The following is a 230686-nucleotide window of genomic DNA, read 5'->3' as shown; positions in this document are numbered from 1 at the left end:
GTGCCGTTTATGCTGGAAGACATGTTGAAAGAAGAGGGCGGGGAATATGTAAAAGGAGCCGATTGGCAACCATTTGCCGTGTCTGCAGGTAACCTGATCACAGGACAGAATCCTGCTTCGGCCAAATTAGTAGGAGAGAGACTGATCGCTGCATTGCAGGGGAAATAAATGCCGGTCATTTTTTAAAAAAGCGTGCTGTCCTGGTCATCAGAACAGCACGCTTTTTCAATTCTTTATATACCGTCAGGTTACGGGAGACCTCAGCGTTTATCTACATCTTGTCAATACCCTCAAAATATCTAAAAGCAAAGTGAATGGTATCTCCTTTTCACGCATGAACAACACCCGTAGCAGGAGACAATAATTGTATGTTACGGATAATGCCACTTGCATAAAGAGATCTTGGCAAACCAGCTGACGCCCGGAAGTTGTCACCATCACACCAGTTTCGGATGGAGTTTATGATAATATAAGTAGGATACCACCAGGCTGGCAAAAAATGTTAAGTGACCTATTTCAATCAGGATGCTGTCGCCGCTGGATAAGTGTGCTACCGCTGCTGAGATAAGGGTGATGCCAAAACCAAAGTAGGCAAACTCCTTCAGCTTTGCGGGTACAAAAGGAATCAGCAATGCCAGGGAGCCCAATAGTTTAGCGATGGTGAGCTCTATGCGGAACCAGTTAGGCAAGCCCAAATGAGCAAAAGCACCTTTCATTTCCGGGTTGAAAGCAAAGTTATAGGCACTCCACAACATCACCCCAGTGAGAATTCCTGTAGCTATCCAGTATATGATTTTGTCTTTTTTCATGCTAGTTGAATTTAAACACGCTTAACAGGATAATGATAAAAATGCAAACGATTTGTGTGAGGTGAAACAGGTGTAAGTTACCTTTCACTTTTTCAGGAATCCCTGTATCGGCTGCCAATGCTTTTTTGAGTTTGGTCCGCTGCCGTAGCCCTACAAACAGGGTATTGGCAATCACTAACAGTACCAGTCCAAACTTGATCCGGAACCAGATCTGCTCGCCGTATACACCGCTGGTCATGAACATAATGCCTATGCCGGAAATAATGATTATCCCGATACCTATGCGCATGATGATAGGGAAGAAAGACATGGCCTGTAATACCGCTGGTGCTTTGGTGGCGTCCAGCGCATATTGTTTCCAGAACTGTCTGATGCCGATGAAGTCAGCAATGGTGGATCCTGCGAAGAGGAGAAATCCTATGAGATGTAGTACGACCAGGCTTTGATAAAGGTGTTGCGTTGACATTTGTTGGATATTTGTTTATAATAATATCGAAGTAATTTATGTAAATGTATAACGGAATTATAGTAAAAACAAAATTTCCGAAGTATTTTTTATATTATTGCTTCGGAAATAATACAACTGTTACATGAACAAAGCTGTGGCGCTTATTACAGCATGGGGAGCTTTTGATGAGAATCATCCGGAAAGCACCCTGGAAGAATTTTGCCGGCACTACCTGGCTAATGCAAAAAAAGAGGCGGAATTCCCGCCCGTAGGCCGTTTTCTCCCTGTTAGCAGTGATGGCGTATTGATGCGTGCTATTGGCCGGATTTTTAAGCTGCACACCATTTATACGGTAGCCGCTCTGGATGGCACCGGCATTAATAACATCGACGAGTATTCCCTGCTTAACACCGTAGCACAACTAAAGGAACCCCGGAAAACGGAAGCGATCTATGCTGCTCTGCAGGAACTTTCTACCGGTACCGATAAGCTGAACCGCCTGAAGAAACTGGGCTACCTGGCAGAATATGATGATAAGGAAGATAAACGCTCCAAACGACTGAAAGTAACACCGAAAGGAGAAAAGGTACTGGTAACGTGCAGGAAGCGGATCAGTCAACTGGCGCAGATCATGTTTCATGACCTGACAGAAGATGATAAACAATTATGTTTTCAATTACTGAAGGGAGTGGAGTCGAAATTCACAGGTATCTGGCAATCCCATAAAGGGAAAGAGTTTGAGGAAATTTACGGGGAGATCGTATTGGGGAAAGAAGAATAGTGTAAAAATTACGAATTACGAATTACGAATTACGGAGTTGTGGGTAGATGGTGAACACGAAGATCATCATTCGCGAATATCTACCCACAACTCCGTAATTCGTAATTCCTAATTCGTAATTCCTACTTCGCTACATCCATGCAGTAAGTAACGCAATGCCAAACACTTTTGAAATCTTTCCCTTCATGCTGCCCACTGGTGGCTTCTGTGTAAGTACCTTCCAGCATATAACGGCCAGGCCATGCCGGCGAAAACGTGATATCGCCCTGTTGTCCGGTCTTGAATTTTTTTGCCCATCCTTCGGGTGACTGAACAGTTACCTCACCTGCTGCAGGCACGGCTTTTTTGTAGCTCAGCTGTACCTTTTCCGGCTGATGAAGTTTGGGTGCTTTGCTATGATTTGCCAGCAGTGCAAAATCCGTATATGCCTGCACGTTATCAGTTCCTTTCAGAGAACCATTCACTTTCACCAATCCCAGGGCATAGTAATGAATCTTACTTTCTCCGTAAACAGCCTGCACCGTATGATCGATCGATAAAACATGTGTACCTGCTACCTTGGGTGTAAATGTGGCCTTGAAATGATTGCCATCCGGCACAACGGTCAGTGCTTCTTTTTGTCCGTCTGGTGTAACCAGGTACAGCGTAAATGCAGTCATATTGCTGAACCAGTTTTGTATAGAGTCGCGCTGGTTATCTGCATATTCACCCAGGAAAACTTTTACTTCCTGTGGTTGCCCGATTTTGCCGGTGGTAACAGTTTCTATCCAAAGGGCATGGGCAAACAGGGATTGAAGGCTACAGCATAAAATAACAGAAAACAGGAGTTTTTTCATTCGTATTTGATTTATATGGTAATGAGAATAATCAGCGGCAAAATTACCACTCCAGGGGTAGGATCCCGGAGCCAATGAGGAAAATGATTTACGCAATCGGGAAAAATAATAGTAGCCGGGGACGAACTATTCCAATGTTCCAAGGTATTGTGCAAATCTTTGCAGGTCCTGGTTGACAGATCTTACTGTAGATTGTAATTCATTCAACATGGAGGCGCGGGTATGCAGGTTATCCGCTTTATATGTGCCACCACTTCCAAAAAACAGCTGTTCATCGGAAGTGCTCAGGGGACCACCAAGATCATATTTCTCCCAACGCTTCCGGATGCTCACCGCCAGTGAAAACTGACCGCTGTTACTGAAATGTTTTTCTGTGAGTATATACCAGGTGAAAGATGGATAAATGGCAGAGGTATCCGGCGTGTACCAGATATCATGCAATACATTTCGTTCATGCGTTAGCGTCATTTTTTTACGGGCAGCGTTAATCGTCATGGCGCCCAATCCGGCAGATAAAAGACCTCCGGTAATGGCCACTGCATTCTGTGGTCCATCATTTTTAATAGCTACAGTAGCGATGGTGGTAATGGCGCCCACTATAATAGATGCTACAGTTAGCCGGGTATTTCTTTTACTGTTGAAATTATCCAGGTACCGGGCCAGTTGATCCGCTCTTTCTCCTTCGCAATCCAGTTCAGCAGCTACACCGGCAATTTCCATGGTGGCCAGTAACAACCGGTGATGTATCTGTGATCTGATTTCTGCTCTGCTCATACTGCCGCCCACCGAGCTATCGGCTACGAACGTTTTCAGGCGTTGTATAAGCGCAAGCGTACCGGTAGCATTGGCCATCAGTATTTCATGTGGCGGCATGTCTTTATGGGCGGCCAACAGCGAATCAGTATTGCTAACCGGGGTGGAGGCAGGGTGACTGTAGGCGGCTGCCGGGGCGCAGTAGTCGCCGGTGATATGCAGGGTTGTACTATTGATGACCTGGCCGGTTTTACAGGCTTGCAGCCAACAGCCGAACAGGCAGGTCCAAAGCCACGGAAAGCAGATTGTTTTCATCTCCATTATTTAGCGTGTTGACATCTCCCGTACTATCTACAAAAAAACAGACAGGTTGTTCAACACTACTATCATTTACCGGTTGGTGATGGCATCTACTTTTCCATCCACCAGGTGAATGGTTTGATCAGACCGGGCGGCAATATCTTCATCATGTGTCACCATCAGGATTGTTTGCCCTTTTTCTGCAGATAGTTTTTTAAACAGGTCAAATACCACGGCAGAATTATAACTATCGAGGTTGCCTGTAGGCTCATCTCCCATGATGATCAATGGTTCGTTGATGAGTGCGCGGGCAATGGCTATCCGTTGTTGCTGTCCGCCGGAAAGGAGGGAGGCCCGCTTATACGCCTGGTCGGCTACCCCGAGGAGTTTTAATAATTCCATGGCGTGATGTTCGGTTTCAGCAGGACTATATTTTCTCAGTTTCAGCGCAGGCAGCATCACGTTTCTCAGCACGGTGAATTCTGCCAGCAGGTAATGAAACTGGAATACGAAACCGATATGGTGATTCCTGAAATCGGCCAGCCAGGGATTACTTTTTCCGTGCATTTCTTCCCGGTTAATGCGAATGCTGCCTTCAAAGTCCCTATCCATGGTAGATAGCAGGTATAGTAGGGTAGACTTGCCACTACCTGATTTACCGGTGATAGCAATGAACTTCCCTTTCTCTATATCAAAACTTACATCGGTGAGCACCTGCATTTTTGCCGGTTGCAGAAAATATTTATTGAGATTTTTAATGGATATCAGCTGCATGGTTTAGCCTCTTAAAATGGTGATGGGATCTACCCGGGATGCTTTACGTGATGGCAGGTAACCCGCAAGGGTAGTGGTAATAATGCCGAAAGAGAATCCGGTGATATAATACATCATATCAAAACTTACCGGCAAATGATCGAGCGTAATCATCACATCACTCTTATAAGGCATTTTAGAAATACCCCAGGAACAGAGAAATCCAAACACCAGTCCCAGCAAAGCCCCTGTGATACCAATGATCAATGCCTGTATGAGAAATATCCAACGAATGTCTGCATCAGAAAACCCCATCGCTTTCAGGATGGCGATGTCTTTCATCTTTTCATAGATCATCATGGTGAGGATATTAAAGATGCCGAAACCTGCTACCAGCAGAATGGTAACGGCTACCCCATATACGATCATACTGCGTAATACGTCGCCCTGGAGAATGGCGGCATTATCCTGTTTCCAATCGGACCCCTGGTAGTCGTATTTCTGCTCCAGCTCCAGCGCCAGGGGCGGCGCCAGTTCCATATCATGCAATTTGATTCTGATGTCAGTGATATAGGCAGCAGGTACACCCAGAAAGCGTTGTACCGTATTCAAACTGGCATAGCTTTGTTGTTTGTCGATGTCCGTCATCCCGGTTTTAAAGGTACCTACCACGGTGACATAAAAGCTGTTGCCATTTTCTGTTGTCAACGCCAGCCGGTCACCGGTTTTTACATTCAGTTTTTTAGCAAGACCAACCCCCATTACAATACTGTTGGGCAGCGTGGATAGTTCCTTGAAGCTACCATCTACCAGTTTGGATTGCAGATTAAACAAGCTGTTTTCAGCCTCGAACTCAATACCATTCATAATGCCATTGATAGTGCTGGAGCCCAACCGGTAAAACACCTGTGTATGGATGGAGCCGGAGATAGCGCTGATGCGTGGATCCTGTTCCAGTGTTTGCACAACATGTTTACCATCTTTCAAACTTGACAACACATCTTTGGGCCTTACATGTTCTACTACATTGATGGTGCTGGTTGACACATTGTCGAGGATGGTACCGGGCGTAGCCTGTACTTCATTGTACAGGCGCAGGTGTGGTGACTGATCAAACGCAATAGCGCGGATGTATTCATTGGAGCCGGTAATAAAGCTCACCATAAATACAAATACCGTGATGCCAATGGTGACGCCTACCGTAGCAACGATGGTTTGTTTGAGCCGGCTGCGCATATGTGTAAGTGCAATGGATGCTGCCAGCTGTAAGTCCGTTAGTATTTTCATGGCTTACTCTTTTTTAGCGATGATATCTCCTGCATGTAATCCGGCAGTAACCTCTACCCAGTCGCCGTTCCTGGCGCGGGTGCTGATGGCGGCTTTTTGTAGTGCTTTTCCTTGTTGCAGGTATATGCTGTCGCCCTTTAACAGGTAGTCTGATGGTATCATTAAGGCGGTGATGTTTTCCCGGATAACGATATTGGCTTCTACAGAAGATTGTGGGTAGAAGGTGTTGCTATCCTGCACGGCGGCTTCCACCTGGAAACTCCTGCTTTCCTTTTGGAGTACCGGAATAATTTTATCGATGCTGGCGGTAAATTGTTTGCCGGGATATACATCGGTTTCGAAATATACTTTTTGCCCGGTTTTAATTTTGCTGATGTCGCGTTCATCTACCAGTAATTCCAGTTTAAATTTTCCAGGGAGACCTACCAGGAGCACAGGACTATTGAGTTCGACCAGTTCCCCTTCCTTTGGATACACTTTAAACACGCTGCCATTTACGGGACTTTTCAGTACTTTCCCTTCTCTGACCTGCTGACTGGCGACGAACTGTTGACGGCTTTGCAGGAGCTTATCCGTCAGCTCATTTTTTTGTGCGAGGTATCGTTGTTGTAAGGATTGGTAGTTGCGCAGACTATTAGCGGCATCCAGCCTTTTTTGTTCGGCGTCTTTTTCAGACACGGCTTTATCTTTGGCGAGGTCGGTATACCGCGCTGCATTTACGGCATCCTGTTCATATTGCTGTTGTGCCTGCGCGATCTTTTCTTTCAGTTCATTCAGCGGGGCGGATCCATCTGCCGCATTGCTGCCGGCGAGTGTCACCTGGCTATGGCGTATATCCAGTTCCGTTAGCTGGCCTGGTGTGCCGAGAACGGCCTGTACTTCATTTTTGCTGATGGTATCGCCTTCTTTTACTTTCAGTTGCAGGAGCAGATCTGTGCTGTTTGATTTCAGAAAATAATAAGCCTGTGGCATGATTTCGCCGGATGCATATACAGCTTCATTCAGTGAACGTTGCTGCACCGTGTAAGTAGCGGTTTTTTTCTTGCAGGCAATGGCCAGGGCAGCTATTCCTGCTATTATTAAAAGCTTTTTCATGCAAGGTTATTTATTTTGTAAATAATTTATTTCCGTGTAATGCCTGAAGAAATCCATCCTGGCTTCGTTCAGCTGTTCTTCCGCTTCGTAGCGTTCTTTCTGTACGTCTTTCAGTTGAATCATATCAATAATGCCTTTATTGATTTTCAGGGTGGAGAGTTGTTCATTTTCTGCTGCCAGCCGGATGTTTTCCTGCTGTACTTGTATGGTCCTGGCAGCCTGCTCCAGCAGTGATTTTTCCTGTTGGTATTTCTTTTCCTGTTCGGCAGTATAGTTTTTAAACTGAGACTCGGCAGCTTGCCGGCGGGCTTTTTCACTGCGGGGTTTATAGACGATGTTTGCGAATGACAAGGGCATGCTGAGGTGCAAACCCACAAAGCCTACGGAGAACCAGGGAGAGCGGGTGATGAAATTACTTTTATCGCCGAAGCCCAGTTGTTCCCAGGTGCCTTTTATATGCAGTACCGGGTACCAGGCCGACAAGGCCGTACGATAATTTTGCTGCGCGATGCTTACTTTTAATTGTTCGGCTTCATAGTCTGGCAGTTGCTGTGCAGCAAATCCGCTGATGGCAAGCGGAGGGAGCTGGCCTGCAGGCACGAGTGGGAGGGAGTCTTCCAGCGGAAAGCCCATCCAGAATTTCAGGTCCAGGTAACTCTGTTGTAATGCTGTAGCAGCTTTCCCGTTTTCCACTTCCCGGTTTTTCAGCAGGGTAGTGGATTGGTTAAATACAATTTTATCGGTCAGTCCTTTATTATACTGTAAGGTGATCAGCGCGTGCATATGCTGATAATTTTCATACAGTTGTTGGGTAATGCTGGCGTATTCAGCTTGTTGCTGCACACTGTAAAATGCGATGCGCACGTTTTTCAGCAGTGTTTGCAGGAGGGCTTTGTAGTCACTTTGTTGCGACTGTTGTTGTAAACGGGCCAGCTTCATACGTTGCCAGGTTTGTACATCAAGTAGGGGGAGGTCCGCATCGGCGCCATAGGTACCCATCCAGGGTGTTCCCATTCTTACCGGGACGAAGGTGCCGGCTGGTTGGTCCACCAGCTCTCCGGGGAATACCTGTACTGGAATTTTCCAGTAGTTGTCTACGGATCCTTTCAGTGTGATTTCCGGAAGTAGTTGGGCGGTGGCTGTTTTGCGGTCCTCCGTAGCTGCTTGTATTGACTGGCGTTGGGAGAGAAGATTGTTGTTATGAACTGTGGCGTATTCCAGGCAGTTTTCAAGCGTCCATTGCGGAGCATTGTTGCTGGCAGGCATAGTTTGCCCTGTTGCTATCCGGGCATGGATAGCCAACCACAGTAGTAGGATACCTGTTTTCATCTTATGTAATTGAATTTCTTTTAGTTCTGAATTTAAAGAACTAATGTTGGCAAAAAAAAACGGTTATTTGTTTTTCTTTTTTTCCTCCACTGTTCTTTTCCATCTTTCCAGGATCAATGGAATTTCGAACAGCATCATTTTGTATAACCCTGATATTTCTTCCAGCTCGTCGTTGAAGTCGTCATTGGCCTGTCGGATACTTCTTACATCATCGAGGATAGTATAAAACTCTTTTATTTTTTTAGACAGGTAATCTTCGCTGAACATCGTTTTTATGCTAATGGAAAAATAGCGCTTACGTTGTCCACCAATGGTTTTGGCGTCTACCATTTTTACCGCTTCCAGCATTTTGAGCGCATTGGAAACCGCGCTTTTACTCACGCCAAAGTATTCCACCATTTGTTCAAAGGTAGCCTGATGTTGTTCGCTCAGCATCAGGTACACAAATACCCTTGCCGCCACTGGTGTAAGGCCCATGGCTTCCATGGTAGCACTATGTTGTTCTATCTTTGCCCTGTATTTTTCCAATATCGTTTTTAATGTCCGGGAGTAAAGGTATAAAAGATATTTGGTTTTCTTACTGGAGAACCAAATATTTTTAGACCCCGGTGAAGACTTGAGAGAAAAGTTGCTTATCCTTCTTTTTGCCACCAACACTATTGAAAACTTAGTGGCGGAGACATTATTTGAAAAATTGGTTTTTATTCCTTTAACATTTTTATTACCTTATTACCTTATTGCCTTAGAGGATTGTAAAAAAAGAAGATCAAACATATGAACAATAATGCTACGGAAAGAGCTAAAATGCCCACAGGCGACAGCAGTGTTTTAGACAGCAGAAGTTTGACCAACAGCTATGCCACGCTGATTCCCGTTCTTCAGAAAGGGATGCGTGTGCTGGACGTTGGCTGTGGCACCGGGGCTATATCTGCCGGGATAGCAGCAGCCGTAGGCAGTACCGGAACAGTGGTAGGGATAGACAGCAGTGCGCATCTGATTGCCAAAGGAAAGGATGATCACGCCGATCTTCCCCAACTGACATTAATAGAAGCGGATTTATTTACGTACGATCCCGCCGAAAAATTTGATCTCATCGTTTCTGCCCGCGTGCTGCAATGGTTGAGCAACCCCGCAGCCGCCCTGCTAAAATTCAAATCCCTGCTGAAGCCCGGTGGTATCATTTCTATACTGGACTACAATCATACTCAGCTGCAATGGACACCCGCACCACCGGTGAGCATGCAACAATTTTATCAGTCATTCCTCGACTGGCGCGCAGATGCCGGTATGGACAACAACATGGCCGATCATCTGCCCGGTATCTTCGAACAACTGGGCTTTCACAATATTACCACTATACCTGCCGATGAAGTGTATAAAAAGAGCACCCATTCTTTCGTGGAAAAAGCGGGCATCTGGACTAAAGTAGCTGAATTAAGAGGCCCGCAAATGGTGACCAGTGGCTTTATTACAGAGGCAGCACGTCTAACAGCGATCACTGAATATAATGCCTGGGTACAAGAAGGTGCAGAAGAGATGGTGATGAAGTTGAAAGAGGTGAGGGCTACAGTGTAAGAAGGAGAAATTATGCAAAGAGGCATATACTGGCTGGAGAAGTTCAGTAACGGCGCTGTGTTATGCATCATCATCGCTGATGTGTCCGTGTATAGTTAATCCATACTTCCGCTATAATCGCATGCACGGTAAACCCAATCCAGAAAGCAGTGCCAAAAAATACCTGCGGCGGTAAACCAGACAAAGCGAAGAACAGCACAATGATAGGTCGTACCGTACTTACGGCGAGTCCTACCGCAAATGCGCGGATCATCCATTTCCGGTGCAATGGAACGTTTCTGTGGATAATATGCCAGCAGGCTTTACTGAGCGATACCAGGAAAAAGATGCTGAATAAGATACTCGCTGCGGCCTCATTTACGCCGCCAATCGGCAACATGATAAAGGGCATACATAAAGCCGAAATTCCCACAATGTAAGCACATGCCACATATACTCTGCCACTGATGCGGTGAAAAGAGAGGTGCCGCTCCCGGATCCCCGGCATGAATTGCCAGGGCCCCAGCAACATCACCATCATGCCGGGTAGTATATGCATGAGCGTTAGTACCGGATGATGACTGAAGCCGGTATCGAAAGGCGCGGCGCCGGAAGGATTGAATGAAGCGATCAGCCCGGCCATGGCCAGGGTTCTTCTGATCACCATCGCAATACCAATAGCAGTCAGAAAAAATACCCCGATACGTAATAGGAGTGTTGTTCTTTTTCGGTTCATAAGTCAAGCCGTATGATGAACCTAAATGTAATACTTGCCACAAAAGCGGAGCAGGGAAGTCTATAAGCAGGGACCTTGCCGCGACAGGAATGGGAAAAGCCGCGATATTATCGGTCACTCCTGTATCAAAACCGAACATATTAATAAAAAAATGTTCCTTAAATTGTTGATCTGCACCTCCGCTGACCGTGGCATACTTTTTACCACCTTCGGATAGCTGATAACTACTGTCATGATAAGAAACTATTTCCGGATTGCCTGGCGTAATCTGATCCGTAACAAAGCTTTTTCTACTATTAATATTATGGGACTTGCCCTCGGGGTGACCTGCAGTCTGTTAATGATACTATGGATACAGGACGAAAGAAGCATGGATCAATTTCATGCAAATGATGATTACCTGTACCAGGTATACGTACGGCAATCGTATGATGGTAAAGTAGATGGAGGCTATCTTACGCAGGGGCCATTGGCGGAGGCGTTGAAAAAAGAGGTGCCGGAAGTGGAGTGTGCCAGCGGGATACAATTCTATCCACCCGTTGCTTTCCAGGCAAATGATAAAATATTGAAAATGGCGGGTGGTTATGCCGGGGCCGACTTTCTCCGGATGTTTAGCTATCCCTTATTGCAGGGAACAAAAGAGACTGCATTGAGTAAACCCGGTACCATTGCCATTTCCAGGCATATGGCCGAATTGTTTTTTGGCAGCCCGGAAAAAGCCATAGGACGGACAGGTCATCCGGTATGAAGATACCACCAGCCTGGCTGTTAGCGCGGTATTTGAAGTGCCTGCCAACTCTTCCCAGCAATTTGATTTTCTTCGTACCTGGGATGATTTTGTAAAATCCAATGTGTGGGCAAAAACCTGGGGCAGTTTTAGTCCTGCTACGTATATACAACTCCGTGCTCAGGCAGACCGCGATAAAGTAGCCGCCAAAATAAAAGATTTCGTTTACAACTATCAGCCTAAGGCCAAGGAATCCTCTACAGAACTTGGTTTGCAACGGTACAGCGAAAAGTACCTGCATAGCATGTTTGAAGATGGACAGCCTGCAGGTGGCCGGATTTCCTATGTAAAGATGTTTACACTGCTGGCCATCTTTATCCTGCTGATTGCCTGTATCAACTTTATGAACCTGGCTACTGCCTACTCCGCCAAAAGAGCAAAGGAAGTAGGTGTGAGAAAAGTGGTGGGGGCAAGGCGTGGTGTATTGATTACCCAGTTCATTGGAGAGGCCATGTTATTGGCGGCCATTGCAACCGTAATAGCGGTATTGATGGCCATCTTGCTAATACCTGCATTTAATCAGCTGAGTGGAAAACAACTCTCCATACCATTTGGCAGTGCTGCTTTCTGGAGTACTTTAGCCGGACTGCTACTGCTGACAGGCTTTGTAGCAGGTAGCTATCCCGCCCTGTTTTTATCTTCCCTGAATCCTGTAAGGGTGTTGAAAGGAAGTTTGAAATTCAGTAACGGCGCTACTTATTTTCGTAAGGGACTGGTAGTATTTCAGTTTAGTTTGTCTATTGTACTCATAGTCGGCATGATAGTAATCTACCGGCAAATGGATTATATACAAACGAAGAACCTGGGCTACGACCGGCAGAACCTTCTCTACATCCCAATTGAAGGAGAGCTGATCAGCAAATACGATGTATTTAAGGAACAGACGGGCAACTTACCCGGTGTGTTGGCGATATCTAAAATGAAAGAAAACCCAACGGTGATTGAACATCACAAAGGTGGCATCAACTGGACAGGTAAGGCTCCCGATCAGGAAGTTTCCTTTGCGGATGCTGCAGTAGGCTATGATTTCGTAAAAACTATGCACCTTCAAATGCTGGATGGGCGGGATTTTTCAAGGGACTTCGGGAATGATTCAGGAAGTTATATTCTCAATGAGGCTGCCATAAAAAAAATAGGGTATACCAATCCTATAGGACAACCCTTTACACTGGGAAATGTGCAGGGAAAAATTATAGGAGTGCTGAAAGACTTCCACTTCACTTCCATGCATGATGCGATAGCGCCACTGGTGATTCGTTTGGATGAACATCCAAAATGGGGCAACATCCTGGTACGTATAGAAGCCGGTAAAACAAAGACGGTGCTGGCAGGTCTGGCAGGTATCTGTAAAAATGTGAATCCTAATTTTCCTTTTACCTACCAGTTTTCTGATCAGGAATATGCGAAGTTGTATAGGAGTGAAGAGATGGTGAGTCAACTATGTAACTACTTTGCTTTCCTAGCGATTTTCATTTCCTGTCTTGGTTTGTTTGGATTGGCCATGTTTACCGCAGCACAACGTACCAAAGAAATCGGCGTAAGAAAAGTGTTGGGTGCTTCTGAATCCAACATTTTTGTATTGCTTTCTTCCAGCTTCCTGCAGCCGGTGATACTCAGTATGGCGCTTGCTTTTCCGTTGGCCTGGTTTGCGATGAGTCAGTGGCTGAAACATTTTGCATATAAGATTGATCTGGACTGGTGGATCTTTGGATTGGCGGGTGTGGTAACTATCTTCATTGCATTGCTGACCGTTAGTTTCCAGAGTATCCGGGCGGCCCTGGTGAATCCGGTGAAAAGCCTGAAGTCAGAGTAAGGGCTGCCTGCTTTTGGGGCACTATTTCCACGGAATTTGCTGAAATAGGCGCCACTGGCTATGGCACGTGGATTGCCGGTATGTTGGTAAACATACTGATTATGAAAGTACTTGGCATCATCCTGATTGTTGCGGGTATCGCAATGATCGTTTTCAGAGGGTTCTCTGTTCAAACTCAAAAGAAAGTGGTCGATATAGGGCCTGTTGAAATTAATAAGAAAGAAAATAAGTGGATCGGCTGGCCTACCTATGCGGGCGGATTGGTGGCAGTAGCGGGTGTGGTGTTGCTGCTGGCCGGTAAGAAAAAAGATTAGCAAATAGGGAGATGTCCTGCAGTTTCGGGTTACTATGAAGAAATTGCAGGACGAATGCCTCAGGCATATTCACGTATCCTGTTTTCCAGGTCTTCGATGAAGTCGTCTTCCCTGGCTCTTTCCGCATTCAATTTTCTCGCTTCACTAAAAAGCAGTTCTTTACTTAGTTCCAGCGACCGTAGTACATCCCGCCAGAAGAGCACTCTTTCTGCTGGTGTATGACAGGGGCCATCCACATCATTCTTAAACCGATCCGGATCAATGATGAGTAAATCCTGGGCGGCAATGCCTACTTCTTTTGCTTTCGCTTCCAGCTGATCCCTCTGTTCCTGGTTATCGAACCAATGTTCGCCATTATCGTTGTCCAACGCAAAGTAACGACCTATCCACACCACTTCGTTCCACTCTGTAAGACCCAGGTAATCCGCCATTTTTTTGTAGGCAGGGTTCACTACGAAGCAGTCGAGGAAATCAATGTATTCGAAAATCCTGATTGTTTTCATGTAGCAGGTATTTTTTAGAAGAAGTGATAAAGTGTATATTTACATTTGTAAAGATACATCATAACCCGATGGAAGTGTTGAAAGCCCAATCCTGAAAACCTTATTCCTGATGCCCGCAGCCGCTATTCACATCAAGTATCCCAAAGTAGATCTTATTTTTTGTGGTTCATTGTCCGCACTGGGCGTAATCCTTTTACTGTTCAACATTCGCCGTTTTGATTATCCCTTTATTTTTTTGGGAGGAGCAGGTATGGCAGGGATCCTTTTATTGTTAAGCTTACATTTTTGGGTGGGCTTATGGCGTAATCAACCCGTGATGAAGATTGATGCTACCGGTATTTATTACCAAAAGCAAGTATGGACCTGGGACGCGGTCCTGAGCTTTCGAACGGTGACAATATGTGCAAATACAAGTGGTGATACCCGGGATCAGCGGTTTTTAATGATTAAAAGCTGGGATAAAAAAAGAGACACTTCTATTTTTCTTACAGCACTCAATGTGGATGAGCAACAGGTGCGGCAATGGGTAAGTGAGTATTGTCCGCTTCCCAAACCCATTGACGAAGGTCATTTTCAAGCCTAACAATGTTACAGCTGTGCTTTTCTCCGCAGCCGGCTCAGTGTTTCAGGTGTCATACCCATCATAGAAGCAAGGTATTGCAGTGGTACCTGGTTAAACAGCTCGCCGTGCTGTTCCTGCATGGCTTTGTAGCGTTGCTCCGCTGTCATGGATAGCAGGTTGAAAACCCGGTCTTCCATCAGGTTAAAACAGCGTGCGATGAATAGCTTTTCCAGCAGGTGCCATTGAGGAAGATGCTGTCCTATATTGTTATAATCCTTTTTGTCGATCGTATAAAATTCGCAATCCGCTAGCGCCACGATGTTCCATTTAGAAGGCTTGTCGAAGATGATGCCTGCAAGATCAGTCACAAAATATCCCTGGGAGGAAATCCATTGAGTGATTTCTTTCTCTGCTGTGGTGGCATAGATCCGGAGCAATCCGGATTTATGAAAACTCAATTTATCACATATGCGGCCGGCCTTCAGAAAGTATTCTCCTTTTGCCAGTGTAGTGAGTTGAAAAAAGGAAGTGATGCCGGCGATCTCTTCTTTCGGTACACCAAAGTAGCCATTGATGTATTGTGCTAGTTCTGTCAACGCGTAATATTTTATCAGAAAGATAGGTGATTTCCTTACATACATACACCCTGTTTAAAAAATATTATCTTTAGCTCATGTTGATTTTATATGCCGGCTTCAGGTGTGTTACATAATAACATTGATGTTTTTAAGAGGTTGTTTGATAAATGCAAAACCGGTTATACAGCTATATATTATAGCTCACACGTTCAGCGGATGATGGAGAAGGAATAACGCAGGAAATCTTTATTAAGAACTGGATTTCTCACGACATGCTGGCAAAAGCGGAAAATCTGGAACATTATCCCTTCACCATGGCCCACAACCGTACCATTTCTTTTTTTGCGGGGGCAGCAGTAGACATGAAGCTGTTGCAGCATTGGCAGATGGATACAGATGGCAACCCGGCGGAAAGCAGGCTCGCCAGATAGAACAGCAATTACCTACAATACATTAACGACTCCCCTCGGAGGCATCTTTCGGGTGCAGTTGCCGGACGGCAGCAGGTGTGGCTGAATGCAGGATCTTCTTTAAAGTATCCGCTGCCGCTTACCGGGGGCAACAGGAAGTGATCCTCACCGGCGAGGCTTATTTTAAAGTGGAACACAATGCAAAAATGCCGTTCCGTTTGCAGGGAAGTGAAATTTAAAATACAGGTGACGGTTATAAAAATATAGCATGAAGAGGATAGAAAAGACAGTTTTTTTGTTGGTATGCAGTCTTTGTTGTTGCATACAGATACAGGCGCAGCGGACACCCAGGTACCCTACTTATAAAGGATTGGTGATGGCGGGCTACCAGGGCTGGTTTAATACGCCCGGCGACAGCGCCGGCAGGGGATGGCATCACTATGAGAGAAGAGGGACATTCAAACCAGGGTCTTGTGAAATTGATTTCTGGCCGGATGTAAGTGAATATAAGATTACCTATCCCACTGACTTTAGTTTCGCAGATGGTAAGCCCGCAGCAGTGTTCAGCCCACATGATGCCTCTACGGTAGCCCTACATTTTAAATGGATGAAAGACTATGGCATCGATGGCGTATTCATGCAGCGGTTTGTAGCAGAAATCAGAAATCCGAGTGGCAAGCGTCATTTTAATACTGTATTGGATAACGCGATGACAGCGGCTAAAAAGTACGACCGCGCCATCGCTGTGATGTATGACCTCAGCGGTATGCGTCCGGGGGAAGAACAGCTGGTATTAAATGACCTGGACGAGCTGAGCACCAAATATGATTTGTTGCATGGCAGCAAAAGTCCTACCTACCTGCATCATAATGGAAAACCATTTATTGTGATCTGGGGAGTTGGCTTTAACGATCGCAGGGCATATGGTTTGAAAGAGGCAGAAACCTTGCTGGATGCCATGAAAGCCAAAGGATTCAGTGTGATGCTGGGAGTGCCTACTTACTGGCGGGAGTTGAGACAGGATGCCGTAAACGATGAGGGGCTGCACCGGCTGATTAAAAAAACAGATGTAATTATGCCCTGGTTTGTAGGCCGGTATAATGGCAAAAGTTATGATGGTTTCAAGGGATTGGTAAAAGAAGATATTACCTGGTGTAAGAATAATGGCGTGGATTATGTGCCGTTGGCGTTTCCCGGTTTTTCCTGGAAAAATATGAACGGTCCCAAAGCCAATACCATACCGAGAGAGCGGGGCACTTTTTTCTGGCGGCAGATAGCCGGTGCAAAAGATGCCGGCGCCGAGATGTTGTACGTAGCCATGTTTGATGAAATGAATGAAGGTACGTCTATCTTCAAATGCGCTACCAATGATCGTTTGCCATTGAATGGCGACGGCTCCTTTACCGGCATAGAAACTGATCTGGGCAGTGATTATTACCTATGGCTAACGGGGCAGGCTGCACGTTGGTTTAAAGGAAAAGGTATTTATAATGATCAGATTCCGGTAAGAAAATAAATCCCGTTATGAATATAAAAACAGGGAGATGCATGGTGTTGATTATCCTGCTGTAGGCAGGTATCTGCTCAGGAACAGTTTGGGGCAGACTTTCCTGCGTCAACGTGGCATGATGGGCTTACCCATTGCGAGCCTGGATCTATGGCTGCATAATAATAGCAGCGCTGTAGAAGCTGCCTGCAAAAGAGCTGGTGGCAAGATGAAGCTGGTGATTAGAAAGAATGAGGGTTATTTCCTGGATGAAGCAGCTATGGCGGCGGTTATGCAGGATTTTACGGATACTATGCTTTCTGACAAAGGATAGTAAATATAACAGCTAAGATTATACGAAAAGTACTTTTATGCTTATTAATATGTAAGAAATACGCAGTGTCTGTTTTTGATTTTTTTTAAGAGGAAAGGTGTTTTCTTCCAGTATTTTATTGAAGAAAGAAAGTATTTTATCCTTTATCTGGTAAGGTATTCAGATGTTAATGTTATGCAAAATAAATTAGGATATTTTTCGTTAAAACTTTGGATTTTAGAATAACACATCGTATTTTAGTACAGTTAAAACGTTTTAGCAGTCCCGATCAGTAAAAATTAAAAAGAATTCCAAAATTATGATGTAGTATTACTTTGATCAGAAGAAAAATTCCACGATTTCCACGTTACAGGCATTTGTTTCTCTCTTTTACTCAGGTTCAATTGTACAATCAGTTTTCCGCAGGTTTTACCAGTCTCATATCATTTAGCTAAGATCAACCAGGAATCACTCTTCCCGGAAGAATAGCAGGTATCAGACCATCTGGAAAAAAATACAATCGAGCGCTTATTAAAATGTGGTTGAACAAATCAGCTGCGTATTTTATTTATTAACTGAAAATTATCCGGTAAGTCCTGGCGGGCTATTGCTTTGCCTTGAAGTTATCCGGTGTCTTTGTCCAGGCATTTATCTGCCGGGTACGCAAAAAGCGTCCAGGAACTTTATTAGTGTGGCATTGCTGAACATCTCAACTGAAATTTTACTTCCCGGGTAGTATGGAACGCTATCCCTGTTCCATTCACCAGGCTCTATTTACGTGCAAACATCTGACGTCATGAAAATTCCAGGCAGTTAACAGGTAACCGTTAATGACACGGTAATGCAGGTGGTGAGCCATCAGCACATCGCTGATATGGCGAAACTTCGTGCATTACTTTAACTGGTATCCGACCACCGGATACCGGAACAGGATCTCTTTTTCAATACTTTTTTCTACCTGCATACAGGTATCGGATATGTCATGCCATTTGTTTTAAAAGTAACAGTAGTTAGGATTGCTAATTATATAAAATAAAATAGGAGTACGGAAATATAAGAAGGTGTAATGAGTGCTTCCGATTAAAAATTCATTATTGAATATGAAACAATTAAACAACATTCTGTTTATTATTCTTTGCGTAGCGGCATATATGGTACAAACCATGGGCAAATCCACGGCTGCAGTCAGAGGAGCTTCACTTATGAAAGTAGCCACACCTGCACCACCAGACACCACCCGGGGAATGGTGGGTTATTATTTTCAGGACGCATCCGGTGGAGGACATTTTACATCGCTCATATTTGACAGGGTGGATCCCAACTTCTGGATCAACTGGGGCAACAACTCACCCGATCCCAGGATTACACCCGATAACTTTTCGGTACGCTGGAAAGGATTGTTCCGGGTGCCGGCAACAGGTACCTATACTTTCAACTCCAATGCGGATGATGGTTTTAAATTCGTGATCAAGGATTATGCTAACCGGGAAGCCGATGGAGGAAAAGTAGTGATGGACAATGGCGGCGGCTGTTGCCGTGATTTCAATGGGAGCGTAGACCTGGTAGCCGGAAAACTATACCCGATCGAAATTGAATATTTCGAAGGTGGTGGTGGCGCCAACATTATGTACTTCAAATGGACAGGTCCAGGCATTGCACAACAGCAGGTACCGGAAGAATACTTCTATGCTATTTTGCCTGTAGCCGCTGCAAGGCCCAAAATAACACCAGACCGCGGCTTGTTTGAAGGTCGTGTAGATGTGCTGCTGAGTACCACCACCGTTGGTGGAGTGATCCGCTACACACTGGATGGTACTACGCCTACGATTAACTCGCCGGTATTTGATCCGCTGAAAGATACCATTAAACTTACCGCCACTACGACGGTGAAGGCCAGTACCTACAAGGATAATATGTATGTGTCGGAAGTATCTACTGCATTGCTTAGTGTTACGCCACCTGCATTGCCTAATCCTGTATTTGTACCTTCAGCAGGCATTTACAGCGATCCGGTGAAAATAGCGGTTGATATCGCCGTACCCGGTTCCACTATTTATTATACCGTAGATGGCAGTACGCCTTCTACTGCATCTTTGTTATACACTGACAGTATCCATGTAGACTCCACCATGCGTATCCGCACTTTTGCCGTGAAAGAAGGCCGCTCGCCCTCGGCGGTGATGGCTGCTACCTATACCATTCTGCCGCAGGGTGTAAAACAACCGGTTTTCAACGTTCCCTCCGGCACTTATCCTGCTGCGCAGGATGTGGCCATCAGCAGCGGAACACCCGGTGCAGTGATACGCTATGCCGTTGGTGATCAGGTACTGAATTCCAATTCTCCTGTATATACTGCCCCGGTGAAGATCACTGCCAGCACTACACTGAGAGCCTATGCAACCGCAGACGGTATTGCGGATTCCAAAGTAACGACAGCAACTTACGTGATCGGGAATAACGATGCGGTGGTAAAGACGCCACAGTTCACCTTACCGGGCGGCGCTTACAATGGAGTACGACAGATTGGTTTATATACTGATACAAAAGACGCCGTAATCTATTATACCCTCGATGGTTCCGTACCGAATGAAAACAGCACGGCCTACTTTACACTGATCCAGGTAACTGACAGCATGACCATCAACGCGATTGCGATGAAGTCGGGCATGAAAAATTCAGCAGTGGCTACTGCTACCTATATTATTTCGGGAGAAGCCAAAGATACATCGCGTATCAGCACCAGTCTGCCAACAGGCCATCTGTTTATTACGCCCAATCCTGCTACGGATGTGGCGCGTATCAGCTGGACCGGTCTGATCACCACCAGGGATGGATTTCGTGTGGTGATTACCGATAGCAGGGGAGCAGTAGTGAATACCACGGTGATCACCAACGGATATACCTATTACAACATTAACACCACTACACTTTCAGATGGAGTGTACTTCGTAAAAGTGCAGTCAGGCAGTTCGGTGGCGAAAGGGAAACTGATCGTTTCTCACTAACATATTCAGCGCAATAAACAACTATGTATAATCAGGTGATCACGGACAGCAATGAATGCAGTGACGGTATCATGACTATATAAATTAATTGAAATGATGTATCCAGGTTATAATCAGGAAAAAAGGGAGCTATTGCTACCCGGTGAATTTACATCAGCAACGCCGGTGTTACCCGCATACCGCTGGCTGCTGGCGGGACTGCTGGCGCTGTCCCTGTTGTTTGCGGGACAGCGGGCAAACGCACAACTACACTATGGTGGTACGGATGGTCGTACCAATGCAGTCAATACCGCCGTGCCATTTCTCCGCATTACACCCGATGCCCGCCGTGCAGCATTGGGGGATGCCGGCATCGCTTTATCGCCCGATGCCAATGCTGTCTTCTTCAACCTTTCACAAATATCATTTGCTGCGGCAGAAAAGGGTGTTTCCGCCAGTTTTACCCCCTGGCTGAGGTCAATGGCCAGCGATGTGTATTTGGGCGATATTTCGGCCTACAGGAAGCTGGATGAAAACCAGGCTGTGGGAGTGGGCTTCCGTTACTTTAACCTGGGTAGTGTGCAGCTGGCAGATTTTCAGGGCAATGACCAGGGCAATGTACGCCCCGGCGAGTTTGCACTGGATGCAGGCTATGCCCGCAAACTATCTGAACACTGGTCTATGGGCGTGGCCTTCCGCTATATCCATTCCAAACTTGCTTCCGGCGCCAAAGCCGGTGGCATAGGTGCTTACAAGGCAGGTAATGCTTTTGCCGGTGACCTGAGTGCTACCTATACTTCCGTAAAAGAATATGCCGGCGATCAGAAAGGGACCTGGAGATTCGGAGCGGTGCTATCAAACATCGGAACCAAAATTTCCTATTCTACCGACAGCCAGGATAAGTATTTCCTGCCGGCCAACCTCGGACTGGGCGGTGGATACACCTATCAGCTGGATGGCAAAAATGCGCTGACGCTCACACTCGACATCAACAAACTGATGGTGCCTACACCAGACACCGTGGATGGCAACAAAGACGGAGTTCCGGACTTCAGACAGAAAGGAATACTCAGTGGCACCTTCGGCTCTTTCGGTGACGCGCCGGGTGGCATGAAGGAAGAACTCCATGAACTGATGTATTCCACCGGACTGGAATATACGTATGGTGACCTGCTGGCGCTGCGTGCAGGCTATTACAACGAACATAAAACAAAAGGTAGCCGGAAATACCTGACGGCAGGCTTCGGACTGAAGTATAAGATCGCCGGACTGGATTTTTCCTACCTGATACCTGCCGGCGGCGATCCTTTGCACCCATTGGCCAACACGTTACGCATCACATTGTCTGCCACATGGTAACAGGTCAGCGTAATAAAACAGCAATGGCATGGTATATCATTTCTCATACACAAAATATTAGTTTATGCATTTCGTAATGCGACGCTGTGTAATATGTTTCCTGATCGGTTGCTTTGCAGCAGAAACAGCAGCGGCTGAAAACGTGAAGGCGCCGGAGATCTCCGGATTTTCAACTGCAATCCGCTACAGGATTCCGAAAGATACAACGGCAAAAAAGTTAAATGAGCGGGAAAAAAATGACAGCATCCGTAAAAGCAGGATCCCGGTAGATACCAACTACGTGAAAACCGCAGGCATGCGTAACAACGGCATTGATCTGAACAAAGCAGCTATTTATCCCTATTCTTCCCTGCAGCAAATGCTGAAAGGAGAGGTTGCCGGCGTATATATACAGGAACCCAGTGGTGAACCCGGTACTGAAATGGGCATGATGATACGTGGTACGGCCATTCCAATTACGTCGCATAAAGATATATATGACGCCCAGCCTCTGGTAGTACTCGATGGTGTTCCGCTCATCATGGATCATCCCTTTGCATTTGATATTCAGCAGTACGATTACAATCGCATTGGTCCTGCTACCAACCTGTTGTCGGCTATTGATCCCAACAACATTGCTTCTATTGAAGTACTGAAGGATTACGCGGCTGCAGCCATCTATGGCCCACGAGCTGCAAATGGCGGAGTGATTGCCGTCCGCACCAAAGCACCGGTGATCGGCGGCAGAAAGATTGCTTTCAATACCTGGTTCGGGATGGCACAGCAACCACATACCTATACCACCAATGCCAGATATGAAAATGATTTCCGGCAACCGTACTATAACCGGTACGCCAGCCTGGATAATATTCTTACCTATCCTATTTATCTGCGGGATTCTACTAACAGCGCGTATTACGGTCCGGCCAACTGGACGGACCTGTACTACGCCAATCAGTTGATACGCGGCGTGAATGCGAGTCTTTCCAGTGGCTCGGAGCGGGCTAACTTCCGCTTTGCTGCCGGTAACGAACAAATAAAAAATCCTGGTGACGATACCAGGATGGACCGCTACAATGCCATGTTTGAAATTAACATGGTACCGGTTAGCTGGTTAACCATGTCTGCCATGATCAACGCTACCCGCCTGGAACGCCAGCGCAACAGATCATTGCGGGACCGTTTTGCCGGTGTGCAGTATATGCCGGACCTGGGTGCACCATTGCCTCCGAATAAGGACGCTTATGGCGCCTACCTGGATGAATACAATAAATCTTTCGATAGAAATAAAACCAATTGTATCAACGGTTATTTCCGGCTGAAAGCAGCTATCAGCAACGACTGGAGTTTTATGTCCAGTCTCAGTGCAGATTATAATGAAGGTCTCCGGGATCTTTTTTATCCCAGCACGCTCATGGAAACGATTAACTACGTATCCAACTATTTTGGCTATAACCAGCGTGTAAGCTTTAATAACACCCTCTCCTTTCATCACAACTGGTACAGGAAGCATGACCTGAGCGTGGAAGCAGGACAGGTGTTTGAAGCCGATTTTAACCGGTACAATTACAGCTATGCATATAATGGCCCCAATGATCTGATTAAACTAAACCTGGTGAACTCAGATCCCGGCAATGGTAATTATTTATTGCCCAATGTATTTAACCACTCGCTGACCTTCATGTTCCTGGACAAACAGCGTCATCGCCTGGTGTCGTTCTATGGACGCGGTGTATACCGGTATAAAAATGCGTTGGACTTTTCTGTACTGGTGCGTTCCGATGGATCTTCCAGTGCACAGCCGGACAACTGGTGGACGGTATCGCCTACTTTCTCCGCAGGATGGAATATAAAAAATACGCTGCTGGCCGATCAGCAAGGCATCAGTGATCTCCGCCTGCATGGCAGCTGGGGCCGCATTGCACGCCTGCTCACAGATGACCGTTTCGGAGAAGGACCACAATATTTATCAGACCTGTCCTTCAGCAATAATCCGATGAAATTTTCCTATAACGCATTGCCCGGGCTATCCAGACCCTATTCTACCGGGTATGTGGGAACAGGCATCAAATGGCCTTATTCCGATCAGCTGGACCTGGGACTTGACATCAGTTTTCTGCAGCAACGCCTCAGTGTATCCCTGGATGTATATAATAAAACAGATAATAACATGCTGTTCAATGTACCGGGAGGTGCAGAGTACGGTTATACTTCTATCTACCAGAATGGTCTGAAAGTCCGCAACCGCGGGGTGGACCTGAGTGTACAGGGCAATGTTTTACCTAAGACAAGTAAGCTGCAGTGGATGCCATCTGCCAATATTAACTATAACCAGAACACCCTGCTGGCCTTACCTGGCGGCGCCACAGAAGTGATCACCGGTACCGGCGCCAACGCGCGGATGCTGAAAGTAGGCAGTGCCATCGATCAGTTCTGGGTGCTGGAAAATCAGGGGATCTATAACCGCGAAAAAGATGTACCATCTGCCCGCACGTATAAAGGTACACCGCTGTCTGCCGGTGATCCCATCTGGAAAGATCAGAACGGTGATAATGCGATTGATGATAAAGACAAGGTGCTGAAAGGACATTATCTGCCCCAGGTATCCGGTGGCTTCAGCAGCGATTTTGTGTACCGTAATATCACCTTCAGCTTCACCCTTTATTACGCAACAGGCAAGAAGATACTGAACCAGGATATGGCTAATCACCTCGACTTTGTTAATCGCGAAGGACAAACCACGATGGAGGCAGTGAAAGAAGTGACGTTCTGGCAAAAGGCCGGCGATTATGCCCGTTACCCGCTTTATAATCCGTGGAGTAAAGTAGGCGGCTACCGTGCGGACCAGGACCTGTTTCTCGAAAACGGGTCGTTCCTGAAACTGCGGAATATTTCCTTGCAATATGATTTTACAAAAACAAGATGGTGGAAAAAAAGCTCACCGCTGCATGGCCTTACCATATACGGTACTGCCAGTAACCTGTTCACGATCACCCCATATACCGGTGGCGATCCGGAGCTCATTTACTTTAACGGAGTGGATAATGGCTATGGACTACCTATTTCCCGGACGTATACGCTGGGTGTAAAAATGGATCTCTAGGAGACAGAAAATTAAATGAACAGCATAAAATGATTTTGAATGAAGTATTCATTTTTTTGTAGAAATAATTCCAGGAAGACACCGGTGGTAAAAGGGCTGTTGCTGATTTTGCTTTGTGTGACCATCTTTACTGGTTGTCAGAAGTTATTGGATATTGACTCCTCTCATGCCGTAGCGGAAAAGAACATGTGGAACTCGCACGAAGACACCCGCAGTGCGCTGATCGGCGTATACGGACTAATGCGCGCCGCACTGGCTAACAATAATGCTTTCTGGATGTACGGTGAATTGCGTAATGGCGATTTTGCTGCTGTACAACGGCAGGATATTGATGCCGTTATTAAAAATAACCTGCATGCGCCGCTGGACATGCTTAATGACTTGTCCAACTGGCGCCGGTTTTATGCGGTAGTAAATGCGGCCAATCTTTTCCTCGAACATGTAGGTGATGTAAAGCAGCGGGACCCGCGCTACAGTGAACAGAATATGAATGTAGATGTTGCCCAGGTTCGTTTCCTCCGCGCTTTTGCCTATTTCAGCATGGTAAGGGTATGGGGAGATGTGCCACTGATTACTACTTCCCATGATGGAGAATTTGTCAACAAGCCTCGTGATAAGCAATCGCAGGTACTGGCTTTTATAGAAAAGGAATTACAGGCGGCTGCTGATTATCTGCCTTATAATTATAGTTCGGATGATCCGCAGCAGCTGGGACAATATTACAACGAAGGAAAGGATAAATGGAATGGAGTACTGGCGAGAAAATTAAGTGCCTATGCACTCATGGCGCATGTGGCCGCGTGGCAGGCAAAGTATTCTTACGTAGCTGCCTATACGAAATTTGTACTCGATAATGCCGGAAAGGGCAGCCTCTCATTTGCCACCTCCGACCAGCTGACGGCACCCAATGGTTTTTTCTCCGGTCGTGGCGGAAATAATTTTATCAGCAACCACATGATTGCTTTTGATTTTGAGTTCAGCAACGGAGACGCTTCTTATTCCGGTCACCTGGAAGAACTTACGCTGGCAGCACCGTTGGTGTCTAAAAGTCAGCCGGAAATTTATGTGCCGAAAGATACTATCCTCGGCTTGTTCGATCAGAACGTTGATGATCGTTTCAGCCTGGATAGTATTAAAGGAGAACCTACCAGCGACCGTTATTTCACCAGCTTCGACAGTCATACGCCTATCTTCTCCAAAATAAAAGTAGTACAGGATGGTGCCACCTCAGATCCGGACTTCCGCATCTTCGGCAGTGCCATCATATTTACCCGGCTGGAAGAGATGGCCCTGTTGAGAGCAGAAGCCCTGGCGGTATTAGGCGACACCGGCGGATCCGCAGATCTGCTCAACCAGATTCGTGACCTGCGCAAACTATACCATTTTAATGCAGAAAAAGAAGGAGACCTGATCAATGCGATTTTCCGTGAACGCCGCAAAGAGTTGATGGGAGAGGGTTGGCGCTGGTTTGATATCATCCGGTATAATAAACTAAAGCGCAATGATCCCAGGTTCAACAAGCTGATTGATGAAGGAGGGATTTACTGGCCGGTAGCGGAAAGCTTGCTGTCGCAGAATCAGTTGTTGGTGCAAAACCCTTACTGGATCAACAAATAGACGGAACCCTCTTTTTCTATTATTAACTAACAAATTATTTCTCATGCGAAAGAACATATTTCGTTTAGGTGCAGTAACAGGACTGGTGGTATTGTTCTTGTATGCCGGGTGCAAAAAGGATAGTGGATATTATGCTGATGAAAATAAGCTGACAGCGTTTTCCGGTAATACCTATGATTTTTTGAAAAGCCAGCCGGGAGTATACGATTCTTTCCTGTTTGTGATTGATAAAGTGAACCTGACGGATAGCCTGAAAACAGGCAGTTTCACGGTGTTTGCACCTACTAACGCCAGCTTCCAGGAAGCTATTTCCAACATGAACAATCTGCGTAAAGCACAGGGGCGCCCTTTGCTTTACCTCAATACAGTAGATCCTAATCAGCTGGATTCGCTCACCGCGCGTTACCTGATTCGTGGTGTCATTCCGTCAGATAGTATGGCCGGACAGGATGGTATCAGTCTCCGGGCGGCGCGTTACGATTACGGCATGCACGGAAGACTGATAAACACCCGGGCAGAAGGTTATACGGAAGGCGGCCCCGGTACCATAGAATTCAGCAACACCAAAGGCGTGGTGTATACCAGGCAATGGGTGACCAGCAAAACGATACAGCTGGATATCAAAACACAAAACGGACTGGTGAATGTGATGGACAGGAATCACATTTTCGGGTTTGATGAATTTATAGGTCGCGTGAATCCTACGCTACCAGTACCTTTCAACGGAGACCCTTTACCGATCCCCGGCACTATTTCCTTTGATCAGTTTGACAAAGGTGGTGAGTCGGTGGCCTATCATGACAATGATCCTGCCAACAACGGCGGTAAATACCGTCCTTCCGAAGGAGTGGATATCCAGGATGCAGGCAACGGCGAAAATGGCTATAACATTGGTTGGACCAATTCCGGCGAATGGCTGGCATATACTGTACAGATTAATGAGGCAGGTGCATATAAACTGTTTTTCCGTGCGGCATCTTCCAAAGGAGCAGGACAGGATGCCGGCTCTGTTCACCTGGAACTGGATGGTACCACTATTACCCAGAACATAAAAGTAAAAGGAACAGATGGTGATCAGAACTGGCAGGATTTCCAGATCACTACCCGCGACCTGCCAACCGGTAAGCACTTGCTGAGAGTGGTGTATGACCTGGCGAATTTTAATCTCCGCTTTATGCGATTTCTGCCGGATAATAAAGCATATCCGGTACCAGGTACCATTCCGGTGGAAGAGTTTAATAAAGGAGGAGAGGGTGTGGGATATCACGATGCAGATGCGGATAATCACGGTGGAAAATACAGGACGACAGAAGGAGTGGACGTAGGTCAGGCGAAAATTGGTGGTGGCTATGAAGTAGGCTGGACCAGCGATGGAGAGTGGATGGACTATTCCATTGATGTACTGAAAGAGGCGGACTATTTCTTTACCGCAAGAGTGGCCAGCCCCAATGCACCTAACGGCAATAACCGTTTCCATTTTGAAATAGACGGACAGGATGAAACAGGGCCTATGACCTGCCCTAATACCGGCGACTGGTCCAATTATGTAAACATCACTTCTCCACGTACCGTACACCTCACCAAGGGGCCGCATACCATGCGGTTTTACCTGGAGAACGGCAACTACAATATCAGATCTTATACAATCAGTGAAGTTAAATGATGAACGCTATGTCTACCATGTTTAAATACCGGCTTACTGCTTCTCTTGTACTGCTGATCATAGGATTGGCAGGTTGCAAAAAATGGTTTCCCGAAGACCTGGACTACCTGAGTCCTAAAGCAGTATATACGCAGAAGTTGTTCACACCTGTGTTAGGACGTACTACTGTGTATTCTATGATTTTTAGCTCCGACAACTCTACCACACCTATCACCTTCAGGATGGTGAATGTACGGTACCGGTCTACCGGCGCGCCTACACATGACCTGGAAAAAGTAGTACCGGTTTGGGTGTGGAAAGAAGGGTATACAGGCAATGAAAAATCTGTGCAGGAGATCGAAAGTAAGAGAACACAGGAAAATCATCCCATCTGGGAAATAAGAGAAAAATCGGGGGACCTCGTATTATGGTCAGCGGCAGATAGCAGCATGCTACGGCAGCAGCCCGACTCCGGCTACCTGTTTGATGTAGTGGCCACAAATTCCGGTGGCAGCAATACTTACAAAGACATGATCCTGGATCCGATGCGGGAGTTGCCTTATAGCCCGGCTACTGATATTGATCCGCTTACCGGACAGCGAGCGCTTAAATATTCATCTGATTCTACCCAGATCACCTACCTCTATATATCTCCCAACATCAGCAATATGCTGGGCGACAGTACAGAGCTGCCTATCAAAGGGGATAGCGTAAGAGTGCTGTTTAGAAAAACAGGTACAGGTAACTCACTCACGTTTAAATTTCTGGACAAAGATAGTGCACTCATCAACCCGGCTATGTTTAACGCAACCGGTCCGCTGGATAGTTTATTACATGGATTTAATGTGAGGGCAACTCCACAGTATATCCGCTATGATGTGGCGTATCCTATACCCGTGATCAAGTACACTACCCGCTGGACAACCGGTGACGGTTCACAGACCAAAGTGAAATTTGCCTATGACAGGAAAGGCTATGGCGGCCGCGTGGAAAGAGGTACACTGGATTTTTCTTTTGCCATTTATCAGAAAGGTGATTGGGAAGTCCTCTTCTATTTCTTCGGTGATACGCCGCGGTTCAGGAATGAATAAGGCGGATATAATAACCCGGTAATGCTAGTGAATCACATTTTGACATAAATGATCTGGTGATATGAAACCAAATATATTTAACACATTTTTCTGCGATAACAGCCACGGGCATCGTTTTTACGCGAGGTGCATCCGTGCGGGCATAGGGCTGTTCCTGCTGCTGATGACGCAAACCCTGGCGCTGCAGGCGCAACAGGTGCCACAGACAAAAGTAACCATCACCGGAACGGTGAGTGATAAGGCGTCTACTGAAGCGATGGTAGGAGTAGGTATTATGGAGGTATCGGGCAAAGATAAAAAGGTCATCGGCGTAACAGATTCCAAGGGGAATTTCAGTGTAAAAATATCTCCCGAAGCGTCACTTACTTTTCGTTACATCGGTTACCGGGAATATACCGTAAAGGTAAAACCAGGTAAACCGGTGGATGTTCGTTTGAGTATCAGTGAAAGTAAACTGAATGAAACGGTGATCATCGGCTATCAGAATAAAACAAGAGAACTGACAACGGGCAGCTCTGTGATCATCAGCGGTAAGGACCTGCAGGATGTGCCGGTATCTAACGTTGAACAACTTCTGCAAGGCAGAGTGCCGGGACTGAATATCCAGAATAACACCGGTGCACCCGGAGGCAGGGGAATGATTGCGATCAGGGGATTGTCCAATATTACCGTCACCGGTAGCGGCGCCAATTCTTTTCTGTCGCCAACTTCACCCCTGTATGTAATTGATGGTGTACCCGTAGATGCAGATGCGAATTTTTCTTATGGCTTCCAGACTCCTGGCCCCGGTGTGAGCCCTTTGTCACTCATTCCACCGGAAGATATACAAACCCTGGAAGTATTAAAAGATGCCCAGGCCACCGCATTGTATGGCTCCAGGGCAGCCTACGGTGTAATTGTTATCACCACCCGGCGCGGAAGCTCCAAGATCCCGGTAGTACGTTATACCGGTAACTTCTTTATGAATACCACGCCTAAATTACGTGCTACCGTGGGCGGTAACCTGGAACGGCAGATCAGGGTGAAGGAAATTCTGCAATACGGTACTTACAATGACCTTCTCAATATGTCGAATACGCCTTTCCTGGCCGACAGTCTGAATCCCTACTGGAACAGCTCTACCAACTGGCAGGGTGTTTTCTATCAGAATACCTATAACCAAACACATGATATCAATATCAGTGGTGGCGATCCTACATTCAACTATAAAACGGATTTGTCTTACTACCATGAAAATGGAGTGATTAAAAATACGGGTTTCGATCGTTATGCGATTAACACCAATATGCTGTATCAGCCCAGCCCTAAATTGAAAGTATTTGCGGTACTGAATACCCAGGTTGGTAACCGCAAATTGGGTAGTGGTAATGGGTTGCTGCAAACGGGTGTAGCAGATAACGGGCAAAAATCTTCCCTGTTGCCGGCGCCTTCCTTTTACCAGAGTACTGCTGATTACCTGGGCGCATTGCAGGTAGAGAATAATAATAAAACCCTGAACCTGACAGGCAGTGTAGATGTAACTTATCAACTGCTGGACGGATTAAGTCTGAGTTCCAATGTGAGCTACAACTATGGTTCCAATACACAGGATGAGTTTACGCCGGCAGCTGCCAACAATGATTATTCAAGGATCAAGGCATATGATGACCGTAACTTCCAGCTGTATAACCGCAATAGCATTACTTATTTTAAAAGTTTTAACAAGAAGCACAACTTTACGGTCACAGGCTTCAATGAAATTTACAATAAAGGATTTCAGGCAAGAACAATACAGCAGGAAAGATTGCCGAATGACCAATACCAGGGACCGTTGGGTTATGGTGGTGATGCGTCTAAAGGTGGTGGATTGCTGGGTAGTTATTCCGAAAACCATAGTGCTGCTTTTGCCGGTTTGATTTCTTACAACTTCAAACAGAAGTATGTATTTGACGCCAGCTATCGGATGGATGGAACTTCCTCTTCGGGATTTGATAATCCGTATTCCAAAAATCCGTCGCTGGGTGTAAGGTGGAACTTCAATAAAGAAGACTTTTTCGCTGATAAAAAATGGCTCACCTACGGTTCCCTGCGTGGTACCTGGGGGCAGAATATTGTCCCTTCGGGAGATATTTTCTCTATCTATGGTACCTATCGCCCCAATGGTACTTACAATGGCAATCCCAGGATTGGATCTGACTTTAGCCAGTTACCCAACCCTTATCTGAAACCAACCACTACTACACAGTACGATTTCGGCGTGGAAGCCGGTTTCTTCCAGAGCAGACTGGAAGTATTGTTTGACGTGTACTATAAATCTGTGGAGAACCTGTTGCGCTCTAAAGTGTTGCCGGATATCAGCGGTTTCGATTATGTGAATACCAATGAATCGGCCCTGGCAGATTATGGTTATGAGCTGATGCTTACCTTCCGGCCGTTAAAACCCAGCAGCCCGGTGCAGTGGAGTATATCAGTTAATGGTGCGCTGAATAAAGATATCCTTACGCGCTTACCTGGCGGTGCCCGGCAGCTGATACAAACGGATGGCGGAACAGGACAGAAAATTCTTTACAGGGTAGGCCGGAATTCACTCAGCAATTATTTGCTGACTACGCAGGGCGTATTTAACAGCACCGCAAATGTTCCCATCGACCCGGCTACCGGTTTAAGATACCGTACTGCAGGAGGAGAATATTTCCAGGGTGGTGACCCTAACTGGGTTGACAGAAATGGCAACTACATCCTGGATAACGATGATTACGCTGTGGCGGGTAATTCACAACCACTGGTAACAGGAGGGTTACAGTCTTACCTTACCTATAAAAATTTCACATTCAATATCAGTGCTTCTTATATCGCTATCAGGGACATCCTCAACGATGCTTTGGCGAGAAGACTGGCCTATCTCGGTACCCCATTCGATCAGCGATCTATTGTGAATTTCAACGACATCGATTACTGGAAAGGCAGCGGCAGCAGCGCCACTTATTCCAATCCATTCGACTATACCCGCGCCGGCGCTATTAATCCTTACAGAGCTGATCAGACGCTGTTCCAGGAAGATGGTTCTTATTTTAAGATCAATACCATCACCATCGGGTACCTGTTGAATAAGAATATGACGAGCCGCTATGGATTAAAAACAGTACGTGTATATGGTACCTGCAATAATGTAAAAACCTTCTCGAAGTATAGCGGTCCCAATGCGGAAAATGTGTCTGCGCTGGGTCGTGATCAGTCAGATGGTTACCCGATACCACGCTCCTGGAATGTAGGTTTGAACGTAGAGTTTTAAGATAAATGTTTATTAAAAAGTTATTGATCATGAACCGCAAGATTATCTGTTTACTCGCATTATTGCTTGCAATGGGTCAAAGTGGCTGTAAGAAATTCCTGAACGTGAAACCACTGGACAGGCTTTCGGGAAATGCCTTTTTGCAGGATAAAAAAGATGTAGAAAATTACCTCTGGGATAACTATGGATTACTGCGCGATAAGCTGGGATCCTGCCCGTTTTTACCCAATGCCGGCGATGTAAGGTCGGGTATGATGGCAGAGTCGCCGGAGGAAAAAGGACGTGATTATGTGCATTACGTTTCGCAGAATGACCTGGGCACTTTTATCAGCAAAAGAGGTAATGATGGATTATATCACTGGGGCGAACTTACCCGCTGGGAAGGATTTTATAAAGTGATACAGGCGGCTAACGTGTTGTATTATGAGATAGGTAACAGGAAGATAACAGGTTTGTCTGACGCGGATAAGAAACGTTACCGTGCAGAAGCCGTGTTCCTGCGTTGTGTGAGCTACTGGATCATGATCAGGGTATGGGGAGATGTACCCTATTATAAAGAAGCTTACTTCAGTGATCCGTTGCCGAGAGAAAAGATGGTAACGGTGGCGAAGAACTGCCTGGATGACCTGAAGAGTGTAAAAGATGATTTGCCCTGGGTATATGCCGAGCCGGCCTTTGTAGGTGTGCGTGCTACCAAGGGTGCTTTACTCGCATTGATGATGGAACTGGACCTTTGGAATGCCGGCTTTGACAAACCCAATGCAAAAGGATATTATCAGCAGGCAGCTGATATGGGCAATGAACTGGTGAACAGCGGGCAGTATCAGTTGTTGTTGTTGAGCGACTACCGTAAGTTGTTCCAGGGACGTACCAAAGAAAGTCTTTTTGAAATTGCGCAGAATGCCAATTACAATGAAATCATCCGTTTTAATACTTTTTCTGATTTCGTGTTGCACTTCCCTTACAAAAGACCAGTGTCTACTCACCAGTGGAGTTATTCTTATTACCGTGCTTCTTTTCTGACGATGCTGTTTCCTACTGGGCAGCCGGATGCGCGGGTGCAATATTGGTTTGATGAAAATATGCTGGCAGACAACGGGGACTTTCAGTACCTGAAGTTTGTGAACATATACGCCATCACCGATAACGAAGATTATAACCCGGACGGTAACGTGATTCTCTTCCGTTATGCAGATGGTATATTGATGCTGGCAGAAGCGGAAGCAGAGCTGGGCCATGATGCACAAGCGCTGACCGCATTGAACCTGATTCGCAGCAGGGCATTGGCGAATCCATTGTCCGGTATAACAGGACCGGTACTGAAAGACGCCATCTTTGCGGAAAGAGCCCGGGAGCTGATGGGGGAAGGACATTACTATTTCGATCTCGTAAGAACAGGACGCATATTCAATTCCAAATGGTGTTATTATCCGCTTACCCAGTTACAATTTGATCAGGGTGGATGGACATGGCCGCTGGACGCATCTGTACAGAACCAAAATCCTTTTGTGCAATTAAATACTTACTGGACCAAGTAAAACCATCAACTATGTACTCACTTAAAAAATATAGCCTGCTGCTAATCATTGCGCTGACTGGATTGTTCGCCTGCAAGAAGGATGATTATTATCTCGACTCGGGCTTAGCCAATCCTTATTTTAAAGGCAATGTGGTGGATTACCTGAACGCGAAACCTTTTTATTTCGATACTATCGCTGCCATTGCAAAGCTGGCGGATATGGAGAATATACTGAAGTCAGATACAGTTACTTTTTTTGCGCCCACAGATTATAGTGTACAGAACCTGATCGTATGGTGTAATAACAGTTTATACAACAACGGCTATGATACCATCCGGTCATTACAGGATGTACCGAAAGAGATCTGGCGCAAGTATCTCAGCTTCTATGTTTTCCATGGCGCCAATCAGCTGAAAGATTATCCGCAGATTGATTATTCACTGCTGATCAATTTCCCCGGACAGACCTACTATTCCTGGGATATGCAGCCGATGAACATTGGCGTAGTATATAATTCAGATAACGGCGTGAAGTATGTAGGATACCGGCAGCTCAGCATTTCCTATATCCCGGATATTTCAAGACCTACCAACTGGATGACTTCTATGGTGGCTTCCTGCAATATCATTACTGATAATGGAGTAGTACATGTACTGAATGCAGGACACAACTATTTTGGATTTGATGCGAACAAATTTACGCAGGATGTGCAGGCGGCATTTGCCTCATCCGGGAAGTAAAAAATACCTAAAATAAATATCGGATGATAAAACGCATATATAAATACCGGAACGTACTCTTTTTATCAGGCATTTGTGTGTGGCTCTTTACCAGCTGCACAAAAAAAGAGAAAGTGTATGATGATCCCTACGCGGGTGGTAAGCCTGCATTGGGGATCAAAATGAGCACAGATTTTCCGAGTCCCCGTTTAGGAGATCCAGGTACTACAGTTACTTATAAAGCCAGCGGCCTGGCGCCTTATAAATCCAGTCTGCAGTTTTATTTAAATGGAGAGCTGGCACAAATATTATCTGTAGACAGTAGCAGCATCCAGGTGAGAGTACCGGAGAATGCCAGCACCGGTATAGGATACGTTACCGTGGGAGACCGGATTGTTTTTGGACCTGTTTTCCGGGTAAATGGTAAACTTGGATTGGATAATACCTTCAAAGCACAGGTAGGTTCCAACGGCTACATCAGCAACGCTTTCCCTTTACCGGATGGCCGGTTAATACTCACCGGCGGCTTCTCTGACTATGAAAACAAAGGAGCGGTAAAACCACTGAACCGTATCATACTTACTTCCAAAGACGGAGAGCTGGACCGTTCCCTGCAAACCGGTACCGGTGTTGGTGGCTACCTGAATACGATTGCGATGTTGCCGAATGGTAAAATGGTGATCGGTGGTGGATTCTCCACGTATGATGTGCATCTTGGGGAAATCAATAACATCACGGTATTAAACAGTAATGGCACTATAGATAGTATGGTGGTAAGAACATTTCTTGACCGGGATACTGTACCGGCATTTAATGGCGGAGTAGATGGTAATGTGCAGAAAGCATTTGTGCACGGCAATACCATTACTGCTGCCGGTAGTTTCAACTACTACCTGCAACGGGTATACGGATATTCCGATTATCGCCGTAAAAGAGATTCCCTGGTCACAGATTCTGTAAGAATAAAGAACCTGGTGCGTTTGTTTGCAGATGGTTCCCTGGATTCTTCCTTTAACTATAACTTCCTGTTGCATCGTAGTAATGACGGTCCTAATGGCCCTGTTAACGATGCTTTCATGACAGAGGAGGGGAAGCTGATCCTGGTAGGCCGTTTTACAAAGTACAACAATGAAGCTGTCAATAACATTGTGCGGCTGAATACGGATGGTGGTATTGACCGTACTTTCCAGACAGGTAGCGGCACCGATTACGCGATTTCATCTATCACCTATAATCAGGCCACTCGCCGCTATACCTTGTCAGGTAGCTTCAACACTTTTGATGGGAAAGTGCAGAACGGTCTTGTAATGCTGACGGAAGACGGCGCAGTGGACCCTGCGTTTAAGGGGACGGTGCGAAACAGTGAGGATAGTTATTCGTATGCGAAACAGTTGTCTAACGGGATGGTGCTGGTGAGTGGTTATTTCAAAAGTTACAGTGGTGTGCACCGTGGCCATTTTATGTTATTGGATCAAACAGGCGCGCTGGCAAAAGGATATAATACTACCGGCGACCTGGATGGCCAGGTGTCCGGTGTGTTGGAAACCAGGACTTTTTCCGGTCAGTTGCAGCTGTTGATCACCGGTGGCTTTTCCAAATTTGATGAGCAGCCCGCCGGTAATATTACCCGGCTTTTACTTAAATGATCGTAACATTTTAATTCATTGAAACATGCCAAAGAATAAAATAATGCAGGATAGGTGGATGGTGTTATACCTGCTGACAGGGCTATTGATAGGAGGCGCCTGCAACAAGGGATTTGACCGTGTGCTGGAACAAAAGCAATATACAGACACCACGAGCGCTAATGTAAAAAGCCGTAAAGTTCTGATGGTGATCATGGATGGTGCCCGCGGTCAATCCGTGCGCGATGCGAACGCCCCCAATATTACGGCGCTGACAGATCATGCCATTTTCAGCTGGAACTCTATCACCGATACGCAGATTGCTGACTATACTACCTGGGCGGATCTTCTCACTGGCGTGCACAAGGAAAAGCATAACATAGACGGCAATACACTGGATGGTAACAATCTTCAGAACTTTCCGGTGTTTTTCAAATACATCAAGGAAAGAGCACCGCAAATACGTATTGCCGCGTTCAGTGCTTCCGATGACCTCGGCAATCTCGTTTCCAATGCGGATGTAAACAAAGTATTTGCCGATGATGATGCAGCCGTTACCACTGCAGCAGTGGGAGAACTGGCAACAGACAGCACCGGCCTCGTGATGGTGCAATATAATGGTGTGGACGTGAATGGCGCACAGTACGGATACGATGTGAGTGTGCCTCAGTACAGAGCTGCTATTCTGCAAACAGATGACTACATCGGAAAACTGCTCAGCGCAGTGAAAGCCCGTAAAAATTATGCCGGCGAGAATTGGATGGTAGTTGTGGTATCTAATCACGGTGGCGACTATACGATACTCCCAACAGAAGATGATCACACGATTCTGAGTAATCCGAAGGTGAACAGCTTCGTTATTTTCTCTACACCTGAATACCTGCCTTCCTTCGTGGATAAGCCGTATACAGGTAACCGTTATATCGGCAAAGGCGTACATTTTTTTGGTACAGATGTCAATGCAGTATATGCCAGTATCAATGATGTAAACCGCAACTATGATGTTGGTGATACGACGAGTCTCACGCTGGAGTTTAAAATTAAAGTACTCCCCGGCGCCAATGGTGACTATACCTACTCCAATACGGCTGTGTTTTCAAAAAGGGCCTCCCTGGATGCCGGTGTAACCGGATGGGCAGTCGTACTTAACCAGAAGAAATGGCAAATGAATATTGGTCAGAATGTACCGGGCCAAACCAGCAATATCGTTGTAGATGGTGCGGATATCAGTGATGGCAACTGGCACGATGTAGCCGTAGCCATCATTGCAGATACCACAGGCAAAAAGAGGACGGTGAGGACATTTACGGATGGTAAATTCAATAAAGAAGCAGATATCTCTACATCAGGAAATATTAACAGTCCTGCACCGCTGATAATAGGTTACCTGCCTTATGCAGGCAGTTATCCTGCGCCGGATATGTATATGACGGAAATTAAAATCTGGAGTCGTGCGGCCACAGATGCCATTATTAATTCCTACGCCTGTGAAACCAGTATGCCGGGGAGTCACCCGCTGAAAAAGTATGAGATGGGGTACTGGTCGGCCAGAGACGGACAAGGTGGGATACTGAAAGACCAGAGCCAGATTGTAACGGATTTTCAATTGAAAGGTGGTTATGGCTGGCTCAACTTCAATGACCTAATTTGTCCTGCTTCTCCGGCTAATATCGGACAGCTGATGCCGCAACCGGTAGATGTAAGCCGACAGATTATGGACTGGCTGCAGGTGTCGGCAGATCTGCGCTGGAACCTGGATGGCAGGGTATGGACAACAAAGTATGTGAATATGAATAACAATTAATTCTTTACCCGATGATACATCAATTTAAATTTCCGCTTTGGACCCTGGCGGGCTTTCTGGCAGCAACAGTGCTGTGTTGTAAAAAGCCAGACATTAAAGGTGAAGAGATTACTGTACAACAGGTGAATGTTTCTTTCAGAGACACACAGGTGAAAATACCTATGGGCGATAGCAGCTATACCAAAACTGCCGCTACTGTGGATATTCCGATACGCATTGCACTGTCGGATGCGGCGCCATCCCGTTTTAATATAGGCGTTACCGTTAACTATGATACCATCAGCCAGATGATAGCAAATAATACCTTGCCGGACGGCGTGATGCTGGCGCAGGAGAATTATATTTTACCTACTACTGTAGATGTACCTTTTGGACAGGATCACGCCGAGTTTACCCTGAAAGTAGACCTCGCCGTTTTTGAAAAATATTATGGCAAAACGCTAGCACTGGCTATTGAGCTGACAAATCCTACCAAGCAGAATAAACTGGACGCCACAAAGAAAATAGTAGTGGTACAAATCAGCACCACGGGTATTGTGCCGATAGATCAGATCCACTATATTTATTTTGCAGACGCCGGCAAAACGATCAGTGTGCCGGTAGAAAGACCCAAAAATTATACGGTAGGTGCCGGTATCCTGAATGTGCCACTGAACGTAAATTACACCAGTACCGCGGGCACCGGATTTTACCTGAAACTGAGCCCTAACCAGGATACCATTGCGAAACTAATTGCCGCCAATGCGCTGCCAGGTACCGTAGGTATAACAGCCGCAGATTTTTCCCTGCCGGATTCTATCGCCTTCAGGGATTTTAATAACTCGCTGTCTTTCCCTGTAACAGTGAAATTAGCTGCATTGACAGCCAACCCCGGTAAAAAGATAGCATTGGCAGTAGACCTGATTACCCCTTCTGTTTACAAACTGGATTCCGCCAAAAGAACGATGGTAGTAGTAGTGGATGCCGAGGGCCTAAAATATAATCCATATTCCGGCACTGCCCTGCAACTGCCGGCTGCAGTAGGTGCCTCGGTGACCATCCGGGCGGCAGACTTTGACCTCGGTGGAGAAGGATGGGGATACCATGATAATACAGACGCTAATATTCCCAATACCTATCGTCCCAATGAAGGTGTAGATATTGAAAATAATGGAGGCAACATCGGATTTACTGCCGACGGTGAATGGCTGAAATATACCGTGGAATCTCCTGTAACAGGAGACTACGATATTGGTATCGCCCTTGGTACGCCTAATGATGGCGATCGAGGTGTACATGTGGAAGTAGATGGTGTAAATCAAACGGGCAGAATACCATTTACCAAAACCGGTGACTGGAGCGCCTGGGTGTATTTTCACGGCACCCTGCACTTAACGCCTGGTAAACACCTGGTGAAGTTTGTGTGGGAAACAGGTGACACCAATCTGAGAGATTTTGTATTTACCCGGAAAAACTAACCATTAAATGGGGTTGTTCATTGCGGAACAATCCCATTCTTTTTTCTCTGAAAACCTTTAACCCACGTATATGAAAACTACCTGGTTATTTCCCCTGAGATTTTTATGGTTGCTGGCCGCATTATCTGTTTCGCTGACAGCACAGTCGCAAACATGGCAGCTGATTAACCCACTTTATCCAACTAAAGACGCGTTTGTAGCCGCTTATTCCGTTGCCAATTATGGCGCCACCGGCGATGGTGTGACAGATGTTACGGCCATCTTTCAAAGCCGCCTCGACACCCTTCGCATATTGGGCGGAGGTACTTTGTTTGTTCCGCAAGGAAAATATAAGATCAGCGGTACGCTGATTATTCCCAAAGGTGTTACCCTTCGCGGGGAGTGGCAGAAACCCGTAAAAGGCCAGGCCCTTACCGGCACTATCTTAATGGCTTACTCAGGCCGGGGCGATGAAAATGCCACGCCGTTTATTACCATGGAGCCTTCTTCCGCTGTAATGGATATGACGATCTGGTATCCTGAGCAACTGCCGGCTACCATCACAGCATATCCTCCGGCGATCGTTTTTGGTAAGCCCAATTATTTTGGTAACGACTTCTGTAACGCTAAAAATATCACCTTTGTCAACGCCTACAGCGGCGTGGTATTCTCCCGCTTAAACGGTGGTAGCTGCCCTATTATCAATGGTCTTTATGGTACACCACTTTCCCGTGGCATTGAGATCGATAACATCGCCGATGTAGGACATATTGAAAGCATCGACTTTTCACCCGCTTATTGGTCTGGTTCCGGCCTGACCAACGCACCGGCTGCCGGTAGTTCCTTTGAAAGCTGGATCTATCAGAATGGTACGGGCATTGTGATGCGGCGCAACGACTGGACCTACACCTGTTTTGTAAATATTGAAGGGTATAACAAGGGCTTTCATGCAGCCCCTTCTATTGCCAGTGTAGGAGCGGTTCCCAACGGTCATAATTACGGGATGACCTATACGAATTGTAAAACCGGCATCTACCTGGAAGTGGTGAGTTCAGATGGAATAATGTTTGCCCGCTGTAAAACAGTATCCTGTGAAACCGGGGTATCTATTGCTGCCGGTACTTCTGGTACCGCACAGTTTCATACCTGCACCATCGGAGGTAATTTAAACAGTATCAGTACTAACCCGGCCTCTACCACCCGGACCATGCTGGAACAATGCACCATCACAAAAGGAAATGTAGATATTGGTGGCGGCTCCCTGCTGGCCTCAGATAACGACTTTAATAACAACCAGCCGCAAATAGCACTGGGCAACAATTCCAGGGGCATCATTACCGGTAATCGCTTTTCAAAAGGAGTGAGTATACAAAACAATTCTTTGTACACGAGTACCATTGATCATACCCCGCTTACCCTAAAACCATTGCCTGCTTTTCCGGATGTAAGCGCGGAAACAAAGAAGCCGGCAAGAACCGTGTTGTACATTGCCATCAACGCGCCTTTCAATGCCGTGCATGACGGTACCACTGATAATACCAGTGCCATACAGGCTGCATTGAATAAAGCTTCGCAGGATGGAGGTGGGGTGGTATTTCTGCCACCAGGAAAATATAAAGTTACCGGGCATCTGACGGTTCCTTCCGGCGTAGAGCTGAAAGGATCTGCAGATCTCAGTTCCGTACCAATGGGGCCTGGTAGTATTATAGAAGTGTATGCAGATAAGAATAATGCCAGTGGTACCCCTTTTCTCAAACTATCTGCCAACAGCGGCGTGAGGGGCATGACGTTTAATTACCCGGAGCAGGTATATTCCAACTTGCCAAATGCGCCGGCCTATCCTTACCTGATACAGGTAACCGGCAGCGATGCCTATATTGTAAATGTAGGTATGCGGGCTACGTATAGTGGCATAGACCTCTTCACCTACAAATGCGATAACCACTATGTAGACTTCGTGGCGGGACACGTATTTAAAAATGGTATCCGGGTAGGGGGTAATTCTGCCGGAGGCAAAATTTATAATTTACAATTTAATACCATCGTATATGCGGCAGGCGCAGAATCAAAGTTCGGCAGCTGGCCCAATTCCCCTACTGGCAGCAACTCCGGCGCTTATGACTACAACTATGCTAACCTGGATTTTCTGACATTGGGTAATTGCCAGAACGAAATATTATACAACGATTTTGTGTTTGGATCGCATAGCGGTATCGTGTTGAAGTCAGAAAATGGTAGTGGACCTTCAGGGCTGAGCCTGGGATTAGGTATTGATGGCTCCCGCAACAGTATGCGTTTTGAAGGCGCCGGCGCCGGTGGCATAGACTTTATCAACTCGCAGATTGTAGCTTATGGAGACACCACTACCACCTATATTTCCACACAACCATCCTATACCGGTTCTACTACCTTTTTTAATTCCGACTACTGGGGCAATCCCGGTAAAGGACTGATCATGAATGGTGGTACGCTGAATATGCAACAGGCTAACTTTCATCAGCCGGGGCAGCTAAGGTTTGGTAATATCAGTACCGGTACACTCAATGTACATAACTCCGCCATATGGCCGGTAGGCGCTATTTTAAACGGTGGTGCAGGATCACATCTGTCCGCCCGCAGTTCCATCATTGACAGCTCACAGTTGTCTACCGGCGCCACCGCCTTATGGAAAAACAACCTGGGCAATCTCTGGGGCGTATCCATCGTAGGGGCGATGGACCGGCAGGGTTGGACAGCCAGCGCCTCCGTGAATACAGGCAATGCTAAAAACGCATTGGACAGCAATGCCACGACCCGTTGGGATACACAAGGCTCGCAGGTAAACGGGCAAACCTTTACGGTAGATATGAAAACGGTGAATACCTTTCATGCTATTGTACTCGATGTGAGTGGCAGCCCGGATGATTCTCCGGCAGGCTATAGTGTATTTACTTCGAATGACGGCGTTAACTGGGGCAGCACCATTGCCACTGGTGTAGGCAATACCGGCATGACCCTTATAGCATTTACCGATAAAACAGGAAGATATATTAAGATGGTACAAACAGGCGCCAAAGGCAACTACTGGAGCATTCATGAGTTTTACGTATTTGGTAAAGTAGATGTGGCCAGTGTAAGTTTAACACCTGTTTCCGCCACGCTCTATGTGGATTCGATGAAACAGTTGACCGCCACTATTCTGCCCCTAAATGCCACCAATAAATCCAAAATATGGACCTCTGGTAATACGGCAGTTGCCACGGTGGATAGCAACGGCCTGGTAAAAGCCAAAAGCCCGGGTATAGCAGTGATCACTGTCTCCACTGTGGACGGCAATAAAACGGCCATATCTACCGATACGGTGATCATACACCCGTTTTCACCCGGCACCGGGCTCAAAGGAACAGGCGTACCATTCATAAAAGCATTTCATTATAAGGAAGAAGTATCCATCGATTGGACTGCCATGGCCAACTCGCCATGGGAGCGTTTTGTAGTTGAATATTCGGAAGATAGTCTGCATTTCTATGGTCTCGAAGCCATGGTCATAAAACCTGTGAACCGGGGATACCGGGCAACAGTGCAGCAGCAGTCTACTGGCCGTAGCTACTACCGCCTCCGTGCCATCAGCGCAAACGGACAAGTGGGATATAGCAATATTGCAAAAATAGCGGCAGGTGAAGCGGCAAAAGATATCTCCGTATATCCGAACCCGGTAGCAGGACAACAATTGCATGTACAGCTCGGAGATGCTGCCACCGGACAGTACCGGATACGGTTACTGAATATTACGGGGCAATCGGTATTTGAAACAACGGTACACGTAACTAATAAACAAATGACGATCCCTATAACATGGCACACTAAAATATTAGCAGGTTACTACTTGCTGGAAGCGGTGCATACCAACGGCCAGCGATTTGTAAGGAACGTAGTGATTCAATAAAGCTGTTAATTGTTTATTATTCGATCTGATATGACGGCCGGCCTTTCAAGGCCGGCTTATTCTTTTTTTTACTAACTTCCCGGGCAAAAAGAGAGATGCCGACCTCTATCCTCGATACGACCAAAGATCCTGCTGTAAAAGCATTCATTGCAGGAAAAACGCCAGCTACGTTGGCATTGTTACATCACTTTGTAGCACAGTATGAAAAACTGGATCAGGTTTATCTGTATCCTACCAAATCTATGTTGGGAATCGGCATAGATGACCGGCGTGTGGCCTGGGTAACGCAGCTGGGAAAGAGTTTTGTACATATCGTTTTCCCGTTTAAAAAAGCGTATACAGATAATCTGTGCTTCCAGAAAATAGCACCCGTACCGGGAGATGCCCACCAGTTTAACCATCATTTCCGGATGTTACTGCCGGAAGATGTGAATGAAGAAGTAGTGAAGTTTATGCGTTTGTCGCTAACATCAATCTGACTTCAACGATTTAACAGGATTGGCCATCGCGGCTTTGATAGATTGTATGCTCACGGTGAGAAGGGCAATACACATGGTGAGTAATCCCGAGATGGCAAACATCCACCACTGTATTTGTATGCGGTAGGCATAGTCCTGCAGCCAGCGGTTCATGATATACCAGGTGAGCGGTGTGGCGATGAGAATGGCGATAGCAACCAGTTTAACAAAATCTTTCGATAACAGGTTTACAATGCTACCTACAGATGCGCCCAGCACTTTGCGGATACCTATCTCCTTGCTGCGTTTGGTGATGTTGTAAGCAGTAAGTCCCAATATACCTAAGCAGGTAATGAACAGGGTGAAGAAGGAAAATATTTCCACGATCTTACCAAATTGCTGATCGGCTTTGTATTGCTCATCAAATAATTCATTGAAGAAATGATATTCAAACGGATATTCGGGATACTGTTCCTGCCAGAGCAACTGCATTTTGGCCAATGTCTGCTTAATGTTCCCGGTATTTAATTTAGCGGCATAGAAGGTACCTCCATTGTTGCGGTACCAGTGTATCATAGGGAGGATGGCGCCTTTTAACGATTGTTGATGATAATCTTCCACTACGCCAATGATGGTGCTGTAGCCCAAACTGGTCCAGGACAATGTGAGTTTTTTCCCGATGGCGTCCTGGGGACTGCTGAAGCCGAACAAACGACAGGCTTCTCTGCTGAGAATCATTTCATCATAGTTGGGAACCCGCTTGAAATTATTTCCTGCCAGCATTTTTATATTCATTACCGGGAGAAAATTTTCATCTACTCCATAAGCATAGAAAGTATAATTAAGACCTTTGTCGGAACCCAGCTGGCTCACACCAGTAGTGGTGGAGAGGTCATGTAAACTGGCTCCCGGCATTGCCTCTGCGGCCGTAATGTTTTCTACCTGTGGTAGTTGTGATACATTGTTGAGGAAAGCTTTGCTTTGCTGGCGGCGGATAGAATCCATTATTTTCCCTTGTCCGCTTGGCGCTCTGAGTATCAATGTCTGATCAGTGCTCAGTCCCAGATCCTGACTCCGCATATAAGACAGTTGCCGGAAAACGATCAGCGAAGCGGACAATACAATTAAGGCAGCGGAGAATTGTCCCACTACCAGTATTCTTCTGAATAAAATACTACCGGATGAAGCAGTGAAGGATTTCCGGGTCACACTCACGGGTTTAACAGCGGACAACACCAGCGCCGGATACAGTCCGGATAACACACAGTTGAACACAAACAATGCGGCGGCGGTGAACCAGAAAAAGGAAGAATGGAAGAAATCTACTGTAATAGGCCGGCCTGTCAGCTGGACATATGCCGGCAGCAATACTTCTATCAGCACCAATGCCAGTGCCAGCGATAGCAAATTTATGAGCAGGGTTTCTGTCATGAATTGTTTCACCAGCGATATCCGGGAGGATCCCAGCGCTTTGCGCATACCGGTTTCTTTTGTTCTGTCGGCAGCCCGGGCGGTGGTAAGGTTTACGTAGTTAACTGAACCGACCAGTAATACCAGTACGGCAATCACCAGCATGAACTGCACTGTTTTCAGATCGCCGTTTTCTTCAGGTTCAAAAGATTTATGTGAGAGGAGGTGGATATCTTTCATAGGTTCCGCCTTGTATTTATCCATCCTCAGTTTTTCTTTGGAGAGTTGCAGCAGCTTTTTATTAAATGCGGCAAGATCAGCATGTGGTACCAGCTGCACATAAGTGTAATTATTATTGCCGTTCCAACCTTGCATGTCGATGCCCCGGCTGATTAAAGAAGTGAAGGATATCAGCAGGTCAAATTTTAAATGGGTATTGGAAGGTATATCTTTTATTACGCTGGTGATGGTATAAGTCCAGTCACCATCCTGCAATAATTTGCCCACTGCTGTTTCATGACCAAACATACGCCGGGCCAGTGATTGTGTGATGACGGCCTGCATAGGAGCAGTCAGTGCTGTAGTGGCATTGCCTTCTATAAAATCGTAATTGAAGACCGTGAACATAGAAGGGTCCACTGCATATGCATTATCTATCTTGAAAACTTTCCCATTGGATTTTACGGTTGGAATTTCTTCCATATGCTCTACCCGCACAAAGTCCACAACTTCCGGCATTTGTTTTTTGATGGTGGGGCCCAGCGCCGGATGGGTTTCACAATCAGTGGTTATATATTCATTCCCTTTGTAGTTGTCGAGTGTAATGCGGTAAAGGTCATCCGCCTTTTTGTAAAAATTTTCATAGCTATATTCAAATCTCACGTAGTTGACGATAAACAGGAACGCCGCCGTAGCCAGGGCCAGGCCCAGGATATTGATGACGGTGTAAAACTTGTCTTTCCTGAGATTACGCCAGGCGATTTTCAGATAGTTTTTGAACATGTTTACTTCGTTTAATTGGATAGCTTCCTGGTTACAAGAAAGCTGCCATTTAACAATGCCGCTGCCAACCTATGTTTGGAAGAAGACTGTTTCCCGGGAACGTCCGTTTTCGAACACTTTTGTCCGGTATCGGATTCCTTACACCACCTGCCGGTGTTGCTTCCGGTAGGCGCCCGGCGTTATGCCGCGGTATCTTTTAAAGATCCTTGAAAGATGGCTTTCATCGGTAAAGCTCATCTCTGCGGCTATTTCGTTGATACGCATATCGCTATGCAACAACCGGGTTTCAATTAATTTGAGTTTATAATCTATCAGGTATTCCTGTATGCTTTTACCATAGTTTTTTGAAAAATATTCACCGAGATAATTGACAGATATATTAAACGTTTGTGCGATTACCGGCATTTTCAATAATGCAGGCTGATGAATATATTGTTGCAGATAGCTGATGATTTTCATCACAGATGGCTTGCTGTTTTTTTGCACGGGATCGGCCGCTTCTGCCATCAATAGGTTGCGGGCAATGAGGTTAAACAGGATGGTAACAGATTGCCGGATGATGAGTAAATAACCGGTGCCTTGCTGTTGTTGTTCCCGTATCATACCTTCCATCAGCGCCAGTGCAAATACTTCATCATTTTTATCTCTGAATAAACAGCCTGCTTTTGCATGGTAGTTATGGAAGATGTATTCCGTTTTTTTCATCCAGTCACAATACTCTATTTGTTCCGCTTCATTTTTCAGTTGCAGTAGCGACCCTTCCGAAAAACGAATAGACACAAACCGGGTGCGGGTTTCCATGTAAAGTTTGTGTTTGTCTTCCGGAATCAGGAAAAATATTTTACCCTTATTATATTTATACGTATTGCCATTCACCCATTGTATGCCTTTTCCTTCCTGTATATATATCAGCTCAAAAAAATGACGGTTTCTCGGTGCATACAGAGATGTTTCTTTTTCCTGCAATAAGATCTCAATGGGTTGTCCCGGGTCTTTTGTTGGCATCCTGCAAAAGTACAGTACAAACCTCTCAGCGTACAATTTATTTTCCGGCGGTCTGGTCGTCCTTTGCACTTATAAATAAACAGAGGGTATGGATGCAATGTTAAGGGAAGTGCCGTTAACGCCGGCAGTGGAGGCTTATTCCCGGAGATGGCTGGCTTTAACGGTGTTGCTGATGGGCGCGTTTTTATCGCCATTGGATTTCTTTATTGTAAATGTAGCATTGCCGGCCATTAAAACAGGCTTACATGCCAGTGCCGGGCAACTGCAATTTGTGGTGGTGGCTTATGGGGCTACCTACGCGGTGCTGGTGGTAACGGGTGGGCGACTGGGAGACATTTACGGCAGAAAACGGATGTTTATCGCAGGTATGCTGTTGCTTACGATATCTTCCGCTGTATGTGGCGTGTCGTCCAATATTCACCTGCTGATAGCAGCGCGGACGGTACAAGGCCTGGCAGCGGCGGTGCTGGCGCCACAGGTACTGTCTTCTATCCGGATTATTTTTCCTCCAGCAGAACAGGCGAAGGCGATGGGTTTTTTCGGTGCTACGTTTGGTCTGGCATCTATTGCCGGGCAGCTGCTGGGAGGAGTGCTGATGCGTTTAAAACCATTTGGGCTTACCTGGGAATCGGTGTTTATGATCAATATACCGGTGGGGCTGCTCACCATATTACTGGCCTTTTTTGTATTGCCGGAAACACGCAATTCCAAACAGCCGGCACTGGATATTCCGGGGATGTTCCTGATTTCCGGGGTGCTGTTTCTGTTGATTTATCCGCTCATTGCCGGGAGAGAGGCCGGTTGGCCATGGTGGGTGTTTGTTGCCATGGGCATGGCAGTGCCGGTGTTGTGGCTATTTATACGCGCCGAAAAAAGAGCGGTGTCGCGGCATAAAGATCCGTTGGTAGACCTGGCATTATTCCGCGATAAACACTTTGTGACCGGGTTGGGAGTCATTTTTTTATTTAATGCTACTGCCGCTTTTTTCATGGTGTACCCGGTATATCTGCAGAATGGGTTGCAATACGATGTACTGAGGGCGGGCATGGCGGTATTACCGTATGCTGCCGGATTCTTCCTCGGGCCGTTTAGCAGTCCGTTGCTGGCGCGGCGCCTGGGCAACGCTATTGTACTATTGGCGCTGGCCTTACTGGCATTGGGTTTTGGGATGATTATCGTAGGCATCTCTCTGCAGGCTGTACCTGGAATTTTATTGTATAGTGGGTTGTTGCTGGCGGGAGTGGGCCATGGCATTGTGTTGCCATCGCTGGTGCGTATAACCCTGGCGCCGGTAATGAAGGAGAAAGCTGGCATGGCGGCGGGTGTGGTCAGTACGGCGATACAAATGGGCAGCGCAGTAGGCGTTGCCGTTATAGGGACTGTATTTTTCAGTGTGCTGGGTAGCGGCGGTTCTTTCAGAGCTGCTTTTGTGGTGGCGCTGAGTTGCCTGACAGGTCTATATCTGCTGGCATTTGCATTAACACTTCGACTTAATAAAATAAAAATATAAAATGGATTTTAACACACGTGCACAACAGGAGATTCATGATTTTAATGATGCTATCAGCAAATGGTTCAGAGGCACTATTCCTGCTGATGCAGCCCATGAAGTATTACAACGCCTGCACCCGGACTTTACGATGGTAGCGCCGGATGGCAGTGTAAAAACGTACGCCGACCTGTCAGCATGGCTGCCATCAGTATATGGTAAGCGGCCGGATTTTGTGACGGCGGCCACAGAAGTAATCACCCGTTTTATAACGGACCAGGTGGTGGTGATCACCTACCGGGAAACGCAGGAAGCAACGGGCATTATTAACAACAGAATGTCCAGTGTATTATTTATTTCGGGAGAAGATAACTACATACAGTGGCGGCATTTGCAGGAAACCTGGATATAGTTGCCGGTTAACTAAATAAGGAATCTTATATTTATGAAGTAAGCCCATTCCTTGTTTAAAAAATCGTGGTATGAACAATCACCTCCGGCCAGCTTCGAGAAATATGATTGAGTCCATCCTGGTATTGTTACTATTGCTGGCGTTGCTGCTGGCACTCTACCAGGTATTGCATTTGTTTTTTGGGGTACTCACCTTTGCACTGATCTTCTCTGTTTCTTTCCATCCACTGTTTGAGAAGATGGTGCGTTGGTTTGGGGGCCGGAGGAAACTGGCGGCTACTATATACGCTATTGTGCTGGTGGCCATCATTGCTTTACCAGTTACATATATTATTGCGGAGATGAGCTCGCATATACGGGATTCGCTGCATTGGATAAAGGATGTACGGGAGAACGGATTGCCGCCATTACCGGCCTGGGTGGTGAATTTGCCTTATGTAGGAGCAGAAATCAGTACTTTCTGGCAGCACTTGCAGGAAAGCCCCAAGGAAACATTGAATACACATGAGCAGCCTGTGAGGATGGTGCTGAATCATGTGGTAAGCAGTGGAGCCGGTATTTTGGGAACGGCAGTACAACTGATCATTGGCATCATCATCTCTGCCTTTTTCCTGGTAGGTGGTGAAAAGGCAGTCAGGCCTATCCGGGCGGCAGCACAGCATCTATTGGGCCGTAAAGATGGCGCCGATCTGCTGAATGCTACCACGATGGCAGTGAAAGGGGTATCTATCGGAGTAATGGGTACTGCATTTATCACCGCCGTGGTAGCCTGGATAGGACTCACTATTGCGGGTATCCCATTCGCATTGGGACTGGCAGCGCTGATATTTTTCCTGGTGGTGATACAAATTGGACCACTCGTGGTTTGGGTGCCGCTGACCATCTGGATGGCCACACAGGGACATCCGGGTATGACCATTTTCCTGGCCATTTATGGCGCCGGCATCCTGATAGGAGAAGCTATCCTGAAACCCGTGCTGATAGCCAGAAGTGGCAAACTACCTTTCCTGGTACTGTTTATAGGGGTAATAGGTGGTGTGGCTGCCTGGGGCTTTACGGGCATGTTCAAAGGCGCCATTATTGTGGCGGTGTTTTATACTATTTTCAATTCCTGGCTGGAGCGTAAAGATGGTACAGAACGTAAAGAGACAGTGCATGCTGCAGAATAGATAGTAACTTCGCGGAAATCATCCGATCCATAAATTATGAAAGCTGCTACTATCAGCGAAATAAAAAAAGAACTGAATACACTGGCGCCGGCAGAACTGGCGGCCCTGTGCCTGCGACTGGCCAAATATAAAAACGATAATAAAGAGCTGCTTACCTATCTGATGTTTGAAGCACACAACGAACAGGGATATGTGGAATCTGTAAAAGCGGAGATAGATAACGGGTTTGCAGAAATGGCCGGCGATAAATTATACCATGCCAAAAAACGGTTGAGAAAAATACTGCGCATAACGAATAAGCATATACGCTATACCGGCTCCAAACAGGCGGAAGCAGAACTCCTGATCTATTTCTGTACTAAAATGAAACTGGCAGGTCTGTTATCTTCCTATAGTGTTCAATTAAATAACCTTTATGAGCAACAACTGAAAAAAATCGCGAAAGTGATTGCCGGGCAGCACGAAGACCTGCAATATGACTACCAGCAACAGTTAAAACGGCTGGCAGGGGAGGATTAAAACAAAATCAGGAAAATCATCAACATCAGTATAATCCTGGGGAAAGACAACATCCGCAGATTTCCTACTTCACAAGTGCCGGTGCATGTACCGCTTTATCCGATTTACCCCACTGCCACAACTGTTGAAACACCGTACGGAGAGATTCACCACGTTCCGTTAAACGATATTCTACTTTCAGCGTTGCCTCCTCATAAGGGATCCGATGCAGCAGCTCCCGCAGCTCCAGCTCCTTTAACTCCGCTGTCAGCATCCGCTCTGTAATAATAGGAATGGCTTTCTTGATTTCACCATACCGGCAAACACCGGAAAACAGCTGATGCAATATCATCGGTTTCCACCGCCCTTCAATGAGCGCCAGTGTATAAGAAATGGGGCAGGCAGCAATGATCTTCTGCCTGTTTTCAAAATTGGTAGATTGTACCTTTCTCATAGGGCACTTTTTATGTTTTCACCAGACCCGAACATTTTTGTTCGTTATTGTAAAAGTAAAGATACCAACGGACATTTGTATTCATATCCGTAATGGATATACGATAAAAAAAGTATTTATGAAAAGCTACCATGCAAACTTAGGCGCAGGATTATCCGGACTTACCCTGAAAGAACATCAGATACCAGCTCCTGGCCCCAACGAAGTGCTGATCCAGGTGAAAGCCAGCTCACTCAACTATCGTGAAATCATGATCCTGAAAGGATTTTATCCGCTGCCTGTAAGACCGGATGTGATCCCGCTATGCGATGGCGCCGGCGAAGTGGTGGGGATTGGCGATGTCGTTACCAGGGTGAAAATTGGTGATCGCGTCATGGGGCACGTGTTCCCCGACTGGGTGGATGGCCCTTTTGCTTTGGAATATGCTGCACAGCTGGGCGGATCGATGAACGGCATGTTAACCCAATATGCGGTGTTACCTGAAAATGCTGTCTTACAGATACCTCCACACTTATCTTATATAGAAGCAGCGGCATTGCCCTGTGCCGGCTTAACTGCCTGGAACGCACTTACAGGCGGTCGCGGACTGCTAGCTGGTGAAACAGTGCTGACACTGGGTTCCGGTGGCGTATCATTATTTGCATTACAACTGGCTAAGGCAGCAGGCGCCCGTGTTATAGCGACTACCTCCGGAGAAGAAAAAGCAGCAAAATTGAAAGCCCTCGGTGCAGATGAAGTTATTAATTATGTGACACAACCCGACTGGCACCTGGCAGTACGTGAGCTGACGGGTGGTCAGGGCGTAGATCATGTGGTAGAAGTAGGTGGTGCAGGTACCGCAGAAAAATCAATCCGCTCCGCAGCTATGAATGGAGAAGTAGCTATGATTGGCAGTGTGGCTAACGAACCTACATTATTTAACATTAACCTTATCCTGTACGGCATGGTAAACGTAAGACCAGTGGCCATCGGCAGTAAGGCGCAGTTTACAGAAATGGGCAAACTCATCACCGTAAATAAGGTAAAGCCGGTGATAGATCGTGTTTTCCATTTCAACGAAGCAGCAGAAGCATTTACTTACTATATGCAGGGCAAATACTTTGGCAAAGTGGTAATTGATCATACTGCGCTTTAGAATGCTTCGGCGAAATTAATATAGAAACCCTGCCAGCCACCAGGACCGAAGCCCATATCGAAACGAAGGTTCGTATTGTTTTTACTATCCACACGGATACGTAGACCGAGGCCGTAGGAAAGGTGGAAGCCATCGAGCGATAAGTCGCTGTAGCTGTTGGCTACGCGGCCGGTACCCGCCCAGGCAGTAGCGCCAAAAATGTTCCAGATAGGGGCGCGATATTCTACCTGGGCATCTACCAATACATTATCCCGGTAGGCGCCCATGTAGTAACCCCGCATTTTGTTGTCGCCGCCCATTTCTGCCAGCTCATAAAAAGGTACATCCCCGTCAGTATAAGTAGTGGTAGCCTGTAAGGCGATCACATGTTTCAGCCAGGGATTGAAATATTTACGCAGATCTATATCGAGTCGGGTAAACTGGTAGGCGCTTCCCAGGAAGGCCGGATGAAACAGTACAGTGCCGATAGCATACGCCCCTTTTGAAGGATTGTAGCGGTTATCCCGGCTGTCGTAGGCCGTAGAAAGACCAACACCTACTGTCAGCCCACCTTTCAACCCAGGTACATTGTCCCGGATCAGGAAGCTGTTGCTATCAGGTTGTATGCTGAAGTAATCCGATACTGTGACAGCAGCCCCGGCATAAAAGTTTTTAAACCATTGCTGCAACGCCGTGGCAGAGAACTGGAAACGGCTGTATTGTACTTCTTCGAAAACGTTTTTGGAGATATCATTGCCAATACCGTAAATAAATTCCGGTTGCTTTTTGTAATTGATATAGCCCATGATCACATACTTGTTTTCCTTCAGCACCATTTCGGTAGAAACAGAAGCATTGATGCGGCCATTGGTGGATACGGTAAAGACTTCCGATAACTTGGAAGGTTTTGAGATCGTATCTTTTTTAGAAAAATGTAGCAGGTTATATTTTGCCAGCCCGAAAATATGCCCTGCTTCTGTTGTATAGGAGTAAAGTGGCACCGGGATGATTTTAAAAAGGGCTTCTGCCTTTTTATTGAAGCGATCAAATTTTGAAGGTTCCTTCGCGCGGGTGGTGTCTGTTGTGTGCGTGCTGTCTGTTTGAGCCCGGGAAGGGAAATAGATACAGATCAACAACAGGATGAGCAGGAAGGGGCGATATGGATATTTTGGAGTATAGATCACGTTCAGAAATTTAAAAGACCATCGGTTGGTTCGCCGATGGTCTTTCTATATTTCATTAAACATGCCGTTTATGCTTTTGTTTGGTGCAGTGTCAGAAACTATTCTGCACGCAGGCTTTTTACCGGATTCACCAGGGCCGCCCGGATAGCCTGAAAGCTTACCGTAATAAGGGCGATGAAGGCGGCGAGTAATCCCGCTCCTGCAAACATCCACCACTGAATGGTGATCCGGTAGGCGTATGCCGACAACCATTGGTTCATAGCATACCAGGCAATAGGTGTGGCAATGAGTAATGCAATCAACACCAGTTTGAGGAAATCACCGGACAATAATCTAACGATACCGGTTACACTGGCACCCAATGCTTTGCGGATACCAATCTCTTTTCTCCTTTGCTCTGCGCTGAAAGCGGCGAGCCCGAATAAGCCCAGGCAGGAAATCAATATAGCAATGAGGGTGAAGTAGTTAATGATACGGGAAAGGGTTATTTCCGTTTCGTACTGCTGTTGTACCGCTTCATCCAGGAACACATATTCAAAAGGTACATTGGGCAGAAAGCTTTTCCAGGTAGCCGATATTTTGCCCAGCAATGCTTTGTAATTCTTGCTGTTACTGTTGATGATAATATGGGAGAAGTCTGTAGGATCCGTATCATACATCAGCATGAATGGTCTTACATTATCGTGCAGGGAATTATAATTAAAATCTTTCATCACCCCTGCTATTTCAAAACTGACCGGGGTGCTTGCTTCTGCAGATTGAGAGAAGATGTGCTGCCCTGCTGCCGTTTCCGGTTTCAGTCCGAGCTGCCGCGCCATGGTTTCATTGATCAGTACACGGCCGGAGTCTGATGAACGGAAATCCCTGCCGGCAACGAGTGGTATGCTCATGGACTTAGAGAAATTTTCATCGGTAAGCATGAACTGCGTTTCCACTGCATCGTTCACGTTAGTGCCGGCTGCATATATATGGAGATCATTAAACACAAATTGGCTGGGGTAGTTGTTAGACATGCCCGCTGCTTTTATTTCCGGCAGCTGCCGCAATGCAGTAGTCAGGCCGGTCATCTTGCTTTTGGCATCCTGGGTATGGAAGCTGAGCACCAGCTGTTGATCTTTTTCAAAACCAAGGTCCCTGTTTTTAATATAGTTTAACTGGCTGTAGATGGTGATAATACCGGTGATGAGTACTATAGACAGCACAAACTGAAATACAACCAGCGAACGCCGGACGCCTGCAGCGGAAATATGGTTACTGAAATTCCCTTTCATCACCCTGATGCTGTTAAAAGCAGAAAGATAAAATGCAGGATAGCTGCCCGCGATAAGGCCTGTCACTAAAATCAGTGCAGCGATCATTGCCCAGAGGCGGTAATCGTTGAGTAAGTCCATGGTTACATTTGCCTGGGTAACCATATTCAGATACGGGAGTGCCAGTGCCAGCAAGGGCAATGCAATAAGTACCCCGATGGCCGATAACAGTAAGGATTCTCCCAGGAACTGCTGGATAAGATCATTTCTTTTGGCGCCCATGACTTTACGGATACTTACTTCTTTCGCTCTTTTGGAAGCACGGGCGGTAGATAGGTTCATGAAATTGATGCAGGCAATCACCTGTATCAGCACGGCGATCAGCAGCAGCAGGTATAGGAAACGGGTACTCACCGTTTTGCCAAGGCCCAGGTCATACGTAGTGCTGGTATGCACGTCCTGTATGGGTTGCAGGTGCAGCACTTTTTCCATGCCTATACTTTTTAATTGCTGTGCGCCATGCTGCTGCAGGAAAGCAGGCAGCTTTTTTTCCAGTGCTGCCGGATTGCTTTCCGGTGTCAGCTTTACATAAGATGACACAAAATTATTGCTGGCCCAGGAGTCGTTCCGAAGAATGAAATCACCTACACCACCGCTGTTCATAGAAAAGAACAGGTTGGCGTGGATATGTGATTTGCCAAGGCTTTCATCCACTACACCATCTACTTTAAAATCGTGTGTGCCACTGGTATTTTCTATCCGGATAATTTTACCGGTAGGGTCGGCACTGCCGAATAGTTTTTCCGCGATGGGCTGTAACAGCACCACGGAATAGGGACCAGACAAAGCGCTGGAGGGTTGTCCGTTGATAAAATGGTAAGTGAAGATATCGAAGAAGGTAGAATCTACATAGGCGCCCTGCGCCACATAGATAGCTTTATCCTGGTAATGCAGCAGCTGTGTGTTATCCGACATGGGAATGGAAATCCTGGTATACTGCTGTATTTCGCTGAAATCATTCTTTAATGCTGGTGCTATTGGGGGAGAAGTGGTGGCTGCGTTGTGCACATCGCCCGCTCTTTTTAAGGAGGAATTAACCCGGTAAATGTTTTCTGCCTGTTTATAATGCTGATCATAGCTGTACTGTTCCCGCACATACAGCAGCATATATAAACAACATACGGTGCCGGTAGCCAATCCGAAGATGTTAATGAAGCTAAAAGACCTGTTTTTCTGAAGAAAACGAAATGCAGTAAGGACGTAGCTTTTAAGCATATTAAATTTAGAGTATGATGAATTCACTAATGGAGATCGCCAACCTAATGCCAGAAATAGAGTGTTTAAAAATCAATGCATTATAATTTATCCAGGTAGGGAAATGTCCGTTTTTGCACAAATGGCGTTCAGTTCTGAGCAGGGGAATGAGGCATGATTTGTTCACTTCACCGGAAAATTATACTTTGTAAGGAGTCGTAATAAAATGTTTGCATGAAAGTTTTATTTGAAACGCCCCGGTTACAGTTGCGCACTTTTGCTGCCTCAGATGATGCCTTCGTCCTGGAGTTGCTGAATACGCCTAGCTGGCTGCAGTATATCGGCGACCGGCAGATCAGAACACTGGCAGATGCGCAACGGTATATTATGAATAACCTGTTGCGTTTGTATGCGGAGCAGGGCTATGGTGCGTGGGTAGTGGTGTTGAAAGAAACGGGAAAGCCTATTGGGATTTGTGGTCTGTTTAAGAGAAGATACCTGGAGCAACCCGATCTGGGATTTGCTTTTTTGCCGGAGGCAGAAGGCCAGGGATATGCATTTGAAGCAGCTACAGCTACACTGGCATATACGAAGCAGCAGTTGGAATTACCCCGCTTGTTTGCCATTACACAACCGGATAACCACCGGTCTGTACGGCTGCTGAAACGCTCTGGATTTACGTTACAGGGCACCATTCAACCACCCGGTGAGGTGGATGAACTGATGCTGTTTAATATTGAATTAGGACAATGATCGCCCTTGTTTGTGCCGTTTGTACACCGCCAGTACCTTGTTCAATACCAGGTAAACAAGTGATCCGATGCACAACACCACAAGTCCTGTCCGCAGCCAGGTAGCAGCGGTTACAGATAATCCGACACCAGTACCGATTGCCACATAAGCAGCCAGACAAATCGGGCACTTCGGCAGCAGGGCGAGGGTAATGCCCGGTAGTAACCATCGCACTGTTTTAACGATACGTTGCCGGAATGTCAGCGGACCTGTGGCCTGCGCAGCCGTTGTTTTGCGGTGATCGCTGCCCGTAGCGCCACCGCAGGAACAATTCGTTTTCATGATGCATGTTCTTCACTACAACAGGAACCTGGCGTTTTGTCTTCGTGATACCTGCCTGTATTATCTACATGTCCTTTCTCATCGTATTTGTCGTGATGGCGCACCCACGCGGTCAGATCGCCGTTTTCCCCTTTTTCATTACGACCCAGTGGTGCAATGTCCAGGTAGTTGTAAGTAGCCAACTGTAGTTCGCCGCCACGGCCATAGGTCGAATAAGTATGGTAGATATTGCCATCTTCGTCTTTGTAAAAAGAACTGATACCCTGCAGGTCTTCCAGGTGGGTCGGTAAGTTTTCCACGATACCATAGTTGTAATATACCTTTCCTTTTTCCAGGTCTTCTTTCCGGAAGGATACATGATAGTCGTAGTTGAAATCACTGCCGCCTGAAGACACCCACTTAAAATTCCAGCCCATACGTTTTTTAAAGGCTTCCAGCACCGGCAAAGGCGCTCTTGATATCACTGCGATAGAAACATCGTGGTGTTCCAGGTGTGGCAGCACACCGTTGATGGAATCTGCAGCAAAAGAGCAGCCTACACAACCTATTGTTTCATGGGGGCCAAACATAAAGTGCTGGATGATCAGCTGGCTGCGGCCGTCAAAGAGGTCGGACAGACTAACTTTACCTTCCGGACCATCAAAGACATAGTCTTTTTCTACCTTTTCCCAGGGGAGTTCCATACGTTGCCGGGTAAGCTCATCGCGGAGATGGGTATATTGTTTTTCTCTTTCCAGGAATTTTATTCTGGCCGCCTGCCATTCTTCGTGAGATACTACTTTAGGGGTGGGACGGGCCTCAACACTTTTATGTTTAAAACCAGTCGTTACGTTTGTACTCATGATTTTTATCGTTTTGTGTCTTACAAATCTCAGTTGTTAAATCCAAAAATCACCTGTGCAAACACGCCGAATTTAGGGGGCATTTGTGCCAGAAGAATAGGTTATTTTTGTAGTATATCATACACGAATTACCATGAAGACAGTTTCCTTGCTGATTTATGAAGACGCTATTTTATCTTCTTTGTCCGGTGTAATGGATATGTTATTGGGAGTGAACCGTTACATGGCAGAAATGGGGCGGGAGCCGGCTTTTAACCTGGAGCTGGTCAGTGAGAAGATGAAAAATATACAACTGCATTCGCCCGCACAGTTTATTTGTTATAAAACCATTGAGGAAGTAAAGCATACCGATCTTATCCTGGCGCCTGCTTTTGAAGGCGATCCTACAGTAGTGCTGCGCAAAAATAAGGCGATGATAGACTGGCTGAGCACTATGCATGCCTGTGGCACCGAGGTGGCCAGTTTGTGCTTAGGCAGCTATTTCCTGGCGGAAGCAGGATTGCTGCAGGGTAAGTCCTGCACCTCTCACTGGATGGCACTGGAAGACATGCGCAGGAGGTATCCGGATATAACCATTTTACCCGATAGCGTTATGACCGACCAGGAAGGGATTTATACCAGCGGAGGCGCTTTTATTTCCCTTAACCTGGTATTGTACCTGATAGAGAAGTTTTGTGGCCGGGAAGCAAGTATCTGGACCAGCAAAATGTTTTCTATTGATATGGACCGGGTGAATCAGGCGCACTTTGCTGTATTCCAGGGGCAGCGCCGGCATGAAGATGAAGATATTCTGAAAGCGCAGGCGTTTATAGAGCAACACTATGATCAGCAGATCTCCGTAGAGCAGATCGCAGAACAGGCGAATATGAGTAAACGGAATTTTATCCGGCGTTTTAAAGTAGCTACACAAAATACACCGCTGGAATACCTGCAGCGGGTAAAAATAGAATCTGCCAAAAAAGAACTGGAAAAAAATACGCAAAACATCAGCACACTGATGTATAACGCCGGTTATAATGACCTGAAAACCTTCCGGCAGGTATTTAAACGCATTACCGGTTTAACGCCACAGGAGTACCGGAGAAAGTATTGCCGTTCTGCAGCAGCGTTGAATAATTGACATTGAATAAATAGATCGCTTATTCCGCTCTCAGGCTTTTTACGGGGTTCATAAGCGCTGCCCTGGCCGACTGGTAACTCACTGTCAGCAACGTTACGAGAACGGTACTGATGCCAGCAGCTACAAAAAGCCATATAGACACTGAGATATGGTAGGTGTAATTTTGTAACCAGTTTTGCATAAAGTAATACGTAACAGGAGAGGCCAGTACCAGGGAGATGATGACCAGCTTTACAAAATCTTTTGACAGGAGCATCAATACATTGGCGATAGACGCTCCCATGACCTTGCGGATACCAATTTCTTTCGTGCGTTGTTCTGCCATGAAAGACGCCAGCCCCAATACACCCAGGCAGGATATAAAGATAGCGAGTACTGCAAACACAGTGGCCAGTCTGGCTACCCGTTCTTCATCAGAAAACTTCTGTGCATACGCATCGTCTGTAAATGTATAGTCGAATGGACCGCCGGGATTGAATCGTTTAAATACCGGCGCTATTTTAGCCAGCGCCTCCCGCATGGGCATGGCTGGGTTGATGCGCACCGTCATGGCATTCATCATACCATATTGCAGACTGAAAATAGTAGGTGCTACAGGCGCATACGGCGATTCCATGATCATATCTTTTACCACACCGGTAATAATACGGGGCTGACTATTAACGTAAATGGTGGCTCCTACCGGATGTCGAAGTCCGGTGAGTTTAACCGCTGTTTCATTTAAAATAAGTGTACCCGTATCCGTGGCATAACTCCTGGAGTAATCGCGGCCATCCTTGATTTGCCAGCCGATGGTGTGGCCGTAGTCGTGTGTTACACCTATCACGCCAACAGGTGTTTTCGCATTGGCTGTTTTGCCGTTCCAGCTCACTTCTGTATTGTAATCGGGGCTTTGGGTAGAAGGAATATCCGATTTGGCCATGTCTGCTACGGCGCCGGTTTCCAGCAATGCATTTCTCAAAGCATCATAAGGCGCGCCATACATTTCTCCGGTACTCATCGTTACCATAATCAGTCCTTCCCGGTTATAACCTACCGGCCTGTTTTTGCCGTATTGTATCTGCTGATAAATAATAACGGTACCAATGATCAATGCAATGGATACGCTGAATTGCACTACCATCAAGGTGTTGCGGGGGAGTAATGAAAAGCGTCCTGCCGTTACATTTCCCTTTAATACTTTAACGGGGCGGAAAGAAGACAAATAAAAAGCAGGATAGCTGCCTGCCATCAGACCGGTGAACGCAGTAAAGCCGATCAATGCCATCCATAACAGCGGTTGTGCAAACGGGATGCTGAGTTGTTTTTCCGTTAACCTGTTAAACAGCGGTAATAAGATATACACGATGCCTACGCAGCCAATAAAAGAAAGAAATGATAACACCAGGGATTCGGTGAGGAACTGCCAGATCAGTTGTGTACGGGTAGAGCCAATGGCCTTGCGTATGCCTACTTCTTTTGAACGTTTGGCACTACGTGCAGTGGCTAAGTTCATGAAGTTAATACAGGCCAGCAATAATACCAATGCGCCAATGATGCCGAAAAGCCATACCAGCCTGATTCTGCCGCCGGCAACCTGCCCATTTTTAAACTCGCTGTACAAATGCCATTTATCCATCGGGTGCAGCAATAATGTTTCTGTGCCTCCCTTAATATGTTTTTGAGCGATATCTTTTATATGGGCGTTGACTTTATCAATGTCGGCGTGATCATTTAATTCTACATATAGTTTCCAGTAACGGTTATCCCACTGGCTTTGTGCTTCTTTCAGCCAGGGCAGTGTGCTGATGGCTTTATCCCAGGAAAGGAACAGTTGTGTGCCGTGAAAAGTAGTGTTTTGCGGAAGGTCTTCAAATACGCCACCTACCTGTAAGTCGGTACGGTTGTCGAGTCGGAAGCCTTTACCGGTAGGGTCGGTGTCTCCAAATAAAGCCTTTGCCAGTGAACGGGTGATCAGTGCAGAAGAAGGATCTTTCAGCGCATCTCGCTTACCGCTGATCATTTTCAGGGTGAGCATTTCCGGCAAATCGGGCTGGACCCATACACCTGACTGTGATAATTTTTTATCGCCTACGGCAACGGCATGGGTGAAGTTTGGAAAAAGTATCGCTACATGTTTGAAGTCATTTGCATAGTTGTTGCGTAACTCATCTGCCAAAGGTATGGCCACAGACTCACTGGTATTACTTTCTCCGTTGATGGTTTGTACATCCATCACCTGTGCAATCCGCTGATGATGGTTATGCCAATGATTAAAAGAAAGCTCATCCCATATCCATAAACCAATCAGGAGAGTGACGGCCATGCCCATCGCCAAACCAATAATATTGATTGCTGAATACCCTTTGTTTTTTAGCAGATTACGAAAAGTGATCTTTAACAGCTGCATGGCTATGATATTTGAACTGCTTTACCGGGAAAATTATACCGGATATAACATCTTTAATAATAACTATGGTTATAGTTTTGATATTTTAATAATGTGTTCGTTTTTGATACACCCACTGATCGTTTTTGCCATTGGTGTAAAAGCTGCCGGGATGGAAACACATCATAATTATAATTAGCTAACTTCATGTAAAATGTTACTACTATGGAAAAGGCAATTATTCACCTGGATGGTAAAGACTATCATATACTACCAGGCAATGATAACGAAAAAACATACATGGTGGAAATAGACAGCCACCAGGTTACTTTCCGGCCGGATGAAAGTGGGAAGCTCAAAGCTTCTCACGATCATATTCCGAATGAATTTTTATCGCGGCTGGCACAGAAAATAGAATCGTACTTTTTCTGATCCGTATATTATCAGCCATTTCCATTGACTTTTCCTATTTTTATCCCTTGAAATCAGCAGTCGAATATGAACAAAATTATGTATAGCCTGCTGTTGTTATTAGGTGTCAGCACTTTGGCAACAGCACAGGAATTGTATATGCCGCGTAATATTAAACAGGCATATATTAACCAGACGAGAGACAAGAGTGGCGCGCCAGGTAAACGTTACTGGCAGAACAAAGGAATATATAATATTGAACTTTCGGTGAACCCGCCCAACAGGACCGTGACGGGTGTGGAAACGATCACTTATCTCAATAACAGCCCCAATGAATTGAAAGGAATGGTGTTGCGGCTCATCTGCAATCTGCATAAATTTCAATCACCGCGCTCGGGTTATGTGAGCAAAGACTTTTTAACAGATGGTGTGATCATAGATCAGCTGTTGATTGATGGCATACCCGTAAAAATCAACAACGATGTAGGTACCACTTCCTGGGTGGAGTTTCCAAAACCGTTGTCATCGAAAGATAGCATGCATCTGCATATCAACTGGCACTACGATTTGTCGGTGTTGAGTGGCAGAGAAGGTATGCTTGATAGTACCACCGCTTTTATGGCATATGCTTATCCAAGGGTATCTGTATATGACGATTATAACGGCTGGGATGGCATAGAGCATACCGACCGCGTAGAATTTTACAGCGACTTCAATGACTATAATGTAGCCGTGACCGTGCCTAAGAATTATGTGGTATGGGGAACAGGTACACTGCAAAATGCAGCAGAAGTATTACGCCCTGTATTTGCAAAGCGGCTGGAGCGTTCCTATAGCTCAGACACAACAGCTCACATTGCGAACCTTCAGGAAATGTTGCGGGGGGAAGTCACAGCGCAGCAAGCCCGCAACACCTGGAAATTCAGTGCTACTCATATTGCTGACGTAACCTACGCTACCAGCGATCATTATGTTTGGGATGCTGCCAGCGTAGTAGTAGACAGCAGCGCCAAGCGCCGCGCCAGCATACAGGCGGCCTACCAGGATACAGCCACTGATTTTCATCACTCCGTAGCTTTTTCACATAATGCATTAAACTGGTTCTCTCATCAATGGCCGGGTGTATCTTATCCATTTCCGGCGATGACTGCTGTTCAGGGCTTTGCCGACATGGAGTATCCGATGGTGGTAAATGATGGCTCCGTGGGAGATGACCTTAGTTTTGCCCAGCTGGTACAGGATCATGAAATCGCACATACTTATTTCCCTTTTTATATGGGCATCAACGAAAGCCGCTATTCCTTTATGGATGAGGGCTGGGCTACTACCTTCGAATACCTGATCGGTATAGCAGAGAAAGGAAAGGAAACAGCAGATGATTTTTACCGTAAGTTCAGGGTGAATAGATATACGCATGATCCTTCCACTGAGGAAGATCAACCCATCATTTCTATGGCTAACCAGGTGAGCGGCATGGGATATAGCAGCAACTCCTATGGCAAAGCATCGTTGTCTTACCTCGCATTGAAAGATATGCTGGGAGATGTCCTGTTGAAAAAATGCCTGCATGCGTATATGAACAACTGGCATGGTAAACATCCTATTCCCTGGGATTACTTTTATTCTTTCAATACCGCCGCCGGACAAAACCTGAACTGGTTCTGGAATAACTGGTACTTTAGTAATAACTATATAGATCTTACCCTGGCAGACGTGAAACTGAATGCCAAAAAAGCTTCACTACGTATCCTCAATACCGGTGGTTTCGCCATACCTTTTGATATAGTGATTACCTTCAAAGATGGTACAACTAAAAGTGAACATCAGACACCCGGCATCTGGAAAGCAAATCAGAAAGAGGTATTGCTGAATTTGTCTTATACAAAAGAGATCTCGGCGATTAAGCTGGATGGGAATTTGTTTATGGATGCCAATGAGAAGGATAATGTGTGGAAACGTTAATTGTTGAGGAAAGATATAGCAGCCTTCAGATCGTAAGATTTGAAGGCTTTTTTATAACCGAACGTATTTGTTAAAACAATTTACTTTACAAATAAAAAAGGAATTTGCGTTTATAAACAACGAGTTTTGCAATAAGGAAATCGCCCCCATTTTATTTAGGAGTATTTGTTTATCGAGTAATTATTACCAATAGAATGAAATATGAAAAATATGAGTCATTGTTGATTTCGAAAGATGCTCTTGAGTTTAAATTCATCAGTGAGGGACCGAAAGGTGAGATACAAAAAGTTGTTCAGTTTATAGAAACAGAGAACCCTGATATATATAACCTGGCCTTTGGGGATTTAATGACAAAAGGAGAAGTGAATGACGCTGTAAAAAATGACAATAAAGATAGAAATAAAGTGTTAGCAACAGTTGCGGCTACCGTATATGAATTTACTGCTCGTTATTCTGATAAGTACGTATTTTTCACAGGAAGTACCCCCGAGCGAACACGACTTTATCGCATGGCTATCGCCAATAATCTGGATGAACTCAATGTAGATTTTGAGATATATGGTGTTGTTTTGATTAACGGATTATATATTGTTAAACCCTTTGTTAAAAGTGTTACCTACTTTGGATTTCTTATTAAGCGAAAAAAGGATTAATTTCACAGTTATGAAGTACAAAAAAGAACTGAAAGGTGCATCAATGTTAGGTGTTAAAGTTAAAAGGGATAAATCCCTGGATAAGCTTTCAGGAAAGATTCTATTCCCTGGAAAGCTGGCGGAAGCAAATAAAGTGGTTGCTAAATTGAAGTGGAAAATATAGTAATAATATTTATATAATAGATGTATTAAATAGCCCTTTTCAAGTAATTGAAAAGGGCTATTTAATTTCCCAAGGATTCCTGAATGGCATGTGCCAGGTCATCTAGCATAGGGATTCATTCCTCCTTTAACATCCCCGCACTTTTACAATATTCCACCGCTTCTTCAATACTATTCACCTGGAACTTCCGCAATATATTCATGCGGTGTGCTTCAATGGTACGGATACTGATATTCAGCGACTCCGCGATGTCTTTATTATTACGGCCGTTGCTGATCATTCGGATGATCTGTTCTTCGCGGCGTGATAAGGAAATTTCCTGGGTGCTGCCGTTGCCGGGTGTTGATTGTTTGGCGTCGAGGTATTTTTTTACAAGGATGTCACTGACTTCTCCTATAAAATAATATTTACCCTGGTGGATGGTACGGATGGCGCTAAGGAATATTTTGTTGCTGGTATCTTTCAGGATGTAGCCGCTGGCACCCATTTCGAGGGCAGCTGCTACATAGTCGGGTTCATCAAAGAGGCTGAAGAAAAGAATGCGGCCACGGGGATTTTTTTCCAGCAGGAGGGTACTTGTTTCCAGACCATTCATGCCGGGCATACGAATATCCATGATGATCACGTCGGGAGCTGCGGCGGCTAATTGTTGCAGCGCATCTTCTCCGCTGCTGGCTTCTCCACATACTTCCATGTCGACTTCGCTATTGATCAGCTGTTTAAGGCCATTGCGGAAGATTTCATGATCATCTACTAAAAAAACGCCTATTTTTTTCATGGCTAAAAGGTGATTGCTAACTGTACAATTGTTCCGGTGCCGGGTTGTGAGCTGATTTGCAGGGTGCCTCCCAACAGCTCTGCCCTTTCTTTCATATTACGGATGCCATTTACTTTTTTTGCCAGCTCTGTTGAAAACAGTTGCTGGCTGTCGAAATGAAATCCTTTACCATTATCACGGATGCTTAATTGCAGGAAATTGGCGGTGCCGTCAATATCTACTTCTATAGTATCCGCGTCTGCATGTTTAATGGCATTGTTCAATGCTTCCTGCAAGATACGGTAAACGCCGGTCTTTACTTCTTTGGGTAAAGGACCTGCCGACAAAGTTTCTTCCAGCTGGAAGTCTATACCGGGAGCTGTTTGCCGGCATATTTTAATCAATTCTTCAATGGCTGCTCTCAGTCCGAAATCTTCCAGTACACTGGGCAACAGGTCAGAGCAGATCCGTTTGGTTTCGTTGATAATGCTATACATCAGGGAGTTGACCATCGCTATTTCCGGGTCATGTTGTATGCTGCGGTCTTCAATCTGTTCGAGTTTCATACGCAGACTGGTCAGCATTTGTCCGATACCGTCATGTATTTCAGCAGCAATTCTTTTGCGTTCTTTTTCCTGACCATTGATGATGGAGTAGGAGCGGATGCGTTGTTCCGTTTCCTGTCGCAATAGTTTTTCCTGGTTCGCCAGTTGCACCTGCTCTGTTAATTTCCGGGCTCTTTCTTCGGCATCTACCAGGCCCCGGATAATTTTGCGGATGCGGGTAGACAGCGGATAGAAGATGACGGCGGCTTCCAACAGGAGGGTGAAGAGTACCAGCCCCAGCACAATGTATTCTATTTCTTTCAGGTTGCGTATCCGCTCTTTTGAAAACCGGTCATAGTCAAATACAATCAGCTCCATGCCCAGCAGGTATGATTTTTCATATGCCAGGATGGTTTGTACATAAGGTCGTATATGCGCTGGCGTGAAGGTGCTGTCGCTGTACAATACGGTGATCATTTTGCTGGCAGCATCCCATATTTCCTGGTGTGGATTGCGGATAATCTCAAACATCTGTTTCAGCTCATCCTGGTCGTTGGCCGGCAGGTTCAGGAAGTTGCTGCCTGCCTGCAGGCCTTCATGTGATTTCTGCCATTGCTTGAGGGTATTAATAAATTCTTTGCGGTTATCTTCTATGTCTCTGCCAGACTCCAATAACAGCGCCAGTTTACTCAACGTCTGGCTATACGTACGTAGCCGCGCAGCAAAGTTGATGACATGGGAATCATTCATCTGGTGGTTGAGCGCCTGTTGTATTTTTATCTGGCTGAAAATACTTAGCAGGGCAATGGTGGTCAACGCCACCGCATAAAGGATGGTGAAAATTTTAAATACACTGCGATCTTCAGATACTGGATGCATAGAGAAATAGCTTTTAGCTTTTAGCGGTTAGCCTTTAGCGAGTAACAGGTGGTTGTTAGTGTTTAGAATTATCCAATAATACTTAATCTCCGCTGCATTTTCCTAATAGCCAACAGCTAAAGGCTAGTAGCTATACTAATAATACTTAATCTCCGCTGCATTTTCCTAATAGCCAACAGCTAAAGGCTAGTAGCTATACTAATAATACTTAATCTCCGCYGCATTTTCCTAATAGCCAACAGCTAAAGGCTARTAGCTAATAGCTACACCGATAATACTTAATCTCCGCTGCATTTTCCTAATAGCTAACAGCTAAAGGCTAACAGCTACACCGATATATGTTTCTCCAGTGCGGAATGCTTCAGTTCTTCCGCGGTGCCATCCATAATCATTTTACCTCTGTCCATGAAATAATAGTGGTCTGTTACCTGGTTGGCGAAATCAATTTTTTGCTCTACCAATAATACAGAAAGTTCTTTTTCCTGCACCAGTTGTTGCAATATGCTGCCTATTTCCTGCGCGATAGACGGTTGTATACCTTCTGTAGGTTCATCGAGTAGCAGGAGAGAGGGGCGGCTCACCAGGGCCCTGGCGATAGATAGTTGTTGTTGCTGACCACCACTGAGATTACCACCGGCACGTTTACGGAAATCCTTCAGGATAGGAAAGAGACTGAAAATTTCTTCCTCCGGAACTTTGGCGTTGCGGTCGGGATGTGCCTGTAGCCCGAGTTGCAGATTTTCGTATACGGTGAGCTTTGGAATAATTTCCCGCCCCTGTGGTACGTAGGCGATGCCTGCTTTTGCTTTTTTATGTGGGGGCAGGGCTGTTATATTTTCATTGTTGAAAATGATGCTGCCGTCCTGTACGGGCAACAGGCCCATGATGGTTTTGAGCAGGGTGGTTTTGCCAACGCCATTGCGGCCCATGACGGTGGTAACGGCGCCTTTTTTTACGGTAAGCGTGGTGCCACGCAGGATGGTACTTTGTCCATATGCTGCGCTAAGTTGATTGACGATTAATACCGGTGCCTGGATTGTGTGGATCATAATGTTTCTAATTGAGCGTTAGTACGACCTAAATAGCAATCTATTACCCGCTGATCATTTTTTACTTCCGCGAAAGTTCCTTCCATCAAGCGTTTGCCACGAACCAGCACGGTCACCAGTTCGTTGGCTATCTGTTCTACAAATTTCATATCATGTTCTATCACAATAATGCTGTGTGCCTTGGAGAGCTCCAGCAGCAGGGCGCCTGTTTTCTCGGTTTCTTCGTCCGACATGCCCGCCGCGGGTTCATCTATCAGCATAAGCGTTGGGTCCTGTAGTACGACAATGGCTATTTCCAACCACTGCTTTTGTCCATGCGACAGGTCGCCTGCCATCTTATACATGACGGTGGTGAGCGATAATTTCGTGGCCACTTTATGTATCCTTTCTGCCAGGGCCGGCGTAGGTTTGAAGAAGAGCGAAGAAAAAATGTCTTTCTTCATTTTGGCTGCCAGCATCAGGTTATCATATACGGTAAGCCCCGGAAATACGGAGGGCTTCTGGAATTTCCTGCCGATACCTAGTTCGGCAATCTTTACTTCCGTTTTGCCGGTAATAGCTTTGCCATTAAAAAATATTTCTCCTTTGTCAGCTTTTGTTTTTCCGCAGATGATATCCAGGAAGGTGGACTTGCCCGCTCCATTAGGACCAATGATGACACGCAGTTCTTTATCGCGCAGACTGAAATGGTCCAGGTTCAGTGCATGTACACCCCCAAATGATACCGACAGGTTGTTGACAGTAAGTAGCATATCAATGGGTTGTTTGAGTTGTTTTGAAAGAAATGAACCGTTGTTTGAGGCTGTCCAGCAGTCCCATGAATCCTTTATCGAAGTATAATACAGTAATCACGAAAAGGAATCCGAGGATAAACAACCAGGAGTCCGGGAACAGACTGGTACATACACTGTAAAGGAAGTTAACCAGCAAAGCGCCTATTACCGCACCTTTCAGGTTTCCTCTGCCTCCCAGTGCCACCCACATCACCATTTCCACAGATGCTTTTACATCCATACGGCCGGGTGTAATAATGCCTGTCTGTGGCAGATAAAGCATCCCACCTACGGCAGCTAACAGTGCCGCCACTACGAAAACGGCCAGCTTATAATCCACTACTTTATAGGCAGCATAGCTGATGCGTGACTCACTGTCGCGGATAGCCTGTAATACTTTACCGAATTTGGAATGGGTAATTTTATAACAGGCGAAGTAAGCTGCGCAGAGTGTCGTAAAGGAGAGCATATATAACCCCAGTTTCACGGAAGAAGAAGACAAATCATAGCCCAGCATGGTTTTGAAATCGGTCAAACCATTGGTGCCGCCCAGGTTGGTTTCATTTCTCAGGAAAATTAACCACATGGCTAATGTCAGTGCCTGCGTGATAATAGCCATATACACGCCTTTAATTCTGCTTCTGAATAATACAAAGCCGGTAACAAAGGCAAACAGCGCAGGTATCAGCAGACAGAGTGTGAGGGTCCATCCGAAAGATTGAAATGGTTGCCAGAATAACGGTAACGTATCTATCTTATTCCAGGCCATAAAATCAGGGAGTACGCCACCGGCGGCCACTGTTTTTTTCAGCAGCAGGTGCATGGCAATGCCGTAGCTGCCCAGGCAAAAGAAGAAGGCCTGGCACATCGATAAAATGCCGGTATAGCCCCATATCAGGTCTATACCCAGCGCCGCAATAGCAAAACAGAAGTATCGCCCCCATACAGAGATGGTGTTCACTGAAAGGAGGCCGGACATATATCCTGCCGGCAACAGGATCGCAAAAATGGCGATGAATAATATATAATACAGTGGATTGTTTTTCGTTTTCATATGCCTGGTTTTTAATCTTCCGCTATGCGGCCTTTGTCAGGAAATAAGCCTTTGGGTTTATACTGCATAAACAGCATGATAAACACGAGGATAAACACTTTGCCATAAACCGCCTGGAAGAAGGATTCCAGCACTTTGGTGAAGAAGCCAATGCCAAGACCAGAAACAATAGTACCTGCGAGCTTGCCTACACCTCCTGTTACGACCACCAGGAAGGAATCAACGATATATGTTTGTCCCATATCCGGAACCACATTACCGATTAAAGTGATAGCGCAGCCAGCCAGCCCGGCCAGTCCCGAGCCAATAAAAAAGGTGATGGCGGCGATACGTTTTGTTTCAATACCCAGGCAGGCACTCATTTGCCGGTTCTGTGTAACCGCTCTGATTTGTAAACCCAGTCTGCTCCGGTAAAGCATGAAGTAAGTCAGCAATACCATCACCAGGGTCAGCGCAATAATAAATAATCGATTATACGGTAACGTTAGATGCGGTGATACCTGCCATCCGCCGGATAATAATAGTGGTGTTTTAACGGCGGTGAGGTCTCCAAATAAAATGCGGGCGGTTTGTACCAGGATTAAACTTACCCCCCAGGTAGCCAGCAGGCTTTCCAGTGGCTTGGCGTACAGGTGCCGGATGACGAGCCTTTCCAGCAACAAGCCCATTGCACCCGCTATTACAAAAGAGACGGGCAATGCGGCTACGAAGAAAAGATCTGTTTGCGGAATGCCCAGTACATTGGTGAAAAATAGTTGTGTGCAGTAAGTGGTATAGGCGCCAATCATCATAAATTCTCCATGCGCCATATTAATGATGCCGGCCAGTCCGTATACAATAGAAAGCCCCAGGGCAATGAGTATAAGAATACTACCCAGACTTAATCCACTGAAAAAGTTCTGTACCCGTTGGAGGCGGTCGTAGCGTTGTTCGAGGCTCACGGCTTTCTCTGCCGCGTAGGTGGCCATCTCTTTATTGAAAAATCCGCTGCTGGCATATGTTCTCAGCAACTGCGGAGCATTGTCGCTCCAGTTATCCGTAATGCTGTCTATATATGCTCTAGCCACGGCGGCATTGGTGGCATTGTATAATTTAGCACCGTACAATATATCTTTACCGGTGCGGCGTGCATCGGCGTTGGTTTCTTTTGCCAGCGCGTTTTGGAGGATCAGTTGCACGCTGCTGTCGCCGGTATTTTTCAGCTGACTGTAGGCGAGCAGGCGTTTTTGTGCATCGCTGCTATAGAGATTGAGTAGTGGCGTGATAGGGGCCAGTTGCAGCCGGTCGGCACGGGGAATATCTACTGTTTGTAAAGCAGACAATGATAACAGCAGCGGTTGCCCGCTGCTGTTTTTCAAAAGTATATTATCGGGATAAAGAGAATAGAGCCGGTATGTTCCTTCTGCGGAAGGCTTACTGTCAACCGTTACTGCCTTGCGATCGAGTAGGTACAGCTTTTTGTCGCTGATCGCCATGAGTAAAGGAAAGGTAGCCGGAATACGTAGGGCTGCCAGTCTGCCTATGGCATGGGTGCGTACCGAGTCATTCACTGGTTGCAGCAGCTGTGCGGTATAAATGGAGGCACTGTCCTGTGCGGCTACTGTTTGTTGAAACAGCAGTATGCAGCCAGCCAGTATCCATCGTAGTGTTAAGGAAATTTTCATCGCGTCATAATTGAGGAGTTGGAAATAGCCTGTCTTTTATCCGTGTTGAAAACTTATTTTTTTGCGTAGGTGCCGTTATGGTTTACCCAATCGCAATCTTTGTCGGGAGATGTTAAAGGTGACCATGGTTGTGGGTCTACGAGTCCCGCAGATTTCCAGATAATATCAAATTGCCCGTCCGGTTTAATTTCGCCGATCACTACGGGTTTTGCCAGGTGATGGTTTCTTGGATCCATTTTTACGAGGCCATCAGGAGATGGGAAGTCCAGTCCATAGAGGGCGTTGCGTACTTTTGAAACATCGAAGGAACCGGCTTTTTCTGCTGCTTTAGCCCAGAGGTAGACGCCGGTATAAGCCCAGCAGATAGGATCATCCGTTACTCTTTTGTCACCACCGGGTAATCCTTTTTTAGCGCAGTAAGCTTTGAAGTCGGCAACGAATTTTTTGTTTTCGGGAAGGTCGTTCGACTGGAAGTAGTTCCATGCAGCCAGGTGACCTACCAGGAATTCGGTGTCCATAGAACGGAGTTCATCTTCCGCAACAGAAAATGCCATGATCGGGCAGGTAGCGGAAGAAAGTCCCTGGTTGGCAAATTCTTTATAGAAAGGTACATTGGAGTCGCCGTTGATGGTAGAGAGGATACAGGCTTTTCCATCGGCTGCAAAGCGTTTTACTTTAGAGATGATGGTCTGGTAATCCTGGTGATGGAAAGGCGTATATTCTTCAATGATATTTTCTTTGGGAATGCCTTTGGAGAGCAAGAATGCTTTCAGGATTTTGTTGGCGGTGCGGGGAAAAACATAGTCTGTTCCCAGCAGGTAGAATTTTTTATAGCCGCCACCTTTTTCGCTCATCAGGTATTCTGCCGCCGGAATCAGCTGCTGGTTGGGAGTGGCGCCGGTATATATCACGCTGTTGGAGCATTCTTCTCCTTCATATTGTACGGGATAAAAGAGGAGACCGTTGTTTTGTTCAAATACCGGGAGTACGGATTTGCGGGAAACGGATGTCCAGCAACCAAATACTGCCGATACTTTTTTGTCGATGAGCAGCTCTTTGGCTTTTTCAGCAAACAGGTCCCAGTCGGAGGCCGGATCTACGATCACGGGTTCTATTTGTTTGCCGAGTACGCCGCCTTTGGCGTTGATTTCATCTACTGCCATTTGTACTGCATCTTTCAGTGATACTTCAGAGATAGCCATGGTGCCGCTGAGTGAGTGGAGTACGCCTATTTTTACGGTTTCTTTGGTGGCGGTAGAATCGCTGCCAGTTTTTTTCGCACCGCTGTTACAGGAGGAAAAAAGTGCCGTAGCGCCCAGCAGCAGCAGGGGAAGTTGTTTCAGGAAAGTGTGTCTCATGCGTAATAATATTTTAGGAAGAAGATGAATGAATGCGTGTGTAATCAGAAAATAAAGAACTGTGCCTGCAGCCATAGCTGACCGTATGTTTTTTTCGTGTATTCGTCGGCGGTAGCAGTGGCTACGTTATAGGTGCGCGTAGTATACGAGAGCCGGAGGTTGGTGCCGGTGCCGTTAAAGAAGTAGTTAAGCCCACCACCCATGACGCTGCTGGATTTGCTTTTGTCGAAAGAACTCAGTTTTACCGTGCCTGCCTGTGCCACATCGGCACTAACGTCCTGGTTTTCGTACCTGATCCAGGGCTGTAGTTTGGATTTTTTAAAGTAGTAACCCAATTCCAGGAACTGAACTGTTTGTTTAGGGATCAGGGTGGCGAAAGAGTATTTCGAGTCGGTAGCAGTGCCACCGGACATATACTGGAATGCCGCATTAGCGGTGATAGATCCCGCGTTACCTAGTGGGTAATCGAAGAATGCATCTGTGCTGTAGTTATAGTAGTTGGCCTGCGCATCTACGCCCACGGCCCATGCCAGGGTTTTACCTTTGCCCAGTTTGGTGCCGGCATAGTAGTAGTCTTTTTCAGCATCCAGGAAATTATAGGCCACACGTGCAACGGTACGTAGCGGAGCGCCGCCGTCTACATTTCGACCGGTAAATATGCCGAGACGATATTCCAGCTTGTCGTTGGCAAGAAAGCCGCGGGCGTTTACACCGAGGTCGCGGCCAAAGTTGCCCTGCAGGGGGCTGTTGGCAAACAGGTTATAAGGGTACTGGAAGTAGGTGAAGTCATTGGCCATTAATCCGGCGGCACCTTGTAAACCGTTGCGGTTGTTGGATACGAGTTGCATACCTGCTACCAGTTCAAATGCGTTGGAGAAAGTATATTCCAGTTGAGCATCTAATATAATCGGTGATACTTTCACATTTTTTTCGCCATTGGACTGGATACCGATGGGAGAAGGGATTTCTGTTTCCATGAAGAAGCTGGCTTTTTTAGTCAGCTGTCCGCCTACCAATACCCTGGCACGGTAAACAGAGAAACCTTTGTTCCAGTCGTTCGATGATTTATCATTGGAGGGTGTATTAAAGCCACTTTGTTCTCCGGAGGCAAACATATGTACAATAGCGCCTACCTGTATGGTTGGTTTAAATGCGGCTGCATCCTGAGAAAAAGAAATGGTTTTAGCACTATCGGTGCTGGTGTTTAAAGAAGCGGGGAGTTCAAGGAGATAACTTCCTCTTTTTTTCTTTTTAGGAGGATCATTTTCGGCTTTTGCAATAATAGAAAAAGTAGATAGTACTATGATGAAGCTGGTAGACAAATTCATAAAATAAGTAATTAGAGATGAATTAATGTACTTAAGTACTTTTTTGGTTGATCGATCAGTATACTTAAGTATAAAAGTAGAAGATTAATTTATTTAATTCAGTTAATTTTTGGAAAAAGTATCTTATTTCGTGTGAAGTGTTGATTTTAAATGTATATATAATTTATTATAATATATTTGTTGTTTTCGTTTTTAATCTTTTTAATATATTGATATACAGTTAATTGATTTTTTATTTATGCCAATTGGATAACTTTTATAAATTTTTAACTTCTCTGATTATCATTAATAATATAATAAAATAATATGTTGTCTTGCATAGACGATTAGTATAGAATAATAATGGCAAGACAACGCGGAAAGTGGGAGCCATTGTAAAAAAGGGTAACTTGCGCGCCCTAATACCTATACCATGAGGAGTGTTCGTTTTTTAATATTAAATACGCTGATCTTTTTTTCGGGACTATACAGCAGTACATTATCTGCACAAAAAATTTTTGATAGCCGGCTGAACGGAGAAAGCTATTACAGCACCGGATACTATTACCTCCCTGATTCAACAAAGAAAAGCGGTTTGATAAAATATACTTTCGAGTCGCCCACCAGTTTCCGGTTTAAAGAATCTATTGACGCCAGGGCAGTCACTATTACTGCAGATGAGTGCATAGGATTTCATGAAGATGGCGATAAGGCAGATTTTCATACCCTTTCCAACATAAAACTACCAGTTAGCATGACAAACGCAAGGTTCTCCAAATGCTTTGCTGAATTGCGTATTGGCGGAGATCTCTGTTTGTACCTGGTTTATTTTGAGAAGAGCAAAGTGTGGGGAGGCACATCATTTGTTGCACCCGGTAACGGCTACTCACCGGGACCGCGAAGGGTTGCCACTTCCCGGTTCTTCCTGAAAAAGAAAAATGCTGATATCGTGCAGGAAGTCCCTAAAAAGGCAAAGCACTTCAAAAAAGAGCTGGCCGAATTTCTGTCCGATAAACCGGGTATTGTGGAGTTCATTAATAGCCACGACTATACGGATGACGAAATTGAAATGGTAGTACAGGCCTATAACTACAGTAAATAAAATTGATAAGGTGTGATCGCTGTTAAAGCGATCACACACTTCCTGATCTTTATACTTTACCGCTTCAACCAGCCCGTTATACTCATCCTGGGCTTATTCGTGAGCAATACTTCGTGTTCCAGCTCACTGCTTTTAAAGAAAACAGTTTTGCCACTGCTGGGATTTATATGCTGCTCATCGCCACTGGTATGATATATAGATAGCTGTCCGCCATCATCGGGGATCCAGTCGGTATTCAGATAGATAATCATAGAAAACTGCCGGCTATCATTATTGCGGAACTGATCCAGGTGCTTTTTATAAAAGCTGCCCGCTTCATAGAGCGTATAATGAAACTCATACCCGGTGATACCGGTATAACAGGACCGGTTCAGGTACAATATAAACTCGTCCATCACCGCAAAGAATGCATTTTCATGTGCATTGTTATGCTGTTTATCCAGCCAATAGATCACATCGCCGCGAACGGCTTTGTCATGCGCTACCAGTTGTTGATTGCCGGTACCTGCCGCCAGCATGCTTTTTTCGGAATAGAGATGTAACAGGTTTTCCTTTAAGTCGTTAGCAAGCTGAATACTTAAAAAATTTTCTGAGATACCTACTTTGCTTTCAATGAAGCTGTTGATCAATGTGTCAAAGGACTGTTGCAAAAAGAAGGAGAGATTATAGGGACAGAATTATCCGTAGTCCGGTGAAGGTAGCTGGAATTAAAGGATTTTGCACGGTTAATGGTTAATATTCTTTTATAACAGGTTAATATCTGATAGGATTTTATTTTTCAATCTCCTAATTTCACCGCGGAAGTATATTGAAACTTTCCCTGCCACATGACTGATAAACTGCGTGCTGAGCTACCGGAACAGGAAAAAGAAAAGCAATTCGCCACGTTATTTGAACTGTTTAATAACAGGTTGGTATTATTTGCCAAAGGGATGTTACCTGTTGGAGACGAAGCCGCCGACCTGGTACAGGAAGCCTTTGTGGCCCTGTGGCAACGGATGGATAGCTTCAGTGACCTGTCTGCCATCAAAGTATTTTTATATCTCACCGTAAAAAATAAATGCCTCAACATTTATAAACATGAAAAAGTAGTTCGCCGGTATAACAACACCCAACCACCCGCTCCGGAAGATAAACACCTCCTGCTCCGCCTTATAGAGGCAGAAGTAGCGGGAGAAGTACAACAGGCATTGCAGCAACTGCCACCCGGATGCCAGCAGGTAATACACCTCAGTTATTTTGAAGGACTGCGTAATCATGAAATCGCCGAACGTCTGCACGTATCCATTAACACGGTGAAAACACAGAAAAAACGTGCCCTGCGCCTGATGCGGGACATCCTTAATAGTCAGCCCTGCCAGCTGTTACTCCTCTTCGGAAAAATACTTTAAAAAAAATTGCTTTTCTTTTCACCCACTTTTTCTGACTGGTTGTTTATGCATCATCAGTTATGGAAGGTACCCGCAAAAATTTAGCAATCGCACAACTTATATCCCGGCAACTCACCGGGCAGATTACGCCTGCAGAAATGTTGGAGTTGCAAGCCTGGAGAAAGGAAGATCCTGATCATGAAGCACTGTGGCAACAGCTCACAGATCCTGATCACCTGAGCGAACGGGTAGCTCAACTGGATCAGCCGAATAACAGCGACGCATTTGCGCAGCTGATGCAACGCATTTACACGGATGGCGAAACCGCCAGGCAGCTGCAGGAGGACGCTGAGGTGTCCTCCCCCGCAGCAGCTCATTGGTCAGCAAAACGCTACTCCCGACTGCGGCCGCTGCTTCGATATGCCGCTATCATCCTTCCTTTGCTGGCAGCAGTTTCCACGGGATGGTATTTCTTCCATTTTCATCGTGCAGCTACTCATCCCCCGGCTGTTGCGCAGCAACGAAACCGTTTACCACAACAAGCGCCTAACACGGTGCAGCTCCTGATCGATGACCAGGAAGCGATTCCATTGAATAAAACAGGGGAACAAACGATCCGCGCCATGGATGGTACTATCGCCCGTAACGATGCAGGCAGCCTGCTGTATCCGGTAAATACCAACCGGACAGAAGGTACGGCCGTAGCACTGCAACAACTGGTTACACCAAAAGGAATGGATTATAAAGTAGTGCTCCCGGATGGTAGTCGTGTATGGGTGGGCGCTGCCACCAGCCTGCGCTTTCCTGCCGCATTTACGGGCAGGGAACGCAACGTGGAACTCAATGGGGAAGCGTATTTTGAAGTGGCCCCTGATGCGGCACATCCGTTTGTAGTACATACCAGCAAAACGGCTATACAGGTACTGGGTACCTCTTTTAATATAAAAGCGTATACAGGTGAACGTTATGAACGTACTACGCTGGTCAGCGGCGCCGTGAAAGTGAGTGCAGTAAACAGTCCCGAAAGTAAAGTATTGCAGCCCGGGCAGCAGGCACTTTCAGGAACTGGTCTTACCCTGCAAACCGCCGATATGGATGCAGTCCTCGCCTGGAAGAAAGGACTATTTATATTCCGTAGCGAGCCACTGTCGGGTATCCTCGATGAATTATCCAGGTGGTATAATGTTGTTATAGTAAAAGAAGCCGGAGTGGATCTGAATGCCCATTTCACCGGTCGAATTATAAGAAGTGAACAATTAAGCGAAATACTACAATTCCTGGAGACAACGGGTAAAGTACGTTTCTCACAGGAAGGACAACTGTTAAGGGTTTTACCTGGTCGTCCATAAATAATTAATCAACCAAGTATGTATAATTCCATGTAACCAGAATCAAAAAAACCGGGAATGCGCAAACACCCCCGGCTAATAATGCCAAACAACCTGTTTGTATTTGTGAAAAGGACACAGACAGGTATTGTCTAACTATTATGCTTAACAAAGTTATGAAAAAAAAAGCAAGCGCCGGGTACCTCCCGGACGACAAACTATTGCTGGTACTTATCTCCCGTACAATGCGACTTACCTTATTCCTTACGCTGGCATGTATACTGCAGTTACGTGCCGCCAGCTATTCCCAGGAAATTAAATTATCGGTCTCCCTGAAAGACGCTAAGATTTCCAGCCTGTTTAATTTTCTGCAACAAAAAAGTGATTACCAGTTTCTGTACAATGATGAAGATGTACAAAAGATGCCGGCCATCAGCGTATCCATGCATGATGCTACCATTGCGCAGATACTCGATGCCAGCTTCAACGGTCTACCACTGGGTTACCGTATCACCAACAAAACAGTAGTGGTATTTGAAGCACCCGCTAAAACGGCGATTGTACAGGAACACGTGATTACTGGTACCGTAAGAGATGCTGATGGCAAGCCCCTGGCTGGTGTGAGTATAGGACTGCAACATACCGGTAACGGTACGCAAACCGATGCGAACGGCCACTATAGCCTTCACCTGAAAGATGGTACCGGTATCCTGGTGTTTTCTTTTGTAGGATATCAGAAAAAAGAAGAAGCCATCCGTGGCAGAACGGCGATTAACGTAGTACTCGAAGCCAGCATCTCTGCATTGAATAATGTAGTAGTGATTGGTTATGGTACTAAAAAACAGGTAAATGTAACCGGCTCCGTTTCCAGTGTGAAGGGAGCAGAACTGAAACAAAGTCCTGCCCCGAACTTGTCCAACTCCCTCGCAGGCCGTATCACCGGCGTAATCGCCAATAACCGCAGTGGTGAACCTGGTAATGATTATTCCAGTATTCTCATCCGCGGTAAAGGTACGCTCAATGATAACAGCCCGTTGATTGTTATTGATGGGGTAGCCAATCGCGGTGCTTTCGAACGCCTCAACTCCGATGACATAGAAAGTATTACGGTGCTGAAAGATGCATCTGCAGCCATTTATGGCGCACAGGCGGCGAATGGAGTTATCCTCGTTACCACCAAAAGAGGCAAGCCCGGTAAACCTGTTATCTCCTATAATGGCAGCTATGGCCTGTCGCAGCCTACCTATATTACCAAGCTGCTGAATGCAGGGCAGTATGCTACCTACATGAATGAAAAATATGCCCGCTCCAACAAGCCCTTGCTTTTCACGGACGAGGATATACGAAAATATACAGATGGCAGCGATCCCCTGGGACATCCCAACACCGACTGGTACCATTCTGTGATCAAAAATTATTCTCCGCAGAATCGTCATGCGCTGTCGGTGAATGGTGGCAGTGATCGCGTGGACTATTTTATTTCCGGTGAATACCTTTACCAGGATGGGATTTATCGTAAGTCGGCCACCAACTTTCACCAGTATAATTTACGGTCAAATGTGGGCGCCAGCATCACCAAAAACCTGCGGGTAGCGGTAGATGTATCCGGCCGGGTGGAAGACCGTCATTACTCCAATTACAGCAGCGGATCTATTTTCGGTGAAACATTATCCGCGTATCCAACGTTGCCGGATTATTATCCAAATGGTTTACCCGGCCCAGGTTTGGCAGGTGGTCGTAACCCTGTGCTGATGGCCTCCGGTGCTACCGGTTACAATAAAGTAAAGGATTACTTTGTACAGTCGAACTTTTCTTTCGACCTCAAACTCCCGTCTATTACGCCTGGCTTATCCCTGAGTGGTTTGGCTGCATATGATTTCCAGTTTCATAACGATAAAGCTTTCCTTAATAACTGGGATGCATTTCGTTATGACCCTGCCGCCAAAGTTTATAACAACATCAGGAACGAACAGAAGCCAATGCAGCTGGACGAAGGTTTCAGAAATTATAACAATAAGACGTATAACATCAGGCTGGCCTATGAAAGAACATTCCATATGCACGATATCAGCGGATTTGTGGCCTATGAACAAAGCGAAGGATATAACGAAGGTATTACCGCGATGCGGAGAAATTTCCTGAGTGACCAGGTAGATCAGATTTCCCTGGGTGCTGATAAAGACAAGGACAACAGTGGTTCGGCAGGACAGGTAGCGCGTCAGAACGTATTTGGAAGGGTGAGCTATGGCTATGCAGATAAATACCTGGCGGAAGTGATATTGAGATATGATGGTTCTTTTAACTTCCCTAAAAACAGCAGATGGGGAACGTTTCCTGGTGTATCTGTAGGCTGGCGCATTTCAGAGGAACCCTTTTTTAAGAACAACATCACGTTGTTGGATCAGTTGAAAATAAAGGCATCCTGGGGTAAAATGGGGAATGATAAAATCGATCCTTACCAATACATCTTACAATATAATAAAGATAATGGTGTGTATTTCGGCGATGATCCGCAAAGGGTGCCTGGTCTTTCTGCCGGTATTTCTCCTAATCCAAATATTACCTGGGAGGTAGCAGAAACTAAGAATATCGGTCTGGAATCTTCTTTCCTCAAAGGAATGTTTACACTGAATGTAGACTATTTTACTTCACGCCGTTCCAATATCCTGGTGGCGCGTAATGCTTCTATACCGGCATCTACGGGGCTCACCGGCAGTTTACCTCCGGAGAATATCGGGATTGTCAACAAGCATGGATTTGAAGTGGAAGCAGCACATCACTTCCGGGTGAATAAAGACTTTAGCTATAATGTTGGTGTCAATTATACTTATGCACAAAACAAAGTAGTATTCAATGATGAAGCAGCAGGTACACCGGCATGGCAGCGGATACAGGGCCATCCGATGAATTCCTGGTTAATATATAAAACACAGGGCATCTACCATACACAGGCCGAAATTGATGGCTCTATACATCCGGCAGGTACGCAGCCAGGTGATGTCCGCTATATAGATGTGAATGACGATAAAAAAATTACCTCCGATGACCGGGTAAGGGTATTCGAAAGTGCCAATCCTACCAGCATTTATGGTATTACTTTGGGCGCTAATTATAAAGGCATTGGTTTAAACATTCTGTTGCAGGGACAGGGCGGCGCTAAAATGCTGATCCTGCCTTCCCAGAATGGCGGCGCGTTAACACCACCATTATGGATGTACGAAGATCGCTGGACAGCCGCCAACCCTAATGGCAGCATGCCCGCATCTTTTGATCGCGACAATGATATCACCAACCGTCAGTCTGATTTCTGGCTGAGGAATGCTTCTTTTCTGCGTCTTAAAACGGTGGAATTATCTTACACTTTCCCTGCTACGTTTCTCTCCCGTTTAAACCTGCAATACCTGAGAGTATATGCAAATGGCTTCAACCTGGCGGTGTTCAGCCACGTGAAGAAGTATGATCCGGAGCTGAATGCGGTAACGGGTAACTACTATCCTCAAACGAGGATCTTTAACATGGGTGTGAATATTTCTTTGTAATCATTAATTAATCAGCAATCATGAACAAAACGATATATAAACTTTTTGTAGGCGGCTTTTGTGTGTGTATGGGACTATCTGCCTGTAATAAAGACTTACTGGATAAACAGCCTCCGATGAGCTATTCAGACGAGGTGATGTGGTCTGATCTGCGGTTGGTGGAAGCATATGTGAATTCGAGATACTGGATACTGCCGCATTTTATTGATGCCTCTAGCAAAGCCAGTACTACGGGTCTTTCCGGCGCCTCCGATGAAGGATATGATCACTGGAACTACGAAGGGGAGTTTCGCTTTAACCTCGGACAGATTACACCGGATTATACCGGTCTTGATAACTGGACCGATGATTATGCATATATCCGCAGCTGTAATATCTTTTTTGAAAGAATAACAGGGGTAAAGGGAGATGAAACGCTTAGAAGCCGTTTAATTGGTGAGATGAAGTTTATCAGGGCCTGGTGCTACTTTGACCTGTTATCCCGCTATGGTGGGGTACCATTGATTACCAAATCCTATACTATTGCCGACAAGAATTTCACCGTAAAAAGAAATACCTATGATGAGGTGATGGCTTTTGTTATAAAGGAGCTGGATGAGGCTTTACCAGGATTACCATTTACTTATAATAGTGCTAATACCGGCCGCGTTACCAAAGGGGCGGTGCTGGCCTTTAAATCCAGGGCGCTGTTGTATGCTGCGAGCAAGCTGCATAATAGTAATCCTGTTGATCCCAACAAATGGAAACTGGCTGGAGATGCGGCCAAAGCAGTCATAGACCTGGCAGATCAGGGATACTACCGGCTGGATCAGCGGGCAGATTACAAGCAGATCTTCCTGGATAAGAAAACGCCGGAAGCGATTTTTTCCTTTGGTATGAACGCTACCTATGCAGATAACTCGATAGATGTTTATATTTATCCTAACGGATCACATGGCTATTCCGCCTATGTGCCTTCGCAGAATATAGTAGACGCTTTTGAAATGAAGAGCGGTAAAATGATTACTGATCCTGCATCCGGATATGATGCGGCCCACCCGTATGATAACCGTGATCCACGTTTTTATGCCAATATTTTATTTAATGGTGCACCATTCAAAGGCCGTAATGTAGAGTACTTTACCGGCGGCATGGATAGTCCGCAGAGCAGTGTAGACAGCTGGAACGCCAGCTTCACCGGCTATAACTGGCGTAAGTATGCAGATGAAACCAACACCAACATATTTGGTGGCAGTGCGCAGAACTGGATTGCTTTCCGACTGGGTGAAATTTATCTTAACTACGCAGAAGCTGCTTTTGAGCAGCATGATGAAGTAACGGCCCGCAAGTACCTGAACCTGGTACGTTCCCGCGCCAGTGTGCAGTTGCCGGATGTTATCGCTACCGGTGAGGAGCTAAGAGAAAGGATCTATCATGAAAGGGCTATAGAGCTGTGTTTTGAAGGACATCGCTTTTTTGATGTGCGCCGCTGGAAGATTGCAGAGGTAACCGATAATTTACCATTGAAAAGAGTGAGTATTGAAAAGAAGGCAGATGGTACTTTTAAGTATACCTATCTTACTTTGCAGGATCGGAAATTTAACGTGAATAACTACCTATTCCCTATACCTAAAGAAGAGATGAATAAAAATAGTGAGTTGACGCAGAATCCGGGTTATTAATTACATTCGTCCATTGTTTGCCCTCTTCTTAAAATAGTTTTACATGAATACCATCAGATTTTTCCTGGCAGTGGCATGCTGGTTATGTATTACAGGATATGTGTATGCGCAGTCGCCCCGCTGGGCACTGGCGGCAGACGGCGGTATCCGCTGGACCGTAGCCGGTGCTCCCGCGCATACGGATCATATTGAAATGAGTGGCAAACAGCTTTCTGCTATTATTATCTATGGTACAAATGATCAGCAGGAGCTGCTGTTAAAGAAGCAGCTGGTGTTTCCTATGCTGCGCACCATTCCCAATAACACACATGCCAGTCTGAAAACGAATTTCGATGGTACAGAACTACCGGCTATTACAGCAAACGGCCTGCCGTTGAAAGTATCACCGGAAGATTTTTATTTAAAAGGATTTTTGAGCATACATTCCCGCACCAACACAGATCTAACGGTGACGGATGTATTATTTCCATCGGTAGACAAAGCAGGATTCATTCAATCACGGGAACTGGTAAATAATGGCGCCCATGCCTGCCGTGTACAAATCGATAGTCTCGTGAGTGAACTGCATACTGCGGCAGATAAAGGTGTATACGGGGAATATGTGATCCGCTCGGAAGTAACCGGTTATGGCAGTTTTGAGCTGGCGCCGGGAGAGAAGCATTCGATCGCGGTTATTTATAGCGCCCGTAAAGTCAGTACGCCTGCCTATTATTTTTCGCCGGCTTATGAGCTGTTGCGCAGAACTGCTTTTGTGCAGGAGCTGATGCAGGACCTTGTACTGGAAACGCCTAACGATACTATTAACCGGGGTTTTGCTTTTGCCAAGATCCGGGCTACCGAAAGTATTTATGATACCAAAGCCGGTTTAATGCATGGCCCTGGCGGCGGCGCCTATTATGCTGCCATCTGGGCAAACGATCAGGCAGAATACGCCAACCCGTTTTTCCCTTTCCTGGGTAATGCCAATGGTAATGAATCGGCGGCGAATAGTTTCCGTTTATTTGCCCGCTATATGAATGCAGCGTACCAGCCTATTCCCAGTTCTGTGATTGCAGAGGGAGATGGGTACTGGAACGGTGCCCGCGACCGCGGCGATCAGGCTATGATTGCTTATGGGGCGGCACGTTTTGCGCTGGCTTCGGGTGATAAGACTATTGCAAAACAGTTGTATCCGTTGATCAACTGGTGCCTGCAATACCTGGAGTTGCACAAAAGGCCGGATGGTATAATTACTTCCGATGCCGATGAACTGGAAGGCCGGTTTCCGGCGGGGAAAGCTAACTTGTCTACCAACGCCCTGGCCTACGGTGCCTACGAGAGTGCGGCCTACCTGGCTACTGCACTTGGCAATAAGGATACCGCAGCATTGTATCATCAACGTGCCAAACAACTGGGCGCTGATATAGAACATTTCTTCGGACATACCGTGCAGGGTTTTGATACCTATCGTTATTACGAAGAAAATACGGTGTTACGTTCCTGGATCTGTTTACCCCTGGTAATGGGCATCAATGAACGCCGTGACGCAACGATGAAAGCGTTGTTGTCGCCATACCTGTGGACCAGCAATGGCATCCTCACCGCAGCAGGGGATCATACTTTCTGGGATCGGTCAACTTTATATGCTTTCCGCGGACTTTTCTTTGCGGGAGCTACGGATACCACCCTGAAATACCTGGCTTATTATACCCGGCAGCGTTTACTGGGAGAGCACGTACCTTACCCGGTAGAGGCCTGGCCAGAGGGTGATCAGCGACATCTTTCCGCAGAAAGTGCGTTGTATTGCCGTGTGATTACAGAAGGACTTTTTGGCATCGTGCCCACGGGATTACGGGAGTTTGATATGTGTCCGCGTTTGCCAGCCACCTGGAATAATATGGCGCTGCGGCATATCCGGGCATTTGATGCTGATATGGATATTGTGGTAAAACGTTCGGGTAAGCAATTGAAGGTAACGGTGATGAATAAAGGAAAAGTAGTGACTGAAAGGAATTGGAATGGAAAAGATGTGATTCCGGTGGTGTTGCCGGATTAGTCGTTAAAATTTCAACTATTAAAAAAGAGGGCATGTATAAGATAGTGCAGTCACTTACTTCTCTTATTGAACGGTCATAAATAAGTGTGTCTCCGCGAAGGCCGTGGTATATGATCTTTGTTCTTCCATTTTCATCTGTTCTTGTATAAACGTTCCGGAGATTTTCATTCTCTGATAACATTTCTTCTGCCCCTGCATAATAATAAAAAAGAAGAGGCCGGCCCATTTAATTATGGGCCGGCCTCTTCTTTTTTATTATCCTTTACCTTTATTGTCCTTTACCAAAATCAGGTGCTGATTTATCGTACCATATTCTTTGTGAGCTAAGCGTTGGCAAATCCTGCGCATTGGGTGTAAAGCCCTGTTGCTGCATGGCGGCATTCCAGTTAGCGCGGTTTACTTCTCCCGGATCCAGTAACCAGAAGCGGCGCGGTATTAATTCATTAAAGGTTTCCCTGGCATAATACGCAGATGCATTTTTAGGGTAGCCAGTGCGTCTGCAAAAGACATACGCTTCATTGGGCTGCCGGTAAAAGCTCAGGTATTCCTGTATGTAGATGCGTTCCAGGTTATTGCTGCCATTGAATTTTACGTTGGCGTTATTCAGGTAGTTACCGATTTCTGTAGATCCATCGCCGGTATAGGCGGTGGCAGATCCTGCTGCAACAGCAATGGCATTATTGGTTTGAATAGAAGCAGTAACCCCTTTTTTGTACCAGTCTTCTGCTGTACCTTTTGTATCTACTCCACCTGCATATCCTTTCTGGATAAATTCTGCGATATAAAAACAGGTTTCTGCATACGTTACAGAAACATCCAGGAAATTATCTTTTGACTGATTAAGTTTTGGAGAGAAGAATTTACGGTTGATCGCTGATATCAGGTTGTACTTGGTAAAAGGACCAATACTAAATGAGTTGCCGATATAAGCGGCTACGGTAGGATTGGTGGTCCAATCGGCCGGGCCTCCCTGGAACTGGATCAGCGGATCGTTTGGATTAATAAATGCAGGAAGGGTGACATTGTAGAAAGCAAGACTATCTTTATACGTACCTACCAAATCATTTTTTTCAAAATATACCGGTAGCCGCGGATCGTTACTTTTTTTAAGGAACGTCATAATGGAAGTGGTAGCATAGCGGCGACTGCGATAATCAATGTCGGTGCTGTTTCCAAACGGTGAATAGGTACTGTTTAGATATTTGACCTGTGAATCATCGCCGTTGATAGCGCCCGTCGGATCTTTTAACACTTCCTGGAAGATGGTTTTACATTTTGCATTGTCTGCATTTTCCAGCCTGGCGGCTATTCTGAGCTTCAGTGTATTGGCGAGCTTCACCCATTTAACCCAATCGCTCTGGTAAAAGATATCTGATTGTGAGTAAGTGACCTGGGTAGGCAGCGTGTTATCTGATAATACTTTGATGGCATCATTCAGTTGGGCGAGCCAGTTATTAATTAAGGCAGACTGCTCATCAAACACCGGGCTGTACATCGCATCATAGCGCCCTTCTATCGCCTGTGTATATGGAATGGAGCCGTTCATATCTGTTACCTTGAGACCATGCAACACCTGTAAAATGTAGGTGACCATTTTTATTTTCTGGTACTGGTCTTTATTAGGCATGAGTTCCACCTGTTTTCTTATTTCAAAAAGATTAGGCAGAATCTGCAGGTAGTAAATATTATAGCGGGTATTTACATTGCCGGTGATTTCATACGGGCTGGTGGTGACAGACTGCGTAAAGCGCATGAGTTGTTCCATGCTTTCGTATACCCATTCTGTTCCCTGGTAGGTGATGATTTTATCCTGCGAAAAGCTAAGGAGGAATTTAACATCCGGCTTGGCTACAAGGCTGGGATCTGTATTGATATCGCCAAAATTTTTGGAGCAGGAGCTGCTGCCCAGCAGTGCCAATAGTATGCAGTATTTTATAGATCGGTTTATTATTTTTTTCATGGTCGTTGTTTTTAGTAAGTACAATTTTTTACCTAGAAGCCCACCCGGATAGTGCCTGCAATGGAGCGTACCATGGGTAGAAATCCTTCTTCCCCGGAGAATGCCGTATTGTTGGAGTTGTTGGATGCCGGGTTGTAATTATAAGGCAGTGAATTGTACAGGTATAATAAATCACGTCCTACTATAGCGACACTGAGATTGTTGAGCATCATTTTTTTGCAGAGTTGTGGAGAGAACTGGTAGGCCAGTGATACCTGCCGCAGCGAGATCCACGAGTTCTTTTTAATCCAGTAATCGGATACGCCGGTAGAAGAAGAGCCATAGCGATAGTAGAACTGTGGCGCATGGCTAGGTTCCACATAGCCTTTATCATAGGCTTGCTGATAGGTCATACCACCTACATTTACCTGTGTACCATTAGGCTGGGTAATCATTTGCCCTTTGGCAAATACACCATCGGGTATCAGACCGTCATCATACACCTGTTGATCATATCCACTTTTCCAGGTAATGCCACCGTGTTCTGCATCTCTGCCGGCAAGGGTATTAGGGAATACGCCGGTATGTGTACCATAGCGGTAGGTGAGGAGTACAAAGTCTCCACCGAATTTACCATCCAGTAATATGTTCAGTGAAATATTTTTGTACCGGAAAGTATTGCCCCATCCCGCACGGAATTTGGCGTTGATATCTCCTACATCCTGTAAAGTATTGCTGCGGACTGGGAACCCGGTGCGGCCATCTGAACGCCAGGCCAGTTCTGGTTTGCCGTTGTTGGGATCTGCGATTGGTTTTCCATTGGCATCAGTAGCCTGATAGGCTTTGGAGTGGATAAGTGTACGGAGGGTGCCATAGGACTTACCTACTACAGCCCAGGTACTGATTTCTCCAATATTCGCTTTCAGGTCATATTCGGATCTGCCGGGGGCCAGGTCCACGATCATATTCCTGTTAAGAGAGTAATTTACATTGGTGTTCCATTCGAAGTTTTTTGTTTTAACAGGGGTACCATCGATCGTAATTTCCAGGCCACGGTTCCGGATGTTTCCGGCATTGATGATGACACCTTCCAGGCCGGATTCCGGAGGAGTGCCTATGTCCAGGATTTGTTTTTTGGTGTTGTCCTGGTATACAGAAACATCAAATCCTATCCTGTTTTTGAGGAAGCGCATTTCTACCCCCAGCTCTTTGGCGATCTTTCGTTCTGGTTTCAGGTTGGGCTGCAGGGCTATAATTTTACCGGTGAGCGGATCGGGATAGCGACTGTAGGTAGAGATAGGAATATCTACGCCGAGGGATTCTGTGTAGCCGTTAAATGCGAACCCTGGGTTGATGGTGAAAGGATCTGTATCATTACCCAGCCAGGCAATATTGCCTCTGAATTTACCGTAGGTAATCCATTCCGGTAGTTTAAATGTTTCTGAAAATAGCCAGGAAAGACTTACTGCGGGATAGGTATAAAAGAAGTTACCGGTACCATTTGTATAAGTCAATGCGGAAGACCAGTCGCCCCGGAAAGTTCCCTGCAGGAATAATTGATTTTTCCAGGCCAGATCAGCGCTGGCATAAATGGAGTTGAAAGCTTTTTTGCTTTTCAGGCCGCCTTGTGCAATTGGTTTATTAACAGAGTTGGCGAGGAAGTAGTTGCCTGGATAACTCAGGCCTCCATCGGTTTTGCTGTAGTTGTAAGTAGTTTGAAACCGTTGGGTTTCTCCGCCGACGTAGCCGCTGAGGTCCAGGTCTTTCGTCAGACTTTTGTTGACCATTGCCATCCATTTCAGGAAATAGCTTTCTTTGCTGGTATGTCCCAGGCCATACAAGCCGCCGTTGAAATTCGGATTCTGTCCGAGTTCTTTGTCTTCATTCCTGGTGTAGAGGTTATTGACATTTCCTTCCAGCACCACTCTCAGCCACGGATTGATAGTAGCAGTAAGGGCTACGCGACCGCGGATGGTTTGTTCGTTCTGGAGATATTCATTTTCAAAGAGGTTGAACCAGAATCGTGATTCCGGTGCTTTATTAGGTTCATTGGGATCTGCCGGGTTGGGTGTTCCACCCAGGACGCTGGTATATTTATCTTTCTGCATCCAGTATTTGGTATCATAGTTACGTGGGAGCAGCCAGGTGAATAGTTTACCAAAATTATAGGAGGCGAAAGCGTCGAGTCCTCCAAGCCTGGGTGGATTTCTGCCGGAGAAATCGGTATAGTTGGCGCTGACATCGGCGCTCAGCCATTTGTTGACGATATGTGTAACGTGTAAGTCTATACTATTTTTAAGCAGACTGTTTTTAGCAACAATACCTTCGCTCTGGTCGCGGGTATAAGACACCCGGAAGGTGGAGCGATCGTTGCCGCCGTCGAGCGATATGTTGGTAGCAGAGCCATGGCCGGTTTGAAAGGCGTCCATGAAGTTGTTGGGCTGGGCTACATATTTGGTAGGGGTACCATCATAGTTGATCACATCCTGTCCGGCGAAGCGGGGACCCCAGTTTTCCAGTTCCCTGCCTATCTGCCGGTCGATATATGGTTTGCCGGTAACTGGATCTGTCGGAAACACTTTAGTTCTCCAGTTTTCGGTGGGTTTGTAGTTCTGGTCACGGCTATCGGTATAGAATGCCCCTACTGTTCCTCCGCCGTATTCATTCTGGAAATCGGGGCCGGAGTAGGGTTGAAAAACATTCACCGTCTGACTAACGTTAATGCCTAAACCTTTTCTTTCATGTCCTTTTTTGGTAGTGATCAGGATAACACCGTTGATGGCGCGGGAGCCGTAGAGGGCGGCGGCAGAAGATCCTTTTAGTACCGTAACGCTTTCAAAGTCTTCCATGTTCAGGTTTTTCAGGTCGTTACCGAAGTCGCGTCCTGTACCATTGAACGTATTGTTTTCAATAATCACCCCATCTATCACAAAAATGGGTTGGTTATTATTTCTCAGGGTGGAGTTACCGCGTATCACGATTTTGGTGCTTCCAAAAAGGCCACCGGCGCCCTGGTCTATCTGAACACCTGCTACTTTACCTTGCAGGGCGTTTACAGGATTTACTTCATTGGTGACTGCAAGGTCGGCGCCTTTGATTTCCGTAGTGGCATATCCCAGGCTCTTTTTCGCTTTGGTGATACCCAGCGCTGTTACCACCACTTCGCCGAGTTGTTTATTGTCTTCTACCAACGCAACGTTGATGATTGTCTGGTTATTGATGGGGACTTCCTGTTTGACAAATCCAACGGCATTAAATACGAGGGTGCCATTGCCTGGTGAGTTGATAGAATAAATGCCCTGGGCATCGGTGATAGCGCCTGTTTTAGTGCCTTTCAGCAACACAGACACACCTGGAATAGCTTCTTTGTTGGCGGCGGTAACTTTACCGGTCACCCTGATGTTTTGTGCAAATGCTGCCGTGCAGCAGAGAAGAAGGTACAACGAGATAGCCCTGCGTTTGCAGGAATGTAGAAATTTCCACATACATTTTTTTTTAGAGGTTGATAAATATTTACGGCTATAGCTGAATATTTGCGTGCGATTTGCTCATTGAGTCATGGTGGCTTTTTTACGGCTACGATTGATAATTACAGGTATACTATTTACTGTTTTGGAAAGGGAATGTTACATTGTCCACTCTAAAGAACACTTTTATGATTTAAATGTTCGGCTGGTCAGGATAGTTTTTAATAGAATTCCGCTTCTATATGCGCGAATATAACAGCAGCCGGGAATAATCAGCAGTCAGGTGCCGTTAGTGTTGCTCCATTCCGTCAGCGATAAAGGTGCTGTTTTCCTGCCAGGGAATACTTTGTGCGGGTTGTAAAATTTCGATACCGCCATGCTTCAGGTACTATTCTGTCATAAAAACACTTGTTTTTTGGGAAAAATTATCAAGTATTTTCCTGAATATCCCTCTTCCGTTTTACATTTGGGATATGAACTTACTCGGCAATATCCTATGGCTCATCTTTGGTGGCCTTGTTACATTTCTGCAATATATGGTCAGCGGTCTATTGCTTTGTCTGACTATTATCGGTATCCCCTTTGGGCTCCAATGTTTTAAGATAGGTTTCTTTACCCTGATGCCTTTTGGGCGGCAGGTGCGGGATGTACCTGGACAAACGGGGTGTTTGTCTACCATTTTTAACATTATCTGGATATTTATCGGGGGCATCTGGATTGCACTGGCACATCTTGGATTTGGCTTATTACTGGCGATCACCATCATCGGGATACCCTTTGCCCGTCAGCATTTTAAGCTGATGAGCCTGAGTTTTACCCCGTTTGGTAAGGAAATTTATTAACGGTTGTGTATGCCGTTGTTGGCATGACTATTGGTTTTCTATATTTCGGACTAAAACGGGAAATATGAAAAAGATATTATTCGCAGCAGCAGCTGTTGGTACAGCAGCATCCCTGGTTATATTGTATCTCAAAAAACGTCATCAGGGAGAAAATCTATTGGAAGATGCCAAAGATGCCATGAAGGAATCGGCAGGTACCATGCGTAAATATATGCGCAAAGCGAAAAATGACGCAGATGGCGTTTACAGCAATGCCATGGGCTGAGTTCCAGCATTTATAAAAGCAATCGAAGCGCGTCCGGTATCCGGGCGCGTTTTTTTTGTTCAAGGCAAATCTGCGTTTATTCCAAATAAAAGAGTAGGTTTACAGCATAATAATTATCTCCACATATCATATCAGGATTGTCAAAAATCCGCCTTCCCCGAAAAGGAACAGGATTTCCTTTCACTAATTTTCCCTTGCTATATCACTAATTTTTCCGGCGCTACAGCGCTACGGGCAAGCTTTTGCCTTTAAAATAATTACTTACATGAGTACTACAGATAATAAAGCCATTGTATTGGCCGCATTCAAACATCTTATTGGAGAACGGAATCCGGATGTAATTGATACATATCTGCACGATGCCTATATTCAGCACAGCCCCATGGTAAAAGACGGTAAAGCAGGGCTGCTGGAGGCATTACAGCACCTGAAGAAAATGCCGCCACCGCCGGTCAACAGTAAATCACCGGTGGTGCGTACCATTGCTGATGGTGAATACGTAATGGTGCATATGGACGTAGCGTTTATGGGCAAAAAAATGGCCATTGTGGACCTTTACCGCCTCGAAGAGGGGAAGCTGGCTGAACACTGGGATGCTACGCAGGAGCAACCGGTATATGCTCCCGGCGATGTGACGATGACAGGTGGTACCACTACCATCACGGATATTGGGAAGACTGGGGAGAATAAGACACTGGTAGCGGATTTTTTTCGTCACCCCGAAGCCGTTTTTCTGGCGCCGGACTATATTACGCATGATCCTTTACAATTCCGGCTGGACAAGCAGTTGGCGGAGCAGGGGCCGGTGATGGTTCATCGCATTATAGGAGAAGGTGACTTTGTACTGGTGCAATGGACGGGAAAGCGGGAAGAGGCGCCGGCTGTTTTTTATGATATCTGCAGACTGGAAAATAATCTGCTGACAGAACATTGGCGGGTGTCGCAGGTTATTCCTGCTATTCTTCCTCATGCAAATGGGATGATATAAGTACTATCGACCAGGCCGTTAAAATAAAACGGCCTGGTTAATAAAATTTCTCCTGCTTTGCCAGCATCTCAATAAAAGTAGTGATGCGTTTGGCTCTTGTTTCCGGTTTTTTTGCATTTTGCAACCTGAAATAGATAGCGAATAAATTTTGTTTATTCAGGGTATCGAAGAATGCCAGGGCTTTTTTATTTTTTTTCAGCGCTGCCATGAAATCCTCCGGGATGGTGGCCTTGCTGCCTGCAGCATATGCATTTTCCCAACGTCCGTCTGCTTTGGCTGCTTCTACCTGGGCAATACCTGCGGGTTTCATTCTCCCTTCGGCAGTGAGACGTTCAATATGTTTGGTGTTTTTTTCTGACCAGATGCTTTTTGCGCGTCGGGGTGTAAATTTCTGGAGGAAGGATACTTCGTCTTTTGACTTTTTTATACCATCTATCCATCCATAACAGAGGGCTTCTTCCAGTGCCTGGTCATAATTAATAGAAGGGATTTTAGAATTTTTTTTATAGATGATCAGCCATATACCTTCTGTTTGCGTATGATTGCTTTTCAGCCACTTCTCCCATTGTTGCTGGGTTTCGAAGGATAGTTCCGGTATTTCTTTAGGTGTTGTCATACAGATAAAGATACAGCATTGATTAGCGTGTATGCATTGGAGTTATGACTTTTTTTAAAATAAATTTGGAAGTATTGAATTAATTCCTACTTTTGCACTCCCATTAAATGAAACGATTCCCTAGCTCAGTTGGTAGAGCAATACACTTTTAATGTATGGGTCTTGGGTTCGAGTCCCAAGGGGATCACCAGATGGGACAAGCTAGAAATATCTACGCTTGTCCCATTTTCTTTTTGCTTGAAAGCCTTATCTATATTGTAAATTACCTGTGCTGCATAATTCAATCTGCCGGTTCGATATACCTACCCAGTAAAAACTAATTTTTCAGGAAATATCGAACCAATTATCTTCCGCTTCTTCTCAATGTCTCCATTATCGTAAAGGGTATCTAATTGAGCGATATTTTCCATTCCTTTTTCAAGAATGCCGTCTATGTTGTATGTCTTTTGTGGTACCTCAGAAAGACGGTTTTCCAATTTTATAATTGCTTTTCATATTCCTCTTTACCTTCCTTGTAGTCTTCATGGGTGATTTTTTTTGGAATAACTGCTCTTATTAGTTCTGAATATGCCTTGATGTGTTCTAAAAGGTTTTTTCTTTCATCTTTAATGCCTTTGGTTTGGGATGTTTACTCTGTACCTGTACAAGTAAATAGAAAGGTGCTTTCTAATCCTAATTTTTGTCCATCATTTACTAACGGTTTCATCTTCCCTGAAATAATCACCTCAAACGTCTATGTCTCTATTGCTTATCAATTGCAACTGCCTATTGTTTACCATACTAGTGATCCTGAATCTTTGAACTAAATAGAAAATCATTCCAGTTCAATTATATCATATCTCCATAAATGAAGGAACAGGTACTGATTCCGAAGAAAAATTTGGCAAATACCAATTTCCACTGCCATTGATGGAATCAGGGAAGATTCGTATCAGAGATATTTCTATTAATGCGCTGTGTGATATCTGATAGATGAAACAGTGGGAACGTTCCCGATGCAAAAAAAATGTGAAACGATGAATCAGTGGACCTTTAGATTAATTTTGAATGTGAGTACCGCACTCAGGAAATTATAAAATCCGTTATGAAGGAAAGAGCCTGGTTCATATAAAGGCGAGTCCGCACTGTCAATTCCAGTATGTAAAAATTAAGCTTATTCTATATCCATTTTATACACAACCAAATGAAAATAAAATTCCGGCTCTTGCTATGTGCTTTGCCAATTAGTGGAGTAATGACTCAATCAGGAAAAGTTTTTGCCCAGAACGCAAACATTTCACGAATATCCGGTGATTCCAAAACGACTCATTTGCAACCATTAACGGCTATATCTCCAGACTATAAACTTGCTTATGAAGAAAATTTCAATAATAATTCATTGAATACAGCCGACTGGTATTACAGACATATAGCACGTAAACATGCCGGCGGGTTTAATCGCCGGGAGAATGTTTCAGTGGTTACCGCGGATGGTATTGGCTATCTTAATATTGCTTACAAAAAGGATAAAGACTATGATGGGGATGGTGTTCCTGACCTCAGCGGGGGAGGTGTGATATCCACGAAAACCTTTGGATATGGTTACTATGAAGCACGTATTAAATTTTATAAGGGATCTAAAGGTTTGCATGAATCTTTTTGGACGCATGGGCTGGGGGTTAGTACAAATGAAACAGGCGATACTGTATATAATGAGGCGGCAAAACGGGATAGGCTTCCTATGAATAATGTTACCACTGAAATCGATGCCATTGAGCTTGATTCGTACATAAGTTATGGGAAAACGAATTTTTGGTTCAACAAAAAGCCTTGTGATTGCCCTGCAGAATCTTCAGCCGCAGCTTTTAACCGGTTTGATTCTTCTTATATGAACCTGGATGAATGGATAAATGTAGGTTTTGAATGGTTACCCGGAATGATAAAGTATTACATAGATGGTGTGGAACGTTACCGCTATTCGTATACTACGCCGGCTTATGCGGCTATGGAGGTTTGGTTGAGTGCCCTCGCGAATACTCTTTGGTTTAAAGGGGAACCTTTACCGGATGCAAGTATGAAAGTAGATTATTTCAGGTACTACAATAAGCCACTTTATGCTAACCTGATAGGGAACTATAGTTTTGAATTTGATGGTAAACCTTCTGAATCTGTAAACAACTGGATAGTATACGACGGTATTTACAACAACGAGCAAACCGATGGTAGCCGTGTAGTATATGATGGTACTGCCTTCGAAGGGAAAGGCTACCTGCAGCAGGATGGTAAATCTACCGTTCCTTATATTTCCACCAGTTACGGAATGAGTTATATACCGAATGGCAGCTATAAACTGACTGCCTGGGTAAAAAGATCGCGAGGTATGAAAAAGGCGACCATGAGTGCCTCCAATACCGGCGCCGCAGAAATAGCTGTAAATATTCCTCCGGCTGATACCTGGACCAAAATTACACTGGACAACATCATTGTTACTTCAAACAGCGCCCTTGTTGGCTTTACAACATCAGGTGCAGATGGTGAATGGCTTAAAGTGGATAATGTTGAACTGTATGATAAATCGATGCCTAACCCTAACAAAGCATTTCCCATATTACTGCAGGAATTGGAGCCTGGGTATAGTGAATCAGGCACCTGGCGGGGAAGCGTCAATTTTAGTCCGAAGGAAGGCGGCATCTGGGGAAATGCAATAAAGGGTTATAACGGTAGTTCTGTACGTTTTTCCAAAAGTAGCCCGGATATTTATGCTCAATGGCAACCCCGCATACCGGCAACAGGCAGCTATGATGTGTACATCTATAAGCCTGTGGCAAAAGATGCCGACAATAATGCTAGAATAGAAATTAAACATGCAGATGGTATCGCCACAAAATACCTGGATTATGCTGTTGGAAAACCAGGCTGGGTATTACTGGGCACTTATAAACTAAACCAAGGTGCAACCACCTGTATCCGTAATTATTCAAATACACCAGGCCGGAACACTATTGCAGATGCCATCGCCATCACACTACCTGGTACGCCACTTCTTTTGCCTTAAATATTTATTCCTCGTTCACCGTTACGATGCGATTGCATCGTAATATTAAAACCCAGTTATGAAAATAAAAATTTTTCCTTTATCTCTTTTGGCAGTCGCTTCGTTGTTGACAGGGTCTTGCCGACGAGAACTTTTGATGTCCGATAAAACATCACTATCGGGAGCTAAACTTACCGCTACAGCACAGGCAGGTTTAGTTACGCCTATTCCTTCCGGTTATTCCCTGGCCTATGCAGAGGAGTTTAACAATAATGCGTTGAATACATCGGCGTGGTATTACAGGGAAACGGGAAATTACGTCGGAGGTTATAATAAGCGGCAGAATGTTTCGGTGGTAACGCAGGATGGTATTGGCTATCTCAATATTGCGTATCGTAACGATGTTGACTGGAATAACGATGGTGTTAATGATATCAGTGGGGGAGGGGCGATTACTTCAAAAGCATTCGGTTACGGTTATTATGAGGCGCGTATTAAATTTTATAATGGTGCTACTGGTCTTCACGAGTCTTTTTGGACGCATGGCCTGGGTATTCTTACGGGACAAACGCTTGGAACCGAGTATAAAGAAGCCGGTAAACAGGATTTGGTTCCCACAGACAATCAAATGATTGAAATAGATGCAATAGAGCTTGATGCGGCCATGAACCACGGAAAAACCAATTTCTGGTTAAGCAAAGTTTCCGAATCTACCAGCGGGGCTTTTAACCGTTACGATGCCAGCTATATGAACCTGGATGAATGGATAAATGTTGGCTTTGAATGGCTACCCAATACGGTCATTTATTACATAAATGGTATAGAGCGCTTTCGGTTCTCTCATGTAACACCTGCATATGCCGCTACGCAAGTTTGGTTATCTGCGCTGGCCAACACGACGTGGTCTAACGGCGGACAACCAGGCCCGGATGCCAGCATGAAGGTGGATTATTTTCGCTATTATAACAAACCGATATCTGCCAATTTAATCGGGAACAATAGTTTTGAATTTGGAGGGGGAGTATCTTCAGAGCAGGTCATAAACTGGGTTGTTTATGATGGTATCTATAACAACAGCACTACAGACGGTGTAAGGGTGGTTGCTGACGGTACGGCCTACAATGGAAGCACTTATCTGCAGCAGGATGCTAAGTCAGGTGTGCCTGAAATTACCACCAAACAGCTATTAGACTATATTCCTAATGGCACCTATCGCTTAACTGCCAGGGTGAAAAAAACACCGGGTATGGTTAGTGCCAGAATGCGCGCGTTTAATACGGGTGATGCAGAAAAGTACGTGGATATTCCCACTTCGGCTGAGTGGACGAAAATTGCTTTGGACAATATTGTAGTTACCTCCAATAAGGCTGTTATCGGCTTTTCTATCAATGGTCCGGACGGAGAGACCCTTAAAGTAGACGATGTACAATTATATAACAAACAGTTTGGTATACCTGAGGAATGGAGCTTAGTGATAGACAATATGGGTACAGGTTATTCTGAATCCGGTCATTGGGCAAACAGTTCGCTGCCTGGTTATCAGGGCAGCAGCACCAGGTACAGTACAGATGGGGCAGCATATGCACAATGGCAGCCCAATATGCCAAATGCAGCATATAATGACGTGTATATCTACAAGGTAGTTAATCCCGCTTCCGATCCTAATGCCAAAATTGTTATTAAATATAACGGTGGCACCACTACTAAATATATAAATTATACAACGGGCAGTTCCGGATGGGTGTTTTTAGGTAAGTATTCTTTTGCCGCTGGTACCACCGGCTATGTTCGTAATTATAATAATACATCGGGAACCAGTGCCCGTGCAGATGCCGTCTCTTTTACATTGCCCGGTAACCCGCCGCCTGCTTTGTAATGATGGCTCACGGATGTAAGCGCATGAATGCCCGCTACTGACTGTTTGTGTTTAAATATGGAATAATCGAAAAATGGAAAGCACCTTCGGGGATCATCCCGGAGGTGCTTCTTAAAAAAGAGAATAAATTATTAATACATGTCTATACTAAAACTGAGAATAATTATTCTTGTAGCATTGATCTGCTTTGTTTGCCAGGCATCCGCGAAAATAACGCTGCCTGCCATCATTGCCAGCAATATGGTATTACAACAAAAGAGTAATGTGCCACTTTGGGGAAATGCCGAAGCAAATGCCATCGTAAAAATTACCACTTCCTGGAATGCAAAAGGTTACCAGACAAAGGCGGCTCCTGATGGTAAATGGCAGCTGATGATTGAAACGCCTGAGGCTGGAGGCCCTTACGCTATCACATTTAGCGACGGAATACCCTTCACGCTGACGGATATTTTGATCGGAGAAGTTTGGGTATGCTCCGGCCAATCGAATATGGAAATGCCGATGCGGGGATTTAAAGGTATTCCTATTTTAAATTCCAATGACCTGTTAACCAAAGCCGATAATCAAAAGCTACGTTTGTTCCAGGTACAGCATGCCGTATCGGATACCCCATTAACGGAGGTTTCAGGCGCCTGGAAAGTTTCCTCGCCTGAAAGTGCCTTTACCTTTAGCGCCGTTGCATTTCAGTATGGTATGATGCTGCAGGAAATATTAAAAGTGCCGGTGGGGATTATTGAGGCCGACTGGGGAGGAACCCGGATTCAATCGTGGATGCCTGAAAACGCTATCGCCCGTTTTTCTGCTGAGAAGCCTCGGGTAGCAAAATCCAAAATAAGCCCTTATGATCCATCTGCCCTTTATAACGGCATGATTGCTCCAATAGCCGGCTTTGGAATCCAGGGTTTTCTTTGGTACCAGGGGGAAGCGAATATCCGCCAGCCTTATAATTATGACCAGTTGATGAAATCGATGGTGGCCAGCTGGCGGGAAAACTGGAAAAGAGATACGATCCCATTTTACTATGTTCAGATCGCTCCCTATAAAAATCCGAATAACGGCGATTCTGTTCCATACCTGCGCGAAAAACAACAACTGGCTCAATCTCAAATCCCCAATGTGGGCATGATAGTCACTACAGATGTAGGGGAGGAGTTAAACATTCATCCATCTGATAAAACTACGATCAGCAAAAGATTGCTTTACTGGGCATTGGCACGTACCTATAAGAAAACAGGCATCGCCTATCAAAGTCCGGTATACCCGGAAATGAAGGTGGCTGGTGATCGGGTAACCCTAACGTTCAACGATACGCCCCAGTGTTTCACCACATATGGTCGTGAAATTATCGGGTTCGAAGTTGCCGGATTGGATAAGGTTTTCTATCCTGCAACTGCAAAAAACTGGAGTAATACAATAGTGGTAAGCAGTGATAAAGTGGCCAAACCGGTTGCTGTGAGGTATGCCTTTAAGGATTTTGGTGTGGGTAACGTATATAATACTTTCGGATTGCCCGTTGCTCCTTTCCGAACCGATAACTGGTAACGATGGCAGAACATCATTTTTGCAGCAGCCTGCTGGCAGAGCAGGATGGCAGGACCACCAGCTTTGCCGGAATGAAATTGCAAAGGGTTGCATTTTAACAAATTGGATGGATAGGAACACCGCAACCGTTCCCGGCTTCAATTATTTTGGTTTACTATAAATTGTTATCCGCTTGCTTACATTTGTATAGTAGTCGTCAATATACAAATCGCACACTTTTAATGAGGGAATACAGCACTTTTATTCAGTGACAGAACATTACCTGCCGGTGTGTTTTGTCAGCCAGCTTAGAAAACGAACAATTGTCAAGGTCATGAAATTATCTCCATTATTATTATGCCTCTGCCTTTCCCTGGGATTAACAGCACAAGGTTCATCTAATGGTTTAAATGGTACATGGACTTCTTTTCCGGCTGATAAATTCGATAAAGTTAGCGTGCCTCATTGTTTTAGCATTGATCAGCGATATACATTTTATACCGGAACGGCCTGGTACTTCAGAAAGTTTAAGGCCGCGGTACCAAAAGGACATCATGTTTGGTTGAAGTTTGAGGCTGTATTTTACAAAGCGAAAGTATGGCTCAACGGCAGGCGCGTTGTGCAGCATGAAGGAGGATATACAATTTTGGAACAAATACTGAAATAACGGGTCAACCAAATAAGAACACGGCCTTGACAACCGGTGTGCTAACATTACTGATCACTAATTTATTGTAAGCTATGTACAAAGGGATATTTACCCTTGGGGCCTTGCTATGCCTGCAGGTTAGCTACGCGAAACAGTCTTTATCACCATCGGCCCTGCCGGTTAAGCGAACGATGTATTATGTAGATAACACAGCAGGGGATGATGCCAATGATGGCAAGCGTATGGAGCGGCCCTGCTAAAGTTCCTATTTATCCTATGCCATGTTCTGTTTTTGAAGGTGGCTGCCTCCGGGCAGCTACCGATTAACAGCGGTAATGATACCATGGTTGTCAATATTTTGAGCACATGGTGGCTGCCCGTAGGGAAAAGATGAAGATAGACGTGAAAGAGGCCATGCTGGCTGAATTGCCAGAGATGTAAAAAAACAGGATCAATGGGAACGTTCCCGGTAACAAAATTTCCGTAAACGTTGAAGCAGTAAGGATTTGCATTAGTTTCGAAGAACAAATACCACGCTTGAAGAGTAAACACGTTTTGAAAAATATTTAATTCTTCCACGCTTTTATGAAACATTGTCAGTATCCGGAGGAATGGGTTACGGGACTGTCGACCAAAAAAAATGATATGCAAAAAAGAATCCTGCAAGCATTGACAATGATTGTCTGCTTATTCCTATCATCTATTGCGCAAGCGCAAAAAATTACAGCCACTGCCAAGATTAAACTGGAAACAGGCGACGCGGCTGAATCTGTATCTATACTCGTGAAGGGTACAAAACAGGGAACCACCACCAATGGCAGCGGCATGTTTTCAATTGCTGCAAATCCAACAGATGTGCTGGTGATCACTTTTGTCGGATATAAGCATTTGGAGTACCAGGCTTCCAGGCTACCAGCCACTATTTATCTCCAGCCAGCCGTTGCTGACCTCAATGATTTTGTAGTCATTGGTTATGAAAGCAAAAGGAAAAAAGATCTTACTACTTCCGTAACGAAAGTGGATACAAAAAATAATACAGAAGGTGGGTATTCTAACTTTCAACAGTTGATTGGTGGCCGGGCCGCCGGCGTGCAGGTAATGGAAAACAGTGCTGAACCCGGAGGTGGTATCAGTATTGAAATCAGGGGGATAAATTCTATCAGCTATTCTACCCAGCCGCTGTATGTGATCGATGGTATTCCTTTTAATATGCCTGAAACTAATCTGTCTAATGGTGCAACAGGTCTTGCTTCTTCCAGTACCTCCAATCCACTTTCCATGCTCAATCCCGATGATATTGAAAGTATCGAGATCCTGAAGGATGCTGCGGCAACCGCCATTTATGGTTCGAGAGGATCCAATGGTGTAGTGCTTGTTACCACAAAAACGGGTAAAGTAGGGAAAATAAGAGTGACCTTAAATGCAAATCGTTCCGGTTCTATCTCTTCAAAAAATGTGAAGGTATTGGGGGCCAGGGATTATGCTACCTATGTAAATGAGGCCTGGGCATACCGCAAAGCAATTGGCTACAATACCACCGCTATACAGCCTTATCTTCCATCTGAAATTGATTCCCTTACATCGTATGATCACCAGCGGGAACTGGAGCAGGTGGCGCCAGCTACAGATATATACACCAGTATTTCTGGTGGCGATGCAAAAAATAAAGTTTTTGTCTCCGGTCAATATTATTTTCTCGACGGTATCATCCCTGGTAGTTCCATGAAAAGGTACAATGGGAAGATAACTTATGAAGGGAAACTTCATCCGGATGTTACTTTTACGGCCAGCGCCAACATCACCAATTCTGTGCGGAATGGGCAACCCAACGGTACCTTGTCTAATAAAGTATTGGGTTGGGCCCCTTCTTCACCGCTGGTTAATCCCGATGGGAACCTCAATTACCTGTCCACTTACCAGTATGGCTATGGTCAGACGACTATGGCAGATGTGGCCAGGGGAAGAGTCATTTATTATAATCCCCGGTTCGATGCCACTGCTGTCAGAGGGTTGGCAGCTACCAACCATCCTTTGGAATATGATGGGGATAAGGGCGTGAAAAACGTTTATACCGCTTCTCAGTTGCTGGCAAATTTCGGGTTGAACTGGAATGTTTCCAGGGAATTTACGGTAAGCACAAAACTCGGGATTACGAGTTTCAATAATTTGCTGGAGAATTACACGCCCAATACCTACATCAACTCCACCAGTACTTTGAAAGGCGCCGCCAGTACAGGCACCTCGCAAAATAACGGCTTACTTTACCAGGTACAGGCAAATTACAACAAGCGTTTTGGTAAAGATCACTTCTTATCGGCTTTCGCAGTAGCATCCGCTGAAAAGTTTGTATCCAAGTCGCAAACTGCGTCCACACAGGGATTTACCTCTAATATTACCAGTTATAATTCCCTTCAGTCAGGCTCCTCGCCTGGTATTCCTTATTCTTCCTATAATGGCAATCAGCTGGTATCAGGCATTATCAGTACATCTTATAATTACAAATCTACCTATTACTTCAGCGCTTCCGGCCGTGTAGATGGTACTTCCAAATTTTTAGAAAATGAGCGGTATGGGATATTTCCTGCACTGAGTGCTGCCTGGCGTATGAACCAGGAAAAGTGGTTTGCTCCGCTGCGATCTGTCATCAGCGATCTGAAATGGCGTGCCAGCTGGGGAATTGTAGGTAATCAATCTATACCATCCTATTCCACCATCGGTACATTGAGTGTGGCCAGTGTGGTATTCGGAAACACATTAAATATCGGTGTTGCACCAACCGGATTACCCAATCCAATGCTCGTATGGGAAAGGTCTACGTCTATTAACCTGGGTGCTGATATGGGGCTTTTTAACGATAGGGTTTCACTTACTGCTGAAGTGTACAGCAAGAAAACGGACGGCTTGTTGTTCAGTACCACTCCGCCATTAACCACTGGCTATGCTTCGCTTACAAAGAATGTGGCCACCCTTTCCAATGAAGGCATTGAATTTAGCGCAGGAGTGAAGATTATCAACACTAAAGATGTAAAATGGAACATAGACGCAAATATCGGTTTTAACAGGAACCGGATCGATCAATTATCAGGAGGCAATGGAGAATATCTCGACGTTAACCAGGTGGGAGGAAGTGCCTATTTATTCCGCCTGCAGCCGGGACAACCTATTGGCCAGTTTTATGGTCTGAAAACTATTGGAGTGTGGACGGATGAAACCATTAATAAAAAACCGGCTGATTTTCAGCCAGGGGTTAAAGAAGGCGCCAGACGCTATGCCGATCTAAATAATGATGGTGTGCTCAATGATGCAGACCGAACATACCTTGGCAGTGCATTACCTAAATTCTTTGGTGGATTCAGTTCCTCCATTGCTTACAAAAATTTTGAATTGTCTACATTCTTCAGCTATTCTGTAGGTAATAAAATCTTCAACTATTATGAGATTTATAACAGCACCTCTTACGGCGGCCTGGCCAATTTCCGGAAAGATCTTTTTGATCAGCGTTACAGAATGATAACACCTGATATGAGTGAAGACGAAGCTGCACGAATTCGTAAGAACAATGAAGTCACAAAAGTACAGGTGTCGGGAACCGTACTCGATCCCAGGGAATCCACTGACTATTATCTGGAAGATGGTACCTATCTGCGATGCCGTGATATTACGCTGTCATGGACGATGCCCGCATCTATTATTAAACGTTTAAAACTGTCGGGTATTAAGTGCTATGCGAATTTCCAGAACATGTTTACGCTGACATCTTATTCAGGTTATAATCCGGAAGTAAATACCGGAACCGGACTTTCCCGTGGTGTGGATGGAGGTACAACACCCGTCACCCGCTCGGTACGCCTCGGAATAAATGTTAATTTTTAATGTAAAAGCCATCTGAAAATAATCGTTATGAAAAGAATTGAAATGATGCTCATATGCGGGCTTTTATTGTGTGTTTCCTGTAAGAAATTCCTGGAGGAAGATCCCAGATCTCTCATTACGCTTACAGAATTTTACGGATCAGATGCTGATGCCATCGCCGCTGTAAACGGTGTTTATCAGGCGATGAGGACTGAAGTGATAGATATGTATACTATTCAGGCGCTCGAAATGATCTCTGATGATGGAATATTAGTGCCTACTAATATAGGCTCCAGAACGGAATTGGAAAATCTGACCTATACGTCACAACATTTTAATATCAAATCCATGTGGTCAACGCCATACCGCGTGATCGAACGAGCCAATAATGTGATCGCATATGCAAAGGACTCTTCCAAAATCACCCCGAAAATTATAACACGGGTACAGGCAGAAGCGCGGTTCCTGCGTGCCTTTTATTACTTCCGGCTGGTGCAACTTTTCGGTGACGTGCCTTTAATGACGGACCCGGCAAGCGTGGATCCGGATAACCTGAGGCCTGCGCGTACCCCGGCAGCTGACGTTTATAAAAAGATCATTGAGGACCTTCAATATGCTGAAGTAAACCTTGATGATACCTATTCCTATAATGACAATAATGGTGGCCGTGCCACAAAGGCCGCCGCAAAGACACTGCTGGGTAAAGTATATCTAACGATGGCCGGATACCCATTAAGAGACGTGTCGAAATACCAGCTGGCGGCAGATAAATTAAAAGAGTTGATAGATAACAAGGCGGTATATAAAATAGATTTGAATACAAGCTATACCAATATTTTCAGTACGGCAGCCTCCAATAAATCTGCCGATAAGGAACGGATCTTTTATACCAAAGGCACTTCCGGCATGCCAGCCAATGCATTGGCATATACACGAATGAAGTATAACTATGTCTATAGTACCATGATGAATGTTTCGTCCGCCTTTTCAAAACCATATATTTTCACGGCAGGAACAAATGGCTATAGTGACCTGGTGGGAGGAGTAAAAGTTCCTGCTGTTCAGGTAGATGATGCTATTTCCAGTGCGCTGCCCATCGGATTTACTTTCAGGTTTGGAGGATTTCCGGTAGATAAATTTTATATGAGCAGCAATGGCTTCATTAGTTTCGCATCCCGGGTGAATGCTGCACCTGTCCTTAATGTAACGAAAGATCAGGTGATCGCGCCCTTAATTGATAACCTGAACGGATATGGAGGAGAGGCTTCCTATGCCACGTCCGGTACGGCCCCTAACCGGGTATTGACGGTACAGTGGAAAAACTGGAGCTGGAGAACCGGCACCACCATCGCCAACAATATCAGCTTCCAGGTAAAGTTATATGAAGCCGACGGGAAAATTCAGATGATCTATAACCAGGCCAGTGATCCTGTCAATAGCGGTATTGCGGCGGTAGGTATGCGCACCAATAGTTTCTTTTGCAGCATCAGCAATTCCGCAACAAGCCCTGATTTTAATTGGGTAAGTAGTACCAGTGCTGTTAGCACAAGTGTGAAAAACTTTCAGCCAGGTCAGATATTTACAATTACCCCAAACCCACAGTCCGTATATGAATGGGCGGACCCCCGCATGAGTGTAAATGTAAGCAGTAACAACAGGGCCTGTAAATACAATGACGAGCTGACTACAACTGTTACTGATAATGCCGATGATTTTATCTGGTTACGTTATTCAGATGTATTGTTAATGTATGCAGAAGCATTGACCAACCTGGGCGGCGCCGCTAATACGGACCTGGCAATGTTGCAACTGAATCAGATCCGGCAGGCTCATGGTGGTACTTACGGCTCACCGGCCATGCCATTATTGGCTGATCTTACCTACAGCTCTCCCGAAGAGTTGATGAACCTGATTCGTCAGGAAAGAAGAAGGGAACTGGCCTTTGAATGCCATCGCTGGTTTGATCTAAAGCGCTGGGGGATACTCCCGGGTACTATACGCGCCCATCTGGCAGATGAATATAATCAGCCTGAAAGTGAATTCAGTTATGTTAATGACAATATGAATTTATTACCTATTCCGTATTCAGATATCGCCAATAATCCGAATCTCACTCAAAACACTGGATACTAGGTAGACATAGGGGAAGATGAATTTTATTTCAATGAATCTAAATATCATAAAAAATGCAGGTTAGCAGGGAACAGGACTACAGACACCTGAATGTTGTAAAGATGAAAGTGGATGTGGTGGTGATAGGCGGTGGACTATCGGGTGTTTGTGCCGCTATAGCGGCGGCCCGGGAAGGGCAGGAGGTAGTGTTGGTGCAGGACAGGCCTGTGCTTGGAGGCAATGCTTCCAGCGAAGTACGGCTGTGGGTATTGGGCGCTACTTCTCACATGGGTAATAACAATCGCTGGGCACGGGAAGGCGGTATTGTGGAAGAAATACTGGTGGAGAATATGTACCGTAACCCGGAAGGGAATCCGCTTATCCTGGATACTATTCTACTGGAAAAAGTAACAGAGGAAGGCAATATTACGTTGTTGCTTAATACCGCCGTATTTGATTTGCAAAAGCTGGATGCAGACACTATTTATAGTGTAGAAGCTTTTTGCAGCCAGAATCAGCTACGGTATCTCCTGGAAGGTAAAATATTTATCGATGCTTCCGGTGATGGTATTGTTGGTTTTTTGGCTGGTGCTGCATTTCGTATTGGCGCCGAATCAAAGGAGGAGTTTGGAGAACTTTTCGCACCAACAGAAGAATATGGAGAGCTCCTGGGACACAGTCTTTATTTTTATTCTAAAGACACCGGCAAACCAGTTAAATACATGCCACCCTCCTTTGCATTGAAGGAGATTACGGATATTCCGCGTTACCGCTCTTTTAATGCAAAGGAATTTGGCTGTAAACTCTGGTGGATAGAATTTGGTGGCCGGCTTGATACGGTAGCAGATACAGAAAACATTAAGTGGGAATTATGGAAAGTGGTGTACGGCGTATGGGATTATATCAAAAATTCCGGGAACTTTCCGGAGGCAGAAACGCTCACGCTCGAATGGGTGGGGCATATACCCGGCAAGCGGGAAAGCCGCCGCTTTGAGGGAGACTACATGATCAGGCAACAGGACATTGTGGAACAGCAGGCGCATGAAGATGCTGTTTCCTTTGGAGGATGGAGTATAGATCTGCATCCGGCAGATGGCGTATTCAGCGAAAAGCCCGGTTGTAATCAATGGCATAGCAAAGGCGTTTACCAGGTTCCTTACCGGTCACTATACAGTCGTAATATTAAAAACCTCTTTCTGGCTGGCCGTATTATCAGCGCCACGCACGTAGCATTTGGCTCCACCCGCGTAATGGCCACGGCTGCTGCTGCTGCACAGGTGGTAGGTACAGCTGCGGCCTTATGTAACCGCTTGCAGTTACAACCCCGGGAACTCCGGGAACAAGGACATGTTTCCACCTTGCAGCAATTATTGCTGGAACGGGGTTTTTATATTCCTAAGGTAGCGCGATTGGATACGCGTGATCTGGTGCAGTTGGCAAATGTGCAGGCCAGCAGCAAATGGGGACCTTCAGGACTGCAGGAACATGGTATCCGCCGTACGATAGATCAGTCTGTAGCGCAGATGGTGCCGCTGAAAGCGGGTAAGGTGCCGGCATTTACATTTTACGCAACCTCCAATGTGGTGTCGGAACTTACGGTTTCGTTACGTATTAGTAACGATCCCGGTAATTATACCCCTGAGATAACACTTGATCAGCATGTATTATTTATAGAGCCCGGGTACAATTGCCTGGAACTTATTTTCGATGCGGTGCTGGAAAAGGATACTTATGTATTTATCACCTTCGAAAAAAATCCACATGTTTCCCTGTATTATTCCAGGCATCGCGTTACCGGAATACTGTCGGTTTTCAACTCCGTGAATGTGGCCGTATCCAATTATGGCCGGCAGGATCCACCCCCCGGAATTGGTATGGAAGCATTTGAATTCTGGTGTCCGGAGCGCAGGCCCCAGGGACAGAATATAGCCTTTGAAATCACGGAACCATTAACGGTATTTGGTCCTGAGAATATTAAAAACGGGATTGATCGTCCTACCAACCGGCCGAATGCCTGGGTAGCTGATCTGGCAGACCCGCAACCTGCCCTTATGTTGCAGTGGGAAAAACAACAAACGATTTCCCGCATAGAGCTGTATTTTGATACCGATTTTGATCATCCCATGGAAACGGTGCTCATGGGGCATCCTGAGCATGTAATGCCATTTTGTGTAAGGAATTACGTCATTGAAGATGCGATGGGAAATGAAGTTTACAGAAAGACGGACAATTATCAGTCAAGGAACGTGGTGTTGTTACCGCAACCTTTGTGCACTGATCAACTTGTGTTAAGATGTAGTCACCCTGATGCAGACGTACCTGCGGCGGTATTTGCTATCCGGTGTTATTAAAATATTGATATGATACATTTAGATTTTATTGTTTTGGCGGTATTTGCGCTGCTGATCTTTGGTATCGGCCTCGCTTTTACAAAGGTGGGCAGCAAAAACGGGCAGGCTTTTTTTGAAGCAGGTGGTGAAACTCCCTGGTGGATCAACGGTCTTTCTTTGTTCATCAGTTATTTTTCGGCCGGCACCTTTGTTGTATGGGGTTCTATCGCGTATAAACATGGGTTGGTGGCCAATACCATTCAACTCACGATGGCTATCAGCGGGGGCATTGTAGCACTGCTTATCGCCAAACGCTGGAAGCGTACAGGTGTAAAAACGGCGGCTGAATATATTGGTAAGCGTTTCAATACCGGCACACAGCAATTCTATACTTACCTGGTGCTGGGGCTTAGTCTTTTCACCACTGCTTCTGTATTATATCCTGTAGGGAAAATGGTGCAGGTAGCCACGCCTTATTCGCTGGAAACCTGTATCATCATTATAGGGGTAATTATTGCCCTGTATACAGCTGCCGGAGGATTGTGGGCGGTGCTGGTAACAGATGTGGTACAATTTGTCATTCTTACTGCTTCGGTATTGATTGTTATACCAATTGCTTTTGAACATATAGGAGGGCCTGCTAATCTTGTTACCAAAGCACCTGAGGGTTTCTTCAAGCTGTTTAACGATGAATATACGGTTCCTTTTATGCTGGCATTTGTGGTATATCAAACCATGTATATTGGTGGTAACTGGAGTTATGTGCAACGGTATACCAGTGTAAGAAACGAAAAGAGCGCGGAGAAAGTAGCCTGGCTTTTTACGATTCTCTACCTTGTCAGTCCTGTTATATGGATGATCCCTCCCATGATTTACCGTATCATGAACCCTGATCTGGCGGGCCTTGGCGCCGAAGGCGCTTACATGATGGTTTGTCAGAAAGTATTACCGGCAGGGTTAATTGGGTTGGTGCTGGCTGGAATGATTTCAGCTACTTCCAGCAAGGCCAATACCACCATTAACCTGGCAGCTACTGTTTTTGCTACTGATATTTATAAAAAGCTGATCCGGATAGGCGCCAGTGAAAAAGAACAGATTTTGGTAGCCAGAATATTTACCGTGGTATTTGGTATTTGTACCGTGATCATCGCTTTGCTGATACCCAAAATAGGGGGTATCGTGGACTTTGTACTGAGCATAGCTTCCTTTGCGGGAGGCGCCTTGTGTGCACCCATTATCTGGAGCTTATTTTCACGGCGTCAAACGGCATTTTCTGTGGTTACCGTCACTATTACCATGTTGTTTGTAAACCTGTTCCTGAAACTGGCCCTGCCAGCAATTTTCGATGTGAGATTAACTAAAACCTGGGAAACCATCATTGGTCAGATTACGCCACTGTTGTTATTGTACAGCTTTGAAGTGTATTACAAAATGCATGGACGTATCAGTATATCCGGAATTTTGAGCGAGCCGCCAACTGAAGCAGCCAATGATATCTTACAACACCAGGCGGCTACGGCCCAAAATAAATTTGGTATTCAGGTCATTGCCATAGCGATGGCGATGGTAGGACTGGGGGTATTCATACTTGGTATAATCGCCACAAAGGCGTCGGTCATTGTGATGGGAGTGGGCAGTTGCATTTTAGTAGGTGCAGCGCTGATTGGATGGATGACAACAAAAATGAATAAAAATACTACAGCGAATGTATTACAAGAAAATGCTCAGGTAAAAGAAGGAATAGTATGAGAAAAATTTATCTACTAGCAGCCTTGCTATTTGGCTATTTTCAGTTGCTGACGGCGCAAAGCCAAAGCAGCAGGCAGGCTGAATTACAGATGATCAGCCAACGCCCCGCAACAGCCTGGCTGGAGGCTTTTCCTTCAGGCAATGGTTCGCTGGGCGCCATGGTTTTCGGAGGCACCGATACTGACCGCATTCAGTTTAATGAGAGCTCACTTTGTACAGGTACCACAGACTCCGTAGGATATTATCAGCCATTCGGAAATATTTATGTCCGCTGGGGGCACCTGGATACCAGTCATTACCAGCGACGGCTGCTACTCAACAGTGGCGTACAGGAAATCAGTTATGATCATGAAGGAACAAATTATACCAGGCAGTATTTTGTAAGTTATCCGGATCAGGCGTTTATTATGCATGCGAATGCGAGTCGCCGGGGAAAAATAAATGTAGAAATAATGCTGCGCGATGTAAGGTCTTCGGGCATACAAGTGAGCGGTCCACGGATAACTTTTGCAGGTGACTTAAGAAATACGATGAAGTATGAAGCCATTGTACAGGTAATGCACACAGGTGGCCGGATGCAGCGTACCGATTCTTCCCTGGTCATTCAGCAGGCAGATGAACTAACCCTGCAGTTAGTGGCTGGTACTAACTTTAAGCCTTTCTCTGGTTACCATTATCTGGGGGATGCACCTCATACAAAGCTTTCCGCGCAACTGGATAAATTACTGAAAAAACCGTTTAAGCAACTTCAAACGGCACATAGCCAGGATTTTTCGGCTCTTTTTAACCGGGTGGCATTGCACCTGGGCGCCACGAATGAAAGCCCTGTAACAGAGCGGCTGTTGGCATATAGCAAGAGGGCAGAAGATCCTGCATTTGAAGCCCTGCTGTTCCAGTATGGCCGTTATCTCCTGATCAGCTCTTCCCGTAAAGGAGGCTTACCTGCCAACCTGCAAGGAATCTGGAATAATGAATCGAAGCCTGCATGGTATTCTCAATATACTACCAACATTAACATTCAGATGAATTACTGGTTGGCAGAACCTACTAATTTGTCCGAATGCCATTTCCCTTATTTCGACTGGGTAGAAAACCTGGCTGCAGTAAACAAACAGAGCAACGATAGTGCATTAAAAGTTCCGGCAGGCTGGGTGGCTTATAGTACCAATAATATTATGGGAGGTCCCAGCAAATGGCGGATGCATCGTCCGGGCAGCGCCTGGCTTGTACAGCATTTCTGGGAGCACTACGCATATACCGGCGATACCAGTTTTCTCCGCCAGAGAGCTTTTCCGTTGTTAAAAGAAATTGTTCAGTATTGGGAAGCACACCTGGTTAAACGTGCTGATGGAAAACTAATTACCCCTGATGGCTGGTCACCGGAACATGGTCCGGGGAAGAAGGAAGGCGATAAGCGCCCTTATCCGGGCGCCAGTTACGATCAACAGATTGTGTACGACCTGTTCAGCAATTACCTTGCTGCAGCCGCTGTTCTTAAAACAGATGAGGTAATGCAACAGCAGGTGACTATGCTTCGGGGGAATTTAGTAGGTCCACAGGTGGGCAAGTGGGGGCAACTGCAGGAATGGATGGAGGATGTGGATGATTCCACAGATCATCATCGTCATAGCTCCCACCTTTTCGCGGTGTATCCGGGGCACTGGATCACGCCACAGCAAACACCTGCGTGGGCCAGGGCCGCAGAACGGTCATTGCTGGCCAGGGGCATGGAAAGTACGGGATGGAGTACGGCCTGGCGCATCAATATCTGGGCAAGATTAGGAGAGGGCAACTATGCACATGAACAAATGAAACGACTCATTCGGCCCGCTATTTCGGCTGGATCAGGAGAGAAAAGCGGGTTGTATCCCAATCTTTTCGATGCGCATCCACCTTTCCAGATCGATGGCAATTTTGGTTACACAGCTGGCGTAGCAGAGATGCTGTTGCAGAGTCATGAAGGAGCAATTCATTTATTGCCTGCCTTACCGGATGCCTGGCCAGAGGGGTATGTGAAAGGCCTTAAATCCCGGGGCAACGTAACGGTTGATATTTACTGGAGCGGCCACCAATTGAAAAAGGCCGTACTTAAAGCGTCGCGCACAGGTACTTACGCAGTGAGGTATGGTAATATCGTCAAACAATTTTTATTGGAAGGAGGAAAACCTCATTCGATCCATCTTTAGATTATAACTTAAATCATGATGCGATTAAGAAGGCATTTATTTTTGCCGGCAATAGAGGTATGGACAATGAATGTTTATGTACAGCGCAATTGCCGGATGCTATGAAAAATATTTATTGAAAATAATAAGATATAAAAAAGTGAGTAAAAGATATCGGATAATATGGCTTCTTTGTATGGTGCTATCGCAAACAGCGATAGCACAATCTGATGCCCTGAAAAGAACGCTTGTTAACCAGGCGGGATATAATACGGGAGAGTCCAAACGCCTGGTGGCATGGGGAATCCCGGACGGCACACCATTTACCATTGAAGGGGCAGTAACAGGACATCTTTTATACAAAGGGGTCATAAAAAATTATAGCGGTGATTTCACCGCATTCAATCCTGTTTATCCCGGTACCGAAGAATATGTGGCAAAGGTGAATGGGTTAAATCCTTCGGTGCCTTTCCAGGTAAAGCCATTTTTCCAGGAATTACTTTCTTCCAAATTGGCATACGAATTTTTTATAGATGTGCGCGGATCTACTGATCCTGAACATTCGGATGAAGCAAAAGTGTATGGCGGTGGCCCTTCCCGCGATGGAGGAGCCTTTACCCTTGAAGCGCCGTTCGAATTGTTGTTGTATGCATCTAATCCGGCACTTTTTGATAACTGGAAAAATGAAATGGGGAAAGATAGTGTTCCGGATTTGATAGCGCTTATTTTATGGCATGCAGAGTTTGCCTATTATCACCTGTCGTATAACGGCCCGGTAGCCACCCGGCATGGCTGGTTGGGTTATGATGGAACGCCAAAAATGAAATACGATTATTGGAATACCCTTGATCAGCTGGCAGCAGTATGTGCAGCGTATCATACTTTTCTGAAACCATATTTATCTGAAGAAAAATATCAACGTTACCGTCATGCCTGCCTTGAAAACTGGAAGGCTTACGACCGGCATAAAGAAGTTCGTTACTGGACTTACAGTACCAAGTGGGTGGATCCCGGTTACCAGGAATTTAACGAAATGGGTAATGCATTCGGGCAGTCTGTATTCCGTAACCTGTTCATGTATTTGTGTGAGCAGCAGGAGAAAGATGGAAAACCTGAACAGTTTCTGCATTGGGCACAGGAAGGGGCGGAAGATATTATTCGCAATTGGAACTTCAATAATCCAAGGCATATGTGGTGGATCAGGAATGCGGAGCATATTACCCCCCAGGCATTGGCGTTCTTTCTTTTAGTGGCGCCGGAAAAAGCACCGGCAGGTACAAGTGGAAAGCTGCAGGGTTGGTTGGATTTTATTCTGTCGAATAGCCGCAACCCCTGGGAGTACCGGGTACACAGTGATACAGAATGGGCGCATCCTAAAACAAAAGAACTGGGTGGTGCGCCGGCTCTTGGTGGAAGTATTTTTGCCGCCGCATATGTCCTTAATAAACCCGCTGCCAGGGAACAGGCATGGTCACAAATCAATTTCGTATTCGGCCTTAATCCGCTGGGTGCACATTTCAGTAATAAGAGCAGTGAACGATTAAATATTGATGGTTATTGGAAAGGGGTAGAGTATGGCTGGCCACAGGCGCATCCCAATGGATTTGGTAAGCTGGGACTTGTAAGAGGTACGCTGGATGGTACTCCGCTTGACGCTGATTTTCCACGCCTGCCTGGTCAGGTTAAAGAGATAACATCAAAAGATACCCTAACTGATAAGATAGGATCACACCCCTATGCCACAGAAGGCTGGGCTATTTCAAACCGGGGTTGGATGGCCACGCTCACTTTTTCATCCCTGCATGCGATTAACATACAATTTGTTGATGCCGCCGGCCGGCCGCTGAAAAGGGCGAAGAAAGGTGCAGCGATTTTTATTGAATTAAAAGCACCGCTCGATATTCACCCGGATATACCTGATTGGGGATGGGTGGAATTAAAGACAGATGAAGATAAGGTGAAGAGGATAGTGGTGAAAGAAACAGGCCCGGCTACCGGTGTATTTCGCACCGTTATGCCATTATCGTACGCCAAAAAATATATAGCAGGATATGGATACTGGGGCTTTAGAAAAACAGCGGTATTGAAAGTACCCTGAAACAATAATAGATAATGATTAAAAAAAACCTTAGTTCGGCTTTATAAAGTGCCCCATAGTACGTTTCATTTTTTATAGTTTTCAATTGACTGGCGGTAACAGACTGCTATGCTGGCGTAGCCTTGCCCTTACTTTTTGAATGATCAGGTACTTAATCCCCGTATCTGACAAGTGTTTTTTATAAAACATTCGTTGTCTGGAAACCATGTAGAAGCTGAATAAAGTTTCTATTTATTCTTTAACAATTTTAAAAAAATGTTATGCAACATGGTTTATCTGTCATGTCATTGCGACCAGCTACAATGCGACCCGGCTCGCCTTTATCTGCGCTGCATCCACCTCTTAAAACGCTGCGTACTTCCTTCGCGGTGTCCGCTCCCGTTACCACCATTGCCGACAAGCAGGGCAGCCTGATGCAGGTAACAAATGATGGAAAAACGAAAGTGCAAAAAATTGTAAAACTGGATAAGCAGTGATTACTATTCAGGATATTTCCGGATTCCAACAGGGTCCGGGAACATCCTGAATAGTTACTGCAGCAAAATTAAACGTCATGTTTAGCAAACAAAAAACAGCAGAATGAAATACCTACATCAATTAATTTTTTTGTTGTGCCTCGGAGTTACACTGTTTCCCTGTAGAGGAAAGGCACAGGTGGTGATCCACAGCATTTCGGGTAAGGTAATAGCGGAAGATGGCAGCCCTTTACCCGGTGTCAGTATCCAGCCAAAGAATGCTCCCGGCGCCACCATTACTGATGCCAGTGGGAATTTTAGCATCAGGGATATTTCAGTGGGTGCTGTGCTTCGTTTTACTTTTCAGGGATATGATCCTGTGCAGATGAAAGTGGATGAGCGCACCATGTATCAGGTAACGCTTAAAACTGATACCAAACAACTGGGAGAAGTGAGGGTGGTAGGCTACGGTACCCAGCGTAAAGCGGCTACTACCGGTTCTATTGCATCTATCAAAGCGGCAGATATCGCGCAAACGCCCATCGCCAATGTGGCGCAGGGTCTTGCTGCCCGCGTACCTGGTGTACAGATTACGCAAAATAATGCCGCCCCCGGTGGTAGTATCAGTGTGCGTATCCGTGGCACAAATTCTATTAACGGATCTTCGGAGCCACTGTTTATTATAGATGGCATTCAGATCGCAAATGGTGGCGGCCTTACGGATGTCAGCCCCTTATCGACCATTAATCCGTCCGACATCGAATCCGTAGATATCCTGAAAGATGCATCTGCCACTGCCATTTACGGCGCGCGGGCTGCTAATGGCGTTGTACTCATTACCACCAAGCGGGGAAAAGCAGGTGTTACCAAAGTGCAGGCAGACGTATATTATGGTATCCAGCAAGTAACAAAAACGCTCAAAATGCTGGATGCGACGGGATTTGCCAAATTGGAGAATGAGGTATATCACAGTAATATTTATCCGAACCCGGATTCATTGGGTAAGGGCACGGATTGGCAGGATGTGGTACTGCGTCAGGCTCCTATTCAAAGTTACCAGGTGGCAGTAAGCGGAGGGGCCGAGAAAACGGTTTTCTCTCTTTCCGCCAACTATTTCAAACAAGAAGGCATTGTGATCAATTCTGATTTGAGCCGTGTTTCACTTCGGGCCACCCTCGATCACAACATAAGTAAGGCTGTTAAGACCGGCGTTAGTATACTCACCAGCTATACCGACAATAACGCGATTGCCGCCAATACCAATCCGACAGACGGCACCACTGTGACCAGTGGCATTTTGGGTGCAGCGCTCAGTGCACCACCGACACTGGTACCTTACAGAGAAGATGGAAGCATTTATCCTATCAGCGACCAGTTTAATAGCCGCTACCGGGAAGTTCCCAGTCCGGTTGGAATGGCAGCAAAACTTAACCGTCGCAATATCCGCCGCTCGCTGATCAATGTATATGTGGAAGCTAAGTTGCTGAAAGATCTTACTTATAAATCCAATTTTAATGTGGATCTGTCTTCTCAGCTCAATGATTCTTATTCACCACTTTCTATTTTGGGAAAGCCGGAGATAAATCCCAATTCGGGCAGCGCCGGTAAGACCAATATCAACACCTTTAACTGGTTGCACGAAAGTATTCTCACCTATAACAAGGATTTTGGTATACATAACCTGAAATTTACCGGTGTATGGGCTACGCAGGCTAACAATTATAACGATAATAGTATTACGGCAAATGGTTTCCCTAATGATGCTACTACTAATGAGGCGATTCAGCTATCGTTGAACCGTACCGTGAGTAGTAACCGGACCAAAGAGGCACTCAATTCTTATATGGGCCGTGTTAACTATGGTCTGGCGAATAAATACTTCCTCGATCTTACCGCACGGTATGATGGTGCATCGAAGTTTGGCGCCAATAATAAATGGGGATTCTTTCCCGCAGTAGGGATGGCGTGGCGAATAATAGAAGAACCTTTTATAAAAAATAGCAAATGGATCAGCGACCTTAAACTGCGGGCCACCTATGGCGCTACCGGTAATGCCGCCGCCATAGGGCCTTACCAGTCACTCGCGTTGGAAGGCCCCGGCAGTAATTATCAGTTCAATCATCTGTATGCTATTGGTATCAGCCCAACTGGTATTCCCAACAAGGATTTGCGCTGGGAAAAATCCACGCAGGCCATGGTAGGTGTGGACTTCGGTATTTTGCAGGACCGGATCAATTTTGTAGTGGAAGCCTACAATAAGGAAACCCGGGACCTCCTTTTTATGCGTAATTTGCCGCTTTCCTCAGGTTATGCTTCTATCAACGGCAACTTTGCCAGCATACGTAACAAAGGGCTCGAAATATCTGCTGATGCGAAGATATTAACCGGTAAACTGAAATGGAATGCGAATGCCAATATCTCTTTTAACCGCAACAAACTTTTAAGTCTGCAGGGAAATACCAATGAGTATGTGTTGAATCCCTTTAGTGTGTTAAGAGTAGGGGAGCCGCTTGGGATATTTAAAACGTATGTTTTCGATGGCATTTATCAAACTGGTGAAACTATATTGCCAGGTAGTGGTAGCCGCACGGGAGGAGTAAAAGTAAAGGATCTGAATAATGATAAGCAGATTACCGGCGACGATCAGCGTGTTACCGGTCAGGCCAATCCCCGATACACGATTGGTTTTTCTTCCAATCTGCGGTACGGCTCATGGGATCTCAGTTTCTTTCTTGCCGCGGTGCAGGGCAACCAGATTTTTAACCTCAGTCGCTACTCCTTCGAAAATGCACCGGGAGGCAAAAATGTATTAGCAGGTATGGCCAACCGCTGGTCGCCCGATAATCCTAATAATGAATATCCCAGTGGTTTTCAGGGAGGCCGTACACCGGTTTCTGATCGCTTTGTGGAAGATGGCTCCTATGTGCGGTTAAAAAATATCAGCCTGGGTTATAAACTGCCAAAGATAAAGGGTATTACAAACGGCAGGGTATACATCAGTGCTAATAATCTCTTTACTATTACCCGTTATAGCGGATACGATCCGGAAGTCAATTCGTTTGGTGGGTCCAATACCGTCATTGGAGTAGACAATATTGTTTATCCGGCTGCGAAGTCGCTGATAATAGGATTACAATTAGGATTGTAAATTTTTTTCCAATACGCGAAAATAAAATTTGTCAGACATGAGATACTTTGCCAAAATTATGTTTGGGGTGGGTGTTGCTCACCTGTTGTTAATGCATACCGCATGCAACAAGCTCACCGAAGCACCGTATTCCTCCATCTTTACCGATGGATTCTATAAAACTGCTGCCGATGCGGAAGGAGCTATTACCGCTGCCTATGGCCCTTTGGCAGATCTTTACAATTTGGCGGGCACTGGCGCCAGTGATCTAAGTGCGGATCAGATATATCCCCGTCCGGTAGTTGGGCGGGATACTTACACCTTATTCAGTTACGATCCCAATTATACTACCCAGAAGAGTTTTGCACGCGTATTTGAGTCGCCCCAGCGTATATGGCAGGCATGTTATACGGGAATAGAAAATGCCAATTGGGTAATTTATAAGGTGCCGACTACTACAATGGATCCTGTACGCAAGGATATTATATTGGGAGAAGCTTTTTTTCTACGTGCTTTTTATCACTGGACGCTCGCCAAGAACTTTCGTGATGTAGTGATCAAGGTATCGCCCAGCATAAATATTGATTCAGCGATTGTTGCTAAAAGCCCTGAAGCAGATGTGTACAGGCAGGTGTTTGCCGATCTGGATCAGGCGATACTCAAATTACCGACGTATACTGTTGCTATCCAGAAAGGCCGTCCATCCCGGGAAGTGGCGATGGCGCTTTATGCCAAAGCAGCCTTATACAATGGCAAATGGGACATTGCGTTGGAAAAGGCAGCAGCGGTGATTGCATCCGGCAAATACGCTTTAATGTCCGACGTAACGGACGTATACAATGTGGCGAAAGAAGACCTGGCCCGCCAGGAAAATATGTGGGCATTGGAATGCGAAAGCGCGGTACCTGGTTTTGGCGCGCAGCTGAATAGTTTGTACGGACCGAAGAATAGCGACGCCCCTGCCTATGGGGCAGCTACCTATGGTTCTCTTTTTGTGTATCAGTCTTTTTTTGATTCTTTTAGTCCGGCTGATAAAAGAAGAAAGCTGCTTGATACCAGTTATATCAATAAGCTCGGGCAGGTAGTGCAACAGAAAGATATTACTCCTATCACGAAGAAAGGCGTATTACTGAAAAAGTACATGGATCCCGTGCCACCGGGTAATGCTTCAAATGTACCCATCTTCCGGTTGCCGGATATGTACCTTATTGCGGCGGAAGCAACAGCAAGAATCAGTGGCGCTACTGCGGCTGCCTATAACTTTATTAAAGTGGTGAGGGACCGCGCCGGGTTGCCGGAACTCACTTCCGGTCTTGGCCAGCAGCCATTTATTGATTCGGTATTGCGTGAGCGAAGCTGGGAATTCTTTGGAGAAGGTGATCGTTGGTATGATCTTACCCGTACCAATACATTTATGCAGGTAATTCCCCAGGCTGTAAATGATGTTTACCCGGTACGTAGTCCGCAAACCCGCAACCGGTATTTTCCTATTCCACTTGATGAGGTCAACGCCAATTCCAAACTAACGCAAAATCCGGAATGGAAATGAGTCGCATACCAAATAAATAGAAAAGGTAACTATGAAAAACAGGTTCGATAGTCAAAGCCGAAAAGACAATTGGATGGCGGCAATCATTTTGATAGCCGCCCTCCTGGGTGATGTGTTATTAGGTTTATTTGTACAGCATCTGGGTCCCCCCTATACGGAAATAATTATGGTGGGTTATACAATTTTAATTGTACTGGCTGCAATAGCCTGGCTGTTATCCAGGGGAAGGGATATTTAAATATTCAGGCGAGTATACTCACTCCGTTTGACATGTGAATAGAATAAAGAGTGGAACTGAATCCAAATTTTTGGAGGTAGTTTGTTTCCAACTGTTCAATAAATGGAAGGGCAAAAGGCTTTTTAACAAGACAGAGAACACTACCTCCAAAACCTTCTCCGATCATTTTAGCGCCGAGCGCGCCGGGTTGCTGTAGCGTCAGTATTTCAAGTGCCCCCTGTTATGAACTGCAAATATAGCATCGGGCCTTTTTTTCTATTGCCAGTATATTATCCAGGATGGTAAGTGTAGTTTTGCGATCGAAATTTCGATAATAGATACGCTCCGTATAATGTTTATTCCTGCGCTGGCTGCGCCTGCCAGGCAACCTTCCACCCTCAGGTTACTCATTTTCAGGTGGGCCCGCCCGCCAATGATGGCGATTTCCCGACAGCCTACCTGCGCCAGGTGCCGACCAATAGCGAAGCCGCCGGGAAAATGATCGTTTTCTACCCGATGTATATCAAAATTGTTTTGCGACCGGTCGATCAATATAAGCGGGATGCCTTTGTTGATTACTTTTTCTATATGAGACAATGCCAAAACGTTTTATCATTCCATTGCGCCATCAAAGTATTACCAATCATCGGTTCTGAATGGACTTGCAGGCATATCAAACGCATCGAAGAGGCTTACGTCAGGAAATCCCGCCCATGCATATCTTACGGCTACAGGCCGGGGAACATCAGGAGAGAAGACTTCAACGGTTGTTCCATTTATCAGGGCCTCTGCAGGATAGAATTTTCTATCTTCACCCGCAATGACAAAACCCTTTGCTTCCTGCCCCGATAAGAACTTCATTGATCCGTTGATATGAGTAAATTTCACAATTATCTTTTTACCATCAACTTTAAAATCATCAAACAGGGGCCCACATCCTGATGTATGTTCACCGTATATTATGTGTTGCGTTTCCTTAAAAAGGCGGTCCGCTACAATAGCTTTATCCGGTGGATGGATATTCCGCCTATCGCCGGTATTGATTGTCACAACCATTCCGGTATGATGTGTTGCTTTAAGAGTAACCAGCTGAGATTCACGTACTAATGCCCAATTATCATTCATGGTAATACTACCGAATGCCGGAAGTTGAACGAATATAAAAGGTAGATTTGAATCACCGCTTTCTGCTCTCCATGACGAAATTAAAACAGGTAATAACTTTCTGTAATTAAAGGCGCGTGCAACGTTATGTTCCCCTTGATACCAAAGTATCGCTGTTTTCGTATACTTAATTACAGGGGCAATAACACCATTCCAATCAGCAGCAGGATAAGCTCCATTTAAAGGGTTTCGAGCTTTTGGTTTCGGAGGAGGGACTTGTCCTACTGCTGTAACATCCCGCACTTCTTTCTCCCACTTTTGTAATATATCCTCCCACTGTTTTTTCATCATTTCCGGGTTAGATAGTTTAATGACTTCATCATAATAGTTTTTACCGCATTCTACGGATAGCAAAGCTTCAAGCGGCATCTTCGCTTCGATAGGCCCTCCGGCATTGGACGAGCGTATTATACCTATCGGAACTTTTAAGTACCTGTACATTGAGCGGGAGAAATAAAAGGCTATTGCTGAGTAAGTCAAATTCCTATCCGGGCTTAAGGATTGCCATTGTCCGGAAACATCCTTTTCGGGCTGGACTGCAAATGTTGCATTAGGTGTTTGGAATATGCGTACCATAGGGAGTGTGGTTTGTTCCGCGTCGGTTTGGGCATTGGGATTACCAAACCTTTTGCATGCATCCAAAGACATGGCCATATTGGACTGGCCGGAACACAAGAAAACCTCGCCAACTAAAATATCGTGGATCTCAATTTGATTTTCCTTTCCCTTTACAATTAACTGAAGTGGGCTGCCCACTTTTAAGGGATCAAGTTTTATAGTCCAATTACCAGCGGTATCAGTTATAGCGGTTTTGAACTGGCCAGCTATCCGCAGTGATATCGGCTCCCCGGGATTGCCAAAGCCCCATATAAGCACCGGTTTGTTGCGCTGTAATACCATTCCATCAGAAAATATAGCAGGTAGTTTTACATCAGCCTTTGCATATTGACCATACATCGCCGTCACTAAGAAAATAAAAAACGGAAAAAGATATTTCGACATTCGAGAAGATATGTATTGATACATATTGGTTGTTTTATAGCGTATATTAAATATGGACATCTGATTTTATAGGGAAATTTAATTACCATGGTAACCGTATTCCGGTTTCTTTTTTAGTAGTTTGACGGTCAAATCATTTTGGTCCCATAGTGCTCATTGTTGGTGCTGAACTGTTCCGGTTTTGTCATTTACTAATTGCGACGTGGCGGTTCTCTGTTCAGGTGCCTGGTGTCGGAATAACTTTATTCATAAACTGACCTTCGACCTCAAGTGCAGGAACGACGGGCCGTGGAATATTTGCAATCTCATATTTTTTCGGTTTTTATATCATTGCGGGAGTGAAGATACAGTGTTATTTTCCTCTTCGCATAGTAAAAGTTGCCAATTTTCATTTGGAACCACTCCTCAAAAACGGGAACGGTTCCAAATGGAAAATTGGCAGATAAGCAGATTTTCTTTAAGGGCATTAATGTTGGATAAGTTAACCAAACTACTTACGACCAGGCGTATCGGGACTTATTTGTTTTAGGTTGTCTCGCGTGGCTGAGGTTTTTCTGACTATTCTAATATCAGACCTGAGGATATCCGTGACGGTAGGCTTTATAAGAAACAAGGGAATGTTGGGTGATGGAAGATCACCATCTATCAGACCTGCATTCTGCTCCTGGATACCAATTTGGAAGAAACTTAAAATAAATAAGATATTGCAGCTTAACTGATGTCCACTTTATCTCTGCAATTTCAGAGATGTACAGAAATAAGATTTTCATGAAAACAACGCAAACGTTTGTGTGCGGTTATAACAAAAAGGTTAGTTATTTTTATTTTCACCATCTTATTGAAAAAGGAGCATTAACCATATCATCACATAATCCATCGAGTTTATGATTTTTAAATTTGGAAAGAAGCAGCTTAACAACTTTCTGATCTTACCGGTTTTTTTCATGGCAATGCTGATGTCTTGTAAAAAGGATTCAACAAATCCGGCGCCTGCCAATCAACCATCAGGGACAAGTCAAAGTAACAATACTGTTTTTGACGTAAATGAAACGATTGCTGCTGAAACAGATCGTAATCGTTTAACTGATAATTTTAGACTAACAGACTTTACACCCACAGGTTTATACCTGGTGCCAGGTGGCACTTTAAATGTTAAAGTAGAGCAGGTTTCAGGCGCGCGTTTACCGATATTAATTGTAGGTACTTATTCAAGATACAGGGGCTGGAATGATCAACCAGCCACAGTACAGTTGAAAGCAGGCGACAATGTGATTAATGATGCCAGTTTGAAAGGATATGGTGGTTTACTATGGATACGTTATACCAATGATGCAGCGGACTCAAAGGCAAAAGTGACCTTTGTTTCCGGCTTTAAATCCGTTCCGTATTTTATTGCCGGTAAAACAACAAACGCACAGTGGAAAACAATGTTATCTTCAATGACTGATGTGCCGGATGTTTTATTAGCTGGAGATAGAAACTACATTGTAGTTGACAGATTAAATGCCATTAAATATCAGGACCAGGATCAGGAAGCGCTATTAAAAAAACTGGCAGAGGTCATTAAGATAGAAGATGATTTAAGTGGATTGGATGGCTCATCAGACAGAGACCAACCAAGTATTTATAAATACTTGCTAACCCAGCATGAAGATCCCGGATATTACTTCTTTGCATACGATTATCGTACCGCTTATATCGGATCTTCTATCAGTGCCATTCTTACAAATCAGGCTGTAGGTATTGATGGTTGGGGTGTATGGCATGAATTAGGGCATCAGCACCAGCAGGTTTGGACATGGTCTGCAATTACGGAGGTGACTGTAAATACATTTAGCTTAACGGTACAACGGACTTTTTTAGCTGGTCAGCCAACCAGGCTTACTAAAGATGGGGTTTGGGCAAAGGCAAAGACCTATCTGGCCAATCCTGATGCAGATAAAGATTTTAATGCTTCTACTAGTGGCAAAGATGCTGCCGGGAAAGATATTTACGTATATAAAACACCACTGACAGATGTTTTTGTACGTTTGTGTATGTTTGATCAGCTATACCTTAAATATGGTGCTAAATTTTGGCCTTCTTTCTACAAGCAAACACGATTGGATAGACCCGCTTTAAATACCACAGATTTAAAAATGGAGTATTTTATGATGAACGCCTGCAAAGTATCAGGTAATGATTTAAGTGATTTCTTTAAAAAGTGGGGGTTGAAATTATCCAACCAGGCAGCTACTGATGCTGTATTTGCAAAAATAGCCGGATTAAACTTGCCGCATCCGGGTAGTGACCTGACTTTAATCCAGGAATAAACCTGGCTTAAAGTTGTTAAATGGAAATTCCATGTATTTAAGGATCACAATTACTAACCATAACGGTTACCCGTAATCAGGTCGGCATCACGGTTAGCAATATCGGCTCACCATTATCACACACTAAATCTACCAACAATTACGAAGATACACCGTGCTCCCAGGGGGATCACAACAAGATTGTCAAAGGAAATTGAAGCCGCTTGAATCGTAGGATTTACGCGGCTTTTCTGTTTTTGGGCTACAAAGGTTTATCATTCAAAATGAAGGTGAATGGTAACATAAAATGTTACACCAGCCATACTTAAGTTTAGTGTAACCTTTCTCTCTGTAATGGCTCACTGATCAGGGTTTTATGGCTTAGAACCAAAACAATTAACACCAACAACATCAAAGGCGTTAACCTAAAACCACAAAGAACATGAAAGTCGATCAGGAATTATCAATTTCATTCTGGTTAAGGAAGGACAACAAGAACCCCGCCTGCGCCTTTTAGCTTTTCTTCCTATCTTTAGAAAGAAATTTAATAAAGCAAAGAAAGCCTAACAGGGAAATAATTTTAGCTTAAACCATTTTGTAGAATAGATCATTATGAAAATATATTTAATTTCCTGCTTGCTTTTTTTTTGCATGTCCTGTAATCGGGCCCTGCTTGTTCCTCAAAAGGATGTAATCCGCAATCAAAAAGGGTATATCGTTTTTTATTATCAGGGTGAGGAGGCATTATTTTTCCCYTGGAAGGACACTATTGATAATAAGTTTTTAGCGAAGAATCATTCAGATGGTTACAAACTAAATAATGGAGAGGAAGACCTTGAGTATTTAAAGGAGCTGGCAATAGATCAGACAATTACAAAAAATATATTACAGAATGGGCAGTCAATACAAGTGGATGAATCGATAAAGCTGATCCCTGTGAATATTAGATATTTCTGGGGCGAGGGGTGGCGGTTGAAAAAAATAACAAAGAACTGGCAAGAAGTGAATATAAAGTACACATTCTTAAATAAAGATATCGATCTTATATACAAGATATATCATGACAGACAAATAATGTCAATTACGCCAACGAGGAAAAGCGATATAGTAAGAATTAAAGAAGTGGAGCCAACGAATCTTAGGAATTAGGCTATAGCATAAGTAGCCAGTCCGATACCGGCTGACAAATGATTAGCAAAGTGATTACCAGCAGCAGTTTTTATGACTGCTTCCGGTATATATGTGAAGATAAAGGTAGGGTAGTTGTATTGGATGCTGCTGTTGCCACCAGCCCCGGAAGTGATACCAAAAACTGATTTGGTATATGAGCATAAGCAATTTTGTTGCCTGGACTCATAATGGTGTTTTTTTCGACATTTTCGAATTAATATTATTTACGTCAATTGGGATATTGTCAACGTAATGGCTACTTTTACATCTTTATTTCACCACTGTATGATAAGCAAGCTCCTAAAATTCACCACCTTTATATCCATGCTTTGGTTACAACAAGCCACGGCGCAGCAAATCCCCATTTACGAAGGCCCTGTGCCCAACGCCCGCAAGGCCCCGGCAGATTACCTGGAACAAACAGATGCCGATAATAGTGTAACCCGGATCACCCAACCGGCACTCATTCCTTTTTTTCCCCCGAAAGGAATGGCTACCGGTACCGCTATACTTATCTTTCCCGGAGGAGGTTACCGCCTCTTATCGCTCCCTTCCTGCGAAGAGATTGCCAAGGCATTGAATGAAAAAGGGATTACCGCTTTTATTGTAAAGTATCGATTGCCCAATGATACCATCATGATCAATAAATCTATTGGTCCCTTGCAGGATGCACAGGCAGCCATCAGGGTGGTGCGTAAAAACGCTGCTGCATGGGGCATTAACCCTGCCAAAGTAGGTATGATGGGACTTTCAGCAGGTGGACACCTGGTATCGATGGAAGGCACACAGGCAAACAGGATCGTGATTGATAACAAAGAAAACATAAATCTCCGGCCGGATTTCATGGCGTTGCTATACCCCGTCATCATTTATGACCCGGCTATTCCGCGAACCCGCGAAAACCTCATTGGCAAAGATCCATCGCCGGAATTATTGCACCTGTACGGCACCGACAAACATGTTACCGCTACTACCCCACCTACCTTTATGGTACACGCTGCGGATGATGACGTCATTCCTGTCAAAAACACCCTTTCGTTTTTTAATGCCCTGTTACAAAATCATGTGAAAGCGGAAATGCATATCCTGCAATCAGGCGGACATGGCTTTGCATTGACTGATTCAAACAGCAAGGACCATTGGTTTAAGATGTTCAACAGTTGGCTGACCGAAAATGGATTTTGAGCTTCTTTAATTTAGTTTTGAGGATTTTGAGTTTCGGTATTTTCTGTATACTTTTTACACGCAATTAGTATGGAAATACCTAATAGTACAAACCGGTTTTTTTCATTTTTAGGGTTTTAAGGTAAAATGTTGGGATTAGGGATAGATAGTCTATGGATATGATTAACTGTCGGATGGATCAAATTGAAAAGTTGGGTGGATAGAGTTTAGTTAATCTGTAAAGAAAAAATTCTACCTCCACAGCACCCCGGGGTGGAAGGGCGGTGGGGCGACAGTAATTCTATTTAGCGGGAGATTATAACTGCCCAACATTTGTACCTGATCAGGGTGAGCCTCCGATGAATTACCCATTGTTGTCCATGGTAAAGTGCGGATACCGTGCAAAAAACTCTTTTTTACGAGCCTCCAGCCATTCCTCTATACCTAAGTTGCGGGCATTTTCAATCAACTCCTTATATGCATCTCGTGTGCTTTCTTCTGAAGGAAGTGCGGCAAGCAAAAACGACCATACTACCTGTCGCAAATAGCGCTTAAAATGTCGCAATAGCCTACCTGGGTTATAAGATGACCTAATTACTTTTGTAAAAACCAATAAAATGAGAAAGATAAAATTACAAATGAACATTTTACTTGACAATAAATGGGACAGTGGAATGTCAGACTTTAGTATTGACAATCTCGCCAATGTGGATTGCATTCTGCATGGCAGAAAAACTGGGGAAGGATTTATTCCATATTGGACTGAAGTGGCAAACAATCCCAACGATGATGAGCACAAACTTGGAAGACGGTTTGCAGAAATTCCAAATGCCATTTTTTCAAATACCCTCAAGGACAGCAAGTGGGACAATACAATCATTATAAATGGCAATTTAGCAGAGGCAATAAAAGCGCTGAAAAATAAAGATGGGAAAGACATCATTGTATATGGTGGCGATTCATTTGTATCATCATTAATACAACATGATTTAATCGATGAGTATTATGTGCTTGCAAACCCTGCTGCATTAGGAAACGGACAACAAACCTTCAATCCTTTAAAAAACGAATTGGCGTTAAAACTTGTAGAATGTAGAGCGTTTGCCTGCGGTGCAGTTTTAGTATATTACTCAAGACAGCAATACTAACGTCCTATTTCCCAGGCTGTAAATGAATCATTTTAGTTAATTTCTCTTTATATGCCTCATCACTTATTTCTGAGTTGGTATTGGGTGACAAATTATCTTTTTGGCACGTTGCAAGGCAGAATAGGATGGCTATTGGAGTAAACTTGTTCATGATAAATTAGATGTCAAGGTTATGAAATTGAGGTTGGCCTTATTGGATTTTATCATACATTTCCTTTAAAGAAACATTTTCTTTAATTACTGTGCCGGGAGAAATTGTGAATAGGGAATCTGGCAATTCTTCATGTGTTACTTGCTTAATATGAAACAAAGAAAACCCTTTGATCGGTAGACCATTCGCACCTGTACCTGGAGTAGTCACGTATATCAGGGTGTTCCCTATTACTTCATAGGCTCATGCTACCTCTAATGAGGCTGTCGACCATGTGCGTCCTTTAGTTCAGCATTAACTTAAAACAAATAATGTGGTTATAATTATTTTGTACCTATTCATTTTTATAATTTTTAAATTAAAATAAGAGCTGGTTCGCATTTGAGCATTCCAGCTCTCTTATAAAACAAGCTATTCTACTGCGCTTGTACTATTTATCAGCCCTTTTAGAGTAGCCAATTTCAGTTATGAAATTCAAATACTCTTCGACTGGTTTTTCAAGAGTAGCTTTGAACATTTCAAATAATTCCTTAGTGTAAGGCTGTGCAAAATGGAAATCAAGTGCGGCTTGGTTTCTCCATCTTTCATACAATACAAACTTTGTATTATCGCCGGGTAGGGTGTGAAAGAAAAATTCAACGTTCCCTGATTCGGGCCTACTGTTTACAATTGACTTTTCGAATTGCTTGATAAAAGTGTTCTGCATCCCATCTTTTACCTTGAAAATAACAACGAGGTCAACTGGCGCATCTGTTGAAAGAGGATTCTTTAATTCGTTTTTCGGCAATGGCGAAATATCATTGAGATAAAGTATTTCCATTGGTGTTGTTAAGGCTGTCTTGTTCAATTCCAACACATCTTTAGTATATTTTTTTGTAAAATGCTCATCCAAATATTTTTTGTTAACCCATCTTTCAAATAGATAAAAGGTGTTTGGTTTATCCTTGTGCTCATATAGCTCCATTGATATATTTCCTTTTTCATTTGCAGCCCCTTTTCTATCAGCAATAAGTGCATTTTTAAAAGCTTCCCTCTGGTCAGCGTTAACATTAAAAGTAACAAGCATTGTTACCCTTTCTTCGCTTTTATTTTGAGCTGAGGCGACACTAACAATTGATATGAACGCAAATACAATGCGTGTGATTTTACTTAGATAATTAATCCGTTTCATTTTTTTAGATTTTGTGAATTATTGTAATAATGATGACGCTCTTAAAGAGTGGACATATTCGCCGACTTTAACTACGCTGCCTACAATTTTATGTCCGGGAACCATTGGAAATATCCCTGGAAACCAATCATCTTTTATCTGGTGTAGATCGGAATGACAAACACCACAAAAAAAGGTGTCGAATTGTACATCGTGTGGCCCTACATCCCTTCGTTCAAAGTTCCAGGGAGCTAAGTTTGTTACGGCACTTTGTGCCGCATATCCTTTTACTGGTATCATTTTAAGATGTTTATTAAGATTGTTGAGAAGAAACTCCTGTCTTTATTAAGAAGGGATAGGGTATTAACTATTAAAGACAATTTCTGCGGAAATGCTTTTATTGAGCGACAACATCATCATGGTCTGTTCCTGTGATGACTTCGTGCCAAGCGTCGATATCAGCATTAAACCTGTCCATCTTTTCCTTAAAGAGTTGGAGCGTATCTTTTCCTAATGGAAGGTGTACAGGTGGTTTTTCGGCGTCGGCGATTTTAAGAATTGCCTGAGCAAGCTTTACAGCACTACCTGGCTGCTTTTGGTTGACCTGTGTAGCATAACTACGCATATCGCCAACAGTTACACCATAGTCTTCAATAACATTCTTTGCTCTTGTAAGCGAAGATTGATCAAGAAAATCCGTGCGGAAGAAGCCTGGTTCTACTGCTGTTACGTAGATATTAAGCGGAGCAAGTTCAGCAGCCATCGCTTCGGTGATACATTCTACTGCAAACTTAGTAGAGCCATATAGCCCCCATCCGATAATCCCGGTCAATCCCCCTACAGAAGAAAGATTAATAACATGACCACTACGCTCTTTGCGCATATAAGGCAATACGGCACGGGTAACATTCAGCAACCCGAAAACATTGGCCTCATAATTGGCCTTAACCTCGGCATCGCTTGCTTCTTCTACTGCACTTAATAAACCAAATCCGGCATTATTGACCAATATATCTATATGCCCAAATTTTTCAGTAGCTTGGGCGGCAATGTCCTTTCCTTGTTGTTCATTTGTAACATCCAGAATAGCAACAAGGAGATTTTCATTGTTGAATTGAGCCTGTAATTTCTCCGGATTGCTACGTACTGTTGCTACTACTTTGTCACCTGCTATGAGAGCGGCTTTAACAATTTCCAACCCGAATCCACGGGATGCGCCGGTAATTAACCATACTTTTTGCCTGTTCATTTTATAAAAGGTTTAAATTAAACGATGATCCAAAGGTTGTACTATTCTTGCTATTGCACCTTTCTATACAGCTCAACTATTTTGACTGTATAGCTCATTATAAAATGAACGAAAACTTGTTGTTAGGACTGATGAAGAAAGCAAATATCAGGAGCGTTGTGAAGAAAAAATTCATGGTAACTACTAACTCCAGGCATACATATCCTGTGGTTGAGAACATACTTAACAGAGAATGTAATCCAGTAAACATAAGTATAGCATGGGTATCAGATATTACTTACATCAAAACAAAGGAGGGATGGTTCTACCTGACAATAGTGCTGGATCTCGGAGATAGAAAAGTCATTGGCTGGGTGTTAAGCATGACCATGAAAGCTATTGACAGTAGCATTGTAAATACCGAATCCAAGGCTACTAACAATTCCGGCAATAGATGATAAATTAATAATGTGCCCACTCCCTGATTTTTGCATAATAGGCAGGGTATAGCGAATCATCCGTAAGGTTGCATATACATTTATCTGCATAACCTGGTTTATTTCTTTATTAGTCACTTCTTCAACCGCTCCAATAAATCCATCTCCAGCATTATTCATCAATACATCAATCCGTCCATACTTTCCAATAATAGTAAGAACGGCATTTTTTACGGCTTCTTCATTAGTCAAATCAAGACTAATTATTTCCAAATTAGGATTAGATGCGACAGACCGATCAATTTATAATGATCCCTTGTAGTTGCAATTACAGTTTGCCCTTTTGCTCAAAGATATTCAGCGGTCACAAAGCCCAAGTCCCGTGATGCCCCGGTCACTAACCATACATTTTGCTTGCTCATTTTACAATGTTTATTTAAATAAAAAAGATAGCACAAAGGTTGTGCTATCATATTATTTAAGAGTTTCCATACAGCTCAAACATTTTAACTGTATAGCTCATTGTGTAGAGGAAATATTTTATACTGGTTGCCTCAAATTAGAAGGTGAATAACCAAAATGTTCTTTGAATATTCTTGAAAAATGGGCTGGATTTTCAAAGCCAAGTGTATAACAAACATCACTAACAGCCATTGAAGTATTTTCCAACATTTCTTTCGCCTTAGCTAATCGCTTATTACGAATCCATTCAGAAGGAGCAACATTATAGATTGACTGAAAATCACGTTTGAAACTTGCTAAACTTCTTCCTGATAAATATGCAAGTTCGGCTAAAGATACAGGGTTGGTGTAGTTGTTTTCCATAATCTCTGGAATTTCTGTACGTACTGGTTGCTTCATTTGTAATAATTGTTGCAACAAGTTTTTGTCTGCTCCTGAAATATCATATAGTAATTCCAATATTTTAATTTTTATTAATCCGGCATCAATGTTTTCTGGTTCATTAAAGTAAGGCTCAATGGATTCAAAAAAGCGCAATAGTCTTTCGTTTACGGGTTTAACCAATATCCTCACTTTTTCTTCGGTATGAACTGACTTGATATTCGCCATTTTTATGAAGTCTTGTAGAAATTCATCTTTCAAAAAAAACATCAGGCTAATATATAGGTTGTCCTGGTCTGCATCACCAGTTTTGTGATACTCAACAAGGGTAGCCTTTTTAAGAAATACCATTTCATTTTTACGAACAACAAATTCAGTCCTTCCATCTTTAAGAACATTGGTTCCTTGCTTAACAAACAAAAGCATATGCTCTTCAAGGTACATGGAACCTCTATTGTTAACAGTGTGTGTACACGATTCCACTACTGAAAAACCATTCAGCTTGAGGTCTCTTTGATTATAAGGAGCCTTAGTCAGTTCTGTGGGCACTTTAATATGTTTCATACTACAAAGATATTCTTATTACACGGAGTTACATTTACTTTCTGTGTCAAAATTATGTTCTAATTAGCTCAGTTTTTAGTTGCCGTCATCAAAAATGACCGATACTCAGAGGGCAGACAGATGTTAATGAAAATAACTTAGAAACGGGATTTAAATGACCCGTCTCAAATGGAAAAGGGGATAAGTCAAAATCAGCATAGTTACTTTGTTCGTCTTGGCATTTTAGTGGGTTACTTACCAAAGATTTTTTAATACTACGCATATACAGTTTATGCTAATGACTATTTTTGCTTTGCAAAAATCTATTCTTAATATAAGCTTTATTTATGGTTAAGCTTATTAAATAAGCTTCAATTCCAGATGAAACAGCTGAAAAGATTCCAGAGGTTATTAAAGCTAATGGGAAGAAAGTTTGATCGCTGTACCATAGGGATCACCATCAGATTATCAAAGAAAATTAAAGCCGCCTAAATCACGGGATTTAAGCGGCTTTTCTGTTTTTACAATAAAAGGTAGATTATAAAACAAATTTGGCGTTAGCATACCCTAGCGGCTTATCCGTAAATGGTTTTATGAAATAAAACCGATACAAGAATAAACCAGGTGTTGCCTATTACTTCATAGGCTCATGCCATTCTTTCCTGGATAGGCTTCAGTTGGTATGCCTTGTAAAAGAAGCGGTCAGCTTCATGCTGATCTGCTGCGAAATTTACCACCTCCACAATTTTGCCATCTTTGATTTTCCACAGCAGGCACCAAAACATATCTACGTTGTTGCCGTCTTCCCGATTACTCCAGCCGCGGTGGCAGTCAATCACATAGTTATCATTTACGCCTAATACAATAGGATCAGCCTTGAATCCGGATTCGCTTAGTTTTGAGAAGTAGGCCAGCACTTCAGTAATACCTACTTTAGTACCGCTCATGGGGTGATGCCCGGGGATTGTCCATTTAACGTCTTCTGCTACAACTTCTTTCATGGCTTCCGCGTCAAACTTGCTATAAGCTTCAAAAAATTTACCGATAATCTCAAGATTAGGGTGTTGTTGGCTCATGGATAATACTGTTTTAAAAAGGATTAGTATGATTTGATTTGCTTAAAGGTCAGATAATTAGCATTTATATGTATGCGTATGTTGATGAAATTACACAAAAGTGATATTGTTGGCAGTATATCCCTGTAGCCTCTGGTAATGAAAAAAAGTTTAGTAGCTATACCCGATGGTAGTTTTTTTTGAGTGCTAATTTAGCAAAGCTTTTTCGTTTGCCTAAACAGGTTACAAATTCTTAACAATCCGGTCTAAAGTAAGCTAACCCGGAAGGATAAAAATTCGGATATACAAGTTTTTAAACACAGGGCAATGGAACAGGAAGTAGCGCCTGTATGCACTTATGATCCGGTGAATACTTTTTTAAGATATAGCGCATTGAGAACTCCTATTATTAGTCCGCATTACCTTTCCATTATGTAGATGCCGTTGAGCATATGCTTAGCACCCGCTATGTACCTATAGTAACAGCGCATTAGAGGTGGACTTGATGCAGGAGTGACGTTTGGGTGTATAGTCCCGATTAAATTGAATCAACAAATGGAGAGAGGTGAGAACTGGCTATAGAAGAGCTGCTTCAGTGCCTGGCTGTAGCTGCGGAAAGAAATATATTATTCAAAGGAGGTAGGTATAAAAGGTTTATTCATCAAAATATCTCCGGGAGGCAAGAGCGCTTTATTCCAGTTGAATGACAGCTGGATATGCGTGTGTATAGGTAAGGCCGGGAAGCAATCTTGTCCGCTTGGGATAAGTACGTTTTTTAGCATATTTGGATACCTGTGGCGCTGCTACCGCGATAATATCGGCGGCCATGTATTGCCTGTTGCCTGATGGGCCATCGCTGTACATGGCTCTTACCTGGAAAACTACTACCAGTGAACCTTTCCCAGGTACATCCAGCGAAACATTTGTTTCCTGGAAAGTGGTATCGGGGGCTATCACGAGTGTAACCGTTTCGCTAGCCACCACCTGACGAGATGTAAAATCGATACGGGTTGCGATTACTTTTACTTCCAGGGCAGCCATACCTTTATGCCCGGCGATGGTTTGTGCGGGGATATTTAATACCCCGTTATTGCATAGCCGTGGAGCCACCGTAAAGAAACGATCTACGCCGGTATGCTGGTTGAAGCGGAAGCCCGTTATGGCGGCGTGATGATCGCCGGCAGCAATGAGCAGCCTGTTGAGCCGATTGATGTGGGCACTGTCACAATGGATATCCAGATTGCCGTAGAAAGCATGCCGGATAAAAGCGCCTTTCCTGCTGGCGATGCCAAAGCGCCTGGATGCGCGGCGGGTAGCAGCCGTTTGCCGTACTCTTTGAGGCATGGAGCGCAGGAAGTATTGGCCATTGCGCTTATACCCGATGAGAGGGCCGAGTTTTCCCGTAAAGGGAATGACAGACATTTGTTTTGCCATGGGAGATTATTTTGATTACTATAAATATAACACAATTCAGGGAACCTGTTTGGGCGACAGATGGAAGATTAGCTAAAGCTAATGCCATGAGAATTGTATGATATTCAAAGATAGTTCGAAGGGGATTTGAGAATGGTAAATGCGGGTGCATGGGCACTTCGGGTACCAGCTTCATTTTTTGTAATTACATTACAGTATCTCCGTGGTATTTTTCAGGGATGATAATTCTACTATGGACAAAGTAGTTAGATAGCTGTACCGCCAGGATCATCTCCTGATTTTGTCGGCTAAACATTATTGTTGATGATGCTACCTCCGCATCATAACTTTCATCCCGGCCTATTTTGCACCTGAGAAAACCTGTAATTATACTTTGTCGTGCAAAAAGCATAATAAAGAGCGAAAATAATATTAGGAAGCGATGGGAATTAATGTGAGCTTTAAATGTGATTTTTACTAAAATCGGGAAAGAAGGGAATAGATTATCCGGAAAAGTACACGTTATATTATACAGTGGGAGGCAAAGCACATGTTTCTCTATATCAGATATCTCTTATTAAATGTATTCAAGCTACACAGATGATCAGTTGTCGCGGTTGCTGGCCGGTGGCGATGAGAAGGCGTTTAATGAAATTTACAACAGGTACTGGAAACGGCTGCTTTTTATTGCGCACAAACGTCTGCGTGATACAGAAACGGCAAGAGAAGTTATCCAACGTGTATTTCTGAATCTTTGGAATAAGCGGGAACGGCTTACTATAGCTTCCCTGCCAAACTACCTGGCGGCTATGACAAGACATGCTGTATACCGTTATCTGGCTGACGAGCACCGGAGGCAGGCCCTGCACGAAGTGCACGCCGGTATTGCAGGTATGGAGGGAAAAGCACTTGAGTTTGATTTGGACAACAAACAACTACTTGATATACTCGTGAAATATGCCGGCGACCTGCCGGAGAAATTCAGCATCATATTTATCCATCATAAATTACTGGACAAGCCGATTGAAGAGGTAGCGCAGCGGCTGGGTGTATCACCACGTACTGCGGAGCGCTACATAAGTCAGGTTATGAATATCATGCGTAATAAGCTGCGGGCCTTGCGCACAGCGGTATTTGTCTTCTCTGCTTTATATGCCGCATGGGAATTGTTCTCCTGATGACAGACCCCGGCAACCCATTTTTCTTCTCCCTTTTATATTTCTCCAAAAAAAATTGCTGTTTGCTGCGTACAAACTTCCGGCACATGTATCTATTCTAAGTATTACCCTGTATAAATGAAAAACCAGGACTTATGCATCTTAGTAAAGAAGCCATAAAACTGATTGCCCGGAAGTATTTTGATGGTACTGCCAGCGAAGCCGAAATCATTCAACTGCATACCTGGTATGACGAGGTAAATGCGGGGGATGCAGAAGTGATCCTGACATCCGGTACTGAGGAGGAGTTTGGCGCTGAAACATGGCAGCGTTTACAGGTTCAGATGGCTGCTGAAAAAGTCAAACAGCGTCGCAGGCCCCGTTGGTGGGCTGCAGCTGCAGCGGCATTGCTGCTGATGGGGGGGCTGACCGCCATTTTTGTAAACAGTAGCCGGCATCCGAAAAGTATGGCTGCTGTGGAAAAGCGGGCGAAAGATATTCCCGCTCCATCCGCTGTGCATGCCGTGCTGACATTGGCCGGCGGCAAACAAATACTGCTCGACAGTGCAGAAAACGGGCTGCTTGCCAGCCAGGCGGCGACAAATATTGTAAAGAATGACAGTGGACAAATTGTATACATCGCCAACGGGCACACGCAGGAAACGCAGTATAATACGCTTACTATTCCGGCCGGCAGCAGGGCAATGTCTGTGATGCTGGCTGATGGTACCAGGGTGTGGCTGAATGCCGCCTCATCGATTACTTATCCCACTTCGTTTTCGGGTAAAGAAAGAAGAGTGGTTATTGATGGAGAAGGTTATTTCGAGGTGGCTTCAAATCCGGCAGTTCCTTTTGTAGTGGCCCGCCCGGATAAGGGCCTGGAGGTACAGGTATTAGGCACACATTTTAATGTCAATGCCTATGGTGATGAGCCAGAAATTCGTGTTACGCTGATATCCGGCGCAGTAAGGGTTTCCGGAGGACGATCGCGGCAGTCTGTGGCGCTTTCACCCGGAGAGCAGGCGCGCGTAGCCAGTTCCCTGACGGTATTGAAACACGTGGACGTAGATGATGTATTGGCATGGAAAGAGGGGCTGTTTGTATTTGATGCAACAGATATTCAAATAATGATGCGGCAGGCGGCACGCTGGTATAATATTACCGTACAATATCCTAATGGCATACCTCATGAACATTTTACCGGCTCTCTTTCTACTGATGCAAGTTTGTCAGAGTTCCTGAAAATACTTGATTACAGTGGTGTTGCAGCCACCATAAAAGGAAAAACAGTATTAATCAATCCTTAAAAAAACAGACTGAATAAAAAAGAAACCGGCAGTGTTCCACCACTGCCGGCGGATAGTTCAGGCCGTATAGTTCACAATAAACCAATTGTTTTTTATCAACCTAAACTTCATGAAGTTATGAAATTAAGATTTCATAGGCAATTCCTCGTTAGCAGATGGAAGGCGAATTGCTTCCGACAATCAACCAGCATCCTCTTAGTTATGAAAGTAACAAGTCTCCTTTTATTAACAGCCTGTTTACAGGCGTCAGCCACGGGATTTGGTCAGAACATTACGTTGCATGTAAAAGATGCATCCTTAACAAAAGTGTTCAGGGAAATCACCCGGCAGAGTGGTTACCAGGTTTTCAGTAACGACCGCTTACTGAAAAACAGGGGAAAGATAACGGCCAATATACAGGACGCCTCCCTGAAGGCAGCGCTGGATGCCTGTTTGAAGGATCTGGCGCTTAGTTATGTTATTGTTGGCAAAACCGTGGTGATCAAACAAATGGAGGAAGTGTCAGCGGAGCTGTCTCCGGCAATGGTGCCGATCATCGTCAAAGGTATTATTACGGATGAAAAAGGAAGCCCGTTGCCGGGTGCATCTATCCGTGTGAAAGGGAAGAATAAAGCGGTTGCTTCCGATGGGCAGGGCGCCTTTACGCTCACGGTAGAACCGGGTGATCAGCTGTTGGTGTCCTTTGTGGGGTATGAAGAGCAGGTGATTGCGGTAGATGGGCGCAGGGAAATTAATATCTCGATGAAATTGTCCGCCAGTAAGGTAGATGAAATCATCGTAGTGGGTTATGGCAAACAGTCCAAACAAACGCTGACCAGCTCCATCACTACGGTTAAAACAGACAATTTCAAAAATGCCCCCTATACGGATATTCAATCTGCGCTGGCAGGTCGCGCAGCGGGTGTGGTAGTAAACTTCAGCGGTGGAGAACCCGGTAGTGTACCTTCAATGACGATAAGGGGTGGAGAGCCGCTGATCGGGCAAAGCACGCCATTGTATGTAATTGATGGCATCATCCGTGACCAGAATGCATTTGTAGCGTTGAACATGAATGATATCGAAAGTGTCAGCTTCCTAAAAGATGCCGCTGCTACAGCTGTTTATGGAGCCAAGGCTTCTGCAGGTATCGTGCAGGTGACCACCAAGAGCGGGCAAACCGGTAAACCAAGATTTTCTTATTCCAATAATACTGCATGGAATACCCCCAGTCTGTTTCCCAAGCTGATCAACAGTACGGATAAAGCACTGGTGGCTAATGCCATTGGGGAAGCGGCGGGTAACGGCAAAAACTCCGTTTACACACCGGAGCAACTGGACAAAATAAAAAATGGTACGGATCCGGATACTTATCCCAATACCGACTGGTACGGATTAAGTTTCCGCAAATATGCGCGCCAGCAGAATCATAACCTGTCTGTAAGCGGTGGCACAAAAGAAACCAAGTATTATGCAGGGTTGGGATATTTCGAGCAGGGAAGCAACTATGTCAATAACTCTTTCCGCGTGCAACGTTTTTCGTATAATACCAAACTCAGTACTACTTTCGATGCAACGGGGCTTACCATTGCGCTTGGACTGAATGGATATTACACTTATAGCACACAACCTCCGGCAGGTTCCGGTACCATTTTCAGTCATATAGTTGCCAAAAGTCCGCTGGAACAGGCATATAATAAAGATGGAAGCCTGGCGCCACTGGTGGATCATCCGCTGGCGGAAATCAATTCACCGGGTTACAGCAGGTCCGAAACATTTTTTAATGATGGTAACCTGACCTTTACCTGGAATGTACCCTGGGTAAAAGGATTGACATTAAAAGCGCTGGGTGATTATGTTTTCAGCTCCAATCCAGGTAAAACATTTAATGTACTGGCAACACAGTACAATGCAGACGGAACGATCTACCCTACGCCAAGTCCTACTCTGACGCAGGCCAACAGCAATTCCCGCGCTTATAACGTGGAGTTCCAGGCCGATTACAATACCAACTTCGGTGAGCATACATTGGGTGCCACACTGGTATCAGTTACAAGAGGTGGAAATAATAAATGGTTCAGTGCCCAAAGGAAAAATTTCGTTTCAACCGCTGTTGACCAGATGTTTGCGGGCGATGCAGCCACACAAGTAAATGATGGTTCTGCGAGTGAATGGGGAGAAGTAGGTTATGTAGGAAGAATCAAATACGATTATGCGAAAAAATATTTGCTGGAATTTGCCGGTCGTTATGATGGTTCTGATTATTTTCCTCCATCCAAGCGTTTCGGTTTTTTCCCGTCAGTAAGTGCAGGATGGATCATCTCGAAGGAACAATTCTACGAAAACGCCCATCTGGATAATGTATTTTCCTATTTCAAATTAAGAGGTTCCTACGGAAAGGTAGGCTCCATAGGAGGAACAAAGTATGCCTATCTGCCACAGTATGGCGTACATACGCAGACTTATGTAGCCAATGGCAACCTGCAGAATGGTTATTTTGAAGGAGGACTCACCGTTGGCAACCAGAATATTACCTGGTTTTCCACCAGGTCACGCGACTTCGGTATTGAGTTTGAAAGCCTGAAGAAAAAGCTGAGCGGTAATATTGATTATTTCTATACCCGCACTACCAACATCCTGGGCAGTCCGGCCTACCGTTATACCGATCCGCTGGGCCAGAGTTTACCGCAGGTGCTAACAGATGCTGCTACCCGCAAAGAAGGTATTGACGCTTCCCTCAATTATAATTTCAATATCAACACAAACCTGAAAGGTTATGTGGGCGTGAATGTTACCTATTTCAATTATCTCTGGGAAAGAACAAATGAAGACAGTGCTTCTTTGACCAACCCTTATACACGTAGCCAGGGCGTAAACCAGGACTATAGCGGCGCCATGTACAGTTCCCATGGGTTGTACCAGAATTTTGATGATATCCTCAATAACCCCAGTCGTCTTACTTCGTCCGCATTGGGCCTCGGAGATGTATGGCTGGAAGATACCAACGGTGATGGTAAAATAGACGCGCAGGATTTCCGCCGGTTAGGCAAGTCTTCTTCTCCCCGTTTTACCTTCGGTATTCCGTTCGGACTGGAATATAAGGGGCTTCGGTTCGATGCACTCATCCAGGGTTCCGGAACACGCAATGTATATCTTGGTGGTTATCTGCAAGGTGGAGAAGGTTTGAATAGGATCAATTTCGATTTCCAGAAGAATTACTGGCTTGCGGACAATAAGAGCGCTGATTTCCCAAGAGCTGGAAACAGCTCCATGAACTCCGGCAATAATTATTCATCCAACACTTTCTGGTTAAAAGATGCACGCTTTGTAAGATTAAAAAGTGTGACGTTGTCGTACAATTTCAGGCAGTTGTTGAGGAAAACAAGCCCATTCACTGAACTGTCGGCCTTTGCAAGCGGTAACAACCTGTTAACCTTTTCCCCGGTAAAAAAATATTTTGATCCGGAACTGGCAGACAACAACAACTTTTTTTATCCGGTCAACAAAACTTATTCAGTGGGTATCCGGGTAGGGTTCTAAGTAATTTAATGCATTAAATAAGTCTGAAAAATGAGATACTATATCATACTAACCATAGCGTGTTTCCTGACCTTCACCTCCTGTACGAAGGTGATGGATACCAAGCCGCTGAATACATATACCGGAAGTGATGTGTGGAGTAACTATGGCCTGGCGCAAGGCTATATGTATGAATGTTATTCCAATTGTATGGGATATATTTTTTCCTGGGACTATGACGCCAGTACTAAGAGTATCCGGAACCACCCGTGGGGCGGCGGCCATACCTCAGAGAAAACAGAGCAGATAGACCGGAACGCTGATGAGGGCTGGGGCGCATTCGATAATATACGCCGCGTGAACATGGTGTTGAAAAATATACCGGCTTCTCCTTTCACTGCTCCACAAAAAAATACATTTATGGGCGAAGCCTATTTCCTGCGCGCGGCTATCTATTCCAACCTGGCGTTCCGTTTTGGTGGTGTGCAGCTCGTAAAGGATGTGCTGACGGTCGAAAGTGATTTCAACATAGGCCGTTCTTCCCTGAAAGAAACCTATGATTTCATTTTGAGTGACCTGGATGCCGCTGTCAATTTGCTGCCGCAGACCAATGAGAGAGGACGGGCTGCAAAAGGGGCCGCCTATGCACTGAAGATGAGAGTTGCCTTGCAGGCCGGTGCCTACCTGAACGACAAAAGTTATTATACCGCTGTAAGAGCGGCAGGAGATAAGTTGTTTGCGCTGGCGCAGTACAACCTGGACAGTTATTCCAATCTCTTCAATGCTTATAGCACTGCAATAGCTTCTCCGGAAAATATCCTGGTATTTGAGATGAAAAACACCAACACCAGTTTTTCCAGTACACCTATGCAGTCGCTGGTATGCAACAGTGATATGCTGGCCTCTAAACTCACGGCAGCAGCCATGCAGAAATTTCCTTTGAAAGAATCCATAGAGGGATGGATGAATTATGCTCCCACACAGGACCTGGTAGACGACTACCTGGTAACAGATGTTGATGGGAAAGAAAAGAAATGGAACCAAACCACTTATATCCAGACTGGCGGAAGTGCTTACGAGAAGATGTATAAGAACAGGGATAGCAGATTCTATGCTTCTATCGTTTGCGACAGTTCTAAATATTTTGGTAACTGGGCCTACCTGAGAGCAGATGGTAACGTCTCTTCGAATGTGCAGCCGCTGAACGGCGGCAACATCAATGGTGGTGCATCGGTGACAGGCTACCTGTTTGCAAAGTACCTGTACCAGGCTAAAAAGCTCTGGTATTCCGATCCTACTGATTTTTGTTACAGCGTGCTACGTTTGGGAGAATCTTACCTGAACTACGCAGAAGCGTGTATCCGTTTGGGTGATGAAGGCGCTGCGCGTACCTATCTCACCAAAACCTACCAGGTACATGGTGGATTTAAAAATAGTATTACTTCTTCCAATGAAGACCTGTGGAATGATTACAGAAGAGAGCGACATATAGAGATGATTCTCGAAACAGGTGACCGTTACTGGTCATTACTAAGATGGGGTATGCAGCTGACCGGCGGCTTGAAACAAGGTTATGAAAATACGGGTGTAGCCATACCGGAGCTGAATGGTAAAGAGCATGGTATAGCGATTAGTTCAGATGGCAAAAGCTACCAGGTATTTGAGATGAACGAACAGAACGGACAGCCGCTGAAATTTACGCCTAAGCGTTACCTGTTCCCGGTGCCGCAATCCAAAATCGTGGCACTTCCGATCCTCACCCAGAATGCCGGTTGGTAGGGTATTTTAATCAATTCAATCTCGTTTAGTATGAAAAGCAAATATCTCAATTTTATTATCATAGCACTTGGTTCACTGGTGATGGCCTCCTGTTTGAAGAAGGACTTACCGGAGATGAATAATTCTTCTTTAAATAACATCAGCGATTTTAACCTGTACTACAAGTATATTGATACCGTTGTTGATAACAAGGGTACACCACAGGAAAATACGCGTATCCTGGCGAAGACGGTGCAGTTAAGCAGGGTAGTAACGATCTCCAAAGACACGGTGTATGTAAATCCATCTTTCCCTGCGGGTTTTCCGCGAAACGAGAAGCCCAAGGTAACACTGAGCAAAATATGGGGCTATGCGAATATTCCGGAAGCGGCCATTATAAGCCCGATTGGATCTTCACCAGCCCTGGGAAAGCCCGGAGATTTTACACAGCCTGCGCAGTATGAGGTGATGGCGGCGAATGGTGATAAAAAAAACTGGGTGGTATCGATTTCCCCGCTGCCAGTTGTAAACAAGTGGGAAGGTAGTTATACCGAAAGTGGCACGATCAATCATGCGTCCGCCGGGTTACAGACCTGTCCGGCAGATTATGTGCAGGATCTGATCACCGTGGGACCGAACAAGTTGAAGGCTACCGCCGGATACTGGTATTTCAATAATGCCGGGATCACCTACTTTATCACGGTGAACAATGATAACACCGTGACCATTTCCAGCGACCCTGATGCTGCAGTAGCCATACAACAGGAAGCAACGCCGGCATCCACTTATGATCCGGTGAACAAGCGGTTTACATTGAATTATTATTACTATAGCGGTGGTAACCCTGCCAACTGGAGAAGGTTCAATACCATTCTTACATTGAAGCCATAATCGCATATGCTTTTGGGTGATACGATAAAGCATATACGAAGATAGATGGTGATCCCAAGAGGATTACAGAAAAGAAAACAAACAGTATCAAAGCCGCATAAATCTTAGGATTTACGCGGCTTTTCTGCTTTTGTGATATTAGCTTTTCTCTTGTCTTTCTATTTCCTCAGAATTTCTCTCCGGCTACGTAAACGGATAATTTAAAGTAGTTATTACCATCGGCTTTGGCATTCACAATATCCACCTTAACGGTGTGACTGCTACCAGCCGTGATATTACCTGTGATATTGATGGTATGAGGTGCTACTATTTCGGAAGGGCACCAGTTGCGGGGAGAAGAAGATATATCATAGCTTCTCATCGTATTGGGCCCACAGGCGGCTTTGGAAGAGAAGGTACCTATCTGGCTGTTGTCCCAGCTTACATTGTGGGTGCGGTAGGTATATTCTTCGCCACCGGAGCCGGCTCCCCACGCCTGTGACATCACTACAATCCTTGCATTCCTGAGGTTGTAGGGAACGGTGATGGTTTGGGTGAGGGTTCGGCTATTGTTGCCGGTAGCATCGGTTACTCTGCCAAACTGTACAGCCTGCACATAAGTAGGATTCGTATTAATGGTGCCATTATCGGCCGTAATTTTGAAGTCGGCAGAGAAGGAGCGCGGCTCATTTTTTCCTATCCAATCAGATTGATCGAGATGCGTGCCCCAGGCGCTTACGCCTACCCAGCAGGAGTCCTGACCGGTGAGCAGTGATGCAACGTCTTTCAGGTCAAAAGTATATGGTACTGATTTAATAGATTGATACCAATAGAAGAATGGTGTAACATACAGGTAGCCTGTTTTGGGTGCATAGTTATCGATTTTTGATTTGGCGGCGGCATCAAAAGTTACCTGGTTGTTTAATAGCGCTTTTACCACGGAATCTTTGATGAAGAAGATCTGCCCGTCGCGGTCATATCCGTCTCCCTGTTGATATATCCTCAGTTCTCCTTTGAGGGTGGCAGTGGGATCGGCTTTTCCTTTCAGCGATATTTTTTTAATGGCCACGGTGTTGTTCAGATAAATAACGCCACCGGCATCTGTGTAAGCATTGGCGGCGTATCCATTGTAGAAATTAAGCCCGGAAAACACCTGTTCTTCATATGTGCCGGTTAGTTGGGTAGTGACTTTAGGGGTGGATTTGCCGTTGTTGGGTTGCTGCAGGTCGTCACTGAGATTGTTTTTACAGGCGGTAAATAAGATGGCTGTTGCCATTAATGGGAGAATACCTTTTTTCATGTTTACTTATTTTGGTTTAGAAAATACTACGGGTTAATTGGATAGCTGGTGTGGTACCAGTGGGTAACATTCATTCAAAATTGCAGGTAACAAAATCAGGGTGCTCTTACCTGTTGGGTTCAGATTTTCGTACAGATATTTAAGTTAGACTAGAAAACTTTAACCAGCAAGAAGGGTGAAAATTATAATGGTAATGGAGAAAAAAGTATCTGTTATTCAAACGTTTGAAATTTTGCAGTGGGAAGTGGGTTTTGCGTAAATCAGCTACAGTAGCAGTTTGTGAGAGATGACAGTTCATATGGATGAAACGGACTAAAAAAAAGGGGCTCAAAATTACATTTGGCCCCTTTCATTAAAAGCTTCCGCTGTTTCCTCAATCATATCCCGGATTCTGCGGGAAAGTGACTTTATTATTCATGATATCTATTTCCTGCTGCGGGAGGGGATAGAGAAGACGAAAAGCAGGCAGTGTTACTTTTTTATTCGCCAATATCTCTGAAACGGCCCTGTTGGTGCGTACCAGGTCAAACCAGCGATCGCATTCAAATGGCAGCTCCAGGCGGCGTTGCTTGTATACTTCAAGCCGGAAACTACCCTGCTCCGGCAGATCGGTGGCGGTTAATGGCTTAGTGAGGCCGGCACGGGTACGTATCATATTCAGGTAAGTAAAGGCATCACCCGTAGGATTATATCCCTGCTCGTTGAGAATCTCGGCCTGCATCAACAGCACATCCGCGAAACGAAGTACAGGAAAGTCGTTGCCTGCATTGCCGTTAACGGGGTCGTCCAGGAACTTACGAGGCATAATGTTGGCATTGCCAGTTGGCTTGACAGATTCCGATAAAGGCTTGCGCAGATCTCCATCATCATATGCTTTCATTAATGTGGTATCAACGGTGATCGTTTGTGAATTGGCGTACCAGAAACCATGATCCTGGTTAGCAATTCCCTTTGCATAGCGCACCGCGAACAATATTTCTGCATTGTATTTATTGGTGGTGCTGAATACGTCGGCCACTTTGGGCAATAGCATAAATACTTTGCTATTGATGACATCCTGCAGCACTGTTTGAGCGGCTGCATATTTTTTCTGGTAGAGATATACTTTCCCCAATAATCCTTTGGCGGCCCCGTTGGTAACACGACCTAACTCCGTACCTGTATATGCTGCCGGCAAATTGGCAGCGGCAAAAACGAGATCTTCTTCCACTTGTTTGTAAATGGCGGCTACGTCATCACGTTTAAGGTTCACCGCATTAACAGGATCTGTAACAGTAGTTAACAACGGCACCGCGCCCCATAATCTCACCAGGTTAAAGTAATCCAATGCCCGGATAAAACGTGCTTCTCCCTTGATACGGTTTTTTAGCGCATCATCCATGCTGATACCATCTATAGCAGCTAACAGCGTATTGCAGCGGAAGATGCTGTTATATACACCTACCCAGGCATTGTAGAAGTTGGTATTACCGGGATTATCTGAATAGCGGTTAATTTGATAGTTCTGTCCTGCGTTGGAAGATGGATCCTGATCTGTAAAATTATCGGCACGTGCTTCCATCAATACTTCAAAGGTAGCGCCGTATTGACTGCTTTGCGCGAGCGAAGCATAGCAGCCATTTACAGCCGTTACCGCGTCACCGGCGGTTTTAAAAAACTGCCCTGGTGCGATGGTAGAAATGGGATTGAGATCCAGGAATTCTTTTTTGCAGGAGGCAAAAATTAGTACCAGTAACGGAAGGTAAAGTTTATATTTTCTCATGGTTTGTAGCATTAAAAATTGACGTTAAGACCAATCATGTAAGTACGGGCCAGCGGGTAGGAACCGTAGTCTTCCCCGGCAGTAAGCGCGCTTTCCGTGCGGTTGCTGATCTCAGGATTGAATAAGGAATATTTGGAGAAAGTGAACGGATTTTGGACAGCGCCATAAATCCTGGCAGATGAAATACCGGCCCTTTTAAATATTGTCGTTGGGAAGTTATAGCCAAGTGCAATATTTCTTATTCTAACATAAGACCCATCTTCCACGTGCCAGGAGGAAGTGATACCATTACCACCGGTCGCCAGCCTGTTGGCACGGTTTACCACGCCATTGCCTGGATTTTCCGGAGAAACGTAATGATCCTTTACCTCGCTCAGATTGTTGAAATTGCCCTCTACGTTGGCGATATAGCGTCGGAAGAGGTTGAGTATCTTATTGCCCTGGCTGCCTTGTATAGAAATGCTCAGATCCAGGTTTTTGTAACGGACCGTATTGCTGAAGCCAAAAATATATTTAGGCTGGGAGCTACCAACAATCGCCCTGTCGTTGGCATCTATCTTACCATCACCATTGATATCCTTAAATTTCAGGTCGCCCACATGTGTAGGATTGCTGGTTTTAGCGGAATTATCCAGGTCGCGCTGATCCTTGTAAATACCATCTGCCACATAGAGATAGTAAGAACCTATGGTTTCTCCAATCTTAGTAATGAAGTAAGTATTGCCGGTGCCGCCTGTAGCAATGATAGGCGCGCCTGAACGTCCCAGTCTGGTCACCTTATTGGTGTTAAAAGCAATGTTTGCATTTCCTTCCAGTTGCCAGTCTTTCCCGATTTTTTTATTATAGGACATTGATATTTCCACCCCTTTATTGTTAACTGCTCCTATGTTCTGGAGATAAGTACTAAAGCCGGATGCACCGGGAACAGGCAGATTAAGGAGTAGTTTCGTGGTGTTGGCATTGTAATAATCTACGGTGAAACTTAATTGGTCATTAAACAAGCCCAGTTCCAGCCCAAGGTCAAAGCTGGCCATACTTTCCCAGGTAAGATCCGGATTGGCCGGACTGGTGATGGATACGCCGTTTACCTGTGCCTGATTGCCCWGGATGTAGTTACTGTTTACATTGCTCATTTGTGCCAGCGATCCGTAGTTGGGAATCTGGAAGTTCCCTGTAAGACCGTAGCTGCTCCTGAGCTTCAGTGCGCTGACAGATTTTACATTTTTGAAAAATGGTTCGTTGGAAATCTGCCATGCACCTGATATCGCGGGGAAGGAAGCCCACTTTTGGTTGGTACCGAAACGCGATGAGCCGTCACGTCTTATAGATGCTGTCAGGTAATATCTGTTGTCATAGCTGTACTGCGCTCTTCCCAGCCAGGAATTAAGACTCCACTGTTCCGTGCTGGAGCCGCCGGCATTGATCTGACCTGCATTTAGGGTGGTCACGATATCTGTAGGGAAGTTGTTGGCGGTAAGGGTATTGTGCTCCTGGTTTTCTTTCTGTACAGTAAACCCGGCCAGCACATCTAACTTGTGCTTACCCAAAGTTTTGTTATAGGTAAGTGTATGTTCCGTAAGCCAGTTGGTATACATATCTGTATTGGAGAAACCAGTGGCTACAGAAGGTAAGGTGCCGGAGGGCAGAGGCAAAGTAGAAGGCCGGTAATAATCCCTGCGGAAGCTGTTCAGATCAGTGCCTGCCGTGATCCTGTATTTCAGATTTGGAAAGAATTCATATTCCATATAGGCGTTAGCCGTTAGACGGAAATTTTTAATCCTGTCTTTTATCAGGGAAGCCACCGCAACAGGGTTCAGCTGGTTGGTTTGTCCATAGCCCCAAACGTTTACGGAATCCGCAAAGGTGCCGTCTGGATTACGTACCGGAAAAATAGGGGCATAACCCAGCGCCAGTGCGATCACGCCGGAATTGGGCGCAAACCAGGGGCCTTCTGCATTTACGACATGGTTATCTGTATAAGAGGGCGTCATATTCACCCCAAAGCGGAATTTACCGGAGCCCCCATCAATACGGAAACGGCTGGAATAGCGCTTGTAGTTGTTGTTGATGACGATACCATCCTGGTTGAGATAGTTGGCGGAAAAATAATAAGAAAGACTTTCGCTTCCTCCGGCTACGCTTACCGTGTGACTTTGCATCGGAGCCTGCCGGAAAATTTCTTTCTGCCAGTCAGTGTTGGTCAGTCCGGGTTTACCTTCCAGGTATGGCAGTACCTGCGGCGGAACCCAGGTAGATGGGTTCCTGGGCCTTACGCTGTTGGGATCTGTTGGTTTACCGCCAGGCACGGCATCGAGATAGGCATTGTTATGTCCTTCATATACCAGCTTAGCATAATCATAGGCATTCAATACATCTACATGTTTGTTTACATTTTGCAGACCGTAACTGCCATCATAACTCACCTTTATTTTACCGGCTTCTCCTTTTTTGGTACGGATCAGTACTACACCGTTAGATCCCCTGGAACCATAGATGGCAGCCGAAGCCGCATCTTTCAGTACATCAATGGAGGCGATGTCATTCACGTTAATAGATGCCAGCGGATTGAAAGGCTGCTGATAATTATTTACGCCGGGAGAAGCACTGCGGGTATCATTGGTAATAGGTACGCCATCTATTACAAACAATGGATTATTACCAGCACTGATGGAACCTACTCCCCGTACACGGATAGATACGTTGCCACCTGGCGCCCCATTGGTTTGCATTACCTGGATGCCGGCCATTTTACCTGCCAGTGCCTGATCAAAAGAAGTCACCGCCTGTTGTTTCAGATCAGATGAACGGAGAGAGGAAACAGCACCTGTCAGTTCTTTCTTTGTCCTTGTACCATAACCTACTACTACCAGCTCATTTAATCCTTTGCTGGCCTCTTTCATGCGGATCAACAACAGGTTGCTGTTGCTGTTTTTTACCTGGAAACCATTTAGCAGGTTGTTTTCATAACCGATAAAACTAAACGTAAAATCATACAGCAAACCAGGTCTCATTCCCGGTAGCTGTAAAAATCCTTTTTCATCGGTGGTAGCATGTAGTTTTTCGTTGCCATTGCGTTGCTTAACCAGCACAGATACGCCGGGCAGTGGCAGTCCACCTTCACTCATTACGCTACCTCTAATGGTGACAGCGACGTTCGAATCCTGCGAGTGGGCGTGTAAGAAACAGATTAGCATTAAAAGCACACAGCAGTACCTTTTTAATAGTCTGATCATTGTTTGACAGGTATTAGTTAAAGTTTAGAAATAGATGGTCCCTCACGTGCACCGGGTGCACATGTTAAAGTTTGATATAACTATAGATGGAGGATTTTATCTGATCTTCCTGATTGACATATTTTCCTCTCCCGGCGTAAGCTCCAGATTGTTGAGCTGACAAATGACTTCCAGGATATTACGCAGTGAATCCGTTTTCAACACTTGTCCGGTGAAATACGCGCTATCCACATCGCTGTGTTCATAGTGAATGGTTACACCRAAAGCAGTTTGCAGTTTACTGAGTACCGTATGTAATGGCGCGTTATTGAACTCCATGAGTACTGCATGTTTTACAACAGATGATTTTTCTGTAAGTAGCCCGGTAGTACTGGTTTGTACTACTGTGTACTGATGCGAGTTGGTATCAAAATGAAATTTCTCACCCGGCGACAAATAAATATCATCTTTAGTAACGCCATCTTTTGTTCGCACCAGCACCTTACCCGTTTCCAGTTTTACGGTGACCAGCTGAGGGGTCTGTGCATCTACAGTGAACAACGTGCCCAATGCTATGGTGATGATATTGCCGGCGTATACGGTAAATGGATGGTTTTGGTTGGCATTCACATTAAAGTTCGCCTTCCCCTGCAGCGTAATATTTCGTACGGCATTATCCGGGAATGTCAATGCTGCACCTGGTTCCATGGTAACCTGAGATCCTTCGGGTAAAGTGATCATGACTGCTTTCCCGGTAGTGTTGCGTATGAATTTCAGATGCTGCGCCACCGGCATATTGTTAGGCCCATTTTTTTGCAGGTTGTTGTAATACATCCTGCCCAGGCCTGCCAACAGTATCAATCCCGTTACAGCTGCTGCATATGGGAGTATCCTGCTAAACACCGGTATGCGCCGTACGGTTGCAGGTGGCATTTGTTGTGCTTCCATTTTTTGATGGAGCTGCCTTAATATGCCGGCCGTTTTTTCCGGCGTGAGCACCTGCTCGCCAGTCATTACCGCTTTATCAAAGTCTTCACGCAACGATTGCCGCATGGACGCATCCGCTTCCTGGTCCAATAACGTTTCCAGGAGTGCTACATCGTCTGCTGTAGCTTTTCCCTCTTTTATTTTCTGTATGAGTGCGATGATGTGTTTCATGTCTTTCAAGTATAAAAAGCAGGAAGTAGGAAAAAAGAGGGGGTAGGGGGAGGTTACGGAATTGTTAACAAAAAAACAGGCGGGCCTGTTTACAGATACACTGTCAGGAAGAGGGCTCCCCAAACCGGTATTGTCGCCTGATTGGAGGCAATATAGGAACGTATGGAGGAGGAAGAAGACTGTAAGTATTCTTTTACGGTATGATGTGATATCCCAAGGATACGGGAGGCCTCATTGGTTGTTTTTCCCTCCAGCCGGCATAGCTGGAACACTTCCTTTTTGCGGGGGGAAAGACTTTCTATCGCCTCGTCAATCAGGGTTAGTCTGCTTTCCCGGAGGTCGGCACTATCGTCTTCCATCACATCGGGGATGGAAGGATATGCGGCCAGTTTTGTTTTTTCGGTGGCTACCTTTTTTAAATATTGTAAGGACTTATGATAGCTGACCACAAACAGCCAATTGCCTGCTCCCTGGGCCAGATCCAGTTCCTGCCGGCTGTTCCAGAAGCTGAGAAATACTTCCTGCAGGATATCTTCCGCAATGTCGTGCCGGTCAATGAGCCGGCAGATGTTCTTAAAAACTGCATGGTGATATTGATGATAGATCTTATCAAATGTCATCACCTCAGCTGAGTTCAAAAAGGAAGTCAAAATGGTACTTGTTTTATTTATCGATAGCGTTTCCCGACAAACAAAAGTACAATTGAAGATATAAAGTAGGGACGGAGGGATATTAAATAATGATTATCAGTGAGCATTGCCCTGCCGTTGCGGGTGATTTAGTTCCCGAAAACCGGAAAGCATTCATATTTAGCTTAACCTTCATATTTGTGAAACTCCGTGATTATTAAATAGTATCCATCCGGGTCTCTGAGTGAAAATTCTTTTTTTAATGAGTTTGGATTTAAGTGAATATCTTCTTCCATAGCACTACCTGCTTTTTCAACCTTAGCTCGTATGGCCTCCATATTGTTTGTTCTGAAGTAAAGTATTAACCCGTTTCCCGGACGTATGTCCGGATTGGTCATTGTCGGATGATGATGTTCTCCCCATTTGTGAAGACAGAGCACAATTTCATCATTTTCTGATACTAAAACAGCAAACTCATTTCCCCCATGTATTCTCTTGAAATTAAATAGCTCCTGGTACCATAAGGAGCTGGCTTCAACATCTTTTACTGCTATTATCGGGTCAATTTTTGTCATAGTTTTGCTAATTCATGCGGGTTATATCAAAGTGTGTTGCGCTGTACTTGCTTGCTTTTATCCGGGCTGATGTATTGATATGTAAAATACATTTTTTGAGATGAAGTTTAATAGATTAAAGATAACGTGCTTCAGAATCATTTAACGATACCCCTGTGCCTGTAAATGGAATAGTTCAGCATAATGTCCGCCTTTAGCCAGCAGCTCTTCATGGCTGCCAATTTCTATCAATTGTCCTTTTTCCAATACCAGTATCCTGTCTGCCATACGTACGGTAGAAAAGCGGTGCGAAATAAGTACGGAAGATTTACCCCTGGTGAGGTCCGCAAAACGTAGGAAAACATCGTATTCGGCCCGGGCATCCAATGCCGCAGTAGGCTCATCCAGTATGAGTAGTTGTGCATCTTTCATATATGCCCTGGCGAGGGCAATTTTTTGCCATTCGCCTCCGGATAGTTCCACGCCGGTACTAAAATGGCGACCCAGCATCTGGTTGTATTTGCCTGGTAGTTTTTCGGTAAAAATATGTGCCATGCTTCGTTTGGCCGCAGCAACAATTAATGCATGATTTTCTTTTTCCCGGATATCGCCAATCGCGATATTATGTGCCACGCTCATCTGGTATTGAATAAAATCCTGGAAAATGATACCTACCTGCATCCGCAATTCAGCAGGATCATACTCCCGGAGATCGTATCCATCCAATAAAATGCGGCCTTCTGTCGGATCATACAAACGGCTTAGTAATTTTACAAGTGTAGTTTTGCCGGCGCCATTTTCTCCTACCAGTGCCAGTTTTTCGCCTGCATGCAACGTAAAGTTCAGATGACGGTTAGCCCATTTCTCCGTATTGAAATATTTGAAACCTACATTTTCAAAGGTAAATCCATATTGAATAGGGTGGGGGAATGGGCGGGGATTAGCAGCTATAATCATCCGTGGTTTGATCGCGAGAAAATCAAATAAGTCGCGTAAGTAAATTGCGCCCTGCATAATCGTAGTGAACCTGCCTAAAACACCCTGTAATAAACCTCTCAATTGCATAAAGGAGCCTGCCATAAAAGTGAGATCACCGATTGACTGTTGGCCATTGACGGTGCGGAAGATAATGAGCACATAGGCCCCGTAATAACCGGCGCTGCCCAACAGGGCAAATACGGAGCTCCAGGAAGTCCGCTGTATATATAATTTACGACTGTCGCGGTAGAATTTGTTGGATAAATCGCGGAAACGGTCTATCAGGAAACGGGACAGGCTGAATATTTTTACCTCTTTGACCGTTTCATCGCTCGCCCCCAGGAAGCGGATATAATCCAGTTCCCGCCGCTCTGACGTTTGCCCGAAATAAAGTGCATACATTTTATTGTTGAAATAAGATTCGCCGATGAAAGCGGGTATAACAGCTATCAGCAATAATAATATCAGCCAGGGATTGAATAGGACCAATCCGGTTATAAGAAACCCCATCGTGATACTATCCTGTACCTGACCTAATGTTTGTGATAATAATACCGTACGTCCTGCCGTCTGTTGCCGGGCACGTTCCAGCATATCATAAAAGGTAGCTTCCTCAAATTGATCCAGGTCAAGTATAGATGCATGTTCCAGGATCTTAACAGAAGTGTTGTTGGCAAATAAATCGCCCAGTAGGGTATCCATCAACCCGATCACTTTTCCCATGCAATCAGACAATATCACGAGGCCCAATTCCAGTGCTACCCATTGCCATAAGGTGTGCTGTGAATGATGGGCTTCAGGACGGCTCAGTAATACCACCTGGTCAATGATCAGTTTACCTGTATACAACATGGCCAATGGTACTGCTGATTGTACAATACGCAATAATGTATTGATAATGGTAATCCAGGGATTGGTTTGCCACACCATTCTGAAGAATGGTGGCAGGTTACGCAATGCCACCAACCGCTCTCTATAAGTTAAATCATCTTTAGCAGACAATGATCTTTGAAACAACTTGCGCCAGAAATTCATGCAATTGGATTGAAGATATTTTGTGGAGTATACAATTGAAAAAGGGGCTGACTTTACATCAGCCCCTTTCACAATCATCACCAGGGTTTACTTACCATCTGTTGGGCTGGCAGCTACCTGCATAAGCACAGAAACAGTTTAAGTTAGACGGGCCGGCGTAACCGCAGTTGTTACCGTTAGGACCACTCGGACCATACGGAGGTACGCAGTCAGCGTTGAATAAAGAACAGCTGATATCTGCTGCTTCACCACCGTTGATGGCTCTTAAATCATTTCTGTTGAGGCTTTTGCCAAATGCATGCTTAGTTTCCATTTTTCTTCGTTTTTTTTGTATAAGAGAAATAATATGCTGCAAGACTGCAAATTGCAGCATGGTACTTGTGAGAAGCAGTCTTTCTCACAACTAGTTTATGATACAATGATTTTATTTTACTGTTCCACCGCAGCGCTGAAAGATGCCGCCAATGATGGGATTAGCTGAAACATATCGCGTATGACATAATTACGTGGTAGCTGACGTCCGTTAATAAAAAAGGTAGGGGTGCCTTTTACTTTCGCTACGTTGTCCATCCAGTAGATATGTGTCTTCAACAGCTCATCTACATTTACATCAGGTATTGGCCACCATTTTAGCTGCCATTTTTCAAGGTCCATCCATTTGAACCAGTCGGACAGCATAGCGGCGCGTTCCTCATCACCGAGTATATGCATGTTTTTTTGTAAAATAGCTTTCACGGCTATTGTGAGGTCATTATCCGGATTGTCGATAGGGAAAAGAAAGCGGAATTTTATGCAAAGTATTTCTTTATAGGTTTCATATAATTCATCAATAATCTTATGTGCTGTTGCACATGGCCCACAGTATGGATTACAGGCTATTGTTATTTGTACCGGAGCTTCATGGTTACCCAGCATCAGTTCCTGATTCCAGGTAGTACAATCCACGTAAGGTCGTTGGTTGGATTGATATAAATAAAGCGAGTCATTTTTCTTCCATCTCCGTAACTCAGTAGCCTGCATCAACCTTTCCCTGATATTTGTTATGAAATTTTTTAACCCCAGGAGAAAATAACACACCATTCCCAGTACCGCAAAGAAAGAGATGATATAGGGAACTGATATCCTGAAACTACTGATAGCCGGAGCTACAGACAGATAAGCCAGTATGGACTGTACAATAATTACGGCCACTATGCCCAGGCAAATGACACACCATTTTTTCAGTATGAATTGCTGTGCGTATAAACTTAATCCGGCAACTATTACTACTGGTATTGACAGGAGCAGTGCAGTATGTAGTAAGGCAGGCTGCCAGTTGGATAAAAGATAAAACAAGGATTGTGTTACGAAATATGATATGGAGGCATCTGCAATTGAAATGCCGGCAATTCCTTTGGAGTAATTGCTTCTTAGTACTGCATCGCACCCGGAAGGACTTACGGAATTACATACTTCTTTTACCGCTTTTACCTGCATCCCCATCTCTACAGAAAGTACGCCTATGCTGATCACTAAACCGGTGAGAGACAGTAGTCCCCATATTGTATTTATTGGATTGAAAGCAGGAATAGTTACGTACACAAAGGCAGATAGCAATAATAAAGCAGCCATAGCAGATAATGCTTTTATGGAACGACGCTGCCTGATCAGTCGGGTGTTTTCATCATAACTCCACGATGGCCGGTTGCCAGCGAGGAGTACAATGCCTGTCCAGTTTTTCTTTAATTGTTCCTGGTGATGCCAATCGTTGACGGTGTCTACCTGTATCATATGTGATGAACCACTGTCTTCCATGACATGGGCCAGGCAAGGGTAGTTGAACTGACTAATATGTGTATGATCACTTTGCACTACATCATAGTCCATTTTACCCAGATCCAGAAAATCGATGAGGGAAACAAGCGATGGATAATCAGGATGGGACTGCATTTCCTGGGTGATGAAACGCTGATTTACTTTAACGCCAATCTTGCTCAGCCAATTATAGGCGATTTGTTCAAACGCCGCAATCTGTTGATTCGTTTTCATAGTGGTGTATGCTATAGAATTATTTTCCCGGGCATGGCAGTAGATAGCCCGGTTTTAAAAGGTTAGATTACTGATTCGTTTAAAATGAGTACATGGATATTTTCACGGGTACAAAATGCACGATAGTTAGTTATCAAACAATCATGCGGGGATAGTCATAAGATGGCAATTTTAAATATGATGTATTTACATTCCTTTTTGGATACCTTAAAAAATAATTACTTTGAGTACATGCTTTCCGGATGTAAAATTAGGGCTTCGCCTAACGCTTCCCTAGTCTTATATTAACTACTTTTTTGCAGAAATTCACCTTGGTTTTTTTCTCTATTATATAATGAACATGGTATGAAAAATTGTCTTATACAAAGCACTTGTTATTTAATTACGGTAACGGAGGAATTTCGTTTCCTTCATCGTCAATTGAGCGAATAAACCGCGCCGGATTTCCTCCGACAAGTGTATTCGGTGGAACGTTTTTAGTGACTACCGAGCCCGCTGCTACCACTGAGTTTTCGCCTACCGTTACCCCGCCGATGATCGTTGCACCGGCTGCGATCCAGACGTTTCTCCCGATTACGATGGGCTTTCCGATGGTGGTGGTGCGGCGCTGCGAGGGGCTAAGGGGATGGCCTGTTGTGATGATGCTTACGTTTGGCCCGATCAGTACATCGTCTCCAATGTCGAGTCCGCCAAGGTCATAGAAAGTGCAGTTCTGATTAACAAAAACATTACGCCCGACACGGATTTCGTTACCGCCGGCAGTATAGAATGGTGGGAGCAGTAAAAAGCCTTCGTCTACCTCCCTGCCGATTAGTTCACTAAACAATGCGCGAATTTCAGCGGCATCATCGAACGTTAAGCGGTTAAGTTTGCTGGTGATGGACATCGCCCGTTTTACATTTGCCAACATCGCCGCTGATTCCGGTGTCCTATTCTTAATTATCCTGGTACGATCATCATTCATTATTCGCTGTTTTCTTTAGTCTATAGTAGGCAGAAGTCCTGAAAAATGATTTTCCTTCTTCTTATTTATTATTGCAACTTTGTTGCGATAGTGATGGTTGTTACTATGATTGCCGGTCGTCAGCATCCATGTCAACGACTGCGGCCATGGTTAAATCAGGATGTTTTTCACTTCATAATGTAATTGAACGGTATTGCCGTTTAATTTTTTCACGTCCGACAGCGACAATTTACATTCAAAATCTGCCTCATTCACTAACGGTAGTCCCTTACCAAAGAGTACTGGTTCTACTACCAGGATGATTTCATTTACCAACCCGGCTTTAACAAATGCATCTACTGTTTGAGTGCCGCCGATGATCACCGCTTCGGTATGTCCTTTAGCGGCGAGTTGTGCAATGATTTTTTCCGGACTATCACTGGTAAGCAATACATTGGATTGGGATGGTGTTGCCTTGGTATCATGTGTTAACACCACCAGCGAACCGCTATCTTTCAGGGGGAGGTAATCAGGCGACAGGATGTTGTAAGTAGTTTTTCCCATGATGACGGCTTGCGTACGTTGGCTGATGGCCATGAACCCCTGTCCGTATTCCTGCGACAGCCAATCCGGTACATTTCTGTTGTTACTGATCATTCCATTAGCGGAAGTAGCGAGGTAAACGATGATTTTCATTTTGTAAGTTTTATAGTGATGACTATTGTTATCGTTGTTTTATCAAATAATATTATAACAAAGTAGCTTTTGTAAAGCAAAAATACTTTGATTAGGTAGATGATATGCACCCTATACGCGACATTCTACGGGAGATTTGCGACACAATGACGGTCGTTGCTGGTATTTTATTTCTTTTATAATGCAACCTAAGACTGGGTTCCGTGTCTTTTGCATTATAAACCATCATATGATTCTGGAGATCAATCATCTCACCAAGAGATATAACAAGCATAAAACAGGGCTTACAGACTATTCCATTACACTCGAAAATGGCATTTTGGGGTTACTGGGTCCAAATGGGGCGGGTAAATCCACGCTGATGAAGATGATAGCTACCATCAGTAAACCTACGCAGGGTACGTTGCTTTTAGATGGTGTTGATATCGTGAATCATCCGGGTCATATACAGCAGGTACTTGGTTATCTGCCGCAGGATTTTGGCGTGTACGATCATCTTAATGCGTATGAGTTTCTGAAATATATAGCCGCTATGAAAGGATGCGGTGGTAAAGGGTTGAATCAGCGTATTGATATGCTGCTGGAAGCTGTGAACCTGATTGCCGATGCAAAAAGTCCGATAGGTACCTATTCAGGTGGTATGAAGCAACGTATAGGTATCGCCCAGGCTTTATTGAGCGATCCCAGGGTATTAATATTTGATGAACCAACCGTGGGACTTGATCCTGAAGAACGTGTAAGGTTTCGCCAGCTGATCGCAGATCTGGCGGCCGAGTGCATTATTATACTTTCATCGCATATTGTATCAGATATTGAGACCATTGCAGATGAAGTCGCCGTTATGCAAAGTGGAAGACTGATTACTAAAGGCAACCTGCAGGATATCAGGCAACATGCAACAGGTAAGATATTTGAGATCTTGCTGGACAACCGTGACTTAGCTGCTTTTAAAGATAAGTATATGGTCATTGATACCGCTAAGCAAAACGAGCGGGTTCGGGTGCGCTATATTAATCACGGTACTGACATTTTTCCTTCTTCCACCGCCGTCAGCGCCAGCTTAGAAGACGCTTACTTATTTTTAATTCAAAGCAACGCCTAGCCAGTGAAATACTTTCATAATATCGTCCTGTCCGATTACAGGCAACGTACCCGTACTTATTCTTTTCTCATCACACTGGCCATTACTGTTTATATGGCCTATCTGTTTGTTCCGCTTAATACGGCCACCTACACCACACTCAACGTTCCCGGTTTCAAAGGAGCATATAACTCTGCCTGGGTAGGCTATGTTTCCGGAATAATGACCACTGTAATGCTTTCGTTGTATGGTTTCCTTTTAATAAATAGTGGCATAAAAAAGGATATTGATACGGAAGTAGGATTAATCATTGCTTCTACATCAATTACCAATTTTGGGTACCTGTTGAGCAAGCAGTTAAGTAACTTTTTAGTGCTGCTAACCATCGTTGGCTGCACCTTTATTGTTAATGTGATCTTGTTTTTTATACGTAGTGAAGGTTATTCTTTTATTTTCAGGGATTTCATTTTGCCGTACCTGGTATTTGCTATCCCGGCCATTTTCCTGGTATCTGCGCTGGCCGTAGTAGCGGAGGTCTTTTTAGTGAAAAGGAATATTTTACAATTTATCATCTACTTTTTGCTTTTTGGAGCAGTATTAACGACACTTAGTGCCCGGGATGCCACTACCTTTGCAACTTTAATGGATCCATTGGGGTTAACAACCGTAACTCATAATATCACCAATGAAATTAATACACAATTTCAGGCAAATATTAAAAATGTATCCTTTGGATTTATTGCTAAGGGCGAAAAAACGTTCAGGGTTTTTGTTTTTGAAGGTGTTAACTGGCAGTTGCCTTTCCTGCTGAGCCGCCTGTTATGGATAAGCGTTAGCATAGGATTGGTATACGTTTCGTCTTTCTTTTTCCACAGATTTGACTTTGAACAGACGGCATCTGAAAGAAAGAAAAAGGTAGCTGATCCGCGGAAAGCTGTAGGGACAGGTATTATCCCTGCAGGAATAAACAGGTGTTCCCTACCGCCTTTGGTAACAGACTACAGCATTTTACCATTTATTAAAATTGAGCTGCTGCTGCTAATCAGAAGAGGCAACAAGTGGTTATGGCTTATTAACATTGGTTTGTGGGGAAGTATGTTGTTGGCGCCTTTAACCATTGCTCATGCTTACCTGCTGCCTGTGTTGTTGTTTTTGCAAGTGGCTCGTTGGTCGGATCTGATAACCAAAGAGAAAACAAACAGGCTTCATTATTTCACTTATGCATCTTACAGACCATTATCCAGGATATTGCCGGCACAAATCCTGTCAGCTATTATATTGGCTGTGGCACTTGCGCTGCCGGTAATTTTGCGCTATGCTATTACTTCGGATGCGTATGCAGTTATTAACATCCTGAATGGGTTGGTATTGATTATTTCATTGGCGGTGTGCATAGGAGGGATAACGGGGGGCAAAAAACTGTATGAGATTGTATTTTTCCTGCTGACCTATGCGGTGTTAAACAAGGTACCAGGCACTGATTATCTGGGTAGTATACCCCATGCCAGTTCAGGAGGCTATGCATTCCTGATACTGGCGTTAAATGTAGTTTTATTAATGATTACCTTTATTGTTAGAAAGTATCAACTCAGGCATGTATAATACATGGAATTTTGTTCTTTGTATTTTTTGGAAGAAATTTTGTTAATTATGAGGAGCTCACAACTTGCCGATTTTCTTAAGAAGAATACCCTGTTGAATGAGGAAGCAGCAGCAGATGTTGCCAGCGCCTTTAAGGTCGTAAAAGTTAATCGCAACCAGGTAATAGAGCGGGAGGGAAGTATTTGCGGTCATTTTTATTTTATTAATAAGGGTTGTCTTCGACTATATGAGGTTGATAAGAAAGGGAACGACATCACGGCGTATTTCGCTTTCGAAGATAGTTTCATTACATCATTAGCAAGTTTAATAACGCAGCAACCCTCAAGAGATATTCTTATATCCTATGAACCATCGGAACTCATGGTGATTGACAGGACATCATTTTTTAATCTGACGGAAAGATATGCCCCTTTTAGATTATTTTATAATAAGACCATTGAGTTTGCCTTTATCCATGCTCAGATGCGGATCTACAGCTTTCTGGGTATGGAAGGAATCGATAAGCTGAAATGGGTATTGGAACATGAACCGATGCTGCTGACAAGGGTTTCCAGCAAAGCGGTGGCTTCTTATTTAGGTATGACAAACTCCACACTCAGTAAATTGAAAGCCAAACTCTAAAATGTTGTCATATGACAACGTTTGCTGAGGCCCCTTCTTCTACCTTTGATTTATCATTTTAACAGCTAAAAGTATTACAATGAGTAATTCAATCAGAAGGGTTTTTCTCTATGGGGAATTTCAGACTGCTGTTCCGCAGTTTACCAGAGAATTATGGAGCACAGTAAATGAACAGCTTAAAGAAGTGAAAGGATTAGTCGGGAAAACATGGCTATTAGGCATTGGAACGCAAACCGTTGGCGGGTTTTACCAATTCGATTCTGAAGAAAATGCGAGGGAATTTGCCACGGGGTTATATGCACAACAGGCAAAAAATGCAAATGCCAGTCTGACGGTGAAAATTTTTGATGCCGATGCAGTGGAAGAAGCCAGTCGTGACATGGGATCACCCTTTTATAGATAAGCCAATATCTGCTATTTCCCCGGACGAATTAAGAACGCTCTTTTATGGTTCATGGCCATGCAGTTTCCGCTGCCATGGCCATTTGAATATATAGTTATTCAATTTTCAACCTCTTGATAGGATTAACGATCGCTGTGTTAACCATAATTTCTTAATATTGTATTTCCGGAAAGCAGCACCATGCGCCGGCAATTATCAGACTATACCAGCATTTTCAATACCTATACACATGAAACTATATTCAAAATCTGTTATCGCATTACTGCTTTTATTCAGCGTTTACATACCGGTTAATGCCGGCAGCTTTTCAGATACTACAGAGGTATTAATTATCAACAAGGAAGATATTGTGCCGGAGGGCGCCCGGAAAGTAGGTAGCGTAAAAGTAACCGATGGCGGTTTTAAAATGAACTGCGGATATGAACATACACTGGAGGAGGCGAAAGCCAAGGCCATAAAGGCAGGTGGCAATATTGTGAGGATCACAGAGCTGAAATCTCCCGATGGTTTCAGCAGCTGTTACCGCCTCTTTGGAGAAATTTACTTTCATCCCAATCTCTCCGACCTGAAGGCGGAGAAAATGAAGGCTTTGGATACCATCATGAGTACATTGCTTCCGGATACGGCTTCCTATGCCCTGTTGTATATATATCGTTCCCGATCTTCTATGGGGGCTGCTATTCCCTATAATGTAATGTTGGATGATTCAGTAGTATGCCGTGCGAAAAACAATTCCAGGTGTCTCGTTAAAGTCAGTAAAGCAGGTCTTGCCAAAATATCTGCACGTACCGAATCACGCGATGAAGTGTCAATAGACATCCGGCCAGGAAAAGTATACTTCGTGAAATGCAGCATTAGCATGGGCGCTTTTGTAGGCCGGCCTAAAATCAATGTGGTGGATGCCTACATCGGGTTGAAGGAATTTAATGCGGTGAAAGAGAAGCAAAAAGAAGAACGCGCGGATGACATGTATTAACCCCTGCACTTGATTAGTTTGATTCGTTGTTTTCCCCGCGAATCCCCTGTTTCTGCCATGATGAGCACTTCGGGGTTACATTAATAAATCATTATGCCGTGTTACTGCGGGTGTACCGCATGGATTTAATACTATATTTACTGCAGCAGGTGAACAGCCAATAGATGCAGCTTATACCAACCCAGCTGTTCAGCCTTCCGAAACCTATTGACATCAGGACTTTTGAGTGAGAGATGAAGATTGCTATTAATTATCCGAAAATAAAACCCGAACAAAATGCAAAACATTGTAAAACATCTCTCCCTGTGCATGGCCGTATTCGCATCTTTTACTGTATGTGCGCAATCGAATGCAGTTAAGCTGTTCAACAAAACAACACCTGACGCAGCGGTTGAAAACAGAGACGTAAAGGAAAAAGTAACAGGGCAGGTTTTTGTTGCCGCTAAAAAAGATGATCTGCCAAATGATCCGTACAGAAGCGCGGTGTTTACAGCGCCTGTTAATGGAACGGTAACGCTGACATTGAACATTCCTTTATGGCACGACATAAAGCAGCCATATGTTATTATTGAGAACCTGACAAAAGGTACCTGGCTGAGGTATACCACATTCCCCGGAGAAAGCACTTACAGAACTACTTCGGTCATTTTTTACGTGGGTGATCAGTATCGCTTGACGGCACATATTTCGCCCAATCCAAACGATCCTAATGATGATACTGATGAAGATGTTTTGGCGACTTTAAGATGGTAACCACAACGAGATTCAGGTATTGAAAATTTATTTTTCCGGAGGGTACCCTTTTTGGGGTATCCTCTTTTTTTTAGATAGATCACTCTATTTTTGGAATATTTCTTTACATTTGGGCTGATTTTACAATTATGCAGAAGAAGTTAAAAGTCAATGACAGGATACTGCAGGTTGCATCCGCTTTATTTTACAGACAAGGGTATAACCAAACAGGTATCAACCAGATTATTGCAGAAGCAGACATCGCAATAGGCTCCCTGTATAATCACTATCCGTCGAAGAATGCCTTATTGCTGGCCTATCTCAGGAAACAGGAAGAGGAATGGCTGGAGGGTTTTGAAGCCTTCAGTAAGGGTGCCACCACTCCGGAAGAAAAGATATTTAAGTTTATAGATTATCGGATCAGGCAGCAGCAGGACGCTGATTTTTCAGGATGCCCTTTTATTAAAATTGCATCCGAGGTGGGCGTTAGCGACCTGAATGTACTCCAGGTAGTGGAAGCGTACAAAGAAAAGCAGCGTTCTCTTTTGAATGGGTTGTTCCGGCAGATCGTATATAGTGGCCCTCTCAACCGGAAGCAACTTGCAGACAATTTGTTTTTCATGATAGAAGGCGCCACGGTAAATGCTACCATCGCCAGAAATACCCAGGGATTGGAGGGCGTAAGAAAAATCATGAAAAATATGATTCACTAATTTTTTGATTGTTTTGAAATAGAGATATCTATCTATTATTAAATTCTCCTGATAGCATAAAATTACGCTAAACATGATCCCGATCAACGAAACCTTCCATGGAACATTTCCATTCCCCCCGCATTTTTCAACCGCTGCCGGCTTCAGCATGCACTATATTGATGAAGGTACCGGCCCAACTGTGCTTTGCCTGCATGGAGAACCCACCTGGGGATATTTGTTCCGGAACCTGATAGCCAGTCTTTCCGGGGAGTACCGGGTAGTTGTTCCGGATCACATGGGTTTTGGGAAGAGTGAAACGCCTTCAGACCGCACCTATTGGTTACAGGATCACATTAATAACCTGGAGAAATTAGTACTCGATCTTGATCTTACAGGCATCACGCTTGTTATGCACGATTTTGGCGGACCCGTGGGAATGGGACTCGCAGCACGGCAGCCAGACCGGATTTCCCGTATCATCAGTATCAATGCGCCTACTCCCTTTGGTCAGCCTGACCTCGGGGAAGTGCTCAGCGCCAATGCTGCGGAATCGCCGTGGTTCCGCTGGATAGCCGGAGCCGAAAAGCAGAACCGCCTCGAGTCAGTACTTCAGGAACTTCATTTTAATATTTTAAGTACACTAAAGCTGAATGGATTTGAGCGCAACAACGTTATCACAGACACCTGGATAAACGCCTATGGTGCGCCTTTCACGACCCCGTCTGAAACAGCCGGCGCATTGGGTTGGGCCAAAGGATTTGCAACAGGCGCCCATCTTTTTGAAGTCCCTTCCTCACCGGAAGTCAGCAAAAAAATAAGTGCGCTTCCTGCACTTGCTATATGGGGCGCAGCAGATCGGACATTACATGCCAAACACTTTATCCCACTCTTTCAGGCGGTATTTCCATCAGGACAGGTATTTGAATTACAAGATGCCGGTCATTACAGCCTGGAAGATACACCTGATACCATCGGAGCGCTGGTACGTCAATTCCTGCTGTATACAAACGGTTTGGGTTATAAATATCCCAATACCAGAGGTATACATGCTGAATGACTTCATTCAGGTGGTCATTTTCATGATCCATCACATTTTCCAATGTATTCGTCACATTTGAAAGAATAGATTTATACAGGGCATATCATTGTATCGTAATTAAAATACGATACATGAAAAAACGAATGGCCCTGTTGTTATCTATCCTTATTGGAATACAGGTATCTGCCCAGTTTAAGTTAGAAGGAAGTATATTGAATTACTCCGGCAAAGCCGGGATATCAGTTAATATTCCATTGGTATATGGTTTTCATAAAGAGAACACTATAGCGGTGCCTGTCTCCCCAACAGGTAAATTTAGCATTACCCTACCTGTTGAAAGCAGGAAATTTGCCACCCTCATTTTCCAGGAGCAATTTTATTCCCTGTTACTTACCAGTGGCAAACATTTGACCCTGACCCTTGATGAAAAGGATAAAAAGCTGGAGCTGATATCGGGGAGTGCTTTACCTGAGAACAGGCTGCTGCAGCGTATTGACGTAAACGAATCACCTTCTTTTATGAACGAATCCGCACAAAGTGATGTTGGGAAGCTTTCCTTTGCAGCACTGAATACTACATTGATTCAACCTTATTTTGTAAAGCGTGATGAGAAAATTAATCGTATCAATGCTTCGGACATTTCACAGGCGGACAAAAAACTGATGGCATCAGAAGTAAAGTATATTACTTACAACTACCTGAATGATTTTGCCAGAACACAGGTTAATAACAGGGAAGTCATAGATAGTATCATCCTCAGTGTTTTTGATAACAGCATCATTAAGCCGGAGGTGTTTCCGGCAGGGCCGCAATACTACTTCTTTGCCGACAACTATCTCAGGTACCTGGAAACCAAAGCATTTTTAAAGATCAAGCAGGAGAAGATCAAACCGGAAGAATCCATTCCCTATTTCCGGATCAGTTTTGATAGCGCCAATATTATTGTAAAAAAATACGGTAAGCCATACTGGAGATGGATAGGCAGCATCAATAACTTCCCAGATGCCGTTACGGAGCAATATACTTTTCAGCAGATCGTAAATTTGTACGATAACAAAGACCTGAGACCAACGACCGCGCTTTCTGACGCATTTAAAAAGCGCTTCCCTTCCAGTAAATATAATCGGGTGATTGATCAGCGGGTGAATACATTAAAGGAACTGCTTGCTCAGAACGAATCAGATGCCCATATACAGGTGGTAAAGCAGGAGGTACAATCCGTTTATGATGTTATAAAGGATTTTAAAGGTAAGGTGGTTTACCTGGATGTTTGGGGTACCTGGTGTGGGCCATGCAAAGAAGAACTTAAACATATTCCGGCACTCAGATCCGCATTTGTAAATAAAGATGTGGTATTCGTATACCTGGATATGGATGACGATGATCGTGATACCGTTTGGAAAGAGTTTATCAAAGTAAACGGATTAAAAGGGACACATTTCCGCAAAAACAGGCAAACTATCGCGCCATTATGGAAAGAGCTACTGGCAGATAACCAGGATAAAGCGGAATATTACCCACAGTATTTCATTTTCGATAAAGAGGGAAAGCTGGCTGTAAGCAAGGCTTTCCGTCCAAGTGATAAAGCCGTGTTGTATCAGCAGATAAATACAGTTTTATCACGTCACTAAAGCAGTTCGGCTATGTATGCCCAATACCTGGTGGGTATACATAGCCGGGTGTATCCTATAGCTGCTTAGTGCGACACCGCTTTCAGACCGACAATAGAGCCTATCAATGTTACTATAAAGAACAACCGCCAAAAATGAGCCGGTTCGTTAAAGATAAGGATGCCCATCACGGCGGTACCAACTGCACCAATACCTGTCCATACCGCGTAGGCGGTTCCGAGGGGCAGGGTTTGTGTGGCTTTCATCAGTAAAAGCATACTTACTATTAATGAAATGAAAAAAGCGCCGTACCATAGATACATGGCTGTGCTTGTTGACTCCTTTGCTTTTCCGAGGCTGGAGGTAAACGCTACCTCAAATAAGCCGGCGATAATTAAAATAATCCAGTTCATGACGATTGACTTTAGAAGTGCAAAGTTCGCATGTGGCAGACAATAAAAATTTTACAAATGATAAAAATTAAGTGGTTTATTTCAATTCAGACCTGATCCTGCTCAAACTAACCTGTGTCATGCCCAGGTAAGAGGCGATATGGCCAAGCTGTACCCGTTGTAGTAATTCGGGATTGGTGGTCATCAGTTCTTTGTAGCGTTCCATTGCTGTTCTGCACTGCCGGAAAATAAGGCGTTCTTCCACTTTTATTAATTCCTGTTCCGCAAATTTTCGACCCCAATTGGCGATATGAATATCTTCCCCGAAAAGCTGATGCAGATGCTCCGTATCAATGACATATAGTTCACATGGCTCCAGTAATTCTATGCTTTCATATCCTTTTTCATCCTGAACATAGTTCTTCATAGAAATGATGGTGTCTCCTTCTTTTCCAAACCAGAAAGTGATGTCCTCATCACCCGGATTGGCATATGCCCGGACCATACCTTTTTTTATGAAGTACATTTTTGATACGATCGTGTTTACTTTAAACAGCACATGTGCTTTAGGGTAGGTTGTTTCGTGGATGTTTTCTTTCAGTAACGCTTTTGATTTTTCCGGTAGCGGATATATATTGTCAATGATAGTATCTATGTTCATAAGTTATTCGCGTTAAAGGGTGAGTACCATGAGCTGTTTTTTTAGTAATCATGGCGTATTTGGGGGCTTACATCCTGCTGAAGTCATACGCTCATTCCCCTGGGTTGTTCCCTTTTGGTGTACCCTAAAATAGTAATACCATATTGAACTATTTTAATGTCAAATATAGCTATTTATAGCCTAAGCCACTGAGTACCTTTGTTGTGACATTAACAACTCAACAAAGCATGATACCGAAATTAACAGAGAACAGAAAGATGGCGGTGATTGACGGAGCCCCGGCAGGATTGGTGACAGCGTTTAAATTCCTGGCGAGCTTTCTTTATATTTTTTGTATCCTTCTACATGCAGATGCACAGGTAAAAGATTTTAAAGCCGGTTTTATTCATCCGGCCGATGCATATAAGCTTGGTGTATATTGGTATTTTATGGACGGTAATATGTCTGCAGAAACGATTACAAAGGATCTTGTGTCTATGAAGAAAGCGGGCATAGGCAACCTGATTTTCCTGGAAGTGAATGTTGGTATTCCCAGAGGGCCCGTTGATTTTTTGAGTAATTCCTGGACATCACTTTTTGTTCATGCTGAAAAAGAGGCGCGTCGTTTAGGTATAGAAATTACACTGGGCATTGGACCTGGCTGGACGGGAAGTGGAGGCCCCTGGGTGAAGGCCGGGGAATCAATGCAGCACCTGGTATCCAGTAGGGTAACGGTATCCTCAATGGACCATCAGCCAATTGTTTTGCCGGTGCCAATGCCGAAGCCACCGTTTTTCGGAGAAGGAAATTTAACGGCTGAAGTGAAGAGAGATTGGTTGAATTATTATAAAGATGTAGCCGTTTTAGCTTTCCCGCTTACAGAACAGCAAACACCAATAGCCGATTATGAAGAAAAGGCCCTTTATTACCGCGCCCCCTACAGTTCCGGTACAGTAAGATCGCATCTATCGTCTCCTTCGCATGCAGCGGATCATAAAAATGCGGCGATACAAAAGAACGAAATCCTGGATCTGACCAATAAAATGCAGGCAGATGGGACACTCAATTGGTCTCCGCCCTCCGGCAAATGGGTAGTGATGCGCTTCGGCAGTAGAAACAATGGCGCGATTACCCGTCCCGCACCTGTTCCCGGTTTGGGTTTTGAATCAGATAAGTTTGATACCACTGCTTTAAACAACCACCTCAATGCCTATGTAGGAAAGCTGTTAGATAAGATCGGTGCAGTACAAAAGAGCGAGGGTGGTGGATTAAAGCGGTTGCATATGGACAGCTGGGAGATGGGTGCGCAAAACTGGACGGCAAACTTTAGAAAAGAGTTCAGGAAGAGAAGAGGCTACGACCCACTAAAATATTACCCGGTTTATTCCGGTAATATTGTTGGGAGCCTGGAAGAAAGTGAACGCTTTCTATGGGACCTCCGCCAAACTGCGCAGGAACTGGTGTTGGAAAATCATGCGCAACATGTTAAGCGTTACGCTCAGCGCCATCAGTTATCTTTATCTATCGAACCCTATGATATGAATCCAACAGCCGATCTGGAACTGGGGTCGGTAGCAGATGTTCCGATGGCTGAATTCTGGAGCAAAGGTTTTGGTTTTAATGCTACCTATAGTGTTATTGAAGCTGCCTCTATTGCGCATGTGATGGGGAAATCCCTTGTTCCTGCTGAAGCATTTACTGCCCAGGATAATGAAGCATGGAAGCAATATCCGGGTTCCATGAAGAATCAGGGCGATTGGGCATTTGCGGCAGGTATCAATCGTTTCGTTTATCATACTTTCCAAAATCAGTTTCTTCCGGACTCGCTTAAACCTGGCGCCACAATGGGCCCATATGGTGTTCACTGGGACCGTAGCCAGACCTGGTGGCCAATGGCAGACGCTTATCATACATATGTTAGCCGCTGTCAGTATCTTTTACAGCAAGGACGCACCGTTGCGGATGTATTGTATCTTACCCCCGAGGGATCACCACTTGTTTTTGTACCGCCGGCTTCGGCTATTTCCGGTGATGTGATCGGGGATCGCAGGGGGTACAATTTTGATGGCTGCTCTCCGGGGCAATTAATGAAGGCTGCCGTGAAGCAGCACCAGGTTGTTTTTCCCGGTGGAGCTACTTATCAATTATTGGTTTTGCCTGCCTATGCATCTATGACGCCGCCATTACTTACTAAAATTGGAGAGCTGGTAAAGCAAGGAGCTACTGTGGTGGGGAGTCCGCCATTAAGGTCGCCCAGCCTGGTAGATTATCCGGATTGCGATCGTAAGGTGGAGTTGTTAAGTAAAACAATATGGGGCGCACTGGATCCACCCATGAAAATAACCTGCAGGAATTATGGAAAAGGTCAGGTGATTTGGGGAGGAGCGATTAGCACACAGATCGATCATCTTTATCCTTTTTACGAAGAAACTGCCGGCATATTAAAGTCAAAAGGATTGCAGGAAGATTTTCAGGCCGATGGGCCGATACGATATACGCATAGAACAGAAGAAAACCGGGACCTTTATTTTGTATCTAATACCACCGACAAACCCATTAAGATACTCGCGCAGTTTAGAACAATAAAAGGCGCTCCTGAATTATGGAACGCAGTCACCGGAAAGATAAGTCCATTGTATGAATTTAAAGTGGATCAGTATAGCACCACCGTTCCTTTGCAGTTAGCTGCCTATGAAAGTTGCTTTGTGTTATTTTCAAAAGAGAATAAGTGGCTACCCTCCGGGATTCATAAGGAGACGATGCTCAGTACACTATTGACATTGGATGGTTCATGGGATGTATATTTCGATCCAAAATGGGGAGGGCCGGCACATACGATATTTCACGAATTATCAGACTGGACCCAAAATAGGGATGATGGTATTAAATACTATTCGGGTATCGCATCTTACCACAAAAAATTTGACCTGACATCAGCCCATAAAATGAAAGGCATATCACCGCTGTATCTTGATGTAGGGAACCTGAAGAATATTGGTAGGATTATGGTAAATGGAAAGGATCTGGGCGTGGTATGGACAGCTCCCTGGAGAATTGATATCTCCGAGGTGGTGAAAGAGAAAGATAATGAGCTTACCATCGAAGTGGCCAATCTTTGGCCCAACCGGTTAATTGGAGACGAGAAAAAGCCATTTGATGGTGTAGTGAATGAGCAGTGGCCGGAATGGCTGTTGAAAAATCAGCCGCGCACAAGTGGGAGGTATACCTTCACCAGTTATCAGCCCTATAAGGCAGACTCGCCGCTGCTTGAATCCGGGTTAATGGGGCCGGTGACCATCGTTCAGGAAGTAGTGAAAGAGATAAAGTAAAAAGAAAGCAGGTCACGAAAGAGGAACAATAAAAAGGCTGTCATCTTACTATTGCCTGTTTTTTCACAGCAACGGTAAGATGACAGCCTTTATTTTATCACAGGCTATCTTGGCATTCACCTGTTAAAAACCAAACGCACTGATATCTCCTAAAACAATATAAGTTTGAGGACCACTCAACCCAATGAGTTTAAAATATCTCGCGTTGGGATGAGTGGGTATTTCATAGGATTGTCCATCGTTAATGGTACGGTTGAAGTTAAAAGTACCGAGATCGGTCCAGTTGACATTATCGGTACTTGTCAGCAGCTTAAAGGTATCACAGGCCCTGTCATCATCTGTTTTCCGGTATAATGTAAACGAGGTAATGGTGTGGAGTATTCCCATATCTACCACAAAGAAATGCGGATAGCTGGAATTACCCACCCATGCATGCCAGCGTGTATTAGGGCTTCCATCGATGACATTGGCAACGAGGTTTTCATCACCGGGATGTTGACTGGAGAAATCTATGATGCGCCAGTTCTTAGGACTAAATAAAAAGGGTTTACTGGTTACATAGTCCGTATAGAATGTATCAATACTTAATGAATCAGGAAGGTAAACTGTCCGGTACTGATAGGTAACCCCGGCTTTCATATCTGTAATAGTGGACGTTGCATTGCTGGCAGGGAAACGCTTTACCTGCGCTATACCTGCCATATTGATATATTTTACATCTGTGGCATATGCGCCGTTTGATATATCGGCACCACCCCATTTCACTACGATGGAATCTGCATACAGGATACCTGCATCTACCGGGCGGCTCAGGAGGCTGGACTGGTATACTTCTCCGTAGCTTGCGCCAAATATTTCTACCGGTACAGAAACACGTCCTTTGGTATCATAGGTTTTAATGACGAACGAATAACTTTTTTCCGGTAAATTATTAATGGTATAACTAATCGTATCTCCGGTAGGAGGAATATTTACTACAGCAGAATCCCCATAATTATTCCAGAAGATCTTAGCACTTGTGAGGGTAGGATCTGCACCTCTCAGCCAGGAAATCTTCACCCGGTTACGGCCGGCATTTGCTACCGGACTATTCGCTTTCCCGGGGTATACAATGCCATCCGGCACTACAAATTGTTTATAGGTGCTATCCATTTTTTTGCAGGCGGTCAGCATCACCAGTATCATGGATATTATCGAAGTATAATAAAAGATGTTTTTCATCTGCTTCTTTTTAATTTAAGAAAAATGTTAAGGTACCTGTTGGCCCCAGAGGTCCACTTCTGCCATCACTACCTGTCCGGACATACTATAGGTTTCCAGCGTTTTAAAGCGGATATAGCGTATTGCCGGCAAGAGGCGATTGAAAGAAAAATCTTCGCCCTTAAACCATGCGTAGTTTTTATCTTCTTCCGTTGTTTGTCCTAAAGGCAGTCCGGAAGGTTTAAATGAACTGAAGCTACCCAACAGTTCCCAATGCTCCCAGCTGCCATCAGGACTGGGATCATTTGACCCCCATACTTCAAATTTTTTGACGGCGGAACCGGCATAAAAGTGATCGGCTTCCTGCTGATGTTCCACAAGGCGACTTAGCACTACCTTCTTACCCAGATCGATCGTCACCCATTGTGGCAGTACAGACTGGTTGGTAGATGCAAATATGCTGCGGATGTTATTATCCCATAGTTGTTCCAGCCTGTATCCTTCCGCCTGTAACCAGCTGTCTGTAGGCAGGCGTAACGCGCTCCAGGTAGTTTTAGGAATTAACTCTTCATAAACCGGCTTCAGTGATTTGATTAATGTATCAGATCTGTTACTCCAACGGTCTCTTACGAAGACCGCAAATTTTTTAACCGTGGTATCAAATCCTCTGACGGAATAGGTGCCTAATGGCGCGCCGGTATAGAAGGTGTTTACGGTAGTCCAGGTGTTTTGCCCGGTAGAATCCAGCATCAGCGCGATGGCCAGATTATCTTTGGCGTCGTTTTGGAAAGAGATCTGTACGCCGCCAAACGTAGCATTCATGGTGATGGAAGAAAAAGTAGACAGCACAGGCGGTCGTAATGGTTTCACTAACAGTTCCACTGGCGCCGAAGCCTTTTCATTTTTACCAACACTGAATAGTTGCACTCTATGTACGAGGGTATCACCAAATCCAATCAGGTGCAGGGTATCGGTATAATAAGATGCTTTAGCTTCCCTGAAAACACCTGGCTGCATTTCATATACTGCTTTTACATAAGACAATTGCGGGTCTGAGGGAAGCTTGTAGGTAAGTATAGCAGCGCCCGGACTTACGGTCACCTTTACATTGGTAACGGGGGCAGGGGCGGGAGCATTTCCATCGGTGTAATTTATCCTGCTTTCTTTTTTGCAGGACCAGCCGGCAACAAAGAGGAAGAGGAATATGATCATGTAATGTAGTTGTTTCATGTCCTTATTTTTTATTCGGTGATATTACCAACCAAGGTTTTGTACTAAACTTTTATCCGTGGAAAGGGAACCTTCGCTGATCGGCCAGAAATAATTTTTTAATGCAAATGTTTGATTGAAGATCGTTTTAGGCCGATAGTAGCCAGACGCTGTTTCCTGTATCAGATCCCATCCCTTTATCGGCCTGTTGAGCACAGATTGTGCTTCTTTCCAGCGGCGGAGATCCCAGAAGCGTTGGCCTTCAAATGCCAGCTCAATCAGCGTTTCCTGGTGGATAATATCGCGCATGCCTCTTTGTGAAGTGTATTTAACAGGATTGTTGGACCAGGTAGACCAGGAGGTTTCAACGGATGCCAGTCCTGCGTGTTCGCGTACCAGGTTCAGGTAATTATTCACTTCTCCGCCCGGTCCTTGTGATTCATTTAATGCTTCGGCATATAAAAGATACAAGCCGGATAACCGCATGATAGGCCAGGAATAGGAAGTAATAGAGTAGTCGTTGCCTCTTCCAATCACATTCTGATAATGAACGGCTTTTTTGAGGTAGTAGCCGGTAATCGATCCGTAGCCAGGTTTACCAAAACCGTTTCTTTGCCTGTATTTACCTTCCAGGTAGAAGAGGTCGTTGTAGTTTTTGTCATCGTAACGCCCTTGTCCGTACCAAAGACCACCATCAAAACCTAAATCGGCATAGAACCGTGGTTCCCTGTTAAAGTTTAAATAGGCGGTAGTATAGCCTTTCCACACATGAAATTTGTCAGCTTCGCCGGCTACTTTCAGGTTAAAGCGATTGGCATAATCCCAGCTTTTATCTTCTGTAATGGGGACACCGTGATTGGAATAAAACAGCTCCGCCATATGCAGGGGAGGCGATAGCTGGCCTTTCACGGCGGTGATATCCCTGTTGCCCGGATCTATATAGGTAGTGATCAGTTGTTGAAAGCCGGTGGAATTGGTTTGTGTATTAGCCCAGATAATGCCGCTGTTCCATCTCTCACAAAAAGCATTGCGGATGCTTAGCTGGGTCATAATGGTATCAGAAAGATTAAACTGTTGAAAGTCCGGGCGGTATTTATAGAGCTTCATTCCAACCTGGTGACAGGCATCTATAGCTTTTTTACAAGCCGCCGCAGCAGCAGCCCATTTTGCCTTGGAAAAGGTGGGATTGAACAACAGGGAACCATCACGGTTTTTAAGTACAGCTTCATCGCTATTGCCATTAAACAATGGACTGGCGGCATACACCATTACTTTTGCTTTTACAGACAGCGCAATAGGCATCGTAACGCGGCCGAGTTCATTGGCAGGGTCTATGATCGTGGCGGGCAGGTCGGCGGTTGCTTCGTCTATCAATTGCAGCACATAATCGAAGCAGGAGTCCACGGGTGAGCGGGACAGTTTAATATCGCTGCCGTCGGCATTGATGGGTACATTGGTTTTCATTAAAGGAATGGGCCCATACATCATTACCAGGTAGAAGTTGTAATAGCCTTTTAGAAACTTCACTTCTGCTATCCAGCGTTTTCTTTCTTCCTCTTTCAGATCCGGTACTTTGGCAATATTTTCGAGGAAGATATTACAGTCGCGGATGGCTCTGAGATAGAATCCCCATCGGTCGCCCAACGGTCCCACTACATTCTGCAATCCCATAGCCATGCTAAAGAAGCCGCCTTCTGTAGAGAACCGCCATAATTCATCACCGCCTACCATGGCAGGGTCGTCGCCAAGGTCACCGTTTCTGGGGATATAGGAATAGCAGGTAAATAAATATTTCTTCGCTTCTATGCGGGTAGTAAAGGCGTTGTCGAGGGTGGCCACATTATCCGGTACCACATCCAGGAATTTCGCGCAGGAATTACATGCGAATAAAATAAATAACAGGAGCGCCCTTATCGTTATATTATCTTTCATGGTGCTTTTTATTTTACGTTATTAACAACAGCCGGTTATCACATGGTGCCGGCAGGTGGTTGTTATTAATTGAAGTTCAGGTTGAGACCTATGTTAAACACCCGTTGAACCGGGTATCCCAGGCCATTTCCTCCCATTTCCACATCCCATAATTTGAATGAGCTGAAGTTTAACAGATTGGTTGCATTCACATAAATGCGGCAGGTGGTGGTATGTAATTTTTTCTGCCATCTGTTGGGAATGGTGTAACCCAGTTCAACCTGTTTTAGCCGCAGAAATGAGCCATTGCGCATAAACCAGGTGCTGGTTTGCGCATTGTTCCGGCTGATATCAGGACTGAGCCTGGGCCAAAGTGCATATACGTTTTGGCGATCTTCTGACCAGTGATCATCGGCATAGGCTTTCAGCAGTTGATTCTGCAGCGTGTTGTTGATGTTTTCTCCAGCATATTTATAGGCGGCAAAAGGAGAGGTAGCTTCCGGATCTATCCAGAAGGATTCATTGTCCAATCCCTGGAAGAAAGCAGAAAAATCTATATTCTTATATCCCATCGAGAAACCAAAGCCGTATACTATTTCCGGTACAGTAGGATTACCGATGGCCACTTTATCTGCTTCTGTGATCTGACCATCGTGGTTTACGTCCAGGTATTTGATATCGCCACCACCGTACCGGCCAAAGTTTTGTTTGGGCGAGTTCGCCGCTTCGGCATCGTCAACAAATAATTTTTCTGCGATGTAGCCAAATGTCTGGTTAAGAGAATAACCGGTATGATAACGATAGGATTCATCATACTTTGGTTCTTCATAGTTTTTATATTTACTGGTGGCATAAGTAAAGTTGCCCATAACAGATACCCAGAAATCCTGTTTAAAAAACTGTTTATAGTCCATGGAAATATCAACGCCTCCTGCTGTGGCAACACCCACATTTGCCTTGACAGGTACAGCGAAACCGGCGGCTTCCGGAATGGTACGGGTCATCAGGATATGATCCCGGTATTGGGAAAAATATTCGGCGGTAATATTTAGTTTATTAAACAGGCCCAGTTCCAATGCAAAATTCTTTTGTTTGGAAGTTTCCCAGGTAATGTCCGGGTTGGCATAACGGGAGATAGAGATACCATTGAGCCGGTACATATTCCCCGGATCGCGCCCAAAGGCGGCGCCTCTGCCATCATTGTTCATATTTACGTTCGACAAATAAAAGAACCGGTCCTGCGGGGAGCCGATCGCATCATTTCCGATGATGCCGTAAGTGCCTCTCAGCCGCAGATTGGAGACCACTGTTTTAAGCGGTTCAAAGAATTTTTCGTTGGATATGGTCCAGGCAAGTCCTACGGAAGGGAAAAAGCCGAAGCGGTTATTTTTATCAAAACGTTCGGACCCATTATAACCGAAATTGATTTCTGCAAAATAGCGTTTATCATAGTCGTAACTGGCCCTGCCGGATAATCCCACATTCCTGAACGGGAGCGATTGCTGCAGATCTCCAGCATTGGCATTTAACCGGTTTTGTAACATAAATACCAGCATGCCACTCACCGAGCTTTTATTAAATGAGCGGTCATAATTCAATCTTGATTCTAGGTAAAGAGCCGTGCTGATGGTTTTATCTCCTTCTCTATACCCCAGGTATTCAGTACCATCATTGGGATTGGTGTTGGTAATAAAATACTTGTTGGATAATTTATCATACGCATCCATCTCGTACCAGAAAGGATTATAGAAACGGCTTACATCGAAATAAGACGTTCTGTTGGTATTGATCATGCCACTTGCTGCGAGTCCGGGAGTGATGGATTTCAGGTTTTGTTTCAGTTCAATTTGTGCCAGCATGAGGGATCGGGAATAATCTTTATATCCCTTCACCATTTCGGCATAAGGATTTATGTATTGTCCTTCATCATAATTTCCAAACATGATATGCTTCACAAATTTATGGTCTTCATCTGCCGGGTAATAGGCGGGGAACAGTACCGGGTTGGATCTCATCACCTTCTGGTACATGCTGGCGCCGCCATCTACGGGGCCTGTATAATCATCGAAGTTGCCACTCAGGCGAACGACCATTTCGGTGCTGTTCGTCAGGTTTATATTCACGTTTGAGCGGAGACTATAGCTGCTTAAACGGATATTGTTATTGAAATTATTTCGGTTGTCTACTTTCATGAGGCCATTGTCCCGGTTATAAGCGCCGGATACGAAATACCTGGCCACACCGCCGCCGCCGCTCACACTCAGGTTTAGCCGCTGGTTCATGGTATAATCTTTAAACATCTGCTTTCTCCAATCATTGGCCGGATAAGCAGTAGGATTGGTGCCTGCTGCAGTATTATCTATTTTTTCTTCGCTATAGGGAAGTGCGCCCAGGGGATCGCGGGTAAGTACGGCCTCATTGGCCAGTTTCATATAGGTCACCGGGTCGGCCAGCTCAATATTTTTAGTAGGTGCCGAGAGTGAATTTTCAATGCGGAAAGCCAGTTTGGCTTTTCCAACAGCCCCCTGTTTAGTGGTGACCATGATCACGCCGTTTGCAGCCCTTGATCCATACAGGGCGGTGGCACTGGCATCTTTCAGGATAGAAAAGCTGGAGATGTCATCTACCTGCAACCGGGCCAGATCTGTGGTGGTTAATTCCACCCCGTCTATCAGAATTAAAGGATCTTTTTTATACCCGAAAGTGGTAACACCGCGGATAAAAAACTGTGCGTTGTCCAGGCCAGGTTCACCACTTCGCTGAAAGGCGATTACACCCGCTGCGCGGCCTGCCAGTGCGGTGGTGAGATTGCTGGATGGTATTTTAAGGTCTGCGGGTTTAATGGTGGTGACTGATCCTACCATGTCGCTTCTTTTCTTGGTACCAAAGGCCACTACCACCACATCTTTCAGCTGACTGGATATCGACTGCAGGGTAATGTTAATGGTGGACTGGTTACCTACTTTCACATGCTTTTCCACAAAGCCGATGTAACGGAACACCAGGGAGTCGCCGGGATTGGCCTCCAGGAAGTATTTACCCTTTTCGTTGGTAGTGGTGCCTTTTTTGGTGCCGATCACCTGTACTGTTACGCCAGGGATAAGGGAGTTATCGTCTGATGAAGCAACGATACCGGTAATGATGACACGCTGTTGTGCTAGTGAAAGGCCCCCGGATAATAACAGCGCAGTTATCAGGAAGTGCCGCTTGTTAAATAGTCCATACCAGAATAGGGGAAGAAAAAATGTTTTCTTTCTGAACGTAGAATTCTTCATAGCGTTAAGCTATTTACAGGTTTGAAAAGAGTGAATGATGAATGTGTCGCTTTAAGTACCGGGATACGGTTGTTTCTATAATACCGTGCTGTTGAATTTTGGTTGATCGGATGTTAACGGGCATTCCTTCTCCAGGTCAGTTTGAAACGATCGTAACTCATTACCGGTATTTCAGCCGGTACAAAGCTGCCGGAAGTCAAACCGACAATATGATGAAAGAATGCCTGATGCTGAATGATAAGATTGCCGACGATAAGCCAGTAGCATCACCGCATATTGATTGGTTGCATAGTGGACTACATAAGATTATTGGTCGTTGATGAATAAAATACTTTGATAAATCGATTCAGCACAATGCGCGTCTAATTTGAGCAGTGAAGGAAAAGAAGAATTTTGTTTCCTTACACCCTACATAACATGTTTGGTTGCTAGTACATTTTTTAATTTACTATTACTTTTTGCGAAGAAAGTGTTAGCAAAATAAAGAACTAATTCTTTTTGATCATCCTGTACCGTCCTGTTCCGGGTAATCGGGAGGTACTGTTTTGGGGAAGAAATGATGGTACTGCAAGCCGGAGAGGGATCTGACGGGAGTTTGTCGTCACTCGTGCGAGATGGGGTTACAGCTGCCGATGGGCCAGGATGACTGGATAAGTTGGATGGACGGGGACTTTATCAGTAAATGGATCCCAATGATTACATCAGAGACGTAGAGATAATGTGGGGGATTTGCTGTTGTCATCTTTTATAACGTATTCAGAAAATCATTTTTGCGTCGTTGGGAAATTTCCAGTTTGATGCCGTTTGACATGGTCACGTATCCGCTTTTTCCTTTGATATAGCTTTTGATGAAGCGCAGGTTGATGATAGTGGATTGATGTATGCGGCAAAAATTATTTGCGCTGAGCAGACCTTCATAATATCCCAGGCTACGGGAGGAAATAATTTTGGTATTATTGGCCAGGTGAAAAATAGTATAACTTCCTTCTGACTGGCACCAGATGATGTCTTTCAGGTCCATGAATTCATACCCGGTAACTGTAGCAATACTGATTTTTCTGTCCTGGCTGCTTTGTTGGATCATATTGTGCAACAGGGTATCGATGTGCTGATGCCTGGATTTTTCATTTATCCTGGTCCTTACCCGGTCGAGTGCATCTTTGAATTCATTCATACCGAGTGGTTTTAGTAAATAATCAACGGCTGCAAATTTAAATGCTTTGATGGCGTAGTTGTCGAATGCAGTGATAAAGATCAGCTCAAAGTTGCGGGAAGACAATTTACGCAACACGTCAAACCCGGTGCCATCAGCAATCTGGATGTCCATAAAAACGAGTTGCGGTGCTTTATTTTCAATCAGTTGTACTGCTTTTTTAACATGGCCTGCTGTTCCGCATATTTCCACATCGGGCGCAAATTGCTGGATCAGGTCACTGACTACCTGTCTGTTTTTTTCATCATCTTCAATCAGAATGGTTTGTATAGTCATAACTAATCATTTAATATCGGAAACGATACACGAACAGTAGTACCGTGTTCGGAAGGGTTGTTCATTCCTTTGTCCGATGTAGCCAGCAATATTTTATCTTTTTGAATAGCATTGATGATATCGATACGGCTTTTGGTAATACCGGTACCTAATGATATATAGCCGGGGAAACTGGTTTTCTGAGCGGCTATGGAGGCATTCATCCCAATACCATCATCATCAATCGTGCATACCAGGTAATTATTTACCCTGCTGAAACTGATGATGATATTCCCCTGTTTATCCTCCAGGGGGGTGATGCCATGTTTAATCGCATTTTCTACATAAGGCTGAATAATCATAGATGGGATACTGATATCTGTAGGGTCAAGATCAGCGGCCACTTCAACCACATAGTTCATCCGTTCACCCAGGCGTACTTTTTCCAAATCCAGGTAGAGTTCCAGAATTTCTAATTCCTCTGCCAGCGTGATGTCGGCAGCAATGCTATATTGTAAAATATTTCGTATCAGTTTCGAAAATTTATATAGATATAAATTGGCATTTGCGGTATCGGCTCGTAATATATGATGTTGTATTGAACCTAAGCAATTAAAAATGAAATGGGGGTTCATTTGTCCGCGTAGCACCTTCATTTCCAACTCGGCCATTCCTTTTTTGATCTGGTATATTTTATCTTTTTTACGCTGTTGTATCCGGAAATAAATATAAACGGCGCAGCCTATCAGGATGGCAGTGAAAAGATAAGTACATAAAATAAACCAGAATGTTTTCCAGAATGGAGGAAGAACGGAAATTGTCATCCTTTTTACCGGATTACTTTTATTGCCCCAACGGTCTATAGCCCGTACTTCAAAGGTATGGATGCCAAAAGGTAAAGTCGAAAACTCCAGTACATCAGTAGCAGTACTGGTCCAGTTGCTATCCAGGTTTTTAAATCTGTATTCGAAAGTGGTTTGTTTGCCGCTCCGGAAAGAAATACCGGACAGTTCTATGCGTAGTTTATTTTTCTTATAATCTATGGCAATGGTGTCGGAAGGCACTATTGCCTCCGTTCCTCTTACTACCGTATTAATATTGATAAGAGGCTTCAGCATGTTGTGTGAAGCCGAATTTTTTGAGATAAAACAAATGCCGCTGGCAGTTGCCGCCCATATGTACTGGCCACTGATAGCAATTTGATTTACGTCTGAAGAGATAAGGCCGTCATTTTCAGTGATACTGGAAGTCGTATAAACAGGTGTGTCGTGGTTCCAATGGTAGACTACCCGGGATATACCCCGGTCGGTTGATATCCACGCTGTATTGCCTTCAAAAAGGACATCTTTACACATATCGCTCACTAACCCCTGTTCTTTCCCGATAGTGGTCAGGTGCTCGTTTTTTAATATGCTTACACCTTGCTGTGTGGAGATCCAGACAGCTGAATCCGGGGCAATGTTGATACGATTGATAATACCGCTCAATTGCGGATATTTTTTTCCCAGGTAATGGAGCGAATCATTGGTATAGGTGTATACACCGTTCAGAGACCCCCAATAGAGGGTGTTACCCATGCCAATTATGCAGGTGGTTCTATTGGAAAAAATAGGTCTGTCGTCCCTGGTGTGGGGATTATAGATATAGATGCCGGAACCGCTGGCAAGCGCGATAGAGGTGTCTGATATAACAAAAGCCCCTTTTAAACTGATACCCCAGAAAATTGTTTTACAGATATCATAGGGACTAAGCGTATGAAGACCGTAATCGCTGGCGATCATCAGCTGATCTTTGCCGTGGGGCTGGATGTCCATGATCCGGTTGTTGGTATTGGCGTTGTTCCACCGGGAATATGCTTTACTTTTTAAATCAGCCAGGTTGATTTCAATGATGCTTCCATTTGTAAAACCGGCTACTACCCGTTGTTTACCAATGACCCTGATGGTTTTTACGTCTTTAGCAGCCAGGTTCTGCAATCCTGATAAATAGTAAGCATTCAGATTGGGTAGGTAATATACGCCATCGTTATAGGTGGTAACCCAATAACCACCTTCATGGTCTTTTAATATTGATGTGCAAAAAGTTTTTGGGAAAAACGTTTTGATGCTCCGGTTTGCGGACTGGAAATTTGTTATCCTGAGCAGGCCTCTGTTCCTGGTACAGCACCACAGAATGCTGTCATTTTCGCAGAAAATCGCGTTTATATCGCGATAATCCAATTGCAGCGACTTAATAGTGCAGATTTTTTTTAGTCCCATGCTATCTGCTTCATAGAAGACATCCGTGAAGAACAGGAGTGACCCTTTCCTGGGATTGAAGGTATGCAGGAATTTTATGTTGATGGGGAAATATCCATCAATGCGACTATATGGGAAGGTGCCGGTACTGGTTTGGGTATTACTTTTTATAGTGAGTTTATAGTTATCGTAATCTGCCAGTGAAAAGTAAAAATTGATTTTTTTTTCAGAGGATGCCTTCAGCTGAGGAATCCAGCAGGGGGCATATCCAATGCCGAAAGATTGATAGGTAAACCGCCATGCCCCCGTTTGGCTGGGTGAGGAGTAACAACCGCTATGCAGGTTGACTCCCTGTGTAGTACTGGCATGGAGGAAAATGGAATCACCCTGGAGATCTTCCGTGATAGAAAAAACACCTTTGCAATCATTTAAACTTCGTATGGTGCCGTTATAGCATACCGAGGGGATTCCGGATATGGAGATGAACCACATATTGTTATGTCTATCCAGGTATAACCGGAGGATTTCGTTGTCGGGCAGGCCATTTTCTTTGGAGAAATTTTTAAATGATCTGCCGTCAAACCGGCTCACACCCTGGTTGGTGGCAAACCATATAAAGCCATTTTTATCCTGGAGCGCATGATATATGATAGCCCCGGGCAAACCATCTTTAACGGTATACTGGGTATGTGATGGTTCCTGGCAATATGCCGCGGTACCGAGGAATAGTAGGAATAGTATTAATAGTCTGCACACTACCGGATTTGCTTTCTGATGACCATTAAAATAACGAAAATATAGGAACATATTATGCTTAATAGGAACGAATGTTTTTACTACCGGGTCCGCTACTCTTATAAAATTCGTAAAAACGCCCTTTCGCCCGATAAATATACGAATAAACATATAAGCAAACGGTTATGTATCGAAAAATGCCCTTAAAGATGCACTTTGTTTTGTTTTTAATGCAGTTATAAAATGGCATTTTCACCATTCAGGGAGTACTTATACCTTGCTATGAATTGAGCGATTTTTTATACCTGAAATAGCCCAAAACGATTACCTTTTACCATTTTAGAAAAAAAATATCATTGAGTACAACCACCAGGAAGGAAGCTCCGAAAAAGAAAAAACAGCAATCATGAATTGCTGAAGTGGCTCCTGAATCTGATCATATGTAATTAAATTTTTATTCAATGGCCGGATACATCAATTGACATATTTGATGGGATGAAGAGGGTAGTCATCATGCTACTTTAAAACTTTGTTATCCATCGGCCAAAGAACCAACATGCGCTAGTCGTGGAAAAGGTTGCCATAACTCCTTCCGCCATTCTAAAGGATAAATGGTTCCGTATTTTGGATGTACGTTTCAAACAATCATTCACAAATTGGAATATAACAGTAATCATTCATCCATGTACTAGCGTTTATCCGTTTACCAAACAATAGAGGACATTGAAGAATGTCCTTTGTTGTTTGTCTGTTTTTTTGATGAAGTATTTGATGAAGCACGTTATTGTTCCTGTTTCCCCACCCCAATGTATTATTATCAGCTACTGAGGTCCCCTCCGGGACCGGCAGATAACCTTTTACGTACATTTTTTTATCTTGATAAATATAAGACGTGTAAAAATAACTCCCCCCGCTTTCCTCTTGCCACAATGGGTCTACTAGAGGAGAAGGTCTTACTGATGCGATATTTGGTCCCATTCAATGGCGGTTCCCGCATTAAACCGGCAGTGAAAAAATGGTAGTTCCGATACTGGAAACAGGGTCCGGAATTAAAGTATCCTTTGCCGCTGCTGTAATAAAAGTAAATTCAATTGCGTTCCTTTTTGTATATTTAATTACAAAGAAACCTATGGCCTATGTAGTAAAGTTACATACCCAATTCTTGTAGTTTTTCAACCTGATCTAAGTTGCCTGTTCATCATAATTCAGATGTACCTGCACATTTTTTAAGCAATCTGTCCTTTGGGCCTGAGCACAAAGTGTGTAAACCCAGTTTTGCCAGGTGTTTCGCCGGCATAAAATCGTAGAATTTTTACGTCATACGTAAACCTATATTCGTTATTCATTGATTTAAATGTCAACCAAAAATGCATGAACATTTTAGCCCAACAATCAGTAAATCCAATTCCGGACTTGTGTATATGATCCCGTACAGCTGCGTCTGAATAAGGATATACCAGACTTGATGACTTAGTGATACCAGCGTAATTTTTCCAGGCTGATGGGCCCGGGTGGCGGAGCTATGTCTATGCTTATTTTTTTAAGGTTATGCTGTTCTGTTGCCCTGACGCATGGCATATTAACCTCTTTACCTATTCATTCTTGTACTAAAATATATCCGGAATTTATGAGAAAATCTACAACACAATTTCCCGGCCTATGCTGCGTAGTTTTGGCACAATTGCTATGCAGCAGTACTGTGTTTGGCAGTTCTCCGGCCAATGTACCCGGTCATGAGAGGATCGGGTATGCCAACATGCATACTGCCGCAATTGACCTGCGGGGAATGGTGAAAAACACAAAAGGCGAAGCGCTTATCGGCGCCAGTATTAAGGTGAAAGGAACGTCCCAGGGAACAGTAACAGATCAGAAAGGTACATTTGTATTGAATGGCCTGGCTCCTGGTGCAGTACTGATCGTATCCATGATTGGATATGAACCCAGAGAGTATCGGGTTGCGGCAGATGCTACTTTCATCCAGATTACATTGGCCGATCAGAAGGCGATGGATGAAGTGGTGATTACCGGGTACCAGACACTCCGGAGAATCGACTATGCGGGCGCTGCGACCTCCGTAAAGGCCAAAGACGTTAAAGTAGCCAGTATTGGTACGCTGGATAAAATGCTGCAGGGGCAGGTGGCTGGTGTGGCTATTCAGAATACGTCGGCAGTATTTGGTACCGCACCCAAAATCAGGGTAAGGGGAAGCGCCTCTATCAGCGGTATCAATGAACCGTTGTGGGTACTGGATGGGGTGCCGCTGGAAGCGCCACTCAACATCGTTCCTTCTGAGCTGTATGCTGGTAATGCCAGGAACCTGCTCGCCAGCGCATTATCCAACGTAAACCCGGAGGATATTGATGACATTACAGTACTGAAAGATGCTACGGCTACTGCCATGTATGGTACGCGTGCGGTAAATGGTGTAATCGTTATCAGTACAAAACGTGCCAGAAAAAATTCCCCCCTGCGTGTGAACTATACCTTTAATGGTACTTACAGCTTAAAACCTTCTATCCTTGATTTTGACGTACTTAATTCTAAGGATCAGATAGAACTTAACGGGGAACTGGGTACGATTTATGAAAGTCTCCTGCAGAACTTTTCGGCGGAAACTTCAGGCCCTTACTTAAAATTGCAGGACCTCTATAACAGACGTGTGATCACGGAAACACAATACCGTAACATGGTCCGCGACCTGAAAACCGTTAATACCGACTGGTTTGATGTACTTTATAAAAACAGTTTCACCCAGCAACATTCTGTCAGCCTTAGCCAGGGTGGTGAAAAGAGCTCCACCCGTCTTTCCTTCAGTTATTACGATGACCCTGGAAAAACGAGAGGCGAATTTGCAAAAAGATATACTGCCAACCTGGTGAACAGCTTTCAGTTTACCAATCAGTTTTCCTCAGAAATTATGCTGAAATATGCCCGCAGGGAACAACGCCAACCAGGTACCCAGGTAAATCCTTTCCTCTATGCAAGAGATGCCAGCAGGGCTTCCAGGCCTTATGGCGATGACGGGCAACTGGAATATTACAAAAAGGGGTATGCCGACTTCAACATCCTGCAGGAAATAGATAATAACTATGTCAATCTTGGTAGCACCGACTTTGCGGCACAACTGAACCTGGAGTATAAAATCACGCCCAGATTAAAGGCGTCTACCTTGTTTAATACCAGGTTTACCAATTCTTCGCTGGATGAAATCATGACCGAGCATTCGAACTATGCACAACAGTTCAGAGCCGATGACTTCAGGATACTGGAATCAAATGGCCGCCTGTATAAAAAGCCCGGATCTCCTTCTTATGAACTGCCGCAGACCGTACTGCCGGAAGGAGGCATCCTCGACAAGGAAACGATCAACGCAAAATATTACACCCTGCGTGGACAATTAGACTGGACCGCTATAGAAACCAAGAATCATAAACTGGCATTGATGGGTGGTATGGAAGTAACGCAGAATAAACAAAGCGCCAACTTCGGACGTAACTATGGTTACAGAAGCGATAGCAAAACATTTGCTTCTTCTCCACTGGCCTATGAGCGCTTATTGGTAAGCACAAATTTACCAGATGATGAAAGGCGCATGTATGGAGGCAGGAACCTGTTACAGGGTACTTCTACCTATGTAAATGACTTTACCAGGAACGCAGTATCTTATTATTCCAGTCTTTCCTACAACTATAAAGGCAGGTATATTTTTGATGCATCGTTAAGAAATGATGCGACCAACGTATCCGGCAGGTCCAGCCGCAACAAATTCCTGCCTACCTGGGCAATCGGTGGTGCCTGGAATTTCGGAGAAGAGCATTTTATGAATGGACTCAATAATGTTGTTTCCAGCGGAAAATTACGGGTATCTTATGGTTTAAGAGGAAATGCCGGTTACAGAGGCCCCGACCTGGTAGCTTATTATACGAACATCGTTCGTCCTTCTTTCCCTGCGTATAACGCCACTGGCGTAGATATTACCGAATCAGAAAACTCCGCCCTGGAATTTGAAAAAGAGTACATGTTCAGCACAGGTATAGACCTGACCTTGAAAGATGCGATAGACGTTACCGTCAACTATTATTCCAGGAAGAATTTTGACCTCGTTGGGTATAAACCCGTACAATCTTCCTCTGGTTATCTGACCAAGTTGTTTAACTGGGCCGACATGAAGAATGAAGGTATTGAAGCTTCCGTGAATATCCGGCCGATTAAAATAGCTGGCGACTTCAGTTGGTCTGGTATGGTGAATGTGGGATATAATAAGAATACTGTATTATCCGATTACCAGGGTAATAATCCTTCTGTATTCGATGCTTCCGTTGGTGAAGGCTTTCCACTAAAGGGCATGCCACTGACCGGCTTGTATTCTTTCAGGTTTAACGGATTAAATGACAGAGGATTGGCGCAGTATACAAATGCAGCGGGTAAAACGGTACTGGGCTTTTCTGAAAGCGACAGAAACCTCGCCAACGTTGTTTACCAGGGGAGCAGGGATCCCATGTATTCCGGTGGTTTTACTTCCAACTTTATGTATAAAAACTTTATGCTGGGCGTGTCTTTTGTATTTAATGCCGGACACGTGGTGCGTAAAACAGATTACTACCGGGACGGAAGATTGAGCAGTATTTACCGCGATGATAAAAATGCTAATGGAGACTTCGCTTACAGATGGCGCGCCAAAGGAGATGAGGCATTTACCAATATTCCCCGCTTATTATTGCGCGATGATATCAATGACTACGTCAATCTTGGATTCTTTGATAAGTCTACATTCGAAACCTATAACAGGTCAGATGAGCGTACTATCGATGCCTCTTATCTGCGTCTTCGCAACATCGTACTGCAGTACAATTTTATGAAGTTTGCGAAACGGTTGAGAATGCAGAACCTTACAGCAGGTCTGGAAGCATCTAACCTGGCGGTATTTGCCTCTAAAAGATTTAATGGTATGGACCCGGAAACATTGTTAACCGGTCTGAATATGCCACCTGTTAAATCGTTTACGTTCAGCCTGTCTGCCACTTTCTAAAAGCGACAGGAAGTCAACCATCAATTAAAAATGAATACCATGTTGAAGACTTATAAAATTAATCACCGTTTTTCCAGATACATAATGGCAGGGGTGTTCCTGGTGTTAGTTACCATGCCCTCCTGTACCAAATTTCTGGAAGAACCAGTAGACAACAGAACGTTGATTACTACTATTCCGGATATGGAGAAAACGCTCAATCAGATACATCCATATTCCGATCATCATTTTACGGACATCATGTCTGATGATTATATCTTCAGAGATCTGGCGGGGCATAACGTAGAGGATGCGGTGCAGCAGTTATTGCCGATTTTTGAGTATTCCATCATCAAACAATCCCTGCCTGCCACCCGTTTTCTAACTAGTGGATTTAATCCGGTAACTGCCTTCAGGAGGTATTATAATGATATCATTAACGCGCTGCTGATCATCAAAAAAGCAGATGAGTACAAGCCGAATAGTCCGGAGGAAGTAAACGCGATCGCCGTTATCAAGGGGAAAGCCATGGGGATAAGAGCCTATTGCAATTACATGCTGGTGAACCTTTTCGCGAAGCAGTATAATCCAGCTACTGCTGATGCCGATGAAGGAATTCCTTTTGTAGAAGCATATAGCGGCGCCCCGGTGACTCCTTACAAAAAAGTAAGTGTTAAGAAGATATATGACGTAATAGAGCAGGACTTATTGAAGGCGCTGACATTGGTAAATGATACAGAAGCGGGTAATCCGCAGTTTACCTTTAGTAAGGAAGCCATTCTTGCATTGCTGGCAAGAGTATATCTGAATAAGAAGGACTGGGATAACTGCCTGAAATATTCAACACAGTTACTCCAAAGACGCAATGTTCCATTGAATGTGGGACAGCTGAGATCATCCATCATTGACTATGCACAGTATTCAAACAGCTATTTTAATCCTGGCAATCCTGCATACATCATGATGGCAAGTAATACCTATCAGCTGATGGCCTATTTCTGGATGGGGATGTATCCTTATCCGGCAGCGCAGCTGATGCGCGATAATGGTGCAGATGATGCCAATAACTATGTGATCATCACCAGTGCATTGTTCAGGGATTTTGTACCGCAAAAGCTGATGATCTTTCAGGCAGCTACTACCAGGAGTGGAAATATGCCATTGCTGACAGTGGATGAAGTGTTATTTAACAGGGCAGAAGCAGACATCGAAAAGAATAATGGTCTTACCGATCTGTCAAAAGCCGATCTGACGTTGTTGATTAAAAACCAGAATTTCTCTACCGCCACCGCCAATAGTAAAATTGCGCAATTAAGCACACTAGCCACACGTAAAGCTGCTATTGACTTCCTGCTGCTGATAAAAAGAATCCGCTTTTCCAGTGAAGGGATGCGTTGGTTTGATATGAGACGGCATAACATACCGGTAACACATGTGGGACGTTCAGGCACCTACAAGATTGATGGAACCAAGCCAGCTGATTACGTGATTCAACTTCCCACAGAAGAGATCACACGCAATCCGGGACTTTAATGAACATTTTATCAGCACTAATTTTATTTCCCATGTACAACAATAAAATAATCATTTGCATACTCACTGGCATCCTGTTCGTATTGGGCGCCTGTAAAAAAGAGGATCCGTTGACCGCAGAAGTGGATCCGCCACCGGTATTTGATACCCGTACACCCGTTGGTATGAAGCAAAAGGCCATCTTTGATAAATACGGAGTTATTTTTGAATATAAATGGAACCGTTTTGCCTACGCGCCAAATGTGGTCGCCAATCCGGCCGAGGAGAGAGATGTACTACCATATATGGAGTTGATGGAGGAATTGTTCTTCAACGCCATGGATACCATCAGCGGACCTGGTATTACCGCGAAGAAGGAAACACCTGTTCGTATTTTGCTGATCGGTAACGGTATGAACTACGGTGGGGCAGAAAGTTTTGGTGAATCCACCGCCGGTCAGGCAGGTAATATCCAGCCTAACAGGCTTACCCTGGGAGGCTTGTCGCCATTTGGTGAATTGTTACGCACACCCGGAAAAGACGCTGCATTTCTTCGCGCTATATATGATGCCGCACCTACCAGCTTTCCTGGCGATGCCGGATTGATAGGGTTTATCTATCATGAATATACGCACTACCTGGACAGTAAGCACCAGATCCCCGTGGGATTTGAAAAACCCGCTAAAACGGAATATCTGCGTGGATCTGATCAATACAAAAATGTATCTCTGACTACTGCTATCTCCAAAGGCTTTTTTATCCCTTACGGTATGCAGAATGAGCATGAAGACTTTGCTACTTATGTGCAGACGATCATCTGGAAAACAGATGCAGATATGCAAACAAAGTATCTGACAAACAATGCCACGAGGACCAAGTATCAGCTGGTAACAAAATATTTTGCCAACCTGGGAATTCCTATTACCGCCCTGAGGGATCATTTAACCAAGCAATCGGTGAAAGACCGGCTTATTGCGCTGAAAAGGAGATATGAACAATAGGGGTTTCGGTAAATTATTTTTTAATTTCTCATGCTTTTTTATGAACACACTACATAAAGTTTTTCATACGAATAGGCTGGTGGCTATGGTTGCAGCCGTGCTCGTTCTCACTACGCTTTCCTGCCAGAAAGACCGGGACTATAGCCGTCCGCCGGATAACAAGAATTCTTTTGATGGTGATAAAATTGCCGCCTTCAAGAATCTGACAGATGACCAGGACGTAGTATGGGCCTGGGATATGCCGGTAGGTATTGTCGGAAACAAATTTCCCAGTTTTTTACTGCAATTCACTAAGGATTCGACTGCGAATATTTTCTCTGTCCGAGTAAATGGAATAGTAGCAGATCTTACGTCGCTGTATTTTTCCGGAACACTTACTGAAGATGAAGCAGACCTTGCAGCAGGATTAGTAAATGCTTTCGATGGCTTATCAGATAGTGACCTCCGGGAAATACTTGATGATCCCAGGAACCTGGATTATAAAAACTGGGTGCTGGAGCTGCTGCCTAATTATGAGAATTTTAATTCAGAAGGCTTCTACCAGGAAGAGAGAGGCGGGAAGTTTGATTTTAATGGCCCTGTGCAGGTAAGCCTTACTTTTCATAACAGTAAGTTATTGGCAAATCTGAAACAAAACAGACAGCTTGACTTTGATTTCAGGATATTGTCTTATACAAAGGATACGGTTCACCTGGACGGCTATTTCGCTAATAGTGCCAATAAAAGCACTGCGCTGCTGAAAACTAAAGCACAGCCTGGTCCTTTTGCCGCCGGATCAAGTGTTATAATTGCCATTAATCCCGTTAAGGCAAACGTTAAGTTTGTGGTGGGAGGGGTAACTGTAGGCGTGCCTGCTGGTTATAATACTTGTCTGGATTTCTTCTACAAATCATTTAACCAGGGATTTGATGCTAAGACAGGATATGGTTTCCTGCCTAATGGGAAAGGAACCGCCGTGGCGCCGGATGTTTTGAAGTCAGCGAAGATGGTGACCGTGAAAAAAGCGTTGAATGGTGATCCTATAGAAGCACCTGCCGGAACAGTGTTGGTTACTTTATCAGTGATTAATACGGATGGCACCACAAAGGATATTGATGTGGTGAAAAATTAGTAAAAGCTCACCAACAAGAATTAAAATAAAAAAACCTTGCAGCGCCTGATGCTGCAAGGTTTTTTTATGAGCAAGACATCATTACTTTTTGGGTGTGTCCATCATCATACAGGCAAAATGAGGGTAGGTACCCGTTGTTGAAAGACAAGCCAACTGCTATGTGTATTGCTTTTTTAATTACTGCCATAACTTTCCATCCAATCCCCAGGCGGGATCAATGGGCACATTCAACCAGGTAAGGATACGCACGGGGATGTCCACTATTTTAGGGACATCACTGGATACTGCATTGCCACAAATATCTTTACCGGTTTCTTCCCAGGGCGTATTATTTTCCAGTTGCAGATCTGCTTTTTTAGGACCGGCATCTTTCATCACATTCCCTTTGCCTTCATTGCCTTTCCACCATCCAATGAGACGTGAATAGAACGGATGATCAGCCGTAATGGTGGTGTCACATTTTGAATAGTCCTGGATAGTTTGTGCATCCAGTTCCGCGTTCCATAATCTTACATCTGCGATGTTGCAAATGGAATTGCCGTAACGGTTACCATAGGTAGTGGTAATGTCATCTGCCATCACGAGTTTAACAGGTGAACCCGGATCAAGTGTGCTGAAGCCCGTCATGTTACCGGATTTCAGGAAAGTGCCATCCTGATAAAGTTTCACCTGACCGGCGCGATTAACGCTGACGGCTATATGATGCCATTTGTTATCATTCAGGGGAGCGGCGCCATCTGCATTTACGTCTACTCTTTTGCTGCCATCTCCTGCATTGAACTTCCAGCTCTGCCCCCGCACATTGATCACCCAGCCTTTGTTTCCGCCACTGTCCCAGTCTTTGTTGGTTATGAACGGAGGATCGCTGTTAAGTCCGCTGCTACGCACTTTAAACTCAATGGTGAACTGCAGGAAGTTGTCAAAGTTATAGAAGGGATTTCCGGTCCATGCACGTTGACCAGGTAGCAGGAATTTTACAAAGGTAGATGCTGTTTGCGGTTTTTTTACTTCCCGTGTTTGGAAATTTTTATTGTAGTAAATAGAGAAGATGTTTTGTTCATCATAAGAATTACCTCCATGTCCGCTCATGATACCGCCATGGTCTGTGGAGAGAATGATGAGCCAGTCTTCATGATCAATATTACTTCGTTTGCCCAGTGCCTGGAGGATGCTGCCTACGTAGTCATCAATTTTCGTGATGGCCTGTAGGTATTGTGGTACAGAGGTATCAAATCCGAATGTATGACCAGCATCATCCACACCGTTGAAATCCACGAACATCACATCCGGATTGTCGGTGGCTAAACGGGCTACTGCACTGTCTTTTACTGCCAGGTCGTTATCATTGGCAGTAATGGCTACATCTGCGTTGTTGATGATTTTATCATTGATCGGAGGCCATGATACAATAGAAATGGTGCGCAGCGATGGTTTGGCGGCCTTGATGTATTTAAATATCATTGGATATTGTGAGAAGTTGCTGCCGGAAAAGCTGTTATCGCTGACGCCATGTTTGTTACCCCATACGCCGGTCAACATAGATGACCATCCCGGACCACTCCAGGTAGGTGGTTGTGTCAGTGCATCATAACTATATAATGCGTGTGGTAGTAATCCTTGTATGTTGGGTGCTGTAGCGGCTCTCAGGGCAGCGGCTTTGCATCCGTCTATACCAATCAGCAGCACTTTCCGCTGTGGAGCGTTGGCTGTTTTATTTCCCTCAGGCGCGGTGGCAGTTTGTATGACAGGCTTATTACAGGCCATGGTAAAGGCTATCGTCGTTGCAAACAGCACAGTGTGGCGTAGCAATTGTTGGTAGCATGGAAGCATAATTTTATTTTTTGCAGTACGGTGAGATGTAAATTTTGATCAGGGAGCCTTGTTTAGTGGTGTTAAGTTATGCTAAATATTTGTTTGTCCAAATGCTTGGGTGATTATTTTTTTGAAAATTCATATTTTGATTTTATTTTAGCATTACTATACAATTATCCCTGTATTTAGGTGAATGTCTATAAATAAGTTTAGTAATACTGAAATTTCATTATTATATTTGAGGGGGACTTGTTTAGTATTAGTAAAATTATTAACATTGATTTAATCGACATTATCAACCAAAGTATTATCAGCCAGATTATATTTGAATCAGCCTTGTTTAGTGAAATGTGAACAATTATTAACATCGGTTTAAACACTCTTATCCAGACAGACATTCTTTTTTGATCCTGTAAATTTTTATGCATGACTACTCTGTACACTCATGCATTCAGAGGAGCATTATTAATGCTGCTATTAGCTACTGCTTTGTCTACTCCACCTGCTTATAGCCAGGTGAAGACAGTCAGGATGACTAATAATGCCATTGATTCAACGCTCCCGCTAAATGGTAACACCACGGCGCCGGATTCCCTTATCCCGGGAAGCGCCATGCCTGGAGCCATTTCAGCATTGGATGCATCACCTGTTAAATTATTACCTTATTCCAGCATCGACCAGCTATTGCAGGGACGCATCAGCGGCGTGGAAGTAAGAAGCAACACCGGAGAACCGGGTGTACCTGGTCTCACTATTATACGTGGTACCGCTATTCAAATAACCGGCGCTAAAAGCAGCTACTATGCACAACCACTCTATGTAGTCGATGGTGTACCGCTGGTAATGGAACATCCTTACGCGTTTGATATCAAACAATATGATTACACCCGACCAGGCCCTAATATCAATATGGGAGCTGCCATAGATGTAAACAACATCGAATCCATTGAGGTGCTGAAGGATTTTGGTGCTACCGCCATGTATGGGCCACGCGGTGTAAATGGCGTTATTCGCATCACCACCCGTAAACCACGTGCAGGGAAACAAAAGGTGACCTTTAATACCTATTTCGGCGTGGCTGCAAAGCCAATGGTTCATACCATCAATGCGGCGTTTGAAAGAGATTTTCGCCTGCCCTTCTATCGGCAGTATGCCAATGCCAGCCAGTGGGCTGCATTTCCAAGGTACCTGGCAGATTCCATGCAGGCCGCCTATTACGGCCCCGCTAACTGGGATGATACTTACTATCAGAACCGTTTGGTGCAGGGCGTTAGCGCTGCTATCAACGGTGGCAGCGCCAGGTCGAACTTCATCTTCGGCGTAGGAGAACAGCATGATCCCGGCGTAGCAGACAAAAGTGGACTGAACAAGTACAATGTTTATTTTAAATTAAACATTGAACCGGTAAAGAACATGCAGCTCCTTACCAGCATCAGCGGCACACTGATGGATCGCAAAAACAACCATTCCCTGCGTGATCGCTTTGCAGAAGAAGAGTACCTGCCTTCGCTCACTGATCCGCTACCTCCTAACAAAGACTATCTCACAAAGTATAATACAGAGTACGACAGGGTAGTAGATAAGAATAAAAGCAATGCCATACAGGCATCGCTGGCAATAAATTATAACTTCCTGCCGCACTTTAATTTTAGTTCCTTACTGGCCGTTGATTACAATGATCAGAACCGCGACTATTTTATCCCCGGGAGTATCAATGAAGGCAATAGTTATATTTCTTATTATACCGGCCTAAACAGGCGTATTTCGGTAGATAATGCACTCACCTGGTCTGATAATTTTCGCGGTAAACATGCACTCACGCTGAAGTTAGGGCAGTCCTTACAACTGGATAACCGTAAATACGACTATACGAAAGGATATCGCGGTCCGTCTGATTTTATTAAGATCATTCGCGTGGGAGATAAAGACCATCCGGAAAATAATACCTACGATAGTCGCATGGTGTATAGCTATAAGGATTATGTCAATTTTAACCTGGTTTCCTTTTATGGCAGTGCTACTTATGAGTTTAATAAAAAACTCAACCTTAGCATGTTGCTCCGCAGCGATGGATCTTCCAATATCAACGCCAATGGGTATGCCTGGTTTGTATCTCCTACCATAGCCGCCTCCTATAAATTATCAGAAGAGGAGTTTCTACGCAATAGTAATACCATCAGTAATCTGTTGTTACGTGCCAGCTGGGGACGGCAAGGCAGGTTATTCCTGGATGATAACATCGGTAACGGACCTTATTATACCGTGGACATAGGTTGGTCCGGCAACAGGAACATCGCCGGTTACAATGGTATTCCTTCGCTGAGTCTTCCTTTCGGAAAAGGCTATAGTGGCTGGGGTACACAGTGGCCTTATACTGACCAGTGGGATCTTGGTGCAGATCTTTCCTTATGGCATAATAAAGTTACCATCAGTGCAGACATCTATTCCAAAACAGATAAAAACCTGATAGTTGCTGTACCGGTGCCTTCCGAATACGGATATAAGCAAACGAATAAAAATGGCATGAGTGTACGCAACTACGGTGCAGAACTTAGTATATCCGCCAACGTTATACACGGTACCTTTTCCTGGCAGCCACAGTTGATCGTACAAACCAACCAGAATAAACTGTTGGCCCTGCCGGATCATTTATCTGCTATTACTTATGGTAGCCGCAGACTGGAGGTAGGTAAACCAATAGATCGTTACTGGTTATTGGAAAACAATGGCATCTACACGAAAGACAGTGATATCCCGGTAAAAGGTGGACAGCCGCTTAGTTTCAATGGCATTGCTTTTAAGGCAGGAGATCCGAAATGGCAGGATACCAATGGCGATAATGTCATCAACGATGACGACCGTATTCTGAAAGGACATAACAGCCCTACGGTAAGCGGTGGATTCAGCAATACATTCACGTACAAAGCCGTGTCGCTGAACTTTGTTATCGCCTACTCCCTGGGACGGCAGTTGATTAATGCACGCATGGCTGGTCGTTTCGACTTTGTAAACCGCGAAGGGGTAGACAATATTATTGGTGTGAAAGAGCTGACCTTCTGGCAACGTATTGGCGACTACAGTAAGTATCCGCTGTATAATCCATGGAGTTATGTAAATCCTTACCAGGCAGACCAGACCTTATTCCTGGAAGATGCTTCTTTTGCGAAGCTTCGTTCCGTTACGCTCTCATATAGTCTTGCCGACAGGAAGTGGGCGCGCAAACGCTATTTCTCACAATGCAAGGTATATGCTACGCTGAATAATCTTTTTACCATCACGAAGTATAGCGGGGGAGATCCGGAGCTGGCTGACTTTAATGGTTACGACAACGGCTATGGCATGCCCATTCCTAAAACTTATACCCTGGGCTTTAGCCTGGAATTCTAAAAACAGCATTCATGAGAATCAGATTTTCTTTTATCATCCTGCTGACCATTACGGGCGGTTTGTTTTCCTGCAAGAAAACACTCTCCCCCGATGTTACCAGCCTGGTGCCTGAAGCCAATATGTGGCAGGTGAAAAATGATGCCCGGTCTGCCGTATTTGCCACCTACGGTTTATTGCGGGCCGCGCTGGCAAACAGTAATGCATTCATGGCTTATGGAGAGCTGCGTGGTGGCGATTTCCGGATCAGCAGCAGACAGGATCTGAATGCAGTACTGTCCAATAACTTAAACGCCAACTATAGCGCGCTGGAAGAATGGAAAGACTGGCAGCGATTTTATGCCGTGATAGCACAGGCCAACTTATGTATAGAAAAATTGCCGCTGGTCAGTAAAAATGATTTCCGCTACCGGGCGGAGGATTTGAAGCTGGATATCGCCAACATTCGCTTCCTGAGAGCACTTACCTATTTCTATCTCGCAAGGATATGGGGTGATGTGCCATTGATTACCAGCAATGCTGCCGGGTATTTTGAAGGTAAGCCGGCTACCCCGCAGGCCACCATCTTAGCTTTTGCTGCCAATGAAGCCGCTGCTGCTGCTATGGACCTGCCCTGGCGGTATGATGGCACGTGGCCGGAGCAGCAAGGCAACTACTGGAACCAGAACGATGATTACTGGCATTCGAGAGTGGGCACTAAAGCTTCCTGTTACGCACTGCTGGCACATATTGGTGCATGGCAACAGGATTTCGCGATGGCAGAAAAGTATTGCAGAGAAGTCATGGATAACAGTGGCAATGGTGGCTATTCCGTAGCCAGTACCAGCCAGCTTACTGCGGAAGATGGCGTATTTAAGGGTAAAGGACTGGATGTGATTTTCTCCCTGAGCTTTTCTGCTGACTACCAGGAAGCTTCTGTGAGTGGTCATGTGGAAGACTGGACATTGAGCGAGCCATTTGTACCAAAGAAAACAGCGGACATATATGTACCCAAAGATTCTGTGCTGGCTATTTTCGATGAACCCGGCGATGGACGCTTTTCTTTAAATGGAGATGGTACAGCAAGCGGTAATTACTTTACCAACTTCAATAATTCCGCGCCTATGTTCAGCAAGATCAAAGTGCGTGCAGTAGTGCAGTCACCTGTTTTGCGCAGCTATGAATCCGCCATCCTCATTTTCCGTTATGAAGAAATTATCCTGCTACGTGCTGCCGCTGCCATACGTATCAACGATGTACCACATGGTCGAGATTATCTGAACATGATCCGTACCCAGCGTGGACTAGCCAATTTTGATTCAGCAGATGGAAATGAGGTGTTGAGCTATATCCTGAAAGAAAGAAGGAGGGAGTTACTGGGAGAAGGATGGCGTTGGTTTGATCTGGTGCAGTTCAAACAGATACCGGTGTATACCACGCTGTCTCAGGCAGATGTGGATAACGGCGCCGCTTTCTGGCCTGTATCGAAAAGCGCGCTGACCAATAATCCTACACTGATACAAAATAATTTCTGGAAAAAATAAATCGTTCCTTATGTCTTTAAAACATATTGTATGCTGCTGTGTGTTGTCAGGAATGATATTAGGCAATAGCGCATGTAAGAAAGATAATACTTATCGCAGCGGACAAATTGCCACAAAAGTCAATGCCAATATTTATGACTATCTCAGCAAACAAAAGGAGAATTTTGATACGCTGCTCTATATCATAGATAAAGCCGGTCTGACCGATACACTGAAAAAAAATGCGGTTACTTTTATCGCCCCGGTAGACCAGAGCATTGCGGTAGCCATGCAGAATCTGAACTTATACCGTAAATCGCATCAGCTGGCCCCTGCTACGCTGGATAGTGTAGCCCCCTTTGTATGGCGTACATTATTACTACGCTACATGATTGCCGGCAATAAAACATCTGCCAGCTTTTCATTAAAAGATGGGATAGATGTAAGTACCCTTAACCGGCGCAGGTTGCATATGGACGGAGTGCAATCCAATACGGAAGGAGTGGTACAATCCGGTGCCTACCTGCTCAAATACAGCGACCTGAATGGTTCCCGTTTTGTAAGAGACTGGATTTTCTCCTACGTGAACACTGCAGATATTCAATGTACCAATGGTGTATTGCATGTATTGGAGCCAACACATGTATTTGCTTTTAAGTCATTCGTGGAAAAAACAACCTCGCTGCAAAACAAGTATAGTGATTATTACCTGGCTACGGGTACTCTCTTCTTTCCCACGGGTACTAATCGTCCCTGGTATGATAGATTGAAATCGGTATCGGCAGTAGACAGTGTTACCTGTGATGTGGAGGGCGCGGATTTGCTAAGCAGCAGCTATATCATTCGTATGAAGGTGGCGGCAGATAATAAAGTGACGGTTACGCCTGCGCCAAAATCTGCCAATCAAACATTGTCTAATGATGGCGATTGCAGGTATGATGAGGAGATGCAGGCATTTGTACTCCACTATAAATATGTAGGATCTACAGGTAATCGTCATATCGATGAAGTCATCAGCCTCCGTAATTTCTAAATTTTCAACCGACCGAAAAAAAATTATCATGCTGAAAAAATATCAATTAACATCCTGCCTGATCTTATGTATGGGCGTTATTGCAGGCGGTATTTCGTCCTGCAAAAAAGCACCGCCGGAAAGGGATTACCTCAGCAATAATGCAGGGTTTGAGCCGGTAGATGCGTATTCGCCGATACTTGGCAGAACCTTTTTGTATAAAACAAATTTCCAGGCAGACGGCTCCAGTTTTCCATTGCAGTTTAGTTTGCAGAACCTGCGTCATGCAGACGGTTCTCCTGCACCTGAATTAACACAGAACGTGACGGTGAAGGAATGGGTAAAGGACTATGATGGCACGGAGAAAACATACCAGGAAATAGAAGATAAGCGAAAAGAAGTACAACACCCTTTCTTTGAAATAAGACCAGGGTCCGGCGATTTTGTTTTCCGTCAGGCAAGTGTATCTCAAATCCGGGCGTATCCGGATAGCGGGTACTTATTTGATGTAAAAGTGGAGAATAACGGCAATGCGCTTTCCTTTAAAAAAATGCGTCTGCAGCCTCTCCGGGAGGTGCCTTATGAACCTTATGAATATGACTATGTGACGCGTTTGCGTAAAACCGAAACCCGTACAAACGCAAATGGAAGTAATTACCAGGCGCCCTTTTCCATTCACCCCGGGTTAGCCAATGTATATGTGTCGAAAGATACACTGATGGCTGATTCTGCAGCGGCGGTTTATTTCCGGAAAACAGGTAATGGTCATTCACTTACTTTCAAATTCCTGGACCAGGACTCTTTACCGATAGATCCGATGAAGCTGAATACCACAAAATGGAATGAGCTGGTGCATGGGTTTGATATGAAGCAAACCAGTACACAGGTAACTTACAATGTAGCTTATCCGATTCCGCTCACCTCATTGGATACCAAATATGCAGTGGCAGGTAATGCGAAGGTTTTATTTGGTTATTCACGCAAGGGGACGGGTGGTAACCGTGTAGGTGCTTCCTTCAGTTTAAGTTTTACCATTTGGGAAGAAGGGGATTGGGAAGTGATTTTCCGCTTTTATCGTACACCACGTTTCCAGGATGAATGATAAGACCCTGTTACGCAGATCAACCAATTTTTTAATTATCCAATTATTCCATATGCTACTCAAATTTACTATACGCAGGTGGCTATTCATGGCGGTGTTACTGATGCTGCCGGGAATACTGTATGCTCAGTCAATAAAAGTAACCGGTAAGGTATTGACTGATGACAATACGCCCATGCCGGGAGTTACGGTGATGCTGAAAAAAGATGCTACACATAAACAGGGGATAGGTATTACGAATGCCAGCGGAGAATTTTCCGTGAGTGTGTTGGCCACAGATATCCTGGAGTTTACGTATGTGGGATATGAATCCAAACAGGTACCGGTAAAAGGAAAGGTACGCCTGATGGTGACCATGGTACCTTCTTCCAAAAGCTTGAAAGAGGCAGTGGTAGTGGGATATCAACGTAAAACAAAGGAGGTGATAACAGGATCGGTTACACGTATCACTGCAGATGAAATTAAAGATGTACCGGTATCCAATATAGAACAGTTATTACAGGGTAAAGTGGCAGGATTGAATATCCAGAACAATACCGGCTCGCCAGGATTCAGAGGTAGCACTGTTTTGCGCGGACTTTCCCAGATTGCCGTTTCCGGTTCGGGCAACAATGCCTATGTCACACCAGCATCGCCTTTATATGTGATAGATGGCGTACCTGTAGATGCCAATGCCGGTTATGAATATGGTTTCCAGTCCAAAGGACCGGGTACCAGTCCGCTATCGATGATTCCTCCGGAAGATGTGGCGACGATAGATATTATGAAAGATGCGGATGCTGCCGCCCTTTACGGCTCACGTGGCGCGAATGGGGTAATTGTAATTACCACCAAGCGTGGTAAGTCTGCCGTACCTATCGTCAGGTTGTTCAGCAGCTTTTTTATGAACACCACACCACCATTACGTAAAACCATCGGCGGCATGTCTGAGCGCGATTTCCTGGTAAACGAAATCCTGTCTACCTACAGTCGTGATGAGATTTACAAGATTTCCAAAACAGGTTTTTTATCAGATAGCCTGAATCCTTTTTTCAACAACTCTACCAACTGGCAGGCGTTGTACTATAAGCCTACTTTTAACCAGACACATAATCTCTCCGTAAGTGGAGGTACACAGGTGTTGAGTTATAAAACCAACCTGAACTACTACCGGGAGCGTGGCGTGATAAAGAATACCGGGTTTGACCGCTATGCGGCTACTATGAATCTTGATTATAATCCCAGCCAGAAATTTAAGATTTCCGGGTCAGTAACGGCTGGTCTTGGTAAGAAGTTAAAAGGTAGTGGTAATGGGTTAACAGACGTAGGCGCCGGTACAGGCGTGGCTTCCTCGCTGTTGCCGGGACCGTCTTATTTTTTAAATGTATCGCGTTTTACAGGGGCTATCAACCGCAAGAGTGATTCTAAAACTTATAATTTCCGCACTTATATCGACGCTTCCTATGAATTTCTGCCGCATCTGCGCATAGGTAATAACATCAGTTATGACTATACAGATGATACAGAAGATAATTTCACGCCTGCACTGGCAAACGGCGATCAGAGTGCCGTTTACGGCTATAGCGGCCGTACGGCGAATTTATATGACCGTAGTTCGCTTACGTATTCAAATACCTTTAAGGAGAAGCATACGCTGTATGCGTCCGTTTTCTCCGAAATGATTGTCAACCAAACGCAGGCCAGGGAAATCAATCTGAATAATGGCCCCAATGATGTATATCATGGACCGTTAGGCTTTTCTTCCTACTACGGCGGCTATTCAGGGATAGAAGTGAACGGTGGCTACCTGGAAACGCATTCGGTAGGTCTGGCGGCTAACCTGACCTATGATTTCAGTAAGAAGTATGTAGTCAATTTTAACTACCGGGCAGATGGTAATTCCTATGCGGGCGTAAAAGACCGCTGGGCAAAAAGTCCGTCGATTGGTTTGAAATGGAATTTTGATAAGGAAGCATTCATGAAAGGGATTAGCTGGTTGGATTTTGGTGACCTGCGTGCTACCTATGGTATCAACCTGCGTCCTTCTACCAATGTTTTTGCCTCCCTGGGTTCTTATCTCGTGAACGGCAATTACAACAATGTTTCCCGTATCACACCCAAATTGGGTATCATGCCCAATCCTTACCTGAAGCCGGAAAGGGTGGAACAATATAACCTGGGAATAGATCTTAGTTTATTTCAGGGACGTTTTGCACTTACTGTAGAAGCATATCAGAAAGTGATTTCCAATATGCTTTACGACAGGAACCTGTCTACTTCTACAGGTTTTACCAAAACGATTACCAATGAGTCATCTATGATGAACAAAGGATATGAAGTCACGATCGCTATTCGTCCTTTGCCGGCATCATCGAAATTTTTCTGGAACCTTAACCTCAATTGGGCCGTTTCCAAGGATATCCTGCTGGAACTGCCGGGAGGCGCCAGACAGGTCATCTATTCTTCCGATAACGGACCTGTTATTAATAAAGTGGGCAGGAATACCCTTAGCAACTTTTTGTTCGTAACAGACGGTGTATATAGCACCAATGACGATGTGCCCATTGATCCGATTACGGGTTTACGTATGCGCAGTGCCAGCGGCGGTTATTTCCATGCCGGCGATGCGCGGTACCGTGATGTGGACGGCAATTTTATTGTGGATGACAGAGATTTACAGATCTCCGGAAACCCTGAACCCCGGCTGACCGGCGGGATTTATTCCACGATGACGTATAAGAACTTCAGTCTTGCTGTGAGTGGCACCATCGTATTGCACCGCGACTTGCTGAACAACGCATTATCCGAACGGTTGGGCAATTTATATTATCCTTTGGGTAATAAACCCAATAGCGGACCGCTTACGTTACCGGACATCAACGAGTATGATTACTGGAAGCAGGCGGGAGATCGGGCTAAGTATCCTAATCCGCTTAATTATACCGGCAATACGGATAACTACAATCCTTCCCAGAGCCTGTTCCAGGAAGACGGATCTTACTTTAAAATTAACAGCGTTACGTTGGGGTATACCTTCAGCAAAGACCTGATAAAAAAGGCGAAGTTGAATAATGCCAGGATCTATTTTACCGGTGCCAATGTGCTGATGATGTCCAGGTATTCAGGTCCTAACCCGGAAAATGTGACCACACTGGGGCGTGACCGGCTTGATTCCTATCCCACATCACCCTCTTATACACTTGGTTTAAATCTTGAATTTTAAATGATGACCGTTATGCATAGTAAAAAGTGGATATGGACTTTACTGCTGACCGGTACCTGTGTACTGGCAGGCTCCTGCAAAAAATTCCTGGAGGTAGAACCGGTGGATCGTCTTGGCGCGAATTCGTTCTGGAAAACACAGTCGGATGTAGAATCCGCTGTAGCAGATACTTATGGCCTGATTTACGATAAGCTCACTTATGGACCTTTTCATAATATTAATGGAGATATCCGGGCAGGAGAATTTAATGGCAACTGGGTAACTTCCTTTAAAACGGTTGCCAGGAATGACCTGATGAATACGACTGAACTGAGAGATCCTGAAAGATACAAAGTATATCAGCTGGATGACTGGTATCCCTTTTATCAGTCTATCGCGGCTTGTAATATAGCGATAGACCGGATTCCGGGGGTAACGAGCTTGTCTGACGCAGATAGAAAACGTTATCTCGCTGAAGTTCGTTTTGTGAGGGCATTTACCTATTTCTATATCGCGCGTATTTACGGAGATGTACCCTTGTATACGTTGCCTTATGATGCCACCGCCCGTCCGCGTACCAATTTCATTGAAGTCCTGAAATTTTGTATTAAGGAAATGAATGAGGTAAAAGATGATATGCCCTGGCAGTATGATGATCCGACTAACTGGGGGGTACGTGCGTCACGCGGTGCCGCCTATACGCTGATCGCCAATTGCTATATGTGGATGGCCGGCTTTGACAAGAGTAATCTCAATGAGTATTGGAAACAGGCTGCAGATGCCATACTGGCGGTGAAGAACAGCGGCATGTTCCAGTTATTGCCTATTGAAGACTTCAAGAAAGTCTTTAAAGGTCGTACCAGGGAAAGCATCTTTGAATTTTCTGTCAATAAAAATTACGGTACAGAAACAAAGTATGTATCTCTTGGGCAGTGGACTACCCACGATCCTATTGTGGTGTATGGTTCCAACAGTGATTGCTATTATGAAGCCAATTATCTTACTCGCCTGTATCCACCGGCTAATCCGGATAAGCGCCGGGATCTGTGGTTTTATCTGCCTTATGTGAATAATACCACGGCCATGTTCCTCAAATATTCCAATGTCACTAATCCGCAGACATTCTACTTTGATGATGACATGATCATCTTCCGCTATTCCGGCGCCCTTTTGCTGGGAGCAGAAGCATTGGCTAATCTGAACAGGAATGATGAAGCAGTGGCGCTGTTGAATATGGTGCGCAACAGAGCCGGCGCTTTGCTGTATACTCCTGCAGAAGGCAATCTGAAAGATGCTGTTTTCCTGGAAGAACAAAAAGAGCTGATAGGAGAAGGCGTAAGATGGTATGACCTGGTCCGCACCGGAAGGGTGACAGATCCGGCGCAATGCAAAAATTACCTCACCGCTGATCAGTTCAAACAGGGGGCATGGACATGGCCTATTTCATCGGCTGCACAAGTTAATAATCCCAATATCGTATTGAATAAATATTGGGTCAAATAAAAATAAATGTTGTGATATGAAAACAGGAACACGTTTATTCCCTTTACTGGTAGTGGCACTGATGGTGATGGCCCTATCCTGCAGGAAAGATGATTATTATAAAGATAGTGGCAAACAGATAGGGGTATATGATATCGGTGCGTATGATTTTCTGAAAGCCCGACCATATTTTTTTGATACACTCACCAACATTATTGATAGTGCGGGCTTACGTGATGTTCTGCAAAAAGAGGGTGTTACTTTTTTTGCACCTACCAACCATGCCATCAAAAAAGCGATGGATGTGCTAAATGGGGCACGTTATGCGGATAATATGGATTCTATCTATATCCGGGATATCCCGGGCGAAATCTGGAAGCGCTTCCTCTCGCGTTATATTTTCAGAGGCAGGTATATGTTGAAAGATATAGCCCGGCGGGATAAGCTGCAGTTACCGGTTTTCCCCGGGCAGAATATGGAATCCTATAATGGCTATATCATGAACCTGGGCGTTCAGTTCAGTGACTACAACGGCACGAAGGATGTGGGGCCCCGTACTGTAGTGATTACCGCTATTGGAGACCTGGCCAGCCCGTTGAGTATTACCAGTCAGGTAGCCACCTCAGATCTGCAATGCAAAAACGAAGTGGTGCATGTACTGGATGATGATCATTTTTTCGGTTTTGATCCTTTCGCATTTACGCAGGCGGTGTTGGATTACTGGCAACAATCCGGCGGGCATTAATTGTTTACTTCAAATTTACGCGCATGAATAACAATATTTTGGTAGTGCTGCTTGTCTTTTTTTTAGTGGGAGCAGGCGCCTGTAAGAAAGATACGTACGTGGGCAAAGATCCGTATGGAGATGCCAAAGAACAGTTGAAGGTAAAGTTGAACACCACCATGGCATCACCGGCAACAGGTGGTTATGGAGATGTGATCCGTTTTACCGGCAGTGGTTTTTTGAAGTACAAGGATAGTATTGTAATGAAATTCAATGGGCAACCAGCTATTATAAAAGCCATTTCAGATACTACCTTGCAGGTGCAGGTACCGGAGCTGGCGAGCAGTGGTATGGTTACCATGAATGTGGGCGACCAGGTGTTCCCCGGACCGTTGTTTACTGTTAATGGACTGATGCAGGTGGATAATACCTTTGCCTCTTTTGTAGGCGCCAATGATGGGGTATATCGGATTCTGGGCTTACCCGATGGCACTTATATTGTAGCAGGTGCTTTTTCTGATTATAATAATGGTGGTCCGCGTGCCGGCAACAGTGGTATTGTAGCTATTTTAGCCGATGGCACCCAGGATAAATCCTTTAAAACGGAAGGTAGCATCAAAGGCATCGTTAATGATGTACAGCTCATGAAGAACGGGCAGCTGCTGCTATGCGGCTATTTTAACGTCAACGGGTATACGGCAGGTGTAGTAAGCAACCTGGCATTGCTTACCTCAAAAGGTGCTTTGGTATCACGCACGGTTAATCATATCAATAAAGACGGCGAAGCGGTGATAGATACGGTGCCGACTTTTAAAGCAGCGTTTGATGGTGCAGTATCTCAGTTACGCGTGCAGTCCAATGGTGATGTGATTGTGATTGGCGGGTTTAAATATTACCTGAGCAAACAGTATTATCCGGCAGGAAAGGATACCGTGATTACGGATTCTGTGCGGGTTTCAGGAGTGGTAAGACTGCATGCAGACGGATCTTTTGACTCTACTTACAACTACGATCTGGCAGCGCACCGGGGAAAGGAGCTGATGAATGGTTATATCAGCAATACTTACCTGCAGTCGGATGATAAACTGATAGTATGTGGTAGTTTTACAAAGAGCGATGCCACGGCGGTGAACAATTTATTCCGCATGAATACAGACGGGACACTGGATCCTTCTTTTCAAATTGGTAGTGGGCCTGATGGGGTGATCAATTATATATCACCTATGCGCAATGGCAAGTTCCTGATTACCGGCAGGTTTATAAAATACAACAGCCAGCCCCGTAACAAAGTTGCCGTTATTAATGCAGATGGTTCACTGGATGCTGGTTTTGACACAGGGACGGGAACCGGCCCAGACGGATACCTCTACAGATCAATGGAACTGGGCAATGGTCAGATTCTGGTGACCGGTGATTTCCAGTTGTACAACGGTATTAAAAGGTACGGTTGTGCGATACTGGAGCCCACAGGGAAACTCAGTACGAAGTATAATAACATAGGCGGGTTTGGCTTTACACAGCCGTTTTTCACGATACCGGTAATAGATGGTGTTAACGCAGAGGATGGTCATTCCACTATACTGACAGGAAATTTCAATAAGCTGGATCTTAAACAAAATAATCGTCTCGTGAAAATCACCTATTGAGTAGCAGATGTAATAAGGTCGCGTGAATCGTATGATTTGCGCGGCTTTTCTATTTTGTGGAGAGAAAAGCGCTTTGCAGCGGGGTTGTTAACTACTGAAAATAAAGAGGGCGCACTTAGCAGGTGCGCCCTCTTTATTTTGGTTCCAGGTTATCAATTACTGTACGATCAGCTTATGCGTATTGGTTTCGCCATTACTGCCTGCGATCACAATAAAATACATACCTGCCGGTAATGATAATTCTTCTTTGATGCGTCCTGCTGGTGATTGCAGCCATTTCTGCAATACTGGCCGGCCACTTACATCGTTGATCTGTAAATGGAACCGGTTATTCTTTTTGCTGCTTATTTCCACATAGCACTTTCCTCCTGAAACAGGGTTGGGATATACGGTTGACTTAAACTGCGATACCGGTGTAGTATTAGTTTTCAGGGAGATACTATCTGCCTGTAGTGCACTTGCTGCGATTACATTAAACGTATCCTGTATACACCGTGAACCAGCAGTGGCATTATCCGATACCGTGTACACGGTGTTGCCGGCAACGGCGGTAAGGGTGATCGCGCGGGTGGTATCACCGGTGCTCCATTTGTAGTTGCCTTTCCAGGAGGCAGTCAATGTTACATTTTGGCCAGCTGTTGTATTTACGGTCGTTTGTTTGTTCACATCTTTGAGGATGGTGAACTTGTCTTTGATCGTATTGTCTGCCGCAATAAATTTAGCATCCAGGCGATTTCCTTCAATCTCCACCAACAGGGATCCTCCGGTAGTTGCATTGGCGTAATAAGAAGAGGCATGTGGGAATGAAGAAGAAGTGCCGCCTACCTGGCCTGCAGAACCAGCCACTACATATACGGTGCCATGCAGTGTTTTGGCCGAAGGCGTAAGATATGGGCAGGCGTTGGCACTACCATCATATTTAGCGCTGCTGTTACTCACTGCATTGGTGGTAAAGGAGAAAGTATTTTCCAGTCCATAATGTCCCTTGATCAGGTAAGATCTTTCATAATCATGGCTATGCCCATTCAAAATAAGATCTACCCCATTCCTTTCCAGGATACGGATTACTTTCTGGCGAATGGCAACGAGGTCGCTTTCTGTATCTGAATTATGGCTACCCATTGTATAGGGTGGGTGATGCCAGTAAGCGATTGTCCATTTACGCGCATTGGCGGCCAGGTCATTTTTGAGCCAGGTGATCTGTGTACTTGTGGTATCATAAAAACGTTTATTGCTTTCTTCCCCATAGGCATCCAGGCAGATAAAGTGGATATCTCCATAGTCAAATGAATAATATTCTTCTTTGCCGGAAGCTACACCACCACATTCACCATTTGCAGGCAGGGTGAAGTTGGCCAGATAGGGGATGTTATGATCATCCTGCCTGGAAGAGTTGTTGGCATAATCATGGTTCCCGGGCGTAGGGAACAGGTATATATTTTTCAGCAGGTTATCTTTATAGATATTGAAGAAATTAGTTTGATATTCTCCGTCGGTGCCTTCATCATAGGCGTTATCTCCCAGCAGCAGCCATACGTCTGTGGGGTTGCTGCCCATATAATTCAGATAGGCGTTCCTTACATTGATCTGATTGGATGAATTGTTTCCGCAATCTCCATAGGCAGCAATGCGGACCTTGCGGGTAGTGGAAGGAGTGGGAGCCGTATTAAAATAGTTCAGCGCCGTAGCTTCTATTACGCCGGTGGTAGTACCCACGCTATAGTAATATTTTGTGTCGGCCAACAGACCGGTGATTCTCAGTTCATGCTCTGTCAGTGAAGTCGTATGTTGTACACTGTCTGTATACACCCCGAAGGTGGTTCCGTATTTTACTTTACCAGTGGCCGCAATGCTGGTGCGCCAGCGCACACTTACCGCTGTTTGATTACCCATCTGCAGATAGGGGCCACGGGTAATTGACGGTAATGTACTGTTGGTAGTACCTTTCAGCTGCAGGTCGAAGGAAATGTCGCTGCTGCTGGCACTGGTCTGATGGATTTCTACAGCAATGGTATTGCTGCCTTCTACAAAGGCTGATGTAGCGATAGCAGCTGTTTGCACCGTACCTCCATCATCGCTGGCGTCTGTAGCGAGCGTGGTATAGGAGATAGTGCCGGAGGGCAGATTGCTTCTTTTCACTTCCGTGCCGTTCACATAAATAACGATACCGTCATCGCGCCGGTATTCCAGCGTAAATCCCGTATAGTTGTTCACGTTAGTGATACTGAATGTTTTACGGAAATAGGTGGTGATGTATTTGCTGGAGCTGCTGCTGCCGTAGCTGACAACCGTGGCTTCATCGCCATCACCATATCCCAGCTCTCCCGGGCCTGATGCCCAGGTGGCATCATTAAATGTGGTGGCTCTCCAGGCAGTGCCCTGGTTGGTACCTTTGTCAAGATATTTCCAGGTGCTGCCAAATGGCAACAGCGTGGTTTGTGCATGAGCAATAACTGCAGTACAGACAATAAAAAGCAGGGTTGCTACCAGCTTACAGAAGGTTAAACGATGGGTAATCATGTAGGGGCAGATTTTGGTTATAACATGAAATATAAATTAAAATTGCTTATCTTTTTAGACTATTTTATTTAGACAACAAACCCTATGAAAGCCAATATTATAGCAATATTTTTGCTTTTTCCGATGCTCTCTTTCGCTGCACCGGGGAAAAGAGTGGGGGGCAGCGCACAAAGCACCGCGCTGGAAATAGCATTCAGGAAAGATCTTGGCGTTATCATCAGGCAGTTAACCCAACTGGAAAAATCATTGTTGCAACATGCAGCTCCTGCGCAGGTAAAACAACATTTCTGCAGTAGCAGGATCGCGTATAAGAAAGTGGAGTACCTGGTAGAATATTATTATCCGCATCTTTCTAAGATCATTAATGGCCCGGCACTTCCGTATGCCGATGGTGAAAATTCCCTGTCGGTTATTGCTCCGCAAGGGTTTCAGTTGCTGGAAGAAAAAATATTTACGGATGGGCAACCGGTTCAGTGGCGGGAAGCATTATCTCTTACGAGAAAACTGCGGTTGCAGTTTATTCGTTTGCAGCAGCAAACGGACCCTTATGGATTTATGGATGCCTATATTTTTGAGGCCATCCGGTTTGAAATATACCGGATCATTGCATTGGGTATTAGTGGTTACGACTCCCCTGTGGCGTTGAAGTCTATGCCGGAAGCGGCGGCAGCACTGCAGGGCCTCCAACAGGTACTTGCGCTGTACCAGCCGGTATTGACAGATAAAAATTTATATCAACAAACGATGAGCCGCCTGATGGCAGGAAGAATATACCTGTCGCAACATCCGGGCTTTTCCGCTTTTGACCGTCTGCATTTTATCACTACCTATGCAAACCCTATCAGTACCACTATTCTCCAGTGGCAACACGCTTTGTTGCTGGAGTTACCGGCAGAAAGAAAGATCCTGCTACCCGGTGCCCCTCATCTGTTTGCAACCACCTACTTCCAACCAAATGGTTATTCACCCAACAATGAATCAGATCCTACTGCGGAGAAAAAGATATTGGGAGAACGACTATTTTATGATCCACGACTTTCCGGGAACCTGCAACGATCCTGCGCCTCCTGTCATCAGGCGGATAAGGCATTTACAGATGGACTCGCCAAAAGTCCTTCATTGGATGGCAACAGTACCGTAAGCCGTAATACGCCTACATTGATGAATGTAGCTTTTCAATCAAAATTGTTTTATGACTCCCGCGCCAATTTTCTTGAAAGCCAGGTATTCGAAGTAGTGCATAGTAAAGTGGAAATGGGAGGTTCTCTTACTAAAGCGGCAGATATTTTCCGGAAAGATAGCAGCTATAGAAAGCTTTTTGCGATGGGTTTCCAGGGTGATGACGACATTTCTGCGGAAATGATCACCAACGCCATCGCGTCTTATCTACGTTCACTCAACAGTCTGCAATCACGGTTTGACCAATATATGAACGGCGACCCTGCTTCGCTGAGTGCCACCGAAAAAAAAGGGTTTAACATCTTTATGGGAAAAGGGAAGTGTGGTACCTGTCACTTTGCCCCTCTGTTTAATGGGGTGGCGCCTCCTTATTTCGCAGAGCCTGAATCCGAAGTATTAGGTGTGCCGGCAGATAACCGCACCCCTGCCCGGCTGGACAATGATCCCGGTAAATACCTGTTATACCCGATCTCTATTTTCAGGTATGCTTTCAAAACGCCTACGGTCAGGAATAGTGAGTTGACTGCTCCGTATATGCATAACGGTGTGTTCAGTAACCTCGAACAGGTCATCGACTTTTACGATAAAGGAGGCGGTGCGGGACTGGGTATAGGCCCGGCGCACCAGACATTGCCGCCCGGGAAATTACAGCTGACAGCCGTTGAAAAGAAGGCGCTGATAGCGTTTATCAGGTCATTAACAGATACCGTCAGCTATCAGCAGATAGGGAGTAGATTATCGGGGAACAAGGTATCGATGTAGCGGGCATTTTGCAGAATAATTTATTTGTGATATTTTCAATCTGATCCTATCTTTTTAATTTAAAAACAGGCAATATGAACGAAGAAGTAAAGGCATATAACGATGGTATGTCTGCTGCGGATAAGGCCATTTGCCAAAAGCTGGCGAAGGAAATTGATCAACACCTGGCGGGAGCGGAAAACAAGATCTGGCACCGGCATCCGGTGTGGTTTCTGAATGGTAATCCTATTGTTGGCTATAGTAAATTGAAAGACTCCGTGCGCCTGTTGTTTTGGAGTGGGCAGTCTTTTGAGGAAGATGGTTTGCAGCCGGAAGGTACCTTCAAGGCAGCGGAGGCCCGCTATACGGATGTGAAGCAGGTAGACACAGATTTGTTGAAACGCTGGCTGGGGAAATCAGCAAAGATTCAATGGGATTATAAAAACATCGTTAAACGCAAAGGTGTACTGGAGCGACTGTTGTAGTTGCCGCCGGCCGGGTTGGCAGGATATAATTCCTTCGAATGTGCGCCCCTTATACTTTAGCGGGGTGTAATAGTTTCCTGCTCTCCTTACTCACAAATGTGATTGGCACAAACTTGTCGGTAGGTGCGCCGATATAATATACCATCCACTCCGGATCGTGATGTGAGAGCATTTCACTGATACAATCTGCCCGGTGTCCCATAGGATTGGAGCAATCGTCCCAATAAAACAACTCCACGCGGTAGTGCAGCTGTTGCTTCTGGTTGTTGATGGTTACTTCCACTTCTATTTCCTGCTTACCCGGGAGCGGAGGGATGGGAATGACAATGTGGCTCATGGTTTTGACATTATACAGGCACTTCCGCAAGAAGGTTGCCATATCAGAGCGATATGCAGCTTATATCACTTATGTATGGCTTTTTTCTCTAACTGTTCATGTGCGGGCGGTAGGCGTCCGGAAACGGACAGTTGGAGGGGTTGGAAGCGTGTTTTAAACTTTATACCCTCTTCATTTCCCATGTGCCGGTAGCAAGTTCTACATAGTAACCGTCTCCATAAATATCTTCCCTTCCGGTAAACTCCCAATTGCCTGAAAAGCTTTCACTTTCCGGGTCATAGTAGCCATCGTAATTCAATTGGGGCTTCTCCATGGGTGAATAAGGAGTTACTTTATTGTCTTTATCAATCGAATAGAAAGTTTTATATTCTTTTGTAAAGCTAATAAAGTCATCTTCTATAAACCCCTTAATGAGTGCCGGATTGTTTGTACTGATACCACTATTCAAATCGAGACATTTTCCTTCAAATTCATTGTCTCCTGTATCCAGCAGCGACAACCTGAATTCCACTTTTTCTCCGGATAATTTTTCTCCGTATTCCGGGCCATAGATATAGCATCCCTGCCATTCGCCCGTCATTGAAGCCATGTAATATGTTTTAGAATTTACACCGTGATATCTACGGGTAAATATAAGGAAGCTTTTGAATCCTATTGGAGAGCAATCAGGGAATGTTTATCTAGCCAGATATTTATGCCACAAAAAAAATAGTTACTTTGCCCGCGATTCAATCGACAATTTATGACGAGCCAGGAAATGATCGCTTTTAAAACCAGTTTAAAACAGGCAGGCCACCTATTAATAACGGAACGTATTGCCATGGCCCAATCGGCTATTGATAACGCACAGGAGGCAGCTAACAGTGAAGATAAAAGTTCGGCTGGTGATAAATACGAAACGGGAAGAGCAATGGGGCATCTGGAAAAAAATATGCACGCACGGCAGCAGGCAGAAAATTTAAAAGAGCTGGCCAGGTTACAGGAAGTAAATACAGACATCATTTATACAGCTGCTCAAACAGGTGCCTTTGTACGATGTAAAGAACAATCTTTTTTTATTGCAGCGGGTTTGGGCAAACAACTGATAGATGACAGACCCATTTTTTTTCTATCTCCCTATACACCATTGGCACAGGTGCTGTTGCATAAAAAAGCAGGAGATAGTTTCCTCTTCAATAAAATGGAAGTAATTATTCTTGAGGTTTATTAAAGGGAGGTCTTTTTTCTTTCTGCCAGCAGATCATCTATGATAAATTCAATGTCTGAAAAGCGGTGAGCAAGCTCTGAAATGATACTGTCCAGGTTTTCTTCATCAATGACCACCCAACCCTCCATCAGTGTTAAAGGGCCAAAGTCCACACTTACATTTGGCCATTTTTGCTCAAAGTTTTTGAATCTTAACCGGAAGGCATCTGCAAATTCACGGCTTTTAATTGAGTAGCCCGCCAGCTGTCTTAATTTTAAAGCATGTATGTTATAGTATAGTTTACCCTGGCGAATGGTGTCCTCGTTTAGCCAAACAGAGAAGAAGATGGACTCCTCGAATGGCTTTGCTGTGGGAGAAGTATTGCGCCAGGATTGTTTCTGGATTTTCAATACGACTGAGTTTAGCCATATACCCACTTTATAGTCCAATTTTTTTTGGATGAAAAGCTGCTTGTCGAAGCGGGCAAGACTTTTCTCAAATTTATCTGTGTAGTAGTTGGTATCCATTTACATTTTTATTAAACATATGACAAAACCGCATAAAAATATAATCCAGGCAGGATTGCCCGGATTATATTTTTATTTTATCTTGAATGAAAGTGTAAGCGTTTCCCGATTCGATATCGGGAACATCCTATTCGTTATTAATCTTTGTACGTTCCCACTTCACACATAGCGGCGAATTGTTCCCCATCATAAGAACTTTTCATATTTAGTTTGAAGTAGCGGAAATTCTTTGTGGAGGAAAGCATTATATTTTGTGGATTCGTGCTTTGTGCCAGGGTGAAATCGCCCTGGGAGGTCCAGGTAGTATTGTTGTTACTAGTTAAGATTTCCACCACCTTCACCATTCGGCTGTCCCGCTGTTTGAACGTAAACCGGTTCACATCCAACTTCTGCCCCATGTCGATGGTGATATAATGCGGATAGCTGGTGGCGCTGGTTGACCACCGGGAGTGCCAGAAAGTGCTGCCGGAGCCATCGATGATATTGATGGCGGCGCCATTTTCGCTGGCCGTTTCCTGGGAGCTAAATGCAGCTACCGTCCATCCGGTTTTATCGTATACCGCCTTATCGCCGAAGGTGATAACAGGAACGTCATTCACGAAACTATAGGCAGCGACATAACTGCTGATGCTACCGTTTTCGTGACATAGCCTGATGGTAAATTCATAATTGGTATTTCCCTTGTCTCTGAAATCGCTGACCGGCATAACAATACGGAAGCTGTCGGTGCCAATTGGCTTAGAGGCGAATGTTACCGAGTTATAGCCACCATTATCGGTACCGGTATTGCGGTTGTAATAAGCGATATCCTTTACTGCCTTAGTGGCTGAAAATTTACCGGAAACGATGATGCTTGCGGAGGCGCTATTATACTGCGCATATACTTGTTTTACCTGGCATCCGGGATCAGTGTACCAGTCAGCTCTGGTAACAGTACTGAATACCTGGCCATTTGCCAGAATTGCCGCATCTGCCGGAGAAAAATAGGTAGGTGCTTTCCCGAATGTATAATTGCCGGAACCCATTAATGTGGTGCCATATAAGATATTTTGGGATTGGGCGCCTCCGTTATGTGGGAGGTTAATGCCGTGTCCCATTTCATGTGCCATACCACCAATCCATTTGGTAGAAAATTTATCATCGGGTTTACCAAGATTGATCGTATCCAGACCGGTATAATCCAATGCAAAGCACCAGCGACCGATTCCATAGAATGGTCCGCCACTGGGATCTCCATTGGAGCCGTAGGAGTAAGTGGGGATGACAACTATGATATGATCGCTTTTTTTCTCGGTGGGATGTGCCGCGAAGTAAGCATTTACTTCGGTCATGACAGCGCCTGAGCCGCCGTCATATGGATAGCTGTTTTTACCCAGCTGTCCGCGTATCAGGGATATTTTCAATTGGCCGCTGGAATCTGTTTGCAGTCCCATTGTTTTGCCGGTGTATCCCCATTGGTTCATCCATTTGGAAGTGAAATTCTGCATATACAGGAATACGCCGTTTAACCTTGCCCGATAGCCAGGCACGGTATCGAGATCTGATGGAACAAAATATACTACGTTCAGCATATAGGTGCCATTTGCAATGCCATTGACGGTTGCCAATGATTTTTTCGTATCAATTTTCTGAAGATTAGCAGATTCAGGCTGCTTTTTACAGCTGATGATTGCTAACGTAAGTGCTGTAACAGCCACCACGAGATGGGAGATTTTGGTCATTGTTTACTGTTTAGAATGAAGAATTACGGTTTTTTCAGATAGTATGTTAATTTAAGTGCTACTGGCTTTTGTGTTTCGGAGAGAGGAAGTGACAGATTATGGGGAGCTGGTATTCCACCCGGGTCGATAAACATATAGTGCCAGCTCCTGCAGTCAATTCATTGTTCTATCTAAAAATAAGGAATAATTTAATTTCCTGGTAAGAATTTTTTGTTCCCTATATATTGGACTTAATTAAGAAACAGCTATTACAAATCAGGGCCTACGGGCATTCAACAAATCATTTTCAGCAACAATGATTCCGTCTTCATCACAATAAATAAAATGATTCGGAATGAAGTCAATATTGGCAAAATTGATGGTGATGCCCGTATCTCCTTCATTTTTCTTTCCGCTTTTTAAGGGGACTACATCCAGCGCTTTTAGCCCGATAGGTAATTTGGAAATGGCCACGCTATCTCTGATGCAGCCATAAATAACGACGCCGTTCCAGTTATTTTTAATGGCCAGTTCAGCGATATTATCGCCCATTAAAGCACAGTTTTTTGAGCCTCCACCATCTACTACCAGCACTTTGTTGGTGCCGTTTGTTTCTAAGGTTTGTCTGACGAGGGGATTATTTTCAAAGCATTTTAAGGTCACAATTTGTCCATGAAAGGATTTTATTCCACCAAAATCTTTGAATCCGATGGGCAAGGCTACTTTGACTTGTTCGCTGAATTCATCACAAAGGTCTGTTGTTGGCATCTGCATATGGTTTGTTTATTAGATGGGTTAGCGATTGTATTCGCGGCCGGGTTTTTCGGATATCGGCCGAAGGGTACATTTTCGTACCAGGTTATCATCAAAAGTACTAAGGTTCAATATAATTACAAAAGTTGGTAGTTAAATTATTAAAATGTTGATAATCAGTTGTTTTTATGTTTTGCTATCCAGGAATAGCCTGATATTGCTTCCCCCCGATTAATTTTTAAAAAAATTTAATTTCATTTTTGTTAGTTTGTAAACCGCATGCGGCCAAAATCATTTGAGTTTATAAAAATAATCGTTTGATCTCTTCAATAATGAATCATTCATGAGTACAATAACAGCATTTCCGGCACAGGCTGGAGAAGTATCAGCCATAACCGGCGAAGGTGAAAAGAAGGGCCGGCTTTACTCATTAGATGCCCTCAGGGGATTTGATATGTTCTGGATTATGGGTGGAGGCTCGATTTTCCACGAGATAGCCAAAGCAACAGGTTCGCCATTCTGGGGTGCGATAGCAGAACAGCTGGAACATCCTGATTGGAATGGGTTTCACTTTTATGATCTCATTTTCCCTCTTTTCCTTTTTATGGCCGGGGTTTCAACGCCTTATTCCGTAGGGCGTGAGCTGGAGAAGGGAAAAAGCCGCACCCAGCTCTTATTACGTGTCATAAAAAGGGGATTGATCCTGGTATTGCTGGGGGTTATTTATAATAACGGGCTGCAGCTGCATCCTGTTTCGGAGATACGCTTCTGTAGCGTATTGGGGCGGATTGGTCTGGCTTATATGTTTGCCAATATCATTTATCTGTATACGAAGGAGCGGGCGCAGATGATCTGGTTTGTGGGAATCATTGTGGCTTACTGGTTGTTGTTAAAGTTTACGGCGGCACCCGGATTTGCGCCCGGTGATCTTACTATGCAGGGAAATTTTGCCTCTTACCTGGATCGTTTAATTGTTCCGGGCAAATTGTACCTGGGCATCCATGACCCGGAAGGATTTGCTTCTACGTTTCCCGCTATCAGCACGGCTATGTTGGGTATTATTACCGGTAATTTATTACGGAACAGTCCTATGTTACCAGTAAAGAAGGTAGGTGTGATGGCTGTTACCGGTGTGATTTTTTTGGTGCTGGCGCAGATATGGAATCTGGATTTTCCCATCAATAAAAATTTATGGAGTAGTTCATTTGTTTTGCAGGTAGGAGGTATCAGCCTATTGTTGCTCGCGCTGTTTTACTATGTGATTGACATTGCAGGGTATAAAAAATGGGCGTTCTTTTTCCGGGTGATCGGAATGAACTCTATCCTCATTTATATTTCTGCTCACTTTATTGACTGGAGTTATACCAATAACGCATTCTTTAAATGGCTCGGTCAGCTGGTAGGTGAGCCGTTTGGCGCCGTAGCGCTGGCGATCACCCTCGTGTTTGTAAAATGGTTGTTTTTATATTTTATGTATAAGAAGAAGGTATTTCTGAAAGTTTAACTAAGCTTCCCGTTAAGCGTGATACCATTCGAAAGGAAGGTATCACGCTTTTTATTTTAAGGGAAACATGGTGTCATAAACCTTTTATGAAAGAGATATAATCGCTCGCGCTCTGTTCTATTTGTGTGGTGGTAGGACGATGCTCTACTCCATAAAAGGCGAAGAACGATTTGTAATCAGCTCTTATGTATTCAAACGTTATCTCAAACGGTGCTGTTAGTTGTTGCAGTGTGTATTTATATCTCCCGGAGGCGGTATAATCTTCTTTATTAATACCCGCTGTAATGCCCAGCGCCATTTTCTTTCCTGCCAGTTGATACCCGCTACCAGACCCGTATGCCCATCCCTCCGTTAATACTTCATCCAGCCATTTTTTGAAAAACGGAGGACAGTTGAACCAATAAAAAGGAAACTGGAATATAATTTTATCGTGAGCGGCTAATAGTTGTTGTTCTTTCTTTACATCAATTTTTTCATCCGGGTACACGCTATGCAGATCGTGTATGAGATATTCATCCGGATGTTTTTTTAATTCTTCCACCCACCGTTTATTAATAGTGGAGGTTTCCAGGCTCGAATGAGTGATAATCACCAATGTCTTCTTCATCTCTTTTTATGAATTATTATTTGTTATTTTAGCAAATATGGTGTTAGTACGATCATTGACCAATAGGAGGGTAATTAATCAGTTGGTGATTAATTTATCACCATGTATGTAAGCGGTCAGTTGATTAATTTTGTAAGTCAAAAAAGCATATTTAAGCAGATGTATCAAAGAAAAATTCCCATTGACTATGAATGTGGTCTCAGCATTGCGATGGAAGTAGTAGGTTCTAAATGGAAGTTTTGTTTACTGGATGAAATTTCGAAAGGAATACAACGTCCCAGAGACCTGGTGCATTCTATTAATGGTATTACCAAGCGTGTTATGCAGAAGGATCTGAGAGAACTGGAGCTGCATGGTGTATTAGGAAAAACAATCTATGCAGAAGTCCCTTTAAGGGTAGAGTATTATCTTACGGAATCGGGGAAGACACTGTTACCGCTCATTGCCGCCGTTGACAAGTGGGGATTGGGATTTGCTCCCCGGTTGAAATCTATCCTGGAAGGAACGGAGACCGCCGTACTTTAAATCATTCTCCCAATTATTTATTATGACCACCACAAAACAACTATCCAAACATTTCAGGGACGTTCATTTTGGAGGTAACTGGACAAGTGTAAATCTGAAGGATACTTTAGCCGATATAAACTGGAAACAAGCTACCACAAAGGTGTATGACCTTAACACCATTGCTGTTTTAGTTTTTCATATCAACTACTATGTGAGTGCTATTTTGAAAGTGTTACAAGGGCAACCCCTGAACGCCCACGATAAATTTAGTTTCGACCTGCCTCCCATTACAACGGAAGAAGGATGGCAGCAGCTGGTCAGTAAAGCATTGACAGCAGCAGAAGAACTGGCATTACAAATTGAAAATTTAGCCGAAGCAAAGCTCGACCAGGACTTCGACAACCCTAAGTACGGAAATTATTACAGGAATTTACTTGGCGTGATTGAGCATACACACTATCATCTCGGACAAATATCTCTGATAAAGAAAATTGTAAAGGAAACAAAGACCGCGTAGCAGATCATGCCATCGCTACCGTTTAGCCTTGTCTGGCCGCCCTCACAATGTAATAATTTAAAACGGGGAAGCACCTGGATGGCCTGGTGCTGAAGTTCTCATTTTATTTGTTGTTGGAATTTTTTTTGGAAGAAGTGTTGAAGTTTTAAAAAAATGTTTACTTTCGCGCTCCCTTTAGGGGGAATGATTCCCTAGCTCAGTTGGTAGAGCAATACACTTTTAATGTATGGGTCTTGGGTTCGAGTCCCAAGGGGATCACTGGAGAGTTTCAAAGCCTGCACCGGTCGCGGGCTTTGTTATTTTGGTCTATTTGTTAGTCTATCAAAGTGCGAATTCGCTGTTTCGGCTTAGTTAGTTTTATTTGGGTTGACTTATCAACATGTAAATTACATTTTTTGATATGAATTCTAAGAGATTTTCATTATTAGATACTCCAAAATCATCCATAACTCTTTTCGCTGTAATAACCTCTGAAATGTGATTGATTTGAGAAAGCTGAGCAGGAAGTGCAGCAATAATTATCCGGGAGGTTAGGTCATTTTCATTTGTTGGTAACAGGTATTTATGCCGGATATATTTCTTTGCATATAATTCAGTCGGCGCACATTCCTGTTGTTCTGTTTCTTCTTGGCCAATCTTTTACTGCCTGTTGGCAGATGATCTGGTTCCAGTACCATTTCTTCCCGCTGAAGGTGTTCCAGTACCCGGGATAGCTGACCGGTTTGGCAATGTCGGTTCACCCACGACAGATTTGACAATCTTGAACAAAAAATAAATATTTTCTCAATTTTATGTATTTTAGTGCGTATTCTTTGACTGTCATCTTTGGGTATTGGTGTCCCATTAGCCCACCTGTGAATAATCGAGTAAAATGCTATTCCCTGTAGATTTGTTAACTAGAATATTTTTATTGCTTTTCTTCTATCAGAAAGGTTTTAACCTATACCAAAAACGATGTTTATGTATCCTTTTTCCCCTGGTACCGGCGTGAAGTTAATTAGCATAGTAGTGATATTGTTTTGTATAACCCACGTCAGTGCACAGAATACCCCAACAAGCAATCCCAGACCACCTGCTGCGCCCCCAGCACTCCCTGCTTCCTATTATAACAATACTGGCAACTATATACGCACCTGGGAGCCATCTATACCTACAAGTGATCCTGCTGTGGTAAGCGACCCTGCCCGTACTGTGAATGAGGTAAGGCTGTCAACACAATATTTTGACGGATAAGTAGACCTATTCAGGTTGTAGACAAAGGGGTAAGCAGCTCAGGTAAGGATCTGGTAACAACAAGTATCTATGACAATTTTGGTAGAGCAACCTACAAATACTTACCATAAGTACCGCAGACAGGCAGTATGAGTGATGGCAAATTTAAAACTGCCCCGTTCATTATTCAAAAGGCATTTTATCAAGCTCAGGTAGTACATCCAATCAAATTCCAGGTGTTACAGATTTGGTAGTAGCCACTGATGATAGAAGTACTTATGTAGCAACTAATTCAGTAACACTGGAAACCGGCTTTGATAGTGGTAGTGGAAATAATTACTATGAATTCTTATTTAAAAACAGATTGGTATTTTATTACGATTAGTAACAGTGCAGCAAATTTGATGGCTATTCCTGATGGGGATTCAGGGAGCCTTCATTTCCATTTTACTAAAATGTGTGCTCCAAGTTTTTAAACAAACGCTAACTAACCGGTATCAATTAAGAACAACATTATCGCCCGACTAAAACGGTAAGTATTCTAATAGTTAAAAGATGATCTATGAAGTTTAAACTAATTTTTTTGTTTTTATTTTTTAATGCTGCATACTGTTGGGGACAACTGGCTCCCAATCCTAAAATATCGACTCCCAATGTGGCCAGTATGGAGCGCTTTGGTGATATTCCTGTAAGTTTATACACCGGAGTACCCTCAATTTCTATACCTGTTTACGAATACAAAAAAGGAAATATAGACATACCAATCACATTGGCATACCACCCTGGCAATGTACGTGTTGGGCAATTTGCGGGATGGGTGGGCACTGGATGGAATTTAAGCGCTGAGGCCTGCATCACAAGAAAGATAAAGCAAAGTCCGGATGAGTGGACTTGGAACAACTTCATATCTTATTATCCTGTGCAGGCTGGAGTTGTGTCTGGTAGTGAGAAAGTTGCTACTACAGATTTAACCAATCCAACTAAATTAAATGATTTTTTTACATCAGTGAATAATCAATTTCCGGATGTTTGTGCCGATGAATTTAGCTTTAATGTCTGTGGTTATAGCGGTAAATTTTATTACGATGGAAGTAGTAGTAGTTGGAAAGTGATTTCGGACCAGCAACCTATTAAAATAGATTTATTGCCAACACCTTTTCTATCCAAAAGCATTTTAGATAATGTGTTAAGACAACATAACATAACGTTGATGAGTTTATCTTCCAGAATGCCTGAATTAATTTTTGCAGGATTTGTAATTACGCTTCCAAATGGTACAAAATGTTATTTTGGAGGCACAGATGCAATAGATTTTTCTTCGGACTTTTTGCTTTTCGGAGATGATTTTACGATGATGGCAACAGCATGGCATCTTAATAAGATAGTGGATATATATGGTAATGAAGTTAATTTTAATTATAAAAGAGCCCACCCGACCTATCAATTAGGTCTATTCGCCAGTGAGTCGTCAAATATAGGAACAAGGCCAACCGGCGGAGGTAGTTTAGTTCTTTGTGGGGGCACCGGCGGTACTATGAATGTCAGCGTGAGTGGTTATGTAAATGGGAATTTTGAATATCCGGTTTATCTAACCTCTATTAGTAATTCAAATGACAGTGTTATATTTAATTCGTCTGCGTCGGGTTGTCAAAAATTGACGGAACAAGTTTATAGCACTTTAAGAGCACAAACCGCTACTTTTGTAACCAGCTATATTATATTGGGAGATAATTATAGGCAAACAGACCCCAATATACAATGGGAACAATTAGATAGCATTACGGTAAAAACAAACAATTCCATTAGTGGTAAATTCAAATTTGGGTTCAGCAATTCACCCAGTCAACGACTGACCTTAAACAGTTTCCAAGTGGTTGATAAAAATAATGGGAATTCTAAAAAATATCTTTTTGAATATAACAATATTCAAAAACTTCCTCTGCCAATAGGCGACTCCACTGATCATTGGGGATTCTGTAATAACAAAACGGTAGTAGGTAAGCCTGTGTTAGGCATTTATCCTTATAGGGAATCTAATCCGGATGTAGTAACTACCGGATTGCTAACAAAAATCACGTATCCTACCGGGGGCTATTCTACTTTTAAGTGGGAGGCGCACAACTATAACAAGGTTGTCTCAAAAACTAAAGATACCGTATATGCCGCCAGTGGATGGGCTGGCGGCTGTCGTATAAACGAAATAAATGGATATACGTCCGATAATAATATGGTGCTCCATAAAAGATATTTGTATAAAAAAAATTATGCTGCCGGTTCCAATGAAGCTACCCTTTTATCTAGCGGCACATTAAATGGGATGCCGGTTTATTATATGTCAATAAACGACAGACCGTCTTATCATCAGCCTTTTAGCTATTCACTAAATGAGGGCGCGATAAATTCATTGGGATGCTACAGTGATGCAGGAGATATGTCATATATTGGTTATGATGAAGTAGTAGAAATAAATCAGGATGGATCTTATACAAAGAACTTTTTTACTTGTTATGATCAGGATTTATTTGGGAATACACATTTTGACAGTGCTCCTATTGGAGTTGCTACGTGGAGAAGAGGGGATGATGCCTATTTTCCAATGAATAGTATTGCACGCGAACGTGGCAAGCCGGTCGGAATATTTGACTATTCTGCAACTAATATTTTATTACAAAAACAACTGATACAATACAGGAATGATGCAGGAAGATTTAACAGCTACCAACCATACATTGATTATAGAGGGTCTATTCAATGTACTAGTTATGATGCGGTTAATTTTGTAACTGCAAATAAAGAGTATACGTATTCTTATTACCCGATAAAAAAACAGATTATTAGCTATGATCAAAATGGGAATAATCCCTTAACTCAAACAGAGCTATACAGCTACAATAGCTACAATCAAATAACAAACAAAACGAGCATAAATTCTAAACAAGATTCTATCCGAACGGTTTTCAAATATCCGCAGGACTATAGCGATGCTGTTTCGCAAAAAATGGTCACTAATAATATCATTTCTCCTTTAATAGAGGAAACAGTTTCTGCGGCAAAAGAACTATCAAAAGCAAAAACAAATTATGGTTCCTGGTACAACAACACAATCATTGCGCCGGCTACCAGTGAGACGTCTGTTGCTGGAAATGTATTGGAAAAACAAGCCTCGTTTGATCAATATGATGCTCATGGAAATCTGCTGCAATTTACAGACAGATCCGGGATAGTGACGAGCTTCCTATGGGGCTATAACTATTCCTATCCTGTTGCTAAAATAACGGGCATTGACTATGCAACAATTGCTTTAACGGTAAACCCGGGAACCATTCAATCATTAACCGACGATTCATTGAGAAGCGCTTTGGCGCCGCTGAGGAGTCTCTCCAATGGCTTTGTAACTACTTATACCTACATGCCTTTAGTTGGTATAACCAGCGAAACGAATATCAACGGACGAACAATCTACTACGAGTATGACGGATTGAATCGCTTACAGCTTATTCGGGATCACGATAATAACATAGTTAAGACTTTTTGTTACAATTTCGCAGGCCAGCCTGAAGATTGTAGTATTAAAGTTTACACAAGTGTCAAGTCACAAGTGTTCACAAAAAATAATTGTACTGGTGGCACTGTAGGAACTGATGTGACATATACCGTTACAATCACATCCACCATAAGCCAGGCAGATGCAGACTCGAAAGCACAGGCAGATATGAATACCAAAGGGCAAAATTATGCAAATGCGAACGGCATTTGTGTGTTTAAAAGCACCCAATCACAAACATTTTCAAGAAATAATTGCGGCAGTTGTTCTACAGGTAACTCGGTTCTTTATACAGCTACTGCCACATCTACTGTAAGTCAGGCAGATGCGGATTCTAAAGCGCAGGCAGACATTAATCTCAACGGGCAAAATTATGCTAACCAAAACGGTACCTGTACTTTAAACAATAATCCTACATCTCTAAATCCTGGCAGCCAGACTTCTTTAAGTTCGTTTTCTGCATCGACAAGTAATAATGTATTAACGATGTCGCTCATTTTTTATCCAACAATAGATATTACACCTGGAGCCCCATTCCAGGTGGGAACGCTTTCCAATAGTTGTTATAATTCATATTCGGGATCTGCCGTTGTGACTCCTGGAGGTATTACCATGCAATTGATTTGTGACAGGGGGAAAATTTTAGTGCAATCTACCAGCCAAACAATCAAAGCGTATACAACAATCAATATCTCACCTGCAGTACTCCTGCCGGGTAGCGGCGGCCATTAGGTATTGGCCAAAAGGAAAATAAATGGCCGACAACCAGCTGGAAACAGCCTTGGTAGGTGGGTGGAAAAAATAACCTGTTTCATCTGCAACCAGAAATTTTTGACAAATAGTATGTATATAAAGATGACCAAAGATAACGATAAGAAAATTTTCAGGCAGTGTAGGTACCAATTTCAACATCAAATAATACAGTAGCAAAATAACCCGGAAATTAAATCTATGAAGAGAAGCATCCTACTTATAAATAGCTATATACTGGTACTCATACTGCTACAAAGTAGCCGTCTGATTGCCCAAACGCCTGCTGCAACATCCCGCCCATTGGCAACTTCGGTTAATGTGCCTGGAGCATACACTGATACTACCATCAACTATGTACGCACCTGGGAGCCTGCGGTGGCTACTACGGATGCAGCATATATAGTAGCTGCACAACGTACGGTAGACCAGGTACGGCAAACCACTCAGTACTTCGACGGTTTGGGCAGGCCACTGCAAACGGTGTCTAAAGCGCTTAGCCCGGGAGGTAAGGATCTGGTGGCGCCGGTGATATATGATGCATTCGGCAGGGAACAGCAAAAGTACCTACCTTATGCGGCTCCCGGAACAGCCGACGGAAAGTTTAAAACCGACCCGTTTAATGCACAGAACAGTTTTTACTTATCACAAACATCGGGTGAAAAGGTGTTTTACAGCAATATTGATTTCGAAGCCTCTCCTTTAAACCGGGTGCTGAAAACATATGCTCCTGGGGCCAGTTGGGCAAAGAATAATCCTGCCGGCGTAGAACGAGGTGGAAATAAGTATGTAGAGAATCAATACCTGGTAAATGCCGTTAGCGACTCTGTAAGAATATGGGACTTTGCAAATGGCCAGGTGATACCTACCAGTGCTGCCGGCCGCACATATATTGTGGGGCAGTTATATAAGAATGTAGCTATCGATGAAGCCGGCAACCAGGTAGTAGAATATAAAGACAAGGAAAACCGAGTGGTGCTCAAAAAAGTACAGTTATCTGCCTCGCCGGGTACCGGGCATATGGGATGGCTTTGTACTTACTATGCCTATGATGACTTAGGCAATCTTCGTTTTGTGATTCCTCCCAAAGCCGTGGAGGCAGCCATTTCCGGCGGTTGGGTGATCAGCACCGCTGTTGCAGGAGAGCTTTGCTTTATATACCGCTATGACGGCCGTAACCGGATGATGGTAAAGAAAGTGCCTGGCGCTGACTCCACCGAAATGGTGTACGACGTGCGCGACAGGTTAGCATTTAGCCGCGATGGTAATATGAAAGGGAAAAACTGGCTGGCAACTTTTTACGATGGACTAAACAGGCCGGTAATGACAGCGTTATATAAGAATTCCACCGCTACAAGGGAATCATTACAAATAACTGTTAATGGCGCCACCGGTAACAGTAGTCAGAATATTATTTACAATTTTCCTGCGCCGGCTGATCTTATCGTCGATAACTATGATGGGCGGGCCAAATACGAAGCGACTAATAGCATAGATTGGGTGGAGGGTTTTGATACAGGATCCGGAGCGGAGACAGAAGCAATAATCAGTCCGGGCGCCACCAGCGGTAGCAGCACTATTGCAGTGACCAATACGCTGGCTAATATTCCTTCCGATTCACTGACACCGCTCACGTATACTTTTTATGATAATTATTCCTTTACTGGTTCGCAAGGCTATGCCAGCGGGGATATTGCAAAGCCACAGGCAGATGGTAGCCCCAATGCAGAGCCGCTCCCGGCTACCAGCAGTACAATGGTGAAAGGACAAGTGACAGGAACTAAAGTAAGGGTACTGGGTACCAATCAGTGGTTAACTACCACCAACTATTATAACGATAAGGGTAGGTTGATTCAGACATTGACAGATAATGTAAATGGGGGACTGGATGTTGCCACCAGCCTGTTTGATTTTAACGGGAAGGTACTCAGTACATACCTTCGGCATAAAAATCTTCGCAGCAGCCTTTCTCCGCAAACTACGATGCTGACAATGTTTCATTATGATGCAGCAGGTAGGTTGACTAGTATTAAAAAAAGGCTCAATGACGCGAATGCGTCGCTCGATAAAACAATTGTAGCCAATACATACGATGAATTGGGGCAACTGAAGACAAAACGTATAGGCATAACGGCGAGTTCGCAATTGGAGACACTCACATATGATTATAATATCAGAGGGTGGCTTAACGGAATCAACAAGAGCTATGCAAGCACACCTGGAAGTTCAACCAACTGGTTTGGACAGACCCTGGCCTATGATTCGGGATTTACAGCTTTGCAGTATAACGGTAATATTGCAGGAAGTACCTGGAAAAGCCGTAGCGACGGTATTGCACGGGCTTATGGCTATAATTATGATAAAGTTAATCGTTTAGTTTCGGCGCCATTCACCCAGCAGAATAATGGTAGTACGAACTGGACCCAGGATCAGAAGGATTTTTCTGTTAGCAACCTGAATTATGATGCTAACGGCAATATCCAGACAATGAATCAAATGGGAATGACGGGAGCTACAAAAATGCAGATAGATCAGCTCAGTTATACCTACCGGGCTGCCAGCAACAAGTTAGCAGCAGTAGCCGATCCTGCCAATACCACCAGCGCCCAACTGGGCGATTTTATTAATGGTGCCAATAGTGGGGATGATTACGATTATGACCTCAATGGAAACCTTATAAAAGATCTGAATAAGAACATTGCAGCCATTACCTACAATCACCTGAACCTGCCGGATAGCATTGTGATTACTGGAAAAGGAGTGATAAAGTACCTGTATGATGCAGCGGGCAGTAAGCTAAGAAAGATTGTGCGGGATAATACCGGCAGTGTGGCAAAGATTACCACCACTGACTACCTCGGAGGGTTTGTATATCAGAATGATACACTACAGTTTTTAGGCCATGAAGAAGGTAGAATACGTGCAGTATTTAAAACAGGACAGGCGCCTCAATATCCTTTCGATTACTTTGTAAAGGATCATCTGGGTAATGTAAGGTTGGTATTAACTGAACAAACTGATTTTACTATGTATGCCGCTACAATGGAAGCACCAGTGGCAGCTAAGGAAACAGCATTATTCAGTAATATTGATAACACCCGTGTAGATAAACCGGTTGGATATCCAGCAGATGAAAGTGCTGGCAGCAATGCGTCGGTGGCAAAACTAACCGCAACAGGTACAGGCAAAAAGATAGGCCCTTCAATAGTATTACGTGTAATGGCAGGAGATACTGTTCAAATCGGTGCCAAGGCCTTTTACAAATCGGGTGGACCTAAGGAGGGTAAATCATCAGCTTCGACTGCCGAAAACATGTTGGCCGACTTGGTACGGGCATTTAATGGTAGCAACGGGGATGCTGGAGTACACGGAAGTGCCGGTGTTGATCAGCAAACGCCTTTTAATAGCAATTTTTACAATAATGACTACCAGCGACTGAAAGATAAAGAGCCCGATCAGCTCAACGCAGACAGACCCAAGGCATATCTTAATTTTGTTTTATTCGATGATCAGTTTAACTTAGTTGATGAGAACAGCGGTGTAAAGCAGGTAAAGGCGGAGCCGGATCAGCTGCAAACACTGGGACAGGACAAAATGGTAATTAAGAAGACAGGTTTCCTGTATGCTTATACCAGCAATGAGAGTACACAGGACGTGTTCTTTGATAATGTAATATTGGGTCTTAATGCAGGACCGTTACTGGAGGAGACGCATTATTATCCGTTTGGGTTGACGATGGCGGGGATAAGTGCGAATGCGTTGAAGGGGGCGAATTATGCGGAGAACAGGAAGAAGTATAACGGGATAGAGTATACGAATGAACTGGATCTTGATATATATGATGCACAGTTGAGGAATCTTGATCCCCAGATAGGCAGGTGGAACCAGATAGATCCGAAGATTGAAAACATGGAAGCTTGGTCTCCGTATGCTTCTAACTATGATAACCCAATCAGGTATAATGACTTTTTAGGAGATGAAGGAGAAGACCCGAATAAGAAAGGATTTTTTAATGGTGTCAAGGCCGGATTTACAGGGTTCTTTAGAAATGCAGGAAATGCAATAGCAAATCCAGGGCAAACAGTAAAGGCTATGTTTTCTCCGAAAGCGCTTTTAAATAACGCGCTTAATGTTGCCACTATGGGTGGTTATGGTATGGCGAAAGGTGTTGTTGATAATACACGCGTAGTGATTAACGAAGGGGCATATGGTGCAGGAAAAATTGTTGGGGAAAAGGCAGCGGAGGTAACTGTTGCAGTTGTTGCTGAAGGAGGAGCTAAAGCAGTTAGTGCATTGAAAGGTGCAGGTAAAGCGGGAGCTGCTGCTGAAGAAATGTCAACTATTTATAGAGGGGTGAATGAATCGCATCCTGGCTATGGACAAGCTGTAGAAGGGAATGCCTATCCCCGAGGAGGAAATGCGACTCCATTAGAACATAATACGGTTACTACGGAAAGCGCCTATACATCTTGGTCGACAAATCCAGAGGTTGCAACTAATTTTGCTTTAAGGCCCAATGGAGGAGGGATTGTTTTGGAAACTACGGTTCCTAAATCATCACTAATAACGAGCCCTAATTTGAAATCAGTTAATTTAAAGCAGGCGCCCGGAACAATAGTTAGTGAATCGGAAGTATTAATAAAGGGGCCAGTAAGAGGCGCAAATGTCAGATACGTACAATAAATTAATTACGATGGAAAATTTTCCTCCCTTACAGGGTGATCAAGTAGCATTGCTTAGGGCTAAAGTTGAAACAGGAAATGTGTTGGATGAAAACTATGAACTTGCCATAAATGATTCTCAAAAGGTTTATACAATATTCGAAGATGTAATAACAGCGTTACTTATTGCGCAGGAAATCATAAAAGTGGATAAAAGTATAGAGTGTGTTATATATGATAAAGAAAAGACTGTATTACATTATATAACAGTAGAAAACCTTTAATTGGCTATAGCCATAAATGAAAAACGCTTTGCCAATATTGGCAGAATGTAAAAGCCGCAAGCGTGTAGTACTTGCGGCTTTTGTTATTTACCATGAATGTAAAAGATCTGCGGGCATTTATTTTATATTACTTTGCACCAGTTCAGCAAATATCTTCGTACTTTCATAACGATAAAAAGTTCTTTCAAACCTGATCAAATTGAGCTATTCCGGGAGGTAACAAAAAAGGTTACACTAACTTTTAAAACCCTGAAAAGCCGCGATATATAAGGCATTGATGTAGTCCCAAGGGGATGTAGTCCCAAGGGGATCACCATCAGGAGTAAAAAGAAATA

At 44.5% G+C, this 230686-nt stretch carries 174 protein-coding genes and 2 tRNA genes (1 of these 176 cut by a window edge); 105 read left to right on the top strand and 71 right to left on the bottom strand.

Annotated features, from left to right (window positions below; genetic code table 11):
* Positions 1-168 carry the end of a type 1 glutamine amidotransferase domain-containing protein gene (locus tag AB4Z08_RS18765; protein WP_441575300.1) on the top strand. Its footprint begins 522 nt before the window's first position, so 168 of the gene's 690 nt are visible here — the last part of the coding sequence; its start codon lies beyond the left edge, outside the window; its stop codon occupies positions 166-168.
* A 269-nt stretch (positions 169-437) separates the two neighbouring features.
* On the opposite strand, the gene AB4Z08_RS18760 is transcribed toward AB4Z08_RS18765, so the two are convergent.
* Positions 438-809, bottom strand: a complete 372-nt coding sequence (locus AB4Z08_RS18760; protein ID WP_441575299.1) for a DoxX family protein — start codon at positions 807-809, stop codon at positions 438-440.
* Position 810: 1 nt separating this feature from the next.
* Positions 811-1275: a hypothetical protein gene (locus AB4Z08_RS18755; RefSeq protein WP_441575298.1), complete on the bottom strand. Its 465-nt coding sequence runs from the start codon at positions 1273-1275 to the stop codon at positions 811-813.
* 124 nt (positions 1276-1399) lie between these two features.
* On the opposite strand from AB4Z08_RS18755, the gene AB4Z08_RS18750 reads away from it, so the two are divergent.
* The gene (locus tag AB4Z08_RS18750) at positions 1400-2038 is read left to right on the top strand and encodes a MarR family winged helix-turn-helix transcriptional regulator (protein WP_441575297.1); all 639 of its coding nucleotides are present in this window, start codon (positions 1400-1402) and stop codon (positions 2036-2038) included.
* Between the two features lie 122 nt (positions 2039-2160).
* Here AB4Z08_RS18750 and AB4Z08_RS18745 read toward each other — a convergent pair whose 3' ends face one another.
* The 7 genes from AB4Z08_RS18745 to AB4Z08_RS18715 form a co-directional block, all read right to left on the bottom strand.
* Positions 2161-2874 (bottom strand): hypothetical protein, encoded by a 714-nt coding sequence (locus AB4Z08_RS18745; RefSeq protein ID WP_441575296.1) that lies wholly within the window; start codon positions 2872-2874, stop codon positions 2161-2163.
* Between the two features lie 126 nt (positions 2875-3000).
* The gene (locus tag AB4Z08_RS18740) at positions 3001-3942 is read right to left on the bottom strand and encodes a hypothetical protein (protein WP_441575295.1); all 942 of its coding nucleotides are present in this window, start codon (positions 3940-3942) and stop codon (positions 3001-3003) included.
* A gap of 75 nt (positions 3943-4017) precedes the next feature.
* Positions 4018-4701 (bottom strand): ABC transporter ATP-binding protein, encoded by a 684-nt coding sequence (locus AB4Z08_RS18735; RefSeq protein ID WP_441575294.1) that lies wholly within the window; start codon positions 4699-4701, stop codon positions 4018-4020.
* A gap of 3 nt (positions 4702-4704) precedes the next feature.
* A complete protein-coding gene (locus AB4Z08_RS18730; RefSeq protein WP_441575293.1) occupies positions 4705-5967 on the bottom strand; it encodes an ABC transporter permease in 1263 nt (420 codons plus the stop codon).
* A 3-nt stretch (positions 5968-5970) separates the two neighbouring features.
* A complete protein-coding gene (locus tag AB4Z08_RS18725; protein WP_441575292.1) occupies positions 5971-7062 on the bottom strand; it encodes an efflux RND transporter periplasmic adaptor subunit in 1092 nt (363 codons plus the stop codon).
* Between the two features lie 6 nt (positions 7063-7068).
* Positions 7069-8391, bottom strand: a complete 1323-nt coding sequence (locus tag AB4Z08_RS18720) for a TolC family protein (protein WP_441575291.1) — start codon at positions 8389-8391, stop codon at positions 7069-7071.
* Positions 8392-8454: 63 nt separating this feature from the next.
* Positions 8455-8919: a GbsR/MarR family transcriptional regulator gene (locus AB4Z08_RS18715; RefSeq protein ID WP_441575290.1), complete on the bottom strand. Its 465-nt coding sequence runs from the start codon at positions 8917-8919 to the stop codon at positions 8455-8457.
* Positions 8920-9165: 246 nt separating this feature from the next.
* On the opposite strand from AB4Z08_RS18715, the gene AB4Z08_RS18710 reads away from it, so the two are divergent.
* Entirely contained in the window at positions 9166-9966 is an 801-nt protein-coding gene (locus AB4Z08_RS18710) for a class I SAM-dependent methyltransferase (RefSeq protein ID WP_441575289.1), read from the top strand.
* Between the two features lie 70 nt (positions 9967-10036).
* On the opposite strand, the gene AB4Z08_RS18705 is transcribed toward AB4Z08_RS18710, so the two are convergent.
* On the bottom strand, positions 10037-10681 hold the full coding sequence (locus AB4Z08_RS18705) for a DUF2306 domain-containing protein (RefSeq protein WP_441575288.1): 645 nt from the start codon (positions 10679-10681) through the stop codon (positions 10037-10039).
* A 232-nt stretch (positions 10682-10913) separates the two neighbouring features.
* On the opposite strand from AB4Z08_RS18705, the gene AB4Z08_RS18700 reads away from it, so the two are divergent.
* From AB4Z08_RS18700 to AB4Z08_RS18690, 3 genes are all read left to right on the top strand, one after another.
* Positions 10914-11429, top strand: coding sequence for an ABC transporter permease (locus AB4Z08_RS18700; protein WP_441575287.1), 516 nt, complete (start codon positions 10914-10916; stop codon positions 11427-11429).
* A 37-nt stretch (positions 11430-11466) separates the two neighbouring features.
* Complete coding sequence (locus AB4Z08_RS18695) at positions 11467-13281, top strand: FtsX-like permease family protein (RefSeq protein ID WP_441575286.1); 1815 nt, start codon at positions 11467-11469, stop codon at positions 13279-13281.
* Between the two features lie 101 nt (positions 13282-13382).
* Positions 13383-13595, top strand: a complete 213-nt coding sequence (locus tag AB4Z08_RS18690; protein ID WP_441575285.1) for a hypothetical protein — start codon at positions 13383-13385, stop codon at positions 13593-13595.
* A gap of 59 nt (positions 13596-13654) precedes the next feature.
* Here AB4Z08_RS18690 and AB4Z08_RS18685 read toward each other — a convergent pair whose 3' ends face one another.
* Positions 13655-14098 (bottom strand): hypothetical protein, encoded by a 444-nt coding sequence (locus AB4Z08_RS18685; protein WP_441575284.1) that lies wholly within the window; start codon positions 14096-14098, stop codon positions 13655-13657.
* A gap of 109 nt (positions 14099-14207) precedes the next feature.
* On the opposite strand from AB4Z08_RS18685, the gene AB4Z08_RS18680 reads away from it, so the two are divergent.
* Positions 14208-14681, top strand: a complete 474-nt coding sequence (locus tag AB4Z08_RS18680) for a hypothetical protein (RefSeq protein WP_441575283.1) — start codon at positions 14208-14210, stop codon at positions 14679-14681.
* 5 nt (positions 14682-14686) lie between these two features.
* On the opposite strand, the gene AB4Z08_RS18675 is transcribed toward AB4Z08_RS18680, so the two are convergent.
* A complete protein-coding gene (locus AB4Z08_RS18675) occupies positions 14687-15256 on the bottom strand; it encodes a Crp/Fnr family transcriptional regulator (RefSeq protein ID WP_441575282.1) in 570 nt (189 codons plus the stop codon).
* A gap of 254 nt (positions 15257-15510) precedes the next feature.
* Here AB4Z08_RS18675 and AB4Z08_RS18670 point away from each other — a divergent pair, with 254 nt between their 5' ends.
* From AB4Z08_RS18670 to AB4Z08_RS18585, 18 genes are all read left to right on the top strand, one after another.
* Positions 15511-15669, top strand: a complete 159-nt coding sequence (locus tag AB4Z08_RS18670) for a hypothetical protein (RefSeq protein ID WP_441575281.1) — start codon at positions 15511-15513, stop codon at positions 15667-15669.
* A 77-nt stretch (positions 15670-15746) separates the two neighbouring features.
* The gene (locus AB4Z08_RS18665) at positions 15747-15887 is read left to right on the top strand and encodes a hypothetical protein (RefSeq protein WP_441575280.1); all 141 of its coding nucleotides are present in this window, start codon (positions 15747-15749) and stop codon (positions 15885-15887) included.
* Between the two features lie 29 nt (positions 15888-15916).
* Positions 15917-17164, top strand: coding sequence for a glycoside hydrolase family 71/99-like protein (locus tag AB4Z08_RS18660; protein ID WP_441575279.1), 1248 nt, complete (start codon positions 15917-15919; stop codon positions 17162-17164).
* A gap of 28 nt (positions 17165-17192) precedes the next feature.
* A complete protein-coding gene (locus AB4Z08_RS18655) occupies positions 17193-17468 on the top strand; it encodes a hypothetical protein (protein WP_441575278.1) in 276 nt (91 codons plus the stop codon).
* Positions 17469-18547: 1079 nt separating this feature from the next.
* Positions 18548-20452, top strand: coding sequence for a chitobiase/beta-hexosaminidase C-terminal domain-containing protein (locus AB4Z08_RS18650; RefSeq protein WP_441575277.1), 1905 nt, complete (start codon positions 18548-18550; stop codon positions 20450-20452).
* A 93-nt stretch (positions 20453-20545) separates the two neighbouring features.
* Entirely contained in the window at positions 20546-21790 is a 1245-nt protein-coding gene (gene porV, locus AB4Z08_RS18645) for a type IX secretion system outer membrane channel protein PorV (RefSeq protein ID WP_441575276.1), read from the top strand.
* Positions 21791-21854: 64 nt separating this feature from the next.
* Positions 21855-24872 carry a SusC/RagA family TonB-linked outer membrane protein gene (locus AB4Z08_RS18640; protein WP_441575275.1) on the top strand — a complete coding sequence of 1006 codons (3018 nt, stop codon included), beginning with the start codon at positions 21855-21857 and terminating at the stop codon, positions 24870-24872.
* A gap of 39 nt (positions 24873-24911) precedes the next feature.
* Positions 24912-26489, top strand: a complete 1578-nt coding sequence (locus tag AB4Z08_RS18635) for a RagB/SusD family nutrient uptake outer membrane protein (RefSeq protein WP_441575274.1) — start codon at positions 24912-24914, stop codon at positions 26487-26489.
* Positions 26490-26532: 43 nt separating this feature from the next.
* Positions 26533-28152: a carbohydrate-binding protein gene (locus AB4Z08_RS18630; RefSeq protein WP_441575273.1), complete on the top strand. Its 1620-nt coding sequence runs from the start codon at positions 26533-26535 to the stop codon at positions 28150-28152.
* 8 nt (positions 28153-28160) lie between these two features.
* Positions 28161-29222, top strand: coding sequence for a DUF5007 domain-containing protein (locus AB4Z08_RS18625; RefSeq protein WP_441575272.1), 1062 nt, complete (start codon positions 28161-28163; stop codon positions 29220-29222).
* Positions 29223-29283: 61 nt separating this feature from the next.
* Positions 29284-32493 carry a SusC/RagA family TonB-linked outer membrane protein gene (locus AB4Z08_RS18620; RefSeq protein ID WP_441575271.1) on the top strand — a complete coding sequence of 1070 codons (3210 nt, stop codon included), beginning with the start codon at positions 29284-29286 and terminating at the stop codon, positions 32491-32493.
* Between the two features lie 29 nt (positions 32494-32522).
* Positions 32523-34031, top strand: coding sequence for a RagB/SusD family nutrient uptake outer membrane protein (locus AB4Z08_RS18615; protein WP_441575270.1), 1509 nt, complete (start codon positions 32523-32525; stop codon positions 34029-34031).
* An 11-nt stretch (positions 34032-34042) separates the two neighbouring features.
* Entirely contained in the window at positions 34043-34753 is a 711-nt protein-coding gene (locus AB4Z08_RS18610; RefSeq protein WP_441575269.1) for a fasciclin domain-containing protein, read from the top strand.
* Between the two features lie 23 nt (positions 34754-34776).
* Positions 34777-36378 (top strand): DUF5008 domain-containing protein, encoded by a 1602-nt coding sequence (locus AB4Z08_RS18605; protein ID WP_441575268.1) that lies wholly within the window; start codon positions 34777-34779, stop codon positions 36376-36378.
* Between the two features lie 25 nt (positions 36379-36403).
* Positions 36404-38161, top strand: a complete 1758-nt coding sequence (locus tag AB4Z08_RS18600; RefSeq protein ID WP_441575267.1) for an alkaline phosphatase family protein — start codon at positions 36404-36406, stop codon at positions 38159-38161.
* 11 nt (positions 38162-38172) lie between these two features.
* Positions 38173-39618: a carbohydrate-binding protein gene (locus tag AB4Z08_RS18595; protein WP_441575266.1), complete on the top strand. Its 1446-nt coding sequence runs from the start codon at positions 38173-38175 to the stop codon at positions 39616-39618.
* Positions 39619-39688: 70 nt separating this feature from the next.
* Positions 39689-43522, top strand: coding sequence for a glycosyl hydrolase family 28-related protein (locus AB4Z08_RS18590; RefSeq protein ID WP_441575265.1), 3834 nt, complete (start codon positions 39689-39691; stop codon positions 43520-43522).
* Positions 43523-43617: 95 nt separating this feature from the next.
* On the top strand, positions 43618-44001 hold the full coding sequence (locus tag AB4Z08_RS18585) for a hypothetical protein (protein WP_441575264.1): 384 nt from the start codon (positions 43618-43620) through the stop codon (positions 43999-44001).
* Here the strand turns inward: AB4Z08_RS18585 and AB4Z08_RS18580 are convergent.
* Positions 43993-46392 (bottom strand): ABC transporter permease, encoded by a 2400-nt coding sequence (locus tag AB4Z08_RS18580; protein WP_441575263.1) that lies wholly within the window; start codon positions 46390-46392, stop codon positions 43993-43995. The genes AB4Z08_RS18585 and AB4Z08_RS18580 overlap by 9 nt on opposite strands.
* A 138-nt stretch (positions 46393-46530) precedes the next feature.
* Positions 46531-47397, bottom strand: coding sequence for an AraC family transcriptional regulator (locus AB4Z08_RS18575; protein ID WP_441575262.1), 867 nt, complete (start codon positions 47395-47397; stop codon positions 46531-46533).
* An 88-nt stretch (positions 47398-47485) separates the two neighbouring features.
* On the opposite strand from AB4Z08_RS18575, the gene AB4Z08_RS18570 reads away from it, so the two are divergent.
* The 4 genes from AB4Z08_RS18570 to AB4Z08_RS18555 all read left to right on the top strand — a co-directional run bounded on the left by AB4Z08_RS18570 (position 47486) and on the right by AB4Z08_RS18555 (position 50985).
* Positions 47486-48907: an MFS transporter gene (locus AB4Z08_RS18570; protein WP_441575261.1), complete on the top strand. Its 1422-nt coding sequence runs from the start codon at positions 47486-47488 to the stop codon at positions 48905-48907.
* A gap of 1 nt (position 48908) precedes the next feature.
* A complete protein-coding gene (locus AB4Z08_RS18565; protein WP_441575260.1) occupies positions 48909-49298 on the top strand; it encodes a hypothetical protein in 390 nt (129 codons plus the stop codon).
* A 70-nt stretch (positions 49299-49368) separates the two neighbouring features.
* Positions 49369-50466, top strand: a complete 1098-nt coding sequence (locus tag AB4Z08_RS18560; protein ID WP_441575259.1) for an AI-2E family transporter — start codon at positions 49369-49371, stop codon at positions 50464-50466.
* Between the two features lie 36 nt (positions 50467-50502).
* A complete protein-coding gene (locus tag AB4Z08_RS18555; protein WP_441575258.1) occupies positions 50503-50985 on the top strand; it encodes a hypothetical protein in 483 nt (160 codons plus the stop codon).
* 64 nt (positions 50986-51049) lie between these two features.
* On the opposite strand, the gene AB4Z08_RS18550 is transcribed toward AB4Z08_RS18555, so the two are convergent.
* Positions 51050-51418, bottom strand: a complete 369-nt coding sequence (locus AB4Z08_RS18550) for a winged helix-turn-helix transcriptional regulator (RefSeq protein WP_441575257.1) — start codon at positions 51416-51418, stop codon at positions 51050-51052.
* Positions 51419-51536: 118 nt separating this feature from the next.
* Between AB4Z08_RS18550 and AB4Z08_RS18545 the strand changes: the two genes are divergently transcribed.
* Positions 51537-52553 carry a zinc-dependent alcohol dehydrogenase family protein gene (locus AB4Z08_RS18545; RefSeq protein ID WP_441575256.1) on the top strand — a complete coding sequence of 339 codons (1017 nt, stop codon included), beginning with the start codon at positions 51537-51539 and terminating at the stop codon, positions 52551-52553.
* Here the strand turns inward: AB4Z08_RS18545 and AB4Z08_RS18540 are convergent.
* Entirely contained in the window at positions 52550-53716 is a 1167-nt protein-coding gene (locus AB4Z08_RS18540; RefSeq protein ID WP_441575255.1) for a BamA/TamA family outer membrane protein, read from the bottom strand. The genes AB4Z08_RS18545 and AB4Z08_RS18540 overlap by 4 nt on opposite strands.
* A 98-nt stretch (positions 53717-53814) precedes the next feature.
* Positions 53815-56241 (bottom strand): ABC transporter permease, encoded by a 2427-nt coding sequence (locus tag AB4Z08_RS18535; protein WP_441575254.1) that lies wholly within the window; start codon positions 56239-56241, stop codon positions 53815-53817.
* A 213-nt stretch (positions 56242-56454) separates the two neighbouring features.
* Here AB4Z08_RS18535 and AB4Z08_RS18530 point away from each other — a divergent pair, with 213 nt between their 5' ends.
* Complete coding sequence (locus AB4Z08_RS18530) at positions 56455-56973, top strand: GNAT family N-acetyltransferase (protein WP_441575253.1); 519 nt, start codon at positions 56455-56457, stop codon at positions 56971-56973.
* Here the strand turns inward: AB4Z08_RS18530 and AB4Z08_RS18525 are convergent.
* Positions 56962-57294, bottom strand: a complete 333-nt coding sequence (locus tag AB4Z08_RS18525; RefSeq protein WP_441575252.1) for a hypothetical protein — start codon at positions 57292-57294, stop codon at positions 56962-56964. The genes AB4Z08_RS18530 and AB4Z08_RS18525 overlap by 12 nt on opposite strands.
* Complete coding sequence (locus AB4Z08_RS18520; RefSeq protein ID WP_441575251.1) at positions 57291-58136, bottom strand: DUF899 domain-containing protein; 846 nt, start codon at positions 58134-58136, stop codon at positions 57291-57293. The genes AB4Z08_RS18525 and AB4Z08_RS18520 overlap by 4 nt, the downstream gene beginning before the upstream one ends.
* A 133-nt stretch (positions 58137-58269) precedes the next feature.
* Between AB4Z08_RS18520 and AB4Z08_RS18515 the strand changes: the two genes are divergently transcribed.
* Positions 58270-59256: a GlxA family transcriptional regulator gene (locus AB4Z08_RS18515; RefSeq protein WP_441575250.1), complete on the top strand. Its 987-nt coding sequence runs from the start codon at positions 58270-58272 to the stop codon at positions 59254-59256.
* Positions 59257-59275: 19 nt separating this feature from the next.
* Here AB4Z08_RS18515 and AB4Z08_RS18510 read toward each other — a convergent pair whose 3' ends face one another.
* Positions 59276-61645: an ABC transporter permease gene (locus tag AB4Z08_RS18510; protein ID WP_441575249.1), complete on the bottom strand. Its 2370-nt coding sequence runs from the start codon at positions 61643-61645 to the stop codon at positions 59276-59278.
* A 204-nt stretch (positions 61646-61849) separates the two neighbouring features.
* Here AB4Z08_RS18510 and AB4Z08_RS18505 point away from each other — a divergent pair, with 204 nt between their 5' ends.
* From AB4Z08_RS18505 to AB4Z08_RS18490, 4 genes are all read left to right on the top strand, one after another.
* Positions 61850-62056 carry a hypothetical protein gene (locus AB4Z08_RS18505; protein ID WP_441575248.1) on the top strand — a complete coding sequence of 69 codons (207 nt, stop codon included), beginning with the start codon at positions 61850-61852 and terminating at the stop codon, positions 62054-62056.
* 66 nt (positions 62057-62122) lie between these two features.
* Positions 62123-63997: a M1 family metallopeptidase gene (locus AB4Z08_RS18500; RefSeq protein ID WP_441575247.1), complete on the top strand. Its 1875-nt coding sequence runs from the start codon at positions 62123-62125 to the stop codon at positions 63995-63997.
* Between the two features lie 194 nt (positions 63998-64191).
* Entirely contained in the window at positions 64192-64650 is a 459-nt protein-coding gene (locus AB4Z08_RS18495) for a DUF6934 family protein (RefSeq protein WP_441575246.1), read from the top strand.
* Positions 64651-64660: 10 nt separating this feature from the next.
* The gene (locus tag AB4Z08_RS18490) at positions 64661-64813 is read left to right on the top strand and encodes a hypothetical protein (RefSeq protein ID WP_441575245.1); all 153 of its coding nucleotides are present in this window, start codon (positions 64661-64663) and stop codon (positions 64811-64813) included.
* A gap of 115 nt (positions 64814-64928) precedes the next feature.
* Here the strand turns inward: AB4Z08_RS18490 and AB4Z08_RS18485 are convergent, their stop codons facing one another.
* From AB4Z08_RS18485 to AB4Z08_RS18450, 8 genes are all read right to left on the bottom strand, one after another.
* Positions 64929-65591, bottom strand: a complete 663-nt coding sequence (locus AB4Z08_RS18485) for a response regulator (protein WP_441575244.1) — start codon at positions 65589-65591, stop codon at positions 64929-64931.
* Positions 65592-65593: 2 nt separating this feature from the next.
* On the bottom strand, positions 65594-66994 hold the full coding sequence (locus AB4Z08_RS18480; protein ID WP_441575243.1) for an ATP-binding protein: 1401 nt from the start codon (positions 66992-66994) through the stop codon (positions 65594-65596).
* 326 nt (positions 66995-67320) lie between these two features.
* On the bottom strand, positions 67321-68043 hold the full coding sequence (gene urtE, locus AB4Z08_RS18475) for an urea ABC transporter ATP-binding subunit UrtE (RefSeq protein WP_441575242.1): 723 nt from the start codon (positions 68041-68043) through the stop codon (positions 67321-67323).
* Positions 68040-68795 (bottom strand): urea ABC transporter ATP-binding protein UrtD, encoded by a 756-nt coding sequence (urtD, locus tag AB4Z08_RS18470; protein WP_441575241.1) that lies wholly within the window; start codon positions 68793-68795, stop codon positions 68040-68042. Before urtD ends, urtE begins: the two co-directional genes overlap by 4 nt.
* A gap of 1 nt (position 68796) precedes the next feature.
* Positions 68797-69870 carry an urea ABC transporter permease subunit UrtC gene (gene urtC, locus AB4Z08_RS18465; protein WP_441575240.1) on the bottom strand — a complete coding sequence of 358 codons (1074 nt, stop codon included), beginning with the start codon at positions 69868-69870 and terminating at the stop codon, positions 68797-68799.
* An 11-nt stretch (positions 69871-69881) separates the two neighbouring features.
* Positions 69882-71534, bottom strand: a complete 1653-nt coding sequence (gene urtB / locus AB4Z08_RS18460; protein WP_441575239.1) for an urea ABC transporter permease subunit UrtB — start codon at positions 71532-71534, stop codon at positions 69882-69884.
* 53 nt (positions 71535-71587) lie between these two features.
* Positions 71588-72892 (bottom strand): urea ABC transporter substrate-binding protein, encoded by a 1305-nt coding sequence (gene urtA, locus AB4Z08_RS18455; RefSeq protein ID WP_441575238.1) that lies wholly within the window; start codon positions 72890-72892, stop codon positions 71588-71590.
* Positions 72893-72936: 44 nt separating this feature from the next.
* Complete coding sequence (locus AB4Z08_RS18450) at positions 72937-74220, bottom strand: hypothetical protein (RefSeq protein ID WP_441575237.1); 1284 nt, start codon at positions 74218-74220, stop codon at positions 72937-72939.
* Positions 74221-74632: 412 nt separating this feature from the next.
* Between AB4Z08_RS18450 and AB4Z08_RS18445 the strand changes: the two genes are divergently transcribed.
* Complete coding sequence (locus tag AB4Z08_RS18445; RefSeq protein WP_441575236.1) at positions 74633-75301, top strand: hypothetical protein; 669 nt, start codon at positions 74633-74635, stop codon at positions 75299-75301.
* Positions 75302-75357: 56 nt separating this feature from the next.
* Here the strand turns inward: AB4Z08_RS18445 and AB4Z08_RS18440 are convergent, their stop codons facing one another.
* Entirely contained in the window at positions 75358-75951 is a 594-nt protein-coding gene (locus AB4Z08_RS18440; protein ID WP_441575235.1) for a 2OG-Fe(II) oxygenase, read from the bottom strand.
* 177 nt (positions 75952-76128) lie between these two features.
* Here AB4Z08_RS18440 and AB4Z08_RS18435 point away from each other — a divergent pair, with 177 nt between their 5' ends.
* The 5 genes from AB4Z08_RS18435 (at position 76129) to AB4Z08_RS18415 (ending at position 85234) form a co-directional block, all read left to right on the top strand.
* Positions 76129-76692, top strand: coding sequence for an RNA polymerase sigma-70 factor (locus AB4Z08_RS18435; RefSeq protein ID WP_441575234.1), 564 nt, complete (start codon positions 76129-76131; stop codon positions 76690-76692).
* Positions 76693-76751: 59 nt separating this feature from the next.
* Positions 76752-78020: a FecR family protein gene (locus tag AB4Z08_RS18430; RefSeq protein WP_441575233.1), complete on the top strand. Its 1269-nt coding sequence runs from the start codon at positions 76752-76754 to the stop codon at positions 78018-78020.
* Positions 78021-78175: 155 nt separating this feature from the next.
* Entirely contained in the window at positions 78176-81538 is a 3363-nt protein-coding gene (locus tag AB4Z08_RS18425) for a TonB-dependent receptor (RefSeq protein WP_441575232.1), read from the top strand.
* Between the two features lie 20 nt (positions 81539-81558).
* Positions 81559-83199, top strand: a complete 1641-nt coding sequence (locus AB4Z08_RS18420; RefSeq protein ID WP_441575231.1) for a RagB/SusD family nutrient uptake outer membrane protein — start codon at positions 81559-81561, stop codon at positions 83197-83199.
* A gap of 43 nt (positions 83200-83242) precedes the next feature.
* A complete protein-coding gene (locus tag AB4Z08_RS18415) occupies positions 83243-85234 on the top strand; it encodes a hypothetical protein (protein ID WP_441575230.1) in 1992 nt (663 codons plus the stop codon).
* 268 nt (positions 85235-85502) lie between these two features.
* On the opposite strand, the gene AB4Z08_RS18410 is transcribed toward AB4Z08_RS18415, so the two are convergent.
* Positions 85503-87194 (bottom strand): SusD/RagB family nutrient-binding outer membrane lipoprotein, encoded by a 1692-nt coding sequence (locus tag AB4Z08_RS18410; protein WP_441575229.1) that lies wholly within the window; start codon positions 87192-87194, stop codon positions 85503-85505.
* Positions 87195-87226: 32 nt separating this feature from the next.
* Positions 87227-90658 carry a SusC/RagA family TonB-linked outer membrane protein gene (locus AB4Z08_RS18405; RefSeq protein WP_441575228.1) on the bottom strand — a complete coding sequence of 1144 codons (3432 nt, stop codon included), beginning with the start codon at positions 90656-90658 and terminating at the stop codon, positions 87227-87229.
* Positions 90659-91113: 455 nt separating this feature from the next.
* On the opposite strand from AB4Z08_RS18405, the gene AB4Z08_RS18400 reads away from it, so the two are divergent.
* The 3 genes from AB4Z08_RS18400 to AB4Z08_RS18390 all read left to right on the top strand — a co-directional run bounded on the left by AB4Z08_RS18400 (position 91114) and on the right by AB4Z08_RS18390 (position 92735).
* On the top strand, positions 91114-91482 hold the full coding sequence (locus AB4Z08_RS18400; RefSeq protein ID WP_441575227.1) for a YccF domain-containing protein: 369 nt from the start codon (positions 91114-91116) through the stop codon (positions 91480-91482).
* Positions 91483-91546: 64 nt separating this feature from the next.
* Positions 91547-91747, top strand: a complete 201-nt coding sequence (locus AB4Z08_RS18395; protein ID WP_441575226.1) for a hypothetical protein — start codon at positions 91547-91549, stop codon at positions 91745-91747.
* A gap of 265 nt (positions 91748-92012) precedes the next feature.
* Positions 92013-92735, top strand: a complete 723-nt coding sequence (locus tag AB4Z08_RS18390; RefSeq protein WP_441575225.1) for a nuclear transport factor 2 family protein — start codon at positions 92013-92015, stop codon at positions 92733-92735.
* Positions 92736-92772: 37 nt separating this feature from the next.
* Here the strand turns inward: AB4Z08_RS18390 and AB4Z08_RS18385 are convergent, their stop codons facing one another.
* Positions 92773-93351: a YdeI/OmpD-associated family protein gene (locus AB4Z08_RS18385; protein ID WP_441575224.1), complete on the bottom strand. Its 579-nt coding sequence runs from the start codon at positions 93349-93351 to the stop codon at positions 92773-92775.
* Positions 93352-93465: 114 nt separating this feature from the next.
* Between AB4Z08_RS18385 and AB4Z08_RS18380 the strand changes: the two genes are divergently transcribed.
* A tRNA-Lys gene (locus AB4Z08_RS18380) sits at positions 93466-93541 on the top strand.
* Between the two features lie 112 nt (positions 93542-93653).
* Here the strand turns inward: AB4Z08_RS18380 and AB4Z08_RS18375 are convergent.
* Complete coding sequence (locus tag AB4Z08_RS18375) at positions 93654-93827, bottom strand: hypothetical protein (protein ID WP_441575223.1); 174 nt, start codon at positions 93825-93827, stop codon at positions 93654-93656.
* Between the two features lie 833 nt (positions 93828-94660).
* Between AB4Z08_RS18375 and AB4Z08_RS18370 the strand changes: the two genes are divergently transcribed.
* The 15 genes from AB4Z08_RS18370 to AB4Z08_RS18300 all read left to right on the top strand — a co-directional run bounded on the left by AB4Z08_RS18370 (position 94661) and on the right by AB4Z08_RS18300 (position 120085).
* Positions 94661-96385 carry a golvesin C-terminal-like domain-containing protein gene (locus AB4Z08_RS18370; RefSeq protein ID WP_441575222.1) on the top strand — a complete coding sequence of 575 codons (1725 nt, stop codon included), beginning with the start codon at positions 94661-94663 and terminating at the stop codon, positions 96383-96385.
* Positions 96386-96443: 58 nt separating this feature from the next.
* Entirely contained in the window at positions 96444-98240 is a 1797-nt protein-coding gene (locus AB4Z08_RS18365; protein ID WP_441575221.1) for a golvesin C-terminal-like domain-containing protein, read from the top strand.
* Between the two features lie 138 nt (positions 98241-98378).
* The gene (locus tag AB4Z08_RS18360) at positions 98379-99782 is read left to right on the top strand and encodes a sialate O-acetylesterase (RefSeq protein ID WP_441575220.1); all 1404 of its coding nucleotides are present in this window, start codon (positions 98379-98381) and stop codon (positions 99780-99782) included.
* A 247-nt stretch (positions 99783-100029) separates the two neighbouring features.
* Positions 100030-100428: a hypothetical protein gene (locus AB4Z08_RS18355; RefSeq protein WP_441575219.1), complete on the top strand. Its 399-nt coding sequence runs from the start codon at positions 100030-100032 to the stop codon at positions 100426-100428.
* A gap of 74 nt (positions 100429-100502) precedes the next feature.
* The gene (locus AB4Z08_RS18350) at positions 100503-100670 is read left to right on the top strand and encodes a hypothetical protein (RefSeq protein WP_441575218.1); all 168 of its coding nucleotides are present in this window, start codon (positions 100503-100505) and stop codon (positions 100668-100670) included.
* Positions 100671-101055: 385 nt separating this feature from the next.
* Positions 101056-104283 carry a SusC/RagA family TonB-linked outer membrane protein gene (locus AB4Z08_RS18345; protein ID WP_441575217.1) on the top strand — a complete coding sequence of 1076 codons (3228 nt, stop codon included), beginning with the start codon at positions 101056-101058 and terminating at the stop codon, positions 104281-104283.
* Positions 104284-104310: 27 nt separating this feature from the next.
* Positions 104311-106395 carry a RagB/SusD family nutrient uptake outer membrane protein gene (locus AB4Z08_RS18340; RefSeq protein ID WP_441575216.1) on the top strand — a complete coding sequence of 695 codons (2085 nt, stop codon included), beginning with the start codon at positions 104311-104313 and terminating at the stop codon, positions 106393-106395.
* Between the two features lie 53 nt (positions 106396-106448).
* Entirely contained in the window at positions 106449-108725 is a 2277-nt protein-coding gene (locus tag AB4Z08_RS18335; protein WP_441575215.1) for an FAD-dependent oxidoreductase, read from the top strand.
* A gap of 9 nt (positions 108726-108734) precedes the next feature.
* The gene (locus AB4Z08_RS18330) at positions 108735-110453 is read left to right on the top strand and encodes a sodium:solute symporter family protein (protein WP_441575214.1); all 1719 of its coding nucleotides are present in this window, start codon (positions 108735-108737) and stop codon (positions 110451-110453) included.
* Complete coding sequence (locus tag AB4Z08_RS18325) at positions 110450-112639, top strand: glycoside hydrolase family 95 protein (RefSeq protein WP_441575213.1); 2190 nt, start codon at positions 110450-110452, stop codon at positions 112637-112639. Before AB4Z08_RS18330 ends, AB4Z08_RS18325 begins: the two co-directional genes overlap by 4 nt.
* A gap of 175 nt (positions 112640-112814) precedes the next feature.
* Positions 112815-114716: a hypothetical protein gene (locus AB4Z08_RS18320; RefSeq protein ID WP_441575212.1), complete on the top strand. Its 1902-nt coding sequence runs from the start codon at positions 112815-112817 to the stop codon at positions 114714-114716.
* 260 nt (positions 114717-114976) lie between these two features.
* Complete coding sequence (locus AB4Z08_RS18315) at positions 114977-115192, top strand: hypothetical protein (protein ID WP_441575211.1); 216 nt, start codon at positions 114977-114979, stop codon at positions 115190-115192.
* A gap of 103 nt (positions 115193-115295) precedes the next feature.
* Positions 115296-118319 (top strand): SusC/RagA family TonB-linked outer membrane protein, encoded by a 3024-nt coding sequence (locus AB4Z08_RS18310; protein WP_441575210.1) that lies wholly within the window; start codon positions 115296-115298, stop codon positions 118317-118319.
* A gap of 37 nt (positions 118320-118356) precedes the next feature.
* A complete protein-coding gene (locus AB4Z08_RS18305; RefSeq protein WP_441575209.1) occupies positions 118357-119847 on the top strand; it encodes a RagB/SusD family nutrient uptake outer membrane protein in 1491 nt (496 codons plus the stop codon).
* Positions 119848-119878: 31 nt separating this feature from the next.
* The gene (locus AB4Z08_RS18300; RefSeq protein WP_441575208.1) at positions 119879-120085 is read left to right on the top strand and encodes a hypothetical protein; all 207 of its coding nucleotides are present in this window, start codon (positions 119879-119881) and stop codon (positions 120083-120085) included.
* A gap of 4 nt (positions 120086-120089) precedes the next feature.
* Here AB4Z08_RS18300 and AB4Z08_RS18295 read toward each other — a convergent pair whose 3' ends face one another.
* From AB4Z08_RS18295 to AB4Z08_RS18285, 3 genes are read right to left on the bottom strand one after another with little or no spacing between them, the layout of a single operon-like run.
* Positions 120090-120287, bottom strand: a complete 198-nt coding sequence (locus AB4Z08_RS18295; RefSeq protein ID WP_441575475.1) for a hypothetical protein — start codon at positions 120285-120287, stop codon at positions 120090-120092.
* Positions 120288-120340: 53 nt separating this feature from the next.
* Complete coding sequence (locus tag AB4Z08_RS18290) at positions 120341-120661, bottom strand: hypothetical protein (protein ID WP_441575207.1); 321 nt, start codon at positions 120659-120661, stop codon at positions 120341-120343.
* Positions 120662-120700: 39 nt separating this feature from the next.
* Positions 120701-122254, bottom strand: a complete 1554-nt coding sequence (locus AB4Z08_RS18285; RefSeq protein ID WP_441575206.1) for a sialate O-acetylesterase — start codon at positions 122252-122254, stop codon at positions 120701-120703.
* Between the two features lie 860 nt (positions 122255-123114).
* Between AB4Z08_RS18285 and AB4Z08_RS18280 the strand changes: the two genes are divergently transcribed.
* The 4 genes from AB4Z08_RS18280 to AB4Z08_RS18265 all read left to right on the top strand — a co-directional run bounded on the left by AB4Z08_RS18280 (position 123115) and on the right by AB4Z08_RS18265 (position 128003).
* On the top strand, positions 123115-124542 hold the full coding sequence (locus AB4Z08_RS18280) for a M60 family metallopeptidase (protein WP_441575205.1): 1428 nt from the start codon (positions 123115-123117) through the stop codon (positions 124540-124542).
* 591 nt (positions 124543-125133) lie between these two features.
* A complete protein-coding gene (locus tag AB4Z08_RS18275; RefSeq protein ID WP_441575204.1) occupies positions 125134-125670 on the top strand; it encodes a hypothetical protein in 537 nt (178 codons plus the stop codon).
* A 306-nt stretch (positions 125671-125976) separates the two neighbouring features.
* Positions 125977-126876, top strand: coding sequence for an alpha/beta hydrolase (locus AB4Z08_RS18270; protein WP_441575203.1), 900 nt, complete (start codon positions 125977-125979; stop codon positions 126874-126876).
* A gap of 596 nt (positions 126877-127472) precedes the next feature.
* Positions 127473-128003 carry a dihydrofolate reductase family protein gene (locus AB4Z08_RS18265; RefSeq protein ID WP_441575202.1) on the top strand — a complete coding sequence of 177 codons (531 nt, stop codon included), beginning with the start codon at positions 127473-127475 and terminating at the stop codon, positions 128001-128003.
* Positions 128004-128584: 581 nt separating this feature from the next.
* Here the strand turns inward: AB4Z08_RS18265 and AB4Z08_RS18260 are convergent.
* The 7 genes from AB4Z08_RS18260 to AB4Z08_RS18230 form a co-directional block, all read right to left on the bottom strand.
* On the bottom strand, positions 128585-129325 hold the full coding sequence (locus tag AB4Z08_RS18260) for a putative quinol monooxygenase (RefSeq protein ID WP_441575201.1): 741 nt from the start codon (positions 129323-129325) through the stop codon (positions 128585-128587).
* 18 nt (positions 129326-129343) lie between these two features.
* Positions 129344-129604 carry an alcohol dehydrogenase catalytic domain-containing protein gene (locus tag AB4Z08_RS18255; protein ID WP_441575200.1) on the bottom strand — a complete coding sequence of 87 codons (261 nt, stop codon included), beginning with the start codon at positions 129602-129604 and terminating at the stop codon, positions 129344-129346.
* Between the two features lie 97 nt (positions 129605-129701).
* Positions 129702-130553, bottom strand: a complete 852-nt coding sequence (locus AB4Z08_RS18250) for an oxidoreductase (protein WP_441575199.1) — start codon at positions 130551-130553, stop codon at positions 129702-129704.
* Positions 130554-130909: 356 nt separating this feature from the next.
* Entirely contained in the window at positions 130910-131242 is a 333-nt protein-coding gene (locus tag AB4Z08_RS18245; RefSeq protein WP_441575198.1) for an SDR family NAD(P)-dependent oxidoreductase, read from the bottom strand.
* 267 nt (positions 131243-131509) lie between these two features.
* The gene (locus AB4Z08_RS18240; RefSeq protein WP_441575197.1) at positions 131510-132376 is read right to left on the bottom strand and encodes a helix-turn-helix domain-containing protein; all 867 of its coding nucleotides are present in this window, start codon (positions 132374-132376) and stop codon (positions 131510-131512) included.
* A 626-nt stretch (positions 132377-133002) separates the two neighbouring features.
* Positions 133003-133431 carry a nuclear transport factor 2 family protein gene (locus tag AB4Z08_RS18235; protein WP_441575196.1) on the bottom strand — a complete coding sequence of 143 codons (429 nt, stop codon included), beginning with the start codon at positions 133429-133431 and terminating at the stop codon, positions 133003-133005.
* 669 nt (positions 133432-134100) lie between these two features.
* Positions 134101-134844: a hypothetical protein gene (locus AB4Z08_RS18230; protein WP_441575195.1), complete on the bottom strand. Its 744-nt coding sequence runs from the start codon at positions 134842-134844 to the stop codon at positions 134101-134103.
* Between the two features lie 560 nt (positions 134845-135404).
* Between AB4Z08_RS18230 and AB4Z08_RS18225 the strand changes: the two genes are divergently transcribed.
* From AB4Z08_RS18225 to AB4Z08_RS18205, 5 genes are all read left to right on the top strand, one after another.
* Entirely contained in the window at positions 135405-136001 is a 597-nt protein-coding gene (locus AB4Z08_RS18225) for an RNA polymerase sigma factor (protein ID WP_441575194.1), read from the top strand.
* A gap of 134 nt (positions 136002-136135) precedes the next feature.
* Positions 136136-137287: a FecR family protein gene (locus AB4Z08_RS18220; protein ID WP_441575193.1), complete on the top strand. Its 1152-nt coding sequence runs from the start codon at positions 136136-136138 to the stop codon at positions 137285-137287.
* A 201-nt stretch (positions 137288-137488) separates the two neighbouring features.
* The gene (locus tag AB4Z08_RS18215) at positions 137489-140803 is read left to right on the top strand and encodes a TonB-dependent receptor (RefSeq protein WP_441575192.1); all 3315 of its coding nucleotides are present in this window, start codon (positions 137489-137491) and stop codon (positions 140801-140803) included.
* Positions 140804-140833: 30 nt separating this feature from the next.
* Complete coding sequence (locus tag AB4Z08_RS18210; RefSeq protein WP_441575191.1) at positions 140834-142561, top strand: RagB/SusD family nutrient uptake outer membrane protein; 1728 nt, start codon at positions 140834-140836, stop codon at positions 142559-142561.
* A gap of 30 nt (positions 142562-142591) precedes the next feature.
* On the top strand, positions 142592-143431 hold the full coding sequence (locus AB4Z08_RS18205) for a DUF5018-related domain-containing protein (protein ID WP_441575190.1): 840 nt from the start codon (positions 142592-142594) through the stop codon (positions 143429-143431).
* Positions 143432-143597: 166 nt separating this feature from the next.
* Here the strand turns inward: AB4Z08_RS18205 and AB4Z08_RS18200 are convergent, their stop codons facing one another.
* The 11 genes from AB4Z08_RS18200 to AB4Z08_RS18150 form a co-directional block, all read right to left on the bottom strand.
* Positions 143598-144710 carry a peptide-N-glycosidase F-related protein gene (locus tag AB4Z08_RS18200; RefSeq protein WP_441575189.1) on the bottom strand — a complete coding sequence of 371 codons (1113 nt, stop codon included), beginning with the start codon at positions 144708-144710 and terminating at the stop codon, positions 143598-143600.
* A 373-nt stretch (positions 144711-145083) separates the two neighbouring features.
* On the bottom strand, positions 145084-146472 hold the full coding sequence (locus AB4Z08_RS18195; protein ID WP_441575188.1) for a RagB/SusD family nutrient uptake outer membrane protein: 1389 nt from the start codon (positions 146470-146472) through the stop codon (positions 145084-145086).
* Positions 146473-146483: 11 nt separating this feature from the next.
* Positions 146484-149666, bottom strand: coding sequence for a SusC/RagA family TonB-linked outer membrane protein (locus AB4Z08_RS18190; protein ID WP_441575474.1), 3183 nt, complete (start codon positions 149664-149666; stop codon positions 146484-146486).
* A 135-nt stretch (positions 149667-149801) separates the two neighbouring features.
* The gene (locus AB4Z08_RS18185; RefSeq protein ID WP_441575187.1) at positions 149802-150842 is read right to left on the bottom strand and encodes a FecR family protein; all 1041 of its coding nucleotides are present in this window, start codon (positions 150840-150842) and stop codon (positions 149802-149804) included.
* Positions 150843-150931: 89 nt separating this feature from the next.
* The gene (locus AB4Z08_RS18180; RefSeq protein WP_441575186.1) at positions 150932-151492 is read right to left on the bottom strand and encodes an RNA polymerase sigma factor; all 561 of its coding nucleotides are present in this window, start codon (positions 151490-151492) and stop codon (positions 150932-150934) included.
* A 164-nt stretch (positions 151493-151656) separates the two neighbouring features.
* Positions 151657-152046, bottom strand: coding sequence for a VOC family protein (locus AB4Z08_RS18175; protein WP_441575185.1), 390 nt, complete (start codon positions 152044-152046; stop codon positions 151657-151659).
* A 141-nt stretch (positions 152047-152187) separates the two neighbouring features.
* Entirely contained in the window at positions 152188-154038 is a 1851-nt protein-coding gene (locus tag AB4Z08_RS18170; RefSeq protein ID WP_441575184.1) for an ABC transporter ATP-binding protein, read from the bottom strand.
* Positions 154039-154129: 91 nt separating this feature from the next.
* Positions 154130-154351 carry a hypothetical protein gene (locus AB4Z08_RS18165; RefSeq protein WP_441575183.1) on the bottom strand — a complete coding sequence of 74 codons (222 nt, stop codon included), beginning with the start codon at positions 154349-154351 and terminating at the stop codon, positions 154130-154132.
* Between the two features lie 116 nt (positions 154352-154467).
* Positions 154468-156066, bottom strand: a complete 1599-nt coding sequence (locus AB4Z08_RS18160; RefSeq protein WP_441575182.1) for a vitamin K epoxide reductase family protein — start codon at positions 156064-156066, stop codon at positions 154468-154470.
* Between the two features lie 382 nt (positions 156067-156448).
* Positions 156449-157030 carry a sugar O-acetyltransferase gene (locus AB4Z08_RS18155; RefSeq protein ID WP_441575181.1) on the bottom strand — a complete coding sequence of 194 codons (582 nt, stop codon included), beginning with the start codon at positions 157028-157030 and terminating at the stop codon, positions 156449-156451.
* Positions 157031-157180: 150 nt separating this feature from the next.
* Positions 157181-157705 carry a dihydrofolate reductase family protein gene (locus AB4Z08_RS18150; protein WP_441575180.1) on the bottom strand — a complete coding sequence of 175 codons (525 nt, stop codon included), beginning with the start codon at positions 157703-157705 and terminating at the stop codon, positions 157181-157183.
* A 229-nt stretch (positions 157706-157934) separates the two neighbouring features.
* Between AB4Z08_RS18150 and AB4Z08_RS18145 the strand changes: the two genes are divergently transcribed.
* The 9 genes from AB4Z08_RS18145 to AB4Z08_RS18105 all read left to right on the top strand — a co-directional run bounded on the left by AB4Z08_RS18145 (position 157935) and on the right by AB4Z08_RS18105 (position 166485).
* Positions 157935-158807, top strand: coding sequence for an ABC transporter ATP-binding protein (locus tag AB4Z08_RS18145; RefSeq protein WP_441575179.1), 873 nt, complete (start codon positions 157935-157937; stop codon positions 158805-158807).
* Between the two features lie 3 nt (positions 158808-158810).
* On the top strand, positions 158811-160388 hold the full coding sequence (locus AB4Z08_RS18140) for a hypothetical protein (protein WP_441575178.1): 1578 nt from the start codon (positions 158811-158813) through the stop codon (positions 160386-160388).
* A gap of 48 nt (positions 160389-160436) precedes the next feature.
* Positions 160437-161009: a Crp/Fnr family transcriptional regulator gene (locus tag AB4Z08_RS18135; protein ID WP_441575177.1), complete on the top strand. Its 573-nt coding sequence runs from the start codon at positions 160437-160439 to the stop codon at positions 161007-161009.
* A 79-nt stretch (positions 161010-161088) separates the two neighbouring features.
* A complete protein-coding gene (locus AB4Z08_RS18130) occupies positions 161089-161412 on the top strand; it encodes a YdhR family protein (RefSeq protein WP_441575176.1) in 324 nt (107 codons plus the stop codon).
* A gap of 229 nt (positions 161413-161641) precedes the next feature.
* On the top strand, positions 161642-162388 hold the full coding sequence (locus tag AB4Z08_RS18125) for a DUF2846 domain-containing protein (RefSeq protein ID WP_441575175.1): 747 nt from the start codon (positions 161642-161644) through the stop codon (positions 162386-162388).
* A gap of 276 nt (positions 162389-162664) precedes the next feature.
* Positions 162665-163141 carry a hypothetical protein gene (locus AB4Z08_RS18120; protein ID WP_441575174.1) on the top strand — a complete coding sequence of 159 codons (477 nt, stop codon included), beginning with the start codon at positions 162665-162667 and terminating at the stop codon, positions 163139-163141.
* 128 nt (positions 163142-163269) lie between these two features.
* Positions 163270-163833, top strand: a complete 564-nt coding sequence (locus AB4Z08_RS18115) for a TetR/AcrR family transcriptional regulator (RefSeq protein ID WP_441575173.1) — start codon at positions 163270-163272, stop codon at positions 163831-163833.
* 73 nt (positions 163834-163906) lie between these two features.
* Positions 163907-164872, top strand: a complete 966-nt coding sequence (locus AB4Z08_RS18110; protein WP_441575172.1) for an alpha/beta fold hydrolase — start codon at positions 163907-163909, stop codon at positions 164870-164872.
* Between the two features lie 113 nt (positions 164873-164985).
* On the top strand, positions 164986-166485 hold the full coding sequence (locus tag AB4Z08_RS18105) for a TlpA family protein disulfide reductase (RefSeq protein WP_441575171.1): 1500 nt from the start codon (positions 164986-164988) through the stop codon (positions 166483-166485).
* Positions 166486-166550: 65 nt separating this feature from the next.
* Here AB4Z08_RS18105 and AB4Z08_RS18100 read toward each other — a convergent pair whose 3' ends face one another.
* Both AB4Z08_RS18100 and AB4Z08_RS18095 read right to left on the bottom strand, forming a co-directional pair.
* Positions 166551-166877 (bottom strand): DMT family transporter, encoded by a 327-nt coding sequence (locus AB4Z08_RS18100; RefSeq protein ID WP_441575170.1) that lies wholly within the window; start codon positions 166875-166877, stop codon positions 166551-166553.
* A 76-nt stretch (positions 166878-166953) separates the two neighbouring features.
* Entirely contained in the window at positions 166954-167517 is a 564-nt protein-coding gene (locus tag AB4Z08_RS18095; RefSeq protein WP_441575169.1) for a Crp/Fnr family transcriptional regulator, read from the bottom strand.
* Between the two features lie 227 nt (positions 167518-167744).
* Between AB4Z08_RS18095 and AB4Z08_RS18090 the strand changes: the two genes are divergently transcribed.
* Positions 167745-170825, top strand: a complete 3081-nt coding sequence (locus tag AB4Z08_RS18090) for a glycosyl hydrolase (RefSeq protein ID WP_441575168.1) — start codon at positions 167745-167747, stop codon at positions 170823-170825.
* A 123-nt stretch (positions 170826-170948) separates the two neighbouring features.
* On the opposite strand, the gene AB4Z08_RS18085 is transcribed toward AB4Z08_RS18090, so the two are convergent.
* From AB4Z08_RS18085 to AB4Z08_RS18070, 4 genes are all read right to left on the bottom strand, one after another.
* Positions 170949-172046 carry a DUF4998 domain-containing protein gene (locus AB4Z08_RS18085; protein ID WP_441575167.1) on the bottom strand — a complete coding sequence of 366 codons (1098 nt, stop codon included), beginning with the start codon at positions 172044-172046 and terminating at the stop codon, positions 170949-170951.
* A 27-nt stretch (positions 172047-172073) separates the two neighbouring features.
* Positions 172074-173255 (bottom strand): DUF5000 domain-containing lipoprotein, encoded by a 1182-nt coding sequence (locus AB4Z08_RS18080; RefSeq protein WP_441575166.1) that lies wholly within the window; start codon positions 173253-173255, stop codon positions 172074-172076.
* 24 nt (positions 173256-173279) lie between these two features.
* Positions 173280-175166 (bottom strand): RagB/SusD family nutrient uptake outer membrane protein, encoded by a 1887-nt coding sequence (locus tag AB4Z08_RS18075; protein ID WP_441575165.1) that lies wholly within the window; start codon positions 175164-175166, stop codon positions 173280-173282.
* Between the two features lie 65 nt (positions 175167-175231).
* Positions 175232-178420: a SusC/RagA family TonB-linked outer membrane protein gene (locus AB4Z08_RS18070; RefSeq protein WP_441575164.1), complete on the bottom strand. Its 3189-nt coding sequence runs from the start codon at positions 178418-178420 to the stop codon at positions 175232-175234.
* Positions 178421-178518: 98 nt separating this feature from the next.
* Here AB4Z08_RS18070 and AB4Z08_RS18065 point away from each other — a divergent pair, with 98 nt between their 5' ends.
* Complete coding sequence (locus AB4Z08_RS18065) at positions 178519-178740, top strand: hypothetical protein (protein ID WP_441575163.1); 222 nt, start codon at positions 178519-178521, stop codon at positions 178738-178740.
* 425 nt (positions 178741-179165) lie between these two features.
* Here the strand turns inward: AB4Z08_RS18065 and AB4Z08_RS18060 are convergent, their stop codons facing one another.
* Positions 179166-179909, bottom strand: a complete 744-nt coding sequence (locus AB4Z08_RS18060) for a LytR/AlgR family response regulator transcription factor (protein ID WP_441575162.1) — start codon at positions 179907-179909, stop codon at positions 179166-179168.
* Between the two features lie 2 nt (positions 179910-179911).
* On the bottom strand, positions 179912-183031 hold the full coding sequence (locus AB4Z08_RS18055) for a histidine kinase (protein WP_441575161.1): 3120 nt from the start codon (positions 183029-183031) through the stop codon (positions 179912-179914).
* Positions 183032-184487: 1456 nt separating this feature from the next.
* On the opposite strand from AB4Z08_RS18055, the gene AB4Z08_RS18050 reads away from it, so the two are divergent.
* The 4 genes from AB4Z08_RS18050 to AB4Z08_RS18035 are packed head-to-tail and all read left to right on the top strand — an operon-like array spanning position 184488 to position 191492.
* Positions 184488-187889: a SusC/RagA family TonB-linked outer membrane protein gene (locus AB4Z08_RS18050; protein ID WP_441575160.1), complete on the top strand. Its 3402-nt coding sequence runs from the start codon at positions 184488-184490 to the stop codon at positions 187887-187889.
* A 39-nt stretch (positions 187890-187928) separates the two neighbouring features.
* On the top strand, positions 187929-189401 hold the full coding sequence (locus AB4Z08_RS18045; protein WP_441575159.1) for a RagB/SusD family nutrient uptake outer membrane protein: 1473 nt from the start codon (positions 187929-187931) through the stop codon (positions 189399-189401).
* Positions 189402-189433: 32 nt separating this feature from the next.
* The gene (locus tag AB4Z08_RS18040) at positions 189434-190381 is read left to right on the top strand and encodes a putative zinc-binding metallopeptidase (RefSeq protein ID WP_441575158.1); all 948 of its coding nucleotides are present in this window, start codon (positions 189434-189436) and stop codon (positions 190379-190381) included.
* 40 nt (positions 190382-190421) lie between these two features.
* Positions 190422-191492 (top strand): hypothetical protein, encoded by a 1071-nt coding sequence (locus AB4Z08_RS18035; protein WP_441575157.1) that lies wholly within the window; start codon positions 190422-190424, stop codon positions 191490-191492.
* A 177-nt stretch (positions 191493-191669) separates the two neighbouring features.
* Here AB4Z08_RS18035 and AB4Z08_RS18030 read toward each other — a convergent pair whose 3' ends face one another.
* A complete protein-coding gene (locus AB4Z08_RS18030) occupies positions 191670-193322 on the bottom strand; it encodes an alkaline phosphatase family protein (protein WP_441575156.1) in 1653 nt (550 codons plus the stop codon).
* Between the two features lie 408 nt (positions 193323-193730).
* Here AB4Z08_RS18030 and AB4Z08_RS18025 point away from each other — a divergent pair, with 408 nt between their 5' ends.
* The 8 genes from AB4Z08_RS18025 to AB4Z08_RS17990 are packed head-to-tail and all read left to right on the top strand — an operon-like array spanning position 193731 to position 207337.
* Complete coding sequence (locus tag AB4Z08_RS18025; RefSeq protein WP_441575155.1) at positions 193731-196691, top strand: SusC/RagA family TonB-linked outer membrane protein; 2961 nt, start codon at positions 193731-193733, stop codon at positions 196689-196691.
* An 11-nt stretch (positions 196692-196702) separates the two neighbouring features.
* Positions 196703-198211: a RagB/SusD family nutrient uptake outer membrane protein gene (locus tag AB4Z08_RS18020; protein WP_441575154.1), complete on the top strand. Its 1509-nt coding sequence runs from the start codon at positions 196703-196705 to the stop codon at positions 198209-198211.
* 10 nt (positions 198212-198221) lie between these two features.
* Positions 198222-199223: a BT_3044 domain-containing protein gene (locus tag AB4Z08_RS18015; protein WP_441575153.1), complete on the top strand. Its 1002-nt coding sequence runs from the start codon at positions 198222-198224 to the stop codon at positions 199221-199223.
* A gap of 28 nt (positions 199224-199251) precedes the next feature.
* Complete coding sequence (locus tag AB4Z08_RS18010) at positions 199252-200304, top strand: DUF5007 domain-containing protein (protein WP_441575152.1); 1053 nt, start codon at positions 199252-199254, stop codon at positions 200302-200304.
* Between the two features lie 52 nt (positions 200305-200356).
* A complete protein-coding gene (locus AB4Z08_RS18005) occupies positions 200357-203506 on the top strand; it encodes a SusC/RagA family TonB-linked outer membrane protein (protein ID WP_441575151.1) in 3150 nt (1049 codons plus the stop codon).
* A 12-nt stretch (positions 203507-203518) separates the two neighbouring features.
* The gene (locus AB4Z08_RS18000) at positions 203519-204988 is read left to right on the top strand and encodes a RagB/SusD family nutrient uptake outer membrane protein (RefSeq protein WP_441575150.1); all 1470 of its coding nucleotides are present in this window, start codon (positions 203519-203521) and stop codon (positions 204986-204988) included.
* A gap of 16 nt (positions 204989-205004) precedes the next feature.
* Positions 205005-205712 (top strand): fasciclin domain-containing protein, encoded by a 708-nt coding sequence (locus tag AB4Z08_RS17995; RefSeq protein WP_441575149.1) that lies wholly within the window; start codon positions 205005-205007, stop codon positions 205710-205712.
* Positions 205713-205735: 23 nt separating this feature from the next.
* A complete protein-coding gene (locus tag AB4Z08_RS17990) occupies positions 205736-207337 on the top strand; it encodes a DUF5008 domain-containing protein (protein ID WP_441575148.1) in 1602 nt (533 codons plus the stop codon).
* A gap of 156 nt (positions 207338-207493) precedes the next feature.
* Here the strand turns inward: AB4Z08_RS17990 and AB4Z08_RS17985 are convergent, their stop codons facing one another.
* The gene (locus tag AB4Z08_RS17985; protein ID WP_441575147.1) at positions 207494-209857 is read right to left on the bottom strand and encodes a metallophosphoesterase; all 2364 of its coding nucleotides are present in this window, start codon (positions 209855-209857) and stop codon (positions 207494-207496) included.
* An 84-nt stretch (positions 209858-209941) separates the two neighbouring features.
* On the opposite strand from AB4Z08_RS17985, the gene AB4Z08_RS17980 reads away from it, so the two are divergent.
* Both AB4Z08_RS17980 and AB4Z08_RS17975 read left to right on the top strand, forming a co-directional pair.
* The gene (locus AB4Z08_RS17980; RefSeq protein WP_441575146.1) at positions 209942-211798 is read left to right on the top strand and encodes a cytochrome-c peroxidase; all 1857 of its coding nucleotides are present in this window, start codon (positions 209942-209944) and stop codon (positions 211796-211798) included.
* A 74-nt stretch (positions 211799-211872) separates the two neighbouring features.
* Complete coding sequence (locus AB4Z08_RS17975; RefSeq protein ID WP_441575145.1) at positions 211873-212262, top strand: DUF1801 domain-containing protein; 390 nt, start codon at positions 211873-211875, stop codon at positions 212260-212262.
* 49 nt (positions 212263-212311) lie between these two features.
* On the opposite strand, the gene AB4Z08_RS17970 is transcribed toward AB4Z08_RS17975, so the two are convergent.
* Both AB4Z08_RS17970 and AB4Z08_RS17965 read right to left on the bottom strand, forming a co-directional pair.
* Entirely contained in the window at positions 212312-212641 is a 330-nt protein-coding gene (locus tag AB4Z08_RS17970) for a hypothetical protein (RefSeq protein WP_441575144.1), read from the bottom strand.
* A 118-nt stretch (positions 212642-212759) separates the two neighbouring features.
* Complete coding sequence (locus AB4Z08_RS17965; protein ID WP_441575143.1) at positions 212760-213188, bottom strand: hypothetical protein; 429 nt, start codon at positions 213186-213188, stop codon at positions 212760-212762.
* A 153-nt stretch (positions 213189-213341) separates the two neighbouring features.
* On the opposite strand from AB4Z08_RS17965, the gene AB4Z08_RS17960 reads away from it, so the two are divergent.
* On the top strand, positions 213342-213809 hold the full coding sequence (locus AB4Z08_RS17960; protein WP_441575142.1) for a hypothetical protein: 468 nt from the start codon (positions 213342-213344) through the stop codon (positions 213807-213809).
* On the opposite strand, the gene AB4Z08_RS17955 is transcribed toward AB4Z08_RS17960, so the two are convergent.
* The 3 genes from AB4Z08_RS17955 to rraA form a co-directional block, all read right to left on the bottom strand.
* Complete coding sequence (locus tag AB4Z08_RS17955; RefSeq protein ID WP_441575141.1) at positions 213806-214312, bottom strand: hypothetical protein; 507 nt, start codon at positions 214310-214312, stop codon at positions 213806-213808. The genes AB4Z08_RS17960 and AB4Z08_RS17955 overlap by 4 nt on opposite strands.
* A gap of 137 nt (positions 214313-214449) precedes the next feature.
* On the bottom strand, positions 214450-216033 hold the full coding sequence (locus AB4Z08_RS17950) for a discoidin domain-containing protein (protein WP_441575140.1): 1584 nt from the start codon (positions 216031-216033) through the stop codon (positions 214450-214452).
* 255 nt (positions 216034-216288) lie between these two features.
* Positions 216289-216786: a ribonuclease E activity regulator RraA gene (gene rraA, locus AB4Z08_RS17945; RefSeq protein ID WP_441575139.1), complete on the bottom strand. Its 498-nt coding sequence runs from the start codon at positions 216784-216786 to the stop codon at positions 216289-216291.
* Positions 216787-217108: 322 nt separating this feature from the next.
* Between rraA and AB4Z08_RS17940 the strand changes: the two genes are divergently transcribed.
* Positions 217109-218269, top strand: a complete 1161-nt coding sequence (locus AB4Z08_RS17940; protein WP_441575138.1) for an acyltransferase family protein — start codon at positions 217109-217111, stop codon at positions 218267-218269.
* 73 nt (positions 218270-218342) lie between these two features.
* Here AB4Z08_RS17940 and AB4Z08_RS17935 read toward each other — a convergent pair whose 3' ends face one another.
* Positions 218343-218876, bottom strand: a complete 534-nt coding sequence (locus AB4Z08_RS17935) for an NAD(P)H-dependent oxidoreductase (RefSeq protein WP_441575137.1) — start codon at positions 218874-218876, stop codon at positions 218343-218345.
* A gap of 159 nt (positions 218877-219035) precedes the next feature.
* Between AB4Z08_RS17935 and AB4Z08_RS17930 the strand changes: the two genes are divergently transcribed.
* From AB4Z08_RS17930 to AB4Z08_RS17920, 3 genes are all read left to right on the top strand, one after another.
* Positions 219036-219401, top strand: coding sequence for a winged helix-turn-helix transcriptional regulator (locus AB4Z08_RS17930; protein ID WP_441575136.1), 366 nt, complete (start codon positions 219036-219038; stop codon positions 219399-219401).
* 22 nt (positions 219402-219423) lie between these two features.
* A complete protein-coding gene (locus tag AB4Z08_RS17925; protein WP_441575135.1) occupies positions 219424-219900 on the top strand; it encodes a DinB family protein in 477 nt (158 codons plus the stop codon).
* Between the two features lie 185 nt (positions 219901-220085).
* Positions 220086-220158: transfer RNA gene (locus tag AB4Z08_RS17920), tRNA-Lys, on the top strand.
* A 272-nt stretch (positions 220159-220430) separates the two neighbouring features.
* On the opposite strand, the gene AB4Z08_RS17915 is transcribed toward AB4Z08_RS17920, so the two are convergent.
* Complete coding sequence (locus tag AB4Z08_RS17915) at positions 220431-220640, bottom strand: hypothetical protein (RefSeq protein WP_441575134.1); 210 nt, start codon at positions 220638-220640, stop codon at positions 220431-220433.
* A 220-nt stretch (positions 220641-220860) separates the two neighbouring features.
* Here AB4Z08_RS17915 and AB4Z08_RS17910 point away from each other — a divergent pair, with 220 nt between their 5' ends.
* From AB4Z08_RS17910 to AB4Z08_RS17890, 5 genes are all read left to right on the top strand, one after another.
* The gene (locus AB4Z08_RS17910; protein ID WP_441575133.1) at positions 220861-221133 is read left to right on the top strand and encodes a hypothetical protein; all 273 of its coding nucleotides are present in this window, start codon (positions 220861-220863) and stop codon (positions 221131-221133) included.
* A complete protein-coding gene (locus AB4Z08_RS17905; protein ID WP_441575473.1) occupies positions 221130-221243 on the top strand; it encodes a DUF6443 domain-containing protein in 114 nt (37 codons plus the stop codon). Before AB4Z08_RS17910 ends, AB4Z08_RS17905 begins: the two co-directional genes overlap by 4 nt.
* 431 nt (positions 221244-221674) lie before the next feature.
* Entirely contained in the window at positions 221675-225388 is a 3714-nt protein-coding gene (locus AB4Z08_RS17900; protein WP_441575132.1) for a DUF5977 domain-containing protein, read from the top strand.
* Positions 225389-225607: 219 nt separating this feature from the next.
* Entirely contained in the window at positions 225608-230089 is a 4482-nt protein-coding gene (locus AB4Z08_RS17895) for a DUF6443 domain-containing protein (RefSeq protein ID WP_441575131.1), read from the top strand.
* Between the two features lie 10 nt (positions 230090-230099).
* On the top strand, positions 230100-230351 hold the full coding sequence (locus AB4Z08_RS17890) for a hypothetical protein (protein WP_441575130.1): 252 nt from the start codon (positions 230100-230102) through the stop codon (positions 230349-230351).
* The last annotated feature ends 335 nt before the right edge of the window (positions 230352-230686 follow it).

This window comes from Chitinophaga sp. RAB17 (assembly GCF_052114225.1).
Taxonomy (GTDB): Bacteria; Bacteroidota; Bacteroidia; order Chitinophagales; family Chitinophagaceae; genus Chitinophaga.
Note: the sequence above shows the minus strand (reverse complement) of the source record. Positions and strands in the feature narration are given on the sequence as shown.

Excerpts from the sequence above, each read along its gene's own strand:
- AB4Z08_RS18760 (WP_441575299.1), bottom strand. The coding sequence starts at position 809 with ATGAAAAAAGACAAAATCATATACTGGATAGCTACAGGAATTCTCACT.
- AB4Z08_RS18755 (WP_441575298.1), bottom strand. The coding sequence starts at position 1,275 with ATGTCAACGCAACACCTTTATCAAAGCCTGGTCGTACTACATCTCATA.
- AB4Z08_RS18750 (WP_441575297.1), top strand. The coding sequence starts at position 1,400 with ATGAACAAAGCTGTGGCGCTTATTACAGCATGGGGAGCTTTTGATGAG.
- AB4Z08_RS18745 (WP_441575296.1), bottom strand. The coding sequence starts at position 2,874 with ATGAAAAAACTCCTGTTTTCTGTTATTTTATGCTGTAGCCTTCAATCC.
- AB4Z08_RS18740 (WP_441575295.1), bottom strand. The coding sequence starts at position 3,942 with ATGAAAACAATCTGCTTTCCGTGGCTTTGGACCTGCCTGTTCGGCTGT.
- AB4Z08_RS18735 (WP_441575294.1), bottom strand. The coding sequence starts at position 4,701 with ATGCAGCTGATATCCATTAAAAATCTCAATAAATATTTTCTGCAACCG.
- AB4Z08_RS18730 (WP_441575293.1), bottom strand. The coding sequence starts at position 5,967 with ATGAAAATACTAACGGACTTACAGCTGGCAGCATCCATTGCACTTACA.
- AB4Z08_RS18725 (WP_441575292.1), bottom strand. The coding sequence starts at position 7,062 with ATGAAAAAGCTTTTAATAATAGCAGGAATAGCTGCCCTGGCCATTGCC.
- AB4Z08_RS18720 (WP_441575291.1), bottom strand. The coding sequence starts at position 8,391 with ATGAAAACAGGTATCCTACTACTGTGGTTGGCTATCCATGCCCGGATA.
- AB4Z08_RS18710 (WP_441575289.1), top strand. The coding sequence starts at position 9,166 with ATGAACAATAATGCTACGGAAAGAGCTAAAATGCCCACAGGCGACAGC.
- AB4Z08_RS18705 (WP_441575288.1), bottom strand. The coding sequence starts at position 10,681 with ATGAACCGAAAAAGAACAACACTCCTATTACGTATCGGGGTATTTTTT.
- AB4Z08_RS18700 (WP_441575287.1), top strand. The coding sequence starts at position 10,914 with ATGATAAGAAACTATTTCCGGATTGCCTGGCGTAATCTGATCCGTAAC.
- AB4Z08_RS18690 (WP_441575285.1), top strand. The coding sequence starts at position 13,383 with ATGAAAGTACTTGGCATCATCCTGATTGTTGCGGGTATCGCAATGATC.
- AB4Z08_RS18685 (WP_441575284.1), bottom strand. The coding sequence starts at position 14,098 with ATGAAAACAATCAGGATTTTCGAATACATTGATTTCCTCGACTGCTTC.
- AB4Z08_RS18680 (WP_441575283.1), top strand. The coding sequence starts at position 14,208 with ATGCCCGCAGCCGCTATTCACATCAAGTATCCCAAAGTAGATCTTATT.
- AB4Z08_RS18670 (WP_441575281.1), top strand. The coding sequence starts at position 15,511 with ATGCTGGCAAAAGCGGAAAATCTGGAACATTATCCCTTCACCATGGCC.
- AB4Z08_RS18660 (WP_441575279.1), top strand. The coding sequence starts at position 15,917 with ATGAAGAGGATAGAAAAGACAGTTTTTTTGTTGGTATGCAGTCTTTGT.
- AB4Z08_RS18655 (WP_441575278.1), top strand. The coding sequence starts at position 17,193 with ATGCATGGTGTTGATTATCCTGCTGTAGGCAGGTATCTGCTCAGGAAC.
- AB4Z08_RS18650 (WP_441575277.1), top strand. The coding sequence starts at position 18,548 with ATGAAACAATTAAACAACATTCTGTTTATTATTCTTTGCGTAGCGGCA.
- porV (WP_441575276.1), top strand. The coding sequence starts at position 20,546 with ATGATGTATCCAGGTTATAATCAGGAAAAAAGGGAGCTATTGCTACCC.
- AB4Z08_RS18640 (WP_441575275.1), top strand. The coding sequence starts at position 21,855 with ATGCATTTCGTAATGCGACGCTGTGTAATATGTTTCCTGATCGGTTGC.
- AB4Z08_RS18635 (WP_441575274.1), top strand. The coding sequence starts at position 24,912 with ATGAAGTATTCATTTTTTTGTAGAAATAATTCCAGGAAGACACCGGTG.
- AB4Z08_RS18630 (WP_441575273.1), top strand. The coding sequence starts at position 26,533 with ATGCGAAAGAACATATTTCGTTTAGGTGCAGTAACAGGACTGGTGGTA.
- AB4Z08_RS18625 (WP_441575272.1), top strand. The coding sequence starts at position 28,161 with ATGTCTACCATGTTTAAATACCGGCTTACTGCTTCTCTTGTACTGCTG.
- AB4Z08_RS18620 (WP_441575271.1), top strand. The coding sequence starts at position 29,284 with ATGAAACCAAATATATTTAACACATTTTTCTGCGATAACAGCCACGGG.
- AB4Z08_RS18615 (WP_441575270.1), top strand. The coding sequence starts at position 32,523 with ATGAACCGCAAGATTATCTGTTTACTCGCATTATTGCTTGCAATGGGT.
- AB4Z08_RS18610 (WP_441575269.1), top strand. The coding sequence starts at position 34,043 with ATGTACTCACTTAAAAAATATAGCCTGCTGCTAATCATTGCGCTGACT.
- AB4Z08_RS18605 (WP_441575268.1), top strand. The coding sequence starts at position 34,777 with ATGATAAAACGCATATATAAATACCGGAACGTACTCTTTTTATCAGGC.
- AB4Z08_RS18600 (WP_441575267.1), top strand. The coding sequence starts at position 36,404 with ATGCCAAAGAATAAAATAATGCAGGATAGGTGGATGGTGTTATACCTG.
- AB4Z08_RS18595 (WP_441575266.1), top strand. The coding sequence starts at position 38,173 with ATGATACATCAATTTAAATTTCCGCTTTGGACCCTGGCGGGCTTTCTG.
- AB4Z08_RS18590 (WP_441575265.1), top strand. The coding sequence starts at position 39,689 with ATGAAAACTACCTGGTTATTTCCCCTGAGATTTTTATGGTTGCTGGCC.
- AB4Z08_RS18585 (WP_441575264.1), top strand. The coding sequence starts at position 43,618 with ATGCCGACCTCTATCCTCGATACGACCAAAGATCCTGCTGTAAAAGCA.
- AB4Z08_RS18580 (WP_441575263.1), bottom strand. The coding sequence starts at position 46,392 with ATGTTCAAAAACTATCTGAAAATCGCCTGGCGTAATCTCAGGAAAGAC.
- AB4Z08_RS18575 (WP_441575262.1), bottom strand. The coding sequence starts at position 47,397 with ATGCCAACAAAAGACCCGGGACAACCCATTGAGATCTTATTGCAGGAA.
- AB4Z08_RS18570 (WP_441575261.1), top strand. The coding sequence starts at position 47,486 with ATGGATGCAATGTTAAGGGAAGTGCCGTTAACGCCGGCAGTGGAGGCT.
- AB4Z08_RS18565 (WP_441575260.1), top strand. The coding sequence starts at position 48,909 with ATGGATTTTAACACACGTGCACAACAGGAGATTCATGATTTTAATGAT.
- AB4Z08_RS18560 (WP_441575259.1), top strand. The coding sequence starts at position 49,369 with ATGAACAATCACCTCCGGCCAGCTTCGAGAAATATGATTGAGTCCATC.
- AB4Z08_RS18555 (WP_441575258.1), top strand. The coding sequence starts at position 50,503 with ATGAAAGCTGCTACTATCAGCGAAATAAAAAAAGAACTGAATACACTG.
- AB4Z08_RS18550 (WP_441575257.1), bottom strand. The coding sequence starts at position 51,418 with ATGAGAAAGGTACAATCTACCAATTTTGAAAACAGGCAGAAGATCATT.
- AB4Z08_RS18545 (WP_441575256.1), top strand. The coding sequence starts at position 51,537 with ATGAAAAGCTACCATGCAAACTTAGGCGCAGGATTATCCGGACTTACC.
- AB4Z08_RS18535 (WP_441575254.1), bottom strand. The coding sequence starts at position 56,241 with ATGCTTAAAAGCTACGTCCTTACTGCATTTCGTTTTCTTCAGAAAAAC.
- AB4Z08_RS18530 (WP_441575253.1), top strand. The coding sequence starts at position 56,455 with ATGAAAGTTTTATTTGAAACGCCCCGGTTACAGTTGCGCACTTTTGCT.
- AB4Z08_RS18525 (WP_441575252.1), bottom strand. The coding sequence starts at position 57,294 with ATGAAAACGAATTGTTCCTGCGGTGGCGCTACGGGCAGCGATCACCGC.
- AB4Z08_RS18520 (WP_441575251.1), bottom strand. The coding sequence starts at position 58,136 with ATGAGTACAAACGTAACGACTGGTTTTAAACATAAAAGTGTTGAGGCC.
- AB4Z08_RS18515 (WP_441575250.1), top strand. The coding sequence starts at position 58,270 with ATGAAGACAGTTTCCTTGCTGATTTATGAAGACGCTATTTTATCTTCT.
- AB4Z08_RS18510 (WP_441575249.1), bottom strand. The coding sequence starts at position 61,645 with ATGCAGCTGTTAAAGATCACTTTTCGTAATCTGCTAAAAAACAAAGGG.
- AB4Z08_RS18505 (WP_441575248.1), top strand. The coding sequence starts at position 61,850 with ATGGAAAAGGCAATTATTCACCTGGATGGTAAAGACTATCATATACTA.
- AB4Z08_RS18500 (WP_441575247.1), top strand. The coding sequence starts at position 62,123 with ATGAACAAAATTATGTATAGCCTGCTGTTGTTATTAGGTGTCAGCACT.
- AB4Z08_RS18495 (WP_441575246.1), top strand. The coding sequence starts at position 64,192 with ATGAAATATGAAAAATATGAGTCATTGTTGATTTCGAAAGATGCTCTT.
- AB4Z08_RS18490 (WP_441575245.1), top strand. The coding sequence starts at position 64,661 with ATGAAGTACAAAAAAGAACTGAAAGGTGCATCAATGTTAGGTGTTAAA.
- AB4Z08_RS18485 (WP_441575244.1), bottom strand. The coding sequence starts at position 65,591 with ATGAAAAAAATAGGCGTTTTTTTAGTAGATGATCATGAAATCTTCCGC.
- AB4Z08_RS18480 (WP_441575243.1), bottom strand. The coding sequence starts at position 66,994 with ATGCATCCAGTATCTGAAGATCGCAGTGTATTTAAAATTTTCACCATC.
- urtE (WP_441575242.1), bottom strand. The coding sequence starts at position 68,043 with ATGATCCACACAATCCAGGCACCGGTATTAATCGTCAATCAACTTAGC.
- urtD (WP_441575241.1), bottom strand. The coding sequence starts at position 68,795 with ATGCTACTTACTGTCAACAACCTGTCGGTATCATTTGGGGGTGTACAT.
- urtC (WP_441575240.1), bottom strand. The coding sequence starts at position 69,870 with ATGAAAACGAAAAACAATCCACTGTATTATATATTATTCATCGCCATT.
- urtB (WP_441575239.1), bottom strand. The coding sequence starts at position 71,534 with ATGAAAATTTCCTTAACACTACGATGGATACTGGCTGGCTGCATACTG.
- urtA (WP_441575238.1), bottom strand. The coding sequence starts at position 72,892 with ATGAGACACACTTTCCTGAAACAACTTCCCCTGCTGCTGCTGGGCGCT.
- AB4Z08_RS18450 (WP_441575237.1), bottom strand. The coding sequence starts at position 74,220 with ATGAATTTGTCTACCAGCTTCATCATAGTACTATCTACTTTTTCTATT.
- AB4Z08_RS18445 (WP_441575236.1), top strand. The coding sequence starts at position 74,633 with ATGAGGAGTGTTCGTTTTTTAATATTAAATACGCTGATCTTTTTTTCG.
- AB4Z08_RS18435 (WP_441575234.1), top strand. The coding sequence starts at position 76,129 with ATGACTGATAAACTGCGTGCTGAGCTACCGGAACAGGAAAAAGAAAAG.
- AB4Z08_RS18430 (WP_441575233.1), top strand. The coding sequence starts at position 76,752 with ATGGAAGGTACCCGCAAAAATTTAGCAATCGCACAACTTATATCCCGG.
- AB4Z08_RS18425 (WP_441575232.1), top strand. The coding sequence starts at position 78,176 with ATGAAAAAAAAAGCAAGCGCCGGGTACCTCCCGGACGACAAACTATTG.
- AB4Z08_RS18420 (WP_441575231.1), top strand. The coding sequence starts at position 81,559 with ATGAACAAAACGATATATAAACTTTTTGTAGGCGGCTTTTGTGTGTGT.
- AB4Z08_RS18415 (WP_441575230.1), top strand. The coding sequence starts at position 83,243 with ATGAATACCATCAGATTTTTCCTGGCAGTGGCATGCTGGTTATGTATT.
- AB4Z08_RS18410 (WP_441575229.1), bottom strand. The coding sequence starts at position 87,194 with ATGAAAAAAATAATAAACCGATCTATAAAATACTGCATACTATTGGCA.
- AB4Z08_RS18405 (WP_441575228.1), bottom strand. The coding sequence starts at position 90,658 with ATGTGGAAATTTCTACATTCCTGCAAACGCAGGGCTATCTCGTTGTAC.
- AB4Z08_RS18400 (WP_441575227.1), top strand. The coding sequence starts at position 91,114 with ATGAACTTACTCGGCAATATCCTATGGCTCATCTTTGGTGGCCTTGTT.
- AB4Z08_RS18395 (WP_441575226.1), top strand. The coding sequence starts at position 91,547 with ATGAAAAAGATATTATTCGCAGCAGCAGCTGTTGGTACAGCAGCATCC.
- AB4Z08_RS18390 (WP_441575225.1), top strand. The coding sequence starts at position 92,013 with ATGAGTACTACAGATAATAAAGCCATTGTATTGGCCGCATTCAAACAT.
- AB4Z08_RS18385 (WP_441575224.1), bottom strand. The coding sequence starts at position 93,351 with ATGACAACACCTAAAGAAATACCGGAACTATCCTTCGAAACCCAGCAA.
- AB4Z08_RS18365 (WP_441575221.1), top strand. The coding sequence starts at position 96,444 with ATGAAAATAAAAATTTTTCCTTTATCTCTTTTGGCAGTCGCTTCGTTG.
- AB4Z08_RS18360 (WP_441575220.1), top strand. The coding sequence starts at position 98,379 with ATGTCTATACTAAAACTGAGAATAATTATTCTTGTAGCATTGATCTGC.
- AB4Z08_RS18350 (WP_441575218.1), top strand. The coding sequence starts at position 100,503 with ATGTACAAAGGGATATTTACCCTTGGGGCCTTGCTATGCCTGCAGGTT.
- AB4Z08_RS18345 (WP_441575217.1), top strand. The coding sequence starts at position 101,056 with ATGCAAAAAAGAATCCTGCAAGCATTGACAATGATTGTCTGCTTATTC.
- AB4Z08_RS18340 (WP_441575216.1), top strand. The coding sequence starts at position 104,311 with ATGAAAAGAATTGAAATGATGCTCATATGCGGGCTTTTATTGTGTGTT.
- AB4Z08_RS18335 (WP_441575215.1), top strand. The coding sequence starts at position 106,449 with ATGCAGGTTAGCAGGGAACAGGACTACAGACACCTGAATGTTGTAAAG.
- AB4Z08_RS18330 (WP_441575214.1), top strand. The coding sequence starts at position 108,735 with ATGATACATTTAGATTTTATTGTTTTGGCGGTATTTGCGCTGCTGATC.
- AB4Z08_RS18325 (WP_441575213.1), top strand. The coding sequence starts at position 110,450 with ATGAGAAAAATTTATCTACTAGCAGCCTTGCTATTTGGCTATTTTCAG.
- AB4Z08_RS18320 (WP_441575212.1), top strand. The coding sequence starts at position 112,815 with ATGGTGCTATCGCAAACAGCGATAGCACAATCTGATGCCCTGAAAAGA.
- AB4Z08_RS18315 (WP_441575211.1), top strand. The coding sequence starts at position 114,977 with ATGCAACATGGTTTATCTGTCATGTCATTGCGACCAGCTACAATGCGA.
- AB4Z08_RS18310 (WP_441575210.1), top strand. The coding sequence starts at position 115,296 with ATGAAATACCTACATCAATTAATTTTTTTGTTGTGCCTCGGAGTTACA.
- AB4Z08_RS18305 (WP_441575209.1), top strand. The coding sequence starts at position 118,357 with ATGAGATACTTTGCCAAAATTATGTTTGGGGTGGGTGTTGCTCACCTG.
- AB4Z08_RS18300 (WP_441575208.1), top strand. The coding sequence starts at position 119,879 with ATGAAAAACAGGTTCGATAGTCAAAGCCGAAAAGACAATTGGATGGCG.
- AB4Z08_RS18285 (WP_441575206.1), bottom strand. The coding sequence starts at position 122,254 with ATGTATCAATACATATCTTCTCGAATGTCGAAATATCTTTTTCCGTTT.
- AB4Z08_RS18280 (WP_441575205.1), top strand. The coding sequence starts at position 123,115 with ATGATTTTTAAATTTGGAAAGAAGCAGCTTAACAACTTTCTGATCTTA.
- AB4Z08_RS18270 (WP_441575203.1), top strand. The coding sequence starts at position 125,977 with ATGATAAGCAAGCTCCTAAAATTCACCACCTTTATATCCATGCTTTGG.
- AB4Z08_RS18265 (WP_441575202.1), top strand. The coding sequence starts at position 127,473 with ATGAGAAAGATAAAATTACAAATGAACATTTTACTTGACAATAAATGG.
- AB4Z08_RS18260 (WP_441575201.1), bottom strand. The coding sequence starts at position 129,325 with ATGAAACGGATTAATTATCTAAGTAAAATCACACGCATTGTATTTGCG.
- AB4Z08_RS18255 (WP_441575200.1), bottom strand. The coding sequence starts at position 129,604 with ATGATACCAGTAAAAGGATATGCGGCACAAAGTGCCGTAACAAACTTA.
- AB4Z08_RS18250 (WP_441575199.1), bottom strand. The coding sequence starts at position 130,553 with ATGAACAGGCAAAAAGTATGGTTAATTACCGGCGCATCCCGTGGATTC.
- AB4Z08_RS18240 (WP_441575197.1), bottom strand. The coding sequence starts at position 132,376 with ATGAAACATATTAAAGTGCCCACAGAACTGACTAAGGCTCCTTATAAT.
- AB4Z08_RS18235 (WP_441575196.1), bottom strand. The coding sequence starts at position 133,431 with ATGAGCCAACAACACCCTAATCTTGAGATTATCGGTAAATTTTTTGAA.
- AB4Z08_RS18230 (WP_441575195.1), bottom strand. The coding sequence starts at position 134,844 with ATGGCAAAACAAATGTCTGTCATTCCCTTTACGGGAAAACTCGGCCCT.
- AB4Z08_RS18225 (WP_441575194.1), top strand. The coding sequence starts at position 135,405 with ATGTATTCAAGCTACACAGATGATCAGTTGTCGCGGTTGCTGGCCGGT.
- AB4Z08_RS18220 (WP_441575193.1), top strand. The coding sequence starts at position 136,136 with ATGCATCTTAGTAAAGAAGCCATAAAACTGATTGCCCGGAAGTATTTT.
- AB4Z08_RS18215 (WP_441575192.1), top strand. The coding sequence starts at position 137,489 with ATGAAAGTAACAAGTCTCCTTTTATTAACAGCCTGTTTACAGGCGTCA.
- AB4Z08_RS18210 (WP_441575191.1), top strand. The coding sequence starts at position 140,834 with ATGAGATACTATATCATACTAACCATAGCGTGTTTCCTGACCTTCACC.
- AB4Z08_RS18205 (WP_441575190.1), top strand. The coding sequence starts at position 142,592 with ATGAAAAGCAAATATCTCAATTTTATTATCATAGCACTTGGTTCACTG.
- AB4Z08_RS18200 (WP_441575189.1), bottom strand. The coding sequence starts at position 144,710 with ATGAAAAAAGGTATTCTCCCATTAATGGCAACAGCCATCTTATTTACC.
- AB4Z08_RS18195 (WP_441575188.1), bottom strand. The coding sequence starts at position 146,472 with ATGAGAAAATATAAACTTTACCTTCCGTTACTGGTACTAATTTTTGCC.
- AB4Z08_RS18175 (WP_441575185.1), bottom strand. The coding sequence starts at position 152,046 with ATGACAAAAATTGACCCGATAATAGCAGTAAAAGATGTTGAAGCCAGC.
- AB4Z08_RS18170 (WP_441575184.1), bottom strand. The coding sequence starts at position 154,038 with ATGAATTTCTGGCGCAAGTTGTTTCAAAGATCATTGTCTGCTAAAGAT.
- AB4Z08_RS18165 (WP_441575183.1), bottom strand. The coding sequence starts at position 154,351 with ATGGAAACTAAGCATGCATTTGGCAAAAGCCTCAACAGAAATGATTTA.
- AB4Z08_RS18160 (WP_441575182.1), bottom strand. The coding sequence starts at position 156,066 with ATGAAAACGAATCAACAGATTGCGGCGTTTGAACAAATCGCCTATAAT.
- AB4Z08_RS18155 (WP_441575181.1), bottom strand. The coding sequence starts at position 157,030 with ATGAATGATGATCGTACCAGGATAATTAAGAATAGGACACCGGAATCA.
- AB4Z08_RS18150 (WP_441575180.1), bottom strand. The coding sequence starts at position 157,705 with ATGAAAATCATCGTTTACCTCGCTACTTCCGCTAATGGAATGATCAGT.
- AB4Z08_RS18145 (WP_441575179.1), top strand. The coding sequence starts at position 157,935 with ATGATTCTGGAGATCAATCATCTCACCAAGAGATATAACAAGCATAAA.
- AB4Z08_RS18135 (WP_441575177.1), top strand. The coding sequence starts at position 160,437 with ATGAGGAGCTCACAACTTGCCGATTTTCTTAAGAAGAATACCCTGTTG.
- AB4Z08_RS18130 (WP_441575176.1), top strand. The coding sequence starts at position 161,089 with ATGAGTAATTCAATCAGAAGGGTTTTTCTCTATGGGGAATTTCAGACT.
- AB4Z08_RS18125 (WP_441575175.1), top strand. The coding sequence starts at position 161,642 with ATGAAACTATATTCAAAATCTGTTATCGCATTACTGCTTTTATTCAGC.
- AB4Z08_RS18120 (WP_441575174.1), top strand. The coding sequence starts at position 162,665 with ATGCAAAACATTGTAAAACATCTCTCCCTGTGCATGGCCGTATTCGCA.
- AB4Z08_RS18115 (WP_441575173.1), top strand. The coding sequence starts at position 163,270 with ATGCAGAAGAAGTTAAAAGTCAATGACAGGATACTGCAGGTTGCATCC.
- AB4Z08_RS18110 (WP_441575172.1), top strand. The coding sequence starts at position 163,907 with ATGATCCCGATCAACGAAACCTTCCATGGAACATTTCCATTCCCCCCG.
- AB4Z08_RS18105 (WP_441575171.1), top strand. The coding sequence starts at position 164,986 with ATGAAAAAACGAATGGCCCTGTTGTTATCTATCCTTATTGGAATACAG.
- AB4Z08_RS18100 (WP_441575170.1), bottom strand. The coding sequence starts at position 166,877 with ATGAACTGGATTATTTTAATTATCGCCGGCTTATTTGAGGTAGCGTTT.
- AB4Z08_RS18095 (WP_441575169.1), bottom strand. The coding sequence starts at position 167,517 with ATGAACATAGATACTATCATTGACAATATATATCCGCTACCGGAAAAA.
- AB4Z08_RS18090 (WP_441575168.1), top strand. The coding sequence starts at position 167,745 with ATGATACCGAAATTAACAGAGAACAGAAAGATGGCGGTGATTGACGGA.
- AB4Z08_RS18085 (WP_441575167.1), bottom strand. The coding sequence starts at position 172,046 with ATGAAAAACATCTTTTATTATACTTCGATAATATCCATGATACTGGTG.
- AB4Z08_RS18080 (WP_441575166.1), bottom strand. The coding sequence starts at position 173,255 with ATGAAACAACTACATTACATGATCATATTCCTCTTCCTCTTTGTTGCC.
- AB4Z08_RS18075 (WP_441575165.1), bottom strand. The coding sequence starts at position 175,166 with ATGAAAGATAATATAACGATAAGGGCGCTCCTGTTATTTATTTTATTC.
- AB4Z08_RS18070 (WP_441575164.1), bottom strand. The coding sequence starts at position 178,420 with ATGAAGAATTCTACGTTCAGAAAGAAAACATTTTTTCTTCCCCTATTC.
- AB4Z08_RS18060 (WP_441575162.1), bottom strand. The coding sequence starts at position 179,909 with ATGACTATACAAACCATTCTGATTGAAGATGATGAAAAAAACAGACAG.
- AB4Z08_RS18055 (WP_441575161.1), bottom strand. The coding sequence starts at position 183,031 with ATGTTTATTCGTATATTTATCGGGCGAAAGGGCGTTTTTACGAATTTT.
- AB4Z08_RS18050 (WP_441575160.1), top strand. The coding sequence starts at position 184,488 with ATGAGAAAATCTACAACACAATTTCCCGGCCTATGCTGCGTAGTTTTG.
- AB4Z08_RS18045 (WP_441575159.1), top strand. The coding sequence starts at position 187,929 with ATGTTGAAGACTTATAAAATTAATCACCGTTTTTCCAGATACATAATG.
- AB4Z08_RS18040 (WP_441575158.1), top strand. The coding sequence starts at position 189,434 with ATGTACAACAATAAAATAATCATTTGCATACTCACTGGCATCCTGTTC.
- AB4Z08_RS18035 (WP_441575157.1), top strand. The coding sequence starts at position 190,422 with ATGAACACACTACATAAAGTTTTTCATACGAATAGGCTGGTGGCTATG.
- AB4Z08_RS18030 (WP_441575156.1), bottom strand. The coding sequence starts at position 193,322 with ATGCTTCCATGCTACCAACAATTGCTACGCCACACTGTGCTGTTTGCA.
- AB4Z08_RS18025 (WP_441575155.1), top strand. The coding sequence starts at position 193,731 with ATGACTACTCTGTACACTCATGCATTCAGAGGAGCATTATTAATGCTG.
- AB4Z08_RS18020 (WP_441575154.1), top strand. The coding sequence starts at position 196,703 with ATGAGAATCAGATTTTCTTTTATCATCCTGCTGACCATTACGGGCGGT.
- AB4Z08_RS18015 (WP_441575153.1), top strand. The coding sequence starts at position 198,222 with ATGTCTTTAAAACATATTGTATGCTGCTGTGTGTTGTCAGGAATGATA.
- AB4Z08_RS18010 (WP_441575152.1), top strand. The coding sequence starts at position 199,252 with ATGCTGAAAAAATATCAATTAACATCCTGCCTGATCTTATGTATGGGC.
- AB4Z08_RS18005 (WP_441575151.1), top strand. The coding sequence starts at position 200,357 with ATGCTACTCAAATTTACTATACGCAGGTGGCTATTCATGGCGGTGTTA.
- AB4Z08_RS18000 (WP_441575150.1), top strand. The coding sequence starts at position 203,519 with ATGCATAGTAAAAAGTGGATATGGACTTTACTGCTGACCGGTACCTGT.
- AB4Z08_RS17995 (WP_441575149.1), top strand. The coding sequence starts at position 205,005 with ATGAAAACAGGAACACGTTTATTCCCTTTACTGGTAGTGGCACTGATG.
- AB4Z08_RS17990 (WP_441575148.1), top strand. The coding sequence starts at position 205,736 with ATGAATAACAATATTTTGGTAGTGCTGCTTGTCTTTTTTTTAGTGGGA.
- AB4Z08_RS17985 (WP_441575147.1), bottom strand. The coding sequence starts at position 209,857 with ATGATTACCCATCGTTTAACCTTCTGTAAGCTGGTAGCAACCCTGCTT.
- AB4Z08_RS17980 (WP_441575146.1), top strand. The coding sequence starts at position 209,942 with ATGAAAGCCAATATTATAGCAATATTTTTGCTTTTTCCGATGCTCTCT.
- AB4Z08_RS17975 (WP_441575145.1), top strand. The coding sequence starts at position 211,873 with ATGAACGAAGAAGTAAAGGCATATAACGATGGTATGTCTGCTGCGGAT.
- AB4Z08_RS17970 (WP_441575144.1), bottom strand. The coding sequence starts at position 212,641 with ATGGCAACCTTCTTGCGGAAGTGCCTGTATAATGTCAAAACCATGAGC.
- AB4Z08_RS17965 (WP_441575143.1), bottom strand. The coding sequence starts at position 213,188 with ATGGCTTCAATGACGGGCGAATGGCAGGGATGCTATATCTATGGCCCG.
- AB4Z08_RS17960 (WP_441575142.1), top strand. The coding sequence starts at position 213,342 with ATGACGAGCCAGGAAATGATCGCTTTTAAAACCAGTTTAAAACAGGCA.
- AB4Z08_RS17955 (WP_441575141.1), bottom strand. The coding sequence starts at position 214,312 with ATGGATACCAACTACTACACAGATAAATTTGAGAAAAGTCTTGCCCGC.
- AB4Z08_RS17950 (WP_441575140.1), bottom strand. The coding sequence starts at position 216,033 with ATGACCAAAATCTCCCATCTCGTGGTGGCTGTTACAGCACTTACGTTA.
- rraA (WP_441575139.1), bottom strand. The coding sequence starts at position 216,786 with ATGCAGATGCCAACAACAGACCTTTGTGATGAATTCAGCGAACAAGTC.
- AB4Z08_RS17940 (WP_441575138.1), top strand. The coding sequence starts at position 217,109 with ATGAGTACAATAACAGCATTTCCGGCACAGGCTGGAGAAGTATCAGCC.
- AB4Z08_RS17935 (WP_441575137.1), bottom strand. The coding sequence starts at position 218,876 with ATGAAGAAGACATTGGTGATTATCACTCATTCGAGCCTGGAAACCTCC.
- AB4Z08_RS17930 (WP_441575136.1), top strand. The coding sequence starts at position 219,036 with ATGTATCAAAGAAAAATTCCCATTGACTATGAATGTGGTCTCAGCATT.
- AB4Z08_RS17925 (WP_441575135.1), top strand. The coding sequence starts at position 219,424 with ATGACCACCACAAAACAACTATCCAAACATTTCAGGGACGTTCATTTT.
- AB4Z08_RS17910 (WP_441575133.1), top strand. The coding sequence starts at position 220,861 with ATGTATCCTTTTTCCCCTGGTACCGGCGTGAAGTTAATTAGCATAGTA.
- AB4Z08_RS17900 (WP_441575132.1), top strand. The coding sequence starts at position 221,675 with ATGAAGTTTAAACTAATTTTTTTGTTTTTATTTTTTAATGCTGCATAC.
- AB4Z08_RS17895 (WP_441575131.1), top strand. The coding sequence starts at position 225,608 with ATGAAGAGAAGCATCCTACTTATAAATAGCTATATACTGGTACTCATA.
- AB4Z08_RS17890 (WP_441575130.1), top strand. The coding sequence starts at position 230,100 with ATGGAAAATTTTCCTCCCTTACAGGGTGATCAAGTAGCATTGCTTAGG.